Source organism: Kribbella rubisoli (assembly GCF_004217145.1).
Taxonomy (GTDB): domain Bacteria; phylum Actinomycetota; class Actinomycetes; order Propionibacteriales; family Kribbellaceae; genus Kribbella; species Kribbella rubisoli.
On sequence record NZ_SHKR01000011.1, the window covers coordinates 730,233 to 957,438 of the forward strand.

Below are 227,206 nucleotides of genomic sequence, written 5' to 3' on the forward strand. Positions count from 1 at the left end.
ACCTGGCGACATCGCCATTCCGTCGTGCATGCTCGCCGAGTCCAGCGTGACGTGCACGAACAGCTGGACCGCGGCCAGGACGAGTGCCGTCAGCAACCGTTCCCCGGCGAGGTACTCCCCCAGCAGCCAGCACACCCCGGCCAGTGCAGCCAGCGGAGGTACGACGCCGAGCGGCACACCGCCGCCGCCCACGAGCACGTGACCGACCACCGCCACCGCGACGCTCAGCGCCGCGACCACGGACGTCGTCCTGCTCTCGGTCGGCATGTCATTCCCCTCGGCCACTCACTCTACGGACAGGAACGGGTCCGGGTTCCCTCGGTCGTCACCCGATGCTGACCCGCGGACCGCCGACCATGGAAAGAATCTTGCCGGATCGGTGCAACCTGGGGACGGGCCCACCACGTTTGACCCGGCATGACTGGGGAGGGCTGCGGGTGAGGGCGGAGACCGAGCAGGACTACGTCGAGTTCGTCACGCATCAAGCTAACGCTCTGTGCCGGACCGCTTACCTGTTGTGCGGTGACTGGCGTCGAGCCGAGGACGCGACCCAGGAGGCTCTCATCCGGCTGTATCGCGTCTGGGGGCGGATCCAGCGCAAAGGCGCTGTCGGTGCGTACGCGCGGAAGGTCGTGGTCTCGACGACCCTCGACGCGCTGCGCCGCAAATCGAGCCAAGAGGTCGTCGGTGGCGACGACTACTTCGTCAACGAGACCGAGCGCACCGATCCGCTCGGCGTACTCGAGGACCGCCTCGTGATCACCAAGGCCCTGGCCGAACTCCCTCCCCGGCAGCGTGCCTGCGTCGTACTGCGGTATTTCGACGAACTGTCCGTCGAGGAAACCGCCGCCGCCCTCGACTGCCGCCCCGGGACGGTGAAGAGCCAGACGTTGCGCGCCTTGGAGAAACTGCGTACGCACCCGGCCCTCGCCGAGCTTTCCGACCTGGCTGTGAGGGGTTGAGATGACAACTGAACTGAAGACCTTGCTGGGCCAGGCCGCCGATCGCCCCGCGACGTTCACGCCGGACGTGGCGGACCTGGTCGCCGCCGGACGGCACCGTACGCGGGTCCGCCGCGCCGTGATCTCGGGCGCGACGGCAGCTACCACTGCAACCGCCGTCATCGCCGTACTGCTGGTAGGACATCTCGGCAGGACCGCACCGCAGCCGGCGACCATAGCCCAGCCGAAGATGGTCACCGACCTGTGTGCCAAGTCCGACGACTTCTTCCGGACCGCGAACGACGACGCTTGGCGCCGGGAGGTGGTCAGCACCTGGACCGACAAAGTGGTCGAGGTGACCGACCTCGACGGCGCGATCACGGTACGACGCTCGCCGGACGGTTCGCAGTACGCGTACTGCGTGGCCGGAGTACCGATCAACGGCCGGCCGCTGGGTGGTTTCGGCGCGACGCTGCTCAACGTCGGCATCGTCACGCGCCCGTACCAGATCCAGCGCTACTGGAGCATGGCGTGCGGCGACGAGCCGGTCGACCGAGACGACCGGAGCACGTTGTGCATGGGAGTGCGTTACAGCTACGCGGGCCGGGTGCCGGAGGGAGTCACCCGGATCGCGTTCTCGGGCCTCGGGCAACATGCCGACGCCACCATCAAGGACGGCTACTGGGTCCACCGCGTGTACACCGACGACATCAGGAACGGGACCACCGACCCGATCTACATCACCATGTACAACGACTCCGGGAAGCAGGTGTTCAAGGAGCGGTACTGACTCTTTGCGATGATGTCCGGATGGACGTAGCGGTGCTGGAGATCGGGGGAAGCCACGTCACGGCGGCCGTGGTGCGGCCGGCGACATGGGACGTGACCGAGGTGGACCGGGCCAAGCTCGAGTCCCAGGCGGCCGCGGAGGTGGTGGTCGGGCAGCTCGCGGAAACGGCCCGGAAGTTGCCGCTGGCAAACGGTCTGGCGGTCGCGCTGCCCGGCCCGTTCGACTTCGGTACGGGCGTGGCGTGGTACCGCGGGCAGGGCAAGTTCGACCAGCTGTACGGGTTCAACCTCGGCGCCGCGCTGAGCGCCGAGCTCGGCATCGACCGGCTCCTGTTCATGAACGACGCGGAGGCGTTCGCGGTCGGTGAGTGGACGGCGGGCGAGGTCCGCGGCGTCGAGCACTGCCTCGGCGTCACGATCGGCACCGGCATCGGTACGGCGTTCCTTGCCGACGGACTGGTGGTCCGCGAGGGCGGCACGGTCCCGCCGGGCGGCGAGCTCTACAAGACGACGTACGCCGGGAAGCCGCTCGAGGACTCGATCTCGGCGCGCGCGATCCTCCGCCGGTACGCCGACCGCACCGGGACCGAGGCCGCCGGCGTCAAGGAGATCGCCGACCAGGCCCGGGCCGGCGACACCGCCGCACACGAGGTGCTGACGGCGTGTTTCACCGACCTGGCCGCCGCCCTCGAGCCCTGGCTGGCCCGCTTCGCCGTGACGAAGACCGTCCTCGGCGGCTCCATCTCCGGCGCCTTCGACCTCGTCACCCCGGCCCTCCCCTTCCCGGTCTCCGCCACCCACGACACCGAGCACTCCGCCCTGATCGGCGCCGCGGCGCACTACCTGCGCAGTGCGTGACGGATCTGCAGGCCATCACAATCCACCGAATCCCTCGCAGCCCCGCGGGCGGCGGGCCGGAGGCAGCGATTGTGGTGGCCTGGGGATCCGGCCGTTGTCGGTCGGCGTGGGTAGGTTGACGCCATGGCAACCAGGAAGTCCGCCGCAGCGATCGCCGGACCTCGACTGCGCTCGCAGCTCGAGCCGGCCACGCCCACGCCCGACGACATCGATGACGAGCAGCGGTTGCTCGACCTCGCACTGGACGACCTGGATCTCAGCGACCTGGAGGCCGAGCACGTCGAGATCAGCGGGTGCCGGCTGACCCGGTGCAAGCTGGCCGGGTCCGACCTGGACAAACTGATCCTGGTCGACACGGAGCTGGCCCAGTGCGACCTCGCGAACGCCCGCTGGGCGGACGCGGCGCTGACCCGGGTGGCGATCTCGGCGTCGCGGATGATCGGGTTCGCCGGGTCCGGGGCGAGCTTGCAGCACACAACGGTCCGGGACAGCGTGCTCGACTTCGGGTCATTCCGGTTCGCGAAGTTCGTGAAGGTCGAGTTCGCCGACTGCCGGCTGCAGAACGCCGACTTCGTCTCCGCGGACCTGACCGGGACGGTGTTCCGTGGCTGCGACCTGTCCGGCGTGGAGTTCTCCCAGGTCAAGGCGGCCAAGGCGGTGTTCATCGACTGCACCTGGGACGGCGCCAAGGGCCTGGCCTCGCTGGCCGGTGCGACGGTCGCGGCGGCATCCCCGATCGACACGTTGGCGTTCACCAGCGCGGTCACCGTGGCGAGCGGTATCACACTTGCTCACCCCGACGAGCTCGACTGACTGATCTCCGCAGCCGAGCCCCGCACGGGGCGTGAGCCTGCCCACGCCGGGGACGGCCCGGCCGGAACGCCCATTAGGGTGGGGCTGTGACTGACTCGACGATCATCTACACCCACACCGACGAGGCTCCGGCGCTCGCCACGTACTCGTTCCTCCCTGTCGTCCAGGCGTACGCCGGCCAGGCCGGTGTCGGAGTTGAGACCCGGGACATCTCACTGGCAGGCCGCATCCTGGCCCTCTTCCCGGAGTACCTGAAGGACGACCAGCGGATCGCGGACGCGCTGACCGAGCTCGGCGAGCTGGCCAAGACGCCCGAGGCGAACATCATCAAGCTGCCGAACGTCTCGGCCTCGCTCCCGCAGCTGAAGGCCGCCGTCGCCGAGCTGCAGTCCCAGGGCTACGCCCTGCCGGAGTACCCGGACGAGCCGAAGACCGACGAGGAGCGGGAGATCCAGGCCCGCTACGACAAGGTCAAGGGCTCCGCGGTGAACCCGGTCCTGCGCGAGGGCAACTCCGACCGCCGCGCGCCCGCCTCGGTGAAGAACTACGCCAAGACCCACCCGCACCGGATGGGCGCCTGGAGCTCCGACTCCAAGACCAACGTCGCGACCATGGACACCGACGACTTCCGGGCGACCGAGAAGTCGGCCGTCCTCGAGGCCGACGACGTACTGCGGATCGAGCTCGTCGGCGACGACGGGACGACCACCGTGCTGCGCGAGTCGATCCCGGTGCTGGCCGGTGAGATCGTCGACGCGTCGGTGCTGCACGTCGCCGCGCTGCGCGAGTTCCTGACCGCGCAGATCGCCCAGGCGAAGGCCGACGACGTGTTGTTCTCGGTGCACCTGAAGGCCACCATGATGAAGGTCTCCGACCCGATCATCTTCGGCCACGTCGTCCGGGCCTTCTTCCCGAACACGTTCGCGCAGTACGGCGACGTGCTCGCGAAGGCCGGCCTGACCCCGAACGACGGGCTCGGCGGCATCCTGCACGGCATCGCGACGCTGCCCGAGGGCGCGGAGATCAAGGCGTCCTTCGACGCCGAGCTCGCCGACGGCCCGAAGCTCGCGATGGTCGACTCGGACAAGGGCATCACCAACCTGCACGTGCCGTCGGACGTCATCGTCGACGCGTCGATGCCGGCCATGATCCGTACGTCGGGGCACATGTGGGGCCCGGACGGCGCGGAGCACGACACCCTCGCCGTACTGCCGGACCACAGCTACTCCGGTATCTACCAGGCGGTCCTTGACGACTGCCGCGCGAACGGCGCGTTCGACCCGGCCACGATGGGCTCGGTGCCGAACGTCGGCCTGATGGCGCAGAAGGCCGAGGAGTACGGCTCGCACGACAAGACCTTCGAGATCCAGACCACCGGTTCGGTGCGGCTGGTGAACACCGCCGGTGACGTCGTACTGGAGCAGGCCGTCTCGGCCGGCGACATCTTCCGCGCCTGCCAGACAAAGGACGCGCCGATCCAGGACTGGGTCAAGCTGGCCGTCAACCGGGCCCGCGCGACCGGCGACCCGGCGGTGTTCTGGCTGGACGAGACCCGGGCGCACGACGCCCAGATCATCGCGAAGGTGCAGACGTACCTGTTCGAGCACGACACCGAGGGCCTGGACATCCGCATCCTGGCGCCGGTCGACGCGATCAAGTTCTCGCTGGAGCGGATCCGCCGCGGCGAGAACACGATCTCGGTGACGGGCAACGTACTGCGTGACTACCTGACCGACCTGTTCCCGATCCTCGAGCTCGGCACCAGCGCGAAGATGCTGTCGGTCGTGCCGTTGATGGCGGGTGGCGGTCTCTTCGAGACCGGCGCGGGTGGTTCGGCGCCGAAACACGTGCAGCAGCTGGTCAAGGAGAACTACCTGCGCTGGGATAGCCTCGGCGAGTTCTTCGCCCTCGCCGCCAGCTTCGAACACCTGGCCCAGTCGACCGGCAACGCGCGGGCGCAGGTCCTGGCCGACACGCTGGACCGGGCGACCGCCACCTTCCTGAACGAGGACAAGTCGCCGACCCGTCGCGTCGGCGGTATCGACAACCGCGGCAGCCACTTCTACCTGTCCCTGTACTGGGCCCAGGAGCTGGCCAAGCAAACCGACGACGCCGACCTCGCCAAGGCCTTCACCCTCCTCGCCGAAACCCTGGCCGCCAACGAAGAAGCCATCGTCGCCGAGCTCCTGGCCGTCCAGGGCAGCCCGGTAGACCTCGGCGGCTACTACCAGCCCGACCCGGCCAAGGCCGCCGCGGTGATGCGTCCGTCGAAGACCTGGAACGACGCGCTCGCCTCAATCTGACCCAGCAGAACGCAGCGCCCGGTGCCCCATGTGGTCACCGGGCGCTTCGGCGTTCAGGAGGTGAACGGGACCCGCGTCCAGGTCAGAACGGCGGGATTGTGGGAGTCGATCGTGACGCGCAGGTAGTCGTTGTCGCCGGTCGACCCGTCCACGGTGATACGCGACAAGTTCTCCACCGGCGTGGTGACGCCGTAGAACTTGGTCCACGCCGAGCTCGCCGCGAGCGGCTTGTCGCTGTTGTAGACGTGGCTGTCGCCGTTGAACAGGTAGACCGGGCCGCGGAAGTTCGCCGCCTCGCGGGCGATCTCCTGCACGATCGGCTGGAACGCGTAGTAGTCCGCGAAGGCCGGGTTCGTCACGGTCGGGTCGAACATGTCTGCCTGGGTCAGCAGCACCACGGCCTTGTTGTGGTCGTCGCGGGCCTGGGCGAACGTGTCGTGGATGCTCTGCATCACTGCCGACGTCCGGTTCAGCACCTCGGCGGCCTGCTCGGGCGTCGGCGCGGTCTTGCCGGTCCACGGCGCCATACTGTTGTTGCTGCCAACGATGTGCAGAGCCGCGAAGGCGACGTCGTCCCGGGTGAACCGGACGTCTTCCGGGATGCCCTGCGCCGCTTGGGTCTCGACCTTCGCCGGGTGCCGCCCCAGCGTCCGGCCGGGCTGCGGGAAGAACACCTGCCGGACCTTCGCGAGCCGCTCCAACGGGTTGTAGCCGCCGTTGTTGGCCCGGTGGCAGTCGGTCCACTCGTTGTCGCCGACGGTGTAGACGAACGGGTCCGCGAACCGGTCGAACTGCGACTTCACCTGCGCGAAGTACTCATCGCTGCAGACCGACGAGCCGTCCTTGATGTCGCCGAGGTGGGTGACCAGCTTGACCGGCTTGTCCGCGTTGATCTGGTCGACCACCTTCGGGAACCGGGCGATCTGCGCCGGGCCGTAGGGAATGTCGCCGATCACGGCGAAGGTGTAGGTCTGTGGTCCCCGGTCTGCGGCAGCGGACGGAATGCCGACCGCCAGCCCGACCAGAGCCAGACAAGCAGAGATCACAGGCGCACGACGTACTCTCACAGTGTTCCTCCAGGTACGAGCGGATACGGGCCAACCTTTCGATCCGGTGATGAACGCCGGTGCACAGCGGCATGAACTTCACTGCCTGAGAGCCCGCTGAAGGCCCGCGCGAGAAATGCGTGGCCGGACCATCGATCGCCTTCCTACACTGGCGGGCATGACTACGACCCGTTCCGTGCTTGCTTCGCAGGCTACGGACTACCCCCGATGGTTCCAGGATGTGATTGCCAAAGCCGAGCTCGCCGACAACGGGCCCGTGCGGGGGACCATGGTCGTACGACCGTATGGCTACGGGATCTGGGAACTGTTGCAGGAGGCAATGAACCGCCGCATCAAAGCAACCGGCGCCGAAAACGCCTACTTCCCCCTCCTGATCCCCGAGAGCTACCTCCAACGTGAAGCCGAGCATGTAGAAGGCTTCAGCCCCGAGCTCGCCGTGGTAACGCACGCTGGCGGCAAACAACTCGAGGAACCCGCCGTCATCCGCCCCACCTCGGAAACCGTCATCGGCGAGTACATGGCGAAGTGGATCCAGAGCTACCGCGACCTCCCCCTCCTCCTCAACCAATGGGCCAACGCGGTCCGCTGGGAGCTGCGCCCCCGCCTGTTCCTGCGCACCACCGAGTTCCTCTGGCAGGAAGGCCACACCGCACACGCCACCTTCGAGGACGCCCGCGCGTACGCCACCAAGGTCCTGTACGACGTCTATCGCGACGTCATGGTCAACGTCCTCGCGATCCCGGTCACCCCCGGCCGCAAGACCCGCCGCGAACGCTTCGCCGGCGCGATCAACACCATGACCCTCGAGGCGATGACCGGCGACGGCAAAGCCCTGCAGATGTGCACGTCCCACGAACTCGGCCAGAACTTCGCCCGCGCCTTCGACATCAACTATCTGTCGAGCGACGGCGAACGCGAGCTTGCCTGGACCACGTCCTGGGGCAGCACCACCCGCATGGTCGGCGGCCTGATCATGGTGCACGGCGACGACGCCGGCCTCCGCGTCCCACCCACGGTCGCGCCGATCCAGGTCGTCGTGCTCGCCGTCAGGGACGAAACGGTCGAGGCTGCCCAGCGCATCGTTAAGGACCTCGAGGCCGCCGGCCTGCGCGTGCTGGTCGACGATCGCACCGACCAGCCGTTCGGCCGCCGCGCGGTCAACTGGGAGCTCAAGGGCGTCCCGATCCGGATCGAGCTCGGCCCGCGCGATCTGGCGGCCGACGCGGCAACCGTCGTACGCCGTCTCCGCGACTCCACCAAGACCGCCGTCAACCTTTCCGAGCTCACGTCAACCGTCGTCAACGCAATCGACGCCGACCAGGCGCATCTCCTGGAGGAAGCGACGGCTCGCCACACCGCACGCACCACTGCCGTGGCGACTGTCGACGAGGCCGTGGAAGCAGCCGCAGCCGGCTGGGCCAGCCTGCCGTACGCCGCAATCGGCGAGGAGGGCGAGGACCGTCTGGCCGAGTCCGGCATGACGGTCCGCTGCCTCCAACGCCCAGACGGCACCCTGCCGCTGGACGAGACCGAACCCGACCTGATCGCGTACGTCGCCCGCTCCTACTAGTTGTTGTAGGGCTCGGCCTCCAGCCTCGTGCCGGAGGCCGAGCTCGGCGTGGTCACGGTAATCGTGCGCGTCTCCCCCGGCAGCAGCCAGAAGTAGTTGTCGGAGTACGTCGCCGGCAGCACCCGCTCCCCCGCCCGATCCCGCAACGACACCCGCACCATCGCGGCAACCACCGTCCCGGTATTGCGAACCGTCGAGTTCCTGCCGCTCGACCGCACCTCTAAACGGGCCTTGGGCAACTCGTTGAGCTCCTGCATATCCGCAGGCTTTCGGTAGCGCCAATAGGTGTTCTCGGACAGCACACCATTGGCGCCCGTGAGCTTCAACCGAAGTATGTGAAGGTCAGGCAGCTCAGCTCCGAACGCCACCGCGAAGGCCTCACGCTTGTTGCTTCCTTCAACCGTTACAGCCTGGTTGCTAGTAGCAAGCAAATTGCCTGCGAGGTCGTAGAGGTCGGCTTCGACTGTTGCAGTCACCGAGTTGCGAGTGTGGTTGACGACGACCGTGGTCCAGTCGGTCTGATTGGCCTGGACATGGATCGCCTCGCAACCCTTGCGAGCACCGTAGTAACTGCCGTTGACGTCCAGGTCGTAGTCGTAGGTCTGCCAAACAGTCGAATGCCAGGCCGGATGCGACATCCACAGCAGCAACGCCGACGCGTCCGTCCACAAGTGCGCGTTCCAGGCCTCGAACATCGCGCGCATGTTCTCGTAGTTCACGAACTGCGCCTTGCGGGTGAATTCCTCCAGCCCGCTGGACGATCCGAGCCGCTCGTCGATCGCGCCGAGATACGTGTCCGGCCGCTGGTTGCCATGCATCGACCAGTCGTGGTGGTACCACGGCGTACCGATCGGCCACCCCGGATCGCCGTCGCCGACCAGATTGCGCATGCTCTCGACCACCGGGATCGTCGGCATGCCGATCTCGGTGTGGAAGCCGAAGTTGAACGTGTCATAGGTGTTCGGGTCGAAATACTTGACCGGGTCAACCCAGTAGTACGGCCCGTGCCCGGACACGAACCCGGCCGCCGAGTTCGGTAGGTAGAGGATCTCGTCGTCCTCTTCCCGGACCGCGGCGGTGATCGCGGCGTCGATCGCGGCCGGCGGGTTCTCCTCGTTCGCCCCGCACCAGATCACGATGCACGGATGCGTCCGGTACCGGACGATCGTGTCGCGCGCGATCTCGGCGTACCCGGGCAGGTCGTCGGTGAACGGGCCGGCCTCCCAGAAGTCGTTCCAGACCAGGATCCCGTTCTCGTCGCAGGCCTGGTAGAACTCCTCACGCGTACTCGAGCCGATCCAGTTGCGGATCATCGTGAAGTTCATGTCCCGATGCATGCCGATCACGGCCCGCAGCCTCTCCTCGGGCATCCGGCGCAGCAGCTCGTCCCAGCCCCAGTTCCCGCCCCGGCAGAACACGCGTACGCCGTTCACACTGATCTTCAACGGCACCGGCGCGTTGCTGACGTCCTCCACGTCGGTCCACGTGGCGCCGTCCTGCGACACCTGGATCGTGAACAGCGCCGCGTACGCCGTCTCCCACAACAACTCGACCCGGTCGAACGCCTTCGGCGCACCGAGATCCACCTGGATCCATTCGTCATCGTCGTACTGCGAGGACCAGCGGGTCCGGTCGTTCCCGTCGATGGCCTGCGCCGCCGGGCTCCCGTCGTCGGACGACGCGGTCGCCGTACCCGCGCGGGCCAGATCCACCGACGGATCGGACGAGTCGCGAATCGCCAACGTCCACAGCGAATAGCCCCATCCGGTCGCCCGCCGACGCCCTTGGATCCGCAGGTACTGCGCGGTCTGCTTCGAGAAGGTGACGGTCTGCGCAGCGCTGTTCGTCGCCGGGTCGATGACGATCGGCAGGTCGTAGTCGTACCCGAACTCGCGGATCCCGAAGGTCGTGGCCCGGCTGTCGCTCACCACCCCACCGACGCTCGCGGTCACGGTCAACTCGTGCAACGTGGGTTCGCCGCACCCGTTCGGCCACCACAGGTCAGGTTCGTCGATGGTTTCTGTATCGAAAGCCACGTCCGTGCTAGCGCCCGCCGGCATGGTGATGGACTTACTCGCAGTACGGCCAGAGAACTGGGCCTTCACCGTGACCGTGCGAGGCGCGTCGGCCGCGTTGCGGACGGGCACCGTGACGGCAACGGTCGCCCGATCGACGCTCGGCACCCTGGTCACCACACGCGGATCGCCCACGACCACATCGCCCGTGAAGCGCAACCGCACGTGGTTCCAGATGCCCGCAGCCCGGTCGCGGACCGCCGGCATCCAGTCCCATCCGGACGCGGCCAGCAACGTCGGCGAGTCGAGGTACAACGTGGCGGACTGGACGAACGACTGCCCCGAATCGCCTTTGTCACCAGCGGTTCCGGGATGCGGCATCGGCGTGATCTTCACCGCGAGCGCGTTTTTCGCCTTCAGAACCGCGGTGACGTCAAAGGCCGCGCGCGCGAACGGATGCTTGACCGTCCCCACCTGCGTTCCATTCAGCCAGACGTCGCCTTGATGGTTGATGCCGTCGAACTCGAGCCACACCCGCGACCCGTTCCCGGCCGGCCGGTCGAACTTCCGGTGGTACCACCAAGCGTGCCGGCTGAGCGCCTCCGGGATCTCAAGGTTGTTCATCCCCTCGACCGGATCCGGCAGGTGCCCCTGCTCGACCAGCGATCCGAGCACGGTGCCGGGCACTGTCGCGGGCAGCCACGTCGACGTGTCCCTACCCGGTTGCGCGAGTACGGCGCCATCCGTCGTACCGGCGAAGTCGTCCATCGTGAGCGTCCAGCCGGACTCGATCGGGAACGTCCCGTCATCCGCCTTGCGCAGCGACGGCGGCTTGTCGGTGTGCCGGCTCCAATCGGTCCAGCCCGTGGCCGGCGGGCGGGATGCCGTCGTGGTGCCCCAGACCTGTAAGCCGTTCACACCAAGGGCATTCGCGTTCGCCTGCCGCGTCCCGGTCAGACGCACGTACTGCGCGGTGACCGGACTGTCCAGCGCGATATCGACCGTACCTCCCGGACTGTTGGTCGCCTGATGAACCGTGTGCCAGGAGGCGCCGTCCGTCGAAGTGTCCACGCGGAAGTCGAGCGGCGAACTGGACAGCAACTCCTGACCGGTCGTGTTCCCGTACGGATTCCCGCCGGAGAAGTCGAACGCCGGGTCCTGCGCCGTCGCCTCGAACGTCAACCGCACCGCATCCACCCGGCATCGCCCCTGCAGATCCACCACGATCCACTGCGGATCGCCCCCGGCCGCCCGCCACCCGGAGCCCCGCACCCCCGGCACTGCGAGCCCGTCGACGACGAACTCGGGCGGCGTCGCGGCGTACGCACTCGACGAGGCGCGCACCGGGCGATAGCGCGCGAGATCCGTCGACGGAACAGCCGGAGCGGCTGCCTCCGAGGGAAGCGAGGGCAGCGTCAGACTGGCGAGGAGCCCGCCGCTCGTAGCCAGGAAGGCACGGCGGGACACAGGATCGAGCGGCACGAGGGCCTCCCAGGGGCGGTGGGATAATTCGGAATTAACAGCCCTCCGGAAGTTACTTCATGTCTTCAAGTATGTCGAGATCAGCGCGCCAAGTACTTGCGGACGTCATCGCTGACCTGCGCACGACTACGGAATCCGTACTTGCGAAGGATCGCACTCAGGTGCGTCTTGACCGTGTTGAGGCTGATGCCGAGCTCGACGGCCAGCTGGTCGTTGTCGAGACCGTCGGCCAGGAGTACGGCGACCGTCTGCTGCGTCTTGGTCAGGCTCACGAACCGGCGCTCGGGCCCCTCGTCGGTCTCCATCAGCATCTCGATCAACTCGGACTGGATGTGCTCGGTCGCGTCGATGATCCGCTCGAGATGCGTCCGTACGGCGGCACTCACGTCGGGCTCGGTCTCCGCCTCCGCTGCGATCTCGCGGATTGATGCGACGCGGTGGGTCAGGTACTCCATCACGTGGTCCGACGTCAGCAGGTTCGGCCCGACATCACCCGCGGGCAGTCGCCGCAAGGCGTCGCGGTCCTCGCCTTCACGGGTCAGCACCCGCTCCACCACAGAGCACAGCCACTCAAACGCGCGGACGGCGTTGTCGTCGTACGACTTGGGCTCGTAGCTCTGCATCGACAACAGCCCGAACAGCTGATCGGGCCCGTCCTTCGACGGCCGGAAGATCGGCACCGTCACCGCATCCTCGGACCGACGCCCCAGATCCCCCACCGGTACGCCGGCATGCAGCGCGAACCCGTTGTCATAGGCGAACCGGTACGTCTGCCGGTGTTTCACCACCCACGCAGTCTGCCCGTTCGGCCCGAAATTGTGGGTATCCGGGTTCACGTAGTGGCCCTTGTCGTAGCCGTACGGGTACCGCACCCGGTTGCTGCCCTGCAGGAATCCGACGAAGAACGCGTCGACGCGCGCGACCTTGCCGGCTACGACCCGGACGTAGTCGTACAGGCCGTAGTGGTCGGAGCGGAACAGCGCTTCGATCTTGTGGTAGGCCTCGCGCAGGACGATCGCGGTCTCTGCGTCAACCCGCAGCGGGGCGCCCCTGTCTGACTCCACAACGTCGGCTCCCCACACAGCACGGCAGCATCGATCCCTTGACTATGCCGCTGTACCAGCGACTTGCCAAGCGATGCCCGATGATTGTGGACAGATGTTGTGGAGCGACGGCGGTCGCGGGCGGTGAGTGTGAGTTCCCGAGTCGCCCTCCCAAGCCTCGGCCGAACTCTCCTGCACCACCCGCGACCACGAGTGGGACACCTGTAACTGTTGAGCCCCCGCGTCGATCGATCCCACGCCCCCTGCGAGATCGGCGACCCCCCGACGGTCGTTCGGTGTCCCTTCCTCCCCCCGCTGACTACACGGTGCCACCGAACGCCGAGGGTGACCATCGCCCTCCGCATGACCTTGTTGTGCCCTCAATCTCACCCCGGGGATGAGATCGGATGTATACGATTACACCTGCCAGCTCGTGTCGAGCGGCTTGCCCTCGGCGTATCCGGCGGCAGTCTGCAGCCCGACCACGGCCCGCTCGTGGAACTCGGCGAGGTTCGCGGCACCGACGTACGTGCAGGAACTGCGGATGCCGGAGACGATCGAATCCAGCACGTCCTCCACGCTCGGGCGCTCCGGGTCGAGGTACATCCGGGCGGTCGAGATGCCCTCCTCGAAGATGCTCTTCCGGGCCCGCTGGAACGGCGTGTCGTCGGCCGTCCGGGATCGTACGGCGCGAGCGGACGCCATCCCGAAGCTCTCCTTGTAGATCCGGCCCTGGCTGTCGCGGTGCGGGTCGCCGGGCGACTCGTACGTACCGGCGAACCACGATCCGATCATCACGCTCGACGCCCCGGCCGCCAGGGCGAGCGCGACATCGCGCGGATACCGTACGCCGCCGTCCGCCCAGACGTGCTTGCCGAGTTCACGGGCCCGCGTCGCGCATTCGAGCACGGCGGAGAACTGCGGACGACCGACGGCGGTCTGCATCCGCGTCGTACACATCGCGCCCGGTCCGACACCGACCTTCACGATGTCGGCGCCGGCGTTGACGAGATCCGTGACGCCCTCGGCGGTGACCACGTTGCCGGCCACGATCGGCACCGCCGGCCCGAGCGCGCGGACCCGCTCGACGACCTCGAGCATCCGCTCCTGATGCCCGTGCGCGGTGTCGATCACGAGTACGTCAATGCCGACGTCGAGCAACGCCTTCGCCTTCTGCTCGGCATCCCCGTTGATCCCGATCGCGGCGGCGATCCGCAGCTTGCCGTTCGCATCCAGCGCCGGTTCGTACAAGGTGGCGCGCAGCGCGCGCTGCCGCGTCAGAATGCCGACGATCTGCTCATTCGCATCCACCACCGGCGCGAGCCGGTGCCGCCCGTCGTGCAACTGGTTGAACGCCGACTCGGGATCGATCCCCTGCGGCAACGTCAGCAACTCCCGGGACATGATCCCTTCAAGTTGTGTGAACCGATCGACACCCGCACAGTCCGCCTCGGTCACCACCCCGACCGGTCGCCCGTGATCGACAACCACGACCGCGCCGTGATTCCGCTTCGGCAACAGATTCAACGCCTCACCCACGGTCCCCGTCGGCGGCAGCGTCAACGCGGTGTCGTGCACCGGATCCCGCTCCTTGACCCACGCGACCACCTCGGCGACGACATCCACCGGAATGTCCTGCGGAATCACCGCAAGCCCGCCACCCCGAGCCATCGTCTCCGCCATCCGCCGCCCCGACACGGCCGTCATATTCGCGGCCACCACCGGAATCGACGCCCCACTCCCGTCCCGGGTCGAAAGATCAACATCCAGCCGCGACGCGACCCGGGACCGATTAGGCACCAGGAACACATCACTGAACGTAAGGTCTCCCACCGACTCCCGACCAACCTGAAACCGCATGGCAGACCCCTTCACCCGAAGAACAAACCCAGCCAGCCTGTCACGTCAGGTACCCCCGAACAAGCTGGTCACAGCGTGTGTTCGGCAGCGAACTCCTGCTCTCTGCTGGTTGATCGTCAGCGGTCGAGGCCGTGGCCAGGTCGCGGCGAGGAGTCTGTCCGGCGGACGCCGAAACGGGATGCCGCCAACGGGCGTGATGTTGCCAAGGGCACCTGTCCGGGAAACGCGTGCGCGATCGCGCGGTTGGCATCGAGCTCAGCCTGGCGCTGCGCCTGGTTCTGCCTGATGCTCGGCATCCGGTCACCGAACGCATTCAGACCCGGCTGACGGTCGTGAAGATTCCGATTGAGCCGCGCACACGTGTGCTCGTAGATATTGCCGGCACCTCGCCGCGGCTTGACAGCCAGCAACTCCCGCCGAGGCAGTCCGCCGGGCTCCACGGCCGGCATCTCCCGAAACACCAGCCGATAGTCCGCCTTCTGCTGCGGATCAGACTGCAGATAAGCAGTCACGCAGTCCCGCAGATCCCCCTTCCCAGACTCGTACCCGAGCGCATGACGCCCATCCGACGTCCCAGCAGCCAGCTCCCCCATTTCACGAAGGACCTGTCGGCGAACGTAATCCTCTGGTCCGCCCGGGTTTCGCCCCGCCGCCGCCGTGAGTCTCCGGAAGTCCATCGCGAACCCATCGCCGATGATCAGCTCGTATCCGTCGCCGGACGTCATTGCGAGGTGTCGTCCTCATGGCGGATCTCATCGAGGATCCGCTGAGTCTCAGGACCCATCATCTCGGCGAACTCGTCGACGGTCATCGGACGGCTGGTCGGCAACGGCTCGGACGCATACACGCGGCGGGTCGGATCGTCGATCGTCCCGGCCGGGGGCTCGTCGTCGCCACGCAACTGCCGGTACTGCGAGGTCGACATGATGACGGCCTCGGGCTCACCACCATCGCCCCAGATCACCGGCACGAAGGCCCCGTCGCGGATGGCATCCACCATCGACGTCAGCCCCGCCGCCACGGTCTCCGTCGCCACCACCCCAGGACGACGCTCGAACTTCGACTCCCCGTCAAGATCCTCGAACTGGTCATAGGTCAGCAGCACCGCCTCCGGCACCCCACCGTCGCCAAAACTGAACGGCATCGTCCGCCCACGCCGGAACCGCGCCAGCACCCCGGCAACATCCCGCCGCACGTCCTCCACCGACCGAATCCCAGAACCATCAGTAGCCACGCCCCGACTCTACGACGCCACACCATGCCGGCCCCGCACTTATCCACAGCCACCCAGCCCAATTGCAGCAAGCTGCAGCACTGTGGATAACCCGCCCGACGAACACCCTCCGTATGCAACCCTTACACCAACAGCACCCAAGAACGGAGCCTCAATGCACCACCGCCCGGCCCTCGGAACCACCGCAGCCCTCAGCGCCCTCCTAGCGCTAACCGCCTGCCAAGGCTCCCCGGCAGCTGGTCACCCCAACACGGCTCCGACGTCTCCGGCAGCGTCGCCTCCGACCCCCTCCCCCACTCCAACCGTCTCCTCCGAAGAGGACGCGGTCGCGGCAGCGGCAGCGGCGTACCGGGGATTTGTCGCCGCGACGGATGCCATGTACCTGAGCGGTGGAGTCAATGTGACAGCGCTCAGCAGGTACGCAAGCGGCGTGATGCTCAAAGCCGAGACCATCGAGGCAGAGAAGTTCCGCGGCTACAAATGGCGTTCCGTCGGCCATTTGCAGGTGGTCTGGATCAAGCCGCTGACGATCGGCAAACCAGACGCGCAGGGTCAGATCAATGACCTGATCCTGAGTGCTTGTGTCGACTCGTCCAAGGCCGGTGCCGTGGATTCCAAGGGAAAGAGCGTGCGGCTACCCGGGACACCAGCACAAACCGTCGACGAGATGCGCATGCGCCGTATCCAGGGAGCCTGGAAGGCTGACTACGCACAAAGCAGAAAGCCCGCAACATGCTGATCATCAAGCTGTTCGGAGTCGTGGCGATTCTGTCTGTCGTCGGGGTATCCGCGGCCGTCGCTGATCCCACGCCCGTCGCACCAGGCTGCGTCACTGGCTGGAGCGCCGGGCAGTGCGTCTACTCCGTCGGCGACGACGGGCATCCACCGACCGAGAGGGTCAAGGCCACGCCCGGGGCGAAGAAGCCAGGTGCCTCCGCCTGTGTGTTCGAGGGGCAGGTTGTGCCGTGCCGGACGAAGGACGGATTCTTCGATGCGGCGTCGGGGTGCTACCTCTACCCGTTGGACGCGCCGAGGTCGTTGGACCATTGGACCGCGATCAGCGACTACCCGCCTGGCACGAGGTTCTACGGGTGCTGGAAGATTCTCGGGGTAGTAGACGGCAAACCGGTAGGCGAGTTGACACTCGAGTCAGTTAACCGCCCACCGGGGGCGACGCGGACGATTGATCCGCGGGAGGCGGCTCGGCGGGTGGTGGCGACTATGAAGTTCGTTGCGCCTCAGCTCGGGCTTTCGCCATACGTTCAGAGCGTGAACCACGTCGGGATCGTGAATGTGCCGGTCTGGATGTGGGTGACCGATCCTGGCTCGACTACGACGGGGCCGCAGACCAAGCGGGCGGCGATCGGGGGCGTTGGGATCGAGGCGACCGGCACTGTCGAGCGGATCGAGTGGGCGATGGGTGCTGGGAAGACCGTTACCTGCAAGGGCGCGGGGACCCCGTTCACGAAGGTGATGGCGGCCGGGAAGTCGCTCAAGGACATGCCGTCCTCGCCGACGTGCGGCTACAGGTACGCCAAGACCTCCCGTTGCGAGAAGGGCGGCACCTTCACCGTCACGGCGACGGCGTACTGGAACGTGCACTGGACCGGCGGTGGCATGGAGGGCGACATCCCACTCGACTTCAGCCGCTCGATCCCGCTCCAGGTCACCGACCTGCGACCGGTGCTCGTCGACCCGGACGGCGGCTCGAGCACCCCGTCGGTCGCTCCGCAATCCTGCAGCAACTGAAAACCGGCTCCCCCTGTAACAGGAGGAGCCGGCTTCAGTTGCAGATGCTTACCGCAGGTCGAAGCGGTCGAGTTCCATGACCTTGTGCCAGGCGGCGACGAAGTCCGTCACGAACTTCTCCTTGGCGTCGTCGGAGGCGTAGACCTCGGCGACGGCGCGGAGTTCGGAGTTCGATCCGAAGACGAGGTCGGCGCGGGTGCCGGTCCACTTGACCTTGCCGTCGACGGTGGCTTCGAACGTCTCCTGGCTGTCGTCGGCGGCGTGCCATTCGGTACCGAGGTCGAGCAGGTTCGCGAAGAAGTCGTTCGTGAGCGTGCCCGGGTTGTCGGTCAGTACGCCGGACTTCGAGCCGTCGTAGTTCGCGCCGAGGACCCGCAGGCCGCCGACCAGGACGGTCAGCTCCGGCGCGCTCAGCGTGAGCAGGTTCGCCCGGTCGAGCAGCAGGTACTCGGCCGGGAGCCGGTTGCCCTTGCCGTAGTAGTTGCGGAACCCGTCAGCGACCGGCTCGAGCGCGGCGAACGAGTCCGCGTCGGTCTGCTCGGCCGACGCGTCGGTCCGGCCCGGCGTGAACGGTACGACGACGTCGTACCCGGCGTTCTTCGCAGCGACCTCCACACCGACACCGCCGGCGAGGACGATCACGTCGGCCAGCGATACCGGCTTGCCGAACGCCTGCTGGATGCCCTCGAGCGTCCGCAGTACCTGCGCCAGCTCGTCCGGGTTGTTGACCTCCCAGCCGGCCTGCGGCTGCAGGCGGATGCGGGCACCGTTGGCACCACCGCGCTTGTCACTGCCACGGAACGTCGACGCCGACGCCCACGCGACCGAGACGAGCTGCGAGACCGACAGCCCGGACGCCGCGATCGCAGCCTTCAGCGCGGTCACATCGGCCTCACCCACCAGCTCGTGGTCAACGGCCGGCAGCGGGTCCTGCCAGATCAGCACCTCGCTCGGAACCTCGGGGCCGAGGTACCGGACGACCGGACCCATGTCGCGGTGGGTCAGCTTGAACCAGGCGCGCGCGAACGCGTCGGCGAACTCGTCCGGGTTGTCCTTGAACCGGCGCGAGATCGGCTCGTAGATCGGGTCGAAGCGCAGCGCCAGGTCCGTGGTCAGCATCGTCGGCTTCTGCTTCTTGGCCGGGTCGAACGCGTTCGGGATGATCTCCTCGGCGTCCTTGGCCACCCACTGGTTCGCACCGGCCGGGCTCTTCGTCAGCTCCCACTCGTAGCCGAACAGGAGGTTGAAGAAGTCGTTGCCCCACTTGGCCGGCGTGGTGGTCCAGGTGACCTCCAGACCGCTGGTGATCGCGTCCGGGCCGTGGCCGGTGTTGTACGTGTTGCGCCAGCCGAGACCCTGGTGGTCCATCGGCGCGCCCTCCGGCTCGGCGCCGACGTACTGCTCCGGGTCGGCCGCACCGTGGGTCTTGCCGAAGGTGTGGCCGCCGGCGATCAGCGCGACGGTCTCCTCGTCGTTCATCGCCATCCGGCCGAAGGTCTCGCGGATGTCGCGGGCCGAGGCGATCGGATCCGGGTTACCGTTCGGGCCTTCCGGGTTCACGTAGATGAGGCCCATCTGGACCGCACCGAGCGGCTTCTCCAGCTCACGATCGCCGGTGTAGCGCTCGTCGCCGAGCCACGTGGTCTCGGGACCCCAGTAGACGTCGTCCTCCGGCTCCCACACGTCGGCGCGGCCACCGGCGTACCCGAAGGTCTTGAAGCCCATCGTCTCGAGCGCGACGTTGCCGGTCAGGATCAGCAGGTCGGCCCAGGAGATCTTCTGGCCGTACTTCTTCTTCACCGGCCAGAGCAGGCGGCGCGCCTTGTCCAGGTTGGCGTTGTCCGGCCAGCTGTTCAGCGGGGCGAACCGCTGCTGACCCGCACCGGCGCCGCCGCGGCCGTCGCTGATCCGGTACGTGCCGGCGCTGTGCCAGGCCATCCGGATCATCAGCGGGCCGTAGTTCCCGAAGTCGGCCGGCCACCAGTCCTGCGAGGTGGTCAGCACCTCGGCGATGTCCGCCTTCACCGCGGCCAGGTCGAGGCTCTGGAACGCGGCCGCGTAGTCGAACTCCTCGCCGAGCGGGTTCGCCACCGCGGGGTTCTTGGCCAGGATCTTCAGGTTCAGCTGGTTCGGCCACCAGCCGCGGTTCGCGTTCCCGCTGGTCGGGTGCACACCCTGACCGTGGGCGACGGGGCAACCGCCGGACGCCTGCGCATCCTCTTCGCCGCGGCTCTCCTCGCTGCCTTCACCGGGCAGTGGCTCATGGATCTCGGACATCAGATTCCTTCCAGGACTGGACTTTTCGGATGGAAAGATCAGGTACGGCGTGAGCAGTCGGCGCACAGCCCCCAATAGATGACCTCGGCCTCGTCGATGACGAACCCGTGGTCCTCGGACGCGGTCAAGCAGGGCGCATGCCCGACCGCACAGTCGACGTCGGCGATGGCACCGCACGACCGGCAGACGGCGTGGTGGTGGTTGTCACCCACGCGCGACTCGTACCGCGCCACCGACCCCAACGGCTGGATCCGCCGCACCAGACCCGCTGCCGTCAACGTGTGCAGCGAGTCGTACACCGCCTGGTGCGACGCCTGGGGCAATTCGTTGCGCACGGCACCGATAATCGAGTCCGTGTCCGAATGCGGAAACTCGTACACCGCGGCCAGCACCGCCACCCGCGGCCGAGTCACCCGCAACGAAGCCCCACGCAACAACCCCTGGAGCTCATCCACCGTCGGCACGCCCCAGAGTCTTCCCCGTTTTCTGGAACGAGTCAAGATTAGCTGACGCGATTCTCAACCTGAGACAACTCAGGCCCGAAGATTCTCCAAGTCCGCCAGGAGATTCGGGTGTTCGGGCTTCCAGCCGAGTGCATCCCGGGTGTGGGCGCTGGATGCGGGCTGGTCGGTCGCGAAGATCGGTCCGAGCGGGCCGTACGTCTCCTCAGGCACAGCCTCGACCGGGAGCCCGAGCCGCCGACCGATCACCGCGGCAATATCGCGTACGGCGTCGCCCTCGTCGTCCACTGCGTGCCAGGCGGTCCCGGCCGGCGCATTTTCCAGCACCAACCGAAAAAGCACGGCCGCATCCAGAGCATGCACCGCAGGCCACCGCTGGGTGCCATCTCCGGGATAGCCGGATACGCCGGTGCGCCGCGCGATCTCCGTCAACAAGCCGGCAAACCCACCGGTTCCCTGATTGTGAACAGTCCGAGGCATCCGTACGGCGGCACTCCGCACGCCACGCTCCGCCAGACCCAGCACGCCCATCACGGACCGCCCGCGCCCGCCGACCGGCCCATCAAGAGGCAGCGGATCCGCTTCCGTGGACATCCGCCCCGCCACCCACGGCGTACCCGAGACCGTCACCAACGGACGGCCACTCCCCACCAACGCCTCTCCCAGCACCGCAAGCGCAGCCCCCTCCTCCGCAACTCCCGCCGCCAAGGCCTCCGGACTGCTGAAATCGTTGCTAAAGGCAAGGTGAATCACACCGTCAGCCTCGCCGGCACCGGCCCGGAGCACATCGAGATCGGCAAGACCCCCGCGAACGACGACAGCACCGGCCTTCTGCAGCGCCGACGCACCTGCGTCGGACCGTGCGAGCGCGAGCACGGAGTGCCCATTGCCGAGCAACTCTCGAACGACAGCCGAGCCGATCAGCCCGCTTCCACCGGTGATGAATACCTGCATCAGACGCTCCTCAACGTGATGGGACCTTTGTCCCATCACAGTAACACTGACGAGACAAAGGTCCCATCACCTACAATCGACCCATGGCCCGATGGCAACCCGGCGCACGCGACCGACTGGTCCTGGCAGCAGTGGACCTCTTCGCCGACCAGGGCTACGACTCGACCACGGTCGCGCAGATCGCCGAGAAGGCAGGCGTCACCAAGAGCACCTTCTTCCGCCACTTCCCCGACAAACGCGAACTCCTGGTCGCCGGCCAGGAAACCCTCTGCCGCCTCCTGATCGAGGGGATCGCCGAGGCCCCCGAGGACGCGGGCCCACTCGATGCGATCGCGGCCGGGCTCGAGCGCGCCGCGAACGCGATGGGCCCGATGAACCGCGAGCTGGGCCCCCGCCTCAAAGCAGCCATCGCCGCCAGCACCGAACTCCAGGAACGCGACGCCTTGAAGAGCGTCGGCCTCGCCAAGGCCATGACCGATGCGCTGCTCGCCCGCGGCGTACCGGACCCGCTCGCCCACCTCGCCGCCGAACTCGGCGTACTCGCGTTCAAGCGCGGCTACGCCACCTGGATGGAGCTCGACCACGACGAGGACGGGCTGGCGCCACAGGTGCTGGCCGCCCTCGCCGAACTCCGCGCGGCCAGCGCCTCACTCGGGTGAGAAGGCGCCTGAGACGGATCCTTGCCTCAGGCACCTACCCCCCCTTCGGCGTATCAGCCGGCCGCGGCCGGGACCGGAGCTTGCCTGGGCCGCGCGACGACCGCAGTACGGCGGGAACTGCGGAGGACACTGATGCTCACGGCAAGCGTCCACAGGCTCCAGAGTGCGCCCATGCTGGCCGTCGTACCCCAGCCCTGGGCGCTGTAGAAGTTCGCCGGGTCGTCACCGAAGTACAGAGCGGGGACGAAGGCGAGGTTGATTGCTGCGAGCACGAATGCGGACCAGCCGACCCACTTCGGCAGCAGCCGTAGCCGGTAGACGACGATGCCGAGTGCGATCAGGAACAACCCCATCAGCAGGCGCGAGATCAGACCCTGCATCAGGTACTGCGCTCCCGCGAACGGGCCCTCCTTCGTGGTGTCGATGTCGTGGTCGGTGACGATCGCGGCGCCGGCCTCCATCGACTGCGGCACGAACACCATCGCCACCCAGAGCAGACCGGCGGTCTGGATGACGCCCGCGATCCAGTCCGACGCGACGTCGACCTGATGGATCAACTGGCGCAGGCCGGTGAAGAACAGGATGTAGAACACGCAGCCCACGATCCCGATCAGGCTGCGGGTCAGGATGTTCCAGTCCGGCGGGGCGCCGGAGTAGAGGAAGTACAGCGGTACCTGCACGACGATCAATGCGCTCGCGATGACCCCGAACAGCCCCGCATATCTGCGAATCACGACTTCGGACACGGCGAATCCCCTCTCGAAGTTGACGAGACGTCTCGTCTCATGAACGAGACGCTAAGTCTCGCCAGAGACCACTGTCAAGACACAACGTCTCGTCTCGTGTAAGCTCCGGACATGGCGACACCCTCGACTCCCGCACCCCGTTCGGCCCCCAACCCCGACCGCCGGAGCGAGCGCGCCCGCCAGGCGATCCTGGATGCAGCGCTCGAGCTGTGCGGCGAGCAGCTGTACGCCGGCCTCACCATGGAGGGCATCGCCAAACGCGCCGGCGTCGGCAAGCAGACGATCTACCGCTGGTGGCCGTCAAAAGCGGCCATCCTCCTGGAAGCGATCGAGGAACGCGGCCGCAGCACCCTGGATTTCCCCGACACCGGCAACCTGGAAGCCGACCTCCGCACCCAGATGACCCAGGTAGCCCAAGCCTTCGCCAGCCCCATGTTCGCCGCCTACAGCAAGGGCCTGATAGCCGCCGCCCAAAGCGACCCCGACATCGCGAAAGCAGTGGTCGAAACCATCATCAACCCCCGAGTAGACCTCTGCAGAGAACGCCTGTCCAAGGCCCAATCAGCAGGCGAACTCCGCGAAGACATCGACCTGGCAGACCTGGTAGAGCTCCTCTACGCCCCCCTCTACTACCGCCTACTCCTACACACCCGCCCAGTCACAAACGACCAGGTAGACACAATCCTGAACCTAGCCCTAAACGGCGCAGCCCAAGACAAGAAATAACCCCGACCCCAGCCGGCGAGCAGACCACCCAACCCAACCCAAGCCGGTGAGCAGACGGCCCAACCCGACCCAGGCGAAGCCGAGCGAAGCGAAGGCCCAAGGGGGTGCGGGTGGCGAAGCCCCCGCCGGCGGGGAGCGAAGCGAAGCCGCACAAACAACGAGGGCGAGGCGGTCAACGCAGGAACTGCGTGACACACCTCGCCCATCGCCCTCGTGGAGCTGAGGGGATTCGAACCCCTGGCCTCTTCGTTGCGAACGAAGCGCGCTACCAACTGCGCCACAGCCCCGAGCTGGTCGCCTTGGTTTCCCTGGCGACCGCGAAACTCTAACACGTAGAGGCCCGGACTCTAAAACCGGATATCAGTCGCCGACGGCGCGTTTCACCTCGGGTTCTTCGGGTGTGGCGGGCTCGGCGACGACGGGCTTCTCGGCGGGGTCCGTCGTCCGTGCGCTGGAGAAGACTTCGTCGTCGGTGAGGGAGATCGTGCGCACGGTCCGGTCGGGTGCCTTCTCCTTCAGCACGTACGTCGGAAGCGTCACCGGCACCGGGTCCCAGAGGCCTTCGGCAGCAGGCTTCTCGGCGGGCTTGGCCGGCGCAGGAACGTCGGGGAGCTTGACCTCGATGGTCATCTCCTCGTCGGGTGACGGCGCCGGCTTGCCGGCCGGTCCGCGGTCGTGCTGGGCCTGCACGCGGGTACGTCGCTCGGCAGCGATCCGGGCACGCGTCCGCGCCTGCCGCCGCAGCTGCACCCGGGTGAGTACGACGAAGCCGAGGATCGCTGCGCCGGGGATCGCGACCGACCACCACGGCACCATGGCGAGACCGGCGAGTGCGAGGACCGACAGCAGCGAAAGGGTCAGGATCGACAGCACCCGCCGACGGCGCATTGCGGCCACCCGGCGGGCTCGGTTAGGGACGTACCGCTTCGGCGGCGAGGGGTCGTCGGCGGCGGTCGGGCCGGGCGGGCGTACGACGTACCGCGGTCGCGACGGGTCCCGTGAAAGCACCCGCGCTTCGGCGGATGACGGCACCACTGGTTGCCGTCGCGCCTCGTCGCCTCGCTTCAGCCACATCGGGACGAGGTAGGCAGCCCAGGCGGCGACGATCGCCACATAGATCAGCCCTGTCGTCCCCATGCGACGACGCTAAGGTGCGGCGGGGGCCAGATGGGGTACGTGAGACGGTGTGTCGCAAGAAGACTCGTGTGACTGATGTGAATAGCACGCACGGTAGTCATTGCAATCGCGCTACGAGACCGGGCCCGACCTCTTCGACGTTGAGCGCGAAGATGCGGTGGTCGCGCCAGTCGCCGTCGATGTGCAGGAACCGCGGCCGCTCGCCTTCGTACCGGAAGCCGAGCTTGTCGACCACGCGCAGACTTGCCTTGTTCTCCGGGCGGATCGCGACTTCGATCCGGTGCAGGCCGAGGGTGAACCAGCAGTGGTCGGCGGCCATCGCGACGGCGGTCGGCACGATCCCGCGACCGGCGTACTGCTCGTCGACCCAGTACCCGAGGTTGGCCCAGCGCGCCGATCCGTACGTGATGCCGGACACCGTGAGCTGCCCGACCAGGGGCCACTTCGCCCGCGCGCCGACGCCCGCCGCACCGCCGTACGTGATGACGAACGGGAGCATGCGCCCGTACCGCGCCTGCCGGTTCCAGTCACGTGCCATGGCGCGGAAGGTGCGTGCACCGTCCTCCGCACCAGGTGGCTGGGTCGCATCCCAGGGCCGCAACCAGCTGACGTTCCGCTGGCGTGCAGCAGCCCACTCTCCGCCGTCGCCCGCCCGTAAAGGCCGCAGCCCGACCTGTCCGTGCTGCAGTTCGACAGGCCAGTGCACGATCGCCATCAGTCAGTGTCCGTCCGCACATGGTCGCCGCCGTGTACCTGCTCGACCGCATGTCGCAGCAGCGGTTCCAGTACGGCGAGACCGTCCTTCACCCCGCCACGTGATCCGGGCAGGTTGACGATGACCGTAGTACCTGCGACTCCGGCCAGTCCACGCGACAGTGCGGCTGTCGGTACTCCGTTGGCGACGCCGTACGCCCGGATCGCTTCAGCAATCCCCGGCACGACCTTCGACAGCACAGCAGCTGTCTGCTCGGGCGTCGCGTCGGTCGGCGAGATCCCAGTACCGCCTGTTGTCAGCACAACGTCGTACGACGCCTCGACGGCGGCACGCAATGCGTCGCCGACCGGCGGGCCATCGGGAACGACAGACGGCCCGGACACCTCGAAGCCCCACTCGGTCAGCCTTGAGGCGATCAGCGGACCTGTGGTGTCGGTGTAGATCCCAGCGGCCGCACGGTTGGACACGCTGACGACAAGAGCCCTCACGGCCGCTCCCAGTGCCCGGTCTTGCCGCCTTCTTTCAACTCCACCCGTACGTCGGTCAGCACTGCCGCCGGGTCCAACGCCTTCACCATGTCGATGACAGCGAGCCCAGCGACCGCAACGGCAGTCAGAGCTTCCATCTCGACACCGGTGCGGTCGGTCGTCTTCACCTGCGCCCGGATCAGTACGGCGTCGTCCGCCACCTCGAGGTCGACCTTGGCGCCGGTGATCGCGATCGGATGGCAGAGCGGCACCAGGTCAGGCGTGCGCTTCGCGCCCATGATCCCGGCGATCCGGGCGACACCGAGCGCATCACCCTTCGGTACGCCGTCACCGCGGAGCGCGGCCACCACCTCGGCCGAGGCCAAAACCTTGCCGCTGGCAACAGCTCGCCGACTGCCGACGTCCTTGGCCGACACGTCGACCATCCGCGCGGCCCCGGTCTCGTCGACGTGGGTCAGCCCGGCAGGCGGCTCGGTCATCCGGTCTCCTCGTCCAGCAGCATGAGCTCGACTTGATCTCCGGCCCGTACGGCGGTGACGTCCTCGGGCACGATGATCAGTGCGTTCGCGCGGCTCAACCCGCCGAGCAGGTGCGAGCCGTGCCCGCCGACTGTACTGGCCATCCAGCCCTGGTCGCCGGAGGTGGCCGCTGCGCGGACGAACTGCCTCCGCCTAGCGGGTGAGCTGAACCCGTCCAGCGTCACTCCCGGGACCAGTGCGCGCCGGTACGGCATCTGGCCCATCATCTTGCGCAGTGCGGGCCGTACGAACACCTCGAACGACACGTACGCCGACACCGGGTTGCCCGGCAACGTGAAGATCGGCACCTCGTCCTCACCGATCACACCGAACCCCTGCGGCTTCCCCGGCTGCATCGCGACCTGCGGGAAGTCCACAGTGCCCAGCTTGGACAGCTCCTCCTTCACCACGTCGTACGCGCCCATGCTGACGCCGCCTGTGGTGATGACCAGGTCAGCACGCACCAACTGGTCGGACAGGGTGTCCATGATCCGCTTGGGGTCGTCGTCGACGATGCCGACGCGGTACACCACCGCTCCGGCGTCCCGCGCACACGCGGCCATGGTGTAGCTGTTCGAGTCGTAGATCTGCCCGTCACCTAGCCGGCTCCCCGGCTCGCGCAGCTCGGCACCGGTCGAGATCACCACGACCCGCGGTCGCGGACGGGCCTTCACCCGCGCCCGGCCGACCGCAGCCAGTACGGCGATCTGCCGCGGCCCCAGGGTGGTGTCGCGGTCCAGCACCTGTACTCCGGCCGTCACGTCCTCGCCGGCGTGCCGCACTGAGCCACCGACCGGCGGCTGCTGGGTGATGCGGACGTTGACCGTCCCACCGTCGGTCCACTCGACCGGTACGACGCTGTCGGCGCCCCGCGGCATCGGTGCGCCGGTCATGATCCGCACGCAGGTACCGGGGGTCACCACGATCGGCTCGCTCCGACCAGCCCGGAACTCTCCTACTACCGGCAGGGCGATCGGGTTCTCGTCGGAGGCGCCGGCCAGGTCACCGGCCTGGACGGCGTACCCGTCCATGGCCGAGTTGTCGAACCCGGGCAGGCTCACCCCCGAGACGATGTCCTCACACAGCACCAAACCGACCGCGTCCATCAGCGGCTGGTCGAACGCGGGCAGCGCCGTCACTCTCCCGAGCACAGCCTCCAGATGCTCATCCACACTCCGTCTCACGAGCCTGACCCTAATCCACACCCTCCGGGTGGTTGCCCCAGGTCATGCGGACGTCCGGTGCGCGTTCCTCGTTGGCAGTGCCATCGGTACGGCGTACCTCGACGAAGCCATGGGATTTGTAGAAGGACTGGGCGCGGGTGTTGGTCTGGAACGTCCACAGCGCCAGACCGCCCGGGCGGAGGTCCTTGGCGAGGTCCACGAGGGTCGATCCGATGCCCTGGCCAGCCGCCTCCGGTACGACGTACAGCTGGTCGAGGTCGTCACCGTCGAGGGTGAGCACCGCCACGATCCGGTCGTCGTCGAGCGCCAGCCAGGTCTGCGCGTCGGGCAGCAGCACGTCCGCGAACCACGTCGCCACCTCGGCGGCGGTGTGGATCGCCGGCGGCAGCTGCGAGCCGTCGGCATGCCGCGAGCGCCACCAGACCGCGGCGGCCTCGTCCGTGTCGGACGGCTCCAACGGCCTGATCAGCAGGTCGTCCATCGCACTCCCCCGAAGCGTTCAGCTGCTCAGTTCGGTCCCGTCGGGGATGACCCGGCGCTCGCCGGCCGGCGCCTCCACCTCGACGTCCCCGACCACGACCACATCCTTGCCAAAGGCAACATCGCCGCGGACCTCGAGCCGGTCGGCGCGGACCAGCGACGGCGGCCCGGCCGCGAACCGGGTGTCGAAGTCGGCGAGGATCTTGAAGTACTCCGGGTCCAGGTCGACGTACGGCTCGTCGCCCTCGTGCGTCGTGGTCAGGTCGCCGGCATCGTCCAGCTCGTAGACGTCGGAGCGCAGTACGAGCAGGTCGTTCGTGGTCTTCACCGGCTTGAACCGGGTGCGGTCCACGATCACCGCCTGCGAGCCCTCGAACGTCTCGATCGCGGTGCCCATCGCGGTCTCGAGCTGGATCACCTTCGGCGAGGACGAGTCGGCGGGGTCGACGGTCTTGCGGTTGACGATGATCGGCAGGCCGAGGATGCCGTCGTGCCCGTCCATCAGCTCGGCGAGGCGGTCCAGGTCGATCCACAGGTTGTTGGTGTTGAACGTCTTGTGCCGGGTGACGTCCTGGAAGTACTGCGTGTCCTCGTCGGCGACCTGGGCGCTGTCGCGCAGGATCAGCCGGCCGTCGGACTTGCGGACCGCGACGTGGCCGCCCTTGCGGTCGGAGCGGGTGCGCCGACAGACCTCCATACCAAACGGTACGGTATGTTCCGCCATCCACGCGGCGATCCGGGGATCCGGGGTCGCGCCGAGGTTGTCGGCGTTCGAGATGAACGCGTGCCGGAAGCCGTGCTCGCGCAGCGCGTCAAGGGTGCCGGAGGCAACCAATGCGGTGAACAGGTCGCCGTGGCCGGGCGGGCACCAGGCCAGCTCCGGGTCCGGCTCCCACTCGGCCGGCGTCAGGTCGTCGGCGAGCAGCTTCGGCTCCATGTTCTGCATGAAGTCGAGCGGCAGTCCGTCGATCGCGAGGCCGTCGTACTCGCTGAGGATCTGCAGCGACTCGGTCTTGGTGCGGAACGAGTTCATCAGCACCAGCGGCAGCGGTACGTCGTACTTGCGCCGGGTGCTCAGGATCTGGCGGGCGATGATGTCGAGGAAGCTCAGCCCGTCCTTGACCTGCAGCGCGGACTTCGGGCCGGTGACGCCCATCGACGTACCGAGCCCGCCGTTGAGCTTGATGACCACCGTCTCCGCGAGCGCGGCGCGCATGGCGTCCGGATCGGTGTCGAGGTGATCGAGGTGCGGCAGCTCGCCGACCGGTTCGATGTCGGCCTCGTGGATCTTCCCCTGCTGCCCCGATTCGAGCAGCCGGTAGTAGTGCGTGAAGACGCGTATTGCAACGTCGGCAGCACCGGCTGCACGCATCTTCTCCTGCGCTTGTCTGAGACCCACCTCACCCATGCACCAACCCTAGGGGACAGCCACCAATCCGAGTGTTGCCCGCGTCACCCTCATACGATCAGACGGTGTTTGAGTCGAAGGCCACGGCGCGGCAGCACTTCCTCGGTACCCGGGAGCGGCGCGCCCATGCGGAAGGGCTGCTGACCTGTGCCAAGCAGGTGCTGCCCGACGTCCACCGGGTCGCCCTGTACGTGTCGATGGGTCCGGAGCCACAGACCGGTGCGCTGATCGACTGGCTGCTCGCCACCGACCGCGAGGTGCTGCTGCCGATCCTGTACGCCGACAACGACCTCGGCTGGGGCGTCGCGCCCGGTGCGGCCGACCTGGTCCCCGGTCGGCTCGGTCTGTCGGAGCCGCCGACCGATCTGGGCTCGGACGCCATCGCCACCGCCGATCTGGTCATCTGCCCCGCCGTGGCCGTCGCCCGCAACGGCGTACGTCTCGGCCGCGGCGGTGGCTCGTACGACCGGGCACTCGCCCGCATCCGCCCTGGTACGCCGGTCTGGGCCGCCGTGTACGACGCCGAGATCGTGGATACCCTCCCGTCCGACGCGCACGACCACCCGGTGGACGCAGCGCTCACACCAACTCGCTTGATCCCGCTGCAAAGATCAGGAGATGACTGAGACCGCGGTCGAAGCCGCAGCCACAGCCGCACGCTCCCTCGGCCTGACGGTCACCGACCCGCTGGTGCTCTACACCGCCTTCTCCACCGTCGTTCACCTGCAGCCGTCGCCGGTGGTCGCACGGGTCCCGATGAACCTCCCCGGCGGCATGAAGGAGCCAGAGCCCGCCGTACGACGGCAGCAGCGCGAGCTGGACGTCGCCTGGCTGGCTGCGCAGGGCGTACCTGTGGTGCAGCCGACTCCCCTGGTGCCACTGAAGCCAGTGGAGCAGGACGGGCTGTCCATGACCTTGTGGACGTACGTGGAGGTGGATCAGACCGCCCAGCCCGACTACTTCGCCGCCACCGCTCGCGTGACCGAGCTGCATGCCCAGCTCGCGGACTACCCCGGTGAACTGGCCTGGATGACCCCGCTACGGCTGATCGGCTCAGGTCTGGGGGTGGCCGAGGCAGTGCCCGGCCTGTTCGAGCAGGACGACGTTGACCGGGCACGGGCCGAGTGGAAGATCCTTGAGTCCGTCCTGACCAGCCGGGCGGCCTTCGAGGCCATCTTCCCGTCAGCAACCGTCCAGCCGATCCACGGCGATGCCCCGTCCTGGAATCTGATCACCACGGTCGACGGGCCGCTGTGGGCCGACTTCGAGGACGCGACACTCGGACCGATCGAATGGGACGTCGCCGGCTTCGGCCCTGACCTGTGTCGGGCGTACGACGAGGCGGCGCGGACTCGCGGTCTGCCCACACTCGACCCGAAGATCCAGCAGGTGATGGATCTGGCTCGCGCGCTGCAGGTCCTCGTCTGCGCCCCGCTGGTCCCGCAAATGCCGGCTCTGGCCGACGGGATCCGGATGTTCGCAACGCAGTGGCGCGCGATGCCGTTCGCTGGTGGACTGAGCTGATGTTTCAGACGTACGTCGACAACGGCGTGGTTCCCGGACTCATCAGCCTCACCAGCCGAGGCGACGAAACACGGGTCGAGGTGCTCGGCAAAGCGGCGTACGACGGGCCGGAACTGCAGCGGGACAGCCTGTTCCGGGTGTCGTCGTTCACCAAGTCGATCGTCGCAGCCGCGACCATGATCCTGGTCGACGAGCTCCGGCTATCCATGGACACACCGGTTGCCGACGTCCTGCCGGAGCTGGCGCATCCCGTCGTACTGCGGCAGCCGGATGGAGCGCTGGACGACACAGTGCCGGCGGACCGGCCGATCACGGCGCGGGACCTGCTGACCTTCCGGCTCGGGCTGGGCGAGTCGGATGACCCGGCACTGCGACAGCGCGAGGAGGAGCTGGACCTCCACACGTTCGGACCGCCTGTACCGCGGACTGCTTTGGAGCCGGACGAGTGGATGCGGCGGCTCGCCACGCTGCCGCTGCAGTACCAGCCCGGTGAGCAGTGGCTGTACTCGACCGGCTCGCACGTGCTCGGCGTACTGATCGCGCGTATTACCGGTCAGCCACTGGAGGAGTTCCTCCGCGAGCGGATCTTCGAACCGCTGGGGATGCGCGACACCGGGTTCACCGCAGTAGATCCCGCTCGGCTGACCACGGCGTACGTGGGGGACGACGTACTGGATCCGGCCGCGGGCAGCCAGTGGCTGACGCCGCCGCCGTTCCCGGATGCGAGTGGTGGGCTGGTGTCGACAGTCGACGACTTCCACGCGTTTACGCGGGCGCTCCTGCACGGCGGTCTGTTGTCTCCGGCCGCGGTCGCGGAGATGACGACCGACCAGCTCACGGCGGGGCAGCGAGAGGCAGCCAGCGGCTTCCTCGGGCCGGACACCGGCTGGGGGTACGGCATGTCCGTCGGCGGTGGACGCTACGGCTGGGCGGGCGGACTGGGCTCGCTGTGGTCGACCACTCCTGCCGACGGCACCATCTCGATCCTTCTGACCCAGCGGGCGCTCTGGACCTGGCCGGAGGAACTGTTCGCCGAGGCCAGCGCGCCCGCTTGGTGACAGCTAGCGGTCCGGCTTGGTGAAGGTCAGTGAGTGCTTGCGGGTCGCCTCGACGGCGCCCTTCGTGAAGGCCCACTGCAGCGTCTGGCCCTTGACCCACAGCTTCGTCTGATCGACGTAGTTGGAGGAGAACGCGTGCCCGGAGACGCCGGTCAGGTTGATCCAGCGGGACTGGTCGAAGTCCGACAGGTCGACGACCATCCGCATCGACGGGGTCGCGGTCACGTCGTACCCCTCGGCCGCGTCCCAGGCTGTCGCGTCGACGATCGACGTACCGCCGCCGAGCTCGTAGGGGCCGCGGTTGAAGATCTTCTCGACCAGTCCGATCCCGGACTTGCCCAGTGTCTGGTTGGTCAGCGTGAGCTTGTGCAGCTTGCCCCACTGCCAGTTGACAGGCTCGCGGGCCATCTTCTGGGTGATCTCGGTCCGCGCGTTGACCAGGGCCTCGCGCAGGATGTCGTCGCGGCTCTCCTTCTGCGGAGTACCGATGTTGTCCCACCAGCCGCTGTTGGGCTGGCCGAGCAGCGTGTGGACCACCTCGAACCAGCGCGAGCCGCCGTCCGGCCAGGTGCCCTCGGGGAGCTGGTCGTGGAAGGTCAGCGCGAGCAGGTTGCGCCAGACCACGTTGAAGTACGCGGCCGCGGCGGAGTCCGGCGGCTGGGTGAAGTCCCAGTTCCGCAGGGTGTCCTGGCCCTGCTTGTCGAACGAGTCGTCGATGCTGATCCGGAGCAGGTACGGCACCAGCATCTCGGCGACCTTGCTCTTGGTGTCCAGCTGGATCGACGCCATCGCGTTCGCATCCAGCTTGCCGGCGGACTTGATCCGGTCGAGGATCTGCTGACTTCGGTAGCCGTAGTCCCACGTGTTCGTCAGGTAGTAGGTGTACGTGTTCGGCACCACTGCCTGGTTGGCGGTGACGATGATCCCGCTCGGTGGATCGAACTCGGTCGGCAACGCATCGAAGGGTATGTAGCCCTTCCAGTAGTACTTCGGGTCCCAGCCGGGCACGGGCCAGTCACCGCGACCCGTGGCACGGATCGGGATCAGTCCGGGCGACTGGTAGCCGATGTGGCCGTCGGTGTCGGCGTACACCAGGTTCTGCGAGGGGACCTGGAACTGCTGCGCGGCGGCGCGGAACTCGGTCCAGTTCTGCGCGGTGTTGATCGCGAACAGCGCGTCGGCGGTCTTGCCCGGGTTGAGCGCGGTCCACTGCAGGGCAACGCCGTACGCCGTCGGGTACTTCGCCTGGGACGCCGCCTGCTCGCCGACCTTGCGTTCGTCCTCGCCGACGTCCGAGATGAGCGGACCGTGCCGGGTCTCGCGGACGGTGATCTTCACCGGCTTGTCCTCGCCGGCGACCTTGAACGTCTCCTCGCGAGTGGCCATCGCGCGCCACTTGTTGTTGTAGAGGACGTTGTTGCCGTCGATCCGCTCCAGGTACAGGTCCTGGACGTCCGGGTCGAGGTTGGTGAAGCCCCAGGAGATGGCGTTGTTGTGGCCGATCACGACACCGGGCAGACCGGAGAAACTGAAACCGGAGACATCGAAGGGGCAGGCCTTGCCGACGTTGTTGCAGTGCAGGCCGACCTGCGTCCAGATGCCCGGCATGGTCGCGCCCAGGTGCGGGTCGTTGGCCAGTAGTGGCTTGCCGGTGGTGGTGTGGTCACCGGAGACGACCCACGAGTTCGAACCAACGCCGTCACCCTGGCCGAGCAGCTCAGGCAGGCCCTTGGCGACGCTCTGCACAGAGTCGAGTGACTTGAGCAGGTCCTGCGTCAGCATGCCGCGCCGCAGCTCCGGGCTGACCGCCGCAGTGGTGAACTTGCCGTCCGTGCCGATCGAGCCGCTCGACATGATCGGCTCGTTCCGGTCGTACGGGTACGGCGGGTAGAGGCTCTCGATGTTGCGCGCCGGGAACGCGGCCAGCAGCTTCGTCCGGGTGATCTCCTCGTCCAGGTTGCCGCCCAGGTCCCACGCCATCGCCTTGAGCCAGGACAGCGAGTCCGCCGCGGTCCACGGCTCCGGCGTGTAGTTCTTCGGGCCACCGGGCTGCAGGGACAGTACGCCGTACTCCAGGCTGAGGCCGGAGCCGTTGTGCGTCGACAGGTACGAGTTGACGCCGCGGGCGTAGTCGTCGAGGTACTCACGGGTGCTCGGGCTGAGCAGCGGCAACTCCTGCTCGGCGACGCGCCGCCAGCCGAGAGTCCGGACGAACTTGTCGGTCTCGAGCGCGTCCTTGCCGAACAGCTCGCTCAGCCGGCCGGAGGTGACATGGCGGCGGAAGTCCATCTCGAAGAACCGGTCCTGCGCGGCGACGTACCCCTGCGCGGCGAACAGGTCGGCCGGGGTGTCGGCGTAGATCTGCGGGATCCCGTTCGCGTCCCGGACCACGTTGACGTCGCCGTCGAGCCCGTTCAGTTCGATCGATCCGTCGTACGTCGGGAACGAGTGGCGGACGACGAAGATCACGGTCCCGGCGATCACCACGAGGACCGTGGCGAGGGCGATTCCGCTGATGACGACGAGTCGAAGCAGGCGAGGCACGGACCAACCGTAGAGAATCCCCCCGCACACCCCAAATGGGGTCCCTCACAACTTTGCGTTGCTCTGCGTTCCCTCGACATGAACGCAGAGTTGAGGTATGAGGGCGTCCCCGGTTCCGAGCTGGACCGCATTCGCTGCAACAGCTACGACGATTTCGGAAACGCCGTCGTTTCGCGGACGTCGGGTGGCGGCGAGCCGCTGCGCTGCTGCCTGACGCTCGCCGGCGCCGGTGAGCGGATCGCGCTGGTCGCACACCGGCCGATGGAGGCCGGCGGCCCGTACGCCGAGGTCGGGCCGGTCTTCGTGCACGTGACGGACTGCTTGGGGCCGGACGAGGGCTTCCCGATCGACTTCCGGGATCGGCGGGCGGTACTGCGGCCGTACGACGTGGCGGGTCAGATGCTGGACGGTGTTGTCGCAGAGGCTGGGACGAGCGAGACCGAGCTCAAACGACTGTTCGAGGACCCGGCCGTGGACACCGTTCAGTCGCGGAACCTGGTGGCCGGTTGCTGGAACTTCACGGTGCGCCGACAGGCCTGAGTTGGAATACTTCGGGCCGCTGGCGCATTATTAGCAGTCGGGTAGTAGGAGTGCCAGCGGCTTGAAGGGATCCGACCGTGCCGACGTACCAGTACCAGTGCACCGACTGTGGTGAAGCGCTCGAGGTGCGCCAAAGCTTCACGGACGATGCTTTGACCGTGTGCCCGAACTGCCAGGGCAACCTGCGCAAGGTGTTCAACGCCGTGGGCGTCGTGTTCAAGGGCTCCGGCTTCTACCGCACCGACAGCCGCTCGTCCGGCAAGGGCTCGGTGCCGGCGAAGTCCGAGTCGTCGAGCTCCAGCAGCTCGACGTCTTCGTCGTCCTCGTCGTCGGAGTCTTCCAAGTCCTCGTCGGCCTCGAAGGACTCGTCGTCGGGCAGCTCGTCGTCCTCGAGCACCAGCGCCGCCTGATCTTTGTCTGTGGATAACCGGTAGGGACGCCGGAGAAGTTCGTATCTTCTCCGGCATGAAAATCCCTTCCCTGTTTCGTGATCTGCTCCGTGCCGCCCGTTGGCACCGCCGACTCCTGGCCGGCGTTGCCGCCGCGGCTGCGGTGTACTTCGGCCTTCTCGCCCTCTCTCCTTCTCCACCGCCGACGGTCGCGGTGCTGGCCGCCGCGCGCGACCTGACCGGCGGAGCTGTGCCCACGCTCGACGACCTACGTACCGTCGACCTGCCGCCGGGCGCAGTGCCTTCCGGTGCCCTCAGACCCGGCGCCGATCTGACCACGCGGCTGCTGAGCGGACCGGTCAGAGCTGGCGAGCCACTGACCGACGCCAGATTCCTGGCGCCACCAGCCGTGCCGTCCGGCTCGCTTGCCTATCCGTTCCGCGTCGACGACGCCGACATCAGCGCCCTCCTACGGGTCGGCGACCACGTGAATCTGTACGCCGCTTCGAGCACAACCGCCGACGCCGCGAGCCTGCTCGCCCGAAGCGTTCCAGTAGTCGCTCTGCCGGCGCCGCGGTCAGCCACCGCCGGCGCGCTGATCGTGGTCTCGACAACGCCGGAGATCGCCGGCCGACTGGCCCAGGCCAGTACGAACTCACGCATCACCGTGGCGCTGACACCCGACACGAGCTGATCACCCAGCGAACAGGTGGCCGCACAATGCGTTGCCGTGCGGCGCGGTACCTCGCTCTCGGATGCCCGCGGCCCTACGTTTCTCGGGTACAAACCACCCGCTTCGTGGAGGCAACCCACATGCTCAAGGGCTTCAAGGAATTCGTCATGCGCGGGAACGTCATCGACCTCGCGGTCGCTGTCGTCATCGGCGCAGCATTCACCAAGATCGTCGGCGCATTGGTGGACGGGCTGATCAACCCGCTGATCGCGGCGATCTTCGGCAAGGCCGACATCAGCGGCGTCTGGAACTTCGACGTGAACGGCGCGCACTTCTCGATCGGCCTGATCCTGCAGGCAGCGCTCAACTTCCTGTTCGTCGCCGCGGCGGTCTACTTCTTCATCGTGATGCCGCTGAACAAGCTGGCCGAGCGCCGAGCCCGTGGCCAGGAGCCGGAGCCCGACCCGCTGACCACCGAGCAGGAGCTGCTCACCGAGATCCGCGATCTGCTCCGCACCCGCCAGCCGTAAGACCGGCCACCAGGCAGGTGGGCGCAATTAACCTCAGCCCCTGAGCTCGCCGGCGCCCACCTGCTCACCGGCGTACCGCATCCAGCGGTACGGGACCGGCTGGCCGTCGTTCCACTCCTCCATCAAGGCGGCGGGGACGTCGACGAAGCCGCTGCCGTGGTAGGCGCGGATCGCCGCCGCGTTCTCCGGGCGGACCCGGATGAAGACCTCCGAGTACCCGGCGTCCAGCGCCGGCCCGAGCAACGCCCGGACGAGCTCGCCGCCGACCCCGCGGCCGCGGAGCGTCGGGTCGATGATGATCCGGGCCAGTTCGACCTCGTCCTCCTCGTCGTCCAGCCAGATCTCGCCGTAGCCCACCGGCTGGTCGCCGTCGAACAACAGATAGGAGTGGATGTCCTTCTCGACCGTCCGCCAGCTCGTCAGCAGGTCCTCCGGGAAGGGGTACTCCACCCGCCCGGACAGCAATGCCACTTCCTTCGCATCAAGTGCCCAGCTCGCGACCTGGACGCCGTGCTCGTCGGAAAACCCCCGAAGTTCCACGCTCTCCCCCTCAGTTGACGAACTCCACGATCGTTCGCACCAGCTGATCCAGGTACTGCGCGCTGTTCCGGAAGGCGGGCGTCGGCGGTTCGGGACACCCAGCCAGCTCACGACTCCCCCGGATCGACTGCAACAACGCTTCGACCGTCTTCCGCTGATGCGACGGATTCTCCGGTACCGACGGCAGTACCGCCACCCGAATACGTGTCAGGCCTGCGAGTTCCTGGTCCGTCACACCACGCAGAACGCCGCCGGCGAGCAGGCTTTCCGCGGCATCGGGCGGGCAGCCGCGGTTCACCAATCCGGCCCGGGCGCGTTCGTTAGCGGCGGCGTCGTCGCCGGTCGCGGGCCAGGCCAGCAGGAGGCGATCGACCACCTCAGGAAACTTCAGCGCCAGCAGCACGGCGACGGTACACCCATTGGAGGCGCCAACGATTCTTACCGGCCCGGCACGTTTCGCCAGCTGTTCACCGAGAGCCTCGACCTCGACGTCCCACCCACTCGCACACTGCGGCCGGTCCGGCGCGAGCACCTCCACGCCGTACGACGTGAGTCCCTCGTGGATCCCCGTCGTACCCCAGAACGCCGCTGCGTCCATGGCTTCCCAGAGGCCGCCGTGGACGAGTAGCGCGGTCGCGGTCATCCGTGGTGCGGGGGGACCTCGTTCAGGATGCGCTCGTCGTCGTCATTGCCGAAGTCGTTGTCACCCCAGGTCCGCGGGTCGTCGTCGCGGGTCTGTTCGGGCAGCAGCGGCTCGTCGTCTTCGTACGGGCTCGTCATGTCTCCAGATTACCGAGTCGCCGGGGCGGTCCGGGAGTGAGATCTCGCGGGAGTGATACTGGCGACCAGCGCGTGGACGTTACAGGTCTGCCTCGGTTGCGGAACGATCAGGCGGCGTGACCGGAACGACGCGCCGCCGTGATGTTCTGGCACGCATGACGTGACGCCCTTCCAGCATCATGGGTGACCTTGCCAACCCGGAAGGACCGAGTCGTGAGTGCATTACGGACACGGAGCCTGATCGGTGCGACGCTCGTCGTGGCTGTTCTCGGTGTTACCGCCGCCTGCGGTAACGAGAACGCCACCTCTCCGCCCGCCGCCCAGCCCACGGACACGCCGACCACCCCCGGCACCCCTACGCCGTCACCCAGCCCCAGCGGCACACCTAGCACCGACTGCCCCGAGACCATCGCGGCCGTCCGCGCCGCCGCCGACAAGGCGGTGTGGGGCCAGGGTGCGGCCACGTCAGTGTTCCACCCGGTCAGCGTGACGATCTGCCAGTACGACGCCCCGGCGTCCGGGCAGGACTACGCGACCGTCACCACGAAACGCAACGGCACACAGGCGACCGACCTGTTCGCCCTGGTCAACGCGGCGAAACCCGTCGCCGAGAAGCCGAGCATCTGCACCAAGGAACTCGGCCCGACCTACGTCCTGCGGTTCACCGACAACGACCGCGGCGTGCTGTCGATCACGGCTGAAGCCTTCGGCTGCCGCCGCCTGGTGGCGACCTCGCTGGAAGGCCAGGGCAAGCCGGGCGCCCTGCCGGCGCCGCGGCAAGTATCCGCCGAGCTGATCAAGTCGCTCGGCCTCCGCTGACCCCCCGCGCCGGACGCGCACCCCGAAGCCGTCCGAAGCGGGGTCAAACCGCGCCTGCCTTGCGGGTCCCTCCAGAGGTCGATCCGCGAGGCAGGTTGCGGCGGCCGGCGCGTTGCCGCACCCTGATGCATGCGAACGATCCGGCTGCTGTGCGCGCTGGTCCTCGCCTGCAGTGCCTGCTCAGCGCCATCAGACCACAAGCCCTGTACAGCAGGCTTTACGTGTACGACGTTGCACGTGCCGCTCGACCGTCAACGACCGGACGGCCCGTCGCTCGATCTCGCAGTCATCGCCGCTGACAACGTCGACGCACCACGCGGCGTACTCCTGCTCCTCACAGGAGGCCCTGGTCAGCCCGGCGTACCACTGCTCCCCAGCCTCAAGCGCAACGTGCATCCTGACGTGCTGCGCGAGTACCGCCTCGTCATGCTCGACCAACGCGGCACAGGTCCGAGCGGTATCAATTGCCCTTCATTACAAGAGACTGTGGGCGGATCGGACTTCCTGACACCGCCTCCAGCCGCCGTCGACGAGTGCGCTCAGCGGATCGGCCCAGGTCTCGGGTACTACGGCACGCCCGACACCGTCGACGACATCGAGCAGCTGCGTCAGTCTCTCAAGGTCGACAGGCTGACGCTGGACGGTACGTCGTACGGGAGCTTCACCGCGGCGCAGTACGGCTTGAAGTATCCGGACCATGTGCAGTCGCTCGTGCTGGATTCCGTCGTACCGCACAAGGGCTTCGACCCGATGGGCGTCGATCTGATGGCCGCAACCGGGCCAGTACTCAGGGCCGCGTGCCGTCAGGATCCAACCTGTACGACGGATCCGGTGGCGGACCTGGCGTGGCTGGTGCAGCACGGCGTCAGTGGGACCGACCTGATGGAGACGCTGTCGGTCGCGAGCCTCAACTCGGTAAACCCAACACTCAAAGGGATCCCAGCCACTCTGCACGCCGCACGCGCCGGCGACGACACCGGTCTGAAGGAGCTCTTCCAACAAACCACCAGCAAGGGTCTCGCGTACGGCACCCTCTCGGCCGGCCTGCACATGGCCACCCTCTGCTCGGACCTCCGCTTCCCGTGGTCCGGCAAACCCAATCGCGAGACCGCTCTCAACGACGCCGTACGACGGTTGGACCCGAAGCAGCTGTTCCCGTACGACGTGGCGACAGCGCGCAGCCAGCTGATGATCCAGGGCTGCCTGCGCTGGCCGGCCGCCCGCGTGTCGACGTACCCGGCCGCACAGCAACTGTTGCCACGCACGCTGATCCTGCACGGGAGCAACGACCTCTTCTGCCCACTGGACTGGTCCAGATGGGAGCAGGCGCACTCACGGGACGCGAAGGTGGTCGTCATCCCCGGCAGCGGACACAGCGTCCAGCGCGATCCCCGCGGGCAGGAAGCGGTTCGAGGATTTCTGCTCGACTAGAGATCGAACTGTGTGGGAATGGTTGCAGCACGTGGGCGGCTGGATGCGTCTAATAGGTGTGAGGAGTTGTACGCCCAGCCAGGGAGTGGCGAGTGGAGTTCGAGGAGTACGTATCCGCCCGTGGACAGGAACTGGTGCGGCTCGGGTTCACGGTCTCCGGCGACTACCAGCGTGCGGAGGACCTTGCACAGATCGCGTTGATGCAGGCGTTCCGCTCGTGGCGGAAGGTGCGCAACGCGGACGATCCACACCACTACGTCCGGCGCATCCTGGTGAACGAGTTCCTGTCGATGACCCGGCGGCGTTCGTACAGCGAGGCGCCGACGGCCGAGCTCGACCCGCAGGGCGCAGTACCGGATCACGCCACGGACATCGCGAACTCCGACGACCTCTGGCGAGCGCTTGCCACCTTGTCCGCCCGGGAACGGGTCGTGCTGGTCCTGCGCTACTACCAGGACCTCGACGACCAGACGATCGCCGACGTGCTCGGCATCAAACCGTCCTCCGTGCGTGCGACCGCGAGCCGGGCGCTCGCCTCGCTACGGGAATCCAAACTGCGCTTATCCAACAAGGCCAAATCGCATTGATGAGAGGTTGTCGTGAGCAACACCGATCTCGAGGATGACCTGCGGGGTACTTTCGAACGCGCCGCCGCCTCGGTGCCAGAGTCCAGCGGCCTGACCGAGCGCGCCACCACCGGCGCGCAGCGGGCGCAACGGCGTACGTGGATCATCTCCGGCGCGGCCGCCGCCGCGGTCGCGGCGATCGCCATCGCCGGCTTCGGGCTGGCCGGCTCGAACAACAAGCCCAGCCAGCCGCCCGTCGCGGGTGGGCAGGCGCCGGTCTCCGCGACCCCGACGCCGCAGCCGCCGACGGCTCAGACGGTGTCGGGCACCTGGCGGCCGCTCCAGATGGCCGGGTTCAAGGCGCTGAAGGCAGCGCGGCCGAGCGATCCGGTGCTGGTGTTCCGCGCTGACGGGACGTGGACGGGTTCGGACGGCTGCAACGGACTGCAGGGTACGTACAGCATCGGCCAGCGCGGCGCGTTCACCGCCACGTCCGGCCCGCAGCATCTGATGGGCTGCGACAACGTGCCGCATACCGGCGTACTGAAGGCGGCCAAACGGATCGCGATCGACGGGGACACGCTGCAGTTCTTCGACGCCGACGGGCGTCAACTTGCGAGTTACGCTCGCGCACGGTAGTCGCAATTTGCTCGCGGACGGTGATCGGCCCTTGACGGAAAGGAGTCTCTGACCGGACCATCTAGTGGCCGGTCCACCGATCTTGGGAGCTTTGTGCGACTCTCTGTTACCGTCCCTCTGCTCACCCTCGGCTCAGCTTCACTCTTCGCAGTCGTCCTCACCGTGCCCTCTTCGGGCGCGGTCGCGGGTACTGCGGTGTGTTCCCACGGACAACCGAGTGTGAGCTCGACCGAGGCGACGCGGTTGTCGCAGCCGACCTCCGCGTCCGACGCGCGACCGCTCGGCGAGTCACTCGGCGACGGCATCTCCGCCGCCGTCGGTTCGCTCGAGCCGCTCGACGCGACCGGCCGTCCCACCTCCGGCCTGCCGTACGGGCTGAGCCAGGGCGTCATCGGCGTGGTCGGCTCGGCCACGACCGGGTACAAGGTCGTCGTCGACTCGGCGCGGCTGGACGCAAAGAAGTACCAGTCCGCGATGGCCCGCAACCTGCCCGCGGCCGGCAAGCAGCTGGTCCGCGTGGAGCGCAGCTGCCGCTCGGCCCAGTCGATCGCCGATGCCTGGAACGCCGTCGGCGCCCGCAACTGGTCGTCCGACGCGGGCCGTACGACGTACGCCGCGGACCTCGACCCGGTCACTGAGAACGTCGTCGTCGAGTACGACCAGGCGACCACCTCCCCCGCGTCCCTGGCCGGTCTCCGCAAGCTGTCCGGCGTACAGGTCGTTGCCAGCTCGCTCGCGCGGACGACCCGGTTGAGCGACACCCCGAAGGGCGGCCACTGGGGCGGTGCGCGAATCACGTCCGCGCTGAAGAACTGCACCGCCGGCTTCTCCGTCGTACGGCGTTCCAATGGCCAGCGCGGCACGGTCACTGCAGGCCACTGCGGTGCTGCCGGCACGGTGTGGAAGTCGGGCACCAACTACTACGGCACCACGACGCTGCGGACGAACTACCCGGACTACGACCAGTCACTGGTCACCGGCAGCGCATACGGCGCGAAGATCTGGACCGACGGCCCCGGCGACACCGCCGACACCCGCACCGTCACCGGCGGCGCCGACCCCGGCGTCGGCACAGTGGTCTGCCAGTCCGGCAGCTTCAGTACGTCGCTGTGCGGCCTGACGGTCCGTTCGAACTCGGCGAAGTACTGCGACTCCGACGGCTGTACGACGTACGTCATGCGCGCCACCCGCGGCGGACTGGTCGCCATCATCGGCGGCGACTCCGGCGGCCCCGTCTATACCCGCCGCGGCGCCGGCTCCGCCACCGTCCGCGGCATAGCCTTCGCCGGCGCCGGCTGCGCCGCCTCCCGCTGCACCACCCTCTACGCCGAACGCTACAAATCCATCACCGGCCACCTGGGCGTCACAGCCCTGACCGGCTGACCGCTAAGCTGTCCCCGCGTGCGCCCCCGTAGCTCAGGGGATAGAGCGTCGGTTTCCTAAACCGTGCGTCGCAGGTTCGAATCCTGCCGGGGGCACCCTGTGATGTCTCAAGACATACCGGACAGGTGAACCCACGTTTCGTGGGTTCGGCTGTTTGCTATTTGGGGTGTTTGCGGGCTGGTCCTGGGGGTCTGCCGGTGGGTCGGGGTGACCACGCCGGTGTCGTCGACCTCACGAGATCACCGTGCCATGAGCGGATGCGCTCCTCATGGGGTGCCGGCGTGGTCACGCTCGTGGGCCGCCGTGTGATGTTCCGTCGTAGTCATAGTGCGGCATCGGAAGGGCTGAGGGGTTCATCGCCCACGGAGCCCCGTAGGCTTCGAAGCCGGAGATCACTGGCGGCGGGAACGTCGGGTCTGTGAAGCCGCCGACTCCGACCCCGACGAAGTCGGGTGCGATGGAGATCTCCCAGTACACAGTCGAACCGCACTCAGGGCAGAAGTGATACGTGGCCCCGCCGCTGTCGCAGGAGCGATACGTGACCGGCTTCCCGCTGTCGCTGGGAAACGTCCACGTCGTCGATCGGCCTTCTATCGTCACATGCTCGATCGGCAGTCGCGCTTGCGCGCTTGACACGGTGCCGGTCCGCTTCTGGCATTCGTAGCACTGGCAAAGGGAGATGCGCGCTGGGTCTGGGCCTTCGTAGGTCAGACTGAGCTGTCCGCAGTTGCACGAACTCTTACGGGTGGCCATTTCCCCTCCTGTTTTGGTGCTTCATCGTCGTCACGGCTACCTCCTAGGCGGTGGCGACGCCACGGCCCGCCGTACCGAACGTGAGAGTGCGGGGGTCGAGCTGGTCCCATCGGCAGTCATGTGGTGGCAGGGCGTTCCGTCAGATCGGCTCGATCTCTGAAGGTCGCCAGGTCTTGTCGAAGTAGGACTGGAGTGGGTTGTACAGCCGGAGGATCGGGAACCAGCCCTTGTCGGGGTTAGTTTGGAGCCAGTTCGATTCCTTGCCCTCGGGTGCGGTGGGGCCGAAGTAGATGTCGGTCGAGCCGTCGGGGTTGGTTTCGACCGTGCCCGACTGACTCCCGAGGTCCGGCATCGCTTGGTCTGTTTGGAGCATGGAGCGCGTCTGACGGTCATAGGCCATCACCGACCAGAACCGGCTTTCGGGGATGTCGGGCGGCAACGTGATCCGGTAGGAGCGCGCGCCGTCGAGATAGTCGCCACGGGAGTCGCGGGTAGCGAAGATGTATTGCGAGCCGATCCCGGTGAGTCGCATGCACATCGCCGGAGTGACGCCGGTGTACGCGTAGAAGAATGCGATGCGGGCGTTGTGCTTGCGGGCGCCGTCGCTCGCGGACTGCTCGACGCCGTTCGGAGTGATCAGCGGTGGTGGGGTGAGGAACTCGTAGCCCTCCCACATCATGGTGAACCACGCCGAGTCCGGGTAGAACGCCCAGCCTTCTCGTTCGCGCGGGTCGAGCGCCAGCGTGCGGGCGGTCGCGTTGCCCACTTTGACAGCGTCGCTGAGGATCTTGCGCATCCGCGCGTCGGGTGCGAACGGTTGTCCCTTGACGATCCCGACCGAGGCGAGCAGCCCTAGGATCTCGGGGTTCCCTGCTTCCACCGGTTCAGCTTGGACAACTTCGTTGATCAGACCCCAGTACGAGCCATCGACCGGCGGGATCGTGCTGAACGACTTGTGGACCGCGTCGACGAAGCGCGTCGGCGCGGGCTCGGTCGCGGGTCCGAACGGGCCTGCACCGGAGAGGTACGTCGCCACTGGCGACCCCACCCCGCCCGGCTGGTACGGATAGATCTTCAACCCGTTGCGGATGACTTCGAGCGCCGGTGCAGGGTCGTTGTCAACCTTGAACGCTCGAGCGAACCACCACGCCCGCGTCGTACGGCAATGCGACACGAAGTACCCGTCGTCCGGGAGCGGACCGTCATAACCCGGTCCGACGATCAGGTAACGCCCGCCGGCACCTCGGTCCCGCCCGGGGAGCCCCATGTCGGTCACCCAGCCGAACCACATGTCGTCGACCCCACCCAGGATTCCCGTCGGCGGCCCCAGTGCGGGCAGTTCGACGACCATCGGGCCGTTCGTCAAGTCGAGGAACGAGATGAAGTACAGGGTGTCGCAGTTCGCGGTCAGGAACAGCGACTCCGAGTCCATCAACTCGGGGAACGCCAGGACGTCGTTGTCCTCGACGCCGATGGCCAAGAATCCTCGGCGCATCGCTGCCAACGACGCGCCGGGGAAGCTGTTGATAAACGCCTCGACGCCGTGCATGAAGTCGAGGTTGTCGTACAGCAGCGTGGCGGTCGCGTCCGACGGTGCGCCATCGTCGAACTCCAACGTCCCGAGGCTTGTCTCGACCTTGTCCGGCGTCGAAATCGACGTCAACGTCTCGGCGGTGACGCCGCCCTGCTGTGCGCTCATCGTGACGCTCCTTGGAGAGTGTGGCAAATTGTCGCTTCCTGGCCGAACGTATGGCCGAACGCGAGCGTCCGTCGTCATGCAGGTTGGGTGATTGGCAGCGCGGGTCGACGAGAGTTCACGACGCCGCACAGAGTGCAGCTGTCGAGTTCCGTCGTAAGCGCTCCAACGGGGCCTTCTGTCGTACGGTCGCAACGCCATTGAATGGCCGATCGGCCACCGCGCGCGTCACTCATATCATGTGAATAGCCATCCAGACTGGCAGCCGACCAGGCGCAGTGCGAGCTTCATTCGGTCTGTGTGATGACCCGGGCAAAGGCCGAATCTACGTTTCAGCTAGAGGAAACCGATCTGGAGGAGGCTGCGATGTCCGCCGATGTGACCATGACGCCTGTGCCGGCTGCGATCACGACGCCGTCGAGGGTGGAGGCAGGGATCGGCACTCTGGAGTTCACCGACGGCTACCCGACGAGGACGACCGCAGAGAATCTGCGTGACCACCTGGACTACCTGCACGGCGTCGAGGCGTTCATGAACTCGATCCAGGGGGTGTCCTTGTTCGCCATTCGCAAGGGGTTCCAGGACGCGGGGATCGCGGATGGCGATGTGCTGATTTTCTCCGGGCTGATGGACTCCCGGTCGCTGTTCCTGACCGCGAACGCCGACACGGTCTACTTCTGGTCCTTCCACGACCTGTCACAGGGCCCGTTGGTGGTGGAAACTCCGGCCGAGACGCTGGGCGTCTTCGACGACATGTGGTTCCGCTGGATCAGCGACTTCGGGCTCCCCGGTGCGGATCGCGGCCAGGGCGGCACCTACCTGCTGGTCGGCCCCGGGTACGACGGGCCGCTGCCCGAAGGCGGGTTCTACGTGCGGCACTCGCGCACCAACCACGTGACCTTGGTCGGCCGGGCGTTCATCAACGAGAACCCCGGCGACGACCCCGGGCCGACTGTCGACCGGATCAAGGAGCAGCTGAAGGTTTACCCGTACGTTCCCGGTGGCGTGGGCAGCAGCATCGGCGCCTTCCTGACGGGCAAGGGGCGCCTCGGTCAGCCGGGCAGTCCGCAGAGTCCCCGGTTCGTCGAGGGCACCGGGCTCGCGATGCAAACGGTCCCACCCAACGATTTCGGCCACTACGAGCTCCTCGATGCCCTGGTGCAACTGGAGCCGGCCGAGGCGCTCGACACCGAGCTGGCCGGTCAGTACGCCGCCCTCGGGATCGTCAAGGACGAGAAGTTCGCTCCCGACAAACGGCTGCGGGCCATCCTCGACGAGGCGGTTGCTGTCGGCAACGCCGCCTCCCGGACCGTCGGTATGGGTGCCCACCCGGCCGAGGGCTTCCGCTACTACGAGGGTGACTCCGCGTGGTGGAACATGCTCTTCGTCGGCGGGTTCGAGTTCACCAACCCGCCGCCGATGATCACCGCCGACGGGATCGAGTCCTTCCCGAACAAGGGTGCCCGCCGGCTCCATTCCCGGACCTCGATGTTCTACACCGCGACCGTCATCACCCCGGCCATGTGCATGCGGCTGCCCGGCGTCGGCTCGCAGTACCTGATCGCCAATGTCGACGCCACCGGTGAAGCCTTCGACGGTGCGAAGACCTATCGGTTGAGGCTGCCCAAGGACATCCCGGCGGCCCGGTTCTGGTCGCTCACGCTCTATGACAACCAGACCCGCTCCATGCTGCAGACCGAGCAGCTCTATCCACGGGCCGGCAGCCAGGAGTACCCGTCCCCCGCCGCGGAGGCAGAAGCGGACGGCTCCAGCGTCGTGTACTTCTCGCCCACCCGGCCCGACGATGTCGAACCGGGCAACTGGATCCAGACCGACCCGGCGAAGGGCTGGTTCACCGTCCTGCGCCTGTACAGCCCGCTGCAGCCCTTCTTCGACAAGACCTGGCGACCCAGCGAAATCGAACTGGTGAGCTAGCCCTCGCTGGTCCTTCCGCTAGCAGAGAAGAGGCTGGAGATGGGTGCAGCGTTCGGATGGGGGACGTTGGCGGCCTCTTCGCTGGTCATCGGCGCACTGATCGCGATCTGGCTGAAACTCAACCTCCGTACGATCGGGTTGATCATGGCCTTCGGCGCCGGCGTACTGATCAGCGCGGTCGCGTTCGACCTGATCGAGGAGGCAGCCAGCAAGACATCCGGTCACGGCGCGGTCGCGTGGGGCCTCTTCGTCGGTTGTGGCGTCTTCTACGGCGGCGACCTGCTGATCTCGCGCCTGGGCGGCGCTGATCGCAAGGATGCCACCGGAGATCAGAAGGACGGCTCCGCCCTGGCCATCGTGCTCGGCAGCGTGCTGGACGGTATCCCGGAGTCGATGGTGATCGGTCTGACGATCTATGAAGGGGGCGCGGTGGGGGCCGCATACCTGGCGGCGGTCTTCATCTCCAACCTGCCCGAGGCGATCTCGTCGACGACCGGCTTGGCGACCAGCGGCTGGAAGCACTCGCGGATCCTCTGGATGTGGATCGGGATCGCTCTTGTCTCGGGGCTCGCCTCCCTGGCCGGGTACGGCCTGTTCCAGAACTCCTCACCCGAGACCGTCGGCTTCATCCTGGCGTTCGCGGCAGGTGCGATCATCACCATGCTGGCCGACACGATGATGCCCGAGGCGTTCGAGCACGGCGGCAGGCTGACCGGCGTCGTCACGACGCTGGGCTTTGCGGTCGCGTACACCATCCACTCGCTGGATTGATCGGCTGGACAAACGCGGCGGACTCCCGATGCCGGCCCAACCCGCCGCCCGAATTCACGTCATGTGAGTGATGCGGGAGGTGCGGCTCCGCCCGTTCAATGAAACTGTCCCGAACCGGGACCTGTCCAACGACGGGCCGGGTCGTGCTGGCCGGAAAGGAAGCGTCCCTTGGACTACATCGCCGTCCTACGCCGCCTCTCTCTCCACGACGACCAGGTCGTTGCAGATGTCCTCGGCAGTGCGGACACTCAGCCCGCGGGGCTTGATCCGATTCTCGATGAGAGAACGGTCGCGCTGGTGCGGCTTGCAGCTCTGGTCGCGGTCGGCGGAGCGGTTCCGTCGTACGGCGCTCAGGCCGACGCCGCGGTCGATGCCGGTGCGACGGCTGCCGAGATCGTCGAGGTGCTGGTGGCCGTCATTCCGGTCGTCGGGCTGCCGTGCGTGGTTGCGGCGGCCCCGAAGCTGGCGCTGGCGCTCGGGCAAGACGTCGACGACGCCTTCGGGATCCCGCCTGATGGGTGATCGGGGTCAGCCGCCGAGCAGACCGATCCTGGTGGCCTGTTGCACCGCGTCGTTGCGTGAGGAGACGCCGAGCTTGCGATAGATGGAGGCAATTTCGGAGCTGACGGTGTTGCGGCTGACGAAGAGCCGTTGCCCGATCGCGCCGATCGTCAGGTGCGTCTGCAGGTAGGGCAGCAGCCGTAGCTCCGCTCCGGTCAGCGGTGCTGCGCGGGTCGCCGCGCTCTGGGCGTTGGCCGCCACCGTCTGGCGGACCTCCGATACCTGGTCGACGAGCGCGCCCAGGGCCGGCCGGTGGCGCAGGATCTCGTCGATCTCTCGCAGGAGATGGCGAGCCGTGGCCTGATCGCCGCGCGTCGAATACGCCTTGGCGAGCTGCAACCGGGCGCGCACTGCGAAGAAAGGCAGCACGAACGTGCACGACGGACGGGCCCGCATGGCTTGAGCGAGCTGCCGATCCGCCGCTTCCAGATCGCCTCGGTGCACCGCAAGGCGCGCCGCCGCAGCGAAGGCCAGCACGCTGACCGCGTAGTCGTACAGCCGATGCTCATCGACAACCGCGAGCGCCCGTTCGACGCGCTCGGTAGCCTCGGGCCAGCGCCCGTGATCCATCGCCAGCAGTGCGAGCTCGGCCTCGCCGTCGACGACGGTGTCGGTGTTGCCGAGCGTCGCCCCGATACTGACCGCCTCGACGAACAGCACCCGCGCCTCGTCCAGGTCGGCGGCGAGCAGATGCGCGTGCGCGGACAGTAGTACCGCCGTGTCGAGCCACGGGCTCCACGTCGGCTCCTGGGCAACCGCGGCGTTGGCGTCGACCATCATCTGCTCAGGTCCTGAGGCGCACATGACGGCGCGCAGCATGGCCCGGCCAGAGTCGAACGATGCCGTACCGTCCACCGGCACCTGGTCGAACGATGCGGCATCCACGATCGCCGCCCACCGTTCGGCCGCCGCGGTCTGCCCGGTCAATGCGGTCACCCAGCCTGCCAGTACGGCGAGCGGTGGATATCCCTCGACGGCAGAGTCGCCGAGCGTCGAGAGCCACCGCTGGACGGTCGACATCTGGCCGGCGTTGTACGTCGGCAGCACCAAGGCTGTGACCAGCTGGACGCACCGGTCTCCCGCGGTGGTGTTCAACAGATGCTCGACTGCCAGCGCCGGAGATCCGTTCGACTCGTACCAGTCGGCGGCGCGCAGATGCAGTTTGACGAGTACCTCGGGCTCGACGCGCCGCAGCTCCGCGAGGAGGAACTCCCGGTACAGGGCGTGGTACCGGAACCACTCCCGGCGCCGGTCGAGCGGAATCAAGAACGAGCTCGATGCCTCCAGAGCACGAAGCCGTGCCTGCCCGCCGGATTCGCCCATGACGGCGTCACACAGCGGGGCACACAGCTGATCGAGCACCGCAGTACGCCGCAGGAAGCGCTGGGTCTTCTTGGGCATCAGCATCAAGGACTCGCGGTACAAGTAGTCGGCCACATAACGGTCGTCGCCGGAGACTTCCAGTCCCCGGTCGCGGTCGTGGCCTGCGATCACAGCGGCGAGGTAGAGACCGACCGGCCAGCCCTCGGTCCGCTCGGTCACCGCGGCCGCCAGCTCGTGAGAGATGCCGATGCGGGCCTCGGCGAAGATCTGCTCGGCGCCGGTCTCGTCCAGGGCCAGGTCGTCCGCGTCGAGTTCCACGGCTTCGCCTGACGCGCGGAGCCGCGGCAGGTGGGGCTGCTCGAACCGGCTTGCCGCGACCAGCTGGGAGCCGTCGGGTATCCCCGAGATCGCCACGCCCAGGGCGTCGTGACAGGCCGATGCGTGGAGCTCGTGAAGGTCGTCCACCATGAGCACGAACGGTTCCGGACTCGACCTGAATGCAGCCGCGAGGCGGGGCGCGGCACGTCCCAACACATCCACGCACAGGCCGCCCATGTCGGCGGCCAGACCAGCGTTGTCCGGCGAGACCCGAGCGAAGGCCGATGCCAGCAGTGTGAGCAGAACCGCGGGGTCGTCGTCGTAGCGGTCCAGCGACACCCAGCCGACCGGACGATCCTCGGCGAGCGCCCATTGCGCCAGCAGGGTCGTCTTGCCGTAGCCCGCGGGTGCGGTCACACCGACGACGCGGCAGCCGCCCGCCCGCGTCGCATCGATGATCGGGGCGCGACTGACCGAACCCGGGCGAGGCTGTGGAATCGAGAGCTTGGCCTCGAGCAGGGATTGGTCAAGCTCAACCGCAGCCGGAGCCGCGGCGCCAGGTCCCTCCCACACGACCATGAACCTACGTTTACCGGGACATGAGGACCTCATCCCCGGCGTATGAACCGAACAGCAGGTTCACGCAGTCTGCATGATGCGGCGCCTTCTCATTGCGAGTGCCATCAGAGCATCGAGCAAGCGTTTGGCGAGGAGGTCAATCATGGCGACGGTGAACCGACTGTGCCCACAAGACCACTGACGGCGCGGCGGCGACGGTGGCTGATCGCGCGAGGACTGCTCCGGGCACTCGTCACCGCGGTAGTGATGGTTGCCCTGTACTATGTCCTGCCCCTCGATCGCCGGTCTGACGCCGCTGTGTTCGTCGTGCTCGTGGTCGGCATTGTCCTGCTCGCGGGAATGATCGCCTGGCAGGCACGAGCGATCGTCCGCTCCGACTATCCGGGCATCCGCGCGGTCCAGGCCCTCGCCTCCACGACTCCCTTGTTCCTGCTGCTGTTCGCGTCCACGTACTTCGTCCTGAGCCTCGACGATGCCGCGACGTTCACCGAGCCACTGACCCGGTCGGACTCGATCTACTTCACCGTCACCATCTTCACCACGGTCGGCTTCGGCGACATCTCGGCCAAAGCCGAGACCACCCGGCTCGTCGTCACCGCCCAGATGCTGCTCGACCTCGTAGTGCTGGGACTCGGCATCCAGGTCATCCTCGGGGCCGTGAAACAGGGCAAGGCGAACACCGACACCGAGACCTGACGGGTGGCATTTCACACGATGTAGGTGATTCAGCATCGGATATGCGCCGGTTGCATGGAGTCCTGAACAGACATTTCCCGCGTGGCCGGCCGTGCTCGACGTGGCCCGGACCGCGCGACCGGTCAAGGAGGTTCGGCACATGACTCAGCAACCCACACAGAACTACCGGACCGCAGGCGAGGCGGTAGAGCCGCCCAGCGGCGTCGCGACCGGATTCATCGTCTTCGCCGGGGTGATGATGATCATGTCCGGCGCATTCCAGGCCATCGCCGGCGTGGTCGCACTCTTCGAGAACGAGTTCTACGTCGCCACCCGCAACTACTTGCTGCAGTTCGACGCGACCAGCTGGGGCTGGATCCACCTGCTGCTCGGGCTGCTGGTGCTCTTCGCTGGCATCGCCGTGCTCTCCGGCCAGACCTGGGGCCGGATCGTCGGCATCATCCTGGCCGTCGTCAGCGCCCTGACCAGCTTCGCGTTCATCCCCTACTACCCGTTCTGGGCATTGGCGATCATCGCACTCGACGTCTTCGTCATCTGGGCCCTGGCCGCCCACGGACGCGACATCGCCAGGTGACCCGCGGCCGTCGGCGGTCGTACCTCCCGGCGGCGACAGGAGGAATCAGATGACGAGCACGCCCAGCACCGCACGCGACGTCTACGAGCGGGCCCGGCCATTCACCCTGACGCTCCTGCTGGGGGCCGCCGCCTTCACGATCGTCCTGGTCGGGATCCGGTCCATCGCCGACATCATCGGGCCGGTGTTCCTGGCCTTGGTCATCACGGTCACTCTGCACCCGATACGCCGACGGCTCGAGCGGCATCGTCTTCCCGAATGGGCCGCCTCGATTGTCATGCTGCTCGCCGCCTACCTGCTGCTCTTCCTCCTCACCCTCGCGCTGATCGTCTCGGTGGCGCAGCTGGCCGCGCTGCTCCCCCAGTACGCCGCCCAGATCAACGAGGCGGTCGCGAGTGTGGGCAACACCTTGCGCGGTCTCGGGGTCAAGCAGGATCAGATCAACGCCGTGGTCGACGCGGTCGACCCGGCGCGGATCGTCGACCTCGCGATGTCGATCCTTTCCGGCACGCTGGGAGTCGTCAGCAATCTCTTCTTCCTGTTCACCGTCCTGCTCTTCATGGCCTTCGACACCGACTCCACCCGCCGGGGTCTGGCCACGGTGGGCGAACACTTCCCCAACCCCGTGGCCGCGCTGGACAACTTCGCGCGGGGCGCTCGCAACTACATGGGCGTCTCAGCCGGCTTCGGACTCGTCGTCGCGGTGCTCGACGGCATCGCCTTGCAGATCATGGGCGTACCCGGGGCGTTCGTGTGGGCCGTGCTCGCGTTCGTCACCAACTTCATTCCCAATATCGGCTTCGTCATCGGCGTGGTCCCACCCGCGCTGATCGCGCTGCTGGACGGCGGCCCCGGGTTGATGATCGCCGTGACCGTCGTCTACAGCGTGATCAACTTCCTGATCCAGTCGGTCATCCAGCCACGCGTGGTGGGCGACGCCGTGGGACTGACGGCGATGCTGACCTTCCTGTCCCTGGTGTTCTGGACCTGGGTCATCGGACCGCTCGGCGCGCTGCTCGCCGTACCACTCACGCTGCTCACCCGGGCCCTGCTGGTCGAGGCCGATCCCCGCACGCGGTGGGCCTTGCCCCTCATCGCTGGTACGCCGGCGCCGGGCAAGCAGCCGAAGTCCGAGGCCGCGCCCGAACCTCTCCAAGAGGAACCTCTCGGATGAATTCGCTGGGGTTCGTTCGATCTGTGTGATGTCTCGAATTGGCTGTCGGCGCAGGGTGGGTTGTGGCGCCGGACCCGCCGCCACAACAGACCTTCTGAGGAGAAGCCATGTCGGATCCCACCGCATCTGATACCCCCGTTCTCGACCTCCTGGAGCGCATGACCGTCGATTCCGTGGCCACGTCGGGCCTCGACGTGCAATCCATCGCACTCGTCAGGCTCGCCGCGCTGGTGGCCAGCGGCGCACCTGCCGTGTCCTACGCCCTGAACCTGGCCGTCGATGCCGAGGTCGGCCTCAACGCCGACGACGTACGCGGCGTCCTCGCCGCGATCGCACCCATCGTCGGAACCTCGCGCGTCGCCGCGGCAACAGGCCGCATCGCATTGGCACTCAAAGTCGCCATCGACGTGGCCTCGACAGACCTGGAAGACGACCTCGACACGAGTGAGTGAGCCCACTCACGATAAGCGCCGATGACTGACCAATCGGTCCCTTCACGCGAGGTTCACCGGACCGACCCGGGATTGCGGCGGCGGTCACCACGCTCCGCGCCCCCAAAAGTAAGCCCAGTTCAGTCCGCGCCCTGCACAGACAGGTAGGTCATGCCCATCGGTGCAGCGTGGGAACACCATGGGAACCAAGTGGTCTCGATCCAAGTCAACTGGAGTCAACCTTGCCAGAACTGGAGTCCGTCAGACACGCCTGGTGAGGTGAATATAGGTCTGCTGTATCGGTTTCCTAAACCGTGCGTCGCAGGTTCGAATCCTGCCGGGGGCACCCTGTGATACCGCAAGACAGCTGCTAGGCGGCAACGCTTACTGTCGGGCCATCGCGATTCGGAGGCGTTCTTCAGGGTCGATGTAGTGGTCGTGATTGTCGTCGCCGAGGTCGATCTGTACCCAGTTGATCTTGCCGGTGAACCGGCTGGTGGCAGGGGTGTAGTCGGGGGTGACGGTGGTGCCCGATTCGTAGCCGATGTCGGTGGTCTCGTCGGCTGAGAAGATCATCGGCTGGGTTGCTTCGACCCGGCCGGTGCCGACGGCTGTGCCGTCGTAGTACAGCGTGACGTCGCCTCCCTTGGCGAGGCCGCCGCCGTCGTACGCGAACTCCATGCGTACCTGGTGGTTGCCCGCCGGGATCGGCAAGTCTGCCTCGGTCGCGAACTCCTGGATGCCGAGCACGTTGTAGATGAATTTCGCCTTGCCCCGCTTGGCGTAGACGGTCCATCCTCCGAATCTGCCGCCCTGGGCGATGATCACGCCGTCGGCTCCGCTATCGGGGACGACCACGTCCGCGGTGACCGAGAACGACTTGTTCTTGATGCTGAGCACGCTGCTCTCCGAGAGCCTTCCCATTCCGGGGAAGAACTGTTGTGACTTCCCGTGGATCAACGTGGGTCGCCCTGCCATCGACGGCTCGAATCGTTCGGCACCGCGATCGTCGATGGGTAGCACGTTGTATTTCGTGGCTTCGATGAGCCAGAGCCGTTGCAGCTTGGCGAGCATCTCCGGTTCGGCCGCAGCTAGGTTGTGGGCCTGGCTGTAGTCGCTGGAGCCGTCGTACAGCTCCCAGACGTCGTCGTCGAACGCCGGCAGTGCGCCGCCGGTCATGACCCACGGAGTGCGGTGCTTGGTGACCGCGCTCCACCCCCGGTGGTAGATGCCCCGGTTGCCGAACATCTCGAAGTATTGGAGGTCGTGGCCTTCCGGCGCGTCCGAATGGTTGAAGGTGAACAGCATGCTCGTTCCCTCGATGGGGGACTGCTGGACGCCGTTGACCATGGTCGGCTCGGGAAGCCCGGCCGCCTCGAGGATCGTCGGGGCGACGTCGATGACGTGGGTGAACTGTGTCCGCAGCCCACCGCGTTCCGCGATCCCGTGCGGCCAGTGCACGATCGTGCCGTTGCGGGTGCCACCCCAGTGGGAGGCCACCTGTTTGGTCCACTGGAACGGGGCGTTCATCGCCCAGGCCCAGCCGACCGCGTAGTGGTTGTACGAGCTGGGCGAGCCCAATTCGTCCATCTTGCTGACCATGAATTCCGGCGTCTCGAGCGCGGCCATCCCGTTGAAGTTCGCCATCTCGTTGAAGGCCCCGTTGAGCGTGCCTTCGGCCGACGCGCCGTTGTCACCGATCATGTAGTAGACAATCGTGTTGTCCAGGACCCCGAGATCCTCGATCGCGTCGATGAGCCGGCCGACGTGGTGGTCGACGTGCTCGAGGAACCCGGCGTAGACCTCCATCTGCCGGGCCAGCGCCGGCTTGAGCTCGTCCGGCATGTCCTGCCAGGCAGGAATCTCGGCGTGCCGCGACGTCAGGTCGGCGTCGGCCGGGATGACGCCCAGCTCCTTCTGCCGGGCGAAGGTGCGCTCGCGCTGCACGTCCCAGCCATCGTCGAACTGGCCGGCGTACCGGTCGGCCCACTCCTTCGGGACATGGTGTGGGGCGTGGGTCGCGCCTGGCGCGAAGTAGACGAAGAACGGCTTGTCCGGCATCAGCGCCTTCTGCTGCCGCACCCAGTTCACCGCCCGGTCGGCCAGATCCTCGGTGAGGTGGTAGCCCTGCTCAGGGGTCGCGGGCGGCTCGACCGGTGTGGTGCCCTCGTACAAAGCGGGGTCCCACTGATTGTTCTCGCCACCGATGAAACCGTAGAACGTCTCGAAACCTCCACCAACCGACGGCCAGGCGTCGAACGGGCCCATCGGAGACGCCTGCCAGACCGGGACCTCGTGACACTTGCCGAACTGGGCCGTGGAGTACCCGTTCAGCTTCAACGTCATCGCCAACGGCGCTTTGGTGTTTGGACGCATCGAACTGTTCCCGGGGGCCGAGGTCGCGGTCTCGGTGATGCTGCCCATCCCGACCGAGTGATGGTTCCGCCCGGACAGCAACGCGGCTCGGGTGGGCGCGCACAGCGCCGTGGTGTGGAACCGGTTGTAGCGCAGCCCACCCGCCGCCAATCGGTCCGCCGTCGGCGTACGACACGGTCCCCCGAACGTGCTCGACGCACCGAACCCGATGTCGTCCAGCAGCACGATCAGAACGTTCGGGGCCCCGTCGGGTGGCAGCAGCGGCTCGATCGGAGGAAATCGCGTGTCCGGGTCCTTCGCGTCGTACGTCGTCAGACCCGGCGTCGGCCGGTCAGGGATCGGTAACATCGTGCGCGCATGCCGGTCAACAGCCATGAGGTCCTCCGAATCAGTCCCCGCCGGCTCGGCGAACCGCGAGCCCTCGCAAAGTACGGGTTCCAGAGTGCGCGGGGCATCCCCCTCACCGGATGAATCGCCCCAGCCGCAGCCACCGCGCCGCGGATCAAGGTTGCCCCACGCAACGGTCGCCCTGCAGGCCCTCGGCTACGGGGTTCACGACGCCAATCGTCCCGCAGGGGTGATGCGGTGACACGAGTTCTGCCGAATCGTCGGTGGAGTACCCGGATTGCAGGGACTCCGGCTCGTCCGACGAGCGGCGCTGCTCAGACAGCACCACTTGGAGGCTCAGGCGAAAGTGTCGCCGGACAGTCACGGCGGGTGCACTCCCGCGCCGGACGCCATCCAACAACTCTGACCGCTGGAGGTAGAGCATGACAGTCAACGTCGATGAGCTGGGGCCGGTCGACTGGATCGTGGTCGAATTCCCGAGCACCAAGCTGACCGGAGAGATCGCACCGATCCTCGCCGATTACGTCGACCGGGGCCTGATCCGGATCCTCGACCTGCTGTTCCTCCTGAAGGACGCCGACGGCAGCTTCGAGGCGTTCGAGTCGACCGATCTGGACGACAGCGAGATCGGGCAGCTGCGGGGGTTCGAGACCGGGATCGCGATGCTGCTCAGTGAGCAGGACGTCGAGGATCTCGCCGAGACCATCGAGCCCGGCAGCTCGGCCGCGGTACTCGTCTGGGAGAACCTGTGGGCCGCGCCGTTCGGTGCGGCGGTTCGGCACGCCGGCGGCCAGCTGGCCGCAAGCGGACGGATCCCGATTCAAGCGGTGCTCGCCGCGATGGAGGCCGACGCCGCAGAGTCCGAAGAGACCAAGAAGACCGAGGAAGGTATCTGAGATGCCACTTGCAGCCCGACGCAGGCGCAGGACCGCAGCAGCCGTGGGCGGTGCCGTGGTCGTCGCACATGGCATCAACCGCCGCAACGACCGCCGCGAGGACCGGCGCGACGACCGGGGTGACCGTCGCGAGGACCGGCGCGAGGATCGCCGCGACTGACGCAACCGTCAAAGATCTCAGCCGCGAGTCACGAACCTGGGGTCGCGGCGTACTCGCGACGGCCGGAGATGGCAGAGCTCACGCCATCGCGCAGCCTTTTTAGTGGGTTGGTAGTTGCGGCTGGGTGGCCGCGGCTTATCCGTCGTGGGGGACGCGCACGGATGGCTAGCGCAGCAGTGTGGGGCGCAGGCATATCGATATCTCCTGACAAGTCCTCGCGAATCGCCGCATGGGAGGGCCGGCGCCCTGGGCGGGCGCTCGGGAGAGAAGAGGAGAGTAAACATGGCAATCGGGCCAGTACAGCTCATCGCGCTCGGGTTCCAGCATCCCAACTTCCACGGTGAGGTCATCGCCGAACTCGAACGGCTGCGGGAGAGCGACACCGTCCGCGTCATCGACGCATTGGCCGTCTACAAGAGCGCCGACGGCGAACTGGAGGCTGAGCACCTCAGCAACCTGTCCGAGGAGGAGGCGATCGAGCTGGGGAGCAAGATCGGGGCGCTGATCGGCCTGGGCTTCGAGGGCGAAGAGGGCATGGTGGCCGGCGCGGAAGCCGGCGCCGAGGCGGTCGCCGAGCAAGGCGGCATCAACGCGCTCGGCGACGAGGAAGGCTGGGATGTGCTCGAGGACATCCCGAACGACTCCGCCGCGGCGCTCATCCTGCTGGAACACCACTGGGCCGTCCCGCTGCGCGACGCCATCGCACGCGCGGGCGGGTTCCGGATCAGCGACGGCTTCATCAGCCCACTGGACCTCATCGAGATCGGGCTGGTCTCGGCCGAGGAAGCCAAGGAACTGCACGAGATGGAAACCGCGTCCGCTGCCCGCTGACCGGGCGACGCGCGTTCGCTTTCGCACTGGGAGGAGGAAGTACAGATGCTTGGATCACGCAGGGTCGCGCGCCGAACCGGGCGCCGTACCGCGCGGCGCGTCTCCCGCCGCCGCAGGTAGCAGCTCGTAGCGCTACCCGAACCGGCGGTGTCGGCCGACCCATGCGCTCGGGGAACTGCCCCGAGTGGTACTGCCATGCCTCGTGGACCGCCACCCCGCCGATGAACTGCTCCCCAGAAGTTGGACCGAGATATCCGGTTCCGGCCCCTGGGGAGCCGTTCTGTGCGTCCCTACTTCACGACGATTGTGGCGATCATTTCTGGGTGGATGGAGCAGTGGTACTTCACTGTCCCGGCTGTCGTGAAGGTATGGCTGAACGTTTGGCCACCCTGCATCGGTGACGAACTGAACGAGTTGTCGTCGGCGGTCACGGTGTGCGCTGTCGAGTCGTCGAACTTCCACGTCACCTTGCCGCCGACCGGGACGGTCACATTCGCCGGCATGAACGCGAAGTTCTTGACCTCGACCATCGTGCCGCCACCGGCAGCCGGAGAACCACCGCCACTCGCCGACGTCGTAGTTGGCGCAGGAGCCGCTCCACCGCCGTCCGACCCGGAGCCGCAACCACCCATCAGCCCGAGCAAACCGATCACCACAGCGAGAACGACGACCCACCGCCCGCTTCGCCCGGACCCACCAGAAGACTTCCCCGCCCGCCTCATGAGCACCTCACTCAGCGAAAACCCAACGCCATCAGCGACCAAGCCACCAACCGAAGCCCAGCCTTAGGTACGACAAGACAGCACCCAAGGGACGCTACGCCCGCACCCTTTCCCTGCAAAGGGATGAAGTGGTGCGTCGGCCGACCGCATCCGTCTCGTCACGCCCGCACGCTGAATCATCCGCCGGGGGTGATGCTGCCGGTCGGGATCGTGATGAGGATGGTTCGGCGGCGGCGTGAGTGCCGTCGCCCGCACCGAAGGGAAAATCGGCATTCCTGCCCTTCACGACCCGGAGCCGGCCTGACGCGGAGGCAAGACAGGTATGACATCGACGGCAACGGACCCGCGGACCGCGGACGTACTGGTCATCTTCGGCATCACAGGCGACCTGGCCAAGGTGATGACGTTCCGCTCGCTCTACCAGCTGGAGGCGCGCGGTCTGCTCAGCTGCCCGATCGTCGGGGTGGCGGCGGACGACTGGACGCTGGACCAGCTCGTCGAGCGGGCCAGGACGTCGATCGAGGGCACGGGGATCACCATCGACAAAGCCGTCTTCGACAACCTCGCGGCCCGGCTGTCGTACGTCAGCGGCAACTTCGCCGACGCTTCGGTCTACGAACGCGTCGGCGACGCGATCAAGGGCGCCGAGACACCGGTGTTCTACCTGGAGATCCCGCCGTTCCTGTTCGGCCGGGTGGTTCAGGGCCTGTCCGATGCCGGGCTGACCAGCGGTGCCCGGGTCGTCGTCGAGAAGCCGTTCGGCCACGACCAGCGTTCCGCCCGGGACCTGGCCGATCAGTTGCACCAGTACATCGACGAGTCGCAGCTTTACCGGATCGACCACTACCTGGGGAAGATGGGGCTGGAGGAGATCCTGTACCTGCGGTTCGCGAACGCGGTCCTCGAACCGCTGTGGAGCCGCAACTACCTCGAGTGTGTCCAGATCACGATGGCCGAGGACTTCGGTGTCGAGGACCGCGGCCATTTCTACGATCCGGTCGGCGCGCTGCGCGACGTGGTCGTCAACCATTTGATGCAGGTGGTCGCGGCTGCCGCGATGGAGCCACCGTCGCGCGGCGATCCCACCACCCTCAAGGATTCGACCACCACGCTGTTCCGTGCCGTCGAGGAAGCCGATCCCGCGCACTACGTCCGTGGCCAGTACGACGGGTACCTCGGCATCGACGGGGTCGCGAAGAACTCGACCACCGAGACGTACGCCGCTCTCCGCCTCGACATCGAGAACTGGCGGTGGGCCGGTGTGCCCTTCTTCATCCGGACCGGCAAGCGGCTGCCGGTGACGCAGACCGAACTGCGCCTGGTGTTCAAACGGCCCCCACGGCTGGGCTTCGGTCCCGGCGGCCACATCGCCGAGCCGAACCAGTTGGTGATCAGGCTCGACCCGACCACCGGAGTCAGGATCCAGGTGGACGCGCATCGTGCCGACGCGGCCCGGATCAGGCCGATCGAGCTCGACATGGAGTTCGGCGACGAGGGTGGCGAGGGCCCCACGCCGTACGAGGTTCTGCTGCACGCGGCGATGACCGGCCAGAGTACGCGGTTCACGCGGCAGGACGCAGTCGAGGAGACGTGGCGGGTGATGCAGCCGCTCCTCGACGCATCGACGCCGATCCACACCTACGAACCGGGGACCTGGGGCCCGGCCGCCGCCGATGAGGTGCCGGCCGGGTTGGGCGGCTGGCGGATGCCCTGGATCGGACACTGAGCAAGCTCGGCCGTCTCCTCACGTGGGCAGCCGGTCGAGCTCATGGCCGAGATGGGAATGCCCCGCTAGCCAAGGCGCTCCAGCAGGTGGTCACCGACCCGCAGTGCGTTCGCGATCGCGGTCAGCGCCGGGTTCACCGCACCGATGCTCGGGAAGAAGCTCGTGTCGACGACGTACAGGTTGTCGACCTCGTGCGCCTTGCAGTCGGTGTCCAGGACCGACGTCGCCGGGTCGTGCCCGAACCGGACGGTGCCGGCCTGGTGCGCGCAGCCCGCGACCGGGATGTCGTTCTTCATGTAGACACTGCGAGGGATCAGGTGGTGCGGGTGCATGCCGAGCGTGCCCAGGTTCTTCTTCACCCGCTTGTACAACTGCTCCAGCGGCTCGGTGTTGTTCGGCTTGTAGCTCAGTACGACGTTGCCGTCCGCATCGAGCGTCACCCGGTTGTCCGGATCGGGCAGGTCCTCGACAGACAACCAGAAGTCGACGGCGTGCTCGGCGACGTCGCGCAGCGCGAACGTCGGGGCGATCAGCGTCTCGAGCGGCTTCTCCCCGCGGTACATCGGAGCCGACGACTTGCCGACCATCTGCAGGTTGCCCATCGGGTAGTCGAAGTCGGCATCGCCGAAGTAGTAGTCGTTCATGCCGAGCGTCTTCTGGAACCGGGTGTCGTTCTTCTCGGTCGAGACCGCCAGGAACGCACGGCTGTTGTGGAACACGTAGTTGCGACCGACCTGGTCGGACCCGTTCGCGAGCCCGTTCGGATGCCGATCGCTCACACTCGCGAGCAGGATCCGGGCCGAGTTCACCGCGCCGGCCGACAGTACGACGACGTCCCCGCCGAACCGCTGTTCCTCGCCGTCCACCTCGGCGACGACCGCTGTCACGGTCCGCCCGGTCGCATCGGTCTCGAGACGCCGTACGACGGCATTTCGCACGAGCGTCACGTTGTCGTGCTCGATCGCGGGCCGGACGGCGATGACATCGGCGTCCGACTTCGCGTGGACCAGACACGGGAACCCGTCACAGGTCGCACACCGAACGCACGCGCTGAACGCGGGCCGGCTCTCGTCCAGCATCACCCCGCACGGCGCGTGGAACGGGTGCAGCCCGACCGCGGCCATGTCGTCGAACAGCTTCTGGATCCGCGGCTCGTGCGAGACCGGCGGATACGGGTACGGCGCCGACGCCGGCGGATCCGTCGGATCCTCGCCCCGGGCGCCGTGGACCTGGTAGAGCTGCTCGGCCTGCGTGTAGTACGGCTCCATGACGTCGTAGGTGATCGGCCAGGCGGGCGAGATCCCGCCGTGGTGCTTGAGTTCGGTGAAGTCGCGCTCGCGCAGCCGGTACAGCGCCGCGCCGTAGAACTTGGTCGCGCCACCGACGAAGTAGTGCACCTGCGGCTGGAACGGTCTGCCCTGGCCGTCGAACCACTGGTCCTTCGAGACGTAGCGGTTGTCGACGAACACGGCCGCGGCGTCCCAGTTCTCCGCTTCCCGCGGCAGCCAGTCACCCCGCTCCAGGATCAGCACCCGCTTTCCCGACGGCGCGAGCCGGTGGGCGAGGGTACCGCCGCCTGCTCCCGATCCGACGATGATGACGTCGTACTGCTCGGCCATGGCTGTCTCCTAGCTGTTGCCGGCCGATGGGGTCGAGTGGCCTCGGTCGACCTTGATGTGCGGGACGTCGGCGGAGTCGTCCCCCCAAGCGATCCGCTGTGGTGCGGTGGACCACTCGACGGTCGCGGCGTGGTCGCGGTCGAAGTAGTCCCAGGCCCAGGACATGAACGCGTCGGCCTTGCTGTGCGCACCGCTCAGCAGCATCGCGTGCACACCGAGCCAGGCCGCGAAGGCCAGCGGGCCCTCCAGTTGGTGCCGGCGCTTGCCGACCTCGGCGACGGCGGCGTTCCGGCCGATCATCGCCATGATGCCTTTGTCCTTGTAGTGGAACGGCTTGGCCTTGTCCCCGTGCAGTTCGCGCAAGATGTTGTCGGCCGCCCACACACCCGACTGCTGTGCGACCGAGCCGAGCTGCGGCAGGGTGCTGCCGTCCTTCGCCGGGATGTTCGCGACGTCGCCGATCGCATAGACGTGCGGATGCCCATCCACGCCGAGATCCGGCCGTACGTCGATCCGCCCGCCGCGTCCCGTGGGCAGCCCCGTCGCGCTGCCCACGACGGACGCAGCCGACTCACCGCCGCCCCAGATGACCGTCCGGGTGCTGATCGTGGACCCGTCGTCGAACTCGACCCGGTCCGCGTGCACCGCGGCGACTCCCGTCCCCAGTCGCGGATCGGCGCCGTGCTCGGTGAGCCGCTTGCGCGCGTACTTGTGCGACTTCTTGGAGAACGCACCGAGCAACGTCTTGCCGCGGTCGACCACGGTGATCGTCCCTGGCTTCGAGATCCGTTCCGTGGCAACCAGCGCGGCCATCAGTTCGGTCAGTGCTCCGGTGATCTCGACGCCGGTCGGGCCGCCGCCGACCACCACGACGTCAAGGGCCCCCGCTGATTCCGAACCGGTGCGGATCGTCGACTGCAGGTGCTGCCGCAACCGCTCCGCGTCGGCGACCGAGTAGAGCGGGAACGCGTGCTCGGCCGCGCCCGGAACCCCGAAGTACTCCGGTCGGGCGCCCGCCGCGATGACCAGGTGCGTGCCGGTGATCCGATCGCCGTCGGACAGCGTCAGAGTGCGGTTCGCGACGTCGATCGTCGCGACGTCCGCGGTGCGGATCCCGACCGTCGGGTGCTCGCGGAAAATGGTCCGGTGCGGCCGGGCGATGTCCTCGGCCGGCAGTTGGGACGTGGCGACCTGGTAGAGCAACGGCTGGAACTGGTGATAGTCGTTGCGGTCGACGAGCGTGACCCGGACCCCCTCGTCCCCGAGGCGGTGCGCGCACCCGACCCCGGCCAAGCCTCCGCCGAGTACCACGACGTGCAGGCCTTCCTCCGGATGCGCGGTCACAGTGACAGCTCCTCCCGGAAGTCGGCCAGGATGATCCGGCCGGCCGCCCCGATCAGGGCCAGGTGCGAGAACGCCTGCGGGAAGTTGCCCAGGTGCCGGGCCTTGTCCACTTCGTACTCCTCGGCGTACAGGCCGAGCGGGGACTGGATCCGCAGCAGCCGCTCCAGCTGGCTCCGGGCGCGGTCGAGCTCGCCGATCATCGCGAGCGCGGAGACCAGCCAGAACGAGCAGATCAGGAACGTGCCTTCCTTGCCGGACAGACCGTCGTCGGTCTCGTCGGTCTTGTAGCGCAGCACGAACCCGTTCTCGGTCAGCTCGTTGTCGATCGCCTCGACGGTCGCCCGCATCCGCTCGTCGGTGGCCGGCAGGAAGCCGAACAGCGGGGCCAGCAGGATCGACGCGTCCAGCGCGTCGGTGTCGTAGTGCTGACGCAGGACGCCGCGGTCGCTCACCCCGTGCTCGAGGATGTCCTCACGGATCTCCTCGGCCGTCTTCGCCCACAGCTCGGCGAGGCCCTCCTCGTTGCGTATCCGGGCCAGCTTGGCCGCACGGTCCAGGGCCACCCAGCCCATCAGCTTCGAGGAGACGTAGTGCTGAGGTGCCCCGCGGGCCTCCCAGATGCCCTGGTCGGGATCGTGCCAGGTCGCGATCGCGCACTGGGCCTGCGACTCGACCAGCGGCCAGAGCCGGCGCGGCAGCCGCTTGCTCCGGACGGTGTGCAGCAGCACCGAGTCCAGCACCGCGCCGTACACGTCGTTCTGCCGTTGGTTGTAGGCGCCGTTGCCGATCCGCACCGGGCTCGCGCCCTCGTAGCCGGTGAGGTCGTCGCGGGTCGTCTCGGCCAGGTCGCGGCGGCCGTCGATGCCGTACATGATCTGCAGCGCGCCGTCCGGGTTCGGCTCCAGGTCGGCGACGTACTGCATGAACTCGTCGGCCTCCCAGTCCAGGTTCAGGTAGTGCAGCGCCTGCAGGGTGAACGTGGTGTCCCGGATCCAGGTGTAGCGGTAGTCCCAGTTGCGTTCGCCACCCGGTGTCTCCGGCAACGAGGTGGTGAGCGCGGCGATCGTCGATCCGGTCGGCATGTAGGTCAGGCCCTTGATGGTCAGGGCCGAGCGTTCCAGCGGATGCCGGAACCGGTGGTCGGGGATCCGGGCTCTCGACAGCCAGTTGCGCCAGAACACGATCGTCGCGTCGATGCGTGCCACCGCGTCGTCCAGGTCGGCCGGTGACGCCAGTCCGTCGGCCCACGAGAGTGCGCAGTACGCCTTCTCGCCCTTGGAGATGACGTGCCGGGCCCGGGCGGATCCGCCCTCGATCCCGATCAGCATGTCGGTGCTCAGCCGGAAGGTCTGGCCGGCGCCGGACGCATCCGCAGCGTGCATGTCGTCGCCCACCATCGTCCACTCGGCCGGCACCCGGCCGTAGTCGAAGGCCGGCTCACAGACGAGTTCGATCTCCACCGCGCCGTCGAGGCACTCGACAGTCCGGATCAGCATGTGGTCCGCATCGACGTCGGCCGGTGGCCGGGTGTGCGGGGTGACGGCGTCGGGTCCCTGCGACGGTCCCATCGTCAGTGCGTCGTGGACCAGCAGCCAGCCGGCCGGTGTGTGCCACGTGGTCGTCATCACGTTCGTGCCCGGCACATACATCCGAGCCGTCGGCTGGTTGATCCCGTACGGGCCGAACCGGAACGACCCGGCGCCGCGATCGAGCAGGTTCCCGAACGCACTGGGCTGGTCGAACGCCGGCAAGCAGAGCCAGTCGACCGACCCGTCCGGGGCGACCAAGGCGCCGGTGTGGCAGTTGGAGAGGAAGGCGTAATCGGCGATCGGCGGGAACGGCGAGGTCGAGGTCATGGCGAGGGCTCCTTCACAGACGGCGGGCCTCGATCCACCATGTCCGGGTGGCCGGAACGACGAATCACCCGCCAGTGATGATTGGACGGTCACCGATGTCCTCGGTCCCCTCTTCGGGCAGCAATGTGCGCTGGTGGAGCACATAGAGCAGGACGAACCCGGGTACGACGATCAGCAGTGCCAACCCGACCGCCACGAGCAGCGTCAGCAACGTGCCACTAGGTGCAGCGGCCGCCGAGACGGTCAGGCTCTCCGGCAGGAGGAACGGCCACTGGGCGATGCCCCAACTGACGATGATCCCGGCCACCGCGAGTACTGCGAGAACCCGCGCACCGCGGGCGGCGTACCTCATCAACAGCACCAGCGCGCCGACTCCGCAGACCACACTGAGGATCGCGCTCGGAAGCGCTCTCGACGTCAGGCCGTCGAAGACGTGCGACGCCTTGGCGTTCAGGACGAACAGGCCGACGACCGCGACCACGGCGGCGGCAACGGCACTCGCCACCGCCCGACGGCGGAAGTACTCGCCCATCGCGTACTCGCGGAAATGCCGGGAGTCCCAGACGAGGTACACGGCAGCCAGGTACGCCGCAGCCACGACCGCCAGGATCCCGGTCACCAACGAGACGGGATTCAGCCAACTGTCGATCGGATCGCCGGCCTTGCCACCGGAGGGCACGTGACCCGACGCGATGCCACCCGCGATCGCCCCCATGCAGAACGGCACGAGCACCGACGACAACGCGAACGCCCCGCCGAAGATCCGCCGGGACCGCAGCGTCACAACCACCTTGCGGAAGGCGAAACTCGCGCCCCGTAACACGATCCCGAGCGCGGCCAGTGTGAACGGGACGAACATCGTCAGCATGATCGACGCGTACGCCGACGGGAACGCGGACCACGTCACGACGAAGATGAAGATCAGCCAGACGTGGTTCGCCTCCCACACCGGGCCGATCGACCGCTCGATCACGGCCCGCGGCTGCGCACCACGCTGGGACCCGCCCGCGGTCAGGTCCCAGAACCCGGCGCCGAAGTCCGCTCCGCCGAACACGGCGTAGGCCGCGAGGGCGAGGAGCAGCACGACGGCGATCGTCGTACTCATGGCGTCGGCTCCTCGACCGCCTCGGAGGCCTCGCCGGCCGCGGCCGGCTCCGTGGGTCCGTACGGCGTGTCGCCTTCGACGAAACCGCCTGCCCGGCGGAAGCGCCGGCTCATCCCTCGCAGCACCAGGATCGTCGTGACGCCGAGCGCGGCGTACAGCACGAAGACGGCGAGGAAGGTGATCCAGACCCCGGAGTTCGCGGTTGCCGCCTGTTCCACCTTCATCCGGTTGTAGACGATCCACGGCTGCCGACCGACCTCGGTGACGATCCAGCCCGCCTCCATCGTGATCACCGCCAGCACGCCGGTGCACGCTGCGATGCGGAGGAACCATCTGCTCTTGGGCATCCGGTGGCGGACGAGCCACGTGACGCCGTACCAGACCGACAGCAGGAACAGGGCGGTGCCGAGCCCGACCATGACATCCCACGCCAGGTGGACGGTGTCGGTCTCCCGGACGGTCGGGCGCTGGTCGACCGGCACGCTGTCCAACCCCTGTACGACGGTCGATTTGCCGGTTGCCGGATCCGACAACCACGACGCGAGCCCCGGGATCGGAATCCCACCCGAGATCGTGCCGGCCGCAGTGAGCCGCCCGAGCAACGTCTCGGGTACGTCGGAAGCTGTCGTCGGCACCAACTCGATCGCGGCGAACTTCACCGGCTGGTTGGCGTACACCCACCGGGCCAGCGCATCACCGACTCCCATCTGGATCGGGGTCATGATCGCGGCGACCGTGAACGCGATGGTGAATCCGATCCGGTGGTAGCGGTCGTTCCGGCCGCGCAGCATACCGGTCGCGTACACCGACGCGACCAGGAAACCACCGACCAGGTAGGCCGCGATCACCATGTGCGCGGCCTGCAACGGCATCGCGTCGTTGAAGATCACCTCGAGCGGCTCGACCTTCGTGATCTCGCCGTTCGCGTTCATCGTGAAGCCGGCCGGCGCGTTCATCCACGCATTGGCGGCGACCACCGAGATCGCGCCGAAGACACCGGCGATCACGATCGGTACGCCGGTCCAGAAGTGCGTCCACGGCTTCAGCCGGCGCCAGCCGAAGATGTAGATCGCGACGAAGATCGCCTCGGTGAAGAAGAACAGCCCTTCGAACGCGAACGGGATGCCGAACGCGTCGCCGTAGATCCCCATGAACCGTGGCCAGAGCAGGCCGAACTCGAAGCTCAGCACGGTCCCGGTCACCGCGCCGACGGCGAACGTCACAGCCATGTACTTCGACCACCGTTGTGCGAGCACCAGCGCGTCGTGGTCGCCGCGCTTGATCGCCCGGTAGTTGGCGATCAAGGTCATGAAAGCCCAGGACACCCCGAGCGGTACCAGGATGATGTGGAAGGCGAGGGTGAACGCCATCTGAGCCCGGGCCCACGGGACCGGGTTCACGGCGGCCGCGACGGCCAGGGTGACAGTCTCGCTCACGATCATCCGAGCCTCCCGGCACGACCCGGGCCCGGTCCCGATACCGGGCCGGCTGGTGACCTCAGGTGAAGACGTTGACCGCGCGGGCTACGACGAGGCCGACGACGGCCAGGGAGATCATCGATTGGAGACCCATGGCCATCTTGGCCCACAGGGCGAGGGGCATCACGTCGGTCGGGCTGAACGCGGTGGACGTTGTCATCGCTAGGTACAGGTAGTCGCCGAACCCGGGCCGCCAACCTGGTCGCGCGACCTCCGGGCTGAGCTGCTGCGTGAAGGCGAGGTCGAGGTACCGCGGCATCCGGTGGGCGCGGTTGGCGGCGCCGCCGGCGTCCAGTTCCCAGTACAGCAGGGCGAACACGATCAGGTTCGACGACCACACCACCCCGCCGGCCGCGAGTAGTGCCTCGGGTGAGTTCGTCATCGACCCGCCGCGGATCAGCACCGCGATGAGCCGCACAGTCGCCACCATCGCGTCCAGCACGAGCACGGCCACGACCACGATCGACACACCGCGCAGGAGCGACGACCGCTTGTCGATCCGCCCCGGATCCCGTGCGATCAGCACCGCCAGCAGCACGATCTCGACCGCCGGCAGCACCCACACCGGCGCCAGCCGCATCTCCTTCGGCCGCGCGAGGGTCAACAACATGGCCACCAGTACGGCGGTCACGCTCGGCCACCGAACCTCCCCCCGGACCGGCTGCCCAGACTCCCCACCGCCGACAGCATCCGTAGCACCCACCCAACCCACTTGTCCGGTCAGTCGTTGTCGCGGGTCGGGGTGCTGGTCATCGGCAGGGCGCCGCCCTCGGCGGCCTCGAGCTCGTCCTTGTCGGGCAGTCCGCGCACGGCTCCGATGATCGCCACGGCGATTGCGGCCCCGATCATCGGGCCGGCGACGTAGATCCACCAGCCCGTGTAGTCGTTGCCGACGATGTCGGGGCCGAGGGTGCGGGCCGGATTCATGGACGCGCCGCTGATCGGGCTGGCGAACAAGCCGAGCAGTGCGACCGTCGAGCCGACCGCGATGGCCGCGTTGTGGCCGATGCTACGGCCTCCGGTCGCGGTGTTGAGGATGACGCTGGCCAGGATCACGGTCAGGACGGTTTCCATCACCAGCGACTTCCACTCCCCGCCGGGAGTGTTGATCGGGTAGTTCCCGCCCGCGCTGACGTGGCCGAACATCAACTGCAGGAACAGAGCGGCACAGATGGTCCCGGCGAATTGGACCACCCAGTACGGCAGCACCCATTTGGCGGGAAACACTCCCCGGGCGGCGAAGGCGAAGGTCACAGCGGGGTTGATGTGGAGCCCCGACAGCGGGCCCCAGGCGTAGATCATCGCCATCACCACCGCCCCGGGCGCGATCACCGCCGCGGTCCTGCTGATCGGTGCGTTGCCCACGTAATGATTGATCACACCCGACCCGGCCGCCACCGTCACCAGTACGAAGGTGCCCAGGAACTCGATGATCAGCCGGATCCACAACGGCCGTTGCCGCAAGGTGTCTTCCTCGAACCGGACGAAGTACCGGCGCCCGAGTGACGCCCTGTGCTCAGCATCGGGATCGATGGCGGGTTCTGCCATGGCATTCGTCCATTCCTGTCGGCTGTCCGGGCTGGACCGCACAGGTTCGATTTCAGATGTCGGTGGTCGCTTCGGCTCTGCCGTCGTCGACGGCGCTCTGGAACGCGACGTAGTCGCGTTCGTTCTGGTCGGCGTAGGTTTCGGCGAAGTCGGCGATTGCGTGGTCGAAGGCCCCCGAGCCGCCGAGGTAGGCGGCCAGGGCGACGCGATCGCCGGAACGAGCGTGAGCGCGGGCCAGGGTCCACCCGCACACGCGGGCATAGACCGCCAGGCCCGAGGGGCCCGCCTGCTCGATCGGGAAGGAGAACTTCCAGTCCTTGAGTTGGCGAACGTAATAGTCGCGGTCCACCCCGTCCGGACCCGGCGTGTGGGTCCAGCCGAGGAAGATGTCGCTCTCGGCCTGCATCAGGCGCTGTCCGGCGACCACGCGCTCGCCTTGGTTGGTGTACCGGCTCCGCCCGCAGTACTGCACGAGGACCGACGGCTGCGCCTCCTTGGCCTGCAGGAACACCGGTTCGACTCCGTCTCCGCTGTCCATCAGCACGATCCAGGCGCGGGTGCCGACGCTGCCCACGCCGACGACCTTCCGGGCCGCCTGGACCAGCGTGAACTCCTCGAGCATGCGCCGCCGATCGGACTCCAGCGTGCGCCGGTACTTGCCCAGCACCGTGCGGATCTGCTGATACACCGCACTGGCCTGCACATCGGCGAAGACCTCCTCGACGGGGACGACCATCGGGGGGTTACTGATGATCCGCCGACGGCCCTCGACCACCGTGGTCAGCTTGTGCAGCGCCTGGGTGCTGTCGCGGGTGTGGGCCTTGGCCAGCATTTTCTCGGTGGTTTTGAAACCCTTGGCCTTCATGTGGGATCGGAACTGCCCGATGGCGTCTTCGATGTCCAGATGCGCGTACCACACCTCCAGGAACGTCTGCTCCGCGAACTCACGCATCGCCTTCCGGTAGGCCTTCACCGCCGCGAGGACGATCTTTCTGCGACGCTTTCGTCCGAACCCGTTGTCCCGTCCGGCCACTGCCAGGCTCGCCGCCAAGCGCTTGACGTCCCATTCGAACGGTCCGGGCAGCGTCTCGTCGAAGTCGTTGACGTCGAAGACCAACTCTCGCTCCGGTGATGCGTACGCGCCGAAATTGGACAGGTGCGCATCTCCGCACAGCTGCACATGCAGCCCCGACGTGGGCGTCGTGGCCAGGTCGGCCGCCATCGGCAGCGCAGCCCCCCGGTAGAACGTGAACGCCGACACCAGCATCCGCCCGTGCCGGATCGGCACCAGGTCCGGCACCCGCGACTTCGACTGCTCCAGCAGCAGCCCCACGGGATCCCGCGATCCGCCGGGCTGGAACTCGGCGTGCGACTCCCGCGGAGTGACGCTCCGCGCATCCATCCCCAGGGCGACCCGATCGGCACGGCTCAATTGCCCGAGTGTCCCGGCCCGCTTCGAATCTCCACGGAACGCCCGCGCGGCGGGGCTCGCTACTCTGCCACCCCCGGACTTCACAGTCATAGATCCCCCTGCCGCCCGCGCCGTCGAGAAAGCCGAACCGGATACAGCGGATCGTGGCGGGCGCACGCCCCCAGACTGATACCGGGAGGTGCAGCGCGGCATCACCCCTGTGGGGTGACCGGAGACCGAACTTGGCGGCGTCAAGGCATACGGCGGTCGCGCCCCGTGGCAGAGCCGCTACGACACTGGAGAGCTGAACCCGTACGCCGGAGATCACCCGGCCGGGAGGATGCGTCGGTCGCCCACCAGGTGGAAGGTGGAGGCGGCTGAGAGGAGTCCGTCGTGTCGATCGGTCCATCCTGTTCGGATTCGGTCGGACAGTCGCGAGGTGAGCCCGGACCGTTCTCTGCCAGGAGTCGGGTCTGATGACCGACTCACAACGCTCCGCAGGGGGTTCAGCCGCGGTCAGCCGGCCGTCCTCTGCGCCGCCGGCCGGTCCACCGGCGATGGACCCGTCCCAGGTCATCCGTTCGAAGCAGTACCTGATCGCGCTGGTGCTCGCCGCGATCCTCGGGATTCCGATCTCGGGTGCCGCCTACGGTTTCCTGGCCCTGGTCGACGCGATCCAGGAGTCCGTGTTCGACGATCTTCCGCAGCAACTCTTCACCGGTGGCGTGCCCGCGTGGTGGCCGGTGCCCTGGTTGGCGCTGTGTGGAGTGTTGACCGGTTTGACCATCCGGCACCTGCCCGGCAACTGCGGGCACTCCCCCGCCTTCGGGTTCAAGACCGGCGGGGGCCCACCGGTTGACCGGGACCTGCCCGGCATCATCCTGGCCGCCATGACCACCCTCAGTCTCGGCGCCGTCCTCGGACCCGAGGCTCCCCTCATCGCTATTGGTGGCGGCTTGGCGGCGCTGACGGTGCATCTGGTCAGGAAAGACGCTCCGCCGATGGCTGTGACGATCATGGCGGCGGCCGGCAGCTTCGCGGCGATCAGCACGCTGCTCGGCTCCCCCGTGCTCGGCGCATTCCTGATCATGGAGGCTGCGGGCGTCGGGGGTGCGACGCTGAGCTTGGTGGCGCTGCCGGGACTACTGGCCTCCGGCGTCGGCGCTCTGGTCTTCGTCGGTCTGGACAATTGGACGGGACTCGGCAGCTTCTCGCTGTCCCTGACGTCCGTGCCGCCGGCGGTGGATCCAACGGTGGCCACGATGGCCTGGGCACTGGCCATGGGCGCGGCCGGGGCCCTACTGGGCTGGGTGATCCGCTGGATCGGGTTGTCGTTGCGTCCGGTCGTGCACGTGAACCGGGTGCTGGTGACGGCGGCTCTTGGCCTTCTCATCGGCCTGACCGCGATGGCCTACCAGCTGATCTCCGACCGCAGCTTCACCCAGGTATTGTTCTCCGGCCAAACTGCGCTGCCCGAACTGGTCGAACACGCCTCGGACTATTCGGTCGGTGTGCTGATCCTGCTCGCCGCCTGTAAGACCCTCGCCTACGGGCTCTCGCTGAGCGCGTTCCGTGGCGGACCGGTCTTCCCCGCCATGTTCATCGGTGCGGTGATCGGTATCGCCGCGAGTGGGTTGCCCGGCATGAGTCTCGCGCCGGCGATCGGCATGGGCATCGGAGCCATGTGTGCCGCGATGTTGCGGCTGCCGATGACCTCCACGCTGCTGGCCACCCTGCTGCTCGGTGCGGACGGTGTGACCGTGACACCGCAGGTCGTAGTGGCTGTAGCGGTGGCCTTCGTCATCACCAACCTGCTCCCGGCCCCGGGCAAGAAAGCCGCGGCACCTGCCGGCCCAACGCCCTGACCCGTTATCGGCGTGGGGTGCGGGTGCGGGTTCGGGTGCTGTGGCGGTACCAGGCGTAGGCGAGTAGGGCGCAGATGGCGCCGTTGAGGAAGCCGGCGCCGACGTCGGTGACGTGGTGCATGCCGCGGTAGAGGCGGGAGAACGCCACCAGTAAGGGCATCGCGAGGCAGAGGATCACCGTCGTCCAGCGCAGCCAGGGGCGGTCGATGCCCAGGGCGAGCAGTGCGAACGCGACGTACAGACCGGTTGACGCGCCGGTGTGGCCGCTGGGGTAGCTCGCGGTCGGTGGGGACGCGTCGAGCTTTTCGACCTGCGGGCGGTCGCGGTCGACGACCTTGGCCGCGATCAGGAAGATCAGGCCCTGCATGGCGATCGCGATCGGTGCGACGAACGCGAGGCGCAGGTCCCGGGTCCGCCACAGCAGCAGCGACGAGACGACGATGCACACCGCGATCACGCCCGCGGTGTTGCCGATCTGCGACCACACCGCGGTGATCGTGTTCCAGGTCCCGGTCCGGTCGGCGGCGAGATCCTTGTTGACCGCCTCCTCGGAGTGGGAGAGCCCGTCGAGCGGCCCTTTCAGTGCGAGCCCGATCCCGATGATGAGTCCACCGAGTGCTACGCCGGGTGCGACGGTCCTGGTGAGGAGGTCGACGCCGTCTTGCCGATGAACCCGATCCATGAAGCGAACATAATGCCTAGACCGAGAATGTGCCCGGCGAGGATGTCGGTCGGAAAGTGCGCGCCGATGAAAAGCCGGTCCATACCGACGATCACAGGCACCACGATCGCGAGTACGACGGCGACGCGGCGTTGGGCGGCGGACAGCAGCGGCCAGAGCAGGAAGACCATGACGCCGGCCGCCAAAGTGATGTTCAGGGTATGTCCGGAGGGAAACGAGTAACCCTCCGCATGCGGCACCGGACCGTCGACGACCGGCCGGGCGCGCTGCGTGATCGGCTTGGAGATGCCGCCGATCGCCCAGCCGACCATCATCGTGACGAACGCCCACAGCGCCCGCCCCTTGAGCCTCTTCGACCTCCACACCCAGACCACGACCCCGGTCGCCACCAGATACACGAAGATCGGCAGGCTGACGGTCTGGATCACGGTCAGCGTCGGGACGAGTCCGTGACGGACAGTGAACCCGGTGGCCGCCCGGCTGAGCGCGTCGTCGGCTCTGATCAACGGATCGAACTGCTGCCGCACCGCCAGCCCGAGGAGCACCACCGGCAGCGCGAACACCAGCATCGCCAGGACACCACGGAGCAACCGCCAGCTCCGCGTCCTGACGACCGCCGTCACACCTGCCCACCGCGTCGTCATAGCCAACCTGTACCCCATCGAGCACCGGATCAGGGCGAACTCGGTGATCGGTACTGTGAGCAGCGTCCGGACGGAAGGGAATCGCGTGCAGGTCGTCGTCGGTGCGGGTGCGGTCGGAAGTGCGGTAGCGCGGCTACTGGTCGAGCAGGGAGAGCGGGTCCGGGTGATCACCCGGTCCGGCAGCGGGCCGGACGGAGCGGAGCGGGTCGCCGCAGATGCTGCCACGGAGCTGGCGGAGCACGTCGCAGGTGCGACGGCGATCTACTCGTGCGCGGGACCGGCGTACAACAAATGGACGACGCAGTGGCCCCCACTGGGCGCAGCGTTGATCGCGGCGGCCGAGGCGTCGGGTGCAACGCTCGTGACGACCGGCAACCTCTATGGCTACGGCGCGGTGGACCGGCCGATGACTGAGGACCTGCCGCTGCTGCCCAACACCGTGAAGGGGCAGGTCCGGGCCAAGCTCTGGACCGATGCGCTCGCGGCGCATGAGGCCGGGCGGATCCGTACTGTGGAGGTGCGCGGATCGGACTATCTCGGCGCCGGCGCGGTTTCGCCGTTCAGTGTGACTGTGTTGCCGAAGGTGATCGCCGGCAAGCGCGGGATGATGCCGGGCGACCTGGACGCGCCGCACAGCTGGACGTACGTCGGTGACGTCGCGCGGACGCTGATCGCGGTCGCCGGCGACGAAAGCGCCTGGGGCCGCGCCTGGCACGTGCCGACCCCGGAGCCCGTCTCTGTCCGCCGACTCGCCGGCCGCGCGGCCGCACTGGCGGGCGCGCCGGAGGCCAAAGTGACGAAGATGCCGGCGGTCATATTGAAGCTGGCCGGGTTGGTCGACCCCGCCGCGCGCGAGATGGTGGAGATGCAGTACCAATGGCAGCGTCCGTTCGTGCTGGACTCCACTGCCGCAACAGTTGCCTTTGGCATCAAACCGGCAGCGACCGAGGATGCACTCCGGGAAATGATCGAGAAGGGCAAGCAATGAGCTCCAAGAGGCCAGGCCGCGGGTTCCGCCGCCTCATCGTGACGCTGGTCGTGCTGGCGGTGCTGGCGGTCGTAGTGGACCGGATCGCCGCGGTGGTCGCGCAGAACCAGCTCGCCTCGATGGCCACCAAGGAGGCCGCGAAGTACGACGTACGTTCGGCCGATACCTCGGTGAAGATCGGCGGCTTCGGGTTCTTCCCGCAGCTGTTCAAGGAGGACTTCTCCAAGGTCACGCTGACGATGGGGCAGCCGAAGCTGTCCAAGATCCCGGGTGAGAAGCTCACGGTCGACATGCACAGCGTGCATGTGCCGCGCTCACTGCTGACACAGCAGTCCGGTGCGGTCACCATCGACTCGACCGACCTGCGGCTGCAGTTCTCGCCGCGCGAGTTGAGCAGGCTCGCCGTCGCGGACACCGGGCTGCAAGGGCTGAGTGTCGTCGCGGTCGACGGCAAGCTGCACGCGAAGCTGACGCTGGGCGGATCCAGCGCCGACGTGCCGATCACTCCGCAGATCAGCAACGGCCGCTTGGCGCTGGCCGTCGACCAACTACCGGACGGCATCCCGGCCGTCCTCCGGACCGCGCTGCAGAACCGTCTGGCCGCCGGCATCGAGATCCCGAAACTCCCGTTCGGCGCCCAGGTCACCGGGGTCAACGTCCAGGACAACTCGGTCATCCTGACCGCCGCCGTACAGGACCTGAAGTTCAACTCCTGACTCCCTTGGGTTGCGATGGTTCGCGATATATCGTCGAACTATCGCAATCACTTTCGTAGGGACGGGTGGTCGAGATGACCGGATCGGCGTACGCCGCGGGCTGGCCTTGGCAGCAGTTCGCGCGTCATTGTTCGAACTTCGACGACATTGTCGAGGAGTTGCGCGCGGCCATGACCGGCGCGAAGCGCGGGCACCGGGGGCACGAGCAGCAGCGCTTCGGGCCGCAGTGGGGGATGTTCGGCGGCGGCGGGCAGATGTTCGGTCCGCCGTGGGGTCCGCCGCCGCGGTGGCGAGGCCCGAAGGCCCGCAGGGGTGACGTTCGGGCCGCGATCCTCGCCGTACTGGCGGAGCAGCCGATGAACGGCTACCAGATCATCCAGGAGATCGCCGAGCGCAGCGGCGGCGTGTGGAAGCCGAGCCCCGGCTCGATCTACCCGACGCTGCAGCAGCTCGAGGACGAGGGCCTGGTGGCGGCGGACGCCGAGGTCGGCCGGCGGACGTTCCAGCTCACGGACGAGGGCCGTGCGTACGTCGCCGCACACCAGGACGAGGTGTCCGCGCCGTGGGAGGCGATGAGCGCTCCCGCCGGCGACGACGAGAACGGGTTCAAGCCGGTGCTCGGGCAGGTCGCGACGGCGATGTGGCAGATCATGGCCAGCGGTACGCCGGAACAGCAGGCGAAGGCCCGCGAGGCGGTCGGTGATCTGCGCCGCAAGCTGTACGGCATCCTCGCCGAGGACGACGACAACCCGGAGAACAACGAGCAGGACCGGGCATGACATCGCCCGACCGGGGCCGACCCCAGCGGGGCGGTCCCGGCGCTCGCGGCGCTCGCCGCGGGCGCGAATGGCAGGGCTGGAACGGCGACTGGGGCCAGCAGGGCTGGGACGGTCGCAGCTCGGGCGGTCAATGGCGCGGACCCGGCTGGGTCGGCGAATGGCGCGAGACGAGCTGGGACGACCCGCGGGACGGCGGCTGGAATCGTTCGGACGACGGCGGCCGCGGTCGGGACCAGGACGAAGGCCGGCGCGGCGACGTACCCAGGAAGCGCGTGCGGATCGGGGACGCCGAGCGGGATCAGGCTGTGTCGTTGCTCAGTGACCACTTCGTCGCCGGGCGGTTGACGCAGGCCGAGTTCGAGGAGCGCAGCGAGCAGGCAACGAAGTCGCGGTACGGCGACGAGCTCGAGCCGCTGTTCGACGACCTGCCGACGTCGATGGAACTGCAGGTCGCCCAGCGCAGCCCGGCCGGCGTACGGCGGAGGCCGGCCGGCGTACGGCGGAGGCCGGGCCCGCCGCCGCCGATCCTGATGCTGATGCCGTTCCTGATGATCGGTCTGGTCATCAGCTCGCTCGCACTGGCCGCACCGTGGCTGCTGTGGGGCGTGTTCTGGGTCGTCCTGATCAGCGGCATGTCCAAGCGCCGCTGGCACAACAACTACCGTCGCTGACGGGCCCGCGGGATCTCCTCCGCGAACTCGACGACGAAACCATCCGGGTCGGCAACGTGGACCGTCCGATGTCCCCACGGACGGTCCACCGGCCCGCTCAGCACCTGCACGCCGGCCGCGGCCAGCCGTTCGGCGTACGCATCCACGCCGTCAACCATCACCACAACTTCCCCGCCGGCGCCTGGCGTCACATCATGCCCGGTCAACCACTCCGCCCGCCGCCGCTCGTACAACCCAAACCGCACTCCCCCGGCGTCGAACTCCGCATACCCCGCATCCGTGAACTTGTAGGCCAGCCCCACTACATCCCGATAGAACGCAACAGACCGCTCGAGCTCCCCGACGTACAAAATGACGTACCCGATCTCCATGCGTGGAATTGTCCGCCCCGGAGCGGGGCTCGACTCGATAATGGGCTGTATGACGGATGTTCTTCGGTACGCCGCTTTCACGCTCGACCCGGCCGGCGGGAATCCGGCCGGGGTCGTGCTCGACGCCAGCGGGCTGGATGACGCGGCAATGCAGGCGATTGCGGCGGAGGTTGGGTACTCCGAGACTGCGTTCGTTGTCGATGGAGCGGTGCGGTACTTCTCGCCCATGGCGGAGGTGCCGTTCTGTGGGCATGCGACGGTCGCTACCGCGGTTGCGTTGGCGGAGCGGAACGGGCCGGGCGAGTTCGTGTTCTCGACCCAGGCCGGGCTGGTGCCGGTCACGGTCGATGAGGGACTGCGCGCGACGCTCACCAGCGTCGAGCCCTCCGTGGAGCCGGCCGGGGACCTGACGGACGTTCTCGACATCCTGCATTGGAAGGCGACGGACCTCGACCCGGACCTGCCGGCCAGGATTGCGTACGCCGGAGCGCGGCATCTCGTGTTGAGTGCGGCGACCAGGCAACGACTTGCCGATCTGGACTACGACTTCGATCGCCTGCTGGAGTACATGCTCGAGCGTGACCTCACCACGCTGCAGCTCGTCTGGCGGGAGTCGCCGACCACGTTCCACGTAAGGGATCCGTTCCCGGTCGGCGGGGTCGTCGAGGATCCGGCTACCGGTGCCGCGGCGGCCGCGTTCGGCGCCTACCTGCGAGAGCTCGGGCTCGGGCAGCCCACGATCACGCTGCACCAAGGCGACGACCTGGGTCGTCCCAGCCTCATCACGGTCGAGCTGTCAGACCAGGACAACCGCGTGCGGGTCAGCGGGAACGCAGTGCCGATCACGGCACCCGCGTGAGCCACTCCTCGGTGCCGAACTTCTCCGCAACCCGCTCCTGAGCAAGCTCGACGGTCGCGGCGTCGATGTCACCAGCCTGGAGACCGTAGCGGTTCCGGAACGTGCCGACCATCCGCGAGGATCACCTCCGCACGATCGAGACCTGTCTGGCTTCGCAGCGGGTCGACGCGCTTGTTCGCGCTCGTGGTCCCCTTGTCCGACAGCTTCTCGCGGCCGATCCGCAGTACGTCGAGCATCTTGCCGGCGTCCATGTCGTAGGCCATCGTCACGTGGTGCAGCACCGCGCCGCCCGCGAACCGCTTCTGCGCGGCGCCCGCGATCTTGCCCGCCGGCGAGGTGATGTCGTTGATCGGCTGGTACGTCGCCGCGATCCCGAGATCGTTGAGTGCACCAATGACCCAGTCGTCGAGGAACGCATACGACTCGATGAACGACAGGCCGGAGACGAGCGACTCCGGCACGTACAGCGAGTACGTGATCGTGTTCCCCGGCTCGACGAACATCGCACCGCCGCCGCTGATCCGCCGTACGACGGTCACGTCGTGCCGGGCCGCGCCGTCCAGGTCGACCTCGTTGCGCAGGGACTGGAAGCTGCCGATGATCACCGCGTTCGACGCCCACTCCCAGACACGCAGCGTCGGCGGGCGTTCACCGGACCCGACCTGCTCGGTCAGTACTTCGTCGAGCGCCATCTGCAACGCGGGCTCCCGCGGTACGTCGTGCACGAACTCCCACTCGTGGTCACGCCAACCAGTTGCCCCGGTCAACGCACGCCGTACGGCGACCGCGACCGCCTCCGGGGAGAAGCCCAGCATCTCGACACCATCGCCGAGCACACCACGCACGCGCGCCGCGATCTGGGCCGCGGGCAACGCGATCGGCAGGCCGGCCAAGGCGCCGTTGATCCGCTCGAGCGCATCGTCCGGTTCGAGGAAGAAATCCCCGGAGATCTGCGCGGTCCTGACGTGGTCATCGACCACGTCGAGATCCGCGACGACGAGCTTCCCACCGGGCACCTTGTACTCACCATGCATACTCACCAACAACTTGCGCTGGTCAACGGTTGTTCCCCGGGCGCATACTCCCGGTCATGGGGGAAATGAGCATGAACAAGGCGATCCATGCCGCCGTACGCCGGGATCTCGATCGGTTCCTTGACGCACTGGAGCGGTTCCCGGACGGGGACCGGGAGCGGGCCGAGCAGTTGGCGACGGCCTGGGAGAACTTCGACGAGCAGCTCACCCGGCACCACGAGGGTGAGCACGAGACCGCGTGGCCGGCGCTGGAGAAGGTCGGCGTGAGCCGGGACCTGCTGGCGCAGCTGGATGCGGAGCACGACACCATGGCGACCGCACTCGCGGCGACCCGGACGGCGATGGGCGCGCTACACACCTTCGCCAGCGCCGAGGACGCGAAGGCCGCACACACGGCGATGCAGGAGCTCCAGCGGGTCACCGTCGTACACCTGGAACACGAGGAGGCGGAGATCGAGCCCGTCTACCTCGCGAAGAAGGACAGCCCCGAGCTGAAGGCGATGGGTCGCGAGTTCGCCAAGGTCGGCCCGGTCCAAGGCGGCACCTTCTTCGCCTGGGCCCTCGACGGCGCCACCTCCGAGGAGACGGAAGCCATCGCCCACACCGTCCCCAAACCAGTCCTCACCGTAATAACAGGCCTCTTCGGCCGCACCTACCGCAAATCAGTGGCCCCGGTCTGGCGCTCCTAGCCGCGTGCCGGTTACGCAGCTGACTTGAGTTGTACGGCGACCTGCCACACGCGCGAGCGGACCGTGTCGATGTCGGCGGATGCGTCGACCTCGTGGTGGATGCCGCGGTTCGCGTAGAAGTGGATCAGCGGAGCGGTCTGCTCGTGGTAGACCTCGAAGCGGCGGCGGATGACCTCTTCGGTGTCGTCGGAGCGGTGTTCGATCTCGGCGCGGCGGAGCAGGCGGTGGACCAACGAGTCGACCGCGACCTGGAGCACCAGGGCCGCGTCGAGTCCACGCCCTTGCTCGTCGAGGATGTCGTCCAGCACGCCGGCCTGGTGGAGGGTGCGCGGGTAGCCGTCGAGGACGAAGCCCGCACCGGCGTCCGCTGCCGCGAGCCGGTCGCGGACCATTTCGTTGGTGACCTCGTCGGGCACGTACTCGCCCGCGTCGAGGTAGCGCTTGGCCGTCCGCCCGAGCTCGGTGTCGTCCGCGATGTTGCGCCGGAACAGATCACCGGTGGAGATGACGGGTACTCCGAGATGGTCGGCCAGGTGACCCGCGTGCGTCCCCTTGCCCGCCCCCGGCGGCCCCATCAGCAAGACAGTGGTCACGGCACCCTCCGTACCCTCGGTAAGTCCCAAAGAATATGGGACCTTCCGCGACGACGGTACGGTGTACGTCACTCCGGCTCTCGGGAATATGTCACACCGCGCATAACTGTCCGGAATCACTACTTCTCGAGCAAATCCCACGTCGAGAGGCAGAACGGGTGCCCGGCCGGGTCCGCGAACACCAGACAGTGATCGGCGTTCGGCTGATGTTCGTACTGCGTCGCGCCCGCCGCGAGCACCAACTCGGCGGCGGTCGCGAGGTCCTCGACGTAGAAGTCGAGGTGGAACTGGATCGGCACCGTGGGATCCGGCCAGCTCGGCGGTACATGTGCCGGGTCGCTTTGAAAGTCGATCCGGCCGCCCGGCCCGTCGACGGTGGCCCAGACCGGGTCGGTGTAGACCACCTTGCCGCCGGTGATCTGGGCGTAGAACCGGCCGAGCGCCGCCGCGTCCGGGCAGTTGATCGTCGGTGAACTCAGCCGGATCCCGGTGCCGTCCATCTCAGAACTCCATCTCAGAAGATCATCTCGGGGCGAAGCTCGATGATGTCGCCCGGCCCCGCGAACTTCGCCGCCAGCTCCTCGGCCCGCTCCCGCGTCGCGCAGTCCAGCACGAAGAATCCGGCCAGCTGTTCCTTCGATTCGGCGTACGGACCGTCGGTGCTCACCGGCCGTTTGCCTTCCCAACGGAACGTGCGCGTCGTCGACGGCGCGTCCAGCGCCAGCCCGCTGACCAGCTCGCCGGAGGCGGACAGCTCGGCCAGCATCGCGTCGAACTCCTTGCCCATCGCCTCCCGCTCATCGGCCGGGATCGACCGCCCCACCTCGGTGAAGTCGATCGTCGGGTGACCCCACGGCTGCGGGTTGGAGTGGATCAGAACCACGTACTTCATCAGTGACCTCCAGTCTGAGCCGGTACGCCGTACTGCGCCCGGCACCGATGACGTCGGAGGCCCTGTCGCGGCCTCGACATTTCTTCTCGATGTATTCCAGCTCACATCCAGTCACATTCGCCCCGCCGGGATCCGTCAGCCGGTAGACGCGAAGAGAGGAACACATCATGAGCACGATTCTGGTGACGGGCGGGACCGGAACGATCGGACGCCACGCCGTACCGCTGCTGCAGGCGGCCGGTTGCAAGGTCCGGGTCCTGAGCCGGCACGCCCACGACCGCGGCGACGGCGTCGAGTACCTGGCCGTCGATCTGCTGAAGGGTGACGGACTGGACCAGGCCGTCGACGGCGTGGACGTCATCCTGCACCTCGCCGGTGGGCCGAAGGGCGACGACATCGGCACCCGCAACCTGGTCAAGGCGGCCGAGCAGGCCGGGGTCGGCCATCTGGTCCACATCTCGGTGACCGCGGTCGACCAGCTGCCGCTGACCTACTTCAAGTCGAAGCTCGGCGCCGAGCAGGCCGTCCTTCAGTCCTCCGTGCCGTCCTCGGTACTGCGGGTCGCCCAGCTGCACGACTTCGCCTGGAACACGGTGCGGATGATGGCGAAGCTGCCCGTGCTGCCGATGCCGGGCGGCGTCCGATTCCAGCCTGTCGATGGGCGGGACGTGGCCCAGCGCCTCGTCGAGCTCGCACTCGGTGGGCCGCAGGGCCTCGTCCCGGACCTGGTCGGTCCGAAGGTTTACAGCCTGTCGGAGCTCGCTCACGACTACCTGCGTGCCACCGGCAAGCACCGGTTGTCCCTCCCGATCCGGGTGCCCGGCAAGGCCGGCAAGGTGTACCGCGCGGGCAGCAACCTCACGCTGAGCGGTGCCGACCGTGGCACTCACACCTGGGAAGACTTCGTCGCCGCGCAGATGTAGGGCTCGAGCAGTTCCTCCAGGTCCGGCGTACGCCGTCGCGCGATCCCGGCGAGGAAGTCCGCGACCTGCACCCGCGGATCATGCTTGGAATCAACCTGGACGAACGACCGCAGCGGTGGCGGCTCCGCCTGTTCAGCCAGGAAGGCTCCCAGCCTCGCCACGCGGCCAGGGGTCAGCGCACTCTGCTCGTCGTGCACCACGGCGACCGATCGATGGCCGGCGCTCCAGTACAAGACCGTCTCGGCGAGCGCCGGCACCAGCGGCTCGAGTGGTGGCGGGATCTCCGGATCCTCGTCGATCAGCCGCTGCATCACCTTCTCGACCCGGGACCGCGTCACGGCACGCAACGCAGGTACATCGGCCGGCATCGTTGCGAAGAACCGATCCACCGCCTCGTAATCCATCAGCCGCACCCGCTTCGTCCGGGCGAGATCCACGAAGGCCGAAAGGAAGCCGGTCCGCTGCCTCAGCGCGGCGGCGATGTCGGAATGATCCGTCCCGAGGCTGGTGCCGGCGCCGTACGACGGCTCCTCGGTGAACAGCTCCACGACCCGCGCCGCGACGTACGAGGTCTTGTCGATGACGTGGACGTGGGCATGGCCCTGCAAGGTGGTGAGCAGCCACTCGAGCGCGGGCCGCTGCTCGGGTCGCAGTAGCTGGTTGGATTTGTACTCCGTGCGCTGGCGCAGACGTGTGCGCAGTACGGCGATGATGCCGGCGGCCGCAGGTACGTCGAGATCTACGCTGGCGTGGGTGATGACGGGTGAGGCGGGGTCGAGCAGGTTGGTTCCGGAGAACCCCGACTCGTCACACGCGACCTCGAACTGGGTACTCATACGCAAGCTCCAAGGCTGAAGGACTGCACGCTACGGGGCCCGTCCGCGGGACGGGCGTGATCAGGTCGCGCGCCAGGGCTCATCGGGCGCGATGCGATCAGTGAGCGGCAGCAGCCTTGGCAGACATGCGACCCATCATGGTCCGGCAGCCGGCCGGACACCAGTGAATTCCTACGGCTTGCGACCGAGGGCGACCATGAGGAGCTGGCCGGCGCCGGTGGAGCTGAGCGTCTGCTCGTCGTGCGGCCACCACGCCGTCAGGTCGACCAGCCCGGGCTGGACCAGCTCGAGCCCGCCGAGGAGCTCCTCGGTCTCGGCCCTGGTCCGGAACCGAATCTGCGGGAAGGCGTCCTGCAACTTCTCCTCGATGGCGGTCGAGAACTCCGCTAGCCGGCCGCCGTCGCGTGGGTTGAGCGGATTGGTGAGCGCCACGTAGGAGCCGGGCGGCACGGCGGCGACGTAATCCGCGATGACCCGGACAGCCTTGGGGCTCGGGACGTTGTGCAGGACCAGCCCGAGGAGGATGCCCACCGGGCGGGTGAGGTCGAGCCCCGCGGTCACGTCCGGATGATTGAGTACGACGGCCGGGTCGGTCAGGTCGACGCCGGCGAAGAAGCTGCGCTTGTCGTCGGCGAGCAGCGCCTGACCGTGCGAGATCGCGGTCAGGTCGTGGTCGACGTACACGACCTTCGCGGCGGCGTTGGTGCGTTGCGCGATCTCGTGCGTGTTCAGCGCGGTCGGGAGGCCGGCGCCGAGGTCGAGGAACTGGTCGATCCCGCCCTCGGTCGCCATCCGGCCGATCGCCTCGGCCAGCCAGCGCCGGTTCTGCTTGGTCAGCTCGGGCAGTTCGGGCGCGATCTTCAGCAGCTCCTGGACGAAGCGCCGGTCGACCTCGAAATTGTTCTTGCCGCCGAGCAGCAGGTCGTAGACCCGCGCCTGGGACGCGCGGTCGAGGTCGATCAGGTCCAGCTGGCCGTAGTCCGGCATGACCTGCTCCACCTCCGATCCGTCATCCGAAAACCGGGATTGCCGGAAGGCTATCCAGCAAATCCATCGGGCGCTGCACCGGGGCCGTGTCGTGGAACCTCCTGCCGCGGCTGTCCCACCCCACGGGAGATCCGCCCGACTCGCACGGTAAGCGCTTGCCAGACTCTCTTCAGGCGCTCCACACTGAGCGACTACCGCCCCACCTCCCAGGAGGAACCCATGCACCGTCGCACTTTCTTGATCGGCAGCCTCGGCCTCACCGCGGCAACCGTCGCCAGACCCGCGAGTGCCACGACCGCCCGGACAAGAGCCGTCCGGGCCCGCACGCTGGACGAGCTCCGCAAGGCGATCGCGGCCGCCAAGCCGGGCGCCGAGATCGTGCTGGCCAACGGCACGTACGCCGTACCCGGTGATGAAACCATCGCGGTCAGCGCGAAGCACGGGACCGCGGCCGCGCCGATCACCGTCCGCGCGGAGTCGATCGGCGGTGTGACGCTGACCGGAAACAACGGGTTCGCCCTCGCGGGTTCGTCGTACGTCGTGATCGACGGATTCAAGCTTCGGCAGCAGACCACGTTCGAAGTACCGACGACGTGTCAGCACATCCGGATCAGCCGCAACGACCTCCAGCTCGGCGATATCGAGGGCTCGCACTGGGTGATGGTGCGCGGCGACGCGACTGTTGTCGAGCGCAACCACTTCCACGGGAAGTCGAAGCTCGGCGTCTTCCTCGGCGTCGAGGGCCCCGGCTCCGACGGCATGGCCCGCGGTGTGCAGATCGTCCGGAACTACTTCTCCGACCACACGTACGCCGGTGACAACGGCGGCGAGCCGATCCGGCTCGGACTGAGCGGCCGGTCGTTGAGTGACGCCGGCGCGTTCGTCGAGGAGAACCTGTTCGAGCGGTGCAACGGCGACCCGGAGGCGATCTCGGTCAAGTCGACCGGCAACACGATCCGGCACAACACGATCCGCGACAGCCTCGGCGGGATCGTGCTCCGGCACGGCAACAGGTCCCGCGTCGACGCGAACTTCATCCTTGCCGGAAGCAACGGAATCCGGATCTACGGCAACGATCACCTGATCGTGAACAACTACGTCGAGCAGGTCGCCGGCTCCGGGATCGTGCTCGGCAGCGGGAGCGTCCGCGACCACAAGCCCGAGGACTCCCCCGAGAGCCGACGCGGCAACGACGCACCTGACCGGGTGACGATCGCGCTGAACACCGTTCAATCGTGTGGAACGGCGATCAGCGGCGAGTCACAGCGTCCCTTGCCGCCGCTCGGCTGCTCGATCACCGACAACCTTCTCGTCGGCGATGCAGGCAAGCAACTGGTCTCGATGCCGTACCTGGACGGGATCGCGTTCTCCGGCAACCTCTGCTGGGGTGCCGCGTCCGACGGCACCATCCCGGCGGGCGGATCCGCTCGGAAGGACCCGAAGCTCGCGGCGGGCAGCGACGGCGTACGTCGGCTCACGGCGGGCAGCCCGGCGATCAACGCGGCCATCAAGTCGTACCCGACCGTCACCCGCGACCTCGACGACCACCCGCGCACCGGCAAGGCAGACGTCGGCGCGGACGAGTACAGCAAGGCCACGCCGCACAACCGTCCGCTGAAACCTGCAGACGTCGGTCCCGCGTCGCGATGAGTTTTCTCCGGCTCGTTCGTCTCAACAGCTACCAACCGAACGAGCAGGAGGAAACATGTCGAAGGTCTTGTACTCGGTGACGATGTCGGTGGACGGGTTCATCACCGGGCCGGACGGTGACATGCAGTGGATGCGCCCGTACCTCGGGCCCAATCCGGAGGTCGGCGAGCTGATCCCGCGGATCGGATCGATCCTCGTCGGCCGCCGGTCCCACGACGGAGACGATCCGTTCAAGGGTGAGTCCGGTGAAGGTCAGGCGTTCGGCGGCGGGTGGAGCGGACCGTTGTACGTCGTCACGCATCGCCCGCCGGCCGCCGCGGAACCCGATGTCACGTACGTCGACGACTTCGCCAAGGCACTCGCCCGAGCGAAGGAGGCAGCCGGCGACAAGTACGTCAACGTGATCGGAGCCAACATCGCCAAGCAGTGCATCGAGGCCGGCGAGCTGGACGAGGTCCTGCTCCTGTTCGCCCCGACGATGCTCGGCGACGGCACCCGCCTGTTCGACTACCCGGGCGGCCACACGGTCCGGCTCGAACGCATGAGCGTCACCGAGACCGCCATGGCCACCAGCATGTGGTTCAAGGTGGTCTAGAAGTCCGTAGCGGTCGGGTGCATGACCGCTCGGATCTCTACGGAGCGGCCGGCGGCTCGCGCGTCTGGTAGCAGGCGCGCGAGCTCGATCGCTCGTTCAGGGCTCTCGACGTCGATGACGTAGTACCCGTCGATCTGCGTCGGCCGGCAGTCGGGAAGTCGGACGGACAGCTGGGGATCGGCGAGTAGTTCGCCGCCGACCAGTTCGCCGGCGTCGTGGGCAACTCGCTCGAACTCGTCACGCTGCAGACGCGCTTCACCGTCACCCTGCAGGATCAGTAGGAACTTCATCGGCGCACTCCTCTCACTGATAGGACGGAGTCGAGCGCGCGGTTTTGACATGATGGGCCGATGTTCGTGCGTACCGAACGGCTGACCTTGCGCCGGTTCACGCCTGCGGACGCCGAGCGGTTCGCGGCGTACCGCTCAGATCCTGATGTCGCCCACTACCAAGGGTGGGACGCGCCGGTGTCGCTCACCGACGCCCAGGAGACGGTCGAACGGTTCGGGCGGGGCGATCCGGAAGCGGCCGGCTGGTTCCAGTACGCGGTCGACCTGGACGGCGTACTGATCGGGGACCTCGGTCTCAACCTGCACGAGAACCTGATGCAGGCCGAGCTCGGCTTCACGCTGGCAACGGAGTACCAAGGGATGGGGTACGCGTCCGAGGCCGTGCGCGGACTGCTCGAGCACCTCTTCGTCGAGCGGGAGCTGCATCGAGTGTCCGCCGAGGCCGACGCCCGCAATACAGCCTCCGCGCGGTTGCTCGAACGGGTCGGATTCACCCAGGAAGGTCTGCGGCTGTCCAACACCTGGTTCAAGGGCGAGTGGACCGACGACCTGCTGTTCGGCTACCTGCGCGACGACTATCTCAACCGATCGCGGCCCACGCCCGCGCAGTCAACTTGATCGAGCCGTCCGCCTCGATCGGCAACCGCTCGCGGACGCCCTCACGCATCGCATCCTGATCCGCCGGCTCCAGACCGCGCAGGTACACCGGCGCCACACCCGTCCCGCCGAGGAACGGCGTCCAGAAGTCGTCGAACGAGGTAAACACCGTCGGTACGTCGATCGCGCGCGTCCGCACGTCGGCGAACCCGGCCTCGCGGAACAGTCCTTCCAGGCCTTCCGCCGTACAGAAGGCGAATCGGACGCCCTCGTCGTGCTCACGGTCCTGGGGACGCAGCGCGAGCATCGTGTCGAAGAAGTACCGCATCACCTGCATGCCTTCGGCGTAGTCCCACACGTAGACCGCGACCGTCGACCCGATCTCCCGCATCCGGCGCAGGGCCTCGACCCGCTCCGGGACGAAGTTGAGCACGAGACCGGAGACCACCACGTCGAACGGGCCGTCCGGCAGCTCGGCCGCCGAGCGTAGGTCGAAGCTCGCGCGCTCGTCGTGGATCGACTGCCGCGCGTACTCGATGAAGCCTTCCGACGGGTCGACCCCGAGCACGGTGGCTGGATCCGCCGCACGCAGGATCGTGCTCGTCAGCGCGCCCGTACCGCAGCCGACGTCGAGCCAGCCCAACGCCGCCGGCTGCTCGAGCCAGTCGAGGAACTCCTTCGCGACCAACCGGCTCCAGCGGCCGACATACGACTCGTAGATTCCGCCACGCGACCACTCACTCACTTGGGCAGGATAGACGGGAGCGAAACGCCCGTCAGTCCCTCGGCAACCTTCCAGAGGCGGGCGCTGGTCTCGGCGTCGAGCGCAGCCTTCGGCTGCTTGGCCACGGCGGTGGGACCGACGAGACCGAAGATGCCCGACGGACCGTAGTAGCCGCCGGCCTCGGCGGCAGGGTCGGCGGCCGCGAACAGGAGCGGCTCGGCGCCGATCTCGACGTCCTGCTTCGGCAGCGGGTTGAAGCGCATGCCCACCCGGTTGAGAAGCGACGGCCTCTCCCGGCCGAGCGCGGCACCGGCGCTCTGCAGGTTGGTGCGGGTGTAGCCGGGGTGGGCGGCGACGCTGAGCAGGCCCCAACCGCGGTCGGCGGAGAGCTTGGCCAGTTGGTTGCTCATCATCAGGTCGGCGAGCTTCGACTGCGAGTACGCCGCGGTCCGCCGGTATCGCTTGTCCCACTGCAGGTCGTCGAAGTGGATGCTGCCGAAGTTCGCGGCACCGCTGGCCATGGTCGCGATCCGGGGCGCCGGCCCTGCCAGGACGAGCGGCAGCAGCCGCACGGTGAGCGCGAACGGGCCGAGGAAGTTTGACCCGAACTGCAGCTCGAAGCCGTCCTTCGTGGAGATCCGGGTCGGCGGAACCATCACGCCGGCGTTGTTCACCAGCACGTCGACGTGCGACTCGTCGGCGGCGAGCTTCTCGGCGAACTCCTGGACCGAGGCCAGGTCGGCGAGGTCGATCCGCCGCACTTCGAGCTGGGCGCTCGGGTGCGCGGCGAGGATCTCGGCCTTCGCCGCCTCGCCCTTGGCCGGAGTCCGGACCGCCATCACCACCCGCGCACCGGCGGCGGCGAGCCGCTTGGTGGCCTCCTTGCCGGTGCCGCTGTTGGCGCCGGTGACGACAACGAGCTTGCCGGTCTGATCGGGAATCTCATACATGATCCACACTCCATAAAAGACTGATGGTCTGTTATGGCTGGAACTTTATCAGACCGCTGGTCCGATAACAACAGACCGATGGTCTGTAGAATGTGAGCGTGAAGACATTCCAGCGCGCTCGGAGCGACGAGCAGCGGGCCGAGCGGCGGCGGGCGATCCTCGCGACGGCCGCCACGATGCTGACCGAGATGCCGGTCGCGGACGTCAGCCTCAACGAGCTGAGCCGCCGCGTCGGCCTGGCGAAGTCCAACGTGCTGAACTACTTCGACTCCCGCGAGGCCGTCCTGCTCGAGCTGTCGAGCAGCGAGCTAGCGGCCTGGGTAAAGGATCTGGACGCCACGGTCGGCGACGCGCTCCCGGAGCTGACGATCGACGATCGGTCCGAGCAGCTGATCAGCGCCATCGTCGGCACGCTGTCGGAGCGGCCGGTGCTCTGCGACCTGATCAGCGCGCAGGCAGGAGTCCTGGAGCGGAACATCTCCACCGAGACAGCGCTGAGCTTCAAGCGCGCTGCCGCGGTGAGCTATGTGCAGATGATCGAGGTCGTCGCCGGCGTGCTGCCGGAGCTCGGCGAGGACGGAGCGGGCAGGTTCATCGCCACCGCGAGCCTGCTCGCGGGTGCGATCTGGACCCACTCACACCCCGTCCCCGCCATCCTCGCCGCCTACGAAGCCGACCCGGCCCTCGAAGCCATCCGGCTGGATTTCGAGCCGGCTCTCACCGACTCCCTTCGCACCTTGCTGTACGGCGCTCTACCGCGAGCGTGATCAGGGCAGGTAGTAGTTCGGGTTCGGGAGCTTGAAAGTACGGTCCGCGAAGCCGCCCTTCAGGTCGGAGAACTGGTCGCCGAAGTTCGCGACGATGTCGTAGCCGAGCGACTCGATGTGCGCACGGGTCGCCGATTTGTAGTGGATCGTCGTGCACGAGCCGTTCGGGTCGGCCGCGCAGGCCTTCTTCAGGTAGTCCGGGTAGTCGGCGACGGCGGGCTTGGTGAACAGGCCGTCCTCGCCGTTGCTCAGGGTCGTCGGGTCCGGGTAGCCGGCGTCGACGCCGATCCCGTCCGTGGTGAGGTTGCCCAGCGTGGCCTTCTCCTGCGCTGCGCCGCGGCCGGTCAGGAAGAAGATCGCGTACCCCTTGCTCGCGGCCGTCTTCACCAGGTCGACCATGCCCGGCACGGCCGGGAACCGCTGGTTCAGCACATAGTCCGCGTTGGTCGTCGGGTTGAACGCCCAGTTACTGAAGATCTCGTAGTTCCAGGTCGCCAGCGAGGTGTCGTCGACGTCCAGCAGGATCGCCTTCGTCTGGCGGGTGTGGTGCGGCGCCGAGATCCAGCGCGTGCCCGCCGCAGCCACCGAGCGGGCTTCCTTGGCGTAGTTGCTGTTGTCCGCGAAGGTACCGCTACCGAGCGGATCGCCGTAGTAGTTGCGCAACTGCTGCCGCAGTACGTCGATGTTCGTGACCTGCTTCTCGCTGCGCGGCGTCGACGTCTGGATGGCCGGCTGCGGGTTCGCGGCACCGGCCGAGTACGCGACCCCGCCGACGACCGATGTCATCGCGACTGCTGCGACGCTGGTCAGAACCATCCGGCGGGACGGCCGGCGCCAGGAACGGAATGCCATGGTGACCTTCTTCGGAGTACGGGAAATGCTTGCCAAAGCAAACTAACCCGGTCCGGCCAGGTTGACCGCGCGACAGCCTGAATTACAGGGGAATCCTGCGTCTGTTCAGACGGACTTCACGTAACGGTGGCATGGCACCGGTACGCTCCCGCCTTCCACCGTGGCCGGGTAGTCGAACGGGCCGCCGTCTGTCCAGCCGCTGCGCTCGTAGAACCGGCGGGCCCGCGCATTCCCGGTCGCTACGGCAAGCCAGGCTTCCCTGTGTCCTCCGGCTTTCACCTGCTGTTCAGCTTCGGTCAGTAGCGTCCCGGCTACTCCCGATCCACGGTGATCGCGCGATACGTACACCTGCTCGACCTCGTCCCCCACGACCATCACGAAACCGGCAACCGCGTCCCCCACCAGTGCGACGGTGGTGTCCGCAACCCGTTGAACAGCACGCGTTCCGAACGATTCCTCGGTCCGGACAGCGACCAGTTCGTCCGGTACATGCCCGAGATGCCCGTCCCGCCAACCGTCGTACCAGATCGCTGCCACCACCTCGGAGTCCCCGGCAACAGCAGGCCGCACGATCACAGTCATGCGGCCAGCGTAAATGAACCCCGCAGCCTCGCCCACGAAGGAGAACTCGCCATGGCCACTGGCCTGGTCAAGACCGACGATCCGTGCTTCTCCTGGGGAGACTCGATCGTCGAAGCCGTCAGCGAGACCACTGATCGCCTCGTCCGGTGGCGCGGTATCGACTTCGTCGTCCGGCCGAACGACCGCCCGGGCATGAGCGCGGTCGACTCGCTCCGGTCCAACGACAGCCCCCTGGTCCTGCCGGAGGAGCTGGCCGATGCGGTCCGCCGGTACGGCGCTGGGACGCCGGAGCAGGGTGACCGGGAACGACTGGTCCAAGCAACCGCACACACGACCTCGCAGTCGGTCGGACTGAGCAGCCCGCTGTTCGACAACATCGGCGGACTCCACCAGCCGGAGGCCGACCTGGACGACGGACTGGCCGATGTCTGGACCCAGGAACGGCTGTCCGAGCTCTGGTCGAGGACCGAATCCGCACAGTTCGTCCCGGCCGAAGACGTGCCGGACTTCGCCTTCGCCGGCCGGAACCCGGCGGCCGCAGCGGCAGCACGGGAACTGATGACCGAGATCGTCCGGCAGCAGGGCGGCACCACAGCCGAGCCTGAGGACTACGCCGCACTCTCCGACTGGCTGATCTCACAGAAGCCCGAGGAGCGGTACGGCGAGATCCTGTCGCTCCTGCCCGGTACGGAAGAACTGTCGCCACGTGACTTGCTGCGCGCAGAGGTCACCCTCCGCAACGGCTTCACCGAGGCCGTCGCGAAGGACGACCCGTCCCTCGCGGCCGCTGCCGTCCAGACTGCATCGGAGAAGATCGACCCCCAGCTACGCAGGCTGCTCGAGGACTCCGCACTCGCCCCGGCCAGCGGCGCAATCACCGCCAACGCCAGCTACAGCACGACCGGACCTTCCAAGATCCAGCCCGGTCGCGAGCAGCGAGGCCTCGGCGGCTAGGCCCTAGGCCGGGTCGTAGGAGAGGTTCGGGCGGAGCCAGCGTTCGACCTCTTCGACCGAGAGGCCCCGGCGTACGGCGTAGTCCTCGATCTGGTCGCGGCCGAGGCGGCCGACGCTGAAGTAGCGGGATGCCGGGTTCGCGAAGATCAGGCCGCTGACCGCCGCGGCCGGCGTCATCGCGAACGACTCCGTCAGCCCGAGACCGAGCTGCTCCGCCTCGAGCAGCTCGAACAGGTCCTTCTTCTCGCTGTGGTCCGGGCTCGCCGGGTACCCGAGTGCCGGCCGGATCCCACGGAACCGCTCCGCGTGCAGATCCTCCAGCACCGGCTGTACGTCAGGCTCGAACCACGCCTTCCGCGCCTCCAGGTGGATCCACTCGGCGAACGCCTCGGCCAGCCGGTCGGCCAGCGCCTTCACCATGATCGCCCGATAGTCGTCGTTCTTGTCCTCGTACGACTTCGCCAGTGCCTCGGCTCCGTGGATCGCGACGCCGAACCCGCCGAGGTGATCACCGGCCGGCGCGACGTAGTCCGCCAGGCAGCGATTGTGCCGCCCGGCAGGCTTCTCGGTCTGCTGGCGCAGCATCGGGAACGACCGGTCGAGACCGTCGAGGATGATGTCGTCGCCGTCGCTGTGCGCCGGCCAGAACCCGTACACCCCCTCGGCCTTGAAGGACCCGTCGGCAATGATCTCGTCCAGCAACGTGTTCGCGTCGTCGAACAGCTCGCGGGCGACGGGATTGTCCAGGATCGCCGGGTACTTGCCCTTGACTTCCCAGGCCAGGAAGAGGAACTGCCAGTCGATCATCGCGCGAAGAGCCTCCAGCGACGGCGTCTCCCGGCGCAGACCGGTGAAGGCCGGCACCGGCAGTTCGCCGTACTCGACCGGCTCCTTGTTCGCGCGCGCCTCGGCCAGCGTCAGCAGCGGACTGCGCTGCTTGTTCGCGTGCTGCTCGCGGAGCCGCTCCTGTTCAAGACTGTTGCTCTTGGCAAGCTGTTCGGCCCGCTCCTCGTCGAGGAGATCCGACACCACGCCGACCACCCGCGACGCGTCCAGCACATGCACCGTCGTCTGGTCGTACGCCGGTGCGATCCGGACCGCGGTGTGCTGCTTCGACGTAGTCGCACCGCCGATGAGCAGCGGCAGCTTCAGCCCGCGCCTCTGCATCTCGCCGGCCACGGCAACCATCTCGTCGAGCGACGGCGTGATCAGGCCGGACAGCCCGACCGCGTCGGCGCCCTCGGCAACGGCCGTGTCGAGGATCCTTGCCGCCGGCACCATCACGCCGAGGTCGATCACCTCGTAGTTGTTGCAGCCGAGCACCACGCCGACGATGTTCTTGCCGATGTCGTGGACGTCGCCCTTCACGGTCGCCATCACGACCTTGCCCTGGCCGCGGACCATCTCCGCGCGGCCCTCGAGCCGGGCCTGCTCTTTCTCCGCCTCCATGAACGGCTCCAGGTAGGCGACCGAGCGCTTCATCACCCGCGCGCTCTTCACCACCTGCGGCAGGAACATCTTGCCGGCGCCGAACAGGTCGCCGACGATCTTCATACCGTCCATCAGCGGACCCTCGATCACCTCGAGCGGACGCGGCAACTGCTTGCGCGCTTCCTCGGTGTCCGCCTCGATGTAGTCGACGATGCCGTGCACCAGTGCATGCGACAGCCGCTCCTGCACGGTGCCCTCGCGCCAGGTCAGGTCGACCTCGCGCTGGGTGCCCTTACCCTTCACGTTCTCCGCGAACGCGACCAGCCGGTCGGTGGCGTCGTCACGCCGGTCGAAGATGACGTCCTCGACCAGCTCGAGCAGGTCCTTCGGGATGTCTTCGTACACCGCCAGCTGGCCGGCGTTGACGATTCCCATGTCCAGGCCGACCTTGCCCGCGTGGTACAGGAAGGACGAGTGCATCGCCTCGCGGACGATGTCGTTGCCGCGGAACGAGAACGACAGGTTCGAGATACCGCCGCTGATGTGCACGCCGGGGCAGCGTTCCTTGATCAACGGCAGCGCGTCGATGAAGTTCTTCGCGTAGCCGTTGTGCTCGGACATACCGGTCGCGACGGCCAGCACATTCGGGTCGAAGATGATGTCCTCGGCCCGGAAGCCGATCCCGGTGAGCAGGTCGTACGCGCGGCCGCAGATCGCGACCTTGCGCTCGACGGTGTCGGCCTGACCCTGCTCGTCGAAGGCCATCACCACCGCGCCGGCGCCGTAGTCCATGATCTTGCGGGCGCGCTCGAGGAACTCCTCCTCGCCTTCCTTCAGGCTGATCGAATTGACCACGCCCTTGCCCTGCACGCATTTCAGCCCGGCCTCGAGGACCGTCCACTTCGAGCTGTCGATCATGATCGGGATCCGGGCCACCTCGGGCTCGGTCGCGATCAGGTTCAGGAACGTGGTCATCGCCTGCTCGCTGTCGAGCAGGTCGGCGTCCATGTTCACGTCGAGCAGGTTCGCGCCGCCGCGCACCTGCTCGAGCGCCACGTCGACCGCGGCCTGGTGGTCGTCGCCCTCGATCAGCCGGCGGAACCGGGCCGACCCGGTGACGTTGGTCCGCTCGCCGATCATCACGAACCCGGTGTCCGCGCTGATCTTGAACGGCTCGAGCCCGGAGAACCTGGTGGTGTGATCGGTCGGTACGACGGTCCGCGGCGCGACGTCCTGCACCGCGGCGGCGATCTGCTTGATGTGGGCGGGCGTCGTACCGCAGCAGCCGCCGACGATGTTCACCAGGCCGGACTGCGCGAACTCCTCGAGCATGGCCGCGGTCTCGTGGGGCTGCTCGTCGTACCCGCCGAAGGCGTTCGGGAGGCCGGCGTTCGGGTGCGAGGCGACGTACGTGCCGGCGAACCGGGCGAGGTCCGCGACGTGCGGGCGCATCTCCGCGGCACCGAGCGAACAGTTGACGCCGACGACGAGCGGATTGGCGTGCTCGACCGAACTCCAGAACGCCTCGACGGTCTGACCTGACAGGGTGCGGCCGCTCAGGTCGACGATCGTCACCGAGATCCACAGCGGCAGATGCGGCGCGACCTCGCGGGCCGCAGCGACGGCGGCCTTGGCGTTCAGGGTGTCGAAGATCGTCTCGATCAGCAGCAGGTCGACGCCGCCCTCGGCGAGCGCTGCGATCTGCTCGGCGTAGGTCGCCTTGACCTGCTCGAAGTTCACCGCACGGTACGCCGGGTCCTCGACCCGCGGGCTCAGCGACAGCGTGACGTTCAGCGGGCCGATCGAGCCGGCCACGAACCTCGGCCGGTCCGGGGTGGCGAACTCGTCGGCCGCCTGCCGGGCCAGGCGGGCGCCGGCCAGGTTCATGTCCCGCACGTACTGCTGCAGGCCGTAGTCCGCCTGGCCGATGCTGGAGGCGGTGAACGTGTTCGTGGTGGTGATGTCGGCGCCGGCCGCCAGGTACTGCCGGTGGACGTCGAGGATCACGTCCGGCCGGGTCAGGTTGACCAGGTCCGGGTCGCCGGTGACGTCGTGGGTCTCGTCGTTGTAGCGGTCGGGCTGATAGTCCTCGGGCTTGAGCTTGGCGTTCTGCAGCATCGTGCCCCAGGCACCATCGAGCACGACGATCCGCTGATCCAGCAGCTCGCGCAGCGCGGTCTCACTCATCTGCCGTCCCCTCCAGAAACGATCTCCGGAGGCGCCCTTGCAGGGTGCACGCAGGCCCTCGCCGTCTGTGCACTCAGGTCGAGCGTGGCGGACCCTCGGCCCGTTGCAGCGCCTCTCGGCCTGGATCGTCCATGTTAGCGGCGTCACTCCCTGCAGCCAGCACCCCAGATCACATTCTAAGACGGTGTCTCAAGGGGTGATCAGGCCCTGAAGGCTCGGGGCGTACAGCGCGGCGACCCGGTCCAGGTCGGCCGTGGCGATCGGGCCTTCCCGGTCGATCGCGATCGCGGCGCCGAGCCCGAGCAGCTGGCCGGTGATCAGCGCGGCCCGCAGGTCGGCGTCCGGACCGGTCAGTCGGGCGGCGAAGGCGCGGGTGACCTGGTCCCGGAAGTGCTCGCGGATCTGGGCGCGCTCGTCCCCCTTGCCGGCCGCGAAGACGACCCGGACGAGCAGGTCCTGGTCGTTCTCGCGGCGGTACTTCACGAGGGTCCGAACGGCGTGCTGGCCGAGCCGCTCGTTCGGTGCCGCGAGCAGCAGTTGGGCGGCCTCGGTGAAGTCGGCGACCCGCTCGAACAGCGCTTCCTTGCCGCCGAAGTACTTGACGATCAGGGCAGCGCTGACGCCCGCGTCCGCGGCGACCCCGCGCAGCGTGACCCCGTTGTACGGCTCGCGCGCGAACGCCTTCCGCGCCGCGCGCAGGATCGCGGTCCGCCCCGGATCGGTCACGCCCGTGCCACCTCACCAGTCGTCTCACCCGCCACCTCGCCCGCCACCTCGGACGCCGGCTTGGGGCGACGTACCGGGATCAGCAGGACCAGCCCCGCCGCCGCCACGGCCGCCACGCCGGCGATCACGAACACGATCAGGTACGCCGAGAGCGCGGGCGCGACCCGGCCGGCGCTCGCGATCGTGACGTTGGCCAGCACGGTCGCGACGATCGTGCTGCAGATCGCCTGCCCGACCGTGCGCATCAGCGTGTTGAGGCCGTTCGCGGCAGCCGTTTCGGTCACCGGCACAGCATGCATGATCAGCGCCGGAAGCGCCGAGTACGCAACGGCAGTGCCGGCAGAAACGACCGTTGCGCCGATGACGATCCCCGCCACGTTGCTGCTGGTGAACAGCCTGACCACGTACCCCGCGGCCATCAGCACCGACGCGATTCCGAGCGTGAACCGCGGGCCGCGCGCGTTGGAGATCCGGGCGGATACGGGCGAGAGCAACACCATCGCCACCCCACCTGGCAGCAGACACAGACCGCTGACGACGATGGATTCGCCCAGCCCGTAGCCAGTCCATGTGGGCTCCTGCACGAGCTGCGCGGTCGACAGCGAGTTGGCGTAGAACGCGAACCCGATCAGCAGTGCGCCCAGGTTGGTGAAGAGTACGGCGGGACGCGCGGAGACGCGGAGGTCCACGAGGGGGCTCCTCGTGCGCAGTTCGTACCAGCCCCACGCCGGGATCAGCAGCACGGCAACGGCGTACAGGACGACGAGGGTCGGCGCACTCCAGGCGGTGGTCTTCGAGACCGCGAGGAGGAAGCAGACGAGGAACGCGCTGAGGCCGACAGCGCCGACGATGTCGAAGCGGCCGCTGGTCCGGATCGCCGACTCGGGAACGATCAGCAGCACCAGGACGATGTCGAGCAGGCCGAGGCCGAGGTTGATCCAGAACATCGTGTGCCAGTTCGCGTACTCGACCACCAGCGTCGCGGCCGGGATGCCGAACGCCGCGCCGATACCCAGCGTCGAGCTCATGATCGCGATGGACGGGATCACCCGCCGCGGGGGCAGCTCGTCGCGCAGGATGCTGATGCCGAGCGGGACCACCGCGACGGCGGCGCCCTGGAACGCCCGGCCGACGATCAGCACGGTCAGGTTCGAGCTGATTGCGCAGAGCAACGAGCCGATGATCATCGACGACAGCGCGATCAGCAGCACGCGGCGCTTGCCGTACATGTCGCCGGCGCGGCCGAGCAGCGGCGTGAACACGGCTCCGGTGAGCAGCGTCACAGTGATCAGCCAGCTCACGTCGGACGCGGGGCTGTGGGTGATCTGCGGTAGCTCGGGCAGGAGCGGTACGACGATGGTCTGGCTGATCGAGACCAGCACACCGCAGAACGCGAGCGCGGCCAGGATCAGGCGTGGGTGAGCGGCAGGGCGGACGGTCACACGGAGTCCTCACGGGGTGAACAGTTGTTTACTCAGGAATGGTAAACGCTTGTTCACCCCTTCCGGAAGTGGACCGGCGAACTGGCCGCCGATTGGACCAGCACGGCGGGGGCGCCGCTGCCTAGGTTGGTTGCATGAGGATCTTCATCGCCGGCGCGACCGGCGTCATCGGCCGTCGGCTGGTACCGCTGCTAGTTGCCGATGGCCACGAGGTGACCGCGCTGTCGAGGCGGTCACAGGTGCCCGGCGTGACGACGGTGCAGGGTGATGTGTACGACGCTGCCGCGCTCCGCGAGGTGGTTGCGGCCGCCCGGCCGGATGTCGTCATGCACCAGCTGACCGACCTCACGTCGCGAGATTTCGCCGCGAACGGGCGGATCCGGCGTGAAGGCACCCGCAACCTCGTCGACGCTGCGCTCGCTGCCGGAGTACGGCGGGTGATCTCGCAGAGCGTCGCGTGGGCGTACGAGCCGGGCGATGTGCCCGCTGACGAGTCCACGTCTCTCGACCTGCACACCGCCGACGAGAGGCGCCGCGGGACGGTCGACGCGGTCGCCACCCTCGAGGCGATCACCGCCGAGGCTCCCGAGTGGGTCGTACTCCGCTACGGCCTGCTCTACGGCCCCGACACCTGGTACACCAAGGGCGGCCTGATGGCCGACCTGGCCGCCGCCGGCCAACTCCCGGCAAACGGCGATGTCACCAGCTTCCTCCACATCCAAGACGCGGTCTCAGCCGCCGCAGCCGCCCTGACCTGGCCATCCGGCCCCGTCAACGTCGTCGACGACGAGCCGGCTCCCGCCACCACCTGGCTCCCGGCCTTCGCCCAATCAGTAGGCGCCCCCGCGCCGACAGACTCCCAGTCCGCCTCACGCGCTCCTTGGGCTCGCGGTGCCACGAATACCCACGCGCGTAGCCTCGGGTGGTCCCCCAGCCAGCCGACCTGGCGTACGGGCTTCTTCTCCTGAGCTTGAACAAAGAGATCGGGCCCGAGCGCTCTGAGGGGGAGGAGAGCGTCGGGCCCGATCGATCGGTCCGCCGGCAGCGGGGGTAGCGCTGGGGTTAGCGGACCGGGCCTTGGATCAGTTCGATGGTGGCCTTGTGGGTCTGGCCGGACTGGTCGACCCAGCCGACCTCGACCTTGTCGCCGGGGTGTTGCTTGTTGAGCAGCTCCGACAGCGCGTCGGGCGAGTCGACGGTGTGACCGGCGAAGGAGGTGATCACGTCACCGGCCTCGATGCCCGCGTCGTCCGCGTGACCGTCTGCGAGTACGTCGCCGACGACCGCGCCGGTGGTGCCCTCGCTCGTTACGACCGAGACTCCGAGCATCGGGGAGGCGCCGATGTGTACGACGTCCGACGACTTGCCGCTCTCGATCTGCTGCGCGATGTCGAGCGCCTGGTTGATCGGGATCGCGTACCCCTCGGTGGTCGTCCCGGAACCGTTCCCGGAACCGCCCTGCCCGTTCCCGAACCCGTTGCCCGACCCGTCGCCCGAGCCATCGCCGGAACCATCGCCCGAACCGTTGCCCGAGCCGTTGCCCGACCCGGACCCGTTGCCCGCACCGTCGCCGAAGCCGTTGCCGCCGAACGGGTTGCCGTCCCCGTATCCGTCGCCGTACCCGGTGCCGTCCCCGGCCGCCGTCAGCGTCGCCGTCGCGGTCGCGCCGGAGGTGACCGCCGTCTGACCCGGCCGGCCCTGGCCGCCGTTGTTCCCGTTACCGCCGGCCACGTCCACGCCGACGACCTCGCCGTTCGCGTTCACCAGCGGGCCGCCGGAGTCGCCGGCCTGGATGTTCGCGTCGGTCTGGATCAGGTTGGTGAGGTTCTCCGGGTCCTGCCCGTTCTCGTCGGTCGCGGTGATCGCCTGGTTCAGGCCGGTCACCTTGCCGGCCGCGTAGCTCGGCGTACCGCCGGTGCCGCCCGCGTTCCCGACGCCGACGACCTGGTCGCCGAGCTTCACCTGGTCGGAGTTGCCGGTCTTGGCGGTCTCCAGCCCGGACGCGTCCTTCAGCTTCAGTACGGCGATGTCGTGCTGCTCGTCGTACCCGGCGACGCTCGCGGTGTAGGTCTTGCCGTTGCCGATGTCGGTCACGGTGATCGACGTCGCGCCCTCGACGACGTGGTGGTTGGTGAGCACCTCACCGTCGGAGGTCAGCACGATCCCGGTCCCGGCCGCCCGTGCGTTCTCGTATCCGAGCACGGTGTTCACGTCGACCAGCCCCGGCGACACCTTGGCCGCCACGGACGAGGCGTCGAACGCCTTCTGCGACAGCTCCGAGCTGTTCCCGGCGCTGTGCTGGTCGATGCCCCAGGCAACCGATCCGGCGACGACCACCGCGGCCAGCCCGAGCGCTCCGGCTCCCAGCAACCGGCGGCCGCGCTTCTTCGGCGGCTTCGGCGGGAACGGGTACTGCGGGTTGTACTGCGGACCCTGCTGGTACGGCGATCCCTGCTGGTACTGCGGGTTGTTCGGGTACGGCCCGTTCTGGGGGTACTGCGGATACCCGCCATGCGCTGGCGGCCAACCTCCGTACTGCCCACCGTCGTACGGTCCAGGTCCAGCGCTCTCGTTCATTTCCCGTGCCCTCCTCAGCCAATTCCCTCTGCCTACGAGTAGAGCGCGCCAGACTGAGAACTCCATCGGCCCAACCAATGAATCAGCTGAGAATCTTCTGCACCGCCATCAGCACGGCCCGGCGTCGCACGGTCGCGTTCGGCTCATCGGCGCCGTACTCCGGGTTCATCGACGACCAACTCGTCGCGATCGCCTGGATCAGCGACAACAGGCTGACCGCGCTGAACTGCCTCGTCACCACGCGCCGCCGCATCCCCCGCTGCAGCTCGTCCAGCCGGCTCTGGTTGACCGCGACGATCGCCTCCAACGGCTGACCGTGCGGCCGCTCGAGCCGGTACCAGGTCGAGAGCCGGAGCCGGTCCGGATGCGCCTCGAAGTAGTCGAACACCCGGCCCGCGTACGCCGGGAGGTCGTCGGCGTCGAACCCGACCTCGTCGAGGTATTGCTCCACGGAGGCGCTGAACGCCGCGTCGAACAGCCCGTCCTTGTTGCCGAAGTACGCGTAGAGCATGGCCTTGTTGCACCCGGCCACCTCGGCGATCCGGTCCACCCGCGCGCCGGCGATCCCGCGCGCGGCGAACTCCTCGATGGCGGCGGCCAGGATGCGGGCCTTGGTCCGGTCGGCGTTCCGTTGCTGCATACGACCAGACTAACCAACTGGTCAGTTGATTTCGACCAACCGGTTGGTTAGCTTGGAATTAAACAACCAACCAGTTAGTTAGGCCCAAGCATGAACAAGATTTGGTTGATCACCGGCAGCTCCCGCGGCCTGGGCCGCGCCCTCACCGAGGCCGTGCTGGCCGCCGGCGACCGAGTCGTCGCCACCGCACGCAAACCCGAGCAGCTCGACGACCTGGTCGCGAAGTACGGCGAGCAGATCCGCGCGGTCGCTCTCGACGTGACCGACGCCGCGGCCGCCCGCGCCGCCGTCCGGACCGCACTCGACACGTTCGGTGGCCTGGACGTCGTCGCGAACAACGCCGGCTACGCGAACAGCGCCTCGATCGAGGAAACCCCGGACGACGACTTCCGGGCGCAGATCGAGACCAACCTCTTCGGCGTCGTCAACGTGACGAAGGCCGCGCTGCCGGTGTTCCGCGAGCAGAAGAGCGGGCACTTCCTGCAGTTCTCATCGGTCGGCGGGCGGGTCGGCGGAACCCCGGGTATGGGCGCCTACCAGACCGCGAAGTTCGCGGTCGAAGGCTTCTCCGAGGTGCTCAGCAACGAGGTCCGGCCGTTCGGCGTGAAGGTGACGATCGTCGAGCCGGGCGCCTTCCGCACCGACTGGGGCGGCTCGTCAATGCAGCTCGCGGAGGTCCACCCGGACTACGACTCCACCGTCGGCGAGCTGAACCGCTACCGCCTGGAGACCGACGGCAAGCAACCGGGCGACCCGGCGAAGGCTGCCGAGGCGATCCTGCACATCGCGAACCTCGACAACCCACCGCTGCGTCTCCTCCTCGGCAAGGACGCCCTCACCCACGCCGACCGCGCATCCGTTTCTCGCGCCGAGGAGGCCGCCGCCTGGGCCCACCTGACCACCTCGACCGACTATTCAGCGTAGTGAGCGGAAGAACTCGCGGACGTCGCCGATCAGGATCTCCGGCTCTTCCAGTGCGGCGAAGTGACCGCCGTGGTCGACGTCGGTCCAGCGGGTGATGTTGTTGTCCCGCTCGGCGTACCGGCGGATCGCGACGTCGTGGGCGAACGCGATCACAGCGGTCGGCACCCCGGAGTTCTCCAGCTTGGTCCCCCACGCCTCCTGCTGCGCGTAACCGACGTACGCGGCCGAGCCGGCGGTGCCGGTGAGCCAGTAGATCATCGCGTTCGTGAGCAGCCGGTCCTTGCTGATAATTGCGTCCGGCAAGGTTTCGGCGGGCCAGGTCCAGGCCATGAACTTGTCCATGATCCAGGCCAGCTGCCCGACCGGCGAGTCGACGAGTCCGTACGCCAGCGTCTGCGGCCGGGTGGACTGGATCGAGATGTAGCCGAACTCCTTCTGCAGGAAGCCGCCGATCCGCGCGATCCGGTCCTGCTCGAGCGGCGTCAACGTCTGCAGCTCCTCCTCCGGCAGCGGGAACGGCGGCAGCGAGGGCCCGCCGTTCGTGTGTACGCCGACGACCCGGTCACGTGCCGCACGCGCGACCGCCGGCGAGACAGCGCCACCGATGTCACCACCCTGTACGCCGTACCGCTCGTACCCGAGCTCCTCCATCAGGAGAGCCCACACCTGTCCGACCCGCTCCCTGGACCACCCGCTGGCAGACACGGGCCCGGAGAACCCGAACCCGGGCAGCGAAGGAATCACGAGGTGGAACGCGTCCGCGGCCTGGCCGCCATGGGCGACCGGGTCGGTCAGCGGCCCGATCAGGTCGAGGAACTCGACGATGGAGCCGGGCCAGCCGTGCGTCAGCATCAGCGGCAGCGCGTCCGGCTCGGCCGACCGGACGTGCAGGAAGTGGATCTTCTGACCCTCGATCTCGGTGGTGAACTGGGGATACGAGTTCAGCTCCTTCTCGGCCGCTCGCCAGTCGTACGAGGTCCGCCAGTAGTCGACCAGCGAGGACAGCCAGGAGACCGGTACGCCGGTGTTCCAGTCGTCACCGGGCAGCGGCGCGGGGAGCCGGGTGCTCGCCAGCCTGGTGGCGAGGTCGTCGAGAGTGCTCTGCGGGATGTCGATCGTGAAGGGCTTGATCATGTCTAGAAGTCTGTCACCCACTTAGGACAGCTTTAGTCCTAGCTGCGTGACAGAATCCAAATCATGCTCGAAACCTCGGCCCGGCTCCTCAAACTCCTCTCGCTCCTGCAGCAGCCCAAGGAGTGGAGCGGTGCTGCCCTGGCCGACGAGCTCGCCGTCGGCGTCCGGACCGTACGGCGGGACGTCGACAAGCTCCGCAACCTCGGCTACCCGGTCGACGCCGTACCGGGTGTGGCCGGCTACCGGCTCGGCTCCGGCGCAGCGCTTCCGCCGCTGCTGCTGGACGACGAGGAAGCCGTTGCCGTCGCGATCGGACTGCGCGCCGCCGCGTCCGGCACAGTCGCCGGCACCGAAGAGTCGTCGGTCCGGGCGCTCACCAAGCTCGAGCAGGTCCTACCGTCGAGGCTCCGGCATCGGATCGAGCTGCTCCAGCAGGTCGCGGTCACCCCCGCGGGCGGCCCGTCCGTGCAACCCGACGTACTGCTCGCTGTCGCCGCCGCCTGTCGCGACCACCAGCGGCTCCGGTTCGACTACAGCAACCACGACGGTACGGCGACCACCCGGACGACCGAGCCACATCGGCTCGTGCACACCGGCCGGCGTTGGTACCTCGTCGCGTGGGATCTGGACCGGACCGACTGGCGCACGTTCCGCCTCGACCGCCTCGAGCCGCGGATCCCCACCGGTCCGCGATTCACGCCGCGCGAAGAGGTGCCGGACATCGCGACCACGAACCGAGGCGTCGCGTACGGCGGATACCGCTACCAGGCCCGCATCCTGGTCCACGCACCCGCCGAGCAGGTGGCCGACCGCTTCGGCCCGAGCGTCGCGACGGTGACACCGATCGACGGCGCCCATACCAAACCGTTTGGTATGGAGACGGCGACGACGCTGGTCGAGACCGGCGCGAACTCCCTCGACGAGATCGCCTTCTACCTCGGTCGGCTGGATCACCCGTTCGAGATCCAGTCGCCGCCGGAATTGATCGAGCGCGTCCGCGACCTGGCGACGCGCCTGGCAGCGTCGATTCCGCCGCCCTGACCGGTACCGTTCAGACATGCAGGATCGGTACGTCGAGACCGTGCTGGGCCGGATCCGCTTACGCATCGACGGATCGGGGCCCGCGATGCTGTTCTGGCCGAGCCTGCTGATGGACGGCACGCTCTGGTCCGCCCAGGCCGCGCACTTCGCCGACCGCTTCCAGGTCATCCTCGTCGATCCACCCGGTCACGGCGGAAGCCAACCGCTGACCGGGCCGTTCACGTTCGAGCAATGCGCACAGGTGATCACCCAGATCCTCGACGACCTCGGCGTCGACAAGGCACACCTGATCGGCAACAGCTGGGGCGGCATGATCGGCGGCACATTCGCCGCCCTGCATCCGGACCGGATCGGCATCGCCGTCCTGATGAACGCCACGGCCTCACCCGCGGGCCGTCGGCAACGATTCGAGTACGGCGTGCTGACCCGCACCGCGCAGCTCCTCGGCGGGATCCGCGGACCGCTCAAGGCACCGGTGCGGGACGCGTTCCTCGGCCCGACCGCCAGGAGCGAGAAGCCCGAGGTCGTTGCCACAGTCAACGAACTGGCCGCGAAGGTGAACATCACCTCGGGCCGGCACGCGGTCACCAGCGTGGTCCCACGCCGCCCCGATCAACGCGCGCTGTTCGGCCGGATCCGCACGCCGGTCCTGGTTGTCGCCGGCGGGGAGGACCAGACGTTCCCGCCCGACGAGACCGAGGAGATGGCCGATTCGATCCCCGGCGCGCGCTTCGTCGTACTCGAGCAGTCGGCGCATCTGGCCGCGCTCGAGTCCCCGAAAGAGGTCAACGCCCTGATCGACGACTTTCTCGCCGACCAGGGCGCTGCAACCTACTAGCGGACTAGCGGACCACGGCCCCGGTCTTCGGGTCCAGGATCAGCTTGCTCTTGCTCGGACGCTGCCAGAAGTTGAACATGCCGTTCAGGCTGCCGGCGCTCTGGTCGAACGAGTGGTCGCCGATCCGGCCGGTGCGCCAGTTGTCCTCGATGAACTTCAGGATCGAGGACTGGTCGGTCACCGCGTGGTCGACGTGGTTGGTCTTCGAGTACGGCGAGACCACGAGCAGCGGCAGGCGCGGACCGTAGCCGCAGCGGTCGGCGTACCCGCCGGAGACCGCGTCCTTGCCACAGGTCGCGGCCTGGTCGAGCGCCGCGTCCTTGGAGCCGTTCACGGTCGGCGACTTCTGGTGGTCGTACCAGCCGTCGGAGTCGTCGTAGGCCAGGACGACCGCGGTCGAGGACCACTCCTTCGACTTCTGCAGCTGGTTGATCTCCTTGACGATGAACGCCTGCTCGTCCAGCGGGTCGGAGTACCCGGCGTGCCCGTCCTGGTACTCACCGGCCTTCAGGAAGCTGACCGCCGGCAGGTTGTTCGCCGCGACAGCCGCGTCGAAGTCCGAGGTGTCGTACTGGTGGTTGGCCTGGTCGGTGTGACCGATCGCCTTCACCGAGGTCGGCGGCAGGTGCTTCGGGTTCGACGTCGACTTGTAGTACTGGAACGGCGAGTGGTGCGGGCTGTAGTCGGCCGCTGCGATACCGCCGACGTTGTTGTGCGTCGCGCCGCAGACGGCCTTGCCGTCGACGGTGCTGGTCGGCTTGAAGCCGCCCTGGAACCAGCCCCAGGTGACGTGCTTCTGGTTGAGCAGGTCGCCGATGTTCTGTCCGTGCATGACGGCCAGGTTGTTCGCCGACTTGCCGTTGTTGTTCGAGCAGTCGTCGTAGTACGGGTCGGGGTCGTTGGTGATCGTGCCGATCCCGTTCTTGTCCGGCGACTGGACGACGTACGCGTCGGTGGTCGGCTGACCGGTCTTCGGATCGACGGCCTGGCCCCCGTGGGTCTGGCCGGAGATCAGGTTCAGCGCGCCCGGGGTGGACGGGCCGTAGACCGTGTCGTACGAGTTGTCGCTCATCGAGTAGTGCTGCGCGTAGTTCCACATCGCGGTGACGGTGTTGCCGTCGTAGTAGTCCATCACCAGGCCCGGCTCACCGAACAGCACCGGCTGGCCGGTGCACTTGTCGGTCTCGGTGTTCTCGACGAACTTGTCCATCTTGCCGCCGTTGACGGCCTTCTGCTCCGGACCGTAGCCGTGGTTCTGGTCGCAGGTCAGTGCCTGCGACGGAGCCAGCCGCTTCGGGTTGTACGCGTTCGGGTTGTTCGTCAGCAGCTTCTTCGACAGCCCGTTCACCTTGGGCGTGTTCCGGGCCGCCTTGAACGGCGTGCCGTCGGTGTTGGTCGCGTTCGGGTAGGTACCGAAGTAGTGGTCGAACGAGATGTTCTCGCCGAAGATCACCACGACGTGCTGGATCGGCGACGACGGGTGGACCGTCGGGAACGAAAAGGCGGCGTCGCCCACCTGTGCGCTACCGCCCTGACTGCTCACACTCCCCTTGCCGCCCCCACTGGCGACGCCCTGATTGGTGCCGCCGCCGCTACAGGCGACCAGCAACAGGCTCGTCGCGGCCACGCCGGCCGTGGCGAGCACACGGAGTCTTGCGCGCATGCCTTCTCCTCTTAGGTAAATCATGCGAGCAACGACCGCCCGAAGTGGTCGTTGCCGTCCCGAACACCGGGAAGAACAAAGAAGTAGCCGCCACCGACCGGCCGGATGTAGTCGACGAGCGGCTCGTCGATCAGCCGGGTCTGCACGGCCTCGAACTGCCGGGCGATGTCCTGCTGGTAGCAGCAGAACAGCAGCCCCATGTCCAGGTCACCGACCGCGTCGGTGCCCTTGTCGTAGTTGTAGCCGCGGCGCAGGAACTGGCTGGCCGCAGTACTGGTGGTGCGCGGGTTGGCCATCCGGATGTGGCTGGTCAACGGGATCGCGCCGCCGGTCGGATCGGCCGGGTAGTTCGGGAGGTCGGTCTCGCTGTTGCCGTCCAGCGGTGCGCCGGAGTCGCGGCGACGGCCGAACATGTTCTCCTGCTCGCCGAGCGACACCCGGTCCCAGAACTCGACCAGCATCCGGATCTGCCGCAGCACCTGGTAGCTGCCGCCCTCGGTCCAGGCCGGCTCGCCATTGGCGATGCCGTCCTTGCCGACCCAGACGAGCTTGTCGTGATCGGCGACCGCCGGCTTCACGATGCCGTCCTTGAAGCCCATCAGGTTGCGCTGCGTCCCGGACGGCCGCGGCGGGCTCTGGAAGCCGTCGACCCGCCAGCGCAGCTGCATCGCGCCGCGGGTGTGCCGGGCGATGTCCCGCAGCGCGTGCAGCACGGTGTCGCTCTCCGTCGCGCACAACTGCAGGCTCAGATCCCCGTGACACAGGCTGTCGTCCAGGCTGTCGTTGGGGAATTCCTTCATCGGCTTCAGCTTCGCCGGCTTGCGATCCTCGAGGCCGTACCGCGCGTCGAACAGCGACGCCCCGACGCCGACGGTGACCGTCAGATCGTCACCCGGCATGTCCGGACCGAGTACGCCGGAATCGGCCGGCGGAGCGGTGATCCCCAACGGCGCAAGGGCACCGCCCGCGGTCAGCAGTCTCGCCCGCTCGGTCACCGTCTTGAACAGCTCGGCGAGCTCGGCCTTGTTGGCCGCGATCACGTCGAACGACGCGAAGATCGCCTGCTTCTGCGGATCGTTCGTGATGCCGGCCTGATGCTCGCCGTGGAACGGCACCGCGGTCGTCGGAGCCGCAGCGGCCGTGGAACCGGCCAGGCCGGCCACAGCCGCGGTTCCGACGCCGGTCACGGCTGCCGCGCCGGCGCCGGCCAGCGTGCCGCGCAGGAACGAGCGACGGTCGAAGCCGGTCATCCAGCCCTCCGAACTTCACAGATGGCAGCGACGTTGGCGAGCTTCTCCAGCAACTCGCCGACCGCGCCGTTGAGTTGCTCCCGGGTTTTCTGGTCCAGCTGCGCGACCGGGGTGTTCTGGTGCGCGGTCAGCAGTGCCCGGACCCGGGCTTCCCACTGCTGCACCTGCGGCAGCTCAGGGTCGCGAGGCTTGAGGACCGGGTCGAGGATGGCCAGCACGTTCGCCGTACCGTTCAAGTTGGCCAGTGCGGTGTTCAGCGACGTACCGCTGCCCTGGTCGTTCTCGCCGGTCAGCTCGAACTGGAGCGCGTTCTCCATGATCTCGTGGGCGCGGAGCCCGAGATCGTTCGGATCGACCTGCTCATTGGGCAGATCCTTCTGTAGCCCGTGTACGTCGGCCGCGAGCTGGCCCGCGATCGGCTTCAAGCTGGCGGCGGAGGCGTTGTGCCACAGGCCCTTCTCCAACGGGTGGAAGCCGCCGGAGCCGTCGATCTTGTCCGCGAAGTCGCCGAACGCGTCGTACGCCGCACCGAGCGAGTTGTAGGCCATATGCGCGGGCAGCCAATCGGCCCGGGCGGCGACCAGGTTGCCGGCGTCCACGTCGGCGCGCAGCTTGTCCGTCTTGACCGCCAGGCCGGCGACGCCGGTGGCGACCGCGGCCTGGTACTGCTTCACCAGCGGCAGCATGTCGTTCTTGGTGACGGCGACCGCGGCCGGGCCGGCCTTCCCGTCGCCCGCGACACTGACCGTCGGGCCGGTGATCGCGTCGGTGTCCTCGATCAGGCAGCGGATCGCGTACCGGCCCGCGCCGAGTTGCACGTCCATCGGTGCGGACGTGTTCGGGCCCAGGCCCTCCACCTCGCCGTACACCTTGTTGCTGTCGACGTCGACGAGATCGACCTCGGCGGCCGCGTCACCGGTGTTGTGCAGGGTGATCGTCTGCCGACCGGTCTTCGCATCAGTCCAGCCCTGGCCGCACGCACTGCGGGAGACCGCCACTTCCGACGGGCCGCCGGCCGCGTCGGCGGACGAGCTGTGCCAGGGCCGCCAGATCGCCAATGCGACTACCGCTCCTACGACTACCAGCGAGACGGCCGCGGGCAACGGACGGGGGGTGCGCACGAGATGTTGCTCCTGAGGCTTGGGCAGATCCATTCGTCGCTGATACTAATCACGAGGTTGCCGGGGAGTGGCGTTGTTGGCCCGCTCGTCATCCAGTGTTCGCCCTACCGGCGGGTCGGGACCGGGGTGCGAGACAGATCTGAAGCGACGACGATGTCGCCGGAGAACTCGGCGGCGGCTTCGCTGAGAAAACGCTCAGGTTCCTGATAACGCTGGGAAAAGTGGGTCAGGACCAAGGTTCGTACGCCGCACCCGGCCGCGACACGGGCTGCCTGCCGGGCCGTCAAATGCCCGAAACGACGGGCTAAATCGGCCTCCGACGAGAGGTACGTCGACTCGATCACCAGCATGTCGGCGTCCTCGGCCAGACGCAGTACGTTCTCGCACAACCGGGTGTCCATGATGAACGCGAACCGTTGCCCCGGCCGCGGTTCGCTGACGTCCTCGATCCGCACGGTCCGGCCGTCCACCTCGAGGGATCCGGCCTGTTGGAGCCGACCGATGGCCGGGCCAACGATGCCGTGGGCAGCGAGTCGGTCGGGCAGCATCCGGCGGCCGTCGGGCTCGATCAGCTGGTATCCGAACGAGTCCACCGAGTGCTCCAGGCGACGCGCCCACAACTGCCCGAACGACCCGACGGTCAGCAGCCCGTCCTCCTCCACCGGCTCCTGGAGCAATTCGGCCCGCTCGTAGAACGACGCGGCGTACCGCAGACGCGTGAAGTACTTCTGACCCGATGCCGGATAGTGCGCCCGGACCGGATGCGGTACGTCGTCCAGCGACAACCGCTGCACGATTCCCGGCATGCCGAGACAGTGATCGCCGTGGAAATGCGTGATGCACAATCGCGTGATCGCGCCGGCCGCGACTCCGGCGTACAGCATCTGCCGCTGGGTGCCCTCGCCGGGATCGAAGAGGAATCCCTCGTCGTCCCAGCGCAGGAAGTACCCGTTCTGCGTGCGTTCCCGCGACGGCACTTGACTGCCGGTCCCGAGCACGACGAGTTCACGCACCCGCCCAAGATTAGGGCATGTCTCCCAGTCCCGCGCCGTAGCGAGCAGGTGCTCGGTGCGGTGCATCGCCGCGCCGAGTGCCGCGCAGTAGGCGCGGGACTGGGAGATATGCCCTAGCTAACCGAGAGCCTGCTGGAACGCGATGAGGAAACGATCGACCTCTACCGATGTCCAGATCAGCGGCGGCCGGATCTTCAGCACTCCCCCGCCGGGCCCGGTCGTCCCGACCAGTACGCCGTGAGCTCGCAACCGCTCAGCGAAGCCGGCCGCATCGGGCAGCTCCACTCCCAACATCAACCCTTGACCACGCACCGGCAGCTCCGGCACCAGCGCCTCCAGCCCGGCACGCAACTCCGCGCCGACCGCACCGGAATGCGCGACCAGCCCGGTCTGCTCGATCACGTCCAGCACGGTCAACGCGGCAACACAGGACACAGGGTTGCCGCCGAAGGTGCTGAAGTACTCGTCCACCTCGCTGAACGCCTGGGCGATCTCCCGCCGGGTGATCAGCGCCGCGACCGGATGACCATTGCCCATCGGCTTGCCGAGGGTGACGAAGTCCGGGGTCAGTCCGAAGTCCTGGAATCGCCACAGGTTCCTTCCGCCGCGCCCGAAGCCGGCCTGGACCTCGTCTGCCAGGAACAGCCCGCCGGCCGCCCGCGTCGCGTCCTGCAATCCCCGCATGAAGTCGTCCCGCGGCGTCAGGATCCCCGCTCCGCTGAACACGCTGTCGACCGCGAGCAACGCCGGATCGTGACCGGCCCGCTGCAGATCCGCCCGGGCCGCACCGACCCGCGCGATCGCAACTGGTCCGTCGTCCCGGGGATCTCGCGGTGCCTCGAAGACCGCGACGTGGGCGGGCCGCGCCGATGCCGGGTACGTGTTGGTCGAGAACGCTGCAGTCGCCTCGCTGACCCCGTGGTACGCCAGGTCCGCGACGATCGCGCCACCGCGTCCTGTCACGACCCTGGCCATCCGCCAGGCCAGATCGTTGGCCTCGCTACCGGAGTTGGCGAACACGCACGTGTCCAGTCCGTCCGGCATCGAGGCGACCAGCCGCTCGGCGAGCTCGACCACGTTCGAGTGCAGGTACCGCGAGTTCAGATTCAGTACGGCGGCCTGCCGCGAGATCGCCTGTACGACGGCCGGGTGGGTGTGCCCGACGACGGGAACGTTGTTGTAGGCATCGAGATACCGGCGTCCGTCGGCGGTGTAGATCCACGGACCTTCCGCTCGAACGACCTGCAACGGCTCGCGGTAGAACAACGGCGACAGCTCGCCGCCGAGGGCTGCCTTCCGGCGTACCAGCAAGGTCGGGTCGGGTGCTGTGGCGACGCGCGACGTGCCGCAGAGGCGGTGGAAGCGGTTGGTCAGCTCGCTCTGTCCGAGTTCGCCGAGCTGGTCGAGGATGCGCCAGCTGCCGACGACGAGACTGGTCAGATACTCCTCGTTGTCGGGATAGAGCGGCGCGCGCCAGGCCGAGATGAGCACGCTGGCGGCGGACCGGGCCAGGACCAGTTCGCCGATCAGCTCCACCTCGGCGGGCTCGAGCGGCAGCACCCGCTGATAGCCGTCGAGGAAGCGGCCGGCGTCGGCCCACAGATCCCCGGACTCCCGCAGCAACGAGGTGAGGCCGATCGCGAGATCGGCGACCCGTGCGGTGTGGTGCATGTCGCCGAAGTCGATCACGCCGGAGATGCCGCCGTCGGCCAGCAGCAGGTTGCTCAACGTCACGTCGCCGTGCAGCGTTGACGCCGGGAGCTTGCGGGTAGCCTCGGCGAGACCGGCGAACCGATCGAGCAGGCGCTGCATCGGGGCGCGCCGGCGTACGTCGGGCAGGCTGTCCGCGTACGGCCGCAGGTCCGCGACGTGGCGCGGATCCCAGTCGAGGCGGCGATGTGCCGACGGGTGTCCGAAGCCCTGGAGCGCGCGGGTCAAGCGGCCGCTGATCACGCCGAACCCGTACGCGAACCAGTCCGGCAGCGCGGTCAGGTCGGCCACCTCGCCGGGCAGGACCGTGATGACCCGGACCAGATGTGTCCGACCGTCATCAGCCTGGACCCTGGTGACCGGCGCGCCGGTCGTGCTGGGGATCAGCCGTGGGATCGGCAGGTCCGGATCGACGCGCGCGACGTGCTCCATCGCGGCGCACTCCATCGCGATCTGGCCCGCATCGTCCCCGGAGTTCGACACCTTGACCACGAGCCGCCGGCTGCCGGCCTCGGCGAGGAAGTTCCGGTCGCGTTCACTGCGCAGCTCGGTCACCACGGCGTCGAGGCCGTACTCCGACCGCAACAGCTGCGCCGCCGTACGGACGTCGACCTTCGGCGGATCCTCGACCATGCTCGCCGTCTGGCCCCCGGTCTGCGTCATGACGCCGGCTCCCAGACCACGCGGCCGCGTCCCCAGAACGCCAGCTGTTCGGGAGTATCGAGGTACTGCGGGACGCCCTCCGCGTCGAGCCGGAGCGGTGCGTCGTGCCCCGGGTAGACCACATCGGCGAGCTGCGCGACCCGTTTGACCGAAGCAACCGCCCGGGCCTGGTCGTACGGATGTCCCGAAGCGACGCCGGCGCGTAGCGCCTCAGCCGTGGGAACGGCGTCGGCGCTCAGGACTGCTGTCCCGTTCCGGGTACTCACCGCTAGGCCGATCGATCCCGGGGTGTGGCCCGGAAGATCCAGCACCTGCACGCCGGGCAGCGGCTCGTCGCCCTCACCAGTCGCGTGGACATCCAGATCGTCGAGGATCCTCCGGGTCCACCGCGGTGTGCCCAGGTCGGCGGCCGGCGGGTCCGCCAGGTTACGGAGCTCGTCAGCGTGCAACAGAACCCGGGCGTCCCGGAAGAAGTCGACGTTCTGCACGTGGTCCCAGTGACCGTGCGACAGCACTACAGTGCCGATATCCGCAGGCTCCAGGCCGCGCGCGGCCAACGCCTCGAGCAACCACCGGCGCCGGCCGGCGTGCCCGCAGTCGAACACCAGGCGGCCTGCGTCGGTCTCGACCAGGTGGACGGAACAGAATGCCGGGTTGCCCTGCGAGGTACGCAGCGAGTAGCCGCTCAGCAAGGTCGTGAGCGTCGGTTTCATCGGCTCCTCGTGGAGGATCGGTGGGTGGAACGGCAGCGCCCCGCGCCGGTCATGAGCACGTAAGCCCGGGGCGCTGCCGGCTCAGGTGAGGACGAGCGGTCCGGCGTCGATCAGCAACGACGGGACGACCACGCTGTCCATGAACGTCTGGTCGCCGATCTCCCGAACCGCGCCGACCGCCAGTACGGCGTTCAGCACCTCGTCCATCCGGAAGGTAAATCGCAATTGCGGATGCCATGCGACCAGCTTGCCGTCCTCGGCCCAGTACGTCGCGTCCCTGGTGGTGCCGGTAACCAGCGTCTGTTTGGGGTGCAGCACCCGCAGGTAGTCGAGCCGGTTGACCACCAGACCACTGCCACACTCGGCGAGCAACTCGTCCTCGCTTGCATCACCGGCGTCCAGCAACAGGTGCGACGGCACCGGATCGCCACCGAACCGCCAGCCGTCCGGCACCGCGTGACCGGTCGGGACACCGCCGGTCAGCTCGGCCCGGCGCTGGTCGGACACCACACCGGTCAGCACACCACGGTCGATCAACGGCGTCCGCCGCCGAACGTTGCCTTCAGCATCGAACCCGCTGAGCAGCCCGGCCGCGTCGGTCGCATCGTCGACAAGGGTCAGCTGCTCACTGACGACCTGCTGTCCCATCCGGCCGGCCAGCACCGACCGGCCGCTCGCGTAGTGCTGCGCGCCGAGGGCCCAGTGCCCGAAGGTCGCGATCAGCGTATTCACCGCGGACGGTTTGAGCAGCACCCGGCAGGTGCCGCGGAAGGGCTCGCGCACCGGCAGCGGCCGCAGCGCGTCGCGCAGCCGAGCCGGAATGCCGGCGACCGGGATCAGGTCGGCGTCGCGGTGCACCAGCTTGACGCTCGCGGATTGTCCGTCCTGCTTCGCGATCGCCTGGATCGATGCCTTGGTCAACGTTTCGGACCGGAACAGGCCGGCCGAGTCAGCGACGACCCGGTCGAGTACGTCGTACCGGATCGCGCCGCCGAGGCGGGCGGAGTCGTCGAGCCCGTCGCGTACCGTGGCGAACCATTCGTGCCGTACGGCGGGATCGCAGTCGAGGACGGACCTCGCCGGCTCCACGACAACCTGCTCGACCTCGGGCGTCGTACCCGAAGACACCGGCGCCGGCTCGACCTCACCGGACGGGGCCGGGAGGTCGGCGAGAGCTGCCGTGAGCCGGTCCGCGAGGACCTTGACCGCAGCCGGCTCGAGGGTCTCCAGGGTGCCTCCGGCGGTCCGCGCGCCCCGGTTCACCTTGACCCGGACCCGCAGCCTGCGTTCGCTGTGCTGCGCGGTGATCTCGGATTCGGCGTACCGCAACAGTTCGGCGTTCTCGCCGAGCACGTCCAGCCGGGTCCCCGGCCCGAGGATGTCCAGCGCCTGCTCGATGTCTGCTCGCTCGATGCTCATCGTCCCACCTGCACGTTCTGGAAACGTCCCGGCACGGTGCCGTGACCGACATGAGCCACCTGCAGCGGCTCGCCCTTGTTACACGACGGGACGCCGTGCAACTTCCACTCGTCCGGACCGCCGAGTGCGTCCAGCCCGGCCCAGAACTGCGGTGTGACGCTCTGGTAGCTGCAGTTCTTCAGCAGCCGGCCGAGCTTGCCGTCGCGGATCTCCCAGCCGAGCTCGGTGGTGAACCGGAACGACATCCGCTGGTCGTCGATCGAGAAACCGCGGTTGGTGTCGACCAGGATGCCGCGCTTGGTGCCGGCGATCATCTCCGCCAGCGAGGACTCCCCCGGCTCCAGGCAGATGTTGGTCATCCGGACCAGCGGCAGCCGCTGCCACCCGTCCGCACGGGACGCTCCGGTGGGCCGGTCGCCCAGCGCCGCCGCCGACTCGCGGCCGGACATGTAGCCGAGGAAGATGCCGTCCTTGACCAGCTGGGTCCGCTGGGCCGGCACCCCCTCGTCGTCGTACCCGAACGAACCCAGTCCGCCGGGGATGGTGGCATCGGCGTACGCCGAGACGATCGGCGAGCCCCAGCGGAAGTTGCCGCGCCGCTCGGGTGTGGCGTACGTCCCGCCGGCCAGGCTGGCCTCCGTGCCCAGTGCCCGGTCGGCCTCCATCGGGTGACCGGCGCACTCGTGCAGGACCATGGCCAACTGGTTGCCGCCAGCAATGAGTGTGGTGACCTCGTCAGGGCATTGCGGCGCAGTGAGCAGCGCGACCGCCTCGGCGGCGACCCGAGCCGCGTTCTCCACCAGGCCGAGCGATTCGACATGTTCCCAGCCCGCGGTGGCGAAGTCTCCGCGCTGGCCGCGGATCTGCCGCGGGACGCCCTGCGGGAACGATCTGCGCTGCAGGTCGTCGCCGTTGCCGGCGTTGACCATCAGGCCGCCGCCGCTCTCGGTGAGGGTCTGCTCGATCAGCGCGCCCTCGGTGTTCGCGAACACCTTCTCGTCGCGGTACAGGTCGATCGACGCCTCGATCTGCTGGACCAGCGGACCGGCCGTCGACGCCTCCTTCACGGTGGCCGACAGCAGATCCAGCTTGGTGGACAGCGGAACTTCGAACGGGTCGACCCGCATCGGCGACGACCAGGTCGCCCGGGTCGTGACCGGATCACCGAGGGCCACATGGCCGCCACCGCCGGCGGCGCGGGCTTGGCCGACCGCCTGCGCGATCACGCTGTCGAGGCCGTTCGGGTCCAGCCGGTGGGTGGCGGCGAAACCCCACTGCCCGCCGATCAGGACGCGCAGCCCGAGGCCGAGCGAGTCGTCGTAGCCGACCTCACCGGGGCCGTCGAGCTCGACCAGAACCTGCTCGTGGGTACGCCGGACCACCCGGATGTCGCCGTACTGCACGTCCGCGGGCAACAGGGCCAGCACGGTCTCGGCGGTGTCTCGCATCACTCGGACCTCCGATTTGGGACGGGGTGAAGCCTCACCGTAGCAGACACTACGAGATTTTGAATAGAGGTCGTGATCACTACAGAACTGTTCGGCGGACAGCGATCGGCCCCGGTCCGCGCGAGGCGCGTACCGGGGCCGATCGTCAACAGGGACAGGCGTTTCAGCGTTTCTTCGGCCGGACGTCGATCGCCAGGCTGATGCTGAACGCGACGACGATCAGAGCTCCACCCAGCAGGGTCAGCCCGGTGTCACCGAACAGCTTGGCCGTCATCGCTGCGAACAGGACGACCAGGGCGAGCACCACGGCGACCGCGATCTTCCAGTCGTCGCCGATGATGAAGTCGTACCAGAACTGCCCGAAGGCCTTGAGGAACTTCACTTCTTCACCTCCACCGCGATGTCAGGGGCACCCACCGGCGCCGGAGCGGCCGGCTTGCGCAGCGCGGCCACGAAGATCCGGCTGAGCACCAGCCAGGCGGCGATCAGGACCAGGATCATCAGGTCGTGCCCGGGCCAGTTCAGGCTCTCGCGGCCGTCGCGGAAGATGCCGATTCCCTCGACCGCCCAGTAGGTCCCGAACGAGGCGAGCAGCAGGCCGACGCCGTACTTGAGCAGGTTCTCGTTGATCATCGACAGCGGCCGGCGCAGCGCGATCGCGATCACGAGCACGATCACCACGGCCGCGGCGGCACCGAGGCTGGCAGCCGGGATGTTGTTCGCGTTCAGGCCGAAGGTCAGCACGATGAAGACGACCTCCATCCCCTCCAGGAACACACCCTTGAACGAGACCATGAACGCGAACAGGTCCAGGCCGCCCTTGCTCTCGCCGGCCGACTTGGCCGCCTCCACCTCCTCGCGGTAGATCGCGTCCTCGTCATGGACGGCCTTTCGTCCGGACGATCTGAGGATCGCCTTGCGGAGCCACTGCAGTCCGAAGATCAGCAGCAGACCGCCGATGGCGAGTTGCAGCGCAGACTCCGGGAGCCAGTTCGCCAGCGCGTAGCCGGCCGCGAGCGTCACCACCGCGAGCGCACCGAGCGCCGCGAACGTGCCGACCAATGCCGACTTCCAGCTCCGCGTGTAGCCCATCGCCATGACGATCGTGGTGGCTTCCACCATCTCCACGAAACACGCGACGAACGTCGCGACGATCAACCCCCACGTTGCCGCGTCCATCTCTCACATCCTCAGGTTGATGAAACATATGTTGCAAGCAACGATAGTTACATCGCTCTAAGTGTGTCAATGCACCGAGGGCTCCGGTGGGCACGGACGGATCCGGGCATGCCGAAGCACCCGAGGTGATCAGGGAGTCACCTCGGGTGCGTCGGGGCAGGTCAGGCGAGCGCGGCCACCAACGTGCTCGCGGAGATGTTGCCGCCGCAGGACACGACGGCGACCCGCTTGCCTTCCAGTTCGGTACGACGTGCCCGCGCGGCCGCGAACGCCATCGCGGCCGAGCCTTCGATCAGCTGGTGCTCGGTGTCGATCACCGTCCGCAACGCGGCGCTGATCGCGTCCTCGCTGACCAGCACCCAGTCGTCGACCAGCTCACGGCACAGGTCGAACGTGATGCTGCCCGGCTCGACGCTGCCCGCAGTGCCGTCGGACAGCGTCGCCTGGGCGTCGACCTGAATGATCTTCCCGGCCCGCACGGACGCGGCCATCGCGTCGTCGCGCACCGGCGAGGCGCCGTACACCGTGATCCCCGGCAGGTGCTTCTTGAGCACCGACGCGACGCCGCTGATCAGCCCGCCGCCGCCGACCGCGACCACCACCGCGTCGAGCGGAGCACCGCCCAGCTGCTCGAGGATCTCGACGGCGACCGTGCCCTGGCCGGCGATGATGTCCCGGTCGTTGTACGGCGGCACATAGGTCAGGTCGTGCTCGGCCGCATAAGCCCGCGCCTTCGGTTCGAGTACGCCGGAATCGTTGCCCTCGGCCCGGATCTCCAGTCCGAGCCGGCGCAGCGCGGCGACCTTGCTCGGCGAGGCGTTCTCCGGCAGGTAGACGATGCCGTGCCCGCCCAGCGTGGCGAGCGCGTTGCCGACCCCGAGGCCGTGATTCCCGGTCGAGGCGGTCACCACCCCGGCCTGCCGCTGCTCGTCGGTGAGGGTGAGGATCTTCGCCATCGAACCGCGAGCCTTGAACGAGCCGGTCCGCTGCAGGTGCTCGCTCTTCACCATCAGGTCGGCGCCGAGCTCGTCGCTGAGCGCGCCGTACCGCACGAACGGCGTCGGCGGCAGGTGCTCACGCAGCCTTGGCGCGACCCGTTCCGAGCGCTCGGCGGCTTCCGCGGGGCTGAACGTCATGCAGTACTCCTATCCGGTTGCCACTGACAGCTGGGCCCGGAGCCCGGCGCGCAGCGGGATACACATCGGTTTACCACTCACCGGGTGAGGCACGACCTTGGACTCCACCCCGAAGACGTCCCGGATGGTGTCGCAGGTGAACACGTCCTCGGGGGTTCCCTGCGTGACGAGGGCGCCGGACTTCATCACGAACACGTGGTCGGCGTACTCGGCAGCCATGTTGAAGTCGTGCAGCACCATCGCGACGGTCTTGCCTTGCTCCTGGTTCAGCTGGTGCAACAGGTCCAGCACCTCGAGCTGGTAGGCAACGTCGAGGTACGTCGTGGGCTCGTCGAGCAGGATCAGGTCGGTGCCCTGCGCGAGGCAGAGCGCGATCCACACCCGCTGACGCTGGCCGCCGGACAGCTGGTCGACGTGCTGGTGGCGCAACTCGGCCGTGCTGGTCACGGTCATCGCCCACTCGACCGCCTCCTTGTCGGCCGCACTGGGCACCTTGAGCGAGGTGCGGTGCGGGTGCCGGCCGAACCAGACCAGGTCCTCGACCGAGATCGACTCGGGCGTGACCAGGACCTGCGGCAGGATCGCGAGCAGCCGTGCCACCTCCTTGGTCGGAGTGTCCTGGATCGACTTCCCGTCCAGGATCACGCTGCCCTTGGCAGGTGGCAGCAGCCGGGCCAGGGCCCGCAGCGCGGTGCTCTTGCCGGAGCCGTTCGGACCGATCAGGACACTGACCTTCCCGTCGGGGATGGTCAAGGTCAGATCGCGAGCGATCACCTTCTGGTCATAGGCGAGCTGAACGCCTTGTGCCTGCAGACGCATGGCGGGTCTCCTACTTTCCGGTCTTCACGAGCAGGTACAGGAAGTACGGGCCACCGACCACGGCCGTCACCAGGCCCGCCGGAATCTCCAGCGGCGGTGCCAGACCACGCCCGATCATGTCGGCGAACAGCATCAGCAGTACTCCGAACAGCGCGGCCGCCGGGATCGACGCCAGGTGCTTGCCGCCGAACACGCGCCGAGCCATATGCGGAGCGATCAACCCGACGAAGCCGATCGTTCCGGCCACCGCGACCGCGGCCGCGGCCAACGCGACCGCGAACAGCAGCAACAGCCGGCGGGTCTTCTCGACTGGTTCACCGAGGCCTGCGGCCAGGTCGTCGCCGAGTCCGAGTACGTCGAGCTTGCGCGCCCAGATCACGATCAGCGGCACCAGCACGAGCACCCAGGGCAGGATCTCGAGTACGGCACTCATCGACCGCCCGAACAGACTTCCGGTCAGCCAGATCAGCGCAGCACTGACATCAAGAGGTTTGCGGACCAGCAAGAACCGGATGCCCGCCTCGAAGGCCGCGCTGACCGCGATGCCGACCAGGGCGATCCGCACCGGAGTCGCACCACGCCGGTAGGCCAGCAAGTACACCAGCCCCGCGGCCAGCAATCCCCCGACGAAGGCCGCCGGTACGACGGCGAGCACCGGCACGCCGGGGATCGCGAGCAGCAGCAACATGCCGCCGAAGCCCGCACCCTTGGTGACACCAATGATGTCCGGGGCCGCAAGGGGGTTGCGGATCACGCCCTGCATCACGGCGCCGGACACCGCGAGCGCCGTACCGATCAACCAGCACAGCAAGACCCGCGGCACCTGGAAGTCGAACACGATCGCGGCTGCCTGGTCGGACCGGTCGCCGACGAGGGCGTGCAGGACATTGCCGAACGACACCTCGGTCGCCCCGACCTTCAGGCTGTAGATACTCAGCACGACCGCCAAGACGCCGAGCGATCCCATCAGAGCGGCGGGATGCCGCTTGGCCAGCGACGTACGCCGGACGTGCTGCGCGACGATCGTCGTGCTGCTCATCGACGTCCTCGCTTCGCTCCGGGCGCCGATGAGACACGAGGTCGGCTGTGCTTAATGATGAACTCGCTTCGCTCGTTCATGAGGTCACCTTCTGTCGACGGGCCAGGTACACGAAGATCGGTGCACCGAGCAGGGCCGTGACCACGCCGGCTGGGACTTCGAACGGCGGCTTCACGTAGCGGGACACGATGTCGGAGTACAGCACCAGCACGCCTCCGCCCAGCGCAGACAACGGCAACAGCACCGTGTAGCTGGAACCGACCAGGCGGCGCATGATGTGCGGCACCACCAGGCCGATGAACGCGACCGGTCCGGCCACGGACACAGCCGCGCCGCACAGCACGATCACCAAAGCCGACCCCAGCGTCCGGGTCCGTTCGACGTTCTGGCCGAGTCCGCGAGCCATGTCGTCGCCCAGAGCCAGCAGGTTGAGCGGGCGCGCCATGGCGAACGCACCGAGCAGACCGAGTACGAGCCAAGGGAGCAGGTTGCGCACGTCCTGCCAGCCGGCGAAGTTGACGCCGCCGACCAGCCAGAACAGCACGCTGTCGGTGGAGTTCTCGTCGAAGATGATCAGCACCTGGGTCAACGAGATCAGCAGACTGCTCGCGGTCACACCGGCCAGCGCCATCCGCACCGGACTGACCCGGCCGCGTCCCGAGCCGGCCAGCAGCATCACCGATACGCCCGCCGCGGCCGCGCCGCCGAACGACAACAAGATCGTCGGCGCACCCGACAGCGACGGTACGACGGTGATCGCCAGTACGACGACGAACACCGCACCGGCGTTCACACCCATGATCTCCGGCGCCGCCAGCGGGTTGGCGGCGACCGCCTGCATCAACGCGCCGGCCACCGCCAGGGCGGCGCCGACGCAGAGCGCCAGCACCACCCGCGGCAACCGGATCGACTGCAGGATCAGAGCGTCGGAATCCTTGGCGTTGAAGATCGCGGCCGGCAGCCGGGACAACGAGATGTGCTGACTGCCGATCGACAGGCCCCACGCGATCCCGGCCACGAGCAGCACCAGGACGACCAGCGTCACCCAGGTGACCCGCTGCTTGCTGGTGACGACCTTCGGACGCCGGTGGGCGGCGTCCTCGGTCGATTCGGGCACAGTGCCCACGGACAGGCTCATGTCACTTCCCGTAGAGCATCTTGACGGCTTCCTTGGCAACCACCTCGGAGGCGATCAGACCCCGCGAACGGGACCATTCGTTCGGGTCGACGTCGTAGCTCGCGTTGTTCTTCACCGCCGGGATCTCCTTCCACAGCGGACTCTTCTTCCACTGGTCCCGCAGCGTCGGCCCGTCGTTGGGAGCAATGAACATCACGTCCGGCTTCGTCGCGACCAGGGTCTCCAAGGTCAGCGAGACCGACGCATCGCCGGAGCTGTCCGGCAGCGGTGACTTGATACCGATGGCCGACAGCACGCCCGGCGTGTAGGCCTTCGGCGGGAACCCGGTGAAGCCCTTCTCCGAGGCCCGCACGAACAGGGCCTTGCGATTCTCGTCCGCGGGCGCCGTCGCCTTCAGGTCGGCCATGGTCTTGGCGTGCTCGGCCAGCCGGGTCTTCATCTGGTCGCACTTGTTCAGCGCGATGGCCGTGGACATCTCGCTGTCCAGCACCTGCTGGTAGTTGCCGTTCAGGCTGGCGTAGGCGATCGTCGGCGCGATCTTCGACAGCTGCGCGTAGATGGCCTTGTGCCGGCCGCTGTCGGCCACGATCAGGTCCGGCTTCAGCGCGGTGATCACCTGGATGTTCGGCGTCGCTCGCAGGCCGACCGACTTGTAGGTCCCGACCTGGTCGCGCAGCGCGGGGATGATCCGCTCCGGCTGGTCGTCGTCGGCAACGCCGACCGGTGACATGCCGACCGCGACGAGCGCGTCGACGAACGAATATTCGAGCGCCACCACCCGGGTCGGCGTACCGGTGATCGTGGTGGTGCCGAGGTCGTGCTTCACCGTGCGGGTGGCCTTACCGCACTGGTCCAGGTTCACGTCCGGGCTGACGCCTTCGGCGGCAGCTGCCCGGTCGGCGTTCGGCGCCGCTCCGGTGGAGGGTGAGGAGGCGGAGCCGCCGCAGCCGGACAGGGCGACCGCGGCGGCGGTCAGGGTGACGGCGACGGCGAAACGCCGCAACCTCGAGGTTCGGTGGGACATGGCATTCGCTCCTGATGTCGACAATGCCTTGCAGGGGTGGGATTCACCCGGCCGCGATGCGGGACAGGGCCGGGTCGTCGACGTCCGGACGGTCTGACAGACCGGGGCCGTCGTAGAGGTTCCAGGGGGCCTGCTGGTAGCTGTTCGCGCAGGGCAGGCCGGGAGTCAGCCGGTACGTGCCAGTGGTCAGATCGACCAGGCTGGACACGATCGTGGCGTAACGGTCGAGCTCGTGCCGGCGCGGATCGACGTGCTGGCAGACGGCGTTGGGGTGACTGAAGTGGTCGCTCATCGTGTTCTGCACGATGGTCTCGACGGCCTTCTCGGTGGTGCCGTCCTGGCGGACCTGACGCAGGCCCTCCTCGACGCGCGGCACCCGGTAGAGCGAATCCACCGAGAAAGGTCGGTAGGTGTCGTTGATCTGCGGCGGGACGAACGCCTGGAAGTGGTTGCCGTGGACAAGTAGTCCGTCGGTCGGATACATCCAGCCGTGCCGTCCGGGCGTGGTCTCGACGTCGATGGCGAAACCGTCGCGGTGAGTCAGAAGCAGGTTGCTCGACAGGCTCTGGCGGACTCCGAAGACGACCTGCAGGGCGTCGTACAGGTCCCAGCTCTCCAGCACCATCCGGCGGACGAACGTGCCGGGTACGGCGAGACCGCGGCCGAAGCCGGCGCCCAGCCCGTTCGCGTTCAGGGACAGGCCGGCCGAGTTCGCGCCGTGCCGGGCCAGCTGGCCGGCCTCGACGTGCCCGATCACCGTCGGCTTGCCCGGCTGGGAGATCCGCAGCAGCACGATCGTGTCGGCGATGCCGGCCCACAGGTCCCAGTTCTGACCGGACCAGACATGCCCGAGCGGATTGGCCGGCGGCAGGATCGCGAACGACGTACAGCCGTCGTCACGCTCGTCCTCGTGGTCGAACGGGTTGCCGCGGGTGAGCTCGCCGCGGCTGTTCAGCGCGAGGATCTCGGCGAACGTGCGGCCGGATCCTTCGGCGATCCCGCGGACCTCGTCCAGCAGTTCAGGAGCGTGCGGCTCGATCACCGGGACCCAGTGCGGCGCGCGCTCGAGGACCTCGGTCCAGCTCAGCCCGGTGGCGCGCGGGACAGACTCGGCGTAGAACGCCAGCGAGCGCTCGATCAGCGGCCGCGCGGCCTCGCCGTACTGACGGCCGCGATCGCGGGCGTCGGCGCCGGAGATCTCGATGGTCGGAAGGTGTGCCACGGAAGTCGCTCCAGGAGGGGTGGACGGAAACTGGACACGCGCCGTTCGTTGTGTTCACTACGAATATTCGTCTGACGGTAGTGATTGCTACAATCCCTGTCAACGGGTCGGCGCATCGTTTACCTGGCGGTGACATAGCGGGCCGGATGACATGATCTGCGTATTGACAGGCACAACTGGGAGCCGGAGGAGCCGACGTGACCGAAACCAAGGCGCCCACCCTGCCGGAGCGGGTGGCGAGCCGGATCGACTCGCTGACCGCGACCGAGCGGAAGATCGCCGAGTACCTGTCGGCCCATCCCCAGGAGGCAGCCTTCTCCTCCGCCGAGGAGCTCGGCCGGGCAACCGGCACCAGCGACGCCAGCGTGGTGCGCACCGCCAAGGCGCTGGGATTCGACGGCTTGCCCGGCCTGAAGCGATCGCTACAGGGCGAGCTACAGGCGCTGCTCAGCCCGGCGAACCGGCTCAGCAACAGCCTCGCGACGTTCGACGTCGGCGCCGAGGGCATCCTCACCGCGACCCTGCGCGACCACGTGGAGCGGCTCCAGCAGGCCGAACGGACGATCGACCCGGAGGCTTTCGCGAGCGCCGTCGAGCTGATCGACTCCGCCCGCGAGACGCTCATCTGCGGTTTCGCCGGCCTGGACGGGATCTCGGCGTACACCGCGACCCACCTGACCCGCATCGGCCGCCGGGCGCGGGCCGCGTCGGACACCGGCTACCGGCTGGCCGACCGGCTGCTCACGCTCGGCCCGGAGGACGTCGTGGTGGTCATCGCCCACAACCGGATCATCGTCGAGACGCGCGTCATCCTCGACCTCTGCGCCGAGGTCGGCGCCCGCGTGGTGCTCATCACCGACACCCTCGGCGAAGCGCTCCGCGACCAGGTCGACGCCGTGCTGTCGGCGCCGACGAGCCGTCCGGGGACGTTCACCAGTCAGGCGACGGTGCTGATCCTGCTCGAGGCCCTGGTGATCGCGGTGGCCGCGCAGGACCAGGAGCGCTCGCTGCAGACGACCGACCGGATGAACCAGCTCCGGGAAGAGCTGATGGGCTTCTCGCGCGCCGACGAAGTCGCCCTGAACCTGCCGGCCGCGAAGCGCGACCGTAACAGGGACGCTTAGACCGTGCCTTCGGTGCGTTCGTAGACGTCGGCCTCGAACTCCTCCAGCAGCCGCTCGCAGTCGGCCACCTTGGCCCTGGCCAACTCCTTGCCGTCGGCATCCATCCAGTCGCGATCCTCGACCTTGGCGAGCCAGCGGCGGAGCTTCTCCAGATCCTGGCGGATCTCCTCGGCCTCCTCGAAGGTGTAGTTCTCCCGGAACCGCTCGAACTCGATCTCCTTGACGAACTTGGTCTCGCACTCCTCGACGATCTCGGCGTACTCCTTGGCCGACTGGACCCGGAAGCCCTCGACGAACTGCTCGCGGGCGTCGTCGTCCAGATCGGTCAAGGTCAGGAACACGCTCGAGCCACCCAGCTCGGTGACCCGCTCGCGGACCTTCTCCATCCCGGCCCGCAGCTCGTCGCGGTCCGGCAGCACGCACACGGCCTGCTGCACGTAGAACCCGCCCAGGCGCTTGAGGTCCCGCCACACCGCCACCCGGGCCCGGGAGGACTCGCTGGGCACCTTGTAGATGAGCAGCAGCCAGCTCTCGGGGCTCTTGGCCTTGGTACGTCGGGTCGCCATGCCGGACAGGTTATCCGCTGACACAGGACCGCAGCCCATCGACGAGGTACGGCATCACCTCCTGCCAGTCCGCGACCAGCCCGACGTCGCAGTGCGCGAAGATCTCCGCGGCCGGGTCGGTGTTGATCGCGACGAGAGTCCCGGCGCGACCGGCGCCGGCCAGGTGGTTCAGGCTGCCGGACAGTCCGACGGCCAGATACATGCGCGGTGCGACACTGCGGCCGGTGATACCGATCTGCCGTCCGTGCGGGAGCCAGCCCTGGTCCGTCACCTTGCGAGTGGCGGCGAGCTCCGCGTTCAGCAGGGCGCGGACCGGCTCCAACTCGTCGTACTTGTCCGGTGGAACGCCACGACCGACGCCGATGACGACCTCCGCGCGGTCGAGCGCGTCCCCGTCGTCTCCGGTACGCCGTTCTGTCCGGGTGATCGCGGTGTCGGGCTCGACGTGGAGTGCGTGCAGCTCGAGCGGTCGATCCACCCGTGGGGTGCGCAGTGGCAGCAGACCGGTCCTCAGCGTCGCGATCTGCGGGGTCCCGCGGCTAACGATCTCCGCCAGCGTGCCGCCCCCGGACGGCTTCAACCCACTCAACCGCCCATCCTTCGCAGACAGGCTGACGAGATCAGACATCAACCCCGCATCAGACGTAACCGCCAGCCGAGCAAGCACTTCCCGATCCCACGGCAGAGCAGCACCCAGCACTGCCCACACCTGCCTGCCATTTAGCCATCCGGTAAGCCCCCTAGCCACCGCCCGAGGTTCCTCCCCATCCACCACAACAACCGAATCAGCCCCCCACCGCCCAAGCTCCCGATCACCTTCTACCGTCGTAACAGCAGTAACCGAACCACCGATCTCCGCCGCCAAAGCGGCGGCCGTTCCAAGCAACGCCCGAGTCCCCTCCACAGGCCCAGCCCCCACCAACACCACCACCTCAGCTGCCGCCTGCTCACCCGGAGCGGAGGCTACGGCCGGCTTCTCGGCCGGGCCCGCCGTGCGGCGCCCGTAGGGCGGGGTGGTGAGGGGGGCTGAGGTTGTGGGGTGAGGTTTGAAGCAGCCTCGGGCTGTTAGTTCGGTCAGGGCCCGGTCGACCTGCGACTGGAGGTGGCCGCGGAAGATTACTGGGTTTCTGGTGAGGGGGGCGGGGTGGACCTGGGCGACCTTGGTCGGGCTGGCGGGGAGGCCCCAGGGGGCTTCGGGGAGGTCGGCTGTGGTGACCTGGCGGACGGTGTCGGGGGGAGGCCAGGTGTCGGCTGGGGCCTTGGCGGGGTCGCAGGAACGTTCGGCTACTGCTACTACCGCGGGGAGGTCGATGGTGACCGACTCCGTGCCGGTGTCGTACTGGACTGTGGTGCGAAGTCGACCGTCGACCGGTTCGAGCGTCAGGACGGGACCGGTGAAAGGCAGGCCGAGGAGTTCGGCGAGCATGGCGCCGACCGCTCCGGTGCTGCCGTCGACCGAGCTGTTGCCGACCAGGATCAGGTCCGGCGGATCGTCGAGCAGCCGAATCGTGGCTGCCAGCGCGCGAGCGGTCACCAGACAATCCGAGCCGGCCAGCGCGGGGTCCGACAGCTGCACGGCATCGTCGGCACCCCACGCCAGCGCCTCACGCAGTACGTCGACAGCAGCCGGCGGGCCCATCGTGATCGCCGTACTGCGACCGCCTGTCTCCCGCGCCAGCCGGACCGCTTGCGCCACGGCCCGGCGGCACCACGGGTTCATCTCCGCGACCGCACCGGCCCGTTCGAGCCGCCCGTCCGCGTCGAGACGACCACTGTGATCACCCTTGGGCACCTGCTTCACCAAGGCCGTGACTACCAGGGCGTGACTCCCGATCCCCTGCCGTAGCGAGCAGGTGCTCGGCGGAGCGTCTCGGTGTGCTGGAGGGGAGGGTTCGATGTGGTTCATCGTTCCCTTCCCTCCAGTGCAGCGAGGCGCCCGTCGAGCGCCGCGCAGTAGGCAGGGGATCGGGAGTCACGTCCTCGATTCATGACAATCCGGTTCCTACGGCTAGACCGATGGCGAAGGTGACGGCGGCCGAGAGGCCGCCGAGGAGCAGTTGGCGGCCGCCGCCGTACCAGAACGGGCGGGCGGTGATCTTGCCGACGATGCCGCCGGTGACGACCAGGCCGAGGGCGCTGAGCAGCAACGCCGGCAGCACCGAGACGGCCCCGAAGAGGAACGGGAGCAGCGGGATTACCGCGCCGACAGCGAACGCCGCGAACGACGAGCCGGCCGCGACCCACGGCGACGGGAGATCATTGGGGTCGACACCGAGTTCTTCCCGGACGTGGACGTCGAGCGCGACCGCCGGGTTCGACGTCAGCTCGCGCGCGACCTCGGCCGCGAGCTCCGGACGCAGACCCTTGGCCTCGTACATCATCGCGAGCTCGCGCTCTTCTTCTTCCGGGTGGATCTCGAGCTCGCGTCGTTCGACCGCGATCTCGGCCTTCATCAACTCGGTCTGGGACGACACCGAGGTGAACTCACCGGAGGCCATCGAGCAGGCGCCGGCGACCAGGCCGGCTAGCCCGGTCATGATCACGACCTTGCCGGTCGCACCGCCGCCGACCACACCGGCGACCAGCGCGAAGTTCGAGACCAGGCCGTCCATCACGCCGAACGTCGCCGGCCGCAGCCAGCCGCCGGTCACGTCGCGATGGGAGTGGTGGAGTTCGGGTGCTTCGGTTTCCGCAACATCCGCGGTCATGGGGGAACATTCCTTCCGCAGGGTAGGTGAGCCTTCCCGCACTGAGGTTTGCGTAACCTCAGTTAATATGCATCACCTGTTACAACAGTCTATTCGTTACTTCTCGCTGGCGCCAACGGCACCTCGATCCGCGGCCGACAGGTGCTGCACGGTCACGCCGGTGGCGGTCATCGTGCGGGTGACCGCCCGGCCGCCGTACACCCAGTAGATGACGAGCTCATCCCTGCCACGGTTGATGAATTGGTGCGGTACGCCGCCCGGCACCCAGGTCGCGTCACCCGCCTCCAGGTCGACCCGCTCGCCGTCGATCACCGCTGTCGCCTGGCCGGCGAACACCAGCACCGATTCCTCGACGTTGTGCGAGTGCGTCGGGATTTCGGTGCCGACGGCAAACGTTGTGGTGCCGGTGGTGATCCGGTTCGCGTCGCAGTTCCACGCACCGACGTACGGGACGGTGCGGACGCCGCTGCCGCGGTCGAACACCTCGGTCTCGTCCGGCCGGATCACCAGCCGGGGTGCGGGCTCCGGTGACCAGACCGTCTTGACGTTCATGAACTCGCGCATCCCGTAGGCGCCGAGTTCGCGGCCGTACCCGGACTGCTTGATCCCGCCGAACGGGAGGCGCGGATCCGACGCGACGATCGCGTTCACGAACACCGCGCCGGCGTCGATCCGGCGTACCAGCTCTGCCGATCGCTCGGGTGACGTCCACAGCGAGGCGCCGAGTCCGAACTCGGTCTGGTTCGCCAACCGGATCGCCTCGTCGGCGTCACCGGCCCGGACGACGGCCGCGACCGGGCCGAACGTCTCCTCGTCGAACGCCGCCATCCCCGGCAACACGTGATCGAGAACGGTCGGCAGGTAGAAGAAACCCGGCCCGGCAGGAGATCCGCCGCAGACAAGGGTGGCGCCGGACTTCACGGTACGGCGAACCTGGTCGTGCAACGTGTCGCGTAGACCGTCGCGAGCCAGCGGGCCGAGTGTGGTCTCGCGCCGGAGCGGATCGCCGACGACCAGCTTCTCGATCTCGACGGTGAAGAGGTCGACGAACTCGTCGGCGACGGACTCCTCGACGATCAACCGCTTCGCGTTGACGCAACTCTGGCCGGTGTTGAGGAAGCGTGCCTTCACCGCAGCCCGCGCGGCCGCTTCGAGGTCGGCGTCGGCGAGGACGATGAACGGGTCGGATCCGCCGAGCTCGAGGACCTGCTTCTTCAACGCCTGACCGGCCTGGGTCGCGATGATCCGGCCGACCTCGGTGGAACCGGTGAACGTCACCGCGGCGATCCGGTGGTCGGTGATCAGCCCGGCGACCTGCTCGGTCTCGACGAGCGCGACCCCGATCAGGCCGCTCGGCATTCCGGCGTCGGCGAGGACGGACTCGATCGCGAGCGCGCTCTGCGGCACGGTGTTCGCGTGTTTGAGGATCGCGCCGTTGCCGGCCGCCAGTGCGGGGGCCGCGAAGCGGAAGAACTGCCAGAACGGGAAGTTCCACGGCATGACGGCCAGGACGACGCCGAGCGGTTCGACCTCGATCCGGCCTTGCGCGGTGACCTGTTCGGCGGCGAGGAAGCCTGCCGCGTTGGCGGCGTAGTACTCGCAGGTGATCGCGCACTTCTCGATCTCGGCCTCGGCCTCGGTGATCGGCTTGCCCATCTCGGTGCTGATCAGGTGCGCGAGGCCGTCCTGGCGCGCGCGGAGGGTGTCCGCGATCGACTGCAGGAGTGCGATGCGTTCGTCGACGGACGTGTTCCGCCAGTTGCTCTGGGCAAGCAGTGCGGCGCTGAGCAGCCGGTCGACGCGGTCTTCGTCGTACGGCTCGAAGGCCGCGAGGTGCTCGCCGGTGGCGGGGTTGATCGAGGCGATCACAAGATGTGCCCTTCGCTGAGGCGGTGCAGGACGTAGGGAAGTACGCCGCCGTGGCGGTAGTAGTCGTGCTCGCGGGGCGTGTCGAGGCGGACGCGGAGCCGGTAGGTGCGGCCGGCGGAACGCGCGGTGGCTGATTCGTCGTCGTGCAGTTCTATGTCGATCGGATCGTTGCCGGTGAGGTCGTCGCCCTCGCCGGGGAGGAACTCGAGCGGGAGGATGCCGAGGCCGACGAGGTTGGAGCGGTGGATCCGCTCGAAGGACTGGGCCAGGACGGCGCGGACGCCGAGCAGGGCCGGGCCTTTGGCGGCCCAGTCGCGGGACGAGCCGGTTCCGTATTCCTTGCCTGCGACAACGACAATCGGTACGCCGGCTCTTTGGTATGCCATCGCGGCGTCGTAGATCGAGGTCGTCGTGCCGTCGGGTCCGCGGGTCAGCGGGCCTTCGATGTCGACGAGTTGGTTGCGCAGGCGAACGTTGCCGAAGGCACCGCGCATCATCACCTCGTGGTTGCCTCGGCGGGAGGCGTAGGTGTTCAGCTCGGTCTCGCCGAGGTCTTTCAGATAGCGTCCGGCGACACTGTCGCGCGGGATCGCGCCGGCAGGTGAGAGATGGTCGGTCGTGACGGAGTCACCCAGGCGAACCAGTGCGCGTGCTCCGTTGAGGTCATCGGTCGGTTTGCTGAAGTAGTCCGGTCGCTGGAGGTACGTCGAATTGCCCCAGGCAAACGTCTCGCCCTGCGGTGCGTCCAGCTTCTGCCAGCGGTCGTCGCCGGTGAACAGGTCGTCGTACGCGTGCTCGAAGAGGTCGGGGGCGAGCACCTCCCGCAGTACCGCGTCGATCTCGGCGGGTTCGGGCCAGATGTCACGCAGGTAGACGTCACCACTCAAAGGCTCGGTCTGCAGGTCGATGTCGATCCGGCCGGCCAACGCGTACGCGATCACCAGCGGAGGCGAGGCGAGGTAGTTGAGCTTCACGTCGGGCTGGATCCGGCCCTCGAAGTTCCTGTTCCCCGACAACACTGCTGCCACCGTCAGGTCCTGCTCGCGCACTGCCTGGGCGACGTCGTCGATCAACTCCCCCGACGCCCCGATACACGTCATACAACCGAACCCGGCCAGATGAAACCCAAGCTTCTCCAGGTACGGCGTCAACCCCGCCTCCCGCAAATAGTCCATCACCACCCGCGACCCCGGCGACAACGTCGTCTTCACCCACGCCCGACTACCGACCCCCCGCTCCACCGCCTTCTTGGCCACCAACCCAGCCGCCACCATCACCGCCGGATTAGACGTGTTCGTACACGACGTAATAGCCGCCACAACCACAGCCCCATGCCCCGGAACATCTGCGGTGCGGGGGCCGGGTGGGAGTTCATGGTCGGCAGCTTGCTTGGTGTCTGTCAGAGGGATTCGTTGGTTGGGCCTACGCGGGCCGGCGATGGAGGGGACGATTGTGGAGAGGTCGAGGGTTACGTGTTCGTCGTACAGGAGGTTGGCTGTGGGGTCGTGCCATAAGCCTTGGGTTCGGGCGTAAGACTCGACGAGGGCGACCTTGGCGGGTGGGCGGTTGGTGAAGGTCAGGTAGTCGAGGGTTTGGTGGTCGATGGGAAAGTAGGCCGCGGTGGAGCCGAACTCGGGGCACATGTTGGCGATCGTGGCCCGGTCGGGGACGGGGAGGTCGGCTAGCGCGGGGCCGGTGAACTCCACGAACTTGCCGACGACGCCGTGCGAGCGCAGGGTTTCGGTGATGGTGAGGACGAGGTCCGTGGCGGTGGTGCCGGCCGGCAGTGCACCGGTCAGCGACACACCGACGACCGGCGGCAGGACCATCGAGACCGACTGGCCGAGCATCGCGGCCTCGGCCTCGATCCCGCCGATCCCCCAGCCGAGTACGCCGAGGCCGTTCACCATCGTGGTGTGCGAGTCGGTCCCGAGACACAGATCCGGGAACACCCACCCGTCACGCTCCTCGACGACCCGCGCCAGGTACTCCAGGTTGATCTGATGCATGATCCCGGCCCCGGGCGGCACAACCTTCAACTGCCGGAACGTCTGCTGTCCCCAGCGCAGGAACCGGTACCGCTCGGCGTTCCGCTCGTACTCACGGGCCACGTTCAACTGCAGCGCATCAGGCCGGCCGAACACATCCGCGATCACCGAGTGATCCACGACGAGCTCCGCCGGGATCACCGGATCGACCAGCGCCGGTTCCTTGCCCAGCGCAACCATCGCGTTCCGCATCGCCGCCAGGTCGACCAGCACGGGTACGCCGTTCGTGTCGTGCAGGAACACCCGGGACGGGTACACCTCCAGCTCACCGGTTGCCCCCGGCTCCCAGTTCCGCAACGCCTCGGAGGCGGTCCCGTGCCGGAGCGCGTTCTCGAGCAGGATCCGCAACGTCCGCGGGAGGTGGTCCGGGGCGATCCCGGCGAGGTCCTGGATCCTGCTCACGTCGGCTCACCGATGGTGGCGACGACCGCGTCGGTGAAGGCGGTGGTGCCGGCGGTGCCGCCGAGATCTGCGGTCCGCGTCCCCCGCGCGACGGTGGTCCGCAGGGCCTGCTCGACGCGGTCAGCGGCGTCGCGAGAGCCCAGCCAGTCGAGCAGCATCGCGCCGGAGGCGATCATCGCGGTCGGGTTCGCGAGTCCACGGCCGGCGATGTCCGGCGCCGAGCCGTGGGCAGCCTGGGCCATCGCCCGGTCGTAGGAGGCGTTGATGGACGGCGCGATGCCGAGCGACCCGGCCAGTTCACCGGTCAGGTCGGACAGGATGTCGCCGAACATGTTCTCGGTCACGAGTACGTCGAAGTCCGCGCCGTGCCGGACCAGATGCACGGTCATCGCGTCGATGTGGAAGTCGTCGACCTCCAGCTGCGGGTAGTCGGCCGCGACCTCCCGGCAGATCTCCAGGAAGAACCCGGTGGTGGTCCGCAGCACGTTCGCCTTGTGCACGATCGTCAGGTGCCGGCTCCGCCGGAGCGCCAGCTCACACGCCTGCCGCGCGATCCGCTCGATCGCGGGCCGGGTGAAGATCCCCATCGCGATCGCCACGTCCTTGGTCGGCATGAACTCGCCCGTGCCGCGATAGGTACTGCGATCCGCGTAGAACCCCTCAGTGTTCTCCCGCACCACCACCAGATCGAGCCCGGGCACCAGTGCAGGCGTCCCTTCGAACGCGCGTGCCGGACGGATGTTCGCGAACAGGTCGAAGTGCTTGCGCAGGAACCCGCTCGGGTTCAGCCGGGCCCGATGCTCGGCCGGGTACGACGCACTGTCGTGCGGGCCGAGCAACCATCCGTCGAGCTTGTCCAGCGTCTCGACCGTGAGGTCGGGCAGCGCACTGCCGTGGGTCTCGATCGCCGCGGCGCCGACCGGGAGCGGAACCCACTCGACCGGCTCGGCGCCCGCGGCGGCCAGGCCTGCGTCGAGGACCCGGACAGCGGCCGGGACGATCTCCGGCCCGATGCCGTCACCGTCGAGAACTCCTAGTCGATACGTCATAGCCAGGAGTGTGAGTCGTTATAACGACTCACGTCAAGGTATCGCTCCGTGATGTCTCGCGCCTTGATATGCTGCGATCTGGTGTTATAACCGAAGGGAGCGCCGGTGACGAAGGCAGAGGCCGCCTACGATCTCGTCCGGGAGCAGGTGCTCCGGGGCGATCTCGTCCCGGGTGCGGTCATCCCGCAGGCCGCCCTCGCCCGCGAGCTCGGCGTGAGTACGACGCCGTTGCGCGAAGCACTGCGCCGGCTGATGACCGAGGGCCTGGTCGAGCTCGACGCGCACCGCGACGCCCGCGTGACCCGGTTGACCCTCGAGGAGGCCCGCGACCTGATCGAGGTACGCCGCTCCCTCGACCCGCTCGCTGCCGGCCTGGCCGCCGAGCGCCGTACCCGCGAGGACCTCGCGCTGATCCGGCAGACGGCCGACGAACTGCGGCCGTTGCGCGCCGACCCCGGATCGGCCGAGCTGCTCACGCACCGGCGCTTCCACGTGGCGATCTACAGCGCGTCGCACAACCAGCTGCTCGTCCAGCACCTCGACGGACTGTGGGACAAGGCCGACCGATATCGCAGGCTGGCACTCGAGGACGGCCGGAGCGAGGCGGACCTGGACCGCACGCACTCCGAGCACCGCGCGCTGGTGGACGCGATCGCGGCCGGCGACTCCGCTACCGCGACGACGGTCATGCTGGCGCATGTCGAGGCCAGCCTCGGCGCCCGGGCGGTCGCCCGCCTGACGTCCGCTGCCGACCAACCCGCCGCCCGGTCGCTGCGGGGCATCCGAGGAGGCCGGTCATGAGCGACCTGTGGACCGGGCACCAGTACTGCGAGGTCGATGCTGACGGCTGGACGACGTTCTGGCGACTCGACCCTCGCGACCGCGACTTCCGCCTGTCCGACTGGACCGGCGATCCGGACCGCGCCGGTCATCGGCTCTGGGAGCGTGCTGCGACACCCGCGGGGGTGCGCGCGGCCTGGCGCACCTCTGCGGCATCGGTCGATCTGGAGATCCGGGCCGCGTTCGGCATCTACACCAGGATCGCGCCCGTCGACGTCCTGGTCGACGGCGAGCTGCACCAGCGGTGCGAGGTGCTGGAGGGCGAGCAGCGGCTGAGCATCGAGCTGCCGGGCGACCAGGCTGAGGTCGAGATCTGGCTCCCCCAGGCCGGAAGGGTCGCGCTCCGGAAGGTGTCCTTCGACGGCGAGGCCGAGCCGCTCGCGCCGACCGGGCCGCGGTGGATCACCTACGGCAGCTCGATCACGCAAGCCGGCGGCGCGTACGGCCCATCGGAGACCTGGCCGGCGCTGGTTGCCCGGACGAACGGCTGGGACGGCGTCAACCTCGGTTTCGCCGGCGAGTGCCACCTCGATCCGATCGCCGCCCGGACGATCCGCGACCTACCGGCCGGCCTGATCTCGCTGTGTCTCGGCATCAACATCCACGGCGGAGCGACGTACAGCGGCCGGACGCTCCCCGGCCAGGTCGAGTCGTTCATCGCCACCGTTCGCGAAGGCCATCCGCAAACTCCGCTGGTCGTGATCACCCCGCTGCCCGCCCCGGACCGCGAAGGCGAGCCGAATGCGGTCGGCCTCACGCTCGACGACGTCCGGGCCTGCGTCGAGCTCGGCGCCCGCACAGATCCCGGCGTACGCGTGATCGACGGCCGGACGATCCTCAGCTCCGACGAAGCCCGGGCCCTGTATGCAGACGAAGTGCATCCAGGGCCCGACGGCTACCGCCTGATCGGCGAACGTCTCGCCGGTCTACTCACGCTCGACTGATTCACTCCGCCGGGCTGAGGCTCGTGCCGAGGGCCTGCCAGTCGAGGACCGGTGCGGCGAGTTGGCTGATGGTGGCGAGCAGGCCGAGGCGGGCGGCGCGGATCTCCGGCTCCTTGGCCATGACCAGGATCTCGTCGAAGAAGGCATTGACCGGCTCGACCAGGACCGACGTGGCGGCGACGAAGTCGGACAGGCCGGTTGGCGCCTGGCCGATCTTCTGGACCGCCTCGTGCAGCACGACCTCGGCCGGCTCGGTGAGCTTGCTCGAGTCGTACGCCGCCTCGGTGCCCTCCGGCACGATCCGGCGTACCCGCTGGAGAACGGCGACCAGGTCGGCGAAGTCGCTGTTGCCGACCAGGCCCTGCAGCGTCTTCAGCGTTTCGTCGGCCGCGGCCGGAGCAGTTGCCAACGGCAACACTGCGGCCACCTGGAGGTGGTCGTCACCCCGGTCGAGCAGCTGCTGCTCGTACCGTCGGACGGTGAACTCGGCCACCTCGTCCAGCGACTCCGCCGGTACGTCGATGCCCTGGGCACCGATCTCCGCCGCGGCTGCCTGCAGCCCGGTCTCGAGCGTGATCGCCCGCAGCTCGGGGTGCTCGCGCAGGATCGCGACCACGCCGCCGGCCGCACGACGCAACGCGAACGGGTCCGAGCTTCCCGTCGGCTTCGCACCGACACCGAACAACCCCGCCAGCAGGTCGAACCGGTCGGCCAGTGCGAGCAGCGCACCCGGAGTCGTCGACGGCACCGGGTCACCAGCGGATCGAGGAAGCTCCATGTCGAACAGTGCCTGGGCAACGCCTCCGGTCTCACCGGCGCGACGCGCGTACTCGCGAGCCATCGTGCCGGCCAGGCTGGTCAGCTCGACGACCATCTGCGAGCCCAGGTCGAACTTCGCCAGCTCGGCCGCCCGCTTCAGCGTGGTCAAGTCGTCGCCGTCGAGCTCCACCGTGCCGGCCAGCGCCAGCGCGATCCGGCCGATGCGGCCCGCGCGGTCGGCCATCGAGCCGAGCCGCTCCTCGAAGGCCAGCTTCTCCAGCTCGCCCTTCATCGACTCCAGCGGCGTCTCCAGGTCGGCCCGCCAGAAGAACGCGGCGTCCTCGTACCGCGCCCGCAGTACGCCCTCGTTGCCTGCGCGTACGACGTCCTCGTCCACGGAACCGTTGGCCACGGCAACGAAATGCGGGAGCAGCTTGCCGTCGGTGTCGCGCACCGGCAGGTAGCGCTGGTGCTTGCGCATCACCGTCGTGAGGATCTCGCTCGGCAGCTCGAGGTAGTCCGCAGCGAAGCCACCGAGGATCGCGGTCGGCTCCTCGATCAGGTTGACGATCTGGTCGACGAGCGCGGACTCACCCTCGAAGTCGACCGCGCCGTTCACGCCCTTCGCCAGCTCCGTCGCCGCGGCGACGATCTGCTCGCGGCGCTTGGCCGGATCGGCTTCGATGCCGTGGATCCGGAGCAGATCGAGGTACCCCTCGGCGGAGGCGATCTCGACCTTCGGCGGCGCGGCGGTCCGGTGGACCCGCGTGGTCCGGCCGGCAGCGAGCGTCGACACCGACACCGGAACCACCTCGTCGCCGAGCAGCGCGACGAGCCAGCGGATCGGACGGGTGAACGACAGGTTGGCGTCGTTCCAGCGCATGTTCTTGTCGGAGCGGAGGCCCTTGACGATCTCGCTCAGCACGCCGCTCAGGACCTCGGCCGCACCGCGACCCGGGTCCGGCTTGGTCACCGCGACGTACTCGACGCCGTCGACGTCCAGGTCGTGCAGCTCGCTGGGGTCGACCTTCTGACCGCGGGCGAACCCGGCGGCGGCCTTGGTGAGGTTGCCGTCGGCGTCGTACGCCGCGGCCTTCTTCGGTCCGCGAACCACGCGCTCGGCGTCCGGCTCACCGGCCTGCACGGAAGCGACGAAGGCGACCACGCGGCGGGGAGTCGCGTACGTCGTGATCGCGCCGTGGCCGAGCCGGGTCGCGCCGAGCTTCTCCTCCAGCGCGGAACGCACGGCCTCGGCGGTCTTGGTGACCTCCGACGGCGGCATCTCCTCGGTGCCGATCTCGAAGGTCAGCTGCCGCGTCCCGGTCAGCGCCGGGAACTCGGTCGGCTCGGCCGCGGCCGGCGGGAGCTCGGCGTGACCCAGCGGGTACTGCAGCTCCTCGCGGCGCTCGGCCCACAGCCGCGAGACCTCGCGGGCCAGCGTTCGCATCCGGCCGAAGGCCTTCGCGCGTTCCGTCGTACTCACGGCGCCGCGGGCGTCGAGGACGTTGAAGGTGTGCGAGCAGCGCAGTACCTGGATGTGCGCGGGCACCGGGAGCCGGTCGTCGATCATCCGGCGCGCCTCGGCGGCGTACTCCTCGAACAGCCGCTTCTGCGACTCCACGTCGGCGTCGTCGAGGTAGTACCGGCTCATCTCGTACTCCGCCTGGCCGAACGCCTCGCCGTACGAGATGCCCGGCGCGTAGGCGATGTCCTTGAAGTGCGAGACGCCCTGCAGCGCCATCATGATCCGCTCGATGCCGTAGGTGATCTCCACCGACACCGGGTCCAGCGTCATACCGCCGGCCTGCTGGAAGTACGTGAACTGGGTGATCTCGAGGCCGTCGAGCCAGACCTCCCAGCCCAGGCCCCAGGAGCCGGTCGCCGGGTTGGCCCAGTTGTCCTCGACGAACCGCACGTCGTGCGCGTGAATGTCGATCCCGAGCGCGGTCAGGCTCTCCAGGAACAGCTCCTGCGGGTTGCCCGGGTCCGGCTTGAGCACCACCTGGAACTGGGTGTGCGTCTGCAGGCGGTTCGGGTTCTCGCCGTAGCGGCTGTCGTCCGGCCGAACGCTCGGCTCGACGTACGCCACCCGCCACGGCTCGGGACCGAGCACGCGCAGGATCGTCGCCGGATTCAGCGTTCCGGCCCCGACCTCGGTGTTGAACGGCTGCACGACCATGCAGCCCCGGTCGGTCCAGTACTTCGTCAGCGCCAGCAGCGCGTCCTGCATGGTGAGCACAGCAAACCTCAAGCCATCTTCGGGGGGTTTTCGGAGCGAAGTCTATTAGCTTCGTCGGGGTGCTATCCCCCGGATTGCCAGGGTGAGTAGCCGGTCGGCCTGGGCGGAGTCCTCGCCGCTGGCCAGGGAGATGCCGTTGACGAGCTTCAGCAGGTCCTCGATCCGGACGTCCGCGGGTACGGCGCCGGTGTTCTGAGCGCGCTCCAGCAGCCTCCGGCCGGCCGTGATGACGCGCGCATGAGCGTCCGAGCCACACGCTTCACCCAGCACCAGAGCGGTCGCCAATCCCCTGCTATTGGTGGTGTGGCCAACCATTGTGCGGAGCCAGATCTGCAACGCCTGCAAGGGATCCGCGTGATCGAGGAGGTCGTCGGCCTGCACGCAGACCGCGTCGACGCTGCTCCGGAACACCGCCTCGAGCAAGCTGACGCGACCGCCGAAGTGCCGGTGCAGCGTCGCCGACCCGACGCCGGCGCGGCGGGAGATCTCCTCGAGTGACGCGTCCGCGCCCTGCTCGGCGACCACCTCGGCCGCGACCGCTACCAGGCGGTCCCGGTTCCGCTGGGCGTCAGCACGCATCTTCTCGAGGTCCCTTGACTTAAGTGGGGTGGTCCCCCATATCGTAGCGGTTCGTAAGTGGGGGCCCACCCCGTTTAGGTTGAGGAGACTTGTGATGCGCATTGGTATGGCGTTCGGCGATGTCCGCGGGCCGGCCCCGCTGCCGGAGATCACCCGGCAGATCCAGGAGGCGGCCGCGGGCGGTGCCGGCACGGCTTGGGTGACGCACGGCGTGGGCTGGGACGCGCTCACCACGCTCGCAGTCGCAGGTCCGGCCGCCCCCGGGATTGAGCTCGGGACGGCGGTCGTGCCGTTCCCCCAGCGACACCCGCTCGTGCTCGCGAAGCAGGCGCTGACCGTTCAGGCGGCGGTCGGCAACCGGCTGACCCTCGGCATCGGCGCGGGCATCGCCCGGATGGTCAGCACGATGTACGGCCTGCCGACCGATCGGCCGGCCCGGCGGATGCGCGAGTACCTCGAAGTACTGCAGCCGCTCCTCCGCGGCGAGGCGGTCGACCATCACGGCGAGACGTACACGGCGGTCGGCTCGATCGATCTCCCTGGCGCCGAGGCTCCGTCGGTCCTGCTCGCCGCGCTCGGTCCGGCGATGCTCAAGGTCGCCGGCGAGCTCGCCGACGGCACCATCACCTGGATGACCGGTCCGCATACGCTGGCCGACCACGTCGTACCGTCGATCACCCGAGCGTCCGGCGACCGCAGTCCACGGATCGTGGCGGGCCTTGCGGTCTGCCTGACGTCCGACGAAGACGCCGTACGCGCGCGCTTCGCCGACCAGTTCGCACTCGCCGGCCAGGTCCCGGAGTACCGCGCGATGCTCGACCGGGAAGGCGCCGCCGGACCGGCCGACGTACTGATCGTCGGCGACGAGTCCTCGATCACGAAGCAACTCGACCGCTTCCACGACACCGGCGCGACCGACCTCATGCTCGCCCCGATCGGCACTCCAGAAGAACAAGCCCGCACGACCGCGTACTTGTCTACAGTGGCGGGGTGACGGTTACGGATGCGCACGGGGCGGTCGACGCGGTCTGGAGGATCGAGTCGGCGCGGATCATCGCGGGTGTTGCGCGAATCGTGCGGGACGTGGGGTTGGCGGAGGAGCTGGCGCAGGATGCGCTGGTGGCGGCGTTGGAGCAGTGGCCGCAGTCCGGCGTACCGAACAATCCTGGGGCCTGGTTGATGGCGATCGCCAAGCGGCGGGCGATCGACCTGATCCGGCGCAAGGACACGTACCAACGCAAGCTCGCCGAGATGGGGCATGAGCTCGAGATCGACGGCGACAGCGTCGAGGACGACGTGGAGGCGATCCTCGAGGACCACATCGAGGACGACCTGCTGCGGCTGGTCTTCACCGCGTGTCACCCGGTGCTGACGATGGACGCCCGCGTGACGCTGACGTTGAAGCTGCTCGGCGGCTTGAAGACCGACGAGATCGCGCGGGCGTTCCTCGCGCCGGAGCCGACCATCGCGCAGCGGATCGTCCGGGCCAAGCGCAACCTGGCCAAGGCCGAGGTCCAGTTCGAGGTGCCGTCCGGGCCGGACCTGCTCGATCGGCTGTCGTCGGTGCTCGAGGTCGTGTATCTCATCTACAACGAGGGGTACTCCGCGACCGCGGGCGACGACTGGATGCGTCCGGCGCTGTGCAACGAGGCGATGCGACTCGGCCGCCTGATCGCGGAGCTGATGCCGACCGAGCCCGAAGTACTCGGCCTGCTGGCGTTGATGGAGCTGCAGTCGTCCCGGGCAGGCGCCCGCATCGGACCGGACGGCGAGCCGGTGCTCCTGCTCGACCAGGACCGCCGCCGCTGGGACCGGCTGCTGATCCGCCGCGGCCTCGAAGGCATCGACCGCGCCTGGGCGCTGGAGAAACCGCCTGGCCCGTACCTCCTCCAGTCGGCGATCGCCGCCTGCCACGCCCGGGCCGCCGACCCGGAGGACACCGACTGGGCCCGGATCGCGGGGCTGTACGCCGTACTCGCGCAGGTCACGCCTTCACCGGTGGTCGAGCTGAACCAGGCGGTCGCGATCTCGATGGCGTTCGGCCCGGAGCGTGGGCTTGAGGCCGTGGACGCGCTGGCCGACGATCCGTCGCTGAAGGACTACCACCTACTGCCGAGCGTGCGCGGCGATCTCCTCTTCAAGCTCGGCCGGTTGGCCGAGGCGCGCGAGGAGTTCGAGAAGGCGGCCGCCCTCACCCGCAACGAACGCGAACGAAAGCTCCTCCTCGAACGCGCCGCCGCCTGCTAGCTGGGTCGTGCGAGCGGAAGTGATCTGCGTCACAGGTAGTCGAGGGAGAACCTTGACGCTCGACGCAGGGGTGAGGATCGTCACCCACCAGGAGGAACCGCTATGAATACCGTCGTTTCGAAGGACGGCACCACCATCGCCTACGACCGGCGCGGGAACGGGCCGGCGCTCGTCCTCGTCGACGGCGCGCTCTGCTCCCGTGCACAGGGCCCGATGCCCGCGGTTGCCGAGGCGCTCGCCGACCGGTTCACCGTCTACAACTACGACCGGCGCGGTCGCGGCGACTCCGGCGACACCGGCCCCTACGACGTCGACCGGGAGATCGAGGATCTCGCGGCCGTGATCGAGGCGGCCGGCGGATCGGCGTACGTCTACGGCTCGTCGTCCGGCGCGGCGCTCGCGCTCCGGGCCGCGGCGGCCGGGCTGCCGATCGAGAAGCTGGTCGCGTTCGAGCCGCCGTACGTCGTCGACGACAGCCGGACCCAGATCCCGCGCACGTGGGTCGCCGACCTGCAGGCGCTCGAGCCGGGCGACGCGATCAAGTACTTCTTCACCAAGGGGATCGGGCTGCCCGGGATCTTCGTCACGATGATGAAGCTGATGCCGGCCTGGAAGCCGATGAAGGCGATCGCCCACACCCTGCCGTACGACGCGCAGGTCGTCGGCGAGAACTGCTTCGGCGACCCGATGGACGCATCCCAGTGGGCGTCGATCCAGCAGCCGGTGCAGGTGGTGAGCGGCGGCAAGAGCCCGGCGTGGATGAAGGCGTCCACCCGTGCGCTCGCCGACGCGGTCCCGGGCGCCGGGCACACCGAAGTGCCGGGTCAGAACCACGTGATCAAGGCCACCGCGATCGCCCCGGTGATCGCCGGCTTCTGCCGGTGATGCGGATCGCCAGGCCATCACAATCGCGCCCGCCCGGCCACGCTGAGCGGGAACCGGGCGGGCGCGATCGATTGTGATGGTGTGGAGATCCGCTGTTGTCAGGCGCCGGCGATCAGCGCGCCGGCGCCGGCGCGGGCCGCGTCGAAGCGGGCCTGGGCGTCGGCCCAGTTGACGACGTTCCACCAGGCCTTGACGTAGTCCGGCTTCACGTTCTTGTACTGCAGGTAGAACGCGTGCTCCCACATGTCCAGCATCGCGATCGGGGTCTGCCCGGCCGGCAGGTTGCCCTGCTGGTCGTACAGCTGGTGGATCAGCAGCTGGCTGCCCAGCGCGTCCCAGCCGAGGATGGCCCAGCCGGAGCCCTGGATCGTGGTCGCGCTCGCGGTGAAGTTCGCCTGGAAGCCGTCGAACGAGCCGAAGAACTCGTCGATCGCGGCGCCGAGCTCGCCGTCCGGCTTGTCGCCGCCGTCCGGGGACAGGTTCTTCCAGAAGATCGAGTGGTTGACGTGGCCACCGAGGTTGAAGGCCAGCGTCTTCTCCAGCCCGACGATCGATCCGAAGTCACCCTTGTCGCGGGCCTCGGCCAGCTTGTCCAGGGTGTCGTTCAGACCCTTCACGTAGGTCGCGTGGTGCTTGTCGTGGTGCAGCTCCATGATCTCGCCGGCGATACTCGGCGCGAGCGCGCTGTAGTCGTAGGGAAGATCGGGAAGCGTGTACGTGGTCAACTCTGCTCCTTCGTCGGGGCCCACCGAGGGCCGATATCTCCGATGTCCTGTTTCAGCGGCACCAGCTTGAAACTTCAACCACGGTTGAGGTCAAGGCAACACGCGGGCGAACGCGCCACCACCGACCGGTGCCCGGTCCGACCGCCTTCACACCCCGGCGTACGTCCCGGACACCCCCAGCTTCACATACTCCACCCAGCGACCCACGAGCGAGTCTCACCGAACCGCGAGCACCAGCTTGCCGCGGGTCCGGCCGTCCTCCAGAAGCCGGTGCGCCGCGCCCGCCTCGGCGAGCGGGAACACCTCCTCGACCTCGATCCGGACGGCGCCGCTCTCGATCAGCTCGGCGATCTCACCGAGCGCATGACCGTCGGGCTCGACCAGGTACGACGCCACCCGGACGCCCGACTCCGCCGCCCGCGCCAGCAGCTCCGGCGAGGTCCCCGACGGTACGGCGACCACCAGGCCGCCCCGCCTGGTCACGGCGACGGATTGCGCCAGTGTGGCCTCGCTGCCGACCAGATCCACCACGACGTCGAGGTCGCCGATCGCCGCGACGACGTCCGCCGAGTGGTAGTCGATCACCTCGTCCGCGCCGAGCCCGCGGAGCCAGTCGTGCTTGCCGGCGCTCGCCGTGCCGCCGACATACGCACCGAGCTGTTTGGCGAACTGAACGGCCAGGTGTCCGACCCCACCCGCGGCCGCGTGGATCAGCACCCGCTGATCCTTCTGCACATCGGCCAGCGCCGTCAGCATCTGGTACGCCGTGAGTCCGGCGAGCGGGACCGCGGCCGCCTCGACGTGACCGAGGTTGGCCGGCTTGCGGGCGAAGTTCCGTGACGGGGCAGTCACATACTCCGCGTAGGCCGACGCCGCCCGCGGAACCACGGCATCCCGTAGACCTCGTCGCCGACCGCGAGCGTGTGGACGCCATGGCCGACGACCTCGACGACGCCGCTCACGTCCCATCCGAGGATGAAGGGCGGCTCGCCGAGCAGGCCGGCGACCCCCTGGCCGGCGCGCGTCTTCGCGTCCACAGGGTTCACCCCGGCTGCCTCCACCCGGACCAGGACCTCGGTGGGCAACGGCTCCGGCCGGAGCGTGTCGAAACCGCTAGGCGCACTGCGCACCTGGGTCGAGACCCACCTCGACCAGCTGAGCGCGTAGCGCCTTCGCGAACGGCTCGGGCTGGTCGGCGAAGCCGGTGTGCCCGCCGGGGAAACGCGTCGGCTCGATCCCGAGCTGCTCGGCCAGCGCCGTCGAGGTCCGGTCGCACAACTGCCCGACCGACTCCTCGCCGATCCCGATGACGACGTTGGCCGTACGCAGCTTCCCCAGGTCCGGCGTCCAGGTGATCGTCTCGCGCATCTCGTGAGAGAACCAGAACTGCTCAGACGCGACCTGCTGCGGGTCGCGGTCGCCGCTGAACATCATCTCGACGACCTCGTCCGGCACGCCGAGGTTGGCCAGTTGGAAGAACTGCTGCCAGGCACCGACCACGTCACCGGCCAGGTAGTCGGCCATCAGCTTCTCGGACTTCGCCAGCAGCTCGTCGCCGTCCTCGACCAGCCGATCGAGCGGCGGCTCGTGGGCGATCACCGCGCGTACGACGTCCAGGTGCTCCTGGGCGAGCGCCAGCACGCTGACCGCTCCCCCGCTCGAGCCGAGTACGACGGCAGGGCCGGCGTCGACGTGCCGGATCAGCCGGGCGAGATCGTCGGCCCGCTGCTCGGGTCGCGACGTACCGCCGGGATCGAGAGTGCTTCGCTTGATCCCCCGCGGATCGGTCGTCAGCACCGTGTAGTCACCGGCCAGCAGATCGGCCAGCGGTGCGAACGAGTCCGCGTCCATCGGCGCGCCGACCAGGACCACCAACGGTCCTGATCCGCGCACCTCGTAGTACAACTCCGCCTCGGAAACCTTCAGTGTGTTGTTCATGCCACCTCCACGAACGACAGTGGCACGAATGGACACTTAGTTCTGGAAGACGTCCGAGTCCGGGCCGAAATCGGCCTCGTCGACGACCCGGCGTACCTCGACCTCGGAGCCGAGCGCCTCGGCCAGCCGGGCGGCCCACTCGATCGCCTCGTCGCGGTTGCGGACCTCGACGACGATCACGCCTCCGACCAGCTCCTTGGTCTCCGCGAACGGGCCGTCGGTGACCGTACGCCGGCCGTCCGCGACCTTCACCCGGGCGCCGAGCGAGCTACGGTGCACACCCTCCGCGAACAGCAGCACTCCGGCCTTCGACAGGTCCTCGACCACGTTCCCGACCCCCTCCGCAACCTCCGGCGACGGAAACTTCCCGGCCTCGCTGTCGGCGTCCGCCTTGTTGATGATCATGTAGCGCATCGCTGCTGCTCCTCGTCGTATCGGTCGACCACTTACTCTCACGTCGAGCAGCCCACGACCAGATCGACACGCGATCTCAGATCAGATCGACGGTCAGCTCGTAGAGCCGCTTCGCGTCGTCGGGATCGAACGTCTTCAGCGCCGGATCGACCGGTACGCCGACCGCGCGCAGGATCAACCGCTCGTCCGGCTGGTCGTCCATCACCGCGAGCGTGTCCCGGACGCTCTCCGCCGGCGGCTTCGCGAAGAGTGCCGCGCTCACCCGGGCCACAGTCCGGAGCGGCTGCGGCAGGTGGTTCGTGCCGCTCTTCGTGTACGGCGGCTGCACACCGAAGTACTTCGTCCGTCCGTCGGGATGGTTCTGCAGGTAGTGCACCGCGAGCAGGTCGTTCGCGCGGCCGCCGCTCATCGTCGCCGGGACCGTGCCGTAGCCCTTCGTGAACTGGAGGTCGTCCCAGTTCACCGCGCCCTTGGTGATGCCGGTCGCGCCGAGGTTCGTGATGATCGGCGTCTCGCCACGCTCGAGCAGGTCGGTCAGGCCGTAGCTGAGGATGAAGCGGCTCAGGTAGTAGAGCATGAACGTGCCCTCCAGCCCGTCGACCGTCTCCCGCCGCTTCACGAACGGCAGCATCGCGGTCAGCACCAGCGCATCCAGGGCTTCGTGACGGGCCGGCACCTCCTTGATCACCCGGTAGTTCTCGGCGATCGAGAGCAGGTCGGCTTGCAGGTACGCCGCCTCGCCGTCGAGGGCGTCCGCCTCACGAAGGAACAGCTCGCCGCGCGACGGCGTACTGCCGATCACCGTCACGCGAGCGCCGCGACGCAGGTAGTGCAAGGCGATCTCGCGCCCCATCCCGGTGGTCCCGCCGGCCACCACGACGTTCTTCATATCGGGTCAACTCCTAAGTCATCGATCGGTGACTTAGACCGTAGACGCCGGGCGGATAACATGTCAACGATCGATGACTTAGGAGGACCGATGGCGCACAAGCGGGACCGGGAGGCGACCCGGGCGCGGTTGCTGGAGTGCGCGCGCCTCCGGTTCGCCCGGGACGGGTACGACGGGACGAGCGTGCGGGACGTGGCCGGTGACGTCGGCGTGGATCCGGCGCTGGTGTTCCGGTACTTCGGGTCCAAGTCGGGGCTGTTCACCCAGGCGATGGCCGGCTCGTCGGCACCCGTCGTACTCCCGGACGGCCCGGTCGAGGAGCTGCCGGCGAAGTTGCTGCACCAGCTCGTGTTCGAGGACTGGTCGGAGTACGCGGGTGAGCACCCGTTGGTCGCGATGCTGCGATCGGCCGGTCACGAGGACACCAAGGACCGACTGCGGCAGCAGATCTGCGAGGGCTACCTGGACGTGCTGTCACAGCTTGCCGAGGGCAACGAAGACAAGAACCTCCGGACCGAACTCTTCGGCGCCTGGCTGCTCGGCATCGGCATCCTCCGCACCGCCGTCGGCACCCCCACCCTCAGCAAAGCCACCGAGGAAGACCTCCGCCCCCACCTCGCCGCCGTCGCGGAAGCGCTGTTCGGCCGGCCCGTTCCCGTACCGAAGAACGGGTAGTGGTGCCCGCCACGGAGCTCATTAATTGGGCCCAGCCGGAGCCCGAGCGGCGGCCGGCCACCACTATCCGTCCTTCGGTACACCGCTAGTCGGCGGTTGCCTCGGCGATCGAGCGGGGGGCGCGGACTTGCGAGAACTGGAGGTTGCCGGTGGGCATCATCCAGGTCATCACCTCGACCGCGAGGCGGCCCGCGCGGACTGCCGGGTCGGCCTCGGCGTGTTGCCGGGCCGTTGCGGCGTCCACGGACCAGATGGAGAAGCCGCGGAAGCGCTCGTTGTCCTGGTCGACCAGCGGGCCGCGGGCCAGCACCAGACCGCGGTCCTGCAGGTCGGCGCCATGGGCGAGATGGCGGTCCTGCAGCTCGGCGGCCTCATCGTCCGTCATCACCGGCGCGTCCGGTCGAAGCGTCAGCAGGATCACGGTGTAGCGGTCGAAGCGCATGCCGCCAAGCTCTCGCCCCGGGGCGCTCAGTTGGGCTGGTCGCCATTGGGGTTGTAGGCGCAGGCGTCGGCCAGGTTCTGGGTGGGGCCGGGGGGTGGGGTGGTGGTTGTGGTGGTCGGCTTGCGGGTGGTGGTGCTGGGCGTGGTCGTCGTGGTCGTCGGTGGCGGGGTGGATTCGAGGGCGTTCTCGACGGTGTCGCGGAGGGCCTGGTAGTCGGGGTGGAGGTACTTGAGGCGGAGCTTCTCCGGGTCCAGCGTCACGTTGGAGACCGTGCCCGACTTCACCCTGAGCGCCAGTTGGACCATCGCCGGGAGCAACTCCTGCGGAATGTCGGTGCGAAGCAGGTGCTGACCGGCCTTCGCGATCGCCTTGTACTTCGTGAGCAGCGTCTGCGGATCCGCCGCGTCGACGATGCTCTTGATCACGCACCGCTGCCGGACCTGCCGCTGGTCGTCGTCGGCGCCGTACCGGCCGCGGGCGAACCAGAGCGCGTGCCGGCCGTCGAGGTGCTGGTTCGGGCCGGGCTCGATCCACTCCTTCGGTGGGATGTGCGAGCTGCTGATACCGCCCATCGCGACTCGCTCGTTGACGTTCACCTTGATCCCGCCGAGCGCGTCGACGATCTCCGGGAAGCTCTGCAGGTTGACCTGCAGGTAGTAGTCGAGCTTCAGCCCGATCGCCTCGCCGACGGACTGCTTGACCACGTCGGCGCCCTCGTTGTCCGACGGGCCGAGGATGCCGGGATGCGCGTCCGGGATGTTCTGGTACATCGCCGTCAGCATCCACTCGAGCCGGCCGTCGAGGCTGAGCCCCTCCTTGCCGAAGCCGTTCGGGTAGTACTTGTACAGCGGTGAGTCCTTCGGGAACGGCATGAAGGTCAGGTTCCGCGGCAGCGAGATCAGCGCGGTGTTGCCGGTCTTGGTGTCGATACTCGCCACGATCACCGTGTCGGTCCGCACCCCCTCGCGGCTCGGCGCGTCGTCGCCGCCGAGCAGCAGCAGGTTGAGCCGCGGCTTGTCCTCCCACGGGTCCTTGACGTTGACCGTCGTCGGCCGGGTCGCGCTCTTGCTCTCACCCTGCGCCTGGAAGACGTCCTGTACGAGCGTCCGCTGCGCGAGCACACTCTGTACGCCGACCGCAGCGGGCGCCGCGATCGCGAAGCAGAGGATCCCGACGAACCCGGCGCCGAGTGCCCGGCCGCCGGCACCGCCCGTTGCCGGACGCAACGACCGGTGCGACGCGACGATCACGACGATCCAGAGGAACGCGACGGCGCCGATCACCACCGACGTCATCAACAGCCGGCTCGGTACGACGGCGGCGGCGAGAACCTCCTCCCGCCGGGTCAGCCCGACGTACACGCCGAGGCCGACCATTCCGAGGAACAGGGTGAAGACGAACGCGCCGATCCGCCGGCGGCCGCCGACGATCAAACCGAGTCCTGGAAGCAGTGCGCCCAACAGGGTCAGCCCCAGCAACTTCGGCACCGATCGTGGCCGTCTCGTTGCCGCGCGCGCACGTCTCCCCATCGGCTCCCCTGTCGCCCGTCCCGCTTCCAGTGTGCGCCAAGTACCGCACTCCGTACCTCTTCAGACGTGTTACAGCGTTAATCGGTTGTCAATCGGCCGGATCCGGCCGGTAGGTTGACCGATCGTGCAGATTCTGGTTTTGGGTGGAAACGGGTTTGTTGGACGCGCGATCGTCGAGGACGCGCTCGCGCACGGAGCAGAGGTCGCGTCGTTCAGCCGGGGCAAGAGCGGGTCGCCGCTGCCCGCGCAGGTCACGGAGCTGATCGGCGACCGGGAGACCGGGGACTACGACGCGCTGCGGACCGGTGAGTGGGACGCGGTGGTCGACCTGAGCGGCTTCCGGAGCCGGGACGTCGACCAGGCGATGGACGTCCTCGGTGACCGGGTCGGGAGGTATGTGTTCGTCTCGAGCCATGCGGTGTACGTCCGCGACCTACCGGCCGGCACCGACGAGACGGCACCTCGGCGCGAGCCGATGCGCGATGCCGACGTACTGACGAACGACACGTACGGACCCTGCAAGGTGGCGTGCGAGGACGACGTCCTCGAGAGGTACGGCGATCGGGCAACGATCATCCGTCCCGGTCGGGTGACCGGTCCGGGCGACTCGTCCGGTACGGCGTTGTACTGGATCCGCCGGGGTGCTCGTGGCGGCCGGGTCGCACTCCCGACCAAGCCCGAGGCGCCCTTGCAACTCATCGACAGCCGCGACGTCGCGCGCCTCGTGGTGCAGCTGATCACCGACCAGCGCGCCGGCGCGTTCAACGCGATCGGCCCGGACTCGACCATCGCCGAACTGATCGAATCCGCCGCGGAGCTGGCGCACTCGAAGGTGGACATCGTCCCCATCCCGTTCGACGCGGTTCCGCCGCGTTTCCCGTTGATGGACCCGGAAGCGGAGTGGGGCGAACGCCGCCGCAACCCGGCCAAGGCCCGCGCGGCCGGCATGTCGATCACCCCGCTGCGGCAAACCGTCCAAGACGTACTTGCCTGGGACCGGGACCGCGGTGCACCCGAGCTGAAGATCGGTCTGACGCCCGAGCAAGAAGACGAGCTACTCCGGCAGCGCTAGCGTCCGGCCGGCATCCCGGGCCGCGTTGATCGAGCGAGTCAGCGTGTCCTTCAGCGCCGTCGCCTCGTCGGTGAAGCCTTGGACGATCGACGTGTCGCCGACCGGCTCGGTGCGGGCGAGGAGTTCGATGTAGCGGTCGCCGTCTTCCAGCGCGGCTTCGGCGCGGAGGGCGGCGTCGGCGGAGCGGACCCGGTCGGCGTACTGGACCAGGAGATCAACCTTGCGTTTGATCGCGTCGACGGAGAGCGCGAGGGCGCGACGCTGCGGTCCGAGTACGGCGTCCAGCTCGGCGGTCTCCATCCCGCGGGCGATGTCCTTCTGCCGAGCACGCAGTACCGTCTGCTCCCGCAGCACCTGCGCGATGTCCCAGAGCTGCTCCGGGAGAACCAGCTCGTTCTTCATCTCGTCGAGCAGCCCGCGGCGCGTAACTGTTGCCTCAAGCACCGTTTTCACCGCACGCTGCGCACGCCCGAGCAGCCGCGCCGCATTCTCGTCGAAGTCCTCCGGCAAGAGGTACTTCCCGTGCTGGATCCGGACCGCCTTGTGCCCGCGGTCCTCGACCATCGACTTCACCAGGATCCCGGCGGTGGCGAGTACGGCGACACCGGCCAGCGCGACCGCCGCCCACGCCGCGACCGCGGTCGGCAGCGTCGCCGCCATCACGATCAGCGCGAGGATCCATCCGCCCACGCACACGGCGAGCCACACCAGCAACGTGCCGAACGTGTTCCCGGGAGCCACCGACCACGACGTCTGCCGTTTCGGGCGGGGCGCACCGGCCGCGACGAACAACTCCGGCCGGTGCTCGTACAACCGCCGTACGCCCACAGGCACACCCGGCGCGAACACAGGCTTCATCGCCACCTCCGGAGAAGTCGTCAGCACTCAGCGTAGCCGTGCGGACAGCCCGTCGAGGAAGACGTCGAGGCCGAACTCGAACAACTTGTCCAGGTCGTATTCATAGTCGAACCCGTCCGCGAGCAACTCGCGGAACGCGGGCAGATCTCCCAGCGCGATCATCGCGCCCAGCTTGTCCGACTGCTCGGTGACCCACTCGTCCGCGGTCACGCCGGTGTCCTGCTCGGCCTGCGCTTCGGCCTCCATCACCAGGGCCACGCCGCGCACGTACGCGAACAGGCTGATCATCGTCGACAACGCCGCGCTCTTCTCGAACCCGCGCAAAGCCCGCAGTACCGCATCCGTGTGCGGAAGCAGTCGCGGCACCAACTGCGGCCGGCTCAGACTGATCGCACTCGCGAGCCACAGATGCCGCCGGTACGCAGCCCAGTGCACCCGCGCCACCATCGCGATCGCCTCCCGCCAATCGTCCGGCGGGGTCCCGAGCGGGAACTCCGCGAGAGCCGCGTCGACCATCTGCACGACGAGCACGTCCTTCCCGCCGACGTACCGGTAGAGCGCCATCGTCGACACCCCGAGCTCGCTCGCGATCCGCCGCATCGACAACGCGGCCAGCCCTTCGGCGTCCGCGATCGCGATCGCCATCCGCACAACCTCGTCGCGATTCAGCTCCGGCTGCTGCTCCGGTTGCTGGTCCGATTGCAGAGTACGGCGCGCAGCCCGCGGAGGCGGACCGACGACCGTCCCGACGCCGGGGCTCGGATGCACGAGCCGCTCGGCCTGCAACGCCTGCAAGGCCTTGGTCGCGGTCGCCATCGCCACCCCGAAGTCGCGCACCAACGCCCGCGTCGACGGCACCCGGTCCCCCGGCTTCAGCTCGCCCGCCCGGATCCGCCGCCGCAGCTCGGCCGCGATCATTTCGTACTGCGTCATCCGACCCCTCCCGAGATAGTGCACATACAATGTACGCGCACTATCTCGGAATGAGACCCCTCCTGACATGTCAGCTTAGGTAAGGCTATCCTCTGCCGCATGCAGGAAACGAACGGGCTGACGGGCGATGAGTTGTGCCTGGGGTATCACGGCCGGCGTGTCGTCGATTGCGCCTCGCTGCACCTCGAGCCGGCCCGCGTGACCGCGCTCGTCGGTCCCAACGGCAGCGGCAAGTCGACGCTGCTGCGTGCCCTCGCCCGGCTCCACCACCCCGACGCCGGCAGCATCACCTTCCCCGGCGGCGGCAACGCGCTCGACCTGTCGGCGAAGGAGTTCGCCCGCAAGGTCACGCTGCTCTCGCAGTCCCGCCCGACTCCGAACGGCGTGAGCGTGCGCGACGTCGTCGGGTACGGGCGTCATCCGCATCGGAGCCGTTGGCGCAACGACGACGCGGACGGTCCGCGCGCGATCGAGCACGCGATGACGGTCACCGGCGTCACGTCGATGGCCGAGCGTGCGGTCGACGAGCTGTCCGGCGGCGAACTGCAACGCGTCTGGCTCGCAACCTGTCTCGCCCAGGACACCGGCGTACTCCTGCTCGACGAGCCGACCACGTTCCTCGACCTGCGGTACCAGATCGAGATCCTCGACCTGATGCGCGAGCTCGCCGACGAGCACGGGGTCGCGGTCGGCGTCGTACTGCATGACCTGAACCAGGCCGCTGCGGTGGCGGACCGGATCGCACTACTCGATCAGGGGCGGGTACGTGCGACCGGTACGCCGGACGAGGTACTGCGAGCAGACGCGCTCACCGAAACGTACGGCATCACCATCGAGGTCGGCACCGATCCGGCCACCGGTCTGGTCACCACTCGCCCCATCGGCAAACACCTGTCCCGCGTCACAACGAGCTGAAAGTCATCCTGATGAGACGAACCGCCATCGCTCTGGTCGCCGCTGCCCTGCTGGGTCTGACTGCCTGCGGAACCAGCGAACCCGCCGCCTCCGACGACGCCAGTGACGCTGCCGCGCAGCCGGTCTCGCTGACCGACGCGCGGAACAAGAAGCTCGACCTGAAGGCGCCCGCGAAGAAGATCGTGGCGCTGGAGTGGAACGCCGCCGAGAACCTGGTCACGCTCGGCGTGATGCCGGTCGGCGTCGCGGACACCAAGGGCTACACGAACTGGGTCACCGCGGCGAAGCTCGACCCGTCGGTGAAGGACGTCGGTACCCGCGGCGAGGCCAGCGTCGACGCGATCGTTGCCCTCAACCCCGATCTGGTGATCACTACGACCGACGAGGCCGCGAACACGATCACGCAGCTCGAGAAGGCCGCGCCGGTGCTCGTGATCCGCGGTGCGGACGCAAAGAACGCGATCCCGCAGATGAAGACGAACCTGGACCTGATCGGCCAGGCGGTCGGCAAGGCGGACCAGGCCAAGCAGCTGAACGCCGACTTCGACAAGGCGGTTGCCGACGGCAAGCAGAAGATCGCCGACGCCGGCAAGGCCGGCACCGGGTTCACGATGTCGGACGGGTGGAAGCAGGGCAGCACGATCTCGATCCGGATGTATACGACCGGATCGCTGCTCGGGGCCGTCGCGACGGAGCTGGGCCTGAAGAACGGGTGGACCGGTGCCGGTGACAAGGACTACGGGCTCGCGCAGACCGACCTCGAAGGTCTGACCAAGCTGCCCGACGGCAACTTCCTCTACATCGCGAACAAGAACGACGGCGGTGACGTGTTCGGCGGCGACCTGGCAGGCAACGCGATCTGGAAGAACCTGCCGTTCGTGAAGACCGACAAGGTTCACCGTCTGCCCGACGGCATCTGGATGTTCGGCGGCCCGAAGTCCACCGAGCAGTTCATCGACGCCGCCGTACAGGCAGTCACCTCTTGACCCAGCAGGAGACCGTTCAGTCTGTTCCCTTGGCTGTTCCGGTTCGCCGGTTGCAGGTCACCGGGGTGTTCGTGCTGGCGGTGGTCGCGATCGTGGTGCTCGCCGGTGCGCATCTGACGCAAGGCACATCCTCGGTGGGGGCCGGGGATCTGGTGCGGCTGGCGTTCGGGCAGGGAACCGACAACGCCGCGAACGTCCTGGTTGCGTCGCGGTTGCCTCGGCTGCTCGCCGGCGTGCTGGTCGGTATCGCCCTGGGGGTTGCGGGAGCGGGGTTGCAGTCGTTGGCTCGCAACCCGCTCGCTTCACCTGACACGTTGGGGGTCAACGCAGGGGCGTATCTGGCGGTCGTGATCGTGGCGGCGTTCGGGGTGTCGTTGCCGGCGCTGCCCGCGGGTGGAGTCGCGTTCGTCGGCGGACTGGCAGCTGCGGGGTTGGTGCTGGTCCTGTCGGCGGGCGGCTCCACCGGGCCGACCCGGCTGATCCTGGCCGGGTCGGCGGTCGCGATGGCGCTCGCCGGCCTGACCACGCTGCTCCTGCTGCTGTACCGCGAGGAGACGGTCGGCACGTTCGCCTGGGGCGCCGGCACGCTGGTCCAGACCGACCTGCGCGCCGTCACCCAGATGGCGCCGATCGTTGCCCTCGGCATCCTGGCCGCGTTCCTGCTCGCCGCGAAACTAGACATCCTTGCCCTCGGCGACGACACCGCCTCCGTCCTCGGCGTGAACGTACGCCGGATCCGCGTCCTCACCACCCTTGTCACCGTCATGCTCTCCGCGGCGGCCGTCACTGTCGCGGGACCGGTCGGTTTCGTCGGCCTGGTCGCGCCGGTTCTCGTCCGCCTCCTCGCGCCACTCGTCCCCGGTCTGCTCCGGCACCGTGTACTGCTCCCGCTCTCGGGTCTCGCCGGCGTCCTCGTCGTACTGGCCTCGGACGTCGTACTGCGGGCGGCGTTCGGCGGGCAGGCCGGGGTGGAGATACCGACCGGGATCATGACGATGGTGGTCGGCGCGATCGTCCTCATCTGGCTGGCCCGCCGGCACCGCGACTCCGGTCCGAGCCGCTCCCCCGGCGGTACGAGCTCCGGGCTGCGCAGTCGTCGTACGTTCTGGATCGTGACCGCGGCGCTCGTCGTACTCCTGGTCGCCGCCGGTGTCGGCGCGATGCTGACCGGCGATGCGCTCCTTCGTACGGGCGATCTCGCGAACTGGATCAACGGCGCCTCGGGCCGCGCGATCACCTTCGTGCTGGACCAGCGCTTCCCGCGAGTCGTGTCGGCGCTGCTCTGCGGGGCCGCGCTCGCGATCGCGGGTACGACGGTGCAGGCGGTGTGCCGCAACCCCCTGGCCGAACCGGGCCTCCTCGGTATCACCGGCGGCGCCGGGGTCGGCGCGATCGCCACGCTCATCCTGTTGCCGTCAGCAAGCATCTGGTTGCTGTCCGGTGTCGCGGCGATCGCGGCCGTGGTGACGTTCGGGTTGGTCTATCTGATCTCGTGGCGCGGCGGGCTCAGCTCGGATCGATTGGTGCTGATCGGGGTCGGTGTCTCGTCGGTGGCTACGGCCATCATCACGCTGCTGATCGTTGCCACGGACCCGTGGAATCTGAGTTTGGCGATGACGTGGTTGTCGGGCAGTACGTACGGGCGGACTCTGCCGCAGGTGTTGCCGGTGGCGATCGCGCTGATAGTTCTGACTCCAGTTGTTGTGCATGCCCGTCGGGAGTTGGATCTGCTGGCGCTTGACGATGACGTGCCGCGGATCCTGGGCGTGCGGCTGGAGCGGACCCGGCTGCTGATGCTGCTGGCGGCGGCTCTGCTGACTGCGGCCGCTGTCTCCGCGATCGGTGTGGTCGGGTTCGTCGGGCTGGTTGCGCCGCACGCCGCACGCGCTCTGGTCGGCGGGCGGCACGCACGGATCCTTCCGGTCGCGGCGCTGCTCGGCGCGATCCTCGTCAGCGTCGCGGACAGCCTCGGCCGTACCGTCCTCGCCCCCGCCCAGATCCCGGCCGGCCTCCTGACCGCCCTGATCGGAGCGCCGTACTTCGTCTATCTGCTCTGGCGAACGCGCGTGCCTGCGCGTTGAGGTCGTGTCAAGATGGGCGGCATGCTGCGCGAACTGCACCTCACCGGCAATCCGGATGCCGACAAGCTGCTCAACGACGACCCGTTCGCCTTGCTGGTCGGGATGCTCCTGGACCAGCAGTATCCGATGGAGCACGCCTTCTCCGGGCCGTGGAAGATCGCGAACCGGATGGACGGGTTCGACCTGCACAAGATCGCCACGTCCGACCTGGAGACGTTCGTCGAGCTGTGCGTCACGCCGCCGGCCATCCACCGGTACGGCGGGTCGATGGCGCGCCGGGTGCACGCGCTGGCGCAGCACATCATCGACACCTACGACGGCGAGACCGAGAACATCTGGCTGAGCGGCCGGCCGAAGCCGGACGGCGCCGAGGTGCTGAAGCGGCTGAAGGCGCTGCCGGGGTTCGGCGAACAGAAGGCGAAGATCTTCCTCGCGATGCTCGGCAAGCAGCGCGGCGTGCAACCGAAGGGCTGGCGCGAGGCCGCCGGCCACTACGGCGACCGCGGCTCGCACCGCTCGATCGCCGACGTCACCGACGCCGCCTCGCTGGCCGAGGTCCGCAACTTCAAGAAGGCCGCGAAGGCCGCCGCCAAGGAAGTCGCCGGCGCCTGAATCGCGCGACACCTCGGCCCGACCTGTTGCAGGTCGGGCCGTTTGCGTGCGGGTTGTCCCTTGTGAACCACGCGGTTTCCTGCGAGCGGCGCCGTACCCGCCTTATGCTCGGCTGGGGCAGCCACGGGAGGAGAGCGGATGGACATCCGGGATCTGGATCGTCGGGCCGGCGCAGTGCTCGGGGAAGTTGTGATGCAGGTGCGGACCGAGCAACTGTGGTTTCCCACCCCGTGCCCCGACTGGACCGTCCGCGGTCTGCTCCGTCATCTGGTCAGCCAGAACGAGGGTCTCGCCGCCGCTGCCCTGAACGGCACTGCCTCCATCCACACCTGGAACGGCGGCCGCCTCGCCGACAACCCGGCCGGCGCGTACCGCCGGTCGAACGTGCGGGTCGCTGACGCGTTCGCCGACGGCGGCGCGCTGGATCGGCTGGTGGAGGTGCGCGAGTTCGGCTCCTTTCCGCGCCGGATCGCGCTGACCTTCCACCAACTCGACTGCGTCGTCCACGCCTGGGACCTGGCCCGCGCGATCGACGTCCCGTACAACCCGCCGCCGGACATGGTCGAGATGGCGCTCACGCTGGCCCGCCGGATCCCCGACACCGACGGGAACCGCGGCCCCGGCTACGCGTTCGACCGGACCGTGAAGGTCTCCGGCACAGCCCCCGGCCTCGACCAGCTACTCGGCCTGCTCGGTCGCAACCCGGAGTGGGTCTCCCCGCTCGACTGAATACTCCGGGAGCTCGATCGCGTCCGGCTTCGCAATCGTCATCTTGGTCAGCGCGCCGGCCATCAGCTTCGACGTCATCATCCGCAGCACGAGATCGCGGTACCGGATGCCGAACGACGACATCGGCATCGCCATCTTGATGCCGCCAGGCGGGAGCTCCATCCGCTGGTCGACGTACGCCTGCATCCGGGCCTGGTACGCCGGGAACGCGCGGGCATGATCGCCGTCGACCGCGGCCAGCTCCCCCGCCAGGACGTACGCCCCGACGAGCGAGAGCGCCGTACCGTGGCCGGCCATCGGTGAACCGCAGTACCCGGCGTCGCCGACGAGCGTGATCCGGCCACGCGACCACTCCGGTACGACGACGCGGCTCGTGCTGTCCAGGTAGAAGTCGTCGGCCGTGTCGAGCTGCTCCAAGATCTTCGACGTATGCCAGCCGAGACCGACGTACTGCTCCCGCACCAGCCGCTTCTGCGCCGCGAGGTCGCGCCGGTCGTAGCTGATGACTGGCGACCGGAAGCTCAGCAACGCCTTCGCGTACTGCGGATCGTGATCCGGCCGCAGCCCGACCCAGCGACCGCGCGGCGCGGTGTACACCTTGAACCAGTGGTCCAACGGCTCCGGCGTCTCGACGGTGAAGTACGACGTGTATCCGCCGAGGTGCTGCACGAACTCCTCCTCGGCACCGAACGCGAGCCGCCGCACCCGCGAGTGCACACCATCCGCGCCGACCACCAGGTCGAACCGCCGGCCGATCCCGCTCGCGAACGTCACATCCACACCGGTCGCGTCCTGCCGCAGCTCGGTGATCGAGTCGCCGTACACGTACTCCACCCCGGCGGTCGCCTCGGTCAGGATCGCGGCGAGGTCACCGCGCAGGATCTCGATCTCGGCGACCGGACCGGCGCCGTCCAGCAGTTCCGCGTGCATCACCGCGGACCGCGTGCCGTCGGCCCGCACGTACTCGAGCCCGCGCTCGTGCATCTTCCGCTCCGCGACCGCCGCCATCACGCCCATCCGCTCGGCAACGATCCGCGACACCCCGCGCAGGTCGACGGTCTGCCCGCCCGGCCGCGGTCCCGGCGCGATCTCGACAACCGTCGGCGCGAACCCGAACCGCCGCAACCAGAACGCCAACGCCGGCCCGGCAATCCCACCACCGGAGATCAGAACACTCTTCATCACTCACCCCTTTTGACTAGTGCGCGTACGCCGTAAACGGTGCACTAGTCAACGCGGGGGCCGCCAGCGCGCACTAGTGCACCGGCGGGGTGTCCCGGATCTCCAGGCCATCACAATCGCCCCGCGGAGGCGGAGCCGCGCTCGCCGAGCCCGCAACCGGGAGATTGTGATGGCCTGGGGATCCGCCTCAGAGCGTGAGCGCCAGGCGGGTGGCTTGGTCGATGGCTCGCTTGGCGTCGAGTTCGGCGGCGACGTCGGCGCCGCCGATGAGGTGGACGGGGCGGTCGGTGGCGCGGAGGGCGTCGGCGAGGTCGCGGACCGGCTCCTGGCCGGCGCAGACGACGACCGTGTCGACGGCGAGGACCTTCGGCTTCTCGTGCTTCGGGCCGAAGGTGAGGTGCAGACCTTCGTCGTCGATGCGCTCGTAGTTCACGCCGCGCAACTGCTCGACCTGCTTGTTCTTCAACGCGGCCCGATGCACCCAGCCCGTGGTCTTGCCGAGGCCGGCGCCGATCTTCCCGGACTTGCGCTGCAACAGATACACCTTCCGCGGCGACGGCTCCGGATGCGGTACGCCGAGCGCACCCGCGAGCTTGGTCGGATCGCCGACACCCCACTCCGCCTTCCAGGCCTCGAGATCCAGCGCAGGCGACTCCGGCGTGGTCAGGAACTCGCTGACATCAACACCGATGCCACCGGCCCCGATCACCGCGACCCTGTCGCCGACAGGCTTTCCCTCCCGGACGACTTCGGCGTACGAGAGGACCGTCGGATGGTCGATCCCGGGGATCGCCGGAACCCGCGGTACGACGCCGGTCGCGAGCACGATCTCGTCGAAGCCGGCCAGGTCCTCGACGGTCGCGCGGCGGCCGAGGTGCAGCTTCACGCCGGTCAGGTCGAGTCGCCGCCGGTAGTACCGGATCGTCTCGGCGAACTCCTCCTTGCCCGGGATCCGCCGCGCGATCCCGAACTGCCCGCCGATCTCCGCATCCGCCTCGAACAGCTCGACCCGATGCCCGCGCTCCGCCGCCGTCACCGCCGCGGCCAGCCCGGCCGGTCCCGCGCCGACGACCGCGATGCTCTTGCTACGACGCGTCGGCAGCAACTGTAGCTCGGTCTCACGGGCCGCAAACGGATTGACCATGCAGCTCGCCTTCTTCTTCGCGAACACATGATCCAGACACGCCTGGTTGCAGGCGATGCAGACGTTGATCTCGTCGGCCCGGTCAGTCGTTGCCTTGAGCACCCACTCCGGGTCGGCCAGGAACGGGCGGGCCATACTGACCAGATCGGCGTCGCCGCGCGCCAGCACCTCCTCGGCGACCTGCGGCAGATTGATCCGGTTCGAGGTCACGACCGGGATCCGCACGTGCGGCTTGAAGGCGGCGGTGACGCTGGTGAACGCGGCGCGGGGCACGGAAGTGACGATGGTCGGTACACGTGCCTCGTGCCAGCCGATCCCGGTGTTGATGATCGACGCACCGGCGGCCTCGATCTCCTTGCCCAGCGCAAGCACCTCGTCCCAGGTCTGACCGCCCTCGACCAGGTCGGCCATCGACAGCCGGTAGATGATCAGGAAGTCGTCGCCGACCCGCTCCCGGGTCTGCCGGACGATCTCGACCGCGAGCCGGCGGCGGTTCTCCGGGCTACCACCCCAGCGATCGGTCCGCTTGTTCGTGCGCTCGGACAGGAACTGGTTGATGAAGTACCCCTCGGAGCCCATGATCTCGACGCCGTCGTACCCGGCCTCGCGGGCGAGCGCCGCGCAATCGACGTACGCCTTGATCTGCTTGAGCACTCCGCGGTCGGTGAGAGCGCGGGGTTTGAAGGGGTTGATCGGGGCCTTGAGGGCGGACGCGGAGACGCTGAACGGATGGTACGAGTAGCGGCCGGCGTGCAGGATCTGCAGCGCGATACGGCCGCCTGCCTCGTGGACCGCATCTGTCAGCAGCTGGTGCTTCCTGGCCTGCCGACGGGTGGTCAGCGTCGATCCGAAGGGCGTCAGCCAGCCTGTGCGGTTCGGCGCGTAACCGCCCGTCACCATCAGGCCGACCCCGCCACGCGCGCGCTCGGCGAAGTACGCCGCGAGCTTGGGCAGATCGCTCAGCCGGTCCTCGAGACCGGTGTGCATCGAGCCCATGATCACCCGGTTCGGCAGCACCACATGACCGAGATCCAAGGGCTCCAGCAGGTGCGGGTACGCCGTCATCGGTTGTCCTTCCGGAGGGCTTCGATCACTTCGTCGCACCAGGCGGTGAACGACTCCTCGGCGCGGATGCCGCCGCGCAGCACGAGGTACTGGTGCAGGTCCCGGCCGCGCAAGGTCGCAGGCTTCGGGAAGTCGCGCTTCTGGATGCTGCGGTACACCTCGAGCCGCGTCGCGTGTTCGGCCCGGTGCCGCTCGATCTCCTTGAAGACGACATCGAGCGAGCCGAGGGAAGCGCCGCGGAGCTTCACGCCGAGGCCGTCGCGCAGTACGGCGGGATCCTCCGGCTCAGCCAGCCAGCGGGTGAGCTCGGCCTGCCCGGCGGCCGCGACCCGGTAGACCTTCTTGTCCGGCCGGCCCTCCTGCGCGATCTCGGTGTGCTTCACCCAGCCGGCCTCGTCCATCCGGCGCAGCACCCGGTAGATCTGCTGGTGCGTGGCCGGCCAGAAGTAGCCGATCGACCGGTCGAACCGCCGGGCCAGCTCGTAGCCGGACCCGGCGCGCTCGGTCAACGAGACCAGGATCGCGTGCTCCAGCGCCATGACCGGAGCGTACCTATGCAACTCGTTGCACTGCACCTGATTGCAACCCGGATCACATCCAGGTCCCGGACCGGGTGCTCAGGGTTTGAGAGAATGGTTGCAGACGCCATCTATTGATCGGAGCCTCATGAACCACCCGACCAAGACGACGTTGCCAGGGATCGGCACGCGGTACGACCTGGTCACCGAAGGCGGTAGACACGTCTCGGTGGTGGTGCACAACGACGGCCGGCGGTTCCTCGGCTTCCACGACCCGGAGGACGACGACACCTGCCAGGCGACGGTCCCGCTCGGTCCTGACGAGGCTGCCGCGCTGGCCCAACTGCTGATCCCTGAGCGGATCGACCCGGTCCGCGGCGAGCTCGAGATCGACCTGGTCACCGAGCACATCCCGATCACGGCCAAGTCGCCGTACTCCGGCCGCATGCTCGGCGACACCCAGGCCCGCAGCCGCACCGGCGCGTCGATCGTCGCCGTACTGCGGCGCACCGGCGCGACGCCCTCGCCGACGCCGGACTTCCGGTTCGCGACCGGCGACACGCTGGTCGTGGTCGGCACCCGCGAGGGCGTGGACGCCGTGGCCGACCTGATCGCCGGTGGGTGAGATGCACGAGAACATCACCGCCCTGCTGATCGAGCTGGGCGCGGTCATCCTTGCCCTGGGCATCCTCGGCCGGATCGCGGGCCGGCTCGGATTCTCTCCGATCCCGTTGTACCTGTTGGCCGGGCTCGCGTTCGGGCACGGCGGATTGTTGCCGTTGGCAGCGAGTGAGGAGTTCGTTGCCACCGGCGCCGAGATCGGCGTGATCCTGTTGCTGTTGCTGCTCGGGCTCGAGTACACCGCGTCCGATCTGGTCGGCACGCTGAAGACGCAGTACGTCTCGGGTGCGGTCGACTTCTTGCTGAACGCGTTGCCCGGTGCTGCTGTGGCGTTGCTGCTCGGTTGGGGTCCGGTGGCGGCGGTCGCGCTGGCCGGTGTCACCTGGATCTCGTCGTCGGGCGTGATCGCGAAGGTCGTCGGCGACCTCGGCCGATTGGGCAACCGCGAGACCCCAGTCGTGCTCGGGATCCTGGTGCTCGAGGACCTGTCGATGGCGGTCTACCTGCCGATCCTCACCGCTCTGCTCGCGGGCGTCGGGTTGGCCGGTGGCAGCATGACGCTGCTGATCTCACTGGGCACGGTGAGCGTGGTGCTGTTCATCGCCCTCCGGTATGGGCGAGTGATCAGCCGCGCGGTGTCGTCCGACAACCCCGAGATGCTGCTGCTCGTCGTACTCGGTCTGACGTTGCTCGTCGCGGGGATTGCGCAGCACCTGCAGGTGTCGGCGGCGGTCGGCGCGTTCCTGGTCGGGATCGCGCTGTCCGGCGAGGTCGCGCACGGTGCGCGGAACCTGCTCGCTCCGCTGCGCGATCTGTTCGCGGCGGTCTTCTTCGTGTTCTTCGGGTTGAGCACCGATCCGGCGAAGATCCCGCCGGTGCTGGCGATCGCGTTCGGCCTCGCCGTATTCACGGCACTCACCAAGATCGCCACCGGCTGGTACGCCGCACGCCGGGCCGGCATCTCGACGGCAGGACGCTGGCGTGCGGGCGGGACGCTGGTGGCCCGTGGCGAGTTCTCGATCGTCATCGCCGGCCTGGCCGTCGGGGTCGAGCCGAAGCTGGGGCCGCTCGCGACGGCGTACGTGCTGATTCTGGTCATCCTCGGCCCGGTCGCCGCGCGCTACACCGAGCCGATCGCGCGTCGGCTGTTCAGGTCGAAGCCACAGGTGTCCGCTCCAGTTGCCGAGCAGGTCAAGAGTTAGAAGAGGTTGTCGCCGCGTTCGTGATCTAGCAGGGCTCGTTTGCGTTCGATACCGCCGCCGTAGCCGGTGAGGCTGCCGGTCGAGCCGACCAGGCGGTGGCACGGGACGATGATGCTGATCGGGTTCTTCCCGTTCGCGAGGCCGACCGCGCGGGCCGATTGCGGCTTCAGCCCGAGCGCGGAGGCGAGGCCGCCGTACGTGGTGGTCTCGCCGTACGGGATGTCTTGCAGGGCGGTCCAGATCTGGCGCTGGAAGTCGGTGCCGACCAGGTGCAGCGGTACGTCGAACTTCGTGCGGCCGTGGTGGAAATACTCGTCCAGTTGCTCGGCGACTGCCGGCAGCGTCGCGTCGTCCCGGTCGCCGAAGCCGGCTTCGTCGGGGCGGTAGCGCTGCTGGTCCATGTAGAGGCCGGTCAGCTCGCCCGCGTCGGTCCCCACGAGGGTGAGGGGACCGAGCGGGCTGTCGATGACGGCGTACGTCACTGAGTGGATTCCCATTGCGCGCGGCTGATCCGGTAGAGCACGTGCCGCTGCAGCCGGTGGCCGTCCTCGATGCGCGGGTGGTCGAAGTCGCCGGCCTCGTCGTGCACCATCCCGATCCGCTGCATCACCCGCTGCGAGGGCAGGTTCGGGGTCGCGGTGAACGAGACGATCTCGTCCAGTCCGGCCGGCCCGAACCCGTACGCCAGCGCGGCCCGGGCCGCCTCGGTCGCATAACCGTTGCCCCAGGCCCCCTTCGCCATGCGCCAGCCGATCTCGACCCCGGGCAGGAACGGTGCCTCGAAGCTCGGCACGTTCAGACCGGTGAAGCCGATGAACTCGCCGGTGTCCTTCACCTCCATCGCCCACAAGCCCCAACCGCGGCCGTCGAGCTCCGGGATGTTCCGATCGATGAGGGCGTCGCTCTGCTCACGCGTCTGCAGCGCCGGGAAGTGCTCCATCACCGCCGGGTCGGCGTTCAACGCGGCGAACGGCTCCCGATCGGAGTCACGCCACTGACGGAGTACCAGACGGTCGGTGGTCAGGTCGGTCATGCTTACTCCGGAATCTTGTTGATCGCGTGGTCACCGGTGGCCCACAGGTACTGGACGGCGTACGCACGCCAAGGCCGCCACGCGCGGGCGTGGTCGGTCAGGAGTTTGGGGGCCTCGGGCAAGCCTAGATCACGGGCGGCGTAGCGGATACCTAAATCACTGGCCACAAAGGCATCCGGGTCGCCGAGCGCGCGCATCGCGATCGACTCGACCGTCCACGGCCCGATCCCCGGCAGCGCCGCGAGTTGCTCGCGGGCCCGATTCCAGTCCGCACCGGCGCCGAGATCGATCTCCCCGTCGGCCAGGGTCCGGATCAGTGTCGTCAACGTCGTACGCCGGGACTTCGGAAACGCCAGCGTCTCCGGATCGAGCCCGGCCAGCGCCTGCATCGTCGGGAACAGATGCGTCAGCCCGCCGGTCGCGTCCTCGATCGGCTCACCGTGCTGCAGCACCAGCCGATGACCGTGCGTCCGGGCGGCCGCGGTCGACACCTGCTGACCGAGCACAGCGCGTACGGCGAACTCCTCGCCGTCGACCGTGTGCGGAACCCGGCGTCCCGGCGCCTTCACGATCAACGGTGCGAGGACCGGATCCTCGCTGAGCAGGTCGTCGACCGCGATCGGATCCGCGTCGAGGTCGAGCATCCGCCGGCAACGGCTGATCGCGATCGCGAGATCGCGCTGATCGGTGAGCGAGAGCTGACACGCGATGTGGTCGGGCATCGGCCGCAACGCGACCACGCCGTGACCGTGCGGGAGTCGCAGCGTGCGGCGGTAGTGGCCGTCGCGCCACTCCTCCACCCCTGGCACGCCGGTCGCGATCAGGTGACCGAACAGGTTGTCCGGCGTCAACGGAGCGCGGAACGGGAGACGCAGCGAGATCGTGCCCGGCGCGACAGTCGTCGTACCCCGGCGGGCGCGGCGGCGCAGCTCGGTCGGGGACAGCGCGAAGACCTCCTGCACGGTCTCGTTGAACGTCCGCACACTCGAGAACCCGGCGGCGAACGCGACATCCGCCATCTGCAGGCTGCTCGTCTCGATCAGCAGGCGCGCGGTCTGGGCCCGCTGCGCCCGTGCGAGCGCGAGCGGCCCGGCGCCGAGCTCGGCCAGGAGTTGCCGCTGCACCTGCCGCACGCTGTACCCGAGCTGACCAGCCAGCCCCGGCACGCCGTCGCGGTCGACGACGCCGTCGGCGATCAGGCGCATCGCGCGGGCCACCAGGTCGGCGCGGTCGTTCCACTCCGGGGAGCCCGGGCTGGCGTCCGGACGGCACCGCTTGCAGGCGCGGAATCCGGCCTGCTGCGCCGCGGCCGCACTCGGGTAGAACCGCATGTTCTCGACCTTCGGCGGCACCACCGGGCAGCTCGGCCGGCAATAGATCTTCGTGGTCAGGACGGCCGTGAAGAACCACCCGTCGAACCGCGCGTCCTTCGACTGGACGGCCCGGACACATCGCTCCCTGCACTCGTACACGTCCTCCAGCATCCCTGCCGCCACCGACAGTCGCTAGCGGTTTTACGACATGGAGGTGGGCCAGGTCGCGGTTTTGCGACGCGACGATCCGGTGTCGGATTCTCGCCAGCTTCACCGTCGCGGCTCGCGTGGACTTGTCGGCATGAACGAACTGCTTGGCAAGAAGGCAATGGTGACAGGTGGCAGCCGCGGGATCGGCGCGGCCACCGCGATCGCGCTGGCGGAGAAGGGCGCCGACGTCGTGATCACCTACAACGCGTCCGCGGATGCGGCGGCAACAGTGGTGAAGGAGATCGAGAGCCTCGGGCGGCGTGCCGTTGCCCTCGCGGTCGACGCAGCGGACGCGGTCGCGGTCGGCGACGGCGTACGACGGGCTGCGGAATCCCTTGGTGGGTTGGACATTCTGGTGAACAACGCCGGCGTGGGCGCGATCGCGCCGATCGCTGATCTCACCCTCGCCGATGTGGACCGGGTGCTCGCGGTCAACGTGCGTGGGGTGTACGCGGCGACGCAGGCCGCGGTACCGCTGCTGTCCGACGGTGGACGTCTCATCCACCTCGGCAGCTGCGCCGCGGGCCGGGTCACGACTCCGGGGATGACGCTGTACGCGATGAGCAAGTCCGCTGTCACCGGGCTCAGCAAGGCGCTGGCCCGCGAGCTCGGGCCGCGCCGCATCACCTCGAACGTCATCCAGCCCGGACCGATCAACACCGACATGAATCCCGCCGACGGCCCTTTCGCCGGCGTCCAGCGCGCCAACCTGGCAATCGACCGCTTCGGCGACTCCACCGAGATCGCCGCCGCTGTCGCCTACCTGGCCGGGCCTGACGCCGCCTTCATCACGGGCACCGAACTGACCGTCGACGGCGGGCATACCGCCTGACTGCGGATCCCCAGGCCATCACAATCAGGCGCCCAGACGCTCGTCAGGCGGCACCACCGGCGAAGGCAGCCATTGTGATGGCCTGGGGATCCGCCCCGGGGTTGTCGGCGGGCGCGGCTAGCGTCGCCGGCATGAAGTTCTCGGTGACGGTCGGGGCTGTGGGTGCGGGGCGGGATCCGCGTGGGCTGGCTGAGCTTGCCCGCGCGGTGGAGGACTCCGGCTGGGACGCGTTGTTCCTGGAGGACTACCTCGTCTACCAGGGCGACGCGTCCCAGCCGACGTGGGACCCGTGGATCTGCCTGGCGGCGATGGCGGTGGCGACCGAGCGGATCCGGATCGGTACGACGGTGACGCCGCTCCCCCGGCGCCGACCGTGGAAGGTGGCGGCGGAGGCTGTGGCGTTGGACCACCTGTCCGACGGACGAATGGTGCTGGGGGCCGGGATCGGGGATCCGGGCGATCCGTTCATGGAGGGGAAGAGCCCGAAGGTCTTGGCGGAGATGCTCGACGAAGGGCTGGAGCTGATCGACCTGCTGTGGAGCGGGGAGCGGATCAGCTTCGACGGGAAGCACTACCGCTTGGAGGACGTGCAGTTGACGGCTCGGCCGGTGCAGGAGCCTCGGATCCCGATCTGGGTGGGCGGCAACATGTTGGTGCCTGCCGTGCGGCGGAGGATTCTTCGGTGGGACGGGTCTTGCGCTTACAAGGGGAGCACGGACGCGTCGCAGCAGATCACTCCTGATGATGTCGTTCGCCTGTTGGAGGAGGGCGCGCGCGAGGTGAAGGTGAGCGGGGGTGAGCCGGCGGCGTTCGCTGAGGCGGGGGCCGCGTGGTGGGGGCGGTGGATCGCGCCGATGGGCGTCGAGGAGACGCTGGCGATCGTCCGGCAGGGGCCGCCGCCGCTCTGAACCGTTGACAGCTTTGGACGGCCCGGGGCAGACTGCGGATGTTTTTAACGTTCAAAACGTCCGTGGGAGGTCGCGTGGCCACGCTCAAGCAGGTCGCCGCCCACGCCGAGGTGTCGGTGCAGACGGTGTCGAACGCCCTCAACGCCCCGCACCGGCTTCGGGCGGACACGCTCGAACGCGTCAACAAATCGATCGAACTGCTCAACTACCGGCCCAATCGTAACGCCCGCAGTCTGCGGACCAGCGCGGTCGAGTTGATCGGGTACTGCGTTCCGAACTGGCCGAACCAGACCCATCTCGTGATGGACCAGTTCCTGCACGCACTCTGCGCCGCCGCCGAGCGCACCGGCCGGCACATCCTGCTGTTCACGGCGCCGCCCGGCGTCGACGGCATGCCGACGTACGACGATCTGCATGCTCGCCGGCTCGTCGACGGGTTCGTGCTGTCGCAGACCGAGACGCACGATCCGCGGCACGGCTGGTTGAAGGAGCAGGGCATCCCGTTCGTCAGCTTCGGCCGGGTGTGGAAGCAGACCACGCAGCCGGGTCCGTGGGTGGACGTCGACGGCGCGGCCGGTTCCGCGCTCGCGGTCCGGCACCTGTACGAGACCGGCCGCCGCCGGATCGCCTTCCTGGGCTGGCCGAAGGCGTCCGGTCTGGCCGAGGATCGCGCGGGCGGTTGGCGTGACGAATGCAAGAGACTCGGCCTGCCGATCAGCGGACTGTCCGTGCGTTGTCGCGAGGACAGCCTCGACGAAGGCGCCCGAGTCACCGCAGCTCTGCTCGACGCCGGCCGCGAGATCGACGGGATCGTTGCCCTGAGCGACGTTCTCGCGCTCGGCGCACTCCGCGAGCTCACCCGTCGCGGCCTCACCGCCGGCCACCAGGTCGGCGTCACCGGCTTCGACGACTCGCCCCTCGCCGACGTCGTCTCCCCCGGCCTGACCAGCCTCCGGCAACCGATGGACGAGATCGCCGGCGAGCTGATCAAGATCCTCACCGGCGCGCCCGACGGCACCCCAACCGAACGCTTGCTGCAGCCAGAACTGGTGATCAGGGGCAGCTCGGCCCCTGGCTGATCCCCGGCGCTGTCCCCCGGCGCCGCGAGAAGGAGGAACCGCCATGACTCCCTATCCGACCAACCGCAGTAGCTCCCCGCCACCCCGCCGCAGACCGGTACGCCGGACCGCCGGGATCGCCCTGCTCGCCGCCGCGACCGTCCTCGCCGGCACGGCGTCGGCACTCGCCGGTCCGTCGTCCACCGCGGGCCCGGCCACACGATCGACCGGCGCCACGACGGCCTCGGCCGGATCTTCCGAGCTGTCCGAGACCACTCGCCTCGCCGACCGGCGATCGCTCGTCGTCGGCGACCGTGCCTACGCGATGGGCGACGAGACGGGCCTCTACCCCGCCTCCGGCTGGCACATCCGCGGCGAGATGGGCGGCTTCTGGACCCAGCCGATCAAGCTGCTCGACGGCATCTGGTTCGGCCTCGACGGCAACTGGCTCGGCAAGGACGTCGCCGCCGCGAAGTACACCAGCGGCCAGGGCTACAGCCGGATCGACTACTCCGGCTCGGTCAACGTACGCCGTACCGACTTCGTCCCCGACGGGGTCCGCGCGACGCTGGTCGGCCTCACGCTCAGCTCGAGTACGGCGAAGACGGTCAAGCTCGACGTGGACGCGCACTCCGAGCTGATGCAGTCCTACCCGTGGGACTGGACCGCCCCGGGCGCCGCCGACGCGAACCTGCCGGACACCGGCGACTACGTCAACGGCGCGCTCAGGTTCCGCGAGCAGGGCACACCGACGTACCCGAACGCGACCGCTCACGACTATGCCGCGTTCGTCGGATCGTCCCTGCGTCCGACGGGCAACGAGCTCGGGGCGAACTATCGCGGCCCGCAGGACCCCGCGGTGATCTGCCCCAAGGACGGTACGACGCCCGCGCGGTGCGACGACTCTCTCGTCGGCAAGGGCACCGGCGGCCGGCTCAAGTACGACGTGAAGCTGTCGGCGGGTCAGCCGAAGACGATCTGGTTCGCGGTGGCCGGATCGGACCAGGGCAGCCAGGCCGCGCAACGCGAGTACGGCAAGGCACTGAGCAACCCGGAGAAGTTGCTGCGGGCAAAGACCTCCGCCCGGCAGCAGATCGACGCGCAGTCCGCAGTGGACCTTCCTGGTGACCGGCTGCTGCAGCAGAGCGTCGAGTGGAGCAAACAGAACCTCGCCGACTCGGTGCAGGAAGCGCACAACCTGCAGATCCGCGACGTCAACGAGGGCAAGGACTACCCGGCACCGGTCGGGACCGTCCAGACCGCGCGCTGGTTCGGCGCCGGGTTCCCGGACTATCCGTGGCTGTTCGCGACCGATGGTGAGTACACCGCGTTCGCCGCGGTCGCAGCCGGCCAGTTCGACACCGTCAAGGACCACCTCAAGGCGCTGCGCGACGTCAGCGACCTCCTGAACAACCGCAGCGGCAAGGTCGCGCACGAAGTCACCCCGACCGGTTCGGTGTACTTCGGCTCGAACCAGAGCGCGGGCAACACCGACGAGACGGTGAAGTTCCCGAGCACGGTCGCGCTGCTGTGGCGGTGGACGGGCGACAACAAGTTCCGCGACGACATGTACGACTTCAGCGTGCGGAACCTGCAGTACGTGTACCGCGAGCTGGACAAGGACGGCGACGGCTGGCCGGAGGGTCTCGGCAACGTCGAGCGCACCGGGATGGGCGTGGAGAAGCTGGACAACACCGTCTACCTGATCCGAGGTCTGACCGACCTCGCCGACCTGGCCGCGTCGAAGCACGACACGAAGGTGCAGCAGTGGGCGACCACCCGCGCGAACGACCTCGAGTCCCGCTTCGATGCGCAATGGTGGGTGCCGCAGGCCAAGGGGTACGCCGACTCGATCGACGACCCGGCCAACCCGGCGAACGACAACACGCCGATCTTCCAGCGGCACTGGATCGGTGTCACGCCGATGGAGGCGATCCTGAACCGGTCGGGGCAGACGGCCTCGCCGCTCGCCTCGACGGCGCACGCGAACATCGCGCTGGACCAGCGCGAAACGGCTTGCTACACAGGCGAATTCGGTCTGTTCCACACCGGCACCGGCGCGACGTCGGACCCGGCCGGCAACCCCGGCGCAACGTGCGATCCGGTGGTGTCGCAGGTGAAGAGTGAACGCAGCATCTTCGGTCTGAACACGTCGATCATGGCCGTTGCGGAAGGCAACTTCGGTCGGATGGGCGCGACGCAGCAGCAGGCCTACACCACCGGCAACGCCCGGATCCAGCTCGACCCGTCGGTCTGGGAGACCCCCGGCGCGATGCCGGAGATCGCTCCGTCACCGGATTCCGCGGCGAACATCGGCCGGCCGTTCTACGACCGCTCGATGGCGCTGCAGGCGTGGGGCGCGTACGGCATCCTCTGGCCGGTGATCCACCAGCAGCTCGGCGTCGACCCCGACCTCGGACACGGCAAGATCTCCGTGGTGCCGCAGATTCCGGCCGGACAGCCGAAGGTGGCCGGTAGCAACATCCGGGTCGGTCGCGGGTCGGTCGATGTGTCCGCACGCCTTACAGGTAAGGCGTTGTTGACCGATGTGACCGCGAAGGGCGTCGGCGCGACGCTCACGGTCGGCGCCGTACTCCCGTCCGGCGCGAAGGTGAAGAGTGTGTCGGTCGACGGGCACGCAGCGCAGTACAAGCTCGTCACCACTGCCCGCGGGACCGAGGTCCAGGTGCCGGCGAAGGGCTCTCATACCGAACTGAGAATCACACTCCGCTGAGAGCTCGGTACGCAAGAACCCCGAGGTCGTTCGCGACCTCGGGGTTCTTCATTTCTGCCCTTTTCGGCACCGGCGAGTTCAAGAAGGCGGGCCCCTCCGAGTATGAGTCGGAGGGGCCCGCACCAGCTGAAGGAAGGTGACGTCTCCAGCTTCCCGATACGGGTCCGTGGAGGCCGGCAGACCCCGTCACCGGTCTACCTCGGTGGGGATCCCCACCGCGAGGGCCCTCGGTTTCCGATCGACCCACCGCTCCAGTCCGAAGCGGCGTGTCGACATTTCTACGCTCTTCAGCGGGGGTCGCACAAGCCTTTCCTGACAACAGTTTTGGTCGTCCACAGTGATCACGCATCCATCCACAGAAACTGTCCCGGTTATGCACACCCCCTGTGCATAACGTGTCTTAGCCCTTAGCGGGTTTGAGTGCCATCGGTTGCAGAAGGCGATACCCGGCGTACACGCCCAGCGCACTGACCACGAGGACGGACGGTACGGCGACGGCGAGTGGTGGCCGGTGATATCCGGCGTTGGTGAGGACGTCGGCGAGCCATTGCGCGACGAGCAGGAACTCGGCGGCCACCGCCGGGATCAACGCCAGCGGCAGCATCAGCAGACCGCGCCAGAAGCCGAGGCGGACGAACGTGATGCCGAGCAACCAGCCCGTCACCTCGTGGGACAGGATCAGCAGGAAGAACTCGGCGAAGACCAGGCCGACCTGCGAGGTACTGGTGAACAGGTGCGGGTTGGTCAGCTTGTCGGGCCAGCCCTGCCACGCGTAGAGCGCGTGCTCCACCTGGTAGGCCAGCACCCACACGATCGACGTTGCCGCCGCGGCGCCGGTCAGGTAGATGCCTGAGGCAACCGCATACATCCGCCGGGTGACGCCGTGCGCAACCAGCAGCGCCAGGTACGCCGGGGTGAGCGTCACGCCGATCGCCAGCGAGAAGTACTTCGGCGACTGGGTGCCGTAGTCCCACATGCTGCTGGTGACGCCGCTGGTCGCGAGCTGGATGACGAGCCCGATGACCAGGAACGCAACGATCATTACGATCCAATAGCCGACGAGCATCTGCCGCATGCCCACCGCCATCGACAACAACACCGTCTTCAGCCGGCGCCAATCGGATGCTTCAAGCGGAAGCGTCGCCTCGACTGTGGTGGTCATGAGCGGGCTCCTGTCAGGTGGACGAAGAGGTCCTGCAGGCCGACAGGACCGATCTCCAGTCCGGCTGCGGTCGCCTGCGCGAGCAGCGCCGGGTCGAGGTCGCCCAGGATCGTGGTGGACTTGGTGCCGCCCAGCCGCTCCTCCGCAAGCACGGTGAAGCCGGCGGTGAACTTGTCCACGGCCGCGGCCGGTCCGACGATCGAAGCGCCGCGGCCGCGTAGCGAGTCCACCGGGGACTGCGTGACGAGGCGGCCGTTGTCGAGGATGACGACCTCCTCGAGCATCGCGCTGACCTCGCTGACCAGGTGGGTCGACAGCACGAACGTGCGCGGTACTTCGGTGTAGTCGGCGAGCAGTGCGTCGTAGAACAGGTTCCGCGAGGGGACGTCCATGCCGAGGTAGCTCTCGTCGAAGATCGTCAGCGGAGCCCGGCTGGCGAGGCCGAGGACCACGCCGAGCGCGGACTTCTTACCGCGGGAGAGCTTCTGGATCTTCTTGTTCAGCGGTACTTCGAAGCGGTCCAGCAGGTCGCCGGCAAGGTCGGCGTCCCAGTACGGGCGCAGCGCCGCGGCGAGACCGATCGCTTGTTTGACCTGCACGGCGTCGGGGCGGTCGCCGGACTCGCGGATCAGGCACACGCGGCTGGTGACGACGGCGTTCTCGTACGGCTCCTGCGCCGTACCAAGGTCGCCGCCCTCGATCAGCACGCGACCCTCGTCCGGCCGGCAGAACCCGGCCAGGACCGCGGCGAGCGTACTCTTCCCGGATCCGTTCCGGCCGAGCAGCCCGTGAATCTTCCCGGGCGCCAGCCGCAGATCAAGCCGATCCAACGCCGGCACCCCGGCAAACCTCACCGAGAGGTTCTCGGTCCTGACCGTCAGGGCGGTGGTCATCAGGCGTCTCCGTAGGTACGAATGTGCTGGAGGATGTCCTTCAAGGGGATGCCGATCGCCTTGGCTTCGCGGATCATCGGGTCGACGACGTCGGCGAAGAACGAGTCTCGGCGGCCGGTGCGGAGCAGGTCGCGGGCGTTCGGGGAGACGAACATGCCGATACCGCGCTTCTTGTACAGCACGCCCTCGTCGACCAGCTGCGCGAACCCCTTCGCCGCGGTGGCCGGGTTGATCCGGTAGAAGGCGGCGTACTGGTTGGTCGACATCACCTGCTCGTCCTCGGCCAGCGCACCGGTCACGATGTCGTTCTTGATCTGCTCCGCGATCTGCAGATAGATCGGACTCCGATCGTCGAACACAACCCCACCCCCTTCCCCATATCCCAGCCCCGAGCGAAGCGAGGGGCAGGTAGCTTGGTTCTTTAGTTGAGTAACGAACCGTAGCGCCTGGCCGGTTCACCCACCGGCCGAGGATTGCGCCTGCTGGATCGCCTTCTTCAGAGCCGGCACGACGGGGCCGACGCGGACCGCGAGCTGCGCCAGGCGGTCCTTGTGGCGGATCCGCTGCTCCTTGGTGACGATCGTGCGCAGGTCCGCGGTGGACGCGAGTACGACGATCGACGCGTCGCGGAGGTCTACCCGTGAGACGAGCCGGGAGGCGCGCAGGGTGTCGTGTGCGGCCTGCAGGAGCTGCCTGCGCATCAGTGGGTGGCGGACGGTGATGCGGTCCGCCGGGATGATCCCGAGGATGCGATGCGGCTCGACCTTGATCAGCCGCGCCCGGTCGAGCTCGTCGCGCACCCGGCGTACCGTCGCCCCAGGCCGCCGCTCAATCCAATGCCGCCACCGCCGCGGGCCTGCCGCCCGCACCTCCTCAAGCACTCCCGCCAACACGGGGTCAGTCGGAGCCGGCACCGTCGTCACCCGAGCCCGCCCACCGTCATCAACAAGATTCCCCGCCAACTGCAGATCCACCAACACCGCCGCCCGAAGCACCTTCCCAACCTTCGCCCGACCGACCAACCGCTGCCGTTGCGGGTCGCAGGACAACAGGAAGAGCCTGCCCGCCAACGAGTCCGGAACCTGTAGGTTGCCAAGGGCAACTACCTTCCGAGTCGATCGCGCGGCTGCCCTGGAGCCGATCCCGGCACCAGCCGGCCCAGCCGGCCCCCTGGGCCCTCGGGCCGCGCCCACACTCCCCGCGCCGCGGGCGCCGTCCGCGCTGCGCAGGCCGCCGAAGGCGGTCCACCGGGTGACACCGGCCATTCCCCGCGCGCCGGGCCGCAGCCCCGGCTGTTCGCCTCCGGCGATCGTTGCGTGCTTTCTACTCATTGTTTTCCTCCTTGGGAGGGCGGCCCGGGCGGCGGGGTTTGCCTACGCCGCTGGGGAGACGGCCGGCGTCGGCCAGGGCTCGGCGGAGCAGGTACTCGATCTGTGCGTTGGTGCTGCGCAGGTCGTCGGCCGCCCAGCGGGCCAGCGCGTCGTGCACCACGGGATCCAGCCGGAGCAGGATCTTCTTGCGTTCGACAGCCACGGCAGACGACCACTCACTGGTAGAGCGTGCCGGCGTTGACCACCGGCTGGGCGTCACGGTCGCCGCACAGCACCACCATCAGATTGCTGACCATCGCCGCCTTCCGCTCCTCGTCCAGCTCGACAACCTCGTGCTCGGACAGCCGGTCCAGCGCCAGCTCGACCATGCCGACCGCACCTTCGACGATCCGCTGCCGAGCCGCCACGACCGCACCCGCCTGCTGGCGCCGCAACATCGCCTGCGCGATCTCCGGCGCATACGCGAGGTGCGTGATCCGCGATTCGATCACATGTACGCCGGCCGCGTGAACCCGCGCGCCGATCTCTGCCGACAACTTCTCGGTGATCTCGTCCGTGCTGTCCCGCAGCGACAACACGCCGTCGTCGGTGTGGACGTCGTACGGATAGCTGTTGGCGATGTGCCGGACCGCGGTCTCGGTCTGGATCGCGACGAACTCGACGAAGTCGTCCACCTCGAACATCGCCTGCGCGGTGTCCTCGACCTGCCAGACCACCACCGCCGCGATCTCGATCGGGTTGCCGTCGGCATCGTTGACCTTGGCAACGGCCGTCTCGTGGTTGCGGATCCGGGTCGAGACCTCACGCCGCGAGGAGATCGGGTTCACCCAGCGGAGACCGTTGGTGCGCACGGTCCCGGAGTACCGCCCGAGGATCTGCAGCACCCGCGCCCGGCCCGGCGAGACCGCGGTCAGCCCGGCGGCGACGATCACGCCGACCACGAACACCGCGATCCCACCCACCACCTGCGGACCCCGGTCGTGGGTGGCGCCAATGATGACACCGGACACCCCGGCGACCAGCAACACGAAGGCCAGCAGCCCCATCGGCCAGCCGTTCAGATCCCGGCCGGCCCGCTCGGTCACCTTCGGCGCCGGCATCTCCACCGCGACATCCACCATCACACGCTCCCTTGCTCGAATAGCGCAAAGGTAGCAAAGTGATATCACATTTACAAGAGACCTGTGCAGGCTCGACAGGAGGTGTCCAGGACTGACGGCAGTTTCCCGAGAAGCTCAGGCGTAGAGGGACGGGCAGTAGACGTATACGTCCTGTCGAGCGTGCACCTAGGGCAGGCGGGTCGCCAGGGATTCCAGGTGGGACTGCCAGACGGCGGAGTGGGAGTTGGGCAGCGGGTCGATGGCGGAGGCACCCCACGCGTGGATCGGCCGGATGCCGTGCAGAGCGTTCACCAGCCACGCCTCGGTCGCGTTCTGCAGATCCTGCGGTGTGACGGCCCGCTCGGAGACCTCGACACCCTGAGCGGCGGCGATCCGGCGCAGAAGCTGTGCGGTCACCGAAGCGAGCAGCGGCCGGTCGGACTGCGGGAAGCAGAGGGTGTCGTCCTCCCACCACGCGACCGCCGAGTACGCCGCCTCGAGCACCGTCCCGTCGGCGTCGAGGAGCAGGATCTCGTCCGCGCGATCAGGCGCCGACTCCTTCAGCTTGCCGAGCAACTCCAGGTCCGGGCCTTTGACCCGCGGCGCGGTCCGCGGATCCGGACCTTCGTGTACGGCGACCCGCACCCGGCCGCCGATCGGCGGCGCCGGCCGCAGCTGGACGGCGAGCTCACCCGACGCCTGCAGCTCGTACCGCGGGAACCACCGACCGAACCCGGGCAACCGCCCGGCCTGCTCGTCCCAGAACCGCTCCGCGGCGACCCCCGCCGCGGCGCACGACCGGACGAACCGTTCCCGGTGCAGCTCCAGTCCCCGGACCTTGCCATTGGCAACCAGGAACGAATCCGCCACCAGCAGACCACTCATCTCCCCCACCCTTCACCCGCGACCGGCCCGGCCGACGGCTGCCGTTGCTTTCAGCACCATTTCTTCGTACTCCGCGACCGCGTCGGAATCCAGCACGATCGCACCCCCTGCCCCGATCACAGTCTCGTCCGGAGTCAGCACCGCCGTCCGGATCACCACGCTCAGATCCGCCCGCCCGTCCAGGGACAGGTAGCCGAGCGCGCCGGAGTACACCCCGCGTGCGCTCCACTCGAGCTCGTCGATGATCTCCATCGTGCGGATCTTCGGCGCACCCGTCATCGACCCCGGCGGGAAGCACGCCCGGACCGCGTCGACCGCGGTCAGCCCGTCCCGCAACCGGCCGCGGACCGTCGTCACCAACTGGTGCATCGTCCGGTAGCTCTCGACCTGCATCAGCTGCGGCACGGTCACCGTCCCCGGCACGCTCACCCGGCCGAGGTCGTTGCGGATCAGGTCGACGATCATCAGGTTCTCGGCCCGGGTCTTGTCGTCCTCGGCCAGCGCCTTCGCCGCGAGCTGGTCCTGCGCGGGGTCGAGATCACGCGGCGCGGTCCCCTTGATCGGCCGGCACTCGGCCCAGCCGTCCGCGTCCACGGTCAGGAACCGCTCCGGCGAGGAGCTCGCCACCGCGAGATCGCCGTACCGGAGGAAGGCGGCGTACGGCGCCGGGTTCGCGGAGCGTTGCCAGCGGAAGAACTCGAACGGGTCCTGCACGGCCGGCAGCCGGACGCGGTTCGTCAGGTTGACCTCGTACGTCTGACCGGCCTCGAGCTCCTCCAGACAACACGCGATGCCGGCCAGGTACGTCGCCCGGTCCTGCTCGAGATGTGCCTCGAGGTCGAGCGTGGCGATCGCCGGGGTGTCGAGGCTGCCCATCCACCAATCGGTGGCGGCCTGCTCGGCCCGGTCCAGCCAGTCCTCTCCGGCACCGGGCTCGTCGACCGCGACGAGGTAGGTCCGGTGGTGATCGTGGTCGATGACGATGAACCGGTTCGCCCAGATCCAGAGCGCGTCCGGCGTCGGCGACTCGTGCGCGGCCCGGCCGCCGGTGAGTGCCTTCAGCTCGTACCCGAAGTACCCGACGTACCCGCCGCAGAACAGCCCGGCCAGCTCCGGCGGCGGCTCGGCGGCCCGCGCGGCCAGCAGGTCCTGAAGCTCGGCGAAGATGTCGCCGTCGGCAACATCCCGGACGATGACCTCAGCGCCGAGCGACGTACCGAGGACGGAGACCCGCCGCGGCGCGCGGTCGGTCAGGCTGCCGTCGAGCCAGAACGCGACCGGTTCGGCGGCCAGCAGCTCGCGGTAGACCGTCTCGCCGTCGAGCGCTCGATCGAGCGTCCGGACGGACCAGCGCAGCGCACTCACAAGCACACCGTACCGACCGCGGGCCTCAAGCGGACCTCAGCGCTCAGGAGATGGTCAAAGCGACCTTCGTGCGCATCGCGGTGATGCGGCGGATCGGGATCGCGACCTCGAGGCCGTCCTTCGATTCGGCGCGATCCGCGAGCCATCCGGCGGCGGTGTCGCGGCGGACGTCCGGCGTACCCGGGAGGTAGAGCGCGTTGACGAGTCGCATCGCGTCGTCGCGGCTGCGGATCATGTACACGTACCGCTCGCGCTGGCTCTCCATCACGTCGAACCCGGCGTGATGGAGCTGGTCCTTCAACTCGGTGATCTCGCCGCCGGCCGGGAACTGCGGCGTCGACCGCAACCGCGTGGTCAGACCGCTCAGCGTGCGGATGTCCCCGCGCCGCAGCGGCCGTACGGCGGGCACGATGGCCGCCAGGACGCCGCCCCGCCGCAGTACCCGGGCCGCCTCCGCGAGTACGTCGGGAAGCGGCTGGAGGACCATCAGGCCCATCGAGCAGGTGACGACGTCGAAGACCTCGTTCGCGAACGGCAGGTGCAGCGCGTCGGCCTGGATCTTCGGACCGGGCGCGCCGGCGAGCTGGGCCGGGTTGTTGTCGACACCGACCACCCAGCGCCCGTACAGCTCACGCGCCACCGGCCCGTTGCCGCAGGCCAGGTCGAGCACCCGCCGGGCCTCGCCCGACACGGCACGGACCAGCCACCGGTACGGCGTGTGGTCGCCGGCCACTGCCCGTGACAACAGCGCTTCCGTGCTGCCGGGGGTGGCGGTATGAAACTCCCGCAGGTACTGCGGCCAATCAACAGGGTTCTCAGACATCGCGGACCGACGCTACCGGCTGACGACCCGGCGTACTTCGCCGGGTGCTCAGCGTTAACGCAGAGTTGACCTACACCCGGCTCACGAAGATGTGGCCGGCGGTTTCGTCGCTGATCACGCCGCCGGCTTCGCGGCTGCCGACCAGTACGCCGTCGGCGTCCATCGTCGAGTCGACCTCGCGACCGGGCAGCGCGCCGGCCTTGCGCAGTACGGCCATCGCGCCGTCGTCGGTCTGCACCGGCTCGGCGATCCGGCGGACGAGCACCCGCACGCTCTCGCCGGTGGACTGGTCGAGGACCTGGTCGAGCGGCTCGACACCGATCCGGAAGTCCTCGATGTCGCTCGCGATACCGCTGGTCTGCAGCTCCTCCAGACCCGGGATCGGGTTGCCGTACGGCGACTCGGTCGGGTTGTCGAGGATCTTCAGCAGCCGCAGCTCGACCGCGTCGCTCATCACGTGCTCCCAGCGGCAGGCCTCGGCGTGCACGTCCTCCCACTCGAGCCCGATCACATCGACCAGCAGACGCTCCGCGAGGCGGTGCTTGCGCATCACCCGGACGGCCTGCTTGCGGCCGACGTCGGTGAGCTCCAGATGGCGGTCGCCCTCCACCTTGATCAGACCGTCGCGCTCCATCCGCGCAACCGTCTGACTGACCGTCGGACCGGACTGGTGCAGGCGTTCGGCAATCCGTGCCCGGAGAGGGAGGATGCCCTCTTCTTCCAGCTCGTAGACGGTCCGCAGGTACATCTCGGTGGTATCGATCAGCTCGCTCACGACAACCATTCTCACCTATTGAGGCAACCCTTACCGAATCGCTGCTGGGTACCGGCGGATGATGAGCACGATGACAGCGGTGATGTGGTTCCGCCGGGACCTTCGGCTGGCGGACAATCCGGCCCTGCTCGACGCCGTCGCGGCGGGTGACGGCCGGGTTCTCGGCGTGTTCGTGGTGGATCCGTTGCTCTGGGAGCGTTCGGGCGATCCGCGCCGGGACTACCTCGCGTCGTCTCTGCGCAGTCTCTCCGAGTCGATGGGCGGACGGCTCGTCGTACGGCGGGGTGATCCGGCGACCGTCGTACCGGCTGTCGCGGACGAGATCGGGGCGGCGAGTGTGCATGTCAGCGCGGACTACGGGCCCTACGGACAGCAGCGCGATCAAGAAGTTGAAGCCTCATTGAAGTGTCCGCTGATGCGGACGGGATCGCCGTACGCCGTGGCGCCGGGTCGGGTGCTGAATCAGCAAGGGCGCTCGTACCAGGTGTTCACGCCGTACTTCAACGCATGGCTGGCACACGGCTGGCGCCAGCCGGTTGAGGCGCCGGCCGACGTGACGTGGGTGAAAGCCGCCAGCGAGGAACTGCTGTCGGCCGAGGGAGCGGGTGAGCAGGCGGCGCTCAAGCACTGGCAGGCGTACCTCGATGACGTTGCGGCGTACGACGACGAGCGGGACCGGCCCGACCTGGACAGCACGTCGCGGATGTCGATCCCGTTGAAGTACGGCGAGATCCACCCGCGGACGATGCTCGTCGATCTCGCGCGCAATCGCAGCGCCGGCGCGGAGGCGTACCGGCGTGAGCTGGGGTGGCGCGAGTTCTGCGCGGACCTCCTCGCACGCCACCCGCACGCCGCATGGAAGCCGCTGCGCTCGGAGTTCGACAAGATGCAGTACGACGAACCGGGCGAGCTGTTCGACGCGTGGTGCGCGGGCCGGACCGGGTTCCCGATCGTGGATGCCGGGATGCGGCAGCTGGCCGAGACCGGCTTCATGCACAACCGGGTGCGGATGGTCGTCGCGTCGTTCCTGGTCAAGGACCTCCACGTGCATTGGCGGTTCGGCGCCCGCTGGTTCATGCGGTCGTTGCGCGACGGCGATCTCGCGTCGAACTCGCTCAACTGGCAGTGGGTGGCCGGCTGCGGCGCCGACGCGGCGCCGTACTTCCGGATCTTCAACCCGGTCAGCCAGGGCCAGAAGTTCGACCCCGACGGCGAGTACGTCCGGCGCTGGATCCCCGAGCTGCGGCACCTCGACGGCAAGACGGCGCACGAGCCCTGGCGGTACGGCGCCGGCGCCTACCCGGCCCAGGTCGTCGACCATGGCGAGGCCCGCGCCGAGGCCCTCCGCCGGTACGCCGCGATCCGCTGATCGCTCCCCGCCCTTGACGAGCGTTTGCGTCATACCCCTATAGTGCTAGTTACCTAGATGAATGGGGTTATGGATGATCGAGTTCCATCTGGACGGCCGGTCGGGGGTCTCGCCGTACCAGCAGATCGTTCAGCAGGTCCGGAACGCGTTGCGGCTCGGACTGCTGCTGGAGGGTGACCAGCTGCCGACCGTGAAGGACGTCGTGGCGGCGCTGGCCATCAACCCGAACACCGTGCTCAAGGCGTACCGCGAACTCGAACACGAGGGCCTGGTCCAGGCCCGGCCGGGCCGCGGCACGTTCGTCACCCGCACCCTCACCGACAACACGCTCGCCGCGCACGGTCCGCTCCGCCAGGACCTCCGCCGCTGGCTCGCCAAGGCCCGCAAGGCCGGCCTCGACGACGAGAGCATCGAGGCGTTGTTCCTGACAACCTTTCGGTCCGCCGCTCAGGAGGACATAGCGTGAACACAGTTCTGCAGGCCCACGGGCTGGGGAAGAAGTATGGCCGGCGCTGGGCGCTGACCGATTGTGATTTGGTGGTTCCGGCTGGGCATGTGGTGGGGCTGGTCGGGCCTAACGGGGCCGGTAAGAGCACGTTGCTGAATCTGGCCGTGGGAATGCTGACGCCCAGTGCGGGGACCGTTGAGGTGCTGGGGGCTCCGGCCGGAGCGCAGCAGGCGAAGGTCGGGTACGTCGCTCAGGACACACCGACGTACGCACGGTTGAGTATCGAGGACCACCTGCGGCTCGGGCGACGGCTGAATCCGGCGTGGGACGAATCCCTTGCACAGCAGCGGGTCCAGCACCTGAAGCTGGATCCGAAGCAGCGGGCGGGCAAGCTGTCCGGTGGTCAGCGGGCGCAGCTCGCGCTCACGCTCGGTCTGGCGAAGCGACCCGAGCTGCTGGTCCTCGACGAACCCGTCGCGGCGCTCGATCCGCTGGCCCGGCGCGAGTTCCTGCAGGACCTGATGGAGGCGGTCGCGGAGCAGGAGCTCAGCGTCGTACTGTCCTCGCATCTGGTCTCCGATGTCGAGCGTGCCTGCGACTACGTGATCGTGCTCGTCGACTCGCGGGTGCAGGTCAGCGGCGAGATCGACACCCTGCTGGCAACGCACTACCGGTTGACCGGTCCGCGCCGCGATCCGAAGGACCTGCCGCGGGACCAGTTCGTCGTGACCGCCAGCCACACCGACCGGCAGTCGACGTACCTGATCCGGACCGAGCAGCCGATTCACGATCCGGCCTGGACGGTCACCCAACTCACGCTCGAGGACCTGGTGCTGGCCTACATGGGCCGCGACGTCCAGCCGGAGCGCCCAGTTCTGGAGGTGCAGCGATGATCTGGTTGACCTGGCGACAGTTCCGCGTGCAGTTCCTGGTCGTCGCGACGGTGATCGTCGCGGCCGGCATCACCCTCGCCATCACCGGCCCGGGCCTCGCCGACGACTACCGGCGACTGGCCGGCTCGTTCATCGAGAGCCTCGGCTTCCAGCGCTTCAATCCCTTCCTGTACATCGCCGGGCAGGCCCTCCTGTACGTCACGCCGCCGGTGATCGGGGCGTTCTGGGGCGCACCGCTGGTCGCGCGCGAGTTGGAGACCGGCACCCACCGGCTGGTGTGGAGTCAGAGCATCGGCCGCCGCCGCTGGCTCGCGACCAAGCTCGGGGTGACCGGTGGCGCAGCGATCGCGATCACCGGGCTATTGAGCCTCGCGGTGACCTGGTGGGCCGACCCGATCGACAAGGCGATCAACGCCGGACAGGACTCGAACACCTACCTGCCCCGGATGTTCCCGCCGGTCTTCGCCGCCCGCGGCCTGGTCCCGATCGGGTACGCCGCGTTCGCGTTCGCCCTCGGCGTCGCGCTGGGCCTCGTGATCCGTCGTACCGTCGTGTCTCTCGCGGTCACGCTGGCAGCCGTGATCCTGATACAGATCATCACGCCGTCGCTGATCCGGCCGCATCTGCTGGCGCCGACGGACAAGTACATCGTCGCGAACGCGGAGAACGTGCGGGGCTTCGGGCTCACCGGGGACGGGCCGAATCCGACGGTGAAGGAGCTGGAGGTCGCAACCGGAGCGGTCGGTGCCTACAAGCTGTCCGACGACACCGTGGACAAGTCGGGCAAGGCTTTGAGCACGCTGCCCGACTGGGTCATCAAGTGCGCGCCGGCTCCGCCGCCCGGCCTGGCACAGGAGCCGAACAGCGACGCCGACCGGACCGCCTGCTTCCAGCGGCTCGCCGATGAGGGGTACCGGCAACATGTCCGGTACTACACCGCGGACAAGTTCTGGGACCTGCAGTGGCGGGAATTCGGGTTGTTCCTGCTGGTGGCGTTCGCGCTGGGCGGGTTCAGTTTCTGGCGGATCCGGCGCGACCTGTCCTGAACCGTCGTACGAGAAGGGCTGCCGCGAGGAGCGCGGCAGCCACGACCGCGGACGTCCACGGAAGAGTCACCGCGAGTACGACGCAGCCGGTCAGGCCGATCACGTTGACGGCGCGGGGCCAGCGACGCTGGTCGGCCGGCTGGGTGAAGGCGGACGCGTTCGCAATCGCGTAGTACAGCAGAACGCCGAACGACGAGAAGCCGATCACGCCGCGCAGATCGGTGGTGAGCACCAGTACACCGACGACCGCGGCGAGCGCGAGCTCGGCGTGGTGCGGCACCTGGTAGCGGGGATGTACGGCGGCCAGCCAGGTCGGGAGGTCCTGGTTGCGGGCCATGGCGAGCGTGGTGCGGCCGATGCCGGCGATCAAGGCCAGCAGGGCGCCGAGGCTGGCGAGCGCGGCGCCGATCCGGACGATCGGTGTCGCCCAGGCCGCACCGACCCCGTCGACCGCGGACGCGAGGGGCGCCGTGGTCGACGCGGGGTCGCCGGTCCGTAACAAGGCAAGGGCAACGAGCAGATAGATGCCGATAGCAATGACAACGGCCACGGTGATTGCTCGCGGAATCGTTCTGGCCGGTTCGCGGACCTCCTCACCCATGGTCGCGATCCGCGCATACCCGGCGAACGCGAAGAACAGCAGCCCGGCCGATTGCAGAACGCCGTACACCGAGGTGCTGGCTGACGTGTGATGTTGCGGCTCACCTGCGAAGAGCACGACGAGCACCACAGCGAGCACAATGAGCGTGCAGGTGACGAGAATCCGCGTGAGGCGTGCCGTCCTGGTCACTCCCCGGTAGTTGACGGCAGCCAGAGCGATGACGGCCGCCAACGCGATCAACCGCCGCAACCAGCCGACATCTGTCGCGTACGTCGCGAACGTCAGCGCCATCGCGGCACACGACGCCGTCTTCCCGATGACGAAGCACCAGCCGGCGGCGAAGCCCCACCACTCCCCCAGGCGTTCGCGGCCGTAGATGTAGGTGCCGCCCGAGACCGGGTACACCGCCGCGAGCTGCGCCGACGAGGCTGCGTTGCAGTAGGCAACAACAGCCGCGATCGCCAGGCCGAGGAGTAACCACGAGCCGGCCGCCTGCGCGGCCGGCGACCAGACAGCGAAGACACCGGCGCCAACCATCGACCCCAGCCCGATGACCACCGCATCCCCGACCCCCAACCGCCGCGCCAGCCCAGCCTGGGGCGCGTCGGCGCTGGACCCGCCGGCGGCGGAGCGGCGCGGCCCTGGTTGTGCCGCGCCTGGCGGCCCGGGGTCAGGCACGGTCATGTCAGATCCCCGCCGCCAGAGCCGCGGCAATCTTGGCCTCGGCATCGGCGACGACCTCCTTGGGCGCCTCGGGCATCAGATCGGCCCACAGCGGCAGCATCTCCCGTTTGGCCTCGAGCATGCCCAGCGGCCGGGGGTAGAACCACACGTGGAAGTGGGCCGAACCGTCGCCCCAACGATAGACGTGCACCCGCGCGATGTCGCCGAGCGCGAGAATCGCCCGCTCGATCCGGGCGACGACCGGCCCGTAGCTCGTCGCGTGCCCGTCGGGGAGGTCGGCGAAGCTGTCGTAGTGACCACGGCTGGCCAGCCAGACCACACCGGGAATCGTCACGCCGGTGGCCCGGCACAGCGCCCAGTTGTCGTCGCTCCACAGCGGCCCCTCGTGCTCGGGCTTGTTGCCGGCCAGCCATTCGCACAGCCCACACGGATCACCACCTGGCTCACCGACCCGCGGCGGCTCCGGGATCACCCGCGGCGGCGGGTCCAGTCTGGTCAACGGTTCGGCGTACGGAAGTGTCATGGCGGTCTCCTCCAGAGAAGATGATGCCGTCAGTGAAACATGCTCGTTGCCATTTATGCAACGGCCATGTTTCACGCCTCCAGTACGCCGCGGAGTACCAGGTCGAGGGTCAGGCGCCGGGCCCGCGACCGGGACCAGTGGTGCCGGCCGCGCATGTGCACATAGGTGAAGGCCGCCGAGACCATCAGCACCTCGGCCACGTCGCTGACCCGGCCATGCGGATGCAGCGTGCCGTCCGCCTCGCCGTCGCGGAGGAACCGCTCGAACGGATCCAGGAACGACACCGGCCCGTTGCGCGCCTGTTCCTGGTGGAACACCAGGTCCGACGACAACATCAGCGGGAGATGACGGTCGATCACGTCGAACAGCGCCTCGATGGCGCGGATCAGGCCCTCGCGACCGGTCCCGGAGCCGGCCAGCACCGGCCACATCGTGTCTCGGTAGTCGGCGGCCAGCGCGTCCAGCAGGGAGTCCAGCAGCGCCTCGACGGTCAGGCCCTGCCGCCAGAGCGTGACCCGGGACCGGCCGACCTGCTCCGCGACCCGCTCCAGCGTCACGCCGGCCCAGCCGTGCTCGCCCAGGACGGCGATGGTCGCCGTACGCAGCGTCTCGTCCACCGCCACGGTCATCCCGACCCCTCACTCTTGTGCAACATGATCGTTGCACTGCACCATGACTGTAGCAACCAACTGAGGAGGCGGCGTGGACAGCAGGACCGAGATCCGGGTGCGGTTCACCGACCAGGAGCTGGCCGGGCTGACCGCGCTCGCGGCCGGGCTGCGCGGGGTGGCCGAGTCCGACCTGTCCGAGGAGGACGCACTGGTCGCGGCTGTGGAGATGGCGCTCACCCGGCTGATCGACGATTTCGAGGTGCCCGATCCGGCCACCCGCGAGCAGGTCCAGGTCGCCCGCGACGACCTGCGCGCGCACTGGATCCGAGGCGCCGCCGGGATCTAGCCCGTCGCCCTCAGCACACCCAGCAGTCGCGCGACTTCCGTCGCCACCGCGTCGCGGGCCGGGCCGAGGTACTTCCTCGTGTCGACCAGCTTCGGGTTCTCGGCGAGTACCTCGCGAACGACGGCGGTGAAGACGTTGTTGAGGTGGGTGGCGATGTTGACCTTGGTCATGCCGGCCTCGACGGCCCGGGTCAGGTCCGGATCGGCGACCCCGGACGAGCCGTGCAGGACCAACGGCACCGGGACAGCCTCGCGGAGTTGCGTGATGAGCTCGAAGTCGAGGGTCGCGGTGCGCTCGGTCATGGCGTGACTCGAGCCGACCGCGACCGCCAGTGCGTCGACACCGGTGGCCTCCGCGAAGGCGAGTGCTTCATCGGGTCGGGTGCGGGCGCCGGGTGCGTGGACGCCGTCCTTGCCGCCGACCTCGCCGATCTCGGCCTCCACGAAGACCCCGTGGTCGTGGCAGTACGCAACCACCTCGGTCGTCGCCGCCACGTTGTCGGCGTACTCGAGCTTGGAGGCGTCGTACATCACCGACGTGAACCCGAGCGCGACCGCCTCGGTGACCAGGTCCCGGTCCATCGCGTGATCCAGGTGTACGACGACCGGCACCGTCGCGGCCGCCGCGGCCGCCAGTGTGCCGAGCCCGATCGGCTTGAGCGCGCCGTGGTACTTCACCGCGTTCTCACTGATCTGCAGGATCACCGGCGCACCCACTTGCTCGGCGCCGGCGATCAACGCGGTCGCGTGCTCCAGCTGGATCACGTTGAACGCGCCGACACCACGACCGGCCTTGGCCGCAGCCAACACAACCTCGGCCCCGGAAACCAACGGCATGAGAACTCCTTCTAGTTAACGACGACTTGCGGTTGCCAGCGGCGGTAGGCGGGCAGATCGATGTCTCCGGCAACGGGTGTCAACACTGCTGCGGCGGACGCGGCAACAGCCGACTTGAGCACGACGGACCAGTCGGGCTCGGGCGATTCCGCAACGGCTGCCGCGACGACCGCCGTACACGCGTCGCCTGCGCCGGTCGGGTTCCCGCTGACAGTCTCGACCGGCAGCGCCCGCCAGACGCCTTTCTTGCTGGCGGCAACCATCCCGCGCGGTCCGTCGGTGATGACCGCAGCGGACGCACCGAGCGCAACCAGCTCCGACGCGCCCTCCTCGACCTCCACCACCTCACCCACGGCAGCACGCAACTCGGACGCATTCGCCCGCACCACCGCGCCGGCACGAGCCGCGGCCTTCAACGCATCACCACCGGTATCGATCACCGACAGTACGTCGTGATGCCGCGCCCGCACCGCGAGCTCGGCGTACGCATCGGGCGGCAATCCCGGCGGCAGGCTGCCCGAACACGCGAGCACGCCCATCCGCCCCCACGGCATCCGATCCAGGAACGCCCGCCACTCGTCGGCACTCACCGTCGGGCCGGCCTCGTTGAAGATCGTCGCGTCCCCGTCCACATCGTTGACAATGGCAACGGTACGGCGAGTCTCACCGGCGATCGGCGTGAGCAGCGCGGTCAGCCCGGCGTCGAACAGTTCCTCGGCGACCAGCTCCCCCGTCACGCCGCCGACGAACCCGAGCACCAGCACCTGATGCCCGAGCGCGGCAGCGACCCGCGCGACGTTCACGCCCTTGCCGCCGGCCCGCCGACGGATCCGGTCGACGCGGTGGCTCCCGCCGACCTGCAGTTCGTCGACCTCGTAGGTCACGTCCAACGCAAGGTTGAGCGTGACGGTCCCGATCAGTCCAGCCACGACCCGGCCCGCATGACTTCCTGGACGGTGTACTCGTCGTCGAGCAGGACCAGGTCCGCCCGCTTCCCGGTCTCGATCGAGCCCACGTCGTACCAGCCGAAGTGCTGCGCCGGGGTCGTGGAGGCCATCCGCGACGCGTCCACCAGCGACACCCCGGCCTTGACGGCGTTGCGGTAGGCAACATCCATCGTGAGGGTGCTGCCGGCGATCGAGTGGGTGCCCTCGGCAAGTGTCACCAGACCGTTGGTGACGTCAACGGCAAGATCGCCGAGCTGGTACCGGCCGTCCGGCATCCCGGCGGCCGCCATCGCATCGGTGATCAGCGCGATCCGGTTCACCCCGGCGGCCGCGAGGGCGACGCGGACAACCTGCGGGTCCAGGTGCATGCCGTCGTTGATCACCTCGAGCAGCAGCCGCTGATCGTTGAGCGCGGCGCCGACCGGGCCCGGATCGCGGTGGTGGAACGGCCGCATCCCGTTGAACAGGTGCGTCGCCACGGTCGCTCCGGCGTCCACACCGGCGACCATCTGTTCGTACGTCGCGTCAGTGTGCCCGAGCGCGGCGACCTTGCCCGCGTCGCCGATCTGGCGGATCGCTTCCAGCCCGTTCTCGAGCTCCGGTGCGATCGTCACCATTCTGACCGCGTCGCCGAGCACCATCGCGACGTCGTCCTTCAGCGGCGGCCGGAGCAGCGCCGGGTCGTGCGCACCACAGCGCGCCTTGGACAGGAACGGCCCTTCCAGGTGGACGCCGGCGATCACGCCGTCGGCGACCAGCTCCGCGAGGCACGCTGTCTGCGAGACGATGACGTCGAGCGGTGCCGAGACCAGGCTGGCCAGCGTGGTCGTCGTACCGTGCTTGGCGTGGAAGGCCGCGACCTTGCGCGCCTCCTCCGGATCGGTGGTCGAGTACGACGACCCGCCGCCGCCATGCGTGTGGATGTCGACGAACCCCGGTACGACGGTGACGTCGCCCAGGTCCTCCGGGCGCCTGCCGTCCGCGGGCATCCCCTCGGACCGGCGGCCGAAGGCGTGGATGTCCTCGTCGACCACCTGGATCCAGGCGTTCTCGAGGACGTCGTCCGGCGTGACCAACCGGCCCACGCGGTACGTCGTCATGCCGTCTCCTCCTCGTCGGCGGTAACGCTGTCCCAAGCCATCTGCGCGGCGCCCAGCATGCCCGCCTCCTCGCCCAGCACCGCGGCCACGATCTCGGGCTCGCGCTGGAACGTCAGGCGCGCGTGCACGCCCTCACGCAGCGGCTGGAGCAGAGTCTCACCGGCGCCTACGAGGCCGCCGCCGATCGCGATGCGGGTCGGTGCGACCAGGGTCGTGTAGAGGACCAGAGCGTCGATCAGAGCCGCCAACGCGTCCTGCCAGACCTTCTCCGCGTCCGGGTCTCCGGCCGCGAGCAGCTCCATGACCTCGCGGGCGCCGTCCACGGTCCGTCCGGTGCGGGCGGTGTACCGCCTGGCCAGCGCGGCGGCGGAGGCGACCGTCTCGAGGCAGCCCCACTGACCGCAGGCGCACAGCTCGGCCGTGTCGCCGTAGATGAACTTCGAGTGACCGAGCTCACCGGCGTACCCGTCGCCGCTGACCAGGGACCCGTCGACGATCATCGCGGCGGCGATCCCGGTGCCGAGCGGCAGGAACATCGAGTTCGTCGTACCGGCCAGGGCGCCGTGGCGCAGCTCGGCGTACCCGCCGGCGCGGACGTCGTGGGCGAGGACGATCGGCACGTCGTCGCTGATCGCAGCTTTCAGCTCGGCCAGCACCGGGGTCGCGACCCATTCCAGGTTCTCGGCGCCGACCGTTCCGTGTTCGGCGTCGATGACGCCGGGCACGACGACGCCGATCGCGCGCACGCGGTGCCCGTCGGCGGTCGCCTTCTGGCTGAGCTCGACGACGGTCTCCAGCAGCGCGTCGAGCACGGCACGGCCCCCAGCGTCCCGGGGAGTAGGCCTGGTCTCGCGGTGCAGCAGGGCACCGTCGGCGGCGACCAGGCCGCACTTCATCCGGGTTCCACCGAGGTCGACGGCAACCACGACTTCACAGGGGTCCACGGAGCGCCATTATGCAGCGTCACCCGCCGGTCCGAACATCCATGAGCAAAACACGGACAAAACTCACCTGGACCAGTGCGCGGTGTGGATCAGTGTCACCCGGGCGCCGTGGCAGGGATTCCACGGTTTCCGGGGCATCGACGATGCGGTCAGGTCCGCAGGCCGCGGTCGAAGGCCGCAACCAGGAACGTGACCAGGTTCTCGGCGAGTTTGCCGGGATCCTCCGTACTCACAGCACCTCCGGAGCCGGCGGCACCCGGCGTCGGGGACAGTGCCTGTGATTGGTGCAGGGCGAGCAGACCGAGCATGTTCATGTACCCGAAGGCGACCGCATCCGGCGATGCCTGCGGCAACGCCCGCTGCAGAGCGGCCAGGTACCGGCTCTCGATCGGATCCGACTCGGCCGCGTACAAGTCCCGGATCCGCCGGCTCGGATCGAACGCGATCCGGCCGATGAACCGCGCGACCACGGCACCGCGCTCGCCCCGGCGCAGTACCAGTTCCAGCCCGGGCTCGATGAACGCCCGGATCAGCTCCTCCGGCGTCGGCGGCCCGCCGGCCTCCAACTGGTCCAGCCGGCGACGCCGCTCGGTGTTGACCGGCGCCATCGCGCGCGCCACGGCAGCCCGTAGCAGCGCTTCCTTCGAACCGAAGTGATAGTTGACCGCCGCGATGTTCGCGGCTGCCGCGACCGTGATGGCCCGCAGCGATGTGCCCTCGTAACCCCCTTCACCAAATCGTTGCTCAGCCACGTTGAGCAGTCTCTCCCGGGTCGTTTCGACCGGTGTCTCCACAGAGTTCTCCTTCCCCCCAGCTACCGCACGCGCAGGCACCCCACCTGCTCACGCGCAGTAGCCTGCAGTCAGCATAGTTCAAACGGTCGTTTGAACTGGAGGGCTCAGCTCAGTTGTTGCGAGAAATCCTCAGATTTCTCTGAAACCCTTTCCTTCCCACGGTTCTCGGCACTCACACCTCCACCACAGACCGTGCACGACCGGGTGAAACCTGTTATTGCGTTAGGGTCCGGAGCCATGACTTTCGTGCGGGTCGACCAACGATTCCGGGGGCCGGAGCGATCGGGCAACGGCGGATACGTCGCCGGCTTGGTCGGAACGACGTTGGCGGCGCGGCTCAACGGCGTACAGGTTCCGCAGGTTCGCTTGCGGATGCCGCCACCGCTGCAGAAGGACCTCGATTTGTCGGCCGAGGACCTCGGCGTTCAGTTAACTGACGGTGACGAGCTGGTCGCGAATGCGGTACCGGTCGACAGCGGTTTCCTCGCCGACGCGACGATCGATCCGGTCCCGGCGGAAGAAGCCCGGGCGGCGGAGGCGGCGTACCGCGGGTTGCAGGATCATCCGTTCCCGAACTGCTTCGTCTGCGGCCCGTCGAACCGGGGTGGTCTGCAGCTCAGGCCGGGGCCGATCGGCGACGGACGTACGGCGTGCACGTGGAAGCCCGCGGCGGATCTGGCGACCGGCGGACTGATCGATGAGCTGTTCCTCTGGGCGGCGCTCGACTGCCCCGGCGGCTGGACGATCGACCTCGAAGGCCGTCCGTCGGTGCTCGGCCAACTGACCGCATGTATCGACGCGCGCCCGCAGGTCGGCGAGGAATGCGTCGCGCTCGGCCGCTACCTCGGCGAGGACGGCCGCAAGACGTTCACCGCGAGCACCTTGTACGACGCCGACGGCCGCGTGCTCGCCCGCGCGAAGCACACCTGGATCACGGTGGACCCGGCAGCGTTCAACTAGCGCACCCGGGCCGCGTGGGCGCGGACCTTGGCGCGGTTGCCGCAGGTCGCCATCGAGCACCAGCGGCGACGCCCGCGCGGGTCGAGGAACAACCAGCCGCAGGACGGGCAGGTCCGAACGTGCTCCCGGGACGGGCCGGTGAGCAGCTCGCCGGCCAGTAGCGCGAGGTTGTGAAGCGGGAGCGCGAGGTCCTCGCGCAGCTCCCAGGTCAGGCCGTCATCGGTCGACACGAGCCGCCGGCCGCCGTACGCCTTCTCGATCACGCGGGCGGCGGCCTCGAAAGTCGTGTCGGCGGCCTGGTCGGTCAGGACGTCGTACAGGTCGACGCGGAAGTCCAGCGTGGCCTGCAGCCGGCGTGCCACCTCGGCCTGGCTGCTGCCGGCCTGCTCGATCAGCCGGAACACGGTGGCCGGCGACAACAGGCCGACGTACGAGTTCCAGATCAGGAAGGCTTCGTACGACGTCAGCCACTCGGTCCGGGCGGGGCCACGGGTGGTCCACTCGGACCGGGTGTTGACGAAGTCGAGCACCGGATGCGCGCCGACCGGCCTCGGCAGGACAACACCCTGCACAAGCTCGAGGTGGGACGGCAGCGCATTCATCGGCTCAGCCGCCTGGCTGCGTCGTGGGCGTGGTCGTCGGCGTGGTCGGCACCGGGATGCTGACGTTCCCGTTCTGCGGGATGACCATGAACTGGATCTTGCCCGACTCGATCGCGGTCTTCAGCAGGTAGCCGTTCGCACCGAGCAGCGCGACCTGCTGCTTGACCGACTGCAGCTCGACGTTCACCTGCTGGTTCTTCTGCTCCTGGGTGGCCTTCGCCAGCTCGGCGCGCTGCTTGGCCTCGAGACCGTCGATGATGCCCTTGTCCAGCGGCATCGGCTTCTGGATCGTGAACGACAGCTCTCCGCAGTCGTTGCTGCCGTTGTAGCCCGGACCGCAGAAGTAGTCACCGCCGACGGCGGCCGGCAGCAGCCGGGTGAACTCCTTGGCCGCCGCGCTCTGGAACGCGGACTTCTTCGCCTCGTTGTTGTAGAGCTCGGCCCAGTTGTAGTTCGTCGCCACCGCGGACAGCGCGCGGTCGATCTGCGGCCGGAAGTAGCTCTGCAGCATGTCGTTCCAGCCGCTCTCCTCGTAGGCCTCGGTCTTCAGGCCGATGCGCTCGTGGAACGACTTGATCACGTCCTTGTCCCGGTTCAGCGTGAAGTACACCTGCACCCGGACGCCGAGCCGGACGTTGTCCTTGCTCACCACGGTGACCTCGTCGGCCGCGTCGGTGTCGGCGCCGTCACCGCCGATGATGTACGAGCGCTGGTCGATCGGATACGTGTACAGCGTGTCGCCGGGGCCGATCAGCTTGTTCGTCGAGCCAGGCGGGACGATCGACTTGAACTTCTTGTCCTCGATCACGCCGCCGCCGTAGTGCAGGCCGATCCGGTTCGCGTCGGTGTTCGCGAAGTTGAAGATGTTGAACAGGATGATCAACGCGATCACGGCGACGATCAGGCCGCCGATCACCTTCACCTTCGCACTTCCCTTGGGCTTGATCGCGGCGGCCGCGTTCCCCAGTTTTGCCATCAGTCGCCTAGCTCCTTGCGTTCCACCAGTCGCCGTACGTCGGCGAGGGTCAGGTCGGCGGTGACCGCGACGTCGCGCGGCACCGACGGATGCGAGCTGAGCGTACGCAGGCCCTGCTCGGCAGCCGCGACCGCCCGCTCGAGCGCCCTGACCTCGTTCATCAGCGCCCGGTGCTCGGCGTTGACCTCGGCCAGCGCCTGCTCTGCCTGGACGGCCCGGCGGTACGACGCCCACCCGAACCAGGCGGTTCCGATCAACAGCACGATCACCGGCAGCCCGAGTCTGATCATGGCTCCGATTCTCGTTCATCCCTGGGCGAAAAACGGTTGAACCGTTGACCGGCTGACAGTAAGTTCTGAGTACACGCGAAGGGAGGTGGTCCAACGCATGAATTGCTATCGGACTCGTGAGGTGGCGGCGGGCTAACCGCCAACCACAGTTAGTGGGCAAGTGGTAGGCCGAAACCAACGCCAGCCACCGGGCCTGCGGGCAGTCAGGTAGTCCGCCTGACCCTGAGTTCGGCCACCCGGTCGTGTCTCCGGAAGCGCCCGCAGGCTTTCTTATGCCTTCAGTCGGCTGCCTTGAGTCGGCTGACTTCAGTCGGCCGGCGGGCAGTCCAGGCCGAGGGCTTCGCCGATCTCGCGGAGCTGGGCCTCGAAGTACGCGCCGGCATCCGGCAGCACCCAGTGCAGCTGGCCGAAGACCTCCATGCAGATCAGGCCGTAGAGCCTGGTCCAATAGGTCAGCGACAGGTAGATCGCGCCGGGCGGCATGCCCTGGAAGTGCTCGGACTCCTGCGTGAGCTGGGCGATCAACTCCTTCCCGAGCAGCTCGTCGGGCGGGTACGGGAACGGCTTCCAGTACCAGATCTGCGCGACCAGTTCCTTGAAGACATCGCCGAACCGCATCGCCGCCTGGTGGCCGGGCGTCTCGTCGTGGTCGTCGGCGTCCGGCGTCGGGACCGCCGTACCGAACAGCAGCGTGAACTCGGCCGGATGGGCGAGACCCCAGTTCCGTAGGCCGTTGGCCAGCAGGTACAGCCGCTCGCCCAGATCGGGAACCTCTTCGGTCGTCTGCAACTGCATCAGCGCGGTCGTCAGCTCGTCGTACAGGTCCGCGATCATCGCGCCGATCAGCGCCTCGTGGCTCGGGAAGTACCGGTACAGCGCGGGCGGGGTCAGGCCGAGCTCGCGCGCGACCGCCCGCAGGCCGACCGCGGACGACCCGCCGCTGACCAGCAGCCGGCGCGCGGCCGCCTTGATCTCGGCCAGCGTCGCCGCTCTCCGCCGGTCCCGGCTCTCCACTTCGAAAACTCTCCTTGACATCGCGGTAGGGCAGGACCTTAGAGTGAACACCGTTAACAGTTAACGCTGTTCACTCAGGCTCCTGCCGCTCAATCTACTCGCTGGGGAGAGTTTCGTGTTCGAGACGCTCGGCCACTTCACCTACCGCCGCCGCCGTCTGGTGCTCGCCCTGACCGGTGTCTTCGTCGTCCTCGGGCTGGCCTGGGGCACCGGCGTGTTCGGGTCGCTCGCGAACGGCGGCTTCGACGCACCGGACACCGAGGCCGCGAACGCGGTCGCGACGATCGAGCAGAACATCGGCCGCACCGGCACCGACGTCGTGGTGCTCTATCGCAGCCAGTCCGGGACCGTCGCCGACCCGGCGTTCAAGCAGGGCGTCGAGAGCCATCTCGCCGGGTTGCCGAGCGCCGACGTGACCGGCGTGTCGACGTACTGGAGCACGAAGTCGCCGGTGTTCGTGTCGAAGGACCAGCACAGCACGTACGCCGTGCTCACGCTGGCCGGCGCGACACCGGAGGACCGGCTGGACACGTTCCACAAGATCGCGTCGCAGGTCCGGACGGCGCCGGCCGGGCTCGACACCAAGGTCGGCGGCGAGGTCGCGGTGTTCGACGAGGTGAACACGCAGACCGAACACGACATCGTGAAGGCCGAGTCGATCTCGACGCCGATCGTGCTGGTGCTGCTGGTGGTCGTCTTCGGCGGTCTGGTCGCGGCCTCGCTGCCGCTGTTCGTGGGCGCGCTCGCGATCCTCGGCTCGTTCGTGCTGCTGCGCGGGCTGTCGGCGGTCACCGACGTGTCGATCTTCTCGATCAACATCGTCACGATGATCGGGCTCGGGCTGGCGATCGACTACGCCCTGTTCATCGTCACCCGGTTCCGCGAAGAACTTGCTCGTGGCAACGATGTCGAGACCGCGCTGACCGCGACGATGGCGACGGCCGGGCGGACGGTCGCGTTCTCCGGGGTGACGGTCGGCGTGGCGATCAGCAGTCTGGTGCTGTTCCCGGTGATGTTCCTGAAGTCGATGGCCTACGGCGGTGCTGCCGCGGTGGCGATCGCGATGATCGCGGCGCTGACCGCGCTGCCGGCGCTGCTCGGCGTACTGGGTCATCGAGTGAACAGTCTGCGGATCTTCAAGGCACGGAAGGCTTCCGCTTCTGATGGTGCCTGGTACCGGTTGGCACACAGCGTGATGCGGCGGCCCGTGCGGTATGTGCTGGTGCTCGTCCCCGTGCTGCTGATTCTGGGGATTCCGTTCCTGTCAGCTCAGCTGGGCGGGGTGGACCATCGGTCGTTGCCGCCGGGTGCTACTTCGCGGACGGTGACCGAGACCCTGCAGCGGGACTTCCCGGGAGCCGGCGGGTCGGACATCTACTCGGCGGTGCGATTCGATTCCGCACCGAGCGATCCGGCGGCGGCGCTGGCGCCGTACATCTCTCAGTTGCAGCAGGTGCGGGACGTGGAGAACGTGCGGATCGGTGGTTACGCCAACGGTGTCGCGTCCGTTGTCGTGCACACCCATTTCACCGGGCAGGAGCTGGCGGCACGAGACGTCGTCCACGGGGTGCGCGCGGTGCCGACGCCGACGGGTACGCAGGTCCAGGTCGGTGGTGAGACGGCGGCGGTGATCGATCTGCTGGACGTGTTGAAGGAGCGCGCGCCGTACATGGCCGGGTTCATCGTCGTGGTGACGTTCGTGCTGCTGTTCATTGCCTTCGGCTCCTTCGTGCTACCGGCCAAGGCGTTGCTGATGAACGTGTTGTCGTTGTCGGCGGCGTTCGGGGCGATGGTGTGGATCTTCCAGGACGGGCATCTGTCCGGGTTCCTCGGCTTCACGCCGGCCGGGTTCCTCGATGCGACGAACCCGGTGCTGCTGTTCGCCGTACTGTTCGGGCTGTCGATGGACTACGAGGTGTTCCTGCTCAGCCGGATCCGGGAGGAGTACGACCGGACCGGCGACAACACCGAGGCGGTCGCGCACGGTCTGCAGCGGACCGGCGGAATCATCACCAGTGCGGCGTTGCTGCTGATCATCGTGGTGGCGGCGTTCTCGACGTCGGGCATCGTGTTCGTGAAGATGATCGGCGTCGGGCTGGTGATCGCGATCGCGCTGGACGCGACGATCGTGCGGGCGCTGCTGGTGCCGGCGACGATGCGGTTGCTCGGTCGGGCGAACTGGTGGGCGCCGAAGCCGCTGGTGCGGTGGTGGGAACGCAACGGATTCCGCGAAACCGATCAGGGCTGGAGCCGGACCAAGTCCCAGGAGCCAGAGCTGGCGGGGCGGCGATAGGCCAGCCGGTCGTGCAGCCGGCCGACTCGGCCCTGCCAGAACTCGACTGCTTCTGGGGCGACCAGGTAGCCGCCCCAGAAGTACGGCGTGGAGATCTCGGTGCCCTCCGGCCACTGGCGCTCGTACGACGCGTACTGCAGGTCGAGCTCCTCGCGCGACGCCACGGACTGGCTCTGCTGGGATGCCCACGCGCCGAGCTGTGACTCGCGCGGCCGGCTGGCGAAGTACTCGTCGACCTCGTCGGTAGGGAGTTTGGTGACCGTGCCCTCGATGCGGACCTGGCGCTCCATCGCGTGCCACGGGAACACCAGCGCGCAGTGCGGGTTGTCGGACAGGTCGTCTGCCTTGCGCGACTGCTGGTTGGTGTAGAAGACGAACCCGCGTTCGTCGACGCGCTTCAGCAGGACCGTCCGCGCCGACGGCCGCCCGTTCCCGTCGGCCGTGGCCAGCACCATCGCGTTGGGCTCCGCCAGGCCGGCCTCCCGGGCCTGCTGCAGCCAGATCTCGAACTGCTTGATCGGGTCAGAGGCCATCTGATCCTCGAGCAGCTCCCCCAGTCCGTACGTACGCCGCATCTCCGCAAGATCCACGCGTCGAGCCTACTGAAGGAAAGAACAACCCGCCCCTCGGCTTCCTACTGGGGCCGGTTTGCCTTGGCGAGGTGTTGGTTGAAGGTGGCTCGGCAGAGGGCTTGGCGGAGGGTTGCCTCGGCGGCGGCTGAGCTTGCGCCGGCTACCGAGGCGGCCCAGAGGGTGCTGAGATCGCCGAAGCCTTCGACGTCGGTCAGGAGCGGCTCGATCAGGTCGCGGTCGGCGGCCGAGGCGAGGTTTCTGCGGACCGGGGTGAATGGCGTGGCCCCTCGGCGCAGCGGCTCGACGGCGTAGAAGTAGTCGAGCATGGTCGCGTTCTCGATACCGCTGTCGACGGCAGCACGCAGCACGCGGTCGATCTGCTCGGTGACCGCGGCCCGGGCGGCCTGCGTGGGACCTGCGGCAGGGATCAGCCTGGTCTGCAGGTGGTTGCTGAAGGCACGCAGCTTGTCGGGCAACGGGAGCTCGTCGAGCTGCTGTACGTCGCGCGGATAGAAGTAGCCGTGGGCAACCTCACCGACCGGTGCGCTGGTGATGAAGCCGTCAGGCGGTGTGTCGAACAGGCTGCTGGCCGGCTGCAGCCCCTCCCCGTACCTGTGCCAGCTCAGCGCCCGCTTGATCAGCTCCACCGGCTCGGCCTTTGCGTAGAGCGTCGCGACGACCTGCGTCGGGGCGGCCGTCGTAGCTTCCAGCACGTAGGCCTTGGTCGTCCGTTGCTGACGGTGGCCGTCGGCAACAATGTGTGTTCCTCCGGGCACAGCCAGCACACCGTCGTACGGCGTACTGTCGTCCATGAACCATCCGCAGCTGGCGGCGAAGGTCCATCCGCGCGTCGACGCGACGGCCGGTACGCCGGCGAACAAGAGCGCGGCGACCGGCCGATTGGTCCAAACGCATCCGTCCGGCAGCTGCAGCTCGAACAGCCGGCTGACACCGGTCGAGTCGGTGGACAGCTCGAGTCGGTCCTCAGTCAGATTCACGCTTGCGCCGGCGTCGTGCCAGGAGGTGCTGTCGCGGCTGTCCCAGAGGTGCAGTCCGACCGCTGTACCGGCGTACCCGTGGTGTCCGGACTCGCCGCCGTAGTACGTCTCCACGCGGGCGCGGCCGGCCGCGGCGCGCGCGGCGCTGTCGTGCGCGAAGGTGTAGGCGACCAGCGTTCCCATGTAGAGCCTGATGCCGGCTCTGCGGCGAAAGTTATTGCGGCGGCTGCTGGCCCGGGTACTGCGGGGGTTGTTGCGGTGGCTGATGCGGCGGGTACGGCGGTTGTTGCTGTTGGCCCGGGTATCCGCCCCACTGCTGCGGCTGCTGCTGCGGGTAACCGGGCTGGTACCCACGCCCGTCCCGCAGTTGCCCCGGGCCCGCCAGCAACTTCGCCACCTTGGCGTCGAGAGCCCAGCGACGCAGGCCGACCAGCAACAGCGGTATGCCGAGCAGGATCACCGATCCGTCGAACAGCAGGTACGACCCGCCGTACTTCGAACCCGGGAACTGGAACAGCTTGACCAGGTCCAGCGCCTGCCGGATCGGCAGCACCAGCACGGCCACGCCGACCACTGTCAGCAGCAGACCGGCACCGGTGGTCACACCGGAACCGATGGCCGGAGCCATCATCAGCAGGCCGAGCACGACCGCGACGCCGATCAGCAGCGCGAGCCAAGGCAGCACACGGTCCAGGTTGCTGTTGTACAGCTGGACGCGGATCAGCAGCCGGGTGGTCGCGTACGAGGCGACGACCATGGCTGCGTAGGACGCAATGATGCCGATCACGACCCCGAGGGCGGGGAGGGGCTTGGCCATGCCGTCGACAGTAGACCTCTCGGCGGTCCACCACCGGCGCAATGTCCTCGAACCGGTCACAAAGCTGTCGTGTCATCAGTTCCGAGAACTATGCTGCGGGAGCGCCGACACGAGGACGAGGGAGTCGCATGTCTGATCCGAGGACCGAGGTGCAGCACGGGCTGGAAGGCGTGGTCGCCTTCGACACGCAGATCGCCGAGCCGGACAAAGAAGGCTCGGCGCTCCGGTATCGCGGCGTGGACATCGAGGACCTGGTCGGCCGCGTCCCGTTCGAGAACGTGTGGGGCCTGCTGGTGGACGGTGCGTTCACTCCGGGCCTGCCGCCGGCCGAGCCGTTCCCGTTGCCGGTGCACACCGGTGACGTGCGCGTCGACGTACAGTCCGCGCTGGCGATGCTCGCACCCGCCTGGGGTCTGCGGCCGCTCTACGACATCGACGACGTACAGGCGCGTGACGACCTGTCCCGGGCGGCCGTCATGGCGCTGTCGTACGTCGCACAGGCGGCCCGCGGCGTCGGCCACCCGATGGTGCCGCAACGCGAGGTGGACAAGGCGACGACGATCACCGAGCGGTTCATGATCCGCTGGCGCGGCGAGCCGGATCCCAAGCACGTGAAGGCGGTCGACGCGTACTGGACGTCCGCGGCCGAGCACGGCATGAACGCGTCGACGTTCACCGCGCGGGTGATCGCATCGACCGGTGCGGACGTCGCTGCTGCACTGTCCGGTGCGGTCGGCGCGATGTCCGGTCCGCTGCACGGCGGTGCGCCGGCGCGGGTGCTGACGATGATCGAGGGCGTGGAGCGGTCCGGCGACGCGCGCTCCTACGTGAAGGGCTTGCTGGACGCGGGCGAGCGGCTGATGGGCTTCGGGCACCGCGTGTACCGCGCCGAGGACCCGCGCGCCCGGGTGCTTCGTCGTACGGCGCGTGAGCTGGACGCCCCGCGGTACGAGGTCGCGGAGGCGCTGGAGCAGGCCGCACTGGCCGAGCTGCGCGAGCGGCGGCCGGACCGGGTGCTGGAGACCAACGTGGAGTTCTGGGCGGCGATCGTCCTCGACTTCGCGGAGGTGCCGCCGCCGATGTTCACGTCCATGTTCACCTGTGCGCGGACGGCCGGCTGGAGTGCGCACGTCCTGGAGCAGAAGCGGACCGGCCGGCTGATCCGGCCGTCGGCGATCTACTCCGGCCCTGCTTCCCGGCCCGCTGACGCCATCGAGGGCTGGAACCCTGACTGGGCCTAGGGCGTATCTCCCGTCCCCGCGCCCTCAGCGGTCCTGGCTCGGGGTGCGGCCGGTGCGTTGTTTGTACTGGCGGCTGAAGTACGGAACGTCGGTGTAGCCGAGGGCGGCGGCTGTCTCGGTGACAGTCATGCCGCTCTCGGTGAGCAGTTGGTGCGCGCGGTCGATCCGGGCCTGGATGAGGTACTGCGCGGGTGACATCCCGAACTGCGCGACGAACCTTCTCGTGAACTGGGCACGACTGAGGGAGGCCTTGGAGGCCATCTCCGCCACGGTCCAGTCGCGGCCGGGATCCTGCCGGAGCTGCCGCGCGATCTCGTCGACGGCGGTGTCGGTGACGCGTCGGCCCGGGGTGTGGACGGCGTCCCAGATCAGCGCGATCAGTTGCTCGAGGCACAGTTCCGCCTGGCGCCGGCCGAGCGCATCCTGCCTGCGGTACGACGCGTCGCTCGTCCGGGCGAGGACGCCGAGCAGCTCGCGGTCCATCACCTCGCCCCAGCGCGGGTCGGGCGCTGCGCCGGTGGTCTGGAAGTGCATGCCGAAGACCAGCAGCCGGCGGTGCGGGTCGTGGGTGGCGCGCGGCGCATCACCGGGCTGGAAGACCGCACAGATGCCGGGGTGCAGGTCCTGGCGTTCGCCGTTGAGAACCAGCTCGCCGCGGCCGTCCATCACGCACCAGAGCAGGTGGTCCGCCAGCGGGCGCGAGGTCCACGACCAGCTCGGCTCACACCGCCAGAAGGTCGGTGCGGACCTCAGCTCGAGCTCCAGTCGCTGCAACAAAAGTTCAACTCCTCGCGCGAATCCTCCGTGGTTCGGCGCCGGTACCAGGCAGGAGAATTGGTTCCGACAAGCAGCGTAGAGCACATCCGCGGGAGTCGTGCATGAGCGTTTCATCCAACGTCGACGTCGTACTTCGGGAAGAGTTCGAGCGGACCGGTTACACGCTGGTGCGTGGGCTGTTCAGCACCGACGAGGTCGACCGGTTGCGGGACCACTACATGGAGGTCCGGCAGCGCGGTCCGCGGGCGAACGACTTCGCGGGGCACAACTCCACCGACCGCGACCCGCTGAAGCGGTACCCGCGGATGGCGCAGATGCACCGCTGGGACGAGGCGTCACTGCAGTGGATGATCGACCCGCGGATCGACGAGGTCATGACGACGCTGCTCGGGCGGTCGCCGTACGCCGTCCAGACGATGGTCTACTTCAAGCCGCCGGGCTCCCGCGGGCAGGCGTTGCACCAGGACAACTTCTATCTGAAGGCCGATCCGGGGACGTGCGTCGCGGCGTGGATGGCGCTCGACCGGGTCGACGAGGCGAACGGGTGCCTCGAGGTCGTGCCCGGCTCGCACCGGTGGCCGATCCTGTGCACGGAGAAGGCCGACACCACGGTCAGCTTCACCGACGTCACGGTGCCGCTGCCGTCGACCGGGTCCGCCGTACCGGTCGAGATGGAGCCAGGCGACGTGCTGTTCTTCCACGGGGCGCTGGTGCACGGGAGCAACCCGAACGTCACCACGGACCGGTTCCGGCGGGCGCTGATCGGCCACTACATCGAGGGCGAGGCGGAGCGGGTCGCGCAGTACTACCACCCGGCGCTCCGGATGGACGGGACCGAGCTCACGCTCGAGGTGGCCGAGGGTGGCGGCGCCTGCGGCGAGTGGACCGAGACGCCGGACGGACCGGTCGCCGTCCTGACCGGCACGCAGACCATCACCCGCAAGCACGAGTAGTCCGCGCGGTGAGCCCCGGGGCGGTGGGTTGGGCCGGGTGTGCGAGGATAGAGCGCGCTGACAGCGTCGTCGGCTTTCTGAGATGCAGACGACGAAGGGAAGACGCTGGTGACCAGCGACATTCAGATTCCTGCTGAGCTCAAGCCCGCTGACGGCCGCTTCGGTTCGGGCCCGTCGAAGGTCCGCCCGGAAGCCGTCGCCGCGCTGGCGACCGAGGGCGCGAAGCTGCTCGGCACCTCCCACCGCCAGGCCCCGGTCAAGAACCTGGTCAAGCGCGTCCAGGAGGGCGTGGCCGACCTCTTCCAGCTGCCTGAGGGCTACCAGGTTGTGCTCGGCAACGGCGGCTCGACGGCCTTCTGGGACGTCGCGACGTTCGCGCTGATCCGGGAGAAGAGCCAGCACCTGAACTTCGGCGAGTTCTCGTCCAAGTTCGCCAAGGCCGCGCAGCAGGCACCGCACCTGGCCGACCCGTCGGTGATCAAGTCCGATCCGGGCACCCGTCCGGTCGCCGTGGCCGAGGCCGGCGTGGACCTGTACGCCTGGCCGCACAACGAGACCTCGACCGGTGTGATGGCGCCGGTCAAGCGCGTCGAAGGCGCCGACGAGGGCGCGCTGGTCGCGATCGACGCGACCTCGGGTGCGGCCGGTCTGCCGGTCGACATCAACGAGGCCGACGTGTACTACTTCGCGCCGCAGAAGGGCTTCGCGTCCGACGGCGGCCTGTGGATCGCGTTGATGAGCCCGGCCGCGCTTGCCCGGGTCGAGGAGATCACCGCGTCCGGCCGCTGGATCCCGGCGTTCCTGGACCTCGCGACCGCGGTCGACAACTCGAGCAAGAACCAGACCTACAACACGCCGTCGCTGGCAACGCTGTTCCTGATGGCCGAGCAGACCGACTGGATCAACAACCAGGGCGGTCTGGAGTGGAGCGTCGCCCGGACGACGGACTCGAGCAACCGGCTCTACACGTGGGCAGAGAAGTCGGAGTACGCCACGCCGTACGTCACCGATCCTGACGCCCGCTCCCTCGTCGTCGGCACCATCGACCTGGACGACGCGATCGACGCGACGGCGGTCGCGAAGGTACTGCGCGCCAACGGCATCGTCGACACCGAGCCGTACCGCAAGCTCGGCCGCAACCAGCTCCGCGTCGCGATGTTCCCCGCGGTCGACCCCGACGACGTCGAGAAGCTGACCCAGGCCATCGACTACGTCGTCGAGAACCTCAAGTAACCAGAGCCACCGAACAGCCGCCGTACCTCACGTGGGTACGGCGGTTGTTTCCTTTGCTCAGAAGTTGATGCGGAGGACGACTCGGCGGTTGCCGGGGCGGCTTACTTCGGTGAAGCCGGCGGCGGTGAACATGGCGAGCGTGCCGACGGAGCCGCCGTCGACGAGGTCGGGGTAGCCCTCGATGGCCTGGGCTCCGCGGGCGCGGGCGAAGGGGACGGTGGCTCGGGCCAGGGCGCGGCTGATTCCTCGGCGGCGGTAGCCGGCGCGGGTGACGAAGCAGGTCACGGCCCAGACGGTCGGGTCGGTCCTGTCCTCGTTGCGGCCCAGCCACGGGACGCGAAAGTCGCGGAGCAGCCTCGGGTGGTCCGCGCGCGGCGCGACGGCACACCAGCCGACGGGCTCTCCGTCGAGGTACGCGATCAGGCCGCTGGTCTCCTGCGCCTTGCGGTCGCCGCAGGCTGTCTGGTCGCGCAGCCGGGCGCCGAGCTCCTCGGGGCCTTCAGAATCCCACGACTCCTTGGGCAGCATCCGGAATCGCTGGCACCAGCACCGTCCGGGATCGCCCGCGCCGAAGACCGCCTGCAGGTCCTCCCACGACGCCTCGTTCGCCGGGACGATCGTGAGCTGCTCATCGGTGACCGGCTCCCGTGAACCCGGCGTACGCGGAACAGGAACCCGCTTCGCCGTGGTCCGCCGCATCGGCTTTCGAGCCGGCGCCTCGAACGTGAGCTGAAGGTCGACCGTGTCCCCTGCGTCCAGCCCTTGGGGCTTACGTACGCCGTCCTTCAGCGGCAGCAGGTAGCCACCGTCCTTCGACCACAGCGACGTCTTCCACTCCGTGCTTCCGAGGCGAGCACGGATGGGCAGCATGCCCCAGCTGTTGTGGCCGGCCGCCGACGCCGCCGCCTTCAGCGCGGCGACATCCTCGTCCGGGACGGGAACGAAGTAGTACGGCGCCGGACCGCGCCACTCGATGACCTCGCCGCTGAACTCATGCTCCATGCCCTGATGCTAGGACTGGTTCCGGACGTACAGCTTCCGGATTTGTGGATCAGACGTGCGGGCGGCGGTGGCCGGTAGGTGGGGACTGGCCGGTCAGGCGGTCGTTCTCGGCTTGGCGGTCCCGGCGTTCGCGGCGCCCGGGCGGGAACGTGACGATCGTGATGATGAGCGCGAACAGGGTGGCGCCGATGATGATCCAGCGGAGGTTGTGGCTCTTACCCGAGTCGGAGTTGCTGGAGTCGGACGTCGTGGCCGGCTTCGGCGTCGCGCCGGCGGACGGCGGAGTGGATGTGACTGCCTTGGCGGGAGCCGTCATCTGGTAGACGGCCGAGTTGGCGCCTTCGCTGCCGACGAGGACGGTGTTGTCGGTCGGGCCCACCGCGACGGTCTCGCCCTGGCCGAGGACTGCTGCGCCGCGGGCGACCACGTTGGGGGTCTCGCCCCAGGCGACCGTTGCGACGTCGCTGTACGTCCGGAGCACCACGCGCTGTCCGTCCGGCATGAACGTGCCGTCGGTGATGATGCCGGAAGGCGCCGGCGCGAGCTTCGAGAGGTCGTTGGTGCCTTGGCGGCTCGGGGCCGGCGGGGCGGCGTAGATCCCGCCGGCGCCCTTGAGCTCCTTCGTCACGATGTACAGCTGGCTGGTGCCCGGCTCGATCAGCAGCGTCTCGGCGTCGTGTGCGCCGTCGGGGTACTTGAAGTCGAACTGGTGGTACCTGAGGTCGGCGTCCTCGAGCGTCGCCGGCTCCGGGATCGTGTAGATCTCGATCTGGTCCCGGCTGGCCTTGTTGTCGCCGATGTCCGCGATGTAGATCGTGCCGTCCCGGTCGACGCCGAGCGCCTCGACGTCGGTCACCTTCGCGCCGAACCGCAGTACCGCCTCAACCTTGCCGGTCGTGCCGTCGATCGCGAACACCCGGCCGGTGTCACCGGAGTCGTTCACGGTGTAGTACGTGCCGGGGTGCTTCACGCTCTTCGCCAGACCGGACGACTCCTTGATCCGGTCGTCGCTGATCGTGAACAGCTTCTTCGGAGCGGCCGGGGTCGCCTCCACCGTCGCCGAGGCGGTTGTGGGAAGTGCCACACCCGCCAGCGTGCAGAGCGTCGCCCCCACCAGCGCGAACGCAGTCCGAAGTCGCGTCACAAGCCCACCCCGGCGCCCGCCGGCGGTAGGAGGAGCTGGGCCAGGCGGGGGTTGACCTGCCACTCGGTGACCAGGGCCTCGTACTCGGCCTGGAGCTCGGCGGTCGGCTTCGCGCCGGTCCGCGCAGCGCGAAGCAGCAGATTGCGCGGCGTGTGCTGACTGTCCACGAACTGCACGACCTCCACCCGGTAACCGACCTGTCGGAGCACCGCCGCCCGCAACGAATCCGTCAGGACGTCGGCAAACCGCTCACGAACGATGCCATATCGCGTCATCAACGCATAAGGCGCCGGTGGTGTGACGCTCTTGAGCTGCTTTTGGATGTCGTGATGACAACAAGGGGCCGCGAGCACCAGCTGAGCCTCCCAGCCGACCGCCCGCGCGAGCGCGTCGTCGGTCGCGGTATCGCAGGCGTGCAGCGCCAGCACAACGTCCGGCCGTACGTCGAGCTCGGCCGCCTGGATCGTCGCGTCGACGAACCGCAGGTGATCCTGCCAGCCGAGCGCCTCGACCACCCGCGCGTTCCGCTTCCGGGCCGCCGGGTTGTGGTCGATCCCGGTCATCCGGACGTCGTGCCCGGCCGCGGAGAGCAGGTGGTACGCCGCCAGCGTGAGGTACGCGTTCCCGCAGCCGAGGTCGACCACCTGCAGCGGCCGGTCCGTCGCGATCCGGCCCGCCCCGATCGCCTCGTCGAGCGCAGGAGCGAGCAGCTTGCAGAACTCCTCGATCTGCTTGTACTTCGCCTGCCGCGACGGCTTCACACGGCCCTGGTGGTCGCTGATACCCAGCTCGATCAGGAACGGCGCGGCCGGGTCGAGCACCCGCTGCTTCACCCGGTCGTGCCCCGTCTCCTGCTCCCGGCTGTCCTCCTGCCGGTGCAGCAGCTCCTTGCCCTTCTTGGTGTACCGCAGCCGCAGGGTCTCGTCCGTCGTCTCGACATGCCACGACCCGTACGGCAGGTCGAGGAGCTCCTCGACCGCCTTCTCCACGTCGGCCGCGGCGACGTTCCGCGTGTGGGCCTGCCGCTCGTCGAACTCGGTGATCTGCAGGTGCCGCTCGCCCTTCAGATCGACGTACCGCACCTCGACCCGCAGGTACGCCGGCGGGTCGAACCCGCGGCGCCGCCCGGACGCCAGCGCCCGCACCAGACTGCCCTGGTCCAGCAGGGCAGCACGAACCACCTCCAGCGCCCCGGCCTCCGCCGACCGCGCCGGCTCGCCCGACCGCACCACTGGTTGCATCGCGCCATTGTCTCCGACCCCCACCCCCGATCTCAAAAGGGTCTCGGAAACCCACCGTCGCAACCCCCGAACTCCCCGTACACTCCCCGCTGCGCCGGAATACGACGGTCGCATTCCTTTGCGCGGACGAGGCGTGTAGCACATGTGCTACCTTGGATCCATGGACGCCCTCGGACTTCGTGAGCTTCGGCAGCACGCAAGTGATCTCGTCCGCCGCGCCGAAGCCGGCGAGCACTTGGTGATCACTGTGTCCGGCCGCCCTGCGGCTGTGCTCGGACCACCGGAGCGGGACCATTGGCGGCACTACGAGGAGATCGCAGACGTACTGGCCCAACGCACCGATGACGCCTGGGAAGCCGATCGCGACCTCATCGACCAAGACCTCGTCGATCCCTGGGAGCCGAAGGAATGAGGGCGCTGCTCGACACCAGTGTCCTCATCAAAGGGCTGGACGACCCAGTCGACGCCGAGCTCGCGATCAGCGCCATCAGTCTCGCCGAGTTGCACTTCGGCGTACTCGTTGCCAAGTCACCGGAGATCCGCGCCGCCCGCCTGCGCCGTCTTGCAGGTATCGAGCGTGCCTTTGAAGCGCTGCCCGTGACTGACGCCGTGGCCCGCATATACGGCTCCTTCGCGGCGGCGGTCGCGGCTGCGGGAGGGCAGCCGCGCGCCCGCGCGTTCGACCTGGTCATCGCGGCGACCGCGGCAACCCATGAGGCCGCCCTCTACACGCGAAACCCGAAGGATTTCCACGCAGTCCAGGAACTCGTCGAGATCATCGCTGTCTGACCACTCCCCGAATCACCTCAAGCCGACGAGACACGACTTGGTGAGGCGGCGTTTGTGCTGGTCTTGCGGGTGGCGTCTATTCGAGCTTCTGGTCGTCGGTGAGGAGGCCTAGGGAGCGGAGGCGGGTGGCGATTCCGCCTTCCTGGCGGCCGAGGGTGGTGACCAGGTCGTCCTTGGTGGCGCCGTTGTGGAACATCTCGATCAGGGTCTGCTCGTCCTCGGGAGACCACTGGGTGAAGGCCTTCGGGTGGTTCTTGCGGGCCTGCTCGATCTTGCGGGTCATCGAACGCGGGTTGAGCAGTTCGAGGGAGCGGATCCGGGCCTGGCGGTGGCGGCCGACCTCCTCGCCCTCGCGCCAGAACACCACCGCCCCGTCGTCGAACGTCATCAGGTCGGCGGGGACGTCGCAGTAGTCGGCGTCCTCGAGCATCACGCGCATCATTGCTGGTTCTCTCCATTCACGGTGGATGCGTGGTCGACAGAGAAGATGCCGCGATCCGACCCCGCCGGAGCGCCCGATCCGCAACCTGTGGACAACCAACCGCACAACTTCTTTGCAAAATCTCTTTGCAAAGAGTCTTTGCAGTCCTATGCTCAACACCATGAGCGACGAGACCAACCCCGAGCCGCCCCGCACAGTCCGGCTGGACCGCCACCTGGTGCGCGCCCTGGCCCACCCGATGCGCAACCGGATCGTCGGCCTGCTGCGGGTGTACGGCCCGCAGACCGCCACCACCCTGGCCGGCCGGCTCGGCGTGAACACCGGCGCGACCAGCTACCACCTCCGCCAACTGGCCGACGCCGGCCTGGTGGTCGAGGACGACAGCCGTGGCAATGCACGCGACCGTTGGTGGAAGTCCGCGCACCAAGGCACCGAGTTCAACAAGGCCGAGCTGCTCGAGCAGGAGCCTGAGCTGGCGCTGGGCTTCCTGCACGGCGTCGGCCAGACGTACGCCGAGAACATCTTCAGCTACATCGACGCGATGCAGACGATGCCCGAGGACTGGCGTGACGCCAGCGTGCTGTCCGACTACTTCTTCCACCTGCGGGCCGACCAGCTCGACGCGATGATGCACGAGGTCATGGCGGTGCTGGAGAAGTACAAGACGCCGGACCTGACCGCTCCTCTGCCGGAGGGCGCCGAGCAGGTGACGGTTCAGATCCAGGCCTTCCCGCGCGAGACGCGGTAGCAGGGCATAGGGGTGAGGCAGATGAGCGACAAAGGAAACCGCGCGCCGCTGATCGCGTTCCTGGTGGCGAACGTGGTGTCGGTCTGCGGCACCAGGGTGAGCGCCATCGCGATCCCCTGGTTCGTGCTGATCACCACCGGGTCGCCGGTGAAGACCGGTCTGGTAGCCATGGCGGAGATGACGCCGCTGGTCCTCGTCAAGGTCGCCGGCGGCCCACTGATCGACAAGGTCGGAGCACGCCGCATCAGCGTCGTCGCGGACACCGCAAGTACTGCGGTAGTAGGCCTCGTCCCACTCCTCCACACGCTGGGCCTGCTGCACTTCCCAACGCTTCTCGTACTGGTTGCGATCGCCGGCGCCTGCCGGGGACCGGGTGACTCCGCGAAGGAGACCCTCATCCCGGACATCGCCCGCGCGGCAAGGGTTCCGCTGGAACGAGTGACTGGCCTGGAGAGCACGACGGAACGCCTGGCCGGCTTCTTCGCGTACGCACTGGCCGGTGGACTCATCACCCTCGTCGGAGCGGTCAACGCACTCTGGATCGACGCCGCATCGTTCGGCGTATGCGCCCTACTGATCACCCGCTGGATCCCCAAGCCCACCAAGCAGCCGACCACCACCGAAGCTGAACAGGGCTACGGACAGCGGCTCCTCGAGGGCTGGCACTTCCTCCGCACCGACAAGCTGCTGCTTCCGCTGGTCACCATGATCGCCGTGACCAACCTGCTCGACGCCGCGACCAGCACGGTCCTGCTACCGGTCTGGATCAAGACGCATGGCTACGGCCCCGGACACACCAGTCTGATCCTCACTGCGTTCGGAGTGACCGCCACCGCATTCGCCTTACTGGCTTCGGCAATCGGCGACCGGATCCCTCGCAAGCTGGTCTTCACGGTGGCCTTCCTCATCGCCGGAGCACCGCGCTTCATTGCCCTGGCAGCAGGCGCACCGATCTGGGCCCTCATGGCGGTGTACGCCGTGGGCGGCATCGGCGCCGGCTTCATCAACCCCGTGCTCGGCGCGATCCGCGTCGAACGGATCCCCAGCCACCTGCTCGGCCGAGTCAACTCGCTGTCGAACGCGGCCTGCTGGACAGGCGTACCGCTCGGTGGTGTAGTCGCCGGACTGGCCATCGCAGGCATCGGCTTCGCGCCCGCAGTGCTTGCCGGAGGCGCCATCTACCTGATTGCCACCATGTCGCCGGTGCTGATCGGCCGGCACGAGAGCTGGAAGGCTACACAGGATCCGACGGGTCCTCAGGAAACGGCGGCTGATCCGGATCGGGTGGCAGTCGCAGCACCTTAGCCTTCGTGGTGCTCTCCACCTCGCGCCGCATCCGGTCGCGCTCCGCCCGCAGCAGGCCAAGCATCACCAGGTCCAGCAACATTCCACCCGCGGCCGCGAACTGCGTCGCAGCGAACTGGAAGACCTGTGTCATCAGCAACGACACCAGGACAGCCAGCTCGAACAACCGCACCGCCCGGGCCCGATTGCCCTTCCGCAACGCCAGCGCACCCCGTACCGTGAACATTGCCGACAGCAAGCTTCCGGCCGTAACACCCAACACTGGAAGGTGATTCAGCCCATCGCCGACGACAATCGCGATGAGCAGCGCCCCAACCACCTGCAGCGCCAGTACGGCGACAGCCATCCGCGGCGCCTTCGGGTGCGTGGCGAGTCGCTCGAACCCGCGCTGCAGCGCCTGCCACCCCGCATCGACCGGAGCAGCCAACTCGACCTCGTCGGCCGGGCACGCGGCCAGCAAGTCCCTGGTCTCCTGCCGCCCCTGCACCTGCAGGGGCACCGCGCGCAGCAGCTCTGACGCTTCCGCACGGCGACGCCGCGACAGCCCCCCGGCGACGCCCTCGACAGCGTGGTCGATGACGTTGGCCAGCTCCTCCCGCGGGTCGATCGGCCGCCGCGTGGTGAGGAACCGGAATCCGAGAATGATCAGCACGAAGACGACGTACACGATCGCCGCGGTCGGCTTGTAGAAGTAGTTGTTGTCCGAGGTGACGAACTTCCCCACCTCGTCGATGAACAGCCCGAAGCCGATCCCGCCGACCGTCGCCGCGGCCGGCCGGACGACGGGTCCGACGTACCCGAGCAGTAGTGAGATCGCGATCAGCATCAGCAGGCCGCCGGGCAGCACGTGCGCGATGTGCAGACCCTTGCCGCCGATCTGCGGGTAGCCGCTCAGGCTGAGGATCAGCCGGGTCACCAGGACCGTCGCCACCCCCGACACCACGAACGTCGTCAGGTGTTCCCCGGACCGCACATTGCGGACCAGTCCGGCCCGCATCAGGTACGACGACCGCGCGGCGGTGCTGTTCGTCATTGGCGGGACGTTACCCGGGCCCCGGACCCAGCACAGCCGCAGAGCGTTTGAGACGTGTGAATACGAATCCACTTCGCTATTGCGCTTCGTCCACCGGCGGCTTAATCTCTCGCGTAGCGGAATATCACTTCCACTAAGTGATACCCGCCCGCCCCCGCCCCCTAACCGGCCGAAGACCTTCCAGAGCTGTGATCCGAAGGCTTCGGCCGATTTTCCGGCCAGCTTCTACATCGGTGAAGAAGGACTCCTGAGAGGAGGCCACCATGAGCACGAGCACCGAGATCTCGGCTCCGGCAGGCCGTGAACCGACAGCTGAGGTCCCTCCCCCGGCACCGCGTCCCAGACCCGGCCGGCGCACGGACCGGGTCGCGTACCTCTTCCTGCTCCCCTGGTTCACAGGACTGCTCCTGCTGACAGCCGCACCCCTGCTGGGATCGCTGTACCTGTCGTTCACCAAGTTCAACCTGCTGCAGTCACCGCACTGGAACGGCTTCGGCAACTACGTGAAGATGTTCACCGACGACCCGCGCTACCTGCAGTCGTTGAAGGTCACCTTCATCTACGTCGCCCTCACCGTCCCGCTGCAGCTGGGATTCGCACTCGCGGTCGCCGTGATGCTGAACCGCCCGATGCGCGGGATGGCCTTGTACCGCTCGATCTACTACATCCCCTCGCTACTCGGCGGCAGCGTCGCGATCGCGGTGATCTGGGGCCAGCTGTTCGACGACGACGGCGTCCTGAACGCCTTCCTCGCGTTCTTCGGCGTCGGCGGCCGCAGCTGGATCTCCAACCCCGACACGGCTCTCTACACGCTGGTGCTGCTGAACATCTGGCAGTTCGGCTCGCCGATGGTGATCTTCCTGGCCGGCCTCAAACAGATACCGCAGGAGCTGTACGACGCCGCCTCGGTCGACGGCGCGAACGCCTGGCGCCGGTTCTGGTCGGTCACCGTGCCGCTGCTGACGCCGATCATCTTCTTCAACGTGGTGCTGCAGATCATCCAGGCGTTCCAGGCCTTCACCCCGGCGTACGTCGTGAGCGGCGGCAGCGGAGGCCCGTCGGATTCCACGTTGTTCTACACGCTTTACCTGTACCAGCAGGGTTTCACGAACCTGAACATGGGCTACGCCTCCGCGATGGCGTGGGTGCTGCTGCTGATCATCGCGATCTTCACGCTGATCAACTTCGGGCTCGCCCGCCGCTGGGTCTACTACGAGGACCGCTGATGACGACACTCCAGCACGCTCCCGAAGCCCGGCGGCGCACCCGCAGATGGCTGACCCATCTCGCGCTGATCGCCGGCACCCTGGTGATGGTCTATCCGCTGCTGTGGATGGTCGGCGGCTCCTTCAAGGACGAGTCCGACATCTTCTCGCAGCTCAACCCGTTCCCGAGCTCGCTCAACCTGCGTAGCTACATCGCCGGCTGGACCGCGACCGATCCCACCTTCACCCGGTTCTACATCAACTCGATGCTGATCGCGGTGCTCGCGGTGGCCGGCAACGTGATCGCCTGCACGCTCACGGCGTACGCGTTCGCCCGGCTGGAGTTCCGCGGCAAGAAGGTGTTCTTCGCGATCATGCTCGGCTCGATCATGTTGCCGGCGCACGCGCTGCTGATCCCGCAGTACGTGCTGTTCTTCCACCTCGGCTGGGTGAACACCTATCTCCCGCTGGTGGTGCCGAAGTTCCTGGCCACCGACGCGTTCTTCATCTTCTTGATGGTCCAGTTCATCCGCACGATCCCGCGGACACTGGACGAGGCCGCGATGATCGACGGCTGCGGCAAGGTCCGCATCTTCAGCCGGATCATCCTGCCGCTGACCGGACCGGTGCTGATCACCACCATGATCTTCACCTTCATCTGGACGTACAACGACTTCTTCTCCCAGCTGATCTACCTGTCCTACCCCAGCAGCGAGACCGTGCCGGTCGCGTTGCGGCGATTCGTCGACGCGACCGGCGACTCGTCGTACGGGCAACTGCTGGCCATGTCGGTGCTGTCGCTGGTGCCGACCTTCATCGTCTTCCTTCTCGCCCAGCGCCGGATCGTCGAGGGCATCGCCACGACCGGCCTGAAGGGCTAGCCCGAAAGGACCCCTGTCATGACCACACAACTCGACCGGCGGCGCTTCCTGCAGGCCGGACTCGCGGCCGGCGTACTCGCACCTCTGCTGGCCGCCTGCAACCTCGACCCCGCGGCCAAGGAGGCGAAGAACTCGGTCCGCTTCTCGAGCTACGGGGACCCGACCAAGCTCGGCCTGCGCAGCAAGCTCGCCGACCAGTACACCTCGAGCCATCAGAACGTGAAGATGGTCTTCGAGGGCACCGCGACCGCGGAGTACTGGGACAAACTCGCCACCCAGATGGCCGGCGGCAACGCGCCCGATGTCATCAACATCGACGCCCCGCGGATCGGGCAGTACGGCGCGGCCGGGGCACTGCAGTCCCTGGACAAGTACACCCCGGACCCCATCGACACCAAGCCGATCGACCACAACCTGCTCGTCCAGGGGCAGCTGAAAGGCGAGCAGTTCGGCATCCCGGTCGCGATGAGCACCTACAGCATGGGGTACGACGTGACCGTGCTCGACCAGCTCGGCCTGGAGCACCCGAACGAGACCTGGACCTGGGCCGACTTCGCAGCGCTGGCCAACCAGATCCGGCTGAAGTCCGGCAAGAAGATCTACGGCGCGGAGGACCCCAGCGGGGACACGGCGTCGTTGCAGATCTTCCTGCGCGGCAAAGGTCAGGACCTGTACAAGGACAACACGCTCGCGTTCACCGACGCCGCACTGACCGAGTGGTTCGAGTACTGGGCCGCGCTGCGTGCGACCGGCGGCACGATCCCCGCCGATATCGCCGCGCAGTCCAAGTACGGCGACTGGCCCAACAGCCCGCTGGTCAAGAAGCAGGCGGCGCTCGCGCACATCCAGACGCCCAACCTCAAGGGCGGTTTCCAGGATCTGACCAAGAACACCATCGACATCACGCTGCCACCGCGGAACGCCAAGGACGGCAACTGCGGGACCTTCCCGGCGCCGAGCAGCTTCCTGTCGCTCAACGCCAAGAGTCAGCGTTCGGACGACGCCGCCGCGTTCATCAACTGGTTCGCCAACGGCGCGGAGGCCGCGAAGACCTTACGGCTGATCAGCGGACCGCCGGCCTCGTCGGCGGGCCGCGATGTCCTGCTGAAGGGCAGTGACCTCTCGGCGAGCGAGAAGCAGGTGCTGGCCTACACCGACCTGGCGCTGAAGAACTCCGCCGCGCCGCCGCAGGCCAGCCCGGCCGCGTCGACCGCCGTCGGCGACCTCCTGCTCAAGGTCAGCCAGGACATCGCCTTCAACAAGATCTCGATCAAGCAGGCCGTGCCGAAGTTCATGGCCGACGCCGGCAAGACCCTCGACGGCAAATGATTGGAGCCCTATGAACGAGCAGAACCCCGTCACCACCGGCAGCACCGCCACCTGGGCGATGGAGCAGCTCGTCCAAGCCCTCGCAGAGAAGGGGATCACGGCCACGGACCCGCCGGTCCGGCTGGCCACCCCCGACGAGGTCCCCGCCCCGGACCTCGCGGACGTGCCCGAGTCGTACGCCGTACTCCGTGTCGACGGCGAGCTCGTTGTCGTTAGCAACGACGAGATCGGGCTGCGCTGCGGAGTGCTCGAACTCGCGGACCGGGTCGCCGCGGGCGAAGATCTCGCTGGTACGACGCCGTTCGCCGAGCAGCCCGCCGTACCGGTGAGGGGTGTGGTGCGGTCGTTCTCCAGCGTGGACGAGGACACACCCTGGTTCCACGACCAGCGGTTCTGGACCGAGTACCTGACCTGGCTGGCCGCGTCCCGGTTCAACCGGTTCCACCTCGCCCTCGGCATGCAGTACAACTACGGCGCCGATCGCCACGGCGCGACCGACAACTACCTGTGCTTCGCCTACCCGTTCCTGTTCGACGTGGACGGGTACGACGTACAGGCTGAAGGGGTCGGCGCGGACGAGCAGAAGCGCAACCTCGACACGCTGCGCTTCATCGCTGCAGAGAGCAAACGGCGCGGGCTGAAGTTCCAGCTCGGTCTGTGGAACCACGCGTACGACTACGGCCGCGACTCGGTGCACCGGTACCCGATCACCGGGATCGGTCCGGAGACCCATGCGGAGTACTGCAAGGCCGGTATCGCCAAGCTGCTCGAGGAATGTCCCGACATCGACGGGCTGACCTTCCGGGTGCATTACGAGGGCGGCATCCCCGACGACAAGCACGAGATCTTCTGGCGAGCCGTCTTCGAAGGCGCGAACTCGGTCGGCCGGCCGCTCGAGATCGACATGCACGCCAAGGGCGTCGACCAGGCTCTGCTCGACGCCGTCGACCTGCCGAACCTGTCCCCGGTGCTGTCGGCGAAGTACTGGGCCGAGCATGTCGGCCTGCCGTACCACCAGGCCTCCATCCGGGCCAAGGAGACGGCGAAGCCCGTCCCGGCCGGCCACGAGATGAAGGGCATCACCGAGTTCTCCCGCCGGTTCACCCGCTACGGGTACGGCGACTTCCTGAACGAGGACCGGAACGTCGACCTGATGTTCCGGGTCTGGCCGGGAACCCAGAAGCTGCTGGCGTGGGGCGATCCCGCGATCGCGGCCGGGTACGGGCGGCTGTCGACCTTCGGCGGATCCCGTGGCGTCGACCTGTGCGAACCACTGTTCTTCAAGGGTCGCAAGGGCAGCGGCGAGGTCGGCGGGCGCGATCCGTACATCCGCGAAGACCTCAGGTTGTCTGACAACCGGGAGTGGACCAAGTACCGCTACGGCTATCTGTTGTGGGGTCGACTCCTCTACAACCCCGACGCCGAGCCCGAGACGTGGCGTCGTCACCTGCGCTCGACGTACGGCGAGGCCGCGGCGCACGTGGAGGACGCTCTAAGCCCACTCAGTCGGATCCTCCCGCTGGTGACCGTGGTCCACGGCGTCGGCGGATCGAACAATGGCTACTGGCCCGAGGTGTACCTCAACCTCCCGATCTCGTCGCGCGTCGAGTCGCCCCACTACGCCGGCGACACCGACCCGCCCGCGAACTGGGGCGGTGTGAGCCCGTTCGACCCGACGACGTTCTACGCCATCGACGAGTACGTCGCGGCGCTCGCGAGCGGCGAGGTGTCGGCGAAGTACACGCCGCTCGAGGTGGCCGCCTGGATCGAGCGACTGGTCGACGACGGACAGCAGGCTCTCGACCGCGCTCGTCAGACCGCGGACGAGTCGGACGCGCAGGTCCGCCGGGTCCTGATCGATCTGGAGATCCTGGTCAGGATGGGCCGGTTCTTCGCCGGCAAGTTCCGCGCCGCGGTCGACTACTCGATCTACCGGTCGACCAAGCAAGCCAGTGCACTGGAGTCCGCGGTCAAGGTCTACCAGTCGGCGAGGGACGCGTACGCCGAGATCCCGGCCATCGTCGACGGCGTCTACCAGCGCGACCTGCGGTTCGGTGTCGAGACCTCCGAACACGGTCACTGGGCGGATCGGATTCCGGACATGGACGCCGACCTCGCAGCCCTCGCAGAGGAACTGCAGGAGGCGACCGGCGCGCAGCAGGCCACTCAGCTGGCTCAAGCACCGGCCCGGCCGGCCACCACCGGCATCGACCACCAGGTGCCGGAGAGCTTCGACCGGGGCAAACCGGTCACGCTGTCGCTCGAGGTCGTGGATCCGGACGTGACCGGCGCAACACTGCACTACCGGCACGTGGACCAGTCAAAGCCCTGGCAGCAGGTCCCGATGAAGCTGTCCGGTCAGACGTTGTCCGGCACGATCGAAGGTGAGTACACGGCGTCGACGTACCCGCTGATGTACTTCTTCAGAGTGCAACACCGGTCCGGCGGGCAGGCGCTCTACCCCGGTCTGGCCGCCGACCTGTCCAACCAGCCGTACGTCGTCCTGGGTTCCGCGACCGTCACCGGATGAACGCTGCGATCACGACGATCGCGATAAGCGCTGCCAGCACGATAGAGGTGACGAGTCGACGGGTCCGGGGGTCCACTTGCTCAGGTTAGTGGACCCCCGTCCGGCTCGTTCACCCCAGTGGGTAGTGGAGGGCGATGAGGGGTTCGGGGCGGTGGACGCCGCGGGGGCGGTAGCCGAGGGCGTCGGAGAGGCCGAGGTAGTCGGATAGCAGCCAGATGATGGCTAGCCACATCTCAGTGCCTTGGAGGCCGGGGATTGCGCGGTCGTCGGTGCCGTCGGGGGCGAAGGCGAAGCCGGCGCCGTCTACCCAGCGCGGGAGGATCGCGCGCAGTTGTTCCTCGGCCCAGCGGCGGGCGTCCTGCTCGCCGTACGTCGTCTGTTTGCCGGCCAGCCACAACGGGTGGATGACGTCGAGGATGTTGCACGAGTTGTAGTTGTCGCCGGTGAACATGCGTCGGTCGTTGCTGTGGGCAAGGACAGTCGCGACCGCTTGTTCGGGATACGGGAGCGGGAGGCCGAACTGGGCGTAGGTCCCGCGGGTGAGGCGGTAGAAACCGTTCACGACCTGCAGCCAGCCGTCGTCGGGATGTTGGTGGCCCCAAGCACCGGTCGTCGGATCGACCCGCGTGACGAGCCACCCCGTCAGGGCCTCGAGCGGCCCGGATTCGTCGTGGTCACGGAGATTCCGGGCGATCGCGGTGCCGAGATGGTCGATACCGGACCCGGCCGACCAGGACCTCCTTGCCCAGGGCAAATTGTCCAGGTCGGCGAAGGTGAACGCGGTGTCGATCGGGTGCTCGAAGCTGCTGCCGAGGACCTGGAGCGCGTAGCCGACACACAGCACGTGGTAGCCGGCCGGGCCTTCCAGGACAGAGAGTTTGGTGTCGTCCGGAAGGTCCAGCCCGGAGTCGGAGAGGTCTCCCGGTGCGACCAGTCCGGTCTTCGGGTCCTGCCGGTGACGCAGCCGACGGACCAGGTCGTCACGGGTGTGCCCGAGCGGAGTACGGCGTACCAGCAGGTCGGCGATCTCGATGGCGTCGCACCACGGCCGCACCGCCGGCTCATGACCGAGGTCCGGACGGTCGACGAAACGCTCGCCGTCCCAGCAGCGAGCGAGTACGTCGTCCACCTGCGAACGCGCCTTGGCGGCGAAGGCGGTCAACTGGGCCCGGAGGTCACCTGACATGGAGGAGGATCCTGTTCGCGAGCGGAGGACGCGGGCGGGGTTGCCGGCGGCGACCGAGTTGGCCGGGATGTTCTTGGTGACGACCGCGCCGGCGCCGATGATGGTGTGTGGGCCGACGGTGACGCCGTCGAGGATCGTCACGTTGGAACCGATCCAGACGTCGTCGCCGATCGTGATGCCGAGGGCGGTGTGAGGTTGCTTGAAGATCGGCTGGCCGGGAGCCGTGCCGTGGTTGAACGCGAGCAGCGACGTGTGGGCGCCGATCCGAACGCCGTCGCCGATCATCACCTTGCCGCGGACCGCGGAGAACGGGTTGATCGTGGAGTCGGATCCGAGCGTGATGCTTCCGGTGACATAGGCGTGTGCCGCGATGTACGAACGCTCCCCCATCGTCAGTTCGTCGCAGTACACAGCAGCCGACTCCGCGACGTACACATCCTCGGAGAGCCGGACCGACCCGCCCAGGCGCGCCTGCCGTTCGGCCTGGCGATCGCGTTCGGCCTCGGAGGCCGTTCGCTTGTACTCCCACGGCAGGAAATCGAGTCGCAACGGCTCATTCGGCAGCATGGGAAAACGCTATCCAAAACACCGCGAGCCCGCCAGCCCCGAAATGCCGCTGCTAATCTCCCGTCTGTGCGGGGAGCCAGGCGATGACGACGAGCGGATCAGTGACCGACGGCGATGACGTCGGCGACGACGGCCCACAGGGGAGCACGCGCCGCAGTCATCGGGTCACGATCAGCGATCTCGCGCGCCGGCTGCACATCTCGAAGGCGTCGGTCTCGTACGCGCTGAACGGACGGGCCGGAGTCAGCGAGGAGACCCGGCAGCGGGTGCTCGATCTGGCCGAGGAGCTGGGCTTCCACCCGAACTCCGCCGCGGTCGCACTGTCGGCAAGCCGGACCCGGACGATCGGGATCGTGATCGCCCGCGACCCGGCGCTGATCTCCACCGAAGCGTTCTACATGCGCACGCTGGTCGGCATCGAGCAGTACCTGAACGAGGTCGATTCGTCGCTGCTGCTGCGGCTCACGGGCGAGCACGGCGAGGATCTCGACGTACTGCGGCGGTGGTCGCGGCAGGGACGGGTCGACGGGTTCATCCTGTTCGACGAGCACGACGACGACCCCAGGATCCCGCTGCTGAAGGAGCTCGGGGTTCCGTGTGTGGTGGTGAGCTCGAACGCGCCGGACGACTCGGTCGGGCGGTTGATCAGCTCACCGGAGGAGACGGTCGGGCTGCTGCTCGACCATCTGGTCGAGCTCGGGCATCGGGACATCGCGCATATCAGCGGGCCGTTCACGTTCGTCCACGAGCGGTTGCGGGTGCAGATCCTGCAGGAGCAGGCCGAGCGGCGCGGGGTCGCCGTACGGCAGATCGAAGGCAGCTACCGCTACGACGACGGCGCCGAGCTGACCCGTCAGCTGCTGGCCGATCCGAATCCGCCGACCGCGATCGTGCTCGGGAACGACCTGATGGCGGTCGCGGCCCTGCGGGTCGCGATGGATCTCGGTACGGCGGTACCGGCCGAGGTCTCGATCCTCGCCTGGGACGACTCGCCGCTGTGCGAACTCGCCCGGCCCGGTATCACCGCGGTCGACCAGAAGACGATGGAACGCGGGCGGGCAGCCGCCGATCTCCTGCTCCGAATCGTCACCGTCGAGGGCGAAAAACACGAGGAAGCGCCGGCCGGCGAGCTCCGGGTCCGGGATTCCAGCGGTCCGGCGCCTTTCTGACCACTTTCAAGACTCTGTGAATTCATTCGGATTCGAAGAGTGTTGGATTGCGCTTACCGTTGCCTCGCGAGAGGTTGGATCAGTCACGAGGTCGTAACGAAGACCCCGGAACTGAACCGGTTAGGGTTTCGAAACTTAACCGGTTAGGTCAGTATGGGGCCGATCCGCCTTCGCAGCTCTGTGGAGGCTCGACGGGACGAGGGAGTCCGACGTGAGACTGCGTTCGTTAGTAGCCGCGGTGGCGGCGACCGCCATGGGAATCAGCCTCGCCGCGTGTGGTGGTGGGGACAAGAACGACTCCTCCGGCGGCGGTTCGGGTGGTGACCAGACGCTGACCTACTGGGCCAGCAACCAGGGCACCAGCCTGGACAACGACAAGGAGGTGCTGACCCCGGTCCTGCAGAAGTTCACCCAGGACACCGGCATCAAGGTCAACCTCGAGGTGATCGGCTGGAACGATCTGCAGACGCGGATCCAGACCGCGATCACCTCCGGCCAGGCGCCGGACGTGGTCAACATCGGCAACACCTGGGCGGCCTCGCTGCAGGCGACCGACGCGTTCCTGCCGTTCGACGGCGACGCGATGGGCGCGATCGGCGGGAAGGACAAGTTCGTGCCGACGGCTCTGGCGACCGGCGGCAAGGAGGGCACCGACCCGACCTCGGTCCCGCTCTACGGTCTGGCCTACGGCCTGTACTACAACAAGGCGATGTTCGCCGCGGCCGGCCTGCAGCCGCCGAAGACCTGGGAAGAGATGGTCACCGACGCGCAGAAGCTGACCGTTCCCGCCAAGAAGCAGTGGGGTATGGCGCTCGCGGCCGGCAGCTACACCGAGAACGTGCACTTCGCGTTCATCAACGCGGCGCAGAACAAGGCCGACTGGTTCGACGCCGACGGCAAGCCGACGTTCACCGGTGACGGCAACGTGCAGGGCGTCCTGCGGTACCTCGACCTGATGCAGAAGGACAAGGTCGCGAACCCGTCGAACGCGCAGTACGACAACGGCACCAAGTCGGTCAACGACTTCGCCACCAAGAAGGTCGCGATGGTCATCAACCAGAACAACGCCGACTCCTCGATCGTTGCCAACGGCATGAAGGCCGGCGAGTACGGCGTCGTACCGTTCCCGGCTCCGTCCGGCGCCGAGCAGGTCGCCAGCCACGTGGCCGGTATCAACCTGTCGGTGTTCAAGAACACCAAGCACAAGGATGCGGCGCTGAAGTTCGTCAAGTACATGACGGACGAGGCCACGCAGACGACGCTGGGCAAGCCGTTCTCCTCGCTGCCGGTACTGAAGGACGCCAAGCCGGTCTTCACCACCGACGCGGCCGAGGCGGCGACGTTCCAGGACGTCTACAACACCAAGTCCAAGCCGCTGCCGCTGGTGCCGGCCGAGGACCAGTTCGAGAGCACCGTCGGCAAGGCGATGAACTCGATGTTCGCCAAGATCGCCACCGGTGGCACGGTCACGGCCGACGATGTGAAGGCGGCCCTGAAGACCGCCCAGGATCAGGTGGCCGCAGGTAGCTGACCCGCGCTCAGTGGCCCGGACTACTCGTCCGGGCCACTGCCCGCGTCAGCCCCCACGACCGATCCGACAGACAGGAGGCGACCAGTCGATGTCCGTCGCCACACAGGAAGCGACGCCGGCCGCCGCGAAGCCTGCGAAGAAGAAGACCAAACGCGGCCCCGAACACCGCCCCGGCCTGAACCGTTGGCTGCCGTATCTGCTGCTGGCGCCGGCCGTGCTGGCCGAACTGCTGATCCACATCATCCCGATGGTGGTCGGCATCTGGATGAGCTTCATCAAGCTGACCAAGTTCTTCATCGCGAACTGGTCCGCGGCTCCGAGCGCCGGGCTCAACAACTACAAGGTCGCGCTGGACTTCAACAACGCGGTCGGTGAGGGCCTGCTGAAGTCGTTCGGCGTCACCGTCGCCTTCTCGCTGATCACGGTCGCGTTGTCGTGGGTGCTCGGGATGGCCGCGGCGGTCGCGCTGCAGCCGCCGTTCCGCGGGCGCGGCATCATCCGGACGTTCTTCCTGGTGCCCTACGCGTTGCCGGCGTACGCCGGGATCCTGACCTGGAACTTCATGCTCCAGCGTGACACCGGTGCCGTGAACCACGTGCTGAACCAGTTGCACCTCAGCGACGGCCGGACGTTCTGGCTGATCGGCAGCAACGCGCTGGTCTCGCTGATCGTCGTCGCGACCTGGAAGCTGTGGACGTTCGCGTTCCTCACGCTGATGGCCGGCCTGCAGAGCATCCCCGGCGATCTGTACGAGGCCGCGTCGGTGGACGGCGCGGGCAACCTCCGGCAGTGGCGCAACATCACGCTGCCGTCGCTGCGGCCGGTCAACCTCGTGCTCGTACTCGTCCTGTTCCTATGGACGTTCAGCGACTTCAACACGCCGTACGTGCTGTTCGGTACGGCGCAGCCGCCGGCCGGTGACCTGATCACGTTCCACATCTACAACGCGTCGTTCCTGACCTGGAACTTCGGCACCGGTGCGGCGATGTCCGTCCTGCTGCTGATCTTCCTGATGATCGTCACCGGCGCCTACCTGCTCGTCACCGGAAGGAGGTCGCGTCGTGCGTGAGACCCAGGGGTTCAAGATCTACCGCGGTGTCGTGCTGACCGTGCTCGGCCTGTTCGTGCTCGTCCCGCTGTACGTGATGATCACGTCGTCGCTCAAACCGCTGAAGGACGTGCAGGGCGCCTTCAGTTGGTGGCCGTCGAACCTGACGCTGGCGCCGTTCGTGGACATGTGGAAGACGGTGCCGCTGGCCCGGTACTTCGTGAACAGCACGATCGTCTCCGTGTCGGCGACGGTGTTCTCGGTGGCGATCGCGATCCTGGCCGCGTTCGCGGTGTCGCGGTTCCGTTTCCGCGGGCGGACGGCGTTCACCACGACCGTACTGTCGACGCAAATGTTCCCGGGCGTGCTGTTCCTGCTGCCGTTGTTCCTGATCTTCGTGAACATCAACAACTCGTTCGGGCTGCAGCTGGTCGGGACGCGGCTCGGGTTGATCATCACGTACCTGACGTTCAGCCTGCCGTTCTCGATCTGGATGCTCGCCGGGTACTTCGACAGCATCCCGCGCGAGCTGGACGAAGCGGCACTGGTGGACGGCTGCGGGCCGATGGGCGCACTGTGGCGCGTCGTACTCCCGGCAGCCCGGCCCGGTGTGATCGCAGTTGCGATCTACTCGTTCATGACCGCCTGGGGCGAGGTCCTGTTCGCGTCCGTCATGACAACCGAGGCCAACCGCACCCTGTCGGTCGGCCTACGCCAGTACTCCACCCAAACCAACATCTACTGGAACCAGATCATGGCCGCGGCCCTGGTAGTCAGCGTCCCCGTGGTGATCGGCTTCCTCCTCGCCCAACGCCACTTCGTAGCCGGCGTAACCGCCGGCGCGGTCAAGTAGCCCCAACACGAACACCCCCACCCACGCGACCATCTGAGGGGTCAACCCCTTGGCTTGCCGGTTGCGGACCCGGATTCTCGCGGTGCAACCGACCAGCTGAGGGGTTGACCCCTCAGACGTTCAGTCATGAGGTCAGGTGAAGAGTTTTTCACCCCAGTGGCCGCCGGGGGTTACGCCTGGGGGGCAGGCGAAGATGCCGGAGCCTACGTGGTGGATGTACTCGTTCATCGTGTCGCTCTTGGCGAGCTGGTTCTGGATGGGGATGAACTGTTTGCGGGGGTCGCGTTGGTAGGCGAGGAAGAAGAGGCCCGCGTCGAGGCGACCTAGGCCGTCGGAGCCGTCGACGAAGTTGTAGCCGCGGCGGAGTAGTTCGGCGCCCTTGTTGAAGGTGGGGTGGGCCAGGCGGACGTGTGAGTCGGCGGGGATCTTCGGCTGGCCGTCGGCCTGCTTGGCGTTGAAGTCGAGCGTGTCGAACTCGTCGGACTTGCCCAGCGGAGCACCCGTGCCCTTGCCGCGGCCGATGATGCCTTCCTGTTCGCCGAGCGACGTACGGTCCCAGATCTCGATGTTCATCCGGATCCGGCGCGAGACCAGGTACGAGCCGCCGACCATCCAGTCCGGGCCGTCCTCGGGCTGCACCCACAGCTGCTGCTCGAGCTTGTCGGCGTCTTCGAGCTTGAGGTTGTTGGTGCCGTCCTTGAAGCCGAACAGGTTCCGCGGCGTCGACTGCGCCCGCGACGTCGACGACGTACGGCCGAAGCCGAGCTGCGAATACCGTACGGCGACGCGTCCGAAGCCGATCCGTGCCAGGTTGCGGATCGCGTGTACTGCGACCTGCGGGTCGTCGGAGCAGGCCTGTACGGCGATGTCGCCGTACGAGCGGGTCGGGTCGAGGTCGTCGCCGATGAAGTGCGGCAGGTCGACGAGTGCCTTCGGGCGTTTCGCGGCGAGCCCGAACCGCTTGTCGAACAGGCTCGGTCCGAACCCGACGGTGATCGTCAACCGCGCCGGCGGCAGCCCGACCGCCTCGCCAGTGTCCTCGGGCGGTGCTTCGTCCGGTCCGTTCACCGCGCCGTACTGCCCGATGTCGCGACCGGCCGTCAGCAGCGCGGCCGCGGCGGTCCATTCCTTCAGCAGCCCGATCAGCTCGTCCCGGCTCGTCGTCGTCACATCAAACGCGGCGAAGTGCAGCCGATCCTGCGCCGGCGTCGTAATCCCCGCCTGATGCGGCCCATGAAACTCAACCGGCCCGGTGTTATCAGCCGCCTGCGAGGGTTCGCTGGCCAGAGCTGAGTGTGCGGCGTACCCGGCAACCCCGGTCGCGACCGCTGCACCCGCGGCCCCGAACAGGCCGCGCCTCGAGATTCCTTTGCGCTCGGTCATTTCTTTGCGATCACTCCGGCGACCTGGCTGACGGGTTCGGCCAGGCCGTCGACTACGGCGCCGAGGGCCTTCTTCTCTGCCTCGCTTGCCGTGTACGGCTTGAAGCCGTCGCCGTCGCGGTACTTGTCCAGCGACGCGAACACCGCTTTGAAGTTCGTGTCCAGCTGCGCGACCAGTGCCGCGTCGCGGGACTGCAGTGCCGGACGGAGCGCCTGGATCGCGGCCTGCGACCCCTCGACGTTTGCCTGGAAGTCCCACAGGTCGGTGTGTGAGTAGCGGTCCTCCTCGCCGGTGACCTTGCCGGTCGCGACCTCGTCGAGCAGTTCCTTCGCGCCGTTCGCCAGCTGCAGCGGAGTCAGTTTCACGACCTTGGCCTTCGCGACCACCGTCTTCACGTCGGTCAGCAACTGGTCGGCGTACTTGTCCATGCCCTTGGTGCTGTTGGAGACCCAGAGCGCCTGCTCGATCCGGTGGTACCCGGTCCACTCGGTGCCCGGCTCCACATCGTTGACGCGGGCGTCGATCTTCGGGTCCAGGTCACCGAAGGACTCCGCGACCGGCTCGATCCGCTCCCAGTACGTCCGCGACACCGGGAACAGCGCCTTCGCCTTCGCGACATCACCGGCCTTCACCGCGGTCACGAACTCGGTGGTCTTCTGCTCCAGCGCGATCGCCTGCGAGTTCACGTACCGCTGGTAGCTCGACGTCGCCTGCTTCAGCTCGGTGTCGGTGTCGACCTGAGCGGGCGCGTCTCCGGTCACGGTCAGGTCGCCGCGGATCCCGTCGCCGACCATGCCCGGTTTGCAGACCGCCTGGTACTTGCCGGTCGGCAGCTCGACGATCAGGTCCCGCTTCAGGCCCGGGCCGATGTTCTCGACCTCGCCCATCACCCGGTCGCCCTCGGCGTACACGTAGAACTCGGTGATCTTGCTGCCGCCGTTGGCGACCGAGAACGTGCTGGTGCCGGACTTCACGTCGCGGCGGCTGAGGTCACAACCCGAGTCGGACGCCTTGACCGTCACCGGACCGGTGCCGTCGTCCTTGGCTGCGGGCTCGTCCTTCGCGCACGCGGTCAGCGCGCCGATACTGATGACGACGCCGAGGATGGCGGCCCGACGGGGCAATGAGGTGGACATGGTTCTCCTGAGCGGGGATGTGAGGTGGTGGATCAGGCCGCTTCGCCGGCGGTCTTGGCCACCGGTACGGGCGGCGGCGTGGAGCTCTTCACCGGACGGAAGTAGAGCACCAGCACCGGGACCAGATAGACGACCCACGCGGTTGCCTCGAGCACGGTCGGGGTCGGGTTGAAGTTGAAGATGCCCTTGAGCAGTACGCCGTACCAGCTGTCCGGCGGGATCACGTGCGAGATGTCGAAGGCCAGATGCTGGATGCCCGGCAGGATGCCGGCCTCCTGCAGGTCGTGGAACCCGTACGCGAAGATGCCGGCCGCGACCAGGATCAGCACCGCGCCGGTCCACTTGAAGAACACGGCCAGGTTGATCTTGACCGCGCCCTTGTAGATCGCGACGCCGAGCAGGACCGAGGTCCCCAGGCCGAGCAGGACGCCGATCAGCGGTACGGCGGTGGTCGCGGTGGCGGCCGACGCGTACACGATGAACGCGGTCTCGATGCTCTCCCGGAACACCGCCAGGAACGCGAGGATGACGACGGCGCGGGAGCCGACCTCGAGGGCCTGCCCCATCCGCTCGCGCAGTTCCTTGGCGATGCTGCGGGACGCCTTGCGCATCCAGAAGATCATCCAGGTGACGAAGCCGACCGCGACGATCGACATCACCCCGCCGACGGTCTCCTGGGTGGTGAACGACTTTGCGGTCAGCGCGGTGACGAACTGGAGCAGGCCCCAGGCGACCGCCGCGACGCCGAGCGCCGAGGCGACACCGATCCACACCAGTTTCAGTCGATCGCGATGCCCTGACTTGACCAGGAACGTGGCGAGGATGCTGACAACCAGCGAAGCCTCGAGTCCTTCACGGAGTCCGATCAGATAATTCGCGAGCATGACGGAAGTCTTTCCCAGCGTTAGGTACGGCTAACCTTGCTGAGGTTAACCTAAGAAATCCCATTCGCCTACTGTGTCGTACGCCGCACTGTGCCCCGGACCCTCACCGAGCCGGGATTCGATCAGACGCAGGCTGCCCGCGGTCCAGACCGGACCGTCGTACGTGTCGAAAACCCTGACCCACCTGGTCACGTCGATCGGCCGCCGCAACCTGGCCAACGTGACATGCGGGGTGAACTTCCGGCCCTCGACGGCAACGCCGGCGCGACTCGCCGCCGCTCGCGTGGTCGTCGACAAATGCTTGAGCGATTCGGTGTCGTCGCGCACTCCGGCGTACAGCACCCGTGCGTCCGGTACGCCGGGGAACGCGCCCGCGCCGGTGAGCTGCAACTCGAACGGCTTCTGCCGTTGTGCAGCCGATTCGAGCCGCTCCTCGAGCTCCTCGGTCTTCCAGTCCGGTACGTCGCCGAGGAACGCCAGCGTGATGTGCCAGTGCTGGTCCGAGGCCCACCGGATGTCGTCATCCGGATGCTCCCGCCGCGGCTCGACGAACTCGTTCAGATCCTCCACAACTTCGATGGGTGGCACCACGGCCACGAACAATCGCATC

At 68.1% G+C, this 227,206-nt stretch carries 222 protein-coding genes and 2 tRNA genes (1 of these 224 running past the window's edge); 92 read left to right on the top strand and 132 right to left on the bottom strand.

Annotated features, from left to right (window positions below; all coding sequences use genetic code 11):
* Nucleotides 1-267, bottom strand: the 5' end (the start) of a protein-coding gene (locus EV645_RS06305) for a hypothetical protein (RefSeq protein ID WP_130440663.1). The gene continues 267 nt to the left of window position 1, outside the view; only the first 267 of its 534 coding nucleotides appear in the window; the start codon lies at nt 265-267; its stop codon lies off the left edge, out of view.
* A gap of 170 nt (nt 268-437) precedes the next feature.
* On the opposite strand from EV645_RS06305, the gene EV645_RS06310 reads away from it, so the two are divergent.
* The 5 genes from EV645_RS06310 to EV645_RS06330 all read left to right on the top strand — a co-directional run bounded on the left by EV645_RS06310 (nt 438) and on the right by EV645_RS06330 (nt 5,704).
* On the top strand, nt 438-962 hold the full coding sequence (locus tag EV645_RS06310) for a SigE family RNA polymerase sigma factor (RefSeq protein WP_198681484.1): 525 nt from the start codon (nt 438-440) through the stop codon (nt 960-962).
* Between the two features lies 1 nt (nt 963).
* Complete coding sequence (locus EV645_RS06315) at nt 964-1,731, top strand: hypothetical protein (RefSeq protein ID WP_130440667.1); 768 nt, start codon at nt 964-966, stop codon at nt 1,729-1,731.
* Between the two features lie 20 nt (nt 1,732-1,751).
* Nucleotides 1,752-2,588: an ROK family protein gene (locus EV645_RS06320; RefSeq protein ID WP_130440669.1), complete on the top strand. Its 837-nt coding sequence runs from the start codon at nt 1,752-1,754 to the stop codon at nt 2,586-2,588.
* A gap of 123 nt (nt 2,589-2,711) precedes the next feature.
* Entirely contained in the window at nt 2,712-3,401 is a 690-nt protein-coding gene (locus EV645_RS06325) for a pentapeptide repeat-containing protein (protein ID WP_130440671.1), read from the top strand.
* 86 nt (nt 3,402-3,487) lie between these two features.
* On the top strand, nt 3,488-5,704 hold the full coding sequence (locus tag EV645_RS06330; protein WP_130440673.1) for an NADP-dependent isocitrate dehydrogenase: 2,217 nt from the start codon (nt 3,488-3,490) through the stop codon (nt 5,702-5,704).
* A gap of 53 nt (nt 5,705-5,757) precedes the next feature.
* Here the strand turns inward: EV645_RS06330 and EV645_RS06335 are convergent, their stop codons facing one another.
* A complete protein-coding gene (locus EV645_RS06335; RefSeq protein ID WP_130440675.1) occupies nt 5,758-6,771 on the bottom strand; it encodes a metallophosphoesterase in 1,014 nt (337 codons plus the stop codon).
* Between the two features lie 157 nt (nt 6,772-6,928).
* Between EV645_RS06335 and proS the strand changes: the two genes are divergently transcribed.
* Nucleotides 6,929-8,341, top strand: coding sequence for a proline--tRNA ligase (proS, locus tag EV645_RS06340; RefSeq protein ID WP_130440677.1), 1,413 nt, complete (start codon nt 6,929-6,931; stop codon nt 8,339-8,341).
* On the opposite strand, the gene EV645_RS06345 is transcribed toward proS, so the two are convergent.
* From EV645_RS06345 to EV645_RS06365, 5 genes are all read right to left on the bottom strand, one after another.
* Complete coding sequence (locus EV645_RS06345; RefSeq protein WP_198681485.1) at nt 8,338-11,838, bottom strand: discoidin domain-containing protein; 3,501 nt, start codon at nt 11,836-11,838, stop codon at nt 8,338-8,340. The genes proS and EV645_RS06345 overlap by 4 nt on opposite strands.
* 80 nt (nt 11,839-11,918) lie before the next feature.
* Complete coding sequence (locus EV645_RS06350) at nt 11,919-12,902, bottom strand: helix-turn-helix transcriptional regulator (RefSeq protein WP_130440678.1); 984 nt, start codon at nt 12,900-12,902, stop codon at nt 11,919-11,921.
* Between the two features lie 396 nt (nt 12,903-13,298).
* Entirely contained in the window at nt 13,299-14,741 is a 1,443-nt protein-coding gene (locus tag EV645_RS06355) for a GuaB1 family IMP dehydrogenase-related protein (RefSeq protein WP_130440680.1), read from the bottom strand.
* A 116-nt stretch (nt 14,742-14,857) separates the two neighbouring features.
* A complete protein-coding gene (locus EV645_RS06360) occupies nt 14,858-15,466 on the bottom strand; it encodes a hypothetical protein (RefSeq protein ID WP_130440682.1) in 609 nt (202 codons plus the stop codon).
* Nucleotides 15,463-15,975: a hypothetical protein gene (locus EV645_RS06365; protein WP_130440684.1), complete on the bottom strand. Its 513-nt coding sequence runs from the start codon at nt 15,973-15,975 to the stop codon at nt 15,463-15,465. The genes EV645_RS06360 and EV645_RS06365 overlap by 4 nt, the downstream gene beginning before the upstream one ends.
* Nucleotides 15,976-16,375: 400 nt before the next feature.
* Here EV645_RS06365 and EV645_RS06370 point away from each other — a divergent pair, with 400 nt between their 5' ends.
* Nucleotides 16,376-16,714, top strand: coding sequence for a hypothetical protein (locus EV645_RS06370; RefSeq protein ID WP_130440686.1), 339 nt, complete (start codon nt 16,376-16,378; stop codon nt 16,712-16,714).
* Nucleotides 16,708-17,724: a hypothetical protein gene (locus EV645_RS06375; protein ID WP_130440688.1), complete on the top strand. Its 1,017-nt coding sequence runs from the start codon at nt 16,708-16,710 to the stop codon at nt 17,722-17,724. Before EV645_RS06370 ends, EV645_RS06375 begins: the two co-directional genes overlap by 7 nt.
* 48 nt (nt 17,725-17,772) lie before the next feature.
* Here the strand turns inward: EV645_RS06375 and katG are convergent, their stop codons facing one another.
* From katG to EV645_RS43115, 3 genes are all read right to left on the bottom strand, one after another.
* On the bottom strand, nt 17,773-20,001 hold the full coding sequence (katG, locus tag EV645_RS06380; RefSeq protein ID WP_130440690.1) for a catalase/peroxidase HPI: 2,229 nt from the start codon (nt 19,999-20,001) through the stop codon (nt 17,773-17,775).
* Between the two features lie 38 nt (nt 20,002-20,039).
* Nucleotides 20,040-20,465: a Fur family transcriptional regulator gene (locus EV645_RS06385; RefSeq protein WP_130440692.1), complete on the bottom strand. Its 426-nt coding sequence runs from the start codon at nt 20,463-20,465 to the stop codon at nt 20,040-20,042.
* A gap of 69 nt (nt 20,466-20,534) precedes the next feature.
* Nucleotides 20,535-21,416 carry an SDR family oxidoreductase gene (locus EV645_RS43115; protein ID WP_130440694.1) on the bottom strand — a complete coding sequence of 294 codons (882 nt, stop codon included), beginning with the start codon at nt 21,414-21,416 and terminating at the stop codon, nt 20,535-20,537.
* A gap of 83 nt (nt 21,417-21,499) precedes the next feature.
* On the opposite strand from EV645_RS43115, the gene EV645_RS06395 reads away from it, so the two are divergent.
* Complete coding sequence (locus tag EV645_RS06395; RefSeq protein ID WP_130440696.1) at nt 21,500-22,075, top strand: TetR/AcrR family transcriptional regulator; 576 nt, start codon at nt 21,500-21,502, stop codon at nt 22,073-22,075.
* A gap of 53 nt (nt 22,076-22,128) precedes the next feature.
* Here the strand turns inward: EV645_RS06395 and EV645_RS06400 are convergent, their stop codons facing one another.
* Complete coding sequence (locus EV645_RS06400; RefSeq protein ID WP_130440698.1) at nt 22,129-22,821, bottom strand: hypothetical protein; 693 nt, start codon at nt 22,819-22,821, stop codon at nt 22,129-22,131.
* 111 nt (nt 22,822-22,932) lie between these two features.
* On the opposite strand from EV645_RS06400, the gene EV645_RS06405 reads away from it, so the two are divergent.
* Nucleotides 22,933-23,547: a TetR/AcrR family transcriptional regulator gene (locus EV645_RS06405; protein ID WP_130440699.1), complete on the top strand. Its 615-nt coding sequence runs from the start codon at nt 22,933-22,935 to the stop codon at nt 23,545-23,547.
* 214 nt (nt 23,548-23,761) lie between these two features.
* On the opposite strand, the gene EV645_RS06410 is transcribed toward EV645_RS06405, so the two are convergent.
* From EV645_RS06410 to EV645_RS06445, 8 genes are all read right to left on the bottom strand, one after another.
* A tRNA-Ala gene (locus EV645_RS06410) sits at nt 23,762-23,834 on the bottom strand.
* Between the two features lie 73 nt (nt 23,835-23,907).
* The gene (sepX, locus tag EV645_RS06415; protein WP_130440700.1) at nt 23,908-24,684 is read right to left on the bottom strand and encodes a divisome protein SepX/GlpR; all 777 of its coding nucleotides are present in this window, start codon (nt 24,682-24,684) and stop codon (nt 23,908-23,910) included.
* A 97-nt stretch (nt 24,685-24,781) separates the two neighbouring features.
* On the bottom strand, nt 24,782-25,399 hold the full coding sequence (locus EV645_RS06420) for a GNAT family N-acetyltransferase (RefSeq protein ID WP_130440701.1): 618 nt from the start codon (nt 25,397-25,399) through the stop codon (nt 24,782-24,784).
* Complete coding sequence (locus EV645_RS06425; protein WP_130440702.1) at nt 25,399-25,887, bottom strand: MogA/MoaB family molybdenum cofactor biosynthesis protein; 489 nt, start codon at nt 25,885-25,887, stop codon at nt 25,399-25,401. Before EV645_RS06425 ends, EV645_RS06420 begins: the two co-directional genes overlap by 1 nt.
* Nucleotides 25,884-26,366 (bottom strand): cyclic pyranopterin monophosphate synthase MoaC, encoded by a 483-nt coding sequence (gene moaC / locus EV645_RS06430; RefSeq protein WP_130440703.1) that lies wholly within the window; start codon nt 26,364-26,366, stop codon nt 25,884-25,886. The genes EV645_RS06425 and moaC overlap by 4 nt, the downstream gene beginning before the upstream one ends.
* Complete coding sequence (gene glp / locus EV645_RS06435; protein WP_198681486.1) at nt 26,363-27,589, bottom strand: molybdotransferase-like divisome protein Glp; 1,227 nt, start codon at nt 27,587-27,589, stop codon at nt 26,363-26,365. The genes moaC and glp overlap by 4 nt, the downstream gene beginning before the upstream one ends.
* 10 nt (nt 27,590-27,599) lie before the next feature.
* Complete coding sequence (locus EV645_RS06440; RefSeq protein WP_130440704.1) at nt 27,600-28,070, bottom strand: GNAT family N-acetyltransferase; 471 nt, start codon at nt 28,068-28,070, stop codon at nt 27,600-27,602.
* 18 nt (nt 28,071-28,088) lie between these two features.
* Nucleotides 28,089-29,477 carry a UTP--glucose-1-phosphate uridylyltransferase gene (locus EV645_RS06445; RefSeq protein WP_130440705.1) on the bottom strand — a complete coding sequence of 463 codons (1,389 nt, stop codon included), beginning with the start codon at nt 29,475-29,477 and terminating at the stop codon, nt 28,089-28,091.
* Between the two features lie 65 nt (nt 29,478-29,542).
* Here EV645_RS06445 and EV645_RS06450 point away from each other — a divergent pair, with 65 nt between their 5' ends.
* From EV645_RS06450 to EV645_RS06460, 3 genes are read left to right on the top strand one after another with little or no spacing between them, the layout of a single operon-like run.
* The gene (locus tag EV645_RS06450; protein ID WP_242000240.1) at nt 29,543-30,103 is read left to right on the top strand and encodes a 5-formyltetrahydrofolate cyclo-ligase; all 561 of its coding nucleotides are present in this window, start codon (nt 29,543-29,545) and stop codon (nt 30,101-30,103) included.
* Nucleotides 30,096-31,001, top strand: a complete 906-nt coding sequence (locus EV645_RS06455) for an aminoglycoside phosphotransferase family protein (RefSeq protein ID WP_130440706.1) — start codon at nt 30,096-30,098, stop codon at nt 30,999-31,001. The genes EV645_RS06450 and EV645_RS06455 overlap by 8 nt, the downstream gene beginning before the upstream one ends.
* Nucleotides 31,001-32,059 carry a serine hydrolase domain-containing protein gene (locus EV645_RS06460; protein ID WP_242000241.1) on the top strand — a complete coding sequence of 353 codons (1,059 nt, stop codon included), beginning with the start codon at nt 31,001-31,003 and terminating at the stop codon, nt 32,057-32,059. Before EV645_RS06455 ends, EV645_RS06460 begins: the two co-directional genes overlap by 1 nt.
* 3 nt (nt 32,060-32,062) lie before the next feature.
* Here the strand turns inward: EV645_RS06460 and EV645_RS06465 are convergent, their stop codons facing one another.
* Complete coding sequence (locus EV645_RS06465; RefSeq protein WP_130440707.1) at nt 32,063-34,603, bottom strand: penicillin acylase family protein; 2,541 nt, start codon at nt 34,601-34,603, stop codon at nt 32,063-32,065.
* Nucleotides 34,604-34,681: 78 nt separating this feature from the next.
* Here EV645_RS06465 and EV645_RS06470 point away from each other — a divergent pair, with 78 nt between their 5' ends.
* From EV645_RS06470 to mscL, 4 genes are all read left to right on the top strand, one after another.
* A complete protein-coding gene (locus tag EV645_RS06470) occupies nt 34,682-35,143 on the top strand; it encodes a DUF1203 domain-containing protein (RefSeq protein ID WP_130440709.1) in 462 nt (153 codons plus the stop codon).
* Nucleotides 35,144-35,220: 77 nt separating this feature from the next.
* The gene (locus tag EV645_RS06475) at nt 35,221-35,553 is read left to right on the top strand and encodes an FmdB family zinc ribbon protein (RefSeq protein ID WP_130440711.1); all 333 of its coding nucleotides are present in this window, start codon (nt 35,221-35,223) and stop codon (nt 35,551-35,553) included.
* A gap of 55 nt (nt 35,554-35,608) precedes the next feature.
* Nucleotides 35,609-36,226: an SAF domain-containing protein gene (locus EV645_RS06480; RefSeq protein WP_242000242.1), complete on the top strand. Its 618-nt coding sequence runs from the start codon at nt 35,609-35,611 to the stop codon at nt 36,224-36,226.
* A gap of 104 nt (nt 36,227-36,330) precedes the next feature.
* The gene (gene mscL, locus EV645_RS06485) at nt 36,331-36,735 is read left to right on the top strand and encodes a large conductance mechanosensitive channel protein MscL (protein ID WP_277876981.1); all 405 of its coding nucleotides are present in this window, start codon (nt 36,331-36,333) and stop codon (nt 36,733-36,735) included.
* A 33-nt stretch (nt 36,736-36,768) separates the two neighbouring features.
* Here the strand turns inward: mscL and EV645_RS06490 are convergent, their stop codons facing one another.
* From EV645_RS06490 to EV645_RS42160, 3 genes are read right to left on the bottom strand one after another with little or no spacing between them, the layout of a single operon-like run.
* Nucleotides 36,769-37,275 carry a GNAT family N-acetyltransferase gene (locus EV645_RS06490; RefSeq protein ID WP_130440713.1) on the bottom strand — a complete coding sequence of 169 codons (507 nt, stop codon included), beginning with the start codon at nt 37,273-37,275 and terminating at the stop codon, nt 36,769-36,771.
* Nucleotides 37,276-37,285: 10 nt separating this feature from the next.
* Entirely contained in the window at nt 37,286-37,918 is a 633-nt protein-coding gene (locus EV645_RS06495; protein ID WP_130440715.1) for an alpha/beta fold hydrolase, read from the bottom strand.
* Nucleotides 37,915-38,055 (bottom strand): hypothetical protein, encoded by a 141-nt coding sequence (locus EV645_RS42160; protein WP_198681487.1) that lies wholly within the window; start codon nt 38,053-38,055, stop codon nt 37,915-37,917. The genes EV645_RS06495 and EV645_RS42160 overlap by 4 nt, the downstream gene beginning before the upstream one ends.
* A gap of 213 nt (nt 38,056-38,268) precedes the next feature.
* Between EV645_RS42160 and EV645_RS06500 the strand changes: the two genes are divergently transcribed.
* The 6 genes from EV645_RS06500 (at nt 38,269) to EV645_RS06525 (ending at nt 42,988) form a co-directional block, all read left to right on the top strand.
* On the top strand, nt 38,269-38,874 hold the full coding sequence (locus EV645_RS06500) for a hypothetical protein (protein WP_242000243.1): 606 nt from the start codon (nt 38,269-38,271) through the stop codon (nt 38,872-38,874).
* A 237-nt stretch (nt 38,875-39,111) separates the two neighbouring features.
* Nucleotides 39,112-40,305 carry an alpha/beta hydrolase gene (locus EV645_RS06505; RefSeq protein ID WP_157997017.1) on the top strand — a complete coding sequence of 398 codons (1,194 nt, stop codon included), beginning with the start codon at nt 39,112-39,114 and terminating at the stop codon, nt 40,303-40,305.
* A gap of 92 nt (nt 40,306-40,397) precedes the next feature.
* Entirely contained in the window at nt 40,398-40,892 is a 495-nt protein-coding gene (locus tag EV645_RS06510) for a SigE family RNA polymerase sigma factor (protein WP_242000244.1), read from the top strand.
* A 12-nt stretch (nt 40,893-40,904) separates the two neighbouring features.
* On the top strand, nt 40,905-41,510 hold the full coding sequence (locus EV645_RS06515; RefSeq protein ID WP_130440717.1) for an META domain-containing protein: 606 nt from the start codon (nt 40,905-40,907) through the stop codon (nt 41,508-41,510).
* Between the two features lie 219 nt (nt 41,511-41,729).
* Entirely contained in the window at nt 41,730-42,893 is a 1,164-nt protein-coding gene (locus EV645_RS06520; RefSeq protein ID WP_242000245.1) for a S1 family peptidase, read from the top strand.
* Nucleotides 42,894-42,915: 22 nt separating this feature from the next.
* A tRNA-Arg gene (locus tag EV645_RS06525) sits at nt 42,916-42,988 on the top strand.
* Nucleotides 42,989-43,178: 190 nt separating this feature from the next.
* On the opposite strand, the gene EV645_RS43340 is transcribed toward EV645_RS06525, so the two are convergent.
* Complete coding sequence (locus tag EV645_RS43340; protein ID WP_130440719.1) at nt 43,179-43,646, bottom strand: GFA family protein; 468 nt, start codon at nt 43,644-43,646, stop codon at nt 43,179-43,181.
* A gap of 139 nt (nt 43,647-43,785) precedes the next feature.
* Nucleotides 43,786-45,345, bottom strand: coding sequence for a DUF1254 domain-containing protein (locus EV645_RS06535; RefSeq protein ID WP_130440721.1), 1,560 nt, complete (start codon nt 45,343-45,345; stop codon nt 43,786-43,788).
* A gap of 363 nt (nt 45,346-45,708) precedes the next feature.
* Here EV645_RS06535 and EV645_RS06540 point away from each other — a divergent pair, with 363 nt between their 5' ends.
* From EV645_RS06540 to EV645_RS06550, 3 genes are all read left to right on the top strand, one after another.
* Nucleotides 45,709-47,277, top strand: a complete 1,569-nt coding sequence (locus tag EV645_RS06540) for a DUF1254 domain-containing protein (RefSeq protein WP_198681489.1) — start codon at nt 45,709-45,711, stop codon at nt 47,275-47,277.
* Nucleotides 47,278-47,316: 39 nt separating this feature from the next.
* Complete coding sequence (locus EV645_RS06545) at nt 47,317-48,048, top strand: ZIP family metal transporter (protein WP_130440723.1); 732 nt, start codon at nt 47,317-47,319, stop codon at nt 48,046-48,048.
* 168 nt (nt 48,049-48,216) lie between these two features.
* Complete coding sequence (locus EV645_RS06550; RefSeq protein ID WP_130440725.1) at nt 48,217-48,570, top strand: carboxymuconolactone decarboxylase family protein; 354 nt, start codon at nt 48,217-48,219, stop codon at nt 48,568-48,570.
* A gap of 6 nt (nt 48,571-48,576) precedes the next feature.
* Here the strand turns inward: EV645_RS06550 and EV645_RS06555 are convergent, their stop codons facing one another.
* On the bottom strand, nt 48,577-50,823 hold the full coding sequence (locus EV645_RS06555) for a winged helix-turn-helix domain-containing protein (protein ID WP_198681490.1): 2,247 nt from the start codon (nt 50,821-50,823) through the stop codon (nt 48,577-48,579).
* A gap of 168 nt (nt 50,824-50,991) precedes the next feature.
* On the opposite strand from EV645_RS06555, the gene EV645_RS06560 reads away from it, so the two are divergent.
* The 4 genes from EV645_RS06560 (at nt 50,992) to EV645_RS06575 (ending at nt 53,725) form a co-directional block, all read left to right on the top strand.
* Complete coding sequence (locus tag EV645_RS06560) at nt 50,992-51,525, top strand: potassium channel family protein (RefSeq protein ID WP_157997018.1); 534 nt, start codon at nt 50,992-50,994, stop codon at nt 51,523-51,525.
* A 139-nt stretch (nt 51,526-51,664) separates the two neighbouring features.
* Nucleotides 51,665-52,099 (top strand): DUF7144 family membrane protein, encoded by a 435-nt coding sequence (locus tag EV645_RS06565; protein ID WP_198681491.1) that lies wholly within the window; start codon nt 51,665-51,667, stop codon nt 52,097-52,099.
* A 49-nt stretch (nt 52,100-52,148) separates the two neighbouring features.
* Nucleotides 52,149-53,273: an AI-2E family transporter gene (locus tag EV645_RS06570; protein ID WP_130440731.1), complete on the top strand. Its 1,125-nt coding sequence runs from the start codon at nt 52,149-52,151 to the stop codon at nt 53,271-53,273.
* Between the two features lie 107 nt (nt 53,274-53,380).
* Nucleotides 53,381-53,725, top strand: coding sequence for a carboxymuconolactone decarboxylase family protein (locus tag EV645_RS06575; protein WP_130440733.1), 345 nt, complete (start codon nt 53,381-53,383; stop codon nt 53,723-53,725).
* 363 nt (nt 53,726-54,088) lie between these two features.
* Here EV645_RS06575 and EV645_RS06580 read toward each other — a convergent pair whose 3' ends face one another.
* Nucleotides 54,089-56,455 (bottom strand): arylsulfatase, encoded by a 2,367-nt coding sequence (locus tag EV645_RS06580; RefSeq protein ID WP_130440735.1) that lies wholly within the window; start codon nt 56,453-56,455, stop codon nt 54,089-54,091.
* A gap of 395 nt (nt 56,456-56,850) precedes the next feature.
* On the opposite strand from EV645_RS06580, the gene EV645_RS06585 reads away from it, so the two are divergent.
* From EV645_RS06585 to EV645_RS06590, 3 genes are all read left to right on the top strand, one after another.
* Nucleotides 56,851-57,324, top strand: coding sequence for a DUF6325 family protein (locus tag EV645_RS06585; protein WP_130440737.1), 474 nt, complete (start codon nt 56,851-56,853; stop codon nt 57,322-57,324).
* 1 nt (nt 57,325) lies between these two features.
* A complete protein-coding gene (locus tag EV645_RS41785; protein WP_157997019.1) occupies nt 57,326-57,484 on the top strand; it encodes a hypothetical protein in 159 nt (52 codons plus the stop codon).
* A gap of 282 nt (nt 57,485-57,766) precedes the next feature.
* Nucleotides 57,767-58,315, top strand: a complete 549-nt coding sequence (locus EV645_RS06590; RefSeq protein ID WP_130440739.1) for a hypothetical protein — start codon at nt 57,767-57,769, stop codon at nt 58,313-58,315.
* A 290-nt stretch (nt 58,316-58,605) separates the two neighbouring features.
* Here EV645_RS06590 and EV645_RS06595 read toward each other — a convergent pair whose 3' ends face one another.
* On the bottom strand, nt 58,606-59,037 hold the full coding sequence (locus tag EV645_RS06595; RefSeq protein WP_130440741.1) for a cupredoxin domain-containing protein: 432 nt from the start codon (nt 59,035-59,037) through the stop codon (nt 58,606-58,608).
* A gap of 322 nt (nt 59,038-59,359) precedes the next feature.
* On the opposite strand from EV645_RS06595, the gene zwf reads away from it, so the two are divergent.
* A complete protein-coding gene (gene zwf, locus EV645_RS06600) occupies nt 59,360-60,763 on the top strand; it encodes a glucose-6-phosphate dehydrogenase (RefSeq protein ID WP_130440743.1) in 1,404 nt (467 codons plus the stop codon).
* A gap of 65 nt (nt 60,764-60,828) precedes the next feature.
* Here the strand turns inward: zwf and EV645_RS06605 are convergent, their stop codons facing one another.
* The 8 genes from EV645_RS06605 to EV645_RS06640 all read right to left on the bottom strand — a co-directional run bounded on the left by EV645_RS06605 (nt 60,829) and on the right by EV645_RS06640 (nt 71,145).
* Nucleotides 60,829-62,382, bottom strand: a complete 1,554-nt coding sequence (locus EV645_RS06605) for a GMC family oxidoreductase (RefSeq protein ID WP_130440745.1) — start codon at nt 62,380-62,382, stop codon at nt 60,829-60,831.
* 9 nt (nt 62,383-62,391) lie between these two features.
* On the bottom strand, nt 62,392-63,726 hold the full coding sequence (locus EV645_RS06610) for an NAD(P)/FAD-dependent oxidoreductase (protein ID WP_130440747.1): 1,335 nt from the start codon (nt 63,724-63,726) through the stop codon (nt 62,392-62,394).
* Nucleotides 63,723-65,582: a glycoside hydrolase family 15 protein gene (locus EV645_RS06615; protein WP_130440749.1), complete on the bottom strand. Its 1,860-nt coding sequence runs from the start codon at nt 65,580-65,582 to the stop codon at nt 63,723-63,725. The genes EV645_RS06610 and EV645_RS06615 overlap by 4 nt, the downstream gene beginning before the upstream one ends.
* A 64-nt stretch (nt 65,583-65,646) precedes the next feature.
* Nucleotides 65,647-66,687, bottom strand: a complete 1,041-nt coding sequence (locus tag EV645_RS06620) for a cytochrome d ubiquinol oxidase subunit II (protein WP_130440751.1) — start codon at nt 66,685-66,687, stop codon at nt 65,647-65,649.
* Nucleotides 66,684-68,129, bottom strand: coding sequence for a cytochrome ubiquinol oxidase subunit I (locus EV645_RS06625; RefSeq protein ID WP_130440753.1), 1,446 nt, complete (start codon nt 68,127-68,129; stop codon nt 66,684-66,686). Before EV645_RS06625 ends, EV645_RS06620 begins: the two co-directional genes overlap by 4 nt.
* Nucleotides 68,130-68,184: 55 nt before the next feature.
* Nucleotides 68,185-68,796, bottom strand: coding sequence for a DUF1345 domain-containing protein (locus EV645_RS06630; RefSeq protein WP_198681493.1), 612 nt, complete (start codon nt 68,794-68,796; stop codon nt 68,185-68,187).
* Between the two features lie 89 nt (nt 68,797-68,885).
* On the bottom strand, nt 68,886-69,713 hold the full coding sequence (locus EV645_RS06635; protein WP_130440758.1) for an MIP/aquaporin family protein: 828 nt from the start codon (nt 69,711-69,713) through the stop codon (nt 68,886-68,888).
* A 52-nt stretch (nt 69,714-69,765) separates the two neighbouring features.
* On the bottom strand, nt 69,766-71,145 hold the full coding sequence (locus EV645_RS06640) for a DUF2252 domain-containing protein (protein WP_242000246.1): 1,380 nt from the start codon (nt 71,143-71,145) through the stop codon (nt 69,766-69,768).
* A gap of 455 nt (nt 71,146-71,600) precedes the next feature.
* Between EV645_RS06640 and EV645_RS06645 the strand changes: the two genes are divergently transcribed.
* Nucleotides 71,601-72,989 carry a chloride channel protein gene (locus tag EV645_RS06645; RefSeq protein ID WP_130440762.1) on the top strand — a complete coding sequence of 463 codons (1,389 nt, stop codon included), beginning with the start codon at nt 71,601-71,603 and terminating at the stop codon, nt 72,987-72,989.
* Between the two features lie 4 nt (nt 72,990-72,993).
* Here EV645_RS06645 and EV645_RS06650 read toward each other — a convergent pair whose 3' ends face one another.
* Both EV645_RS06650 and EV645_RS06655 read right to left on the bottom strand, forming a co-directional pair.
* Nucleotides 72,994-73,671 (bottom strand): phosphatase PAP2 family protein, encoded by a 678-nt coding sequence (locus tag EV645_RS06650; RefSeq protein ID WP_130440764.1) that lies wholly within the window; start codon nt 73,669-73,671, stop codon nt 72,994-72,996.
* Nucleotides 73,608-74,315, bottom strand: a complete 708-nt coding sequence (locus EV645_RS06655; protein ID WP_157997020.1) for a phosphatase PAP2 family protein — start codon at nt 74,313-74,315, stop codon at nt 73,608-73,610. The genes EV645_RS06650 and EV645_RS06655 overlap by 64 nt, the downstream gene beginning before the upstream one ends.
* Nucleotides 74,316-74,358: 43 nt before the next feature.
* Here EV645_RS06655 and EV645_RS06660 point away from each other — a divergent pair, with 43 nt between their 5' ends.
* The 4 genes from EV645_RS06660 (at nt 74,359) to EV645_RS06675 (ending at nt 77,469) form a co-directional block, all read left to right on the top strand.
* Entirely contained in the window at nt 74,359-75,303 is a 945-nt protein-coding gene (locus EV645_RS06660) for an NAD-dependent epimerase/dehydratase family protein (RefSeq protein ID WP_242000247.1), read from the top strand.
* Nucleotides 75,300-76,019: an LmeA family phospholipid-binding protein gene (locus EV645_RS06665; protein ID WP_157997021.1), complete on the top strand. Its 720-nt coding sequence runs from the start codon at nt 75,300-75,302 to the stop codon at nt 76,017-76,019. The genes EV645_RS06660 and EV645_RS06665 overlap by 4 nt, the downstream gene beginning before the upstream one ends.
* A gap of 74 nt (nt 76,020-76,093) precedes the next feature.
* Nucleotides 76,094-76,798: a PadR family transcriptional regulator gene (locus EV645_RS06670; RefSeq protein ID WP_130440770.1), complete on the top strand. Its 705-nt coding sequence runs from the start codon at nt 76,094-76,096 to the stop codon at nt 76,796-76,798.
* Nucleotides 76,795-77,469, top strand: a complete 675-nt coding sequence (locus EV645_RS06675; RefSeq protein ID WP_130440772.1) for a DUF1707 SHOCT-like domain-containing protein — start codon at nt 76,795-76,797, stop codon at nt 77,467-77,469. Before EV645_RS06670 ends, EV645_RS06675 begins: the two co-directional genes overlap by 4 nt.
* On the opposite strand, the gene EV645_RS06680 is transcribed toward EV645_RS06675, so the two are convergent.
* Entirely contained in the window at nt 77,457-77,840 is a 384-nt protein-coding gene (locus tag EV645_RS06680) for a VOC family protein (protein WP_130440774.1), read from the bottom strand. The genes EV645_RS06675 and EV645_RS06680 overlap by 13 nt on opposite strands.
* Before the next feature lie 49 nt (nt 77,841-77,889).
* On the opposite strand from EV645_RS06680, the gene EV645_RS06685 reads away from it, so the two are divergent.
* Nucleotides 77,890-78,699, top strand: a complete 810-nt coding sequence (locus tag EV645_RS06685) for a PhzF family phenazine biosynthesis protein (protein ID WP_130440776.1) — start codon at nt 77,890-77,892, stop codon at nt 78,697-78,699.
* 68 nt (nt 78,700-78,767) lie between these two features.
* Here the strand turns inward: EV645_RS06685 and EV645_RS06690 are convergent, their stop codons facing one another.
* Complete coding sequence (locus EV645_RS06690) at nt 78,768-79,733, bottom strand: lipoate-protein ligase small subunit (protein WP_242000383.1); 966 nt, start codon at nt 79,731-79,733, stop codon at nt 78,768-78,770.
* Nucleotides 79,734-79,789: 56 nt separating this feature from the next.
* Here EV645_RS06690 and EV645_RS06695 point away from each other — a divergent pair, with 56 nt between their 5' ends.
* A complete protein-coding gene (locus EV645_RS06695) occupies nt 79,790-80,422 on the top strand; it encodes a hemerythrin domain-containing protein (RefSeq protein ID WP_130440778.1) in 633 nt (210 codons plus the stop codon).
* 11 nt (nt 80,423-80,433) lie between these two features.
* On the opposite strand, the gene EV645_RS06700 is transcribed toward EV645_RS06695, so the two are convergent.
* The 3 genes from EV645_RS06700 to EV645_RS06710 form a co-directional block, all read right to left on the bottom strand.
* Complete coding sequence (locus tag EV645_RS06700; protein ID WP_130440780.1) at nt 80,434-81,015, bottom strand: adenylate kinase; 582 nt, start codon at nt 81,013-81,015, stop codon at nt 80,434-80,436.
* Nucleotides 81,016-81,134: 119 nt separating this feature from the next.
* Nucleotides 81,135-81,515: a VOC family protein gene (locus tag EV645_RS06705; protein WP_130440782.1), complete on the bottom strand. Its 381-nt coding sequence runs from the start codon at nt 81,513-81,515 to the stop codon at nt 81,135-81,137.
* Between the two features lie 14 nt (nt 81,516-81,529).
* The gene (locus EV645_RS06710; protein WP_130440784.1) at nt 81,530-81,907 is read right to left on the bottom strand and encodes a YciI family protein; all 378 of its coding nucleotides are present in this window, start codon (nt 81,905-81,907) and stop codon (nt 81,530-81,532) included.
* A gap of 167 nt (nt 81,908-82,074) precedes the next feature.
* Here EV645_RS06710 and EV645_RS06715 point away from each other — a divergent pair, with 167 nt between their 5' ends.
* Complete coding sequence (locus EV645_RS06715; protein WP_242000248.1) at nt 82,075-82,830, top strand: SDR family oxidoreductase; 756 nt, start codon at nt 82,075-82,077, stop codon at nt 82,828-82,830.
* Here the strand turns inward: EV645_RS06715 and EV645_RS06720 are convergent.
* Together EV645_RS06720 and EV645_RS06725 are read right to left on the bottom strand one after the other, a co-directional pair.
* A complete protein-coding gene (locus EV645_RS06720) occupies nt 82,794-83,666 on the bottom strand; it encodes a DUF3800 domain-containing protein (protein WP_130440788.1) in 873 nt (290 codons plus the stop codon). The genes EV645_RS06715 and EV645_RS06720 overlap by 37 nt on opposite strands.
* Nucleotides 83,667-83,837: 171 nt before the next feature.
* A complete protein-coding gene (locus EV645_RS06725; protein ID WP_242000249.1) occupies nt 83,838-84,665 on the bottom strand; it encodes an SAM-dependent methyltransferase in 828 nt (275 codons plus the stop codon).
* A 207-nt stretch (nt 84,666-84,872) separates the two neighbouring features.
* Between EV645_RS06725 and EV645_RS06730 the strand changes: the two genes are divergently transcribed.
* Nucleotides 84,873-86,303, top strand: coding sequence for a polysaccharide lyase 6 family protein (locus tag EV645_RS06730; protein WP_130440790.1), 1,431 nt, complete (start codon nt 84,873-84,875; stop codon nt 86,301-86,303).
* A 55-nt stretch (nt 86,304-86,358) separates the two neighbouring features.
* A complete protein-coding gene (locus EV645_RS06735; protein WP_130440792.1) occupies nt 86,359-86,898 on the top strand; it encodes a dihydrofolate reductase family protein in 540 nt (179 codons plus the stop codon).
* Here EV645_RS06735 and EV645_RS06740 read toward each other — a convergent pair.
* Entirely contained in the window at nt 86,895-87,188 is a 294-nt protein-coding gene (locus tag EV645_RS06740; RefSeq protein ID WP_130440794.1) for a YciI family protein, read from the bottom strand. The two genes, EV645_RS06735 and EV645_RS06740, sit on opposite strands and share 4 nt — an antisense overlap.
* A gap of 60 nt (nt 87,189-87,248) precedes the next feature.
* On the opposite strand from EV645_RS06740, the gene EV645_RS06745 reads away from it, so the two are divergent.
* Nucleotides 87,249-87,806 carry a GNAT family N-acetyltransferase gene (locus tag EV645_RS06745; RefSeq protein ID WP_130440796.1) on the top strand — a complete coding sequence of 186 codons (558 nt, stop codon included), beginning with the start codon at nt 87,249-87,251 and terminating at the stop codon, nt 87,804-87,806.
* Here the strand turns inward: EV645_RS06745 and EV645_RS06750 are convergent.
* Together EV645_RS06750 and EV645_RS06755 are read right to left on the bottom strand one after the other, a co-directional pair.
* The gene (locus EV645_RS06750) at nt 87,769-88,530 is read right to left on the bottom strand and encodes a class I SAM-dependent methyltransferase (RefSeq protein ID WP_130440798.1); all 762 of its coding nucleotides are present in this window, start codon (nt 88,528-88,530) and stop codon (nt 87,769-87,771) included. The two genes, EV645_RS06745 and EV645_RS06750, sit on opposite strands and share 38 nt — an antisense overlap.
* Nucleotides 88,527-89,459: an SDR family oxidoreductase gene (locus EV645_RS06755; RefSeq protein WP_130440800.1), complete on the bottom strand. Its 933-nt coding sequence runs from the start codon at nt 89,457-89,459 to the stop codon at nt 88,527-88,529. The genes EV645_RS06750 and EV645_RS06755 overlap by 4 nt, the downstream gene beginning before the upstream one ends.
* 98 nt (nt 89,460-89,557) lie before the next feature.
* On the opposite strand from EV645_RS06755, the gene EV645_RS06760 reads away from it, so the two are divergent.
* Nucleotides 89,558-90,226: a TetR/AcrR family transcriptional regulator gene (locus EV645_RS06760; protein ID WP_130440803.1), complete on the top strand. Its 669-nt coding sequence runs from the start codon at nt 89,558-89,560 to the stop codon at nt 90,224-90,226.
* Here the strand turns inward: EV645_RS06760 and EV645_RS06765 are convergent, their stop codons facing one another.
* Both EV645_RS06765 and EV645_RS06770 read right to left on the bottom strand, forming a co-directional pair.
* Entirely contained in the window at nt 90,227-91,078 is an 852-nt protein-coding gene (locus EV645_RS06765; protein WP_130440805.1) for an HAD family acid phosphatase, read from the bottom strand.
* Nucleotides 91,079-91,183: 105 nt separating this feature from the next.
* Entirely contained in the window at nt 91,184-91,660 is a 477-nt protein-coding gene (locus EV645_RS06770) for a GNAT family N-acetyltransferase (protein ID WP_130440807.1), read from the bottom strand.
* A gap of 51 nt (nt 91,661-91,711) precedes the next feature.
* Between EV645_RS06770 and EV645_RS06775 the strand changes: the two genes are divergently transcribed.
* Nucleotides 91,712-92,614 carry a hypothetical protein gene (locus EV645_RS06775; protein WP_130440809.1) on the top strand — a complete coding sequence of 301 codons (903 nt, stop codon included), beginning with the start codon at nt 91,712-91,714 and terminating at the stop codon, nt 92,612-92,614.
* 3 nt (nt 92,615-92,617) lie between these two features.
* Here EV645_RS06775 and metH read toward each other — a convergent pair whose 3' ends face one another.
* The 3 genes from metH to EV645_RS06790 form a co-directional block, all read right to left on the bottom strand.
* The gene (gene metH, locus EV645_RS06780; protein WP_130440811.1) at nt 92,618-96,232 is read right to left on the bottom strand and encodes a methionine synthase; all 3,615 of its coding nucleotides are present in this window, start codon (nt 96,230-96,232) and stop codon (nt 92,618-92,620) included.
* Between the two features lie 189 nt (nt 96,233-96,421).
* Nucleotides 96,422-96,958, bottom strand: a complete 537-nt coding sequence (locus EV645_RS06785) for a TetR/AcrR family transcriptional regulator (protein WP_130440813.1) — start codon at nt 96,956-96,958, stop codon at nt 96,422-96,424.
* Nucleotides 96,955-98,400 (bottom strand): MFS transporter, encoded by a 1,446-nt coding sequence (locus EV645_RS06790; RefSeq protein WP_130440815.1) that lies wholly within the window; start codon nt 98,398-98,400, stop codon nt 96,955-96,957. The genes EV645_RS06785 and EV645_RS06790 overlap by 4 nt, the downstream gene beginning before the upstream one ends.
* 134 nt (nt 98,401-98,534) lie before the next feature.
* Between EV645_RS06790 and EV645_RS06795 the strand changes: the two genes are divergently transcribed.
* Nucleotides 98,535-99,368, top strand: a complete 834-nt coding sequence (locus EV645_RS06795; RefSeq protein WP_130440817.1) for an NAD-dependent epimerase/dehydratase family protein — start codon at nt 98,535-98,537, stop codon at nt 99,366-99,368.
* 94 nt (nt 99,369-99,462) lie between these two features.
* Here EV645_RS06795 and EV645_RS06800 read toward each other — a convergent pair whose 3' ends face one another.
* Nucleotides 99,463-100,977, bottom strand: coding sequence for a S1C family serine protease (locus tag EV645_RS06800; RefSeq protein ID WP_130440819.1), 1,515 nt, complete (start codon nt 100,975-100,977; stop codon nt 99,463-99,465).
* An 82-nt stretch (nt 100,978-101,059) separates the two neighbouring features.
* Nucleotides 101,060-101,617 carry a TetR/AcrR family transcriptional regulator gene (locus EV645_RS06805; protein ID WP_130440821.1) on the bottom strand — a complete coding sequence of 186 codons (558 nt, stop codon included), beginning with the start codon at nt 101,615-101,617 and terminating at the stop codon, nt 101,060-101,062.
* 90 nt (nt 101,618-101,707) lie between these two features.
* On the opposite strand from EV645_RS06805, the gene EV645_RS06810 reads away from it, so the two are divergent.
* Nucleotides 101,708-102,541 carry an oxidoreductase gene (locus EV645_RS06810; protein WP_130440823.1) on the top strand — a complete coding sequence of 278 codons (834 nt, stop codon included), beginning with the start codon at nt 101,708-101,710 and terminating at the stop codon, nt 102,539-102,541.
* On the opposite strand, the gene EV645_RS06815 is transcribed toward EV645_RS06810, so the two are convergent.
* A complete protein-coding gene (locus EV645_RS06815) occupies nt 102,533-103,675 on the bottom strand; it encodes an epoxide hydrolase family protein (RefSeq protein ID WP_130440825.1) in 1,143 nt (380 codons plus the stop codon). The two genes, EV645_RS06810 and EV645_RS06815, sit on opposite strands and share 9 nt — an antisense overlap.
* A gap of 63 nt (nt 103,676-103,738) precedes the next feature.
* Here EV645_RS06815 and EV645_RS06820 point away from each other — a divergent pair, with 63 nt between their 5' ends.
* The gene (locus EV645_RS06820) at nt 103,739-104,716 is read left to right on the top strand and encodes a helix-turn-helix transcriptional regulator (RefSeq protein ID WP_130440827.1); all 978 of its coding nucleotides are present in this window, start codon (nt 103,739-103,741) and stop codon (nt 104,714-104,716) included.
* A 16-nt stretch (nt 104,717-104,732) separates the two neighbouring features.
* A complete protein-coding gene (locus tag EV645_RS06825; protein WP_130440829.1) occupies nt 104,733-105,554 on the top strand; it encodes an alpha/beta fold hydrolase in 822 nt (273 codons plus the stop codon).
* A gap of 4 nt (nt 105,555-105,558) precedes the next feature.
* Here the strand turns inward: EV645_RS06825 and EV645_RS06830 are convergent, their stop codons facing one another.
* The 16 genes from EV645_RS06830 to EV645_RS06905 form a co-directional block, all read right to left on the bottom strand.
* Nucleotides 105,559-107,217 (bottom strand): phospholipase C, encoded by a 1,659-nt coding sequence (locus tag EV645_RS06830; RefSeq protein WP_130440831.1) that lies wholly within the window; start codon nt 107,215-107,217, stop codon nt 105,559-105,561.
* A gap of 20 nt (nt 107,218-107,237) precedes the next feature.
* Complete coding sequence (gene efeB, locus EV645_RS06835) at nt 107,238-108,467, bottom strand: iron uptake transporter deferrochelatase/peroxidase subunit (RefSeq protein WP_130440833.1); 1,230 nt, start codon at nt 108,465-108,467, stop codon at nt 107,238-107,240.
* A complete protein-coding gene (locus EV645_RS06840) occupies nt 108,464-109,588 on the bottom strand; it encodes an EfeM/EfeO family lipoprotein (protein ID WP_198681495.1) in 1,125 nt (374 codons plus the stop codon). Before EV645_RS06840 ends, efeB (EV645_RS06835) begins: the two co-directional genes overlap by 4 nt.
* Before the next feature lie 104 nt (nt 109,589-109,692).
* Nucleotides 109,693-110,601: a ribonuclease Z gene (locus EV645_RS06845; RefSeq protein WP_198681496.1), complete on the bottom strand. Its 909-nt coding sequence runs from the start codon at nt 110,599-110,601 to the stop codon at nt 109,693-109,695.
* 117 nt (nt 110,602-110,718) lie between these two features.
* Complete coding sequence (locus EV645_RS06850) at nt 110,719-112,974, bottom strand: aminotransferase class III-fold pyridoxal phosphate-dependent enzyme (RefSeq protein ID WP_130440839.1); 2,256 nt, start codon at nt 112,972-112,974, stop codon at nt 110,719-110,721.
* Nucleotides 112,971-113,687, bottom strand: a complete 717-nt coding sequence (locus EV645_RS06855) for an MBL fold metallo-hydrolase (protein ID WP_130440841.1) — start codon at nt 113,685-113,687, stop codon at nt 112,971-112,973. Before EV645_RS06855 ends, EV645_RS06850 begins: the two co-directional genes overlap by 4 nt.
* Before the next feature lie 81 nt (nt 113,688-113,768).
* Nucleotides 113,769-115,106 carry a metallopeptidase TldD-related protein gene (locus EV645_RS06860; RefSeq protein WP_130440843.1) on the bottom strand — a complete coding sequence of 446 codons (1,338 nt, stop codon included), beginning with the start codon at nt 115,104-115,106 and terminating at the stop codon, nt 113,769-113,771.
* Nucleotides 115,103-116,554 carry a TldD/PmbA family protein gene (locus EV645_RS06865; protein WP_130440845.1) on the bottom strand — a complete coding sequence of 484 codons (1,452 nt, stop codon included), beginning with the start codon at nt 116,552-116,554 and terminating at the stop codon, nt 115,103-115,105. The genes EV645_RS06860 and EV645_RS06865 overlap by 4 nt, the downstream gene beginning before the upstream one ends.
* A 163-nt stretch (nt 116,555-116,717) precedes the next feature.
* Nucleotides 116,718-116,936, bottom strand: coding sequence for a hypothetical protein (locus tag EV645_RS06870; RefSeq protein ID WP_130440847.1), 219 nt, complete (start codon nt 116,934-116,936; stop codon nt 116,718-116,720).
* Nucleotides 116,933-117,733 carry a COG4280 domain-containing protein gene (locus tag EV645_RS06875; RefSeq protein ID WP_130440849.1) on the bottom strand — a complete coding sequence of 267 codons (801 nt, stop codon included), beginning with the start codon at nt 117,731-117,733 and terminating at the stop codon, nt 116,933-116,935. The genes EV645_RS06870 and EV645_RS06875 overlap by 4 nt, the downstream gene beginning before the upstream one ends.
* Nucleotides 117,734-117,894: 161 nt before the next feature.
* Complete coding sequence (locus tag EV645_RS06880; RefSeq protein ID WP_130440851.1) at nt 117,895-118,869, bottom strand: pyridoxal-phosphate dependent enzyme; 975 nt, start codon at nt 118,867-118,869, stop codon at nt 117,895-117,897.
* Between the two features lie 9 nt (nt 118,870-118,878).
* Nucleotides 118,879-119,688: an ABC transporter ATP-binding protein gene (locus EV645_RS06885; RefSeq protein WP_130440853.1), complete on the bottom strand. Its 810-nt coding sequence runs from the start codon at nt 119,686-119,688 to the stop codon at nt 118,879-118,881.
* Between the two features lie 10 nt (nt 119,689-119,698).
* A complete protein-coding gene (locus EV645_RS06890; RefSeq protein ID WP_130440855.1) occupies nt 119,699-120,727 on the bottom strand; it encodes a FecCD family ABC transporter permease in 1,029 nt (342 codons plus the stop codon).
* A gap of 76 nt (nt 120,728-120,803) precedes the next feature.
* Complete coding sequence (locus EV645_RS06895) at nt 120,804-121,865, bottom strand: FecCD family ABC transporter permease (protein WP_130440857.1); 1,062 nt, start codon at nt 121,863-121,865, stop codon at nt 120,804-120,806.
* A gap of 1 nt (nt 121,866) precedes the next feature.
* A complete protein-coding gene (locus EV645_RS06900) occupies nt 121,867-122,889 on the bottom strand; it encodes an ABC transporter substrate-binding protein (RefSeq protein WP_130440859.1) in 1,023 nt (340 codons plus the stop codon).
* Nucleotides 122,890-122,932: 43 nt separating this feature from the next.
* A complete protein-coding gene (locus EV645_RS06905) occupies nt 122,933-124,111 on the bottom strand; it encodes a C45 family autoproteolytic acyltransferase/hydrolase (protein ID WP_130440861.1) in 1,179 nt (392 codons plus the stop codon).
* A 197-nt stretch (nt 124,112-124,308) separates the two neighbouring features.
* Here EV645_RS06905 and EV645_RS06910 point away from each other — a divergent pair, with 197 nt between their 5' ends.
* On the top strand, nt 124,309-125,235 hold the full coding sequence (locus EV645_RS06910) for a MurR/RpiR family transcriptional regulator (protein WP_130440863.1): 927 nt from the start codon (nt 124,309-124,311) through the stop codon (nt 125,233-125,235).
* Here the strand turns inward: EV645_RS06910 and EV645_RS06915 are convergent.
* The 6 genes from EV645_RS06915 to EV645_RS06940 all read right to left on the bottom strand — a co-directional run bounded on the left by EV645_RS06915 (nt 125,232) and on the right by EV645_RS06940 (nt 133,877).
* Nucleotides 125,232-125,801 carry a Chromate resistance protein ChrB gene (locus EV645_RS06915; RefSeq protein WP_242000250.1) on the bottom strand — a complete coding sequence of 190 codons (570 nt, stop codon included), beginning with the start codon at nt 125,799-125,801 and terminating at the stop codon, nt 125,232-125,234. The two genes, EV645_RS06910 and EV645_RS06915, sit on opposite strands and share 4 nt — an antisense overlap.
* A 10-nt stretch (nt 125,802-125,811) precedes the next feature.
* On the bottom strand, nt 125,812-127,593 hold the full coding sequence (locus EV645_RS06920; protein ID WP_198681497.1) for an FAD-binding protein: 1,782 nt from the start codon (nt 127,591-127,593) through the stop codon (nt 125,812-125,814).
* 193 nt (nt 127,594-127,786) lie between these two features.
* The gene (locus tag EV645_RS06925) at nt 127,787-128,509 is read right to left on the bottom strand and encodes a VIT1/CCC1 transporter family protein (RefSeq protein ID WP_130440869.1); all 723 of its coding nucleotides are present in this window, start codon (nt 128,507-128,509) and stop codon (nt 127,787-127,789) included.
* Nucleotides 128,510-128,605: 96 nt separating this feature from the next.
* Nucleotides 128,606-130,378 (bottom strand): aldehyde dehydrogenase family protein, encoded by a 1,773-nt coding sequence (locus tag EV645_RS06930; RefSeq protein ID WP_130440871.1) that lies wholly within the window; start codon nt 130,376-130,378, stop codon nt 128,606-128,608.
* Nucleotides 130,375-132,828 (bottom strand): aconitate hydratase AcnA, encoded by a 2,454-nt coding sequence (gene acnA / locus EV645_RS06935; RefSeq protein WP_198681498.1) that lies wholly within the window; start codon nt 132,826-132,828, stop codon nt 130,375-130,377. The genes EV645_RS06930 and acnA overlap by 4 nt, the downstream gene beginning before the upstream one ends.
* Entirely contained in the window at nt 132,825-133,877 is a 1,053-nt protein-coding gene (locus EV645_RS06940; RefSeq protein ID WP_130440873.1) for an isocitrate/isopropylmalate dehydrogenase family protein, read from the bottom strand. The genes acnA and EV645_RS06940 overlap by 4 nt, the downstream gene beginning before the upstream one ends.
* Before the next feature lie 105 nt (nt 133,878-133,982).
* Here EV645_RS06940 and EV645_RS06945 point away from each other — a divergent pair, with 105 nt between their 5' ends.
* Together EV645_RS06945 and EV645_RS06950 are read left to right on the top strand one after the other, a co-directional pair.
* Nucleotides 133,983-134,678, top strand: a complete 696-nt coding sequence (locus tag EV645_RS06945; RefSeq protein ID WP_130440875.1) for a GntR family transcriptional regulator — start codon at nt 133,983-133,985, stop codon at nt 134,676-134,678.
* Nucleotides 134,675-135,661 (top strand): GDSL-type esterase/lipase family protein, encoded by a 987-nt coding sequence (locus EV645_RS06950; RefSeq protein ID WP_130440877.1) that lies wholly within the window; start codon nt 134,675-134,677, stop codon nt 135,659-135,661. Before EV645_RS06945 ends, EV645_RS06950 begins: the two co-directional genes overlap by 4 nt.
* 1 nt (nt 135,662) lies before the next feature.
* Here the strand turns inward: EV645_RS06950 and EV645_RS06955 are convergent, their stop codons facing one another.
* Both EV645_RS06955 and EV645_RS06960 read right to left on the bottom strand, forming a co-directional pair.
* Nucleotides 135,663-138,650 carry a glycine--tRNA ligase gene (locus tag EV645_RS06955; protein WP_242000384.1) on the bottom strand — a complete coding sequence of 996 codons (2,988 nt, stop codon included), beginning with the start codon at nt 138,648-138,650 and terminating at the stop codon, nt 135,663-135,665.
* A gap of 54 nt (nt 138,651-138,704) precedes the next feature.
* Nucleotides 138,705-139,238, bottom strand: a complete 534-nt coding sequence (locus EV645_RS06960) for a TetR/AcrR family transcriptional regulator (protein WP_130440881.1) — start codon at nt 139,236-139,238, stop codon at nt 138,705-138,707.
* Nucleotides 139,239-139,332: 94 nt separating this feature from the next.
* Between EV645_RS06960 and EV645_RS06965 the strand changes: the two genes are divergently transcribed.
* The 3 genes from EV645_RS06965 to EV645_RS06975 all read left to right on the top strand — a co-directional run bounded on the left by EV645_RS06965 (nt 139,333) and on the right by EV645_RS06975 (nt 142,370).
* Nucleotides 139,333-140,232: a TIGR03564 family F420-dependent LLM class oxidoreductase gene (locus tag EV645_RS06965; protein ID WP_130440883.1), complete on the top strand. Its 900-nt coding sequence runs from the start codon at nt 139,333-139,335 to the stop codon at nt 140,230-140,232.
* Complete coding sequence (locus EV645_RS06970) at nt 140,229-141,485, top strand: RNA polymerase sigma factor (RefSeq protein ID WP_130440885.1); 1,257 nt, start codon at nt 140,229-140,231, stop codon at nt 141,483-141,485. Before EV645_RS06965 ends, EV645_RS06970 begins: the two co-directional genes overlap by 4 nt.
* A gap of 102 nt (nt 141,486-141,587) precedes the next feature.
* On the top strand, nt 141,588-142,370 hold the full coding sequence (locus tag EV645_RS06975) for an alpha/beta fold hydrolase (RefSeq protein WP_130440887.1): 783 nt from the start codon (nt 141,588-141,590) through the stop codon (nt 142,368-142,370).
* A gap of 98 nt (nt 142,371-142,468) precedes the next feature.
* Here EV645_RS06975 and EV645_RS06980 read toward each other — a convergent pair whose 3' ends face one another.
* The 6 genes from EV645_RS06980 to EV645_RS07000 all read right to left on the bottom strand — a co-directional run bounded on the left by EV645_RS06980 (nt 142,469) and on the right by EV645_RS07000 (nt 146,336).
* Nucleotides 142,469-143,095, bottom strand: coding sequence for a superoxide dismutase (locus EV645_RS06980; RefSeq protein ID WP_130440889.1), 627 nt, complete (start codon nt 143,093-143,095; stop codon nt 142,469-142,471).
* A gap of 216 nt (nt 143,096-143,311) precedes the next feature.
* The gene (locus EV645_RS06985) at nt 143,312-143,947 is read right to left on the bottom strand and encodes an NADP-dependent oxidoreductase (RefSeq protein ID WP_198681499.1); all 636 of its coding nucleotides are present in this window, start codon (nt 143,945-143,947) and stop codon (nt 143,312-143,314) included.
* Complete coding sequence (locus EV645_RS42165; RefSeq protein ID WP_198681500.1) at nt 143,944-144,225, bottom strand: alcohol dehydrogenase catalytic domain-containing protein; 282 nt, start codon at nt 144,223-144,225, stop codon at nt 143,944-143,946. The genes EV645_RS06985 and EV645_RS42165 overlap by 4 nt, the downstream gene beginning before the upstream one ends.
* A complete protein-coding gene (locus EV645_RS06990; protein WP_130440891.1) occupies nt 144,209-145,033 on the bottom strand; it encodes an alpha/beta fold hydrolase in 825 nt (274 codons plus the stop codon). Before EV645_RS06990 ends, EV645_RS42165 begins: the two co-directional genes overlap by 17 nt.
* A 36-nt stretch (nt 145,034-145,069) precedes the next feature.
* Entirely contained in the window at nt 145,070-145,447 is a 378-nt protein-coding gene (locus EV645_RS06995) for a YciI family protein (RefSeq protein WP_130440893.1), read from the bottom strand.
* A 76-nt stretch (nt 145,448-145,523) separates the two neighbouring features.
* Nucleotides 145,524-146,336 (bottom strand): SDR family NAD(P)-dependent oxidoreductase, encoded by an 813-nt coding sequence (locus tag EV645_RS07000; RefSeq protein WP_130440895.1) that lies wholly within the window; start codon nt 146,334-146,336, stop codon nt 145,524-145,526.
* A gap of 90 nt (nt 146,337-146,426) precedes the next feature.
* On the opposite strand from EV645_RS07000, the gene EV645_RS07005 reads away from it, so the two are divergent.
* A complete protein-coding gene (locus EV645_RS07005) occupies nt 146,427-147,011 on the top strand; it encodes a TetR/AcrR family transcriptional regulator (RefSeq protein WP_130440897.1) in 585 nt (194 codons plus the stop codon).
* An 85-nt stretch (nt 147,012-147,096) separates the two neighbouring features.
* On the opposite strand, the gene EV645_RS07010 is transcribed toward EV645_RS07005, so the two are convergent.
* Entirely contained in the window at nt 147,097-147,453 is a 357-nt protein-coding gene (locus EV645_RS07010; RefSeq protein WP_130440899.1) for a YciI family protein, read from the bottom strand.
* A 26-nt stretch (nt 147,454-147,479) separates the two neighbouring features.
* Entirely contained in the window at nt 147,480-148,940 is a 1,461-nt protein-coding gene (locus EV645_RS07015; protein WP_242000251.1) for an LCP family protein, read from the bottom strand.
* 166 nt (nt 148,941-149,106) lie between these two features.
* Between EV645_RS07015 and EV645_RS07020 the strand changes: the two genes are divergently transcribed.
* A complete protein-coding gene (locus EV645_RS07020) occupies nt 149,107-150,054 on the top strand; it encodes an NAD-dependent epimerase/dehydratase family protein (protein ID WP_130440901.1) in 948 nt (315 codons plus the stop codon).
* Here EV645_RS07020 and EV645_RS07025 read toward each other — a convergent pair.
* Complete coding sequence (locus tag EV645_RS07025; RefSeq protein ID WP_242000252.1) at nt 150,037-150,912, bottom strand: hypothetical protein; 876 nt, start codon at nt 150,910-150,912, stop codon at nt 150,037-150,039. The two genes, EV645_RS07020 and EV645_RS07025, sit on opposite strands and share 18 nt — an antisense overlap.
* 27 nt (nt 150,913-150,939) lie before the next feature.
* Nucleotides 150,940-151,845, bottom strand: a complete 906-nt coding sequence (locus EV645_RS07030) for a GntR family transcriptional regulator (RefSeq protein WP_130440903.1) — start codon at nt 151,843-151,845, stop codon at nt 150,940-150,942.
* Nucleotides 151,846-151,944: 99 nt separating this feature from the next.
* Between EV645_RS07030 and EV645_RS07035 the strand changes: the two genes are divergently transcribed.
* The 5 genes from EV645_RS07035 to EV645_RS07055 all read left to right on the top strand — a co-directional run bounded on the left by EV645_RS07035 (nt 151,945) and on the right by EV645_RS07055 (nt 157,168).
* Complete coding sequence (locus tag EV645_RS07035; RefSeq protein ID WP_130440905.1) at nt 151,945-152,760, top strand: ABC transporter ATP-binding protein; 816 nt, start codon at nt 151,945-151,947, stop codon at nt 152,758-152,760.
* An 11-nt stretch (nt 152,761-152,771) separates the two neighbouring features.
* A complete protein-coding gene (locus EV645_RS07040; RefSeq protein WP_130440907.1) occupies nt 152,772-153,746 on the top strand; it encodes an ABC transporter substrate-binding protein in 975 nt (324 codons plus the stop codon).
* Between the two features lie 29 nt (nt 153,747-153,775).
* Nucleotides 153,776-155,827: an iron ABC transporter permease gene (locus EV645_RS07045; protein ID WP_242000253.1), complete on the top strand. Its 2,052-nt coding sequence runs from the start codon at nt 153,776-153,778 to the stop codon at nt 155,825-155,827.
* A gap of 21 nt (nt 155,828-155,848) precedes the next feature.
* Complete coding sequence (locus EV645_RS07050) at nt 155,849-156,439, top strand: HhH-GPD-type base excision DNA repair protein (protein ID WP_130440911.1); 591 nt, start codon at nt 155,849-155,851, stop codon at nt 156,437-156,439.
* A 138-nt stretch (nt 156,440-156,577) separates the two neighbouring features.
* Nucleotides 156,578-157,168, top strand: a complete 591-nt coding sequence (locus tag EV645_RS07055) for a TIGR03086 family metal-binding protein (RefSeq protein WP_130440913.1) — start codon at nt 156,578-156,580, stop codon at nt 157,166-157,168.
* Here the strand turns inward: EV645_RS07055 and EV645_RS07060 are convergent.
* From EV645_RS07060 to EV645_RS07070, 3 genes are all read right to left on the bottom strand, one after another.
* A complete protein-coding gene (locus tag EV645_RS07060; protein ID WP_130440915.1) occupies nt 157,118-158,350 on the bottom strand; it encodes an FAD-dependent monooxygenase in 1,233 nt (410 codons plus the stop codon). The genes EV645_RS07055 and EV645_RS07060 overlap by 51 nt on opposite strands.
* Before the next feature lie 187 nt (nt 158,351-158,537).
* A complete protein-coding gene (locus EV645_RS07065; protein WP_130440917.1) occupies nt 158,538-160,559 on the bottom strand; it encodes an NADPH-dependent 2,4-dienoyl-CoA reductase in 2,022 nt (673 codons plus the stop codon).
* The gene (locus EV645_RS07070; RefSeq protein WP_130440919.1) at nt 160,556-161,098 is read right to left on the bottom strand and encodes a PadR family transcriptional regulator; all 543 of its coding nucleotides are present in this window, start codon (nt 161,096-161,098) and stop codon (nt 160,556-160,558) included. The genes EV645_RS07065 and EV645_RS07070 overlap by 4 nt, the downstream gene beginning before the upstream one ends.
* A 127-nt stretch (nt 161,099-161,225) precedes the next feature.
* Between EV645_RS07070 and EV645_RS07075 the strand changes: the two genes are divergently transcribed.
* The gene (locus EV645_RS07075) at nt 161,226-161,702 is read left to right on the top strand and encodes a cation:proton antiporter regulatory subunit (RefSeq protein ID WP_130440921.1); all 477 of its coding nucleotides are present in this window, start codon (nt 161,226-161,228) and stop codon (nt 161,700-161,702) included.
* 1 nt (nt 161,703) lies between these two features.
* The gene (locus EV645_RS07080; protein WP_130440923.1) at nt 161,704-162,900 is read left to right on the top strand and encodes a cation:proton antiporter; all 1,197 of its coding nucleotides are present in this window, start codon (nt 161,704-161,706) and stop codon (nt 162,898-162,900) included.
* On the opposite strand, the gene EV645_RS07085 is transcribed toward EV645_RS07080, so the two are convergent.
* Genes EV645_RS07085 through EV645_RS07095 form a run of 3 tightly spaced genes read right to left on the bottom strand, consistent with a single transcriptional unit; the run spans nt 162,897 to nt 165,429 of the window.
* The gene (locus tag EV645_RS07085) at nt 162,897-163,397 is read right to left on the bottom strand and encodes a methylated-DNA--[protein]-cysteine S-methyltransferase (protein WP_130440925.1); all 501 of its coding nucleotides are present in this window, start codon (nt 163,395-163,397) and stop codon (nt 162,897-162,899) included. The genes EV645_RS07080 and EV645_RS07085 overlap by 4 nt on opposite strands.
* Nucleotides 163,379-163,933, bottom strand: coding sequence for a GNAT family N-acetyltransferase (locus EV645_RS07090; protein ID WP_130440927.1), 555 nt, complete (start codon nt 163,931-163,933; stop codon nt 163,379-163,381). Before EV645_RS07090 ends, EV645_RS07085 begins: the two co-directional genes overlap by 19 nt.
* A gap of 2 nt (nt 163,934-163,935) precedes the next feature.
* Nucleotides 163,936-165,429, bottom strand: a complete 1,494-nt coding sequence (locus tag EV645_RS07095) for an AlkA N-terminal domain-containing protein (RefSeq protein ID WP_277876984.1) — start codon at nt 165,427-165,429, stop codon at nt 163,936-163,938.
* Between the two features lie 118 nt (nt 165,430-165,547).
* Here EV645_RS07095 and EV645_RS07100 point away from each other — a divergent pair, with 118 nt between their 5' ends.
* The 4 genes from EV645_RS07100 to EV645_RS07115 all read left to right on the top strand — a co-directional run bounded on the left by EV645_RS07100 (nt 165,548) and on the right by EV645_RS07115 (nt 170,988).
* Nucleotides 165,548-166,288: an SDR family NAD(P)-dependent oxidoreductase gene (locus tag EV645_RS07100; protein WP_130440929.1), complete on the top strand. Its 741-nt coding sequence runs from the start codon at nt 165,548-165,550 to the stop codon at nt 166,286-166,288.
* A gap of 131 nt (nt 166,289-166,419) precedes the next feature.
* Nucleotides 166,420-167,196, top strand: coding sequence for an LLM class flavin-dependent oxidoreductase (locus EV645_RS07105; RefSeq protein ID WP_130440931.1), 777 nt, complete (start codon nt 166,420-166,422; stop codon nt 167,194-167,196).
* 74 nt (nt 167,197-167,270) lie between these two features.
* A complete protein-coding gene (locus EV645_RS07110) occupies nt 167,271-168,275 on the top strand; it encodes a LacI family DNA-binding transcriptional regulator (protein ID WP_130440933.1) in 1,005 nt (334 codons plus the stop codon).
* A gap of 43 nt (nt 168,276-168,318) precedes the next feature.
* Nucleotides 168,319-170,988, top strand: coding sequence for a glucosidase family protein (locus EV645_RS07115; RefSeq protein WP_242000254.1), 2,670 nt, complete (start codon nt 168,319-168,321; stop codon nt 170,986-170,988).
* Between the two features lie 400 nt (nt 170,989-171,388).
* On the opposite strand, the gene EV645_RS07120 is transcribed toward EV645_RS07115, so the two are convergent.
* The 10 genes from EV645_RS07120 to EV645_RS07165 all read right to left on the bottom strand — a co-directional run bounded on the left by EV645_RS07120 (nt 171,389) and on the right by EV645_RS07165 (nt 179,331).
* The gene (locus tag EV645_RS07120; RefSeq protein WP_130440935.1) at nt 171,389-172,150 is read right to left on the bottom strand and encodes a hypothetical protein; all 762 of its coding nucleotides are present in this window, start codon (nt 172,148-172,150) and stop codon (nt 171,389-171,391) included.
* Complete coding sequence (locus tag EV645_RS07125) at nt 172,147-173,043, bottom strand: ATP-binding cassette domain-containing protein (protein ID WP_130440937.1); 897 nt, start codon at nt 173,041-173,043, stop codon at nt 172,147-172,149. The genes EV645_RS07120 and EV645_RS07125 overlap by 4 nt, the downstream gene beginning before the upstream one ends.
* Nucleotides 173,043-173,402, bottom strand: coding sequence for a GntR family transcriptional regulator (locus tag EV645_RS07130; RefSeq protein ID WP_130440939.1), 360 nt, complete (start codon nt 173,400-173,402; stop codon nt 173,043-173,045). The genes EV645_RS07125 and EV645_RS07130 overlap by 1 nt, the downstream gene beginning before the upstream one ends.
* A 96-nt stretch (nt 173,403-173,498) precedes the next feature.
* Nucleotides 173,499-174,374, bottom strand: a complete 876-nt coding sequence (locus tag EV645_RS07135; RefSeq protein WP_130440941.1) for a GOLPH3/VPS74 family protein — start codon at nt 174,372-174,374, stop codon at nt 173,499-173,501.
* Entirely contained in the window at nt 174,367-174,576 is a 210-nt protein-coding gene (locus EV645_RS07140; RefSeq protein WP_130440943.1) for a type II toxin-antitoxin system antitoxin, read from the bottom strand. Before EV645_RS07140 ends, EV645_RS07135 begins: the two co-directional genes overlap by 8 nt.
* 13 nt (nt 174,577-174,589) lie before the next feature.
* Nucleotides 174,590-175,495 (bottom strand): SPFH domain-containing protein, encoded by a 906-nt coding sequence (locus tag EV645_RS07145; protein WP_130440945.1) that lies wholly within the window; start codon nt 175,493-175,495, stop codon nt 174,590-174,592.
* A gap of 165 nt (nt 175,496-175,660) precedes the next feature.
* Nucleotides 175,661-176,359, bottom strand: coding sequence for an aminotransferase class IV (locus EV645_RS07150; RefSeq protein WP_130440947.1), 699 nt, complete (start codon nt 176,357-176,359; stop codon nt 175,661-175,663).
* A gap of 12 nt (nt 176,360-176,371) precedes the next feature.
* Complete coding sequence (pabB, locus tag EV645_RS07155; protein WP_130440949.1) at nt 176,372-177,724, bottom strand: aminodeoxychorismate synthase component I; 1,353 nt, start codon at nt 177,722-177,724, stop codon at nt 176,372-176,374.
* 43 nt (nt 177,725-177,767) lie between these two features.
* Complete coding sequence (locus tag EV645_RS07160; protein ID WP_130440951.1) at nt 177,768-178,547, bottom strand: class I SAM-dependent methyltransferase; 780 nt, start codon at nt 178,545-178,547, stop codon at nt 177,768-177,770.
* A 70-nt stretch (nt 178,548-178,617) separates the two neighbouring features.
* Nucleotides 178,618-179,331, bottom strand: a complete 714-nt coding sequence (locus tag EV645_RS07165; RefSeq protein WP_130443599.1) for an iron-dependent transcriptional repressor DtxR — start codon at nt 179,329-179,331, stop codon at nt 178,618-178,620.
* Between the two features lie 61 nt (nt 179,332-179,392).
* Between EV645_RS07165 and EV645_RS07170 the strand changes: the two genes are divergently transcribed.
* The 4 genes from EV645_RS07170 to EV645_RS07185 all read left to right on the top strand — a co-directional run bounded on the left by EV645_RS07170 (nt 179,393) and on the right by EV645_RS07185 (nt 183,078).
* The gene (locus EV645_RS07170) at nt 179,393-180,691 is read left to right on the top strand and encodes a cryptochrome/photolyase family protein (RefSeq protein WP_130440953.1); all 1,299 of its coding nucleotides are present in this window, start codon (nt 179,393-179,395) and stop codon (nt 180,689-180,691) included.
* Nucleotides 180,692-180,764: 73 nt separating this feature from the next.
* Complete coding sequence (locus EV645_RS07175) at nt 180,765-181,157, top strand: GntR family transcriptional regulator (protein WP_198681501.1); 393 nt, start codon at nt 180,765-180,767, stop codon at nt 181,155-181,157.
* Complete coding sequence (locus EV645_RS07180) at nt 181,154-182,032, top strand: ABC transporter ATP-binding protein (RefSeq protein ID WP_130440957.1); 879 nt, start codon at nt 181,154-181,156, stop codon at nt 182,030-182,032. The genes EV645_RS07175 and EV645_RS07180 overlap by 4 nt, the downstream gene beginning before the upstream one ends.
* On the top strand, nt 182,029-183,078 hold the full coding sequence (locus EV645_RS07185) for an ABC transporter permease subunit (protein ID WP_130440959.1): 1,050 nt from the start codon (nt 182,029-182,031) through the stop codon (nt 183,076-183,078). Before EV645_RS07180 ends, EV645_RS07185 begins: the two co-directional genes overlap by 4 nt.
* Here the strand turns inward: EV645_RS07185 and EV645_RS07190 are convergent.
* The 3 genes from EV645_RS07190 to EV645_RS07200 all read right to left on the bottom strand — a co-directional run bounded on the left by EV645_RS07190 (nt 183,044) and on the right by EV645_RS07200 (nt 185,515).
* The gene (locus EV645_RS07190) at nt 183,044-184,363 is read right to left on the bottom strand and encodes an APC family permease (RefSeq protein WP_130440961.1); all 1,320 of its coding nucleotides are present in this window, start codon (nt 184,361-184,363) and stop codon (nt 183,044-183,046) included. The two genes, EV645_RS07185 and EV645_RS07190, sit on opposite strands and share 35 nt — an antisense overlap.
* Before the next feature lies 1 nt (nt 184,364).
* Nucleotides 184,365-184,886 (bottom strand): hypothetical protein, encoded by a 522-nt coding sequence (locus EV645_RS07195; protein WP_130440963.1) that lies wholly within the window; start codon nt 184,884-184,886, stop codon nt 184,365-184,367.
* Between the two features lie 71 nt (nt 184,887-184,957).
* The gene (locus EV645_RS07200) at nt 184,958-185,515 is read right to left on the bottom strand and encodes a hypothetical protein (protein WP_130440965.1); all 558 of its coding nucleotides are present in this window, start codon (nt 185,513-185,515) and stop codon (nt 184,958-184,960) included.
* 73 nt (nt 185,516-185,588) lie between these two features.
* Between EV645_RS07200 and EV645_RS07205 the strand changes: the two genes are divergently transcribed.
* Nucleotides 185,589-185,843 (top strand): hypothetical protein, encoded by a 255-nt coding sequence (locus tag EV645_RS07205; RefSeq protein WP_130440967.1) that lies wholly within the window; start codon nt 185,589-185,591, stop codon nt 185,841-185,843.
* Here EV645_RS07205 and EV645_RS07210 read toward each other — a convergent pair.
* From EV645_RS07210 to EV645_RS07230, 5 genes are all read right to left on the bottom strand, one after another.
* Nucleotides 185,840-186,679, bottom strand: a complete 840-nt coding sequence (locus tag EV645_RS07210) for a class II fructose-bisphosphate aldolase (RefSeq protein ID WP_130440969.1) — start codon at nt 186,677-186,679, stop codon at nt 185,840-185,842. The genes EV645_RS07205 and EV645_RS07210 overlap by 4 nt on opposite strands.
* Nucleotides 186,680-186,690: 11 nt before the next feature.
* On the bottom strand, nt 186,691-187,608 hold the full coding sequence (locus EV645_RS07215) for a 1-phosphofructokinase family hexose kinase (protein ID WP_198681502.1): 918 nt from the start codon (nt 187,606-187,608) through the stop codon (nt 186,691-186,693).
* On the bottom strand, nt 187,596-188,726 hold the full coding sequence (nagA, locus tag EV645_RS07220; protein WP_130440971.1) for an N-acetylglucosamine-6-phosphate deacetylase: 1,131 nt from the start codon (nt 188,724-188,726) through the stop codon (nt 187,596-187,598). The genes EV645_RS07215 and nagA overlap by 13 nt, the downstream gene beginning before the upstream one ends.
* Complete coding sequence (locus EV645_RS07225; RefSeq protein ID WP_242000256.1) at nt 188,723-189,670, bottom strand: ROK family protein; 948 nt, start codon at nt 189,668-189,670, stop codon at nt 188,723-188,725. The genes nagA and EV645_RS07225 overlap by 4 nt, the downstream gene beginning before the upstream one ends.
* Before the next feature lie 149 nt (nt 189,671-189,819).
* A complete protein-coding gene (locus EV645_RS07230; RefSeq protein WP_130440973.1) occupies nt 189,820-190,464 on the bottom strand; it encodes a TetR/AcrR family transcriptional regulator in 645 nt (214 codons plus the stop codon).
* Nucleotides 190,465-190,701: 237 nt separating this feature from the next.
* Here EV645_RS07230 and EV645_RS07235 point away from each other — a divergent pair, with 237 nt between their 5' ends.
* A complete protein-coding gene (locus EV645_RS07235) occupies nt 190,702-191,424 on the top strand; it encodes a hotdog family protein (protein WP_130440975.1) in 723 nt (240 codons plus the stop codon).
* Here the strand turns inward: EV645_RS07235 and EV645_RS07240 are convergent.
* The 4 genes from EV645_RS07240 to EV645_RS07255 form a co-directional block, all read right to left on the bottom strand.
* Nucleotides 191,421-192,026 carry a CGNR zinc finger domain-containing protein gene (locus tag EV645_RS07240; protein ID WP_130440977.1) on the bottom strand — a complete coding sequence of 202 codons (606 nt, stop codon included), beginning with the start codon at nt 192,024-192,026 and terminating at the stop codon, nt 191,421-191,423. The two genes, EV645_RS07235 and EV645_RS07240, sit on opposite strands and share 4 nt — an antisense overlap.
* A 4-nt stretch (nt 192,027-192,030) precedes the next feature.
* The gene (locus EV645_RS07245; RefSeq protein WP_130440979.1) at nt 192,031-193,002 is read right to left on the bottom strand and encodes an SPFH domain-containing protein; all 972 of its coding nucleotides are present in this window, start codon (nt 193,000-193,002) and stop codon (nt 192,031-192,033) included.
* A complete protein-coding gene (locus EV645_RS07250) occupies nt 193,002-193,292 on the bottom strand; it encodes a hypothetical protein (RefSeq protein ID WP_242000257.1) in 291 nt (96 codons plus the stop codon). The genes EV645_RS07245 and EV645_RS07250 overlap by 1 nt, the downstream gene beginning before the upstream one ends.
* A gap of 306 nt (nt 193,293-193,598) precedes the next feature.
* A complete protein-coding gene (locus EV645_RS07255) occupies nt 193,599-194,306 on the bottom strand; it encodes a TetR/AcrR family transcriptional regulator (protein WP_242000258.1) in 708 nt (235 codons plus the stop codon).
* Nucleotides 194,307-194,421: 115 nt separating this feature from the next.
* On the opposite strand from EV645_RS07255, the gene EV645_RS07260 reads away from it, so the two are divergent.
* Nucleotides 194,422-196,599 carry an MMPL family transporter gene (locus EV645_RS07260; protein WP_130440986.1) on the top strand — a complete coding sequence of 726 codons (2,178 nt, stop codon included), beginning with the start codon at nt 194,422-194,424 and terminating at the stop codon, nt 196,597-196,599.
* Here the strand turns inward: EV645_RS07260 and pdxH are convergent.
* Genes pdxH through EV645_RS07275 form a run of 3 tightly spaced genes read right to left on the bottom strand, consistent with a single transcriptional unit; the run spans nt 196,545 to nt 198,986 of the window.
* Nucleotides 196,545-197,189 carry a pyridoxamine 5'-phosphate oxidase gene (gene pdxH / locus EV645_RS07265; protein WP_242000259.1) on the bottom strand — a complete coding sequence of 215 codons (645 nt, stop codon included), beginning with the start codon at nt 197,187-197,189 and terminating at the stop codon, nt 196,545-196,547. The genes EV645_RS07260 and pdxH overlap by 55 nt on opposite strands.
* A gap of 44 nt (nt 197,190-197,233) precedes the next feature.
* Complete coding sequence (locus EV645_RS07270) at nt 197,234-198,352, bottom strand: hypothetical protein (protein ID WP_130440988.1); 1,119 nt, start codon at nt 198,350-198,352, stop codon at nt 197,234-197,236.
* A 31-nt stretch (nt 198,353-198,383) separates the two neighbouring features.
* Nucleotides 198,384-198,986, bottom strand: coding sequence for a hypothetical protein (locus EV645_RS07275; RefSeq protein ID WP_130440990.1), 603 nt, complete (start codon nt 198,984-198,986; stop codon nt 198,384-198,386).
* A gap of 128 nt (nt 198,987-199,114) precedes the next feature.
* Here EV645_RS07275 and EV645_RS07280 point away from each other — a divergent pair, with 128 nt between their 5' ends.
* Nucleotides 199,115-200,227 carry a citrate synthase 2 gene (locus EV645_RS07280; protein WP_130440992.1) on the top strand — a complete coding sequence of 371 codons (1,113 nt, stop codon included), beginning with the start codon at nt 199,115-199,117 and terminating at the stop codon, nt 200,225-200,227.
* A gap of 24 nt (nt 200,228-200,251) precedes the next feature.
* Here the strand turns inward: EV645_RS07280 and EV645_RS07285 are convergent, their stop codons facing one another.
* Complete coding sequence (locus EV645_RS07285; protein WP_242000260.1) at nt 200,252-201,004, bottom strand: AraC family transcriptional regulator; 753 nt, start codon at nt 201,002-201,004, stop codon at nt 200,252-200,254.
* A gap of 101 nt (nt 201,005-201,105) precedes the next feature.
* Between EV645_RS07285 and EV645_RS07290 the strand changes: the two genes are divergently transcribed.
* Together EV645_RS07290 and serC are read left to right on the top strand one after the other, a co-directional pair.
* Nucleotides 201,106-201,957, top strand: coding sequence for a phytanoyl-CoA dioxygenase family protein (locus tag EV645_RS07290; RefSeq protein WP_130440996.1), 852 nt, complete (start codon nt 201,106-201,108; stop codon nt 201,955-201,957).
* Nucleotides 201,958-202,065: 108 nt separating this feature from the next.
* Nucleotides 202,066-203,190 carry a phosphoserine transaminase gene (gene serC / locus EV645_RS07295; protein ID WP_130440998.1) on the top strand — a complete coding sequence of 375 codons (1,125 nt, stop codon included), beginning with the start codon at nt 202,066-202,068 and terminating at the stop codon, nt 203,188-203,190.
* A gap of 57 nt (nt 203,191-203,247) precedes the next feature.
* On the opposite strand, the gene EV645_RS07300 is transcribed toward serC, so the two are convergent.
* The 3 genes from EV645_RS07300 to EV645_RS07315 are packed head-to-tail and all read right to left on the bottom strand — an operon-like array spanning nt 203,248 to nt 206,577.
* Nucleotides 203,248-204,192 (bottom strand): GNAT family N-acetyltransferase, encoded by a 945-nt coding sequence (locus EV645_RS07300; protein WP_198681503.1) that lies wholly within the window; start codon nt 204,190-204,192, stop codon nt 203,248-203,250.
* 49 nt (nt 204,193-204,241) lie between these two features.
* The gene (locus tag EV645_RS07310) at nt 204,242-205,336 is read right to left on the bottom strand and encodes an SdiA-regulated/phytase-like domain-containing protein (RefSeq protein WP_198681504.1); all 1,095 of its coding nucleotides are present in this window, start codon (nt 205,334-205,336) and stop codon (nt 204,242-204,244) included.
* Complete coding sequence (locus tag EV645_RS07315) at nt 205,333-206,577, bottom strand: class I SAM-dependent methyltransferase (protein WP_130441000.1); 1,245 nt, start codon at nt 206,575-206,577, stop codon at nt 205,333-205,335. The genes EV645_RS07310 and EV645_RS07315 overlap by 4 nt, the downstream gene beginning before the upstream one ends.
* Before the next feature lie 160 nt (nt 206,578-206,737).
* Between EV645_RS07315 and EV645_RS07320 the strand changes: the two genes are divergently transcribed.
* Both EV645_RS07320 and EV645_RS07325 read left to right on the top strand, forming a co-directional pair.
* On the top strand, nt 206,738-206,989 hold the full coding sequence (locus tag EV645_RS07320) for a type II toxin-antitoxin system Phd/YefM family antitoxin (protein ID WP_130441002.1): 252 nt from the start codon (nt 206,738-206,740) through the stop codon (nt 206,987-206,989).
* A complete protein-coding gene (locus EV645_RS07325) occupies nt 206,986-207,366 on the top strand; it encodes a PIN domain-containing protein (RefSeq protein ID WP_130441004.1) in 381 nt (126 codons plus the stop codon). The genes EV645_RS07320 and EV645_RS07325 overlap by 4 nt, the downstream gene beginning before the upstream one ends.
* A gap of 76 nt (nt 207,367-207,442) precedes the next feature.
* Here EV645_RS07325 and EV645_RS07330 read toward each other — a convergent pair whose 3' ends face one another.
* Nucleotides 207,443-207,808, bottom strand: a complete 366-nt coding sequence (locus EV645_RS07330) for a hypothetical protein (protein ID WP_130441006.1) — start codon at nt 207,806-207,808, stop codon at nt 207,443-207,445.
* A gap of 160 nt (nt 207,809-207,968) precedes the next feature.
* On the opposite strand from EV645_RS07330, the gene EV645_RS07335 reads away from it, so the two are divergent.
* Nucleotides 207,969-208,556 carry a helix-turn-helix domain-containing protein gene (locus EV645_RS07335; RefSeq protein ID WP_130441008.1) on the top strand — a complete coding sequence of 196 codons (588 nt, stop codon included), beginning with the start codon at nt 207,969-207,971 and terminating at the stop codon, nt 208,554-208,556.
* 21 nt (nt 208,557-208,577) lie between these two features.
* Nucleotides 208,578-209,861: an MFS transporter gene (locus EV645_RS07340; protein ID WP_130441010.1), complete on the top strand. Its 1,284-nt coding sequence runs from the start codon at nt 208,578-208,580 to the stop codon at nt 209,859-209,861.
* On the opposite strand, the gene EV645_RS07345 is transcribed toward EV645_RS07340, so the two are convergent.
* Nucleotides 209,791-210,894, bottom strand: a complete 1,104-nt coding sequence (locus tag EV645_RS07345) for a hypothetical protein (protein ID WP_242000261.1) — start codon at nt 210,892-210,894, stop codon at nt 209,791-209,793. The genes EV645_RS07340 and EV645_RS07345 overlap by 71 nt on opposite strands.
* A gap of 263 nt (nt 210,895-211,157) precedes the next feature.
* Between EV645_RS07345 and EV645_RS07350 the strand changes: the two genes are divergently transcribed.
* The 4 genes from EV645_RS07350 to EV645_RS07365 are packed head-to-tail and all read left to right on the top strand — an operon-like array spanning nt 211,158 to nt 216,839.
* On the top strand, nt 211,158-212,120 hold the full coding sequence (locus EV645_RS07350) for a carbohydrate ABC transporter permease (RefSeq protein ID WP_130441012.1): 963 nt from the start codon (nt 211,158-211,160) through the stop codon (nt 212,118-212,120).
* Nucleotides 212,120-212,980 carry a carbohydrate ABC transporter permease gene (locus EV645_RS07355; protein ID WP_130441014.1) on the top strand — a complete coding sequence of 287 codons (861 nt, stop codon included), beginning with the start codon at nt 212,120-212,122 and terminating at the stop codon, nt 212,978-212,980. Before EV645_RS07350 ends, EV645_RS07355 begins: the two co-directional genes overlap by 1 nt.
* An 18-nt stretch (nt 212,981-212,998) precedes the next feature.
* Nucleotides 212,999-214,309: an ABC transporter substrate-binding protein gene (locus EV645_RS07360; protein WP_130441016.1), complete on the top strand. Its 1,311-nt coding sequence runs from the start codon at nt 212,999-213,001 to the stop codon at nt 214,307-214,309.
* Between the two features lie 10 nt (nt 214,310-214,319).
* Nucleotides 214,320-216,839, top strand: a complete 2,520-nt coding sequence (locus EV645_RS07365) for a hypothetical protein (protein ID WP_130441018.1) — start codon at nt 214,320-214,322, stop codon at nt 216,837-216,839.
* Between the two features lie 109 nt (nt 216,840-216,948).
* Here the strand turns inward: EV645_RS07365 and EV645_RS07370 are convergent, their stop codons facing one another.
* On the bottom strand, nt 216,949-218,592 hold the full coding sequence (locus tag EV645_RS07370; protein ID WP_130441020.1) for an acyltransferase: 1,644 nt from the start codon (nt 218,590-218,592) through the stop codon (nt 216,949-216,951).
* Nucleotides 218,593-218,675: 83 nt separating this feature from the next.
* Between EV645_RS07370 and EV645_RS07375 the strand changes: the two genes are divergently transcribed.
* From EV645_RS07375 to EV645_RS07390, 4 genes are all read left to right on the top strand, one after another.
* Complete coding sequence (locus tag EV645_RS07375; RefSeq protein WP_130441022.1) at nt 218,676-219,761, top strand: LacI family DNA-binding transcriptional regulator; 1,086 nt, start codon at nt 218,676-218,678, stop codon at nt 219,759-219,761.
* Nucleotides 219,762-219,972: 211 nt separating this feature from the next.
* Nucleotides 219,973-221,292: an ABC transporter substrate-binding protein gene (locus tag EV645_RS07380; protein ID WP_198681505.1), complete on the top strand. Its 1,320-nt coding sequence runs from the start codon at nt 219,973-219,975 to the stop codon at nt 221,290-221,292.
* Nucleotides 221,293-221,380: 88 nt separating this feature from the next.
* Nucleotides 221,381-222,361: a carbohydrate ABC transporter permease gene (locus EV645_RS07385; protein WP_130441024.1), complete on the top strand. Its 981-nt coding sequence runs from the start codon at nt 221,381-221,383 to the stop codon at nt 222,359-222,361.
* Nucleotides 222,354-223,193, top strand: coding sequence for a carbohydrate ABC transporter permease (locus EV645_RS07390; RefSeq protein ID WP_130441026.1), 840 nt, complete (start codon nt 222,354-222,356; stop codon nt 223,191-223,193). Before EV645_RS07385 ends, EV645_RS07390 begins: the two co-directional genes overlap by 8 nt.
* 132 nt (nt 223,194-223,325) lie before the next feature.
* Here the strand turns inward: EV645_RS07390 and efeB (EV645_RS07395) are convergent, their stop codons facing one another.
* Genes efeB (EV645_RS07395) through thpR form a run of 4 tightly spaced genes read right to left on the bottom strand, consistent with a single transcriptional unit; the run spans nt 223,326 to nt 227,205 of the window.
* Nucleotides 223,326-224,576 carry an iron uptake transporter deferrochelatase/peroxidase subunit gene (gene efeB / locus EV645_RS07395; protein ID WP_130441028.1) on the bottom strand — a complete coding sequence of 417 codons (1,251 nt, stop codon included), beginning with the start codon at nt 224,574-224,576 and terminating at the stop codon, nt 223,326-223,328.
* Nucleotides 224,573-225,712, bottom strand: a complete 1,140-nt coding sequence (gene efeO, locus EV645_RS07400; RefSeq protein WP_130441030.1) for an iron uptake system protein EfeO — start codon at nt 225,710-225,712, stop codon at nt 224,573-224,575. Before efeO ends, efeB (EV645_RS07395) begins: the two co-directional genes overlap by 4 nt.
* A 32-nt stretch (nt 225,713-225,744) precedes the next feature.
* Complete coding sequence (gene efeU / locus EV645_RS07405) at nt 225,745-226,596, bottom strand: iron uptake transporter permease EfeU (protein WP_130441032.1); 852 nt, start codon at nt 226,594-226,596, stop codon at nt 225,745-225,747.
* Nucleotides 226,597-226,641: 45 nt separating this feature from the next.
* Entirely contained in the window at nt 226,642-227,205 is a 564-nt protein-coding gene (thpR, locus tag EV645_RS07410; protein WP_130441034.1) for an RNA 2',3'-cyclic phosphodiesterase, read from the bottom strand.
* Nucleotide 227,206 lies beyond the last annotated feature (1 nt).

Excerpts from the sequence above, each read along its gene's own strand:
- EV645_RS06565 (WP_198681491.1), top strand. The coding sequence starts at position 51,665 with ATGACTCAGCAACCCACACAGAACTACCGGACCGCAGGCGAGGCGGTA.
- EV645_RS07190 (WP_130440961.1), bottom strand. The coding sequence starts at position 184,363 with ATGACCGTGCCTGACCCCGGGCCGCCAGGCGCGGCACAACCAGGGCCG.
- EV645_RS07025 (WP_242000252.1), bottom strand. The coding sequence starts at position 150,912 with ATGAAGCCTGTGTTCGCGCCGGGTGTGCCTGTGGGCGTACGGCGGTTG.
- EV645_RS06545 (WP_130440723.1), top strand. The coding sequence starts at position 47,317 with ATGGGTGCAGCGTTCGGATGGGGGACGTTGGCGGCCTCTTCGCTGGTC.
- EV645_RS07345 (WP_242000261.1), bottom strand. The coding sequence starts at position 210,894 with ATGACGAACAGCACCGCCGCGCGGTCGTCGTACCTGATGCGGGCCGGA.
- EV645_RS07300 (WP_198681503.1), bottom strand. The coding sequence starts at position 204,192 with ATGGAGCATGAGTTCAGCGGCGAGGTCATCGAGTGGCGCGGTCCGGCG.
- EV645_RS06860 (WP_130440843.1), bottom strand. The coding sequence starts at position 115,106 with ATGAGCATCGAGCGAGCAGACATCGAGCAGGCGCTGGACATCCTCGGG.
- EV645_RS07335 (WP_130441008.1), top strand. The coding sequence starts at position 207,969 with ATGAGCGACGAGACCAACCCCGAGCCGCCCCGCACAGTCCGGCTGGAC.
- EV645_RS06815 (WP_130440825.1), bottom strand. The coding sequence starts at position 103,675 with ATGATCAAGCCCTTCACGATCGACATCCCGCAGAGCACTCTCGACGAC.
- EV645_RS07185 (WP_130440959.1), top strand. The coding sequence starts at position 182,029 with ATGATCTGGTTGACCTGGCGACAGTTCCGCGTGCAGTTCCTGGTCGTC.
- EV645_RS06645 (WP_130440762.1), top strand. The coding sequence starts at position 71,601 with ATGACCGACTCACAACGCTCCGCAGGGGGTTCAGCCGCGGTCAGCCGG.
- EV645_RS06655 (WP_157997020.1), bottom strand. The coding sequence starts at position 74,315 with ATGACGACGCGGTGGGCAGGTGTGACGGCGGTCGTCAGGACGCGGAGC.
- EV645_RS07280 (WP_130440992.1), top strand. The coding sequence starts at position 199,115 with ATGTCTGATCCGAGGACCGAGGTGCAGCACGGGCTGGAAGGCGTGGTC.
- EV645_RS06820 (WP_130440827.1), top strand. The coding sequence starts at position 103,739 with ATGCTCGAAACCTCGGCCCGGCTCCTCAAACTCCTCTCGCTCCTGCAG.
- EV645_RS06825 (WP_130440829.1), top strand. The coding sequence starts at position 104,733 with ATGCAGGATCGGTACGTCGAGACCGTGCTGGGCCGGATCCGCTTACGC.
- EV645_RS07145 (WP_130440945.1), bottom strand. The coding sequence starts at position 175,495 with ATGGTGGATGTCGCGGTGGAGATGCCGGCGCCGAAGGTGACCGAGCGG.
- EV645_RS06925 (WP_130440869.1), bottom strand. The coding sequence starts at position 128,509 with ATGACCGCGGATGTTGCGGAAACCGAAGCACCCGAACTCCACCACTCC.
- EV645_RS06805 (WP_130440821.1), bottom strand. The coding sequence starts at position 101,617 with ATGCAGCAACGGAACGCCGACCGGACCAAGGCCCGCATCCTGGCCGCC.
- EV645_RS06900 (WP_130440859.1), bottom strand. The coding sequence starts at position 122,889 with ATGTCCCACCGAACCTCGAGGTTGCGGCGTTTCGCCGTCGCCGTCACC.
- EV645_RS07175 (WP_198681501.1), top strand. The coding sequence starts at position 180,765 with ATGATCGAGTTCCATCTGGACGGCCGGTCGGGGGTCTCGCCGTACCAG.
- EV645_RS06740 (WP_130440794.1), bottom strand. The coding sequence starts at position 87,188 with ATGAAGTTCCTACTGATCCTGCAGGGTGACGGTGAAGCGCGTCTGCAG.
- EV645_RS42160 (WP_198681487.1), bottom strand. The coding sequence starts at position 38,055 with ATGACGAGCCCGTACGAAGACGACGAGCCGCTGCTGCCCGAACAGACC.
- EV645_RS06965 (WP_130440883.1), top strand. The coding sequence starts at position 139,333 with ATGCGCATTGGTATGGCGTTCGGCGATGTCCGCGGGCCGGCCCCGCTG.
- efeO (WP_130441030.1), bottom strand. The coding sequence starts at position 225,712 with ATGTCCACCTCATTGCCCCGTCGGGCCGCCATCCTCGGCGTCGTCATC.
- EV645_RS07055 (WP_130440913.1), top strand. The coding sequence starts at position 156,578 with ATGGACATCCGGGATCTGGATCGTCGGGCCGGCGCAGTGCTCGGGGAA.
- EV645_RS06460 (WP_242000241.1), top strand. The coding sequence starts at position 31,001 with ATGTTTCAGACGTACGTCGACAACGGCGTGGTTCCCGGACTCATCAGC.
- EV645_RS07375 (WP_130441022.1), top strand. The coding sequence starts at position 218,676 with ATGACGACGAGCGGATCAGTGACCGACGGCGATGACGTCGGCGACGAC.
- EV645_RS07040 (WP_130440907.1), top strand. The coding sequence starts at position 152,772 with ATGAGACGAACCGCCATCGCTCTGGTCGCCGCTGCCCTGCTGGGTCTG.
- EV645_RS06470 (WP_130440709.1), top strand. The coding sequence starts at position 34,682 with ATGAACGCAGAGTTGAGGTATGAGGGCGTCCCCGGTTCCGAGCTGGAC.
- EV645_RS41785 (WP_157997019.1), top strand. The coding sequence starts at position 57,326 with ATGCCACTTGCAGCCCGACGCAGGCGCAGGACCGCAGCAGCCGTGGGC.
- EV645_RS07315 (WP_130441000.1), bottom strand. The coding sequence starts at position 206,577 with ATGCAACCAGTGGTGCGGTCGGGCGAGCCGGCGCGGTCGGCGGAGGCC.
- EV645_RS07200 (WP_130440965.1), bottom strand. The coding sequence starts at position 185,515 with ATGACCGTGGCGGTGGACGAGACGCTGCGTACGGCGACCATCGCCGTC.
- EV645_RS07385 (WP_130441024.1), top strand. The coding sequence starts at position 221,381 with ATGTCCGTCGCCACACAGGAAGCGACGCCGGCCGCCGCGAAGCCTGCG.
- EV645_RS06320 (WP_130440669.1), top strand. The coding sequence starts at position 1,752 with ATGGACGTAGCGGTGCTGGAGATCGGGGGAAGCCACGTCACGGCGGCC.
- EV645_RS06955 (WP_242000384.1), bottom strand. The coding sequence starts at position 138,650 with ATGCAGGACGCGCTGCTGGCGCTGACGAAGTACTGGACCGACCGGGGC.
- katG (WP_130440690.1), bottom strand. The coding sequence starts at position 20,001 with ATGTCCGAGATCCATGAGCCACTGCCCGGTGAAGGCAGCGAGGAGAGC.
- EV645_RS06720 (WP_130440788.1), bottom strand. The coding sequence starts at position 83,666 with ATGAGTACCCAGTTCGAGGTCGCGTGTGACGAGTCGGGGTTCTCCGGA.
- EV645_RS07070 (WP_130440919.1), bottom strand. The coding sequence starts at position 161,098 with ATGGCGCTGGAGCACGCGATCCTGGTCTCGTTGACCGAGCGCGCCGGG.
- EV645_RS06705 (WP_130440782.1), bottom strand. The coding sequence starts at position 81,515 with ATGGACGGCACCGGGATCCGGCTGAGTTCACCGACGATCAACTGCCCG.
- metH (WP_130440811.1), bottom strand. The coding sequence starts at position 96,232 with ATGAGTGAGACCGCGCTGCGCGAGCTGCTGGATCAGCGGATCGTCGTG.
- EV645_RS06745 (WP_130440796.1), top strand. The coding sequence starts at position 87,249 with ATGTTCGTGCGTACCGAACGGCTGACCTTGCGCCGGTTCACGCCTGCG.
- moaC (WP_130440703.1), bottom strand. The coding sequence starts at position 26,366 with ATGACCGAGCCGCCTGCCGGGCTGACCCACGTCGACGAGACCGGGGCC.
- EV645_RS07195 (WP_130440963.1), bottom strand. The coding sequence starts at position 184,886 with ATGACACTTCCGTACGCCGAACCGTTGACCAGACTGGACCCGCCGCCG.
- EV645_RS07235 (WP_130440975.1), top strand. The coding sequence starts at position 190,702 with ATGACTTTCGTGCGGGTCGACCAACGATTCCGGGGGCCGGAGCGATCG.
- EV645_RS06375 (WP_130440688.1), top strand. The coding sequence starts at position 16,708 with ATGCTGATCATCAAGCTGTTCGGAGTCGTGGCGATTCTGTCTGTCGTC.
- EV645_RS06675 (WP_130440772.1), top strand. The coding sequence starts at position 76,795 with ATGACATCGCCCGACCGGGGCCGACCCCAGCGGGGCGGTCCCGGCGCT.
- EV645_RS06315 (WP_130440667.1), top strand. The coding sequence starts at position 964 with ATGACAACTGAACTGAAGACCTTGCTGGGCCAGGCCGCCGATCGCCCC.
- EV645_RS06480 (WP_242000242.1), top strand. The coding sequence starts at position 35,609 with ATGAAAATCCCTTCCCTGTTTCGTGATCTGCTCCGTGCCGCCCGTTGG.
- EV645_RS06755 (WP_130440800.1), bottom strand. The coding sequence starts at position 89,459 with ATGTATGAGATTCCCGATCAGACCGGCAAGCTCGTTGTCGTCACCGGC.
- EV645_RS06885 (WP_130440853.1), bottom strand. The coding sequence starts at position 119,688 with ATGCGTCTGCAGGCACAAGGCGTTCAGCTCGCCTATGACCAGAAGGTG.
- EV645_RS07125 (WP_130440937.1), bottom strand. The coding sequence starts at position 173,043 with ATGACCACCGCCCTGACGGTCAGGACCGAGAACCTCTCGGTGAGGTTT.
- EV645_RS06495 (WP_130440715.1), bottom strand. The coding sequence starts at position 37,918 with ATGACCGCGACCGCGCTACTCGTCCACGGCGGCCTCTGGGAAGCCATG.
- EV645_RS06670 (WP_130440770.1), top strand. The coding sequence starts at position 76,094 with ATGACCGGATCGGCGTACGCCGCGGGCTGGCCTTGGCAGCAGTTCGCG.
- EV645_RS06605 (WP_130440745.1), bottom strand. The coding sequence starts at position 62,382 with ATGGCCGAGCAGTACGACGTCATCATCGTCGGATCGGGAGCAGGCGGC.
- EV645_RS07170 (WP_130440953.1), top strand. The coding sequence starts at position 179,393 with ATGACAGCGGTGATGTGGTTCCGCCGGGACCTTCGGCTGGCGGACAAT.
- EV645_RS07010 (WP_130440899.1), bottom strand. The coding sequence starts at position 147,453 with ATGCGCTTCGACCGCTACACCGTGATCCTGCTGACGCTTCGACCGGAC.
- efeB (WP_130440833.1), bottom strand. The coding sequence starts at position 108,467 with ATGACCGGCTTCGACCGTCGCTCGTTCCTGCGCGGCACGCTGGCCGGC.
- EV645_RS07090 (WP_130440927.1), bottom strand. The coding sequence starts at position 163,933 with ATGACCGACCTGACCACCGACCGTCTGGTACTCCGTCAGTGGCGTGAC.
- EV645_RS06990 (WP_130440891.1), bottom strand. The coding sequence starts at position 145,033 with ATGAACAACACACTGAAGGTTTCCGAGGCGGAGTTGTACTACGAGGTG.
- EV645_RS06595 (WP_130440741.1), bottom strand. The coding sequence starts at position 59,037 with ATGAGGCGGGCGGGGAAGTCTTCTGGTGGGTCCGGGCGAAGCGGGCGG.
- EV645_RS07320 (WP_130441002.1), top strand. The coding sequence starts at position 206,738 with ATGGACGCCCTCGGACTTCGTGAGCTTCGGCAGCACGCAAGTGATCTC.
- EV645_RS06950 (WP_130440877.1), top strand. The coding sequence starts at position 134,675 with ATGAGCGACCTGTGGACCGGGCACCAGTACTGCGAGGTCGATGCTGAC.
- EV645_RS06735 (WP_130440792.1), top strand. The coding sequence starts at position 86,359 with ATGTCGAAGGTCTTGTACTCGGTGACGATGTCGGTGGACGGGTTCATC.
- EV645_RS06580 (WP_130440735.1), bottom strand. The coding sequence starts at position 56,455 with ATGGCTGTTGACCGGCATGCGCGCACGATGTTACCGATCCCTGACCGG.
- EV645_RS07085 (WP_130440925.1), bottom strand. The coding sequence starts at position 163,397 with ATGGGAATCCACTCAGTGACGTACGCCGTCATCGACAGCCCGCTCGGT.
- EV645_RS07340 (WP_130441010.1), top strand. The coding sequence starts at position 208,578 with ATGAGCGACAAAGGAAACCGCGCGCCGCTGATCGCGTTCCTGGTGGCG.
- EV645_RS06395 (WP_130440696.1), top strand. The coding sequence starts at position 21,500 with ATGGCCCGATGGCAACCCGGCGCACGCGACCGACTGGTCCTGGCAGCA.
- EV645_RS06915 (WP_242000250.1), bottom strand. The coding sequence starts at position 125,801 with ATGGCGACCCGACGTACCAAGGCCAAGAGCCCCGAGAGCTGGCTGCTG.
- EV645_RS06585 (WP_130440737.1), top strand. The coding sequence starts at position 56,851 with ATGACAGTCAACGTCGATGAGCTGGGGCCGGTCGACTGGATCGTGGTC.
- nagA (WP_130440971.1), bottom strand. The coding sequence starts at position 188,726 with ATGACGACGTACCGCGTGGGCCGGTTGGTCACGCCGGACGACGTCCTC.
- EV645_RS07160 (WP_130440951.1), bottom strand. The coding sequence starts at position 178,547 with ATGTCTGAGAACCCTGTTGATTGGCCGCAGTACCTGCGGGAGTTTCAT.
- EV645_RS07250 (WP_242000257.1), bottom strand. The coding sequence starts at position 193,292 with ATGATCAGACTCGGGCTGCCGGTGATCGTGCTGTTGATCGGAACCGCC.
- EV645_RS07035 (WP_130440905.1), top strand. The coding sequence starts at position 151,945 with ATGCAGGAAACGAACGGGCTGACGGGCGATGAGTTGTGCCTGGGGTAT.
- EV645_RS07100 (WP_130440929.1), top strand. The coding sequence starts at position 165,548 with ATGAACGAACTGCTTGGCAAGAAGGCAATGGTGACAGGTGGCAGCCGC.
- EV645_RS06710 (WP_130440784.1), bottom strand. The coding sequence starts at position 81,907 with ATGAAGTACGTGGTTCTGATCCACTCCAACCCGCAGCCGTGGGGTCAC.
- EV645_RS06770 (WP_130440807.1), bottom strand. The coding sequence starts at position 91,660 with ATGACTGTGATCGTGCGGCCTGCTGTTGCCGGGGACTCCGAGGTGGTG.
- EV645_RS07150 (WP_130440947.1), bottom strand. The coding sequence starts at position 176,359 with ATGAGTGGTCTGCTGGTGGCGGATTCGTTCCTGGTTGCCAATGGCAAG.
- EV645_RS07330 (WP_130441006.1), bottom strand. The coding sequence starts at position 207,808 with ATGATGCGCGTGATGCTCGAGGACGCCGACTACTGCGACGTCCCCGCC.
- EV645_RS07360 (WP_130441016.1), top strand. The coding sequence starts at position 212,999 with ATGACCACACAACTCGACCGGCGGCGCTTCCTGCAGGCCGGACTCGCG.
- proS (WP_130440677.1), top strand. The coding sequence starts at position 6,929 with ATGACTACGACCCGTTCCGTGCTTGCTTCGCAGGCTACGGACTACCCC.
- EV645_RS06575 (WP_130440733.1), top strand. The coding sequence starts at position 53,381 with ATGTCGGATCCCACCGCATCTGATACCCCCGTTCTCGACCTCCTGGAG.
- EV645_RS06455 (WP_130440706.1), top strand. The coding sequence starts at position 30,096 with ATGACTGAGACCGCGGTCGAAGCCGCAGCCACAGCCGCACGCTCCCTC.
- EV645_RS07080 (WP_130440923.1), top strand. The coding sequence starts at position 161,704 with ATGCACGAGAACATCACCGCCCTGCTGATCGAGCTGGGCGCGGTCATC.
- EV645_RS06405 (WP_130440699.1), top strand. The coding sequence starts at position 22,933 with ATGGCGACACCCTCGACTCCCGCACCCCGTTCGGCCCCCAACCCCGAC.
- EV645_RS07210 (WP_130440969.1), bottom strand. The coding sequence starts at position 186,679 with ATGCCGTTGGTTTCCGGGGCCGAGGTTGTGTTGGCTGCGGCCAAGGCC.
- EV645_RS07120 (WP_130440935.1), bottom strand. The coding sequence starts at position 172,150 with ATGACCACCACAGTCGAGGCGACGCTTCCGCTTGAAGCATCCGATTGG.
- EV645_RS06960 (WP_130440881.1), bottom strand. The coding sequence starts at position 139,238 with ATGCGTGCTGACGCCCAGCGGAACCGGGACCGCCTGGTAGCGGTCGCG.
- EV645_RS06420 (WP_130440701.1), bottom strand. The coding sequence starts at position 25,399 with ATGGCGATCGTGCACTGGCCTGTCGAACTGCAGCACGGACAGGTCGGG.
- EV645_RS06795 (WP_130440817.1), top strand. The coding sequence starts at position 98,535 with ATGAGGATCTTCATCGCCGGCGCGACCGGCGTCATCGGCCGTCGGCTG.
- EV645_RS07290 (WP_130440996.1), top strand. The coding sequence starts at position 201,106 with ATGAGCGTTTCATCCAACGTCGACGTCGTACTTCGGGAAGAGTTCGAG.
- EV645_RS07050 (WP_130440911.1), top strand. The coding sequence starts at position 155,849 with ATGCTGCGCGAACTGCACCTCACCGGCAATCCGGATGCCGACAAGCTG.
- EV645_RS06695 (WP_130440778.1), top strand. The coding sequence starts at position 79,790 with ATGGGGGAAATGAGCATGAACAAGGCGATCCATGCCGCCGTACGCCGG.
- EV645_RS07115 (WP_242000254.1), top strand. The coding sequence starts at position 168,319 with ATGACTCCCTATCCGACCAACCGCAGTAGCTCCCCGCCACCCCGCCGC.
- thpR (WP_130441034.1), bottom strand. The coding sequence starts at position 227,205 with ATGCGATTGTTCGTGGCCGTGGTGCCACCCATCGAAGTTGTGGAGGAT.
- EV645_RS07245 (WP_130440979.1), bottom strand. The coding sequence starts at position 193,002 with ATGGCAAAACTGGGGAACGCGGCCGCCGCGATCAAGCCCAAGGGAAGT.
- EV645_RS07005 (WP_130440897.1), top strand. The coding sequence starts at position 146,427 with ATGGCGCACAAGCGGGACCGGGAGGCGACCCGGGCGCGGTTGCTGGAG.
- EV645_RS43340 (WP_130440719.1), bottom strand. The coding sequence starts at position 43,646 with ATGGCCACCCGTAAGAGTTCGTGCAACTGCGGACAGCTCAGTCTGACC.
- EV645_RS06620 (WP_130440751.1), bottom strand. The coding sequence starts at position 66,687 with ATGAGTACGACGATCGCCGTCGTGCTGCTCCTCGCCCTCGCGGCCTAC.
- EV645_RS06850 (WP_130440839.1), bottom strand. The coding sequence starts at position 112,974 with ATGACGCAGACCGGGGGCCAGACGGCGAGCATGGTCGAGGATCCGCCG.
- EV645_RS06590 (WP_130440739.1), top strand. The coding sequence starts at position 57,767 with ATGGCAATCGGGCCAGTACAGCTCATCGCGCTCGGGTTCCAGCATCCC.
- EV645_RS07135 (WP_130440941.1), bottom strand. The coding sequence starts at position 174,374 with ATGAGTAGAAAGCACGCAACGATCGCCGGAGGCGAACAGCCGGGGCTG.
- EV645_RS06680 (WP_130440774.1), bottom strand. The coding sequence starts at position 77,840 with ATGGAGATCGGGTACGTCATTTTGTACGTCGGGGAGCTCGAGCGGTCT.
- efeU (WP_130441032.1), bottom strand. The coding sequence starts at position 226,596 with ATGCTCGCGAATTATCTGATCGGACTCCGTGAAGGACTCGAGGCTTCG.
- EV645_RS06360 (WP_130440682.1), bottom strand. The coding sequence starts at position 15,466 with ATGACGTCCGGCGACGGATACGAGCTGATCATCGGCGATGGGTTCGCG.
- EV645_RS07370 (WP_130441020.1), bottom strand. The coding sequence starts at position 218,592 with ATGCTGCCGAATGAGCCGTTGCGACTCGATTTCCTGCCGTGGGAGTAC.
- EV645_RS07270 (WP_130440988.1), bottom strand. The coding sequence starts at position 198,352 with ATGGGAACGCTGGTCGCCTACACCTTCGCGCACGACAGCGCCGCGCGC.
- EV645_RS06895 (WP_130440857.1), bottom strand. The coding sequence starts at position 121,865 with ATGAGCCTGTCCGTGGGCACTGTGCCCGAATCGACCGAGGACGCCGCC.
- EV645_RS06615 (WP_130440749.1), bottom strand. The coding sequence starts at position 65,582 with ATGACCTCGACCTCGCCGTTCCCGCCGATCGCCGATTACGCCTTCCTC.
- EV645_RS06975 (WP_130440887.1), top strand. The coding sequence starts at position 141,588 with ATGAATACCGTCGTTTCGAAGGACGGCACCACCATCGCCTACGACCGG.
- EV645_RS06775 (WP_130440809.1), top strand. The coding sequence starts at position 91,712 with ATGGCCACTGGCCTGGTCAAGACCGACGATCCGTGCTTCTCCTGGGGA.
- EV645_RS06570 (WP_130440731.1), top strand. The coding sequence starts at position 52,149 with ATGACGAGCACGCCCAGCACCGCACGCGACGTCTACGAGCGGGCCCGG.
- EV645_RS06440 (WP_130440704.1), bottom strand. The coding sequence starts at position 28,070 with ATGGACGACCTGCTGATCAGGCCGTTGGAGCCGTCCGACACGGACGAG.
- EV645_RS07105 (WP_130440931.1), top strand. The coding sequence starts at position 166,420 with ATGAAGTTCTCGGTGACGGTCGGGGCTGTGGGTGCGGGGCGGGATCCG.
- EV645_RS06765 (WP_130440805.1), bottom strand. The coding sequence starts at position 91,078 with ATGGCATTCCGTTCCTGGCGCCGGCCGTCCCGCCGGATGGTTCTGACC.
- EV645_RS06325 (WP_130440671.1), top strand. The coding sequence starts at position 2,712 with ATGGCAACCAGGAAGTCCGCCGCAGCGATCGCCGGACCTCGACTGCGC.
- EV645_RS07165 (WP_130443599.1), bottom strand. The coding sequence starts at position 179,331 with ATGGTTGTCGTGAGCGAGCTGATCGATACCACCGAGATGTACCTGCGG.
- EV645_RS06540 (WP_198681489.1), top strand. The coding sequence starts at position 45,709 with ATGTCCGCCGATGTGACCATGACGCCTGTGCCGGCTGCGATCACGACG.
- EV645_RS07000 (WP_130440895.1), bottom strand. The coding sequence starts at position 146,336 with ATGAAGAACGTCGTGGTGGCCGGCGGGACCACCGGGATGGGGCGCGAG.
- EV645_RS06730 (WP_130440790.1), top strand. The coding sequence starts at position 84,873 with ATGCACCGTCGCACTTTCTTGATCGGCAGCCTCGGCCTCACCGCGGCA.
- EV645_RS06445 (WP_130440705.1), bottom strand. The coding sequence starts at position 29,477 with ATGGGTGAGGTGGGTCTCAGACAAGCGCAGGAGAAGATGCGTGCAGCC.
- sepX (WP_130440700.1), bottom strand. The coding sequence starts at position 24,684 with ATGGGGACGACAGGGCTGATCTATGTGGCGATCGTCGCCGCCTGGGCT.
- EV645_RS06890 (WP_130440855.1), bottom strand. The coding sequence starts at position 120,727 with ATGAGCAGCACGACGATCGTCGCGCAGCACGTCCGGCGTACGTCGCTG.
- EV645_RS06625 (WP_130440753.1), bottom strand. The coding sequence starts at position 68,129 with ATGATCGTGAGCGAGACTGTCACCCTGGCCGTCGCGGCCGCCGTGAAC.
- EV645_RS06665 (WP_157997021.1), top strand. The coding sequence starts at position 75,300 with ATGAGCTCCAAGAGGCCAGGCCGCGGGTTCCGCCGCCTCATCGTGACG.
- EV645_RS06830 (WP_130440831.1), bottom strand. The coding sequence starts at position 107,217 with ATGCGCGCAAGACTCCGTGTGCTCGCCACGGCCGGCGTGGCCGCGACG.
- EV645_RS06880 (WP_130440851.1), bottom strand. The coding sequence starts at position 118,869 with ATGACGTTCAGCCCCGCGGAAGCCGCCGAGCGCTCGGAACGGGTCGCG.
- EV645_RS07060 (WP_130440915.1), bottom strand. The coding sequence starts at position 158,350 with ATGAAGAGTGTTCTGATCTCCGGTGGTGGGATTGCCGGGCCGGCGTTG.
- EV645_RS07030 (WP_130440903.1), bottom strand. The coding sequence starts at position 151,845 with ATGACGCAGTACGAAATGATCGCGGCCGAGCTGCGGCGGCGGATCCGG.
- EV645_RS06650 (WP_130440764.1), bottom strand. The coding sequence starts at position 73,671 with ATGGATCGGGTTCATCGGCAAGACGGCGTCGACCTCCTCACCAGGACC.
- EV645_RS07325 (WP_130441004.1), top strand. The coding sequence starts at position 206,986 with ATGAGGGCGCTGCTCGACACCAGTGTCCTCATCAAAGGGCTGGACGAC.
- EV645_RS06535 (WP_130440721.1), bottom strand. The coding sequence starts at position 45,345 with ATGAGCGCACAGCAGGGCGGCGTCACCGCCGAGACGTTGACGTCGATT.
- EV645_RS06685 (WP_130440776.1), top strand. The coding sequence starts at position 77,890 with ATGACGGATGTTCTTCGGTACGCCGCTTTCACGCTCGACCCGGCCGGC.
- EV645_RS43115 (WP_130440694.1), bottom strand. The coding sequence starts at position 21,416 with ATGCAGGTATTCATCACCGGTGGAAGCGGGCTGATCGGCTCGGCTGTC.
- EV645_RS06635 (WP_130440758.1), bottom strand. The coding sequence starts at position 69,713 with ATGGCAGAACCCGCCATCGATCCCGATGCTGAGCACAGGGCGTCACTC.
- EV645_RS06865 (WP_130440845.1), bottom strand. The coding sequence starts at position 116,554 with ATGCGAGACACCGCCGAGACCGTGCTGGCCCTGTTGCCCGCGGACGTG.
- EV645_RS06800 (WP_130440819.1), bottom strand. The coding sequence starts at position 100,977 with ATGAACGAGAGCGCTGGACCTGGACCGTACGACGGTGGGCAGTACGGA.
- zwf (WP_130440743.1), top strand. The coding sequence starts at position 59,360 with ATGACATCGACGGCAACGGACCCGCGGACCGCGGACGTACTGGTCATC.
- EV645_RS07065 (WP_130440917.1), bottom strand. The coding sequence starts at position 160,559 with ATGACGGCGTACCCGCACCTGCTGGAGCCCTTGGATCTCGGTCATGTG.
- EV645_RS07275 (WP_130440990.1), bottom strand. The coding sequence starts at position 198,986 with ATGGCCAAGCCCCTCCCCGCCCTCGGGGTCGTGATCGGCATCATTGCG.
- EV645_RS06715 (WP_242000248.1), top strand. The coding sequence starts at position 82,075 with ATGAGCACGATTCTGGTGACGGGCGGGACCGGAACGATCGGACGCCAC.
- EV645_RS07355 (WP_130441014.1), top strand. The coding sequence starts at position 212,120 with ATGACGACACTCCAGCACGCTCCCGAAGCCCGGCGGCGCACCCGCAGA.
- EV645_RS07350 (WP_130441012.1), top strand. The coding sequence starts at position 211,158 with ATGAGCACGAGCACCGAGATCTCGGCTCCGGCAGGCCGTGAACCGACA.
- EV645_RS07240 (WP_130440977.1), bottom strand. The coding sequence starts at position 192,026 with ATGAATGCGCTGCCGTCCCACCTCGAGCTTGTGCAGGGTGTTGTCCTG.
- EV645_RS06995 (WP_130440893.1), bottom strand. The coding sequence starts at position 145,447 with ATGCGCTACATGATCATCAACAAGGCGGACGCCGACAGCGAGGCCGGG.
- EV645_RS06855 (WP_130440841.1), bottom strand. The coding sequence starts at position 113,687 with ATGAAACCGACGCTCACGACCTTGCTGAGCGGCTACTCGCTGCGTACC.
- EV645_RS06810 (WP_130440823.1), top strand. The coding sequence starts at position 101,708 with ATGAACAAGATTTGGTTGATCACCGGCAGCTCCCGCGGCCTGGGCCGC.
- EV645_RS07075 (WP_130440921.1), top strand. The coding sequence starts at position 161,226 with ATGAACCACCCGACCAAGACGACGTTGCCAGGGATCGGCACGCGGTAC.
- efeB (WP_130441028.1), bottom strand. The coding sequence starts at position 224,576 with ATGACCGAGCGCAAAGGAATCTCGAGGCGCGGCCTGTTCGGGGCCGCG.
- EV645_RS06355 (WP_130440680.1), bottom strand. The coding sequence starts at position 14,741 with ATGCGGTTTCAGGTTGGTCGGGAGTCGGTGGGAGACCTTACGTTCAGT.
- EV645_RS06875 (WP_130440849.1), bottom strand. The coding sequence starts at position 117,733 with ATGGACGCGGCAACGTGGGGGTTGATCGTCGCGACGTTCGTCGCGTGT.
- EV645_RS06690 (WP_242000383.1), bottom strand. The coding sequence starts at position 79,733 with ATGCATGGTGAGTACAAGGTGCCCGGTGGGAAGCTCGTCGTCGCGGAT.
- EV645_RS07365 (WP_130441018.1), top strand. The coding sequence starts at position 214,320 with ATGAACGAGCAGAACCCCGTCACCACCGGCAGCACCGCCACCTGGGCG.
- EV645_RS06940 (WP_130440873.1), bottom strand. The coding sequence starts at position 133,877 with ATGACGTATCGACTAGGAGTTCTCGACGGTGACGGCATCGGGCCGGAG.